This is a genomic window from Gracilimonas sp., assembly GCF_040218225.1.
GTDB lineage: Bacteria > Bacteroidota > Rhodothermia > Balneolales > Balneolaceae > Gracilimonas.
Genome location: NZ_JAVJQO010000003.1, coordinates 57,672 through 288,357, shown reverse-complemented (window position 1 = coordinate 288,357; position 230,686 = coordinate 57,672). Strand labels below are relative to the sequence as shown.

At 41.4% G+C, this 230,686-nt stretch carries 194 protein-coding genes, 2 tRNA genes, 1 pseudogene and 1 riboswitch (1 of these 198 running past the window's edge); of the genes and pseudogenes, 101 read left to right on the top strand and 96 right to left on the bottom strand.

Translation table 11 applies throughout. The annotated features are described in order from the left end of the window. Nucleotides 1-99: 99 nt before the first annotated feature. Complete coding sequence (locus RIB15_RS03700) at nucleotides 100-789, bottom strand: ABC transporter ATP-binding protein (protein ID WP_350200804.1); 690 nt, start codon at nucleotides 787-789, stop codon at nucleotides 100-102. 113 nt (nucleotides 790-902) lie between these two features. Between RIB15_RS03700 and RIB15_RS03695 the strand changes: the two genes are divergently transcribed. Continuing rightward, the gene (locus tag RIB15_RS03695; protein WP_350200803.1) at nucleotides 903-1,262 is read left to right on the top strand and encodes a four helix bundle protein; all 360 of its coding nucleotides are present in this window, start codon (nucleotides 903-905) and stop codon (nucleotides 1,260-1,262) included. Between the two features lie 3 nt (nucleotides 1,263-1,265). Here RIB15_RS03695 and RIB15_RS03690 read toward each other — a convergent pair whose 3' ends face one another. Next, nucleotides 1,266-2,516 (bottom strand): efflux RND transporter periplasmic adaptor subunit, encoded by a 1,251-nt coding sequence (locus RIB15_RS03690; RefSeq protein WP_350200802.1) that lies wholly within the window; start codon nucleotides 2,514-2,516, stop codon nucleotides 1,266-1,268. Between the two features lie 313 nt (nucleotides 2,517-2,829). Here RIB15_RS03690 and RIB15_RS03685 point away from each other — a divergent pair, with 313 nt between their 5' ends. Next, nucleotides 2,830-4,203: a sigma-54-dependent transcriptional regulator gene (locus RIB15_RS03685; protein WP_350200801.1), complete on the top strand. Its 1,374-nt coding sequence runs from the start codon at nucleotides 2,830-2,832 to the stop codon at nucleotides 4,201-4,203. A gap of 128 nt (nucleotides 4,204-4,331) precedes the next feature. Beyond that, nucleotides 4,332-5,696, top strand: coding sequence for a sensor histidine kinase (locus RIB15_RS03680; protein WP_350200800.1), 1,365 nt, complete (start codon nucleotides 4,332-4,334; stop codon nucleotides 5,694-5,696). A gap of 13 nt (nucleotides 5,697-5,709) precedes the next feature. Here the strand turns inward: RIB15_RS03680 and RIB15_RS03675 are convergent, their stop codons facing one another. The 3 genes from RIB15_RS03675 to RIB15_RS03665 form a co-directional block, all read right to left on the bottom strand. Beyond that, a complete protein-coding gene (locus RIB15_RS03675; RefSeq protein WP_350200799.1) occupies nucleotides 5,710-6,414 on the bottom strand; it encodes a DNA alkylation repair protein in 705 nt (234 codons plus the stop codon). Beyond that, a complete protein-coding gene (locus RIB15_RS03670) occupies nucleotides 6,411-7,151 on the bottom strand; it encodes a DUF3667 domain-containing protein (RefSeq protein WP_350200798.1) in 741 nt (246 codons plus the stop codon). Before RIB15_RS03670 ends, RIB15_RS03675 begins: the two co-directional genes overlap by 4 nt. A 72-nt stretch (nucleotides 7,152-7,223) precedes the next feature. Further along, complete coding sequence (locus tag RIB15_RS03665; protein ID WP_350200797.1) at nucleotides 7,224-10,499, bottom strand: amidohydrolase family protein; 3,276 nt, start codon at nucleotides 10,497-10,499, stop codon at nucleotides 7,224-7,226. A 167-nt stretch (nucleotides 10,500-10,666) separates the two neighbouring features. Here RIB15_RS03665 and RIB15_RS03660 point away from each other — a divergent pair, with 167 nt between their 5' ends. Continuing rightward, nucleotides 10,667-13,651: a two-component regulator propeller domain-containing protein gene (locus RIB15_RS03660; RefSeq protein ID WP_350200796.1), complete on the top strand. Its 2,985-nt coding sequence runs from the start codon at nucleotides 10,667-10,669 to the stop codon at nucleotides 13,649-13,651. Between the two features lie 18 nt (nucleotides 13,652-13,669). Here the strand turns inward: RIB15_RS03660 and RIB15_RS03655 are convergent, their stop codons facing one another. The 16 genes from RIB15_RS03655 to paaA form a co-directional block, all read right to left on the bottom strand. Further along, entirely contained in the window at nucleotides 13,670-14,434 is a 765-nt protein-coding gene (locus RIB15_RS03655; RefSeq protein ID WP_350200795.1) for an enoyl-CoA hydratase/isomerase family protein, read from the bottom strand. 39 nt (nucleotides 14,435-14,473) lie between these two features. Beyond that, on the bottom strand, nucleotides 14,474-15,823 hold the full coding sequence (locus tag RIB15_RS03650) for an InlB B-repeat-containing protein (protein WP_350200794.1): 1,350 nt from the start codon (nucleotides 15,821-15,823) through the stop codon (nucleotides 14,474-14,476). Beyond that, nucleotides 15,813-17,879, bottom strand: coding sequence for a phenylacetic acid degradation bifunctional protein PaaZ (gene paaZ, locus RIB15_RS03645; RefSeq protein ID WP_350200793.1), 2,067 nt, complete (start codon nucleotides 17,877-17,879; stop codon nucleotides 15,813-15,815). The genes RIB15_RS03650 and paaZ overlap by 11 nt, the downstream gene beginning before the upstream one ends. A 9-nt stretch (nucleotides 17,880-17,888) precedes the next feature. Further along, nucleotides 17,889-18,254: a four helix bundle protein gene (locus tag RIB15_RS03640; protein ID WP_350200792.1), complete on the bottom strand. Its 366-nt coding sequence runs from the start codon at nucleotides 18,252-18,254 to the stop codon at nucleotides 17,889-17,891. 43 nt (nucleotides 18,255-18,297) lie between these two features. Further along, on the bottom strand, nucleotides 18,298-18,900 hold the full coding sequence (locus RIB15_RS03635) for an acyltransferase (RefSeq protein ID WP_350200791.1): 603 nt from the start codon (nucleotides 18,898-18,900) through the stop codon (nucleotides 18,298-18,300). Between the two features lie 94 nt (nucleotides 18,901-18,994). Further along, nucleotides 18,995-20,200, bottom strand: a complete 1,206-nt coding sequence (gene pcaF / locus RIB15_RS03630) for a 3-oxoadipyl-CoA thiolase (protein ID WP_350200790.1) — start codon at nucleotides 20,198-20,200, stop codon at nucleotides 18,995-18,997. Between the two features lie 33 nt (nucleotides 20,201-20,233). Next, nucleotides 20,234-20,584 (bottom strand): four helix bundle protein, encoded by a 351-nt coding sequence (locus tag RIB15_RS03625; protein ID WP_350200789.1) that lies wholly within the window; start codon nucleotides 20,582-20,584, stop codon nucleotides 20,234-20,236. Nucleotides 20,585-20,616: 32 nt separating this feature from the next. Beyond that, nucleotides 20,617-21,033: a hydroxyphenylacetyl-CoA thioesterase PaaI gene (paaI, locus tag RIB15_RS03620; protein ID WP_350200788.1), complete on the bottom strand. Its 417-nt coding sequence runs from the start codon at nucleotides 21,031-21,033 to the stop codon at nucleotides 20,617-20,619. Nucleotides 21,034-21,042: 9 nt separating this feature from the next. Beyond that, nucleotides 21,043-22,218 (bottom strand): 3-hydroxyacyl-CoA dehydrogenase NAD-binding domain-containing protein, encoded by a 1,176-nt coding sequence (locus RIB15_RS03615; protein ID WP_350200787.1) that lies wholly within the window; start codon nucleotides 22,216-22,218, stop codon nucleotides 21,043-21,045. Between the two features lie 88 nt (nucleotides 22,219-22,306). Further along, nucleotides 22,307-22,696: a DUF4260 domain-containing protein gene (locus tag RIB15_RS03610; RefSeq protein ID WP_350200786.1), complete on the bottom strand. Its 390-nt coding sequence runs from the start codon at nucleotides 22,694-22,696 to the stop codon at nucleotides 22,307-22,309. Further along, a complete protein-coding gene (locus tag RIB15_RS03605) occupies nucleotides 22,686-23,642 on the bottom strand; it encodes an SGNH/GDSL hydrolase family protein (protein ID WP_350200785.1) in 957 nt (318 codons plus the stop codon). The genes RIB15_RS03610 and RIB15_RS03605 overlap by 11 nt, the downstream gene beginning before the upstream one ends. Nucleotides 23,643-23,649: 7 nt before the next feature. Further along, nucleotides 23,650-24,429 carry an enoyl-CoA hydratase-related protein gene (locus tag RIB15_RS03600; RefSeq protein WP_350200784.1) on the bottom strand — a complete coding sequence of 260 codons (780 nt, stop codon included), beginning with the start codon at nucleotides 24,427-24,429 and terminating at the stop codon, nucleotides 23,650-23,652. Nucleotides 24,430-24,509: 80 nt separating this feature from the next. Further along, on the bottom strand, nucleotides 24,510-25,019 hold the full coding sequence (gene paaD, locus RIB15_RS03595; protein WP_350200783.1) for a 1,2-phenylacetyl-CoA epoxidase subunit PaaD: 510 nt from the start codon (nucleotides 25,017-25,019) through the stop codon (nucleotides 24,510-24,512). Nucleotides 25,020-25,102: 83 nt separating this feature from the next. Beyond that, nucleotides 25,103-25,888, bottom strand: a complete 786-nt coding sequence (paaC, locus tag RIB15_RS03590; protein ID WP_350200782.1) for a 1,2-phenylacetyl-CoA epoxidase subunit PaaC — start codon at nucleotides 25,886-25,888, stop codon at nucleotides 25,103-25,105. Next, entirely contained in the window at nucleotides 25,885-26,187 is a 303-nt protein-coding gene (paaB, locus tag RIB15_RS03585) for a 1,2-phenylacetyl-CoA epoxidase subunit PaaB (protein ID WP_350200781.1), read from the bottom strand. Before paaB ends, paaC begins: the two co-directional genes overlap by 4 nt. Before the next feature lie 121 nt (nucleotides 26,188-26,308). Continuing rightward, nucleotides 26,309-27,253, bottom strand: a complete 945-nt coding sequence (paaA, locus tag RIB15_RS03580; RefSeq protein ID WP_350200780.1) for a 1,2-phenylacetyl-CoA epoxidase subunit PaaA — start codon at nucleotides 27,251-27,253, stop codon at nucleotides 26,309-26,311. 500 nt (nucleotides 27,254-27,753) lie between these two features. Here paaA and RIB15_RS03575 point away from each other — a divergent pair, with 500 nt between their 5' ends. The 18 genes from RIB15_RS03575 (at nucleotide 27,754) to RIB15_RS03490 (ending at nucleotide 47,889) form a co-directional block, all read left to right on the top strand. After that, nucleotides 27,754-29,031: a sensor histidine kinase gene (locus RIB15_RS03575; RefSeq protein WP_350200779.1), complete on the top strand. Its 1,278-nt coding sequence runs from the start codon at nucleotides 27,754-27,756 to the stop codon at nucleotides 29,029-29,031. Between the two features lie 429 nt (nucleotides 29,032-29,460). Next, nucleotides 29,461-30,141: a hypothetical protein gene (locus RIB15_RS03570; RefSeq protein WP_350200778.1), complete on the top strand. Its 681-nt coding sequence runs from the start codon at nucleotides 29,461-29,463 to the stop codon at nucleotides 30,139-30,141. A gap of 140 nt (nucleotides 30,142-30,281) precedes the next feature. Then, nucleotides 30,282-30,857 carry a hypothetical protein gene (locus tag RIB15_RS03565; RefSeq protein WP_350200777.1) on the top strand — a complete coding sequence of 192 codons (576 nt, stop codon included), beginning with the start codon at nucleotides 30,282-30,284 and terminating at the stop codon, nucleotides 30,855-30,857. Between the two features lie 3 nt (nucleotides 30,858-30,860). Further along, nucleotides 30,861-31,304 (top strand): helix-turn-helix transcriptional regulator, encoded by a 444-nt coding sequence (locus RIB15_RS03560; RefSeq protein ID WP_350200776.1) that lies wholly within the window; start codon nucleotides 30,861-30,863, stop codon nucleotides 31,302-31,304. Then, entirely contained in the window at nucleotides 31,301-31,744 is a 444-nt protein-coding gene (locus RIB15_RS03555; RefSeq protein ID WP_350200775.1) for a hypothetical protein, read from the top strand. The genes RIB15_RS03560 and RIB15_RS03555 overlap by 4 nt, the downstream gene beginning before the upstream one ends. 218 nt (nucleotides 31,745-31,962) lie before the next feature. After that, on the top strand, nucleotides 31,963-33,099 hold the full coding sequence (hppD, locus tag RIB15_RS03550) for a 4-hydroxyphenylpyruvate dioxygenase (RefSeq protein ID WP_350200774.1): 1,137 nt from the start codon (nucleotides 31,963-31,965) through the stop codon (nucleotides 33,097-33,099). A gap of 85 nt (nucleotides 33,100-33,184) precedes the next feature. Next, nucleotides 33,185-34,342, top strand: coding sequence for a homogentisate 1,2-dioxygenase (locus RIB15_RS03545; protein WP_350200773.1), 1,158 nt, complete (start codon nucleotides 33,185-33,187; stop codon nucleotides 34,340-34,342). A 306-nt stretch (nucleotides 34,343-34,648) separates the two neighbouring features. Continuing rightward, nucleotides 34,649-36,439: a M61 family metallopeptidase gene (locus tag RIB15_RS03540; RefSeq protein WP_350200772.1), complete on the top strand. Its 1,791-nt coding sequence runs from the start codon at nucleotides 34,649-34,651 to the stop codon at nucleotides 36,437-36,439. 91 nt (nucleotides 36,440-36,530) lie between these two features. Continuing rightward, nucleotides 36,531-37,292 (top strand): DUF305 domain-containing protein, encoded by a 762-nt coding sequence (locus tag RIB15_RS03535; RefSeq protein ID WP_350200771.1) that lies wholly within the window; start codon nucleotides 36,531-36,533, stop codon nucleotides 37,290-37,292. Nucleotides 37,293-37,330: 38 nt separating this feature from the next. Continuing rightward, nucleotides 37,331-39,319 (top strand): LVIVD repeat-containing protein, encoded by a 1,989-nt coding sequence (locus tag RIB15_RS03530; protein WP_350200770.1) that lies wholly within the window; start codon nucleotides 37,331-37,333, stop codon nucleotides 39,317-39,319. A 205-nt stretch (nucleotides 39,320-39,524) separates the two neighbouring features. Beyond that, nucleotides 39,525-40,871, top strand: coding sequence for a M24 family metallopeptidase (locus tag RIB15_RS03525; protein ID WP_350200769.1), 1,347 nt, complete (start codon nucleotides 39,525-39,527; stop codon nucleotides 40,869-40,871). A gap of 4 nt (nucleotides 40,872-40,875) precedes the next feature. Continuing rightward, a complete protein-coding gene (locus tag RIB15_RS03520) occupies nucleotides 40,876-41,337 on the top strand; it encodes a GNAT family N-acetyltransferase (protein WP_350200768.1) in 462 nt (153 codons plus the stop codon). Nucleotides 41,338-41,395: 58 nt separating this feature from the next. Beyond that, nucleotides 41,396-43,042 (top strand): class I adenylate-forming enzyme family protein, encoded by a 1,647-nt coding sequence (locus RIB15_RS03515; protein WP_350200767.1) that lies wholly within the window; start codon nucleotides 41,396-41,398, stop codon nucleotides 43,040-43,042. A 241-nt stretch (nucleotides 43,043-43,283) separates the two neighbouring features. Next, the gene (locus RIB15_RS03510) at nucleotides 43,284-43,631 is read left to right on the top strand and encodes an AraC family transcriptional regulator (protein ID WP_350200766.1); all 348 of its coding nucleotides are present in this window, start codon (nucleotides 43,284-43,286) and stop codon (nucleotides 43,629-43,631) included. A gap of 475 nt (nucleotides 43,632-44,106) precedes the next feature. After that, nucleotides 44,107-44,313, top strand: coding sequence for a hypothetical protein (locus RIB15_RS03505; RefSeq protein WP_350200765.1), 207 nt, complete (start codon nucleotides 44,107-44,109; stop codon nucleotides 44,311-44,313). Between the two features lie 11 nt (nucleotides 44,314-44,324). Next, nucleotides 44,325-44,492, top strand: coding sequence for a hypothetical protein (locus RIB15_RS03500; protein ID WP_350200764.1), 168 nt, complete (start codon nucleotides 44,325-44,327; stop codon nucleotides 44,490-44,492). Between the two features lie 49 nt (nucleotides 44,493-44,541). Next, nucleotides 44,542-45,681, top strand: a complete 1,140-nt coding sequence (locus RIB15_RS03495) for an HlyD family secretion protein (protein ID WP_350200763.1) — start codon at nucleotides 44,542-44,544, stop codon at nucleotides 45,679-45,681. Nucleotides 45,682-45,693: 12 nt separating this feature from the next. Continuing rightward, nucleotides 45,694-47,889: a peptidase domain-containing ABC transporter gene (locus RIB15_RS03490; RefSeq protein ID WP_350200762.1), complete on the top strand. Its 2,196-nt coding sequence runs from the start codon at nucleotides 45,694-45,696 to the stop codon at nucleotides 47,887-47,889. A gap of 208 nt (nucleotides 47,890-48,097) precedes the next feature. On the opposite strand, the gene RIB15_RS03485 is transcribed toward RIB15_RS03490, so the two are convergent. Beyond that, complete coding sequence (locus tag RIB15_RS03485) at nucleotides 48,098-48,766, bottom strand: WbqC family protein (RefSeq protein WP_350200761.1); 669 nt, start codon at nucleotides 48,764-48,766, stop codon at nucleotides 48,098-48,100. Nucleotides 48,767-48,897: 131 nt separating this feature from the next. Between RIB15_RS03485 and gltX the strand changes: the two genes are divergently transcribed. Continuing rightward, nucleotides 48,898-50,376: a glutamate--tRNA ligase gene (gene gltX / locus RIB15_RS03480; RefSeq protein WP_350200760.1), complete on the top strand. Its 1,479-nt coding sequence runs from the start codon at nucleotides 48,898-48,900 to the stop codon at nucleotides 50,374-50,376. Between the two features lie 231 nt (nucleotides 50,377-50,607). Here gltX and RIB15_RS03475 read toward each other — a convergent pair whose 3' ends face one another. Continuing rightward, complete coding sequence (locus RIB15_RS03475) at nucleotides 50,608-52,353, bottom strand: M14 family metallopeptidase (protein ID WP_350200759.1); 1,746 nt, start codon at nucleotides 52,351-52,353, stop codon at nucleotides 50,608-50,610. 8 nt (nucleotides 52,354-52,361) lie between these two features. After that, nucleotides 52,362-54,008, bottom strand: a complete 1,647-nt coding sequence (locus RIB15_RS03470) for a M14 family metallopeptidase (RefSeq protein WP_350200758.1) — start codon at nucleotides 54,006-54,008, stop codon at nucleotides 52,362-52,364. A 169-nt stretch (nucleotides 54,009-54,177) separates the two neighbouring features. Between RIB15_RS03470 and RIB15_RS03465 the strand changes: the two genes are divergently transcribed. Further along, nucleotides 54,178-55,893 carry a Na+/H+ antiporter NhaC family protein gene (locus RIB15_RS03465; protein ID WP_350200757.1) on the top strand — a complete coding sequence of 572 codons (1,716 nt, stop codon included), beginning with the start codon at nucleotides 54,178-54,180 and terminating at the stop codon, nucleotides 55,891-55,893. 54 nt (nucleotides 55,894-55,947) lie between these two features. After that, complete coding sequence (locus RIB15_RS03460; protein ID WP_350200756.1) at nucleotides 55,948-56,349, top strand: hypothetical protein; 402 nt, start codon at nucleotides 55,948-55,950, stop codon at nucleotides 56,347-56,349. On the opposite strand, the gene RIB15_RS03455 is transcribed toward RIB15_RS03460, so the two are convergent. Next, entirely contained in the window at nucleotides 56,346-57,110 is a 765-nt protein-coding gene (locus tag RIB15_RS03455) for an NRDE family protein (protein WP_350200755.1), read from the bottom strand. The genes RIB15_RS03460 and RIB15_RS03455 overlap by 4 nt on opposite strands. An 84-nt stretch (nucleotides 57,111-57,194) precedes the next feature. On the opposite strand from RIB15_RS03455, the gene RIB15_RS03450 reads away from it, so the two are divergent. Both RIB15_RS03450 and RIB15_RS03445 read left to right on the top strand, forming a co-directional pair. Beyond that, nucleotides 57,195-59,804 (top strand): PP2C family protein-serine/threonine phosphatase, encoded by a 2,610-nt coding sequence (locus RIB15_RS03450; RefSeq protein ID WP_350200754.1) that lies wholly within the window; start codon nucleotides 57,195-57,197, stop codon nucleotides 59,802-59,804. A gap of 84 nt (nucleotides 59,805-59,888) precedes the next feature. Then, nucleotides 59,889-60,578: a metal-dependent transcriptional regulator gene (locus tag RIB15_RS03445; protein WP_350200753.1), complete on the top strand. Its 690-nt coding sequence runs from the start codon at nucleotides 59,889-59,891 to the stop codon at nucleotides 60,576-60,578. Between the two features lie 67 nt (nucleotides 60,579-60,645). On the opposite strand, the gene gltB is transcribed toward RIB15_RS03445, so the two are convergent. Further along, nucleotides 60,646-65,076, bottom strand: a complete 4,431-nt coding sequence (gene gltB / locus RIB15_RS03440) for a glutamate synthase large subunit (RefSeq protein WP_350200752.1) — start codon at nucleotides 65,074-65,076, stop codon at nucleotides 60,646-60,648. Between the two features lie 321 nt (nucleotides 65,077-65,397). Next, complete coding sequence (gene hisF, locus RIB15_RS03435; RefSeq protein WP_350200751.1) at nucleotides 65,398-66,156, bottom strand: imidazole glycerol phosphate synthase subunit HisF; 759 nt, start codon at nucleotides 66,154-66,156, stop codon at nucleotides 65,398-65,400. A 192-nt stretch (nucleotides 66,157-66,348) separates the two neighbouring features. On the opposite strand from hisF, the gene RIB15_RS03430 reads away from it, so the two are divergent. Together RIB15_RS03430 and RIB15_RS03425 are read left to right on the top strand one after the other, a co-directional pair. Then, nucleotides 66,349-67,176 (top strand): AMP-binding protein, encoded by an 828-nt coding sequence (locus tag RIB15_RS03430; RefSeq protein WP_350200750.1) that lies wholly within the window; start codon nucleotides 66,349-66,351, stop codon nucleotides 67,174-67,176. A 63-nt stretch (nucleotides 67,177-67,239) separates the two neighbouring features. Then, complete coding sequence (locus RIB15_RS03425) at nucleotides 67,240-68,481, top strand: serpin family protein (RefSeq protein ID WP_350200749.1); 1,242 nt, start codon at nucleotides 67,240-67,242, stop codon at nucleotides 68,479-68,481. Between the two features lie 5 nt (nucleotides 68,482-68,486). Here RIB15_RS03425 and hisA read toward each other — a convergent pair whose 3' ends face one another. Then, nucleotides 68,487-69,203 (bottom strand): 1-(5-phosphoribosyl)-5-[(5-phosphoribosylamino)methylideneamino]imidazole-4-carboxamide isomerase, encoded by a 717-nt coding sequence (gene hisA, locus RIB15_RS03420; RefSeq protein WP_350200748.1) that lies wholly within the window; start codon nucleotides 69,201-69,203, stop codon nucleotides 68,487-68,489. 336 nt (nucleotides 69,204-69,539) lie between these two features. On the opposite strand from hisA, the gene RIB15_RS03415 reads away from it, so the two are divergent. From RIB15_RS03415 to lepB, 8 genes are all read left to right on the top strand, one after another. After that, the gene (locus RIB15_RS03415; RefSeq protein ID WP_350200747.1) at nucleotides 69,540-73,121 is read left to right on the top strand and encodes a LamG-like jellyroll fold domain-containing protein; all 3,582 of its coding nucleotides are present in this window, start codon (nucleotides 69,540-69,542) and stop codon (nucleotides 73,119-73,121) included. Between the two features lie 159 nt (nucleotides 73,122-73,280). Beyond that, nucleotides 73,281-73,991 (top strand): ABC transporter ATP-binding protein, encoded by a 711-nt coding sequence (locus tag RIB15_RS03410; RefSeq protein ID WP_350200746.1) that lies wholly within the window; start codon nucleotides 73,281-73,283, stop codon nucleotides 73,989-73,991. After that, the gene (locus tag RIB15_RS03405) at nucleotides 73,988-76,537 is read left to right on the top strand and encodes an FtsX-like permease family protein (RefSeq protein WP_350200745.1); all 2,550 of its coding nucleotides are present in this window, start codon (nucleotides 73,988-73,990) and stop codon (nucleotides 76,535-76,537) included. The genes RIB15_RS03410 and RIB15_RS03405 overlap by 4 nt, the downstream gene beginning before the upstream one ends. Nucleotides 76,538-76,549: 12 nt before the next feature. Beyond that, complete coding sequence (locus RIB15_RS03400) at nucleotides 76,550-77,731, top strand: lipocalin-like domain-containing protein (protein ID WP_350200744.1); 1,182 nt, start codon at nucleotides 76,550-76,552, stop codon at nucleotides 77,729-77,731. A 94-nt stretch (nucleotides 77,732-77,825) separates the two neighbouring features. Next, a complete protein-coding gene (gene hisE, locus RIB15_RS03395; protein ID WP_350200743.1) occupies nucleotides 77,826-78,176 on the top strand; it encodes a phosphoribosyl-ATP diphosphatase in 351 nt (116 codons plus the stop codon). A 172-nt stretch (nucleotides 78,177-78,348) separates the two neighbouring features. Beyond that, a complete protein-coding gene (gene lepA / locus RIB15_RS03390; RefSeq protein WP_350200742.1) occupies nucleotides 78,349-80,154 on the top strand; it encodes a translation elongation factor 4 in 1,806 nt (601 codons plus the stop codon). A gap of 6 nt (nucleotides 80,155-80,160) precedes the next feature. Next, nucleotides 80,161-80,742 carry a hypothetical protein gene (locus RIB15_RS03385; RefSeq protein ID WP_350200741.1) on the top strand — a complete coding sequence of 194 codons (582 nt, stop codon included), beginning with the start codon at nucleotides 80,161-80,163 and terminating at the stop codon, nucleotides 80,740-80,742. A 14-nt stretch (nucleotides 80,743-80,756) separates the two neighbouring features. Next, nucleotides 80,757-81,860 carry a signal peptidase I gene (lepB, locus tag RIB15_RS03380; RefSeq protein WP_350200740.1) on the top strand — a complete coding sequence of 368 codons (1,104 nt, stop codon included), beginning with the start codon at nucleotides 80,757-80,759 and terminating at the stop codon, nucleotides 81,858-81,860. A 110-nt stretch (nucleotides 81,861-81,970) separates the two neighbouring features. Here lepB and rlmN read toward each other — a convergent pair whose 3' ends face one another. Beyond that, a complete protein-coding gene (gene rlmN / locus RIB15_RS03375) occupies nucleotides 81,971-83,083 on the bottom strand; it encodes a dual-specificity RNA methyltransferase RlmN (protein WP_350200739.1) in 1,113 nt (370 codons plus the stop codon). Between the two features lie 322 nt (nucleotides 83,084-83,405). On the opposite strand from rlmN, the gene RIB15_RS03370 reads away from it, so the two are divergent. Further along, complete coding sequence (locus tag RIB15_RS03370; protein WP_350200738.1) at nucleotides 83,406-86,390, top strand: FG-GAP repeat domain-containing protein; 2,985 nt, start codon at nucleotides 83,406-83,408, stop codon at nucleotides 86,388-86,390. A 69-nt stretch (nucleotides 86,391-86,459) separates the two neighbouring features. Here the strand turns inward: RIB15_RS03370 and RIB15_RS03365 are convergent, their stop codons facing one another. The 6 genes from RIB15_RS03365 to RIB15_RS03340 all read right to left on the bottom strand — a co-directional run bounded on the left by RIB15_RS03365 (nucleotide 86,460) and on the right by RIB15_RS03340 (nucleotide 89,972). Continuing rightward, the gene (locus RIB15_RS03365; protein ID WP_350200737.1) at nucleotides 86,460-86,972 is read right to left on the bottom strand and encodes a Spy/CpxP family protein refolding chaperone; all 513 of its coding nucleotides are present in this window, start codon (nucleotides 86,970-86,972) and stop codon (nucleotides 86,460-86,462) included. 1 nt (nucleotide 86,973) lies between these two features. Then, complete coding sequence (locus RIB15_RS03360; RefSeq protein ID WP_350200736.1) at nucleotides 86,974-87,324, bottom strand: hypothetical protein; 351 nt, start codon at nucleotides 87,322-87,324, stop codon at nucleotides 86,974-86,976. Nucleotides 87,325-87,328: 4 nt separating this feature from the next. Next, on the bottom strand, nucleotides 87,329-87,937 hold the full coding sequence (locus RIB15_RS03355; RefSeq protein ID WP_350200735.1) for an RNA polymerase sigma factor: 609 nt from the start codon (nucleotides 87,935-87,937) through the stop codon (nucleotides 87,329-87,331). Between the two features lie 88 nt (nucleotides 87,938-88,025). After that, complete coding sequence (locus tag RIB15_RS03350; RefSeq protein ID WP_350200734.1) at nucleotides 88,026-88,547, bottom strand: Spy/CpxP family protein refolding chaperone; 522 nt, start codon at nucleotides 88,545-88,547, stop codon at nucleotides 88,026-88,028. Between the two features lie 49 nt (nucleotides 88,548-88,596). Continuing rightward, the gene (locus tag RIB15_RS03345; RefSeq protein ID WP_350200733.1) at nucleotides 88,597-89,325 is read right to left on the bottom strand and encodes a M48 family metallopeptidase; all 729 of its coding nucleotides are present in this window, start codon (nucleotides 89,323-89,325) and stop codon (nucleotides 88,597-88,599) included. 11 nt (nucleotides 89,326-89,336) lie between these two features. Further along, complete coding sequence (locus RIB15_RS03340) at nucleotides 89,337-89,972, bottom strand: peroxiredoxin-like family protein (RefSeq protein ID WP_350200732.1); 636 nt, start codon at nucleotides 89,970-89,972, stop codon at nucleotides 89,337-89,339. 113 nt (nucleotides 89,973-90,085) lie between these two features. On the opposite strand from RIB15_RS03340, the gene RIB15_RS03335 reads away from it, so the two are divergent. Further along, the gene (locus RIB15_RS03335; protein ID WP_350200731.1) at nucleotides 90,086-90,994 is read left to right on the top strand and encodes a mechanosensitive ion channel family protein; all 909 of its coding nucleotides are present in this window, start codon (nucleotides 90,086-90,088) and stop codon (nucleotides 90,992-90,994) included. Here RIB15_RS03335 and RIB15_RS03330 read toward each other — a convergent pair. From RIB15_RS03330 to lgt, 3 genes are all read right to left on the bottom strand, one after another. Further along, complete coding sequence (locus RIB15_RS03330; RefSeq protein ID WP_350200730.1) at nucleotides 90,978-92,132, bottom strand: hypothetical protein; 1,155 nt, start codon at nucleotides 92,130-92,132, stop codon at nucleotides 90,978-90,980. The genes RIB15_RS03335 and RIB15_RS03330 overlap by 17 nt on opposite strands. A gap of 398 nt (nucleotides 92,133-92,530) precedes the next feature. After that, the gene (locus tag RIB15_RS03325; protein ID WP_350200729.1) at nucleotides 92,531-94,405 is read right to left on the bottom strand and encodes a heavy metal translocating P-type ATPase; all 1,875 of its coding nucleotides are present in this window, start codon (nucleotides 94,403-94,405) and stop codon (nucleotides 92,531-92,533) included. 375 nt (nucleotides 94,406-94,780) lie between these two features. Then, entirely contained in the window at nucleotides 94,781-95,614 is an 834-nt protein-coding gene (gene lgt / locus RIB15_RS03320) for a prolipoprotein diacylglyceryl transferase (protein ID WP_350200728.1), read from the bottom strand. A 143-nt stretch (nucleotides 95,615-95,757) separates the two neighbouring features. Here lgt and RIB15_RS03315 point away from each other — a divergent pair, with 143 nt between their 5' ends. From RIB15_RS03315 to RIB15_RS03300, 4 genes are all read left to right on the top strand, one after another. Further along, nucleotides 95,758-96,411, top strand: coding sequence for a protein-L-isoaspartate(D-aspartate) O-methyltransferase (locus RIB15_RS03315; RefSeq protein WP_350200727.1), 654 nt, complete (start codon nucleotides 95,758-95,760; stop codon nucleotides 96,409-96,411). Further along, entirely contained in the window at nucleotides 96,411-97,547 is a 1,137-nt protein-coding gene (locus tag RIB15_RS03310) for a DUF368 domain-containing protein (RefSeq protein WP_350200726.1), read from the top strand. The genes RIB15_RS03315 and RIB15_RS03310 overlap by 1 nt, the downstream gene beginning before the upstream one ends. A 70-nt stretch (nucleotides 97,548-97,617) precedes the next feature. Beyond that, a complete protein-coding gene (locus RIB15_RS03305) occupies nucleotides 97,618-98,598 on the top strand; it encodes a universal stress protein (protein WP_350200725.1) in 981 nt (326 codons plus the stop codon). A 180-nt stretch (nucleotides 98,599-98,778) separates the two neighbouring features. Next, nucleotides 98,779-99,741: a universal stress protein gene (locus RIB15_RS03300; RefSeq protein WP_350200724.1), complete on the top strand. Its 963-nt coding sequence runs from the start codon at nucleotides 98,779-98,781 to the stop codon at nucleotides 99,739-99,741. Between the two features lie 97 nt (nucleotides 99,742-99,838). Here the strand turns inward: RIB15_RS03300 and RIB15_RS03295 are convergent. Together RIB15_RS03295 and RIB15_RS03290 are read right to left on the bottom strand one after the other, a co-directional pair. Beyond that, nucleotides 99,839-99,912 (bottom strand) — tRNA-Ile (locus tag RIB15_RS03295). A 383-nt stretch (nucleotides 99,913-100,295) separates the two neighbouring features. Then, complete coding sequence (locus RIB15_RS03290) at nucleotides 100,296-101,435, bottom strand: sensor histidine kinase (RefSeq protein WP_350200723.1); 1,140 nt, start codon at nucleotides 101,433-101,435, stop codon at nucleotides 100,296-100,298. Nucleotides 101,436-101,665: 230 nt separating this feature from the next. On the opposite strand from RIB15_RS03290, the gene RIB15_RS03285 reads away from it, so the two are divergent. The 9 genes from RIB15_RS03285 (at nucleotide 101,666) to RIB15_RS03245 (ending at nucleotide 113,157) form a co-directional block, all read left to right on the top strand. After that, nucleotides 101,666-102,430 (top strand): LytR/AlgR family response regulator transcription factor, encoded by a 765-nt coding sequence (locus RIB15_RS03285; RefSeq protein ID WP_350200722.1) that lies wholly within the window; start codon nucleotides 101,666-101,668, stop codon nucleotides 102,428-102,430. 177 nt (nucleotides 102,431-102,607) lie between these two features. Beyond that, on the top strand, nucleotides 102,608-105,433 hold the full coding sequence (locus RIB15_RS03280; protein WP_350200721.1) for a TonB-dependent receptor domain-containing protein: 2,826 nt from the start codon (nucleotides 102,608-102,610) through the stop codon (nucleotides 105,431-105,433). A gap of 38 nt (nucleotides 105,434-105,471) precedes the next feature. After that, on the top strand, nucleotides 105,472-106,875 hold the full coding sequence (locus RIB15_RS03275; protein ID WP_350200720.1) for a hypothetical protein: 1,404 nt from the start codon (nucleotides 105,472-105,474) through the stop codon (nucleotides 106,873-106,875). Between the two features lie 168 nt (nucleotides 106,876-107,043). Further along, nucleotides 107,044-107,553, top strand: a complete 510-nt coding sequence (locus tag RIB15_RS03270) for a DinB family protein (protein ID WP_350200719.1) — start codon at nucleotides 107,044-107,046, stop codon at nucleotides 107,551-107,553. Nucleotides 107,554-107,575: 22 nt separating this feature from the next. Beyond that, nucleotides 107,576-108,016 carry a hypothetical protein gene (locus RIB15_RS03265; protein WP_350200718.1) on the top strand — a complete coding sequence of 147 codons (441 nt, stop codon included), beginning with the start codon at nucleotides 107,576-107,578 and terminating at the stop codon, nucleotides 108,014-108,016. Nucleotides 108,017-108,027: 11 nt separating this feature from the next. After that, nucleotides 108,028-109,308, top strand: coding sequence for a TolB family protein (locus RIB15_RS03260; protein ID WP_350200717.1), 1,281 nt, complete (start codon nucleotides 108,028-108,030; stop codon nucleotides 109,306-109,308). Further along, nucleotides 109,305-110,720 carry a hypothetical protein gene (locus tag RIB15_RS03255; RefSeq protein WP_350200716.1) on the top strand — a complete coding sequence of 472 codons (1,416 nt, stop codon included), beginning with the start codon at nucleotides 109,305-109,307 and terminating at the stop codon, nucleotides 110,718-110,720. The genes RIB15_RS03260 and RIB15_RS03255 overlap by 4 nt, the downstream gene beginning before the upstream one ends. 348 nt (nucleotides 110,721-111,068) lie before the next feature. Beyond that, a complete protein-coding gene (locus RIB15_RS03250; RefSeq protein WP_350200715.1) occupies nucleotides 111,069-111,710 on the top strand; it encodes an ankyrin repeat domain-containing protein in 642 nt (213 codons plus the stop codon). A gap of 445 nt (nucleotides 111,711-112,155) precedes the next feature. Further along, nucleotides 112,156-113,157, top strand: coding sequence for a potassium channel beta subunit family protein (locus tag RIB15_RS03245; protein ID WP_350200714.1), 1,002 nt, complete (start codon nucleotides 112,156-112,158; stop codon nucleotides 113,155-113,157). A 100-nt stretch (nucleotides 113,158-113,257) separates the two neighbouring features. Here RIB15_RS03245 and RIB15_RS03240 read toward each other — a convergent pair whose 3' ends face one another. Together RIB15_RS03240 and RIB15_RS03235 are read right to left on the bottom strand one after the other, a co-directional pair. Further along, nucleotides 113,258-114,142 carry a hypothetical protein gene (locus RIB15_RS03240; protein WP_350200713.1) on the bottom strand — a complete coding sequence of 295 codons (885 nt, stop codon included), beginning with the start codon at nucleotides 114,140-114,142 and terminating at the stop codon, nucleotides 113,258-113,260. A 319-nt stretch (nucleotides 114,143-114,461) separates the two neighbouring features. Next, nucleotides 114,462-114,818 (bottom strand): DUF3127 domain-containing protein, encoded by a 357-nt coding sequence (locus RIB15_RS03235; RefSeq protein WP_350200712.1) that lies wholly within the window; start codon nucleotides 114,816-114,818, stop codon nucleotides 114,462-114,464. A gap of 282 nt (nucleotides 114,819-115,100) precedes the next feature. Here RIB15_RS03235 and hemA point away from each other — a divergent pair, with 282 nt between their 5' ends. The 14 genes from hemA (at nucleotide 115,101) to RIB15_RS03165 (ending at nucleotide 128,842) form a co-directional block, all read left to right on the top strand. Continuing rightward, nucleotides 115,101-116,279, top strand: coding sequence for a glutamyl-tRNA reductase (gene hemA, locus RIB15_RS03230; protein WP_350200711.1), 1,179 nt, complete (start codon nucleotides 115,101-115,103; stop codon nucleotides 116,277-116,279). Then, complete coding sequence (gene hemC, locus RIB15_RS03225) at nucleotides 116,269-117,171, top strand: hydroxymethylbilane synthase (RefSeq protein ID WP_350200710.1); 903 nt, start codon at nucleotides 116,269-116,271, stop codon at nucleotides 117,169-117,171. Before hemA ends, hemC begins: the two co-directional genes overlap by 11 nt. Continuing rightward, entirely contained in the window at nucleotides 117,164-117,853 is a 690-nt protein-coding gene (locus tag RIB15_RS03220; RefSeq protein WP_350200709.1) for a uroporphyrinogen-III synthase, read from the top strand. Before hemC ends, RIB15_RS03220 begins: the two co-directional genes overlap by 8 nt. A 4-nt stretch (nucleotides 117,854-117,857) precedes the next feature. Next, a complete protein-coding gene (gene hemE / locus RIB15_RS03215; protein ID WP_350200708.1) occupies nucleotides 117,858-118,889 on the top strand; it encodes a uroporphyrinogen decarboxylase in 1,032 nt (343 codons plus the stop codon). A 53-nt stretch (nucleotides 118,890-118,942) separates the two neighbouring features. Beyond that, entirely contained in the window at nucleotides 118,943-119,872 is a 930-nt protein-coding gene (gene hemF, locus RIB15_RS03210; protein WP_350200707.1) for an oxygen-dependent coproporphyrinogen oxidase, read from the top strand. A 72-nt stretch (nucleotides 119,873-119,944) separates the two neighbouring features. Beyond that, on the top strand, nucleotides 119,945-120,928 hold the full coding sequence (hemB, locus tag RIB15_RS03205) for a porphobilinogen synthase (RefSeq protein WP_350200706.1): 984 nt from the start codon (nucleotides 119,945-119,947) through the stop codon (nucleotides 120,926-120,928). A 120-nt stretch (nucleotides 120,929-121,048) separates the two neighbouring features. After that, nucleotides 121,049-122,341: a glutamate-1-semialdehyde 2,1-aminomutase gene (hemL, locus tag RIB15_RS03200; RefSeq protein ID WP_350200705.1), complete on the top strand. Its 1,293-nt coding sequence runs from the start codon at nucleotides 121,049-121,051 to the stop codon at nucleotides 122,339-122,341. 36 nt (nucleotides 122,342-122,377) lie between these two features. Continuing rightward, nucleotides 122,378-122,779: a hypothetical protein gene (locus tag RIB15_RS03195; protein WP_350200704.1), complete on the top strand. Its 402-nt coding sequence runs from the start codon at nucleotides 122,378-122,380 to the stop codon at nucleotides 122,777-122,779. Between the two features lie 72 nt (nucleotides 122,780-122,851). Further along, complete coding sequence (locus RIB15_RS03190; protein ID WP_350200703.1) at nucleotides 122,852-123,292, top strand: SRPBCC family protein; 441 nt, start codon at nucleotides 122,852-122,854, stop codon at nucleotides 123,290-123,292. Nucleotides 123,293-123,367: 75 nt separating this feature from the next. Continuing rightward, on the top strand, nucleotides 123,368-124,309 hold the full coding sequence (locus RIB15_RS03185) for an NHL repeat-containing protein (RefSeq protein WP_350200702.1): 942 nt from the start codon (nucleotides 123,368-123,370) through the stop codon (nucleotides 124,307-124,309). Between the two features lie 118 nt (nucleotides 124,310-124,427). Next, nucleotides 124,428-125,609: an imelysin family protein gene (locus tag RIB15_RS03180; RefSeq protein WP_350200701.1), complete on the top strand. Its 1,182-nt coding sequence runs from the start codon at nucleotides 124,428-124,430 to the stop codon at nucleotides 125,607-125,609. 67 nt (nucleotides 125,610-125,676) lie between these two features. Beyond that, nucleotides 125,677-127,092: a di-heme oxidoreductase family protein gene (locus RIB15_RS03175; protein WP_350200700.1), complete on the top strand. Its 1,416-nt coding sequence runs from the start codon at nucleotides 125,677-125,679 to the stop codon at nucleotides 127,090-127,092. Next, entirely contained in the window at nucleotides 127,089-128,150 is a 1,062-nt protein-coding gene (locus RIB15_RS03170; RefSeq protein WP_350200699.1) for an imelysin family protein, read from the top strand. The genes RIB15_RS03175 and RIB15_RS03170 overlap by 4 nt, the downstream gene beginning before the upstream one ends. A 218-nt stretch (nucleotides 128,151-128,368) precedes the next feature. After that, on the top strand, nucleotides 128,369-128,842 hold the full coding sequence (locus RIB15_RS03165; protein WP_350200698.1) for a YybH family protein: 474 nt from the start codon (nucleotides 128,369-128,371) through the stop codon (nucleotides 128,840-128,842). A 92-nt stretch (nucleotides 128,843-128,934) separates the two neighbouring features. On the opposite strand, the gene RIB15_RS03160 is transcribed toward RIB15_RS03165, so the two are convergent. Continuing rightward, nucleotides 128,935-131,343, bottom strand: coding sequence for an endonuclease MutS2 (locus RIB15_RS03160; RefSeq protein WP_350200697.1), 2,409 nt, complete (start codon nucleotides 131,341-131,343; stop codon nucleotides 128,935-128,937). A gap of 480 nt (nucleotides 131,344-131,823) precedes the next feature. On the opposite strand from RIB15_RS03160, the gene RIB15_RS03155 reads away from it, so the two are divergent. From RIB15_RS03155 to RIB15_RS03140, 4 genes are all read left to right on the top strand, one after another. After that, a complete protein-coding gene (locus RIB15_RS03155) occupies nucleotides 131,824-132,609 on the top strand; it encodes a PhzF family phenazine biosynthesis protein (RefSeq protein ID WP_350200696.1) in 786 nt (261 codons plus the stop codon). Continuing rightward, a complete protein-coding gene (locus tag RIB15_RS03150) occupies nucleotides 132,602-133,414 on the top strand; it encodes a sulfite exporter TauE/SafE family protein (protein WP_350200695.1) in 813 nt (270 codons plus the stop codon). Before RIB15_RS03155 ends, RIB15_RS03150 begins: the two co-directional genes overlap by 8 nt. 38 nt (nucleotides 133,415-133,452) lie before the next feature. Continuing rightward, on the top strand, nucleotides 133,453-134,607 hold the full coding sequence (locus RIB15_RS03145) for a glycosyltransferase family 4 protein (protein WP_350200694.1): 1,155 nt from the start codon (nucleotides 133,453-133,455) through the stop codon (nucleotides 134,605-134,607). A gap of 89 nt (nucleotides 134,608-134,696) precedes the next feature. Further along, entirely contained in the window at nucleotides 134,697-138,353 is a 3,657-nt protein-coding gene (locus RIB15_RS03140) for a T9SS type A sorting domain-containing protein (RefSeq protein ID WP_350200693.1), read from the top strand. 8 nt (nucleotides 138,354-138,361) lie between these two features. Here RIB15_RS03140 and RIB15_RS03135 read toward each other — a convergent pair whose 3' ends face one another. Beyond that, complete coding sequence (locus RIB15_RS03135; RefSeq protein WP_350200692.1) at nucleotides 138,362-138,826, bottom strand: nuclear transport factor 2 family protein; 465 nt, start codon at nucleotides 138,824-138,826, stop codon at nucleotides 138,362-138,364. Between the two features lie 232 nt (nucleotides 138,827-139,058). Between RIB15_RS03135 and RIB15_RS03130 the strand changes: the two genes are divergently transcribed. Beyond that, a complete protein-coding gene (locus tag RIB15_RS03130) occupies nucleotides 139,059-139,781 on the top strand; it encodes a hypothetical protein (protein WP_350200691.1) in 723 nt (240 codons plus the stop codon). 139 nt (nucleotides 139,782-139,920) lie between these two features. On the opposite strand, the gene ftsZ is transcribed toward RIB15_RS03130, so the two are convergent. From ftsZ to mutS, 22 genes are all read right to left on the bottom strand, one after another. After that, entirely contained in the window at nucleotides 139,921-141,249 is a 1,329-nt protein-coding gene (ftsZ, locus tag RIB15_RS03125) for a cell division protein FtsZ (RefSeq protein WP_350200690.1), read from the bottom strand. A 258-nt stretch (nucleotides 141,250-141,507) separates the two neighbouring features. Further along, nucleotides 141,508-142,767, bottom strand: coding sequence for a cell division protein FtsA (gene ftsA / locus RIB15_RS03120; RefSeq protein WP_350200689.1), 1,260 nt, complete (start codon nucleotides 142,765-142,767; stop codon nucleotides 141,508-141,510). Then, on the bottom strand, nucleotides 142,754-143,023 hold the full coding sequence (locus RIB15_RS03115) for a hypothetical protein (RefSeq protein ID WP_350200688.1): 270 nt from the start codon (nucleotides 143,021-143,023) through the stop codon (nucleotides 142,754-142,756). Before RIB15_RS03115 ends, ftsA begins: the two co-directional genes overlap by 14 nt. Beyond that, nucleotides 143,013-143,741 carry a cell division protein FtsQ/DivIB gene (locus RIB15_RS03110; protein WP_350200687.1) on the bottom strand — a complete coding sequence of 243 codons (729 nt, stop codon included), beginning with the start codon at nucleotides 143,739-143,741 and terminating at the stop codon, nucleotides 143,013-143,015. Before RIB15_RS03110 ends, RIB15_RS03115 begins: the two co-directional genes overlap by 11 nt. Continuing rightward, nucleotides 143,742-145,115, bottom strand: a complete 1,374-nt coding sequence (gene murC / locus RIB15_RS03105) for a UDP-N-acetylmuramate--L-alanine ligase (RefSeq protein ID WP_350200856.1) — start codon at nucleotides 145,113-145,115, stop codon at nucleotides 143,742-143,744. It abuts the gene before it with no gap. 64 nt (nucleotides 145,116-145,179) lie between these two features. Next, complete coding sequence (gene murG / locus RIB15_RS03100; protein ID WP_350200686.1) at nucleotides 145,180-146,289, bottom strand: undecaprenyldiphospho-muramoylpentapeptide beta-N-acetylglucosaminyltransferase; 1,110 nt, start codon at nucleotides 146,287-146,289, stop codon at nucleotides 145,180-145,182. Further along, nucleotides 146,282-147,472, bottom strand: a complete 1,191-nt coding sequence (locus RIB15_RS03095; RefSeq protein ID WP_350200685.1) for an FtsW/RodA/SpoVE family cell cycle protein — start codon at nucleotides 147,470-147,472, stop codon at nucleotides 146,282-146,284. The genes murG and RIB15_RS03095 overlap by 8 nt, the downstream gene beginning before the upstream one ends. A gap of 268 nt (nucleotides 147,473-147,740) precedes the next feature. Further along, a complete protein-coding gene (murD, locus tag RIB15_RS03090) occupies nucleotides 147,741-149,096 on the bottom strand; it encodes a UDP-N-acetylmuramoyl-L-alanine--D-glutamate ligase (RefSeq protein ID WP_350200684.1) in 1,356 nt (451 codons plus the stop codon). After that, on the bottom strand, nucleotides 149,093-150,229 hold the full coding sequence (gene mraY, locus RIB15_RS03085; protein ID WP_290965968.1) for a phospho-N-acetylmuramoyl-pentapeptide-transferase: 1,137 nt from the start codon (nucleotides 150,227-150,229) through the stop codon (nucleotides 149,093-149,095). Before mraY ends, murD begins: the two co-directional genes overlap by 4 nt. Beyond that, entirely contained in the window at nucleotides 150,229-151,689 is a 1,461-nt protein-coding gene (locus RIB15_RS03080) for a UDP-N-acetylmuramoyl-L-alanyl-D-glutamate--2,6-diaminopimelate ligase (protein WP_350200683.1), read from the bottom strand. Before RIB15_RS03080 ends, mraY begins: the two co-directional genes overlap by 1 nt. Next, nucleotides 151,690-153,861: a penicillin-binding transpeptidase domain-containing protein gene (locus RIB15_RS03075; RefSeq protein WP_350200682.1), complete on the bottom strand. Its 2,172-nt coding sequence runs from the start codon at nucleotides 153,859-153,861 to the stop codon at nucleotides 151,690-151,692. It abuts the gene before it with no gap. A gap of 5 nt (nucleotides 153,862-153,866) precedes the next feature. After that, nucleotides 153,867-154,277, bottom strand: a complete 411-nt coding sequence (locus RIB15_RS03070) for a hypothetical protein (RefSeq protein ID WP_350200681.1) — start codon at nucleotides 154,275-154,277, stop codon at nucleotides 153,867-153,869. Beyond that, nucleotides 154,274-155,227: a 16S rRNA (cytosine(1402)-N(4))-methyltransferase RsmH gene (gene rsmH / locus RIB15_RS03065; protein ID WP_502881334.1), complete on the bottom strand. Its 954-nt coding sequence runs from the start codon at nucleotides 155,225-155,227 to the stop codon at nucleotides 154,274-154,276. Before rsmH ends, RIB15_RS03070 begins: the two co-directional genes overlap by 4 nt. Beyond that, nucleotides 155,202-155,669, bottom strand: coding sequence for a division/cell wall cluster transcriptional repressor MraZ (gene mraZ, locus RIB15_RS03060; RefSeq protein WP_350200680.1), 468 nt, complete (start codon nucleotides 155,667-155,669; stop codon nucleotides 155,202-155,204). The genes rsmH and mraZ overlap by 26 nt, the downstream gene beginning before the upstream one ends. A gap of 314 nt (nucleotides 155,670-155,983) precedes the next feature. After that, nucleotides 155,984-157,120: a DmpA family aminopeptidase gene (locus RIB15_RS03055; protein WP_350200679.1), complete on the bottom strand. Its 1,137-nt coding sequence runs from the start codon at nucleotides 157,118-157,120 to the stop codon at nucleotides 155,984-155,986. Between the two features lie 62 nt (nucleotides 157,121-157,182). Next, nucleotides 157,183-158,289, bottom strand: a complete 1,107-nt coding sequence (locus RIB15_RS03050) for a homoserine dehydrogenase family protein (protein WP_350200678.1) — start codon at nucleotides 158,287-158,289, stop codon at nucleotides 157,183-157,185. Beyond that, entirely contained in the window at nucleotides 158,286-159,329 is a 1,044-nt protein-coding gene (gene metX / locus RIB15_RS03045) for a homoserine O-acetyltransferase MetX (RefSeq protein ID WP_350200677.1), read from the bottom strand. Before metX ends, RIB15_RS03050 begins: the two co-directional genes overlap by 4 nt. A gap of 54 nt (nucleotides 159,330-159,383) precedes the next feature. Then, nucleotides 159,384-159,923: an OsmC family protein gene (locus tag RIB15_RS03040; RefSeq protein WP_350200676.1), complete on the bottom strand. Its 540-nt coding sequence runs from the start codon at nucleotides 159,921-159,923 to the stop codon at nucleotides 159,384-159,386. Nucleotides 159,924-160,036: 113 nt separating this feature from the next. After that, a complete protein-coding gene (locus tag RIB15_RS03035) occupies nucleotides 160,037-161,365 on the bottom strand; it encodes an O-acetylhomoserine aminocarboxypropyltransferase/cysteine synthase family protein (protein WP_350200675.1) in 1,329 nt (442 codons plus the stop codon). Between the two features lie 224 nt (nucleotides 161,366-161,589). Further along, nucleotides 161,590-162,072 carry a CoA-binding protein gene (locus tag RIB15_RS03030; protein WP_350200674.1) on the bottom strand — a complete coding sequence of 161 codons (483 nt, stop codon included), beginning with the start codon at nucleotides 162,070-162,072 and terminating at the stop codon, nucleotides 161,590-161,592. Nucleotides 162,073-162,349: 277 nt separating this feature from the next. Beyond that, nucleotides 162,350-162,482: riboswitch (SAM riboswitch) on the bottom strand. Between the two features lie 485 nt (nucleotides 162,483-162,967). Further along, the gene (gene era, locus RIB15_RS03025; protein ID WP_350200673.1) at nucleotides 162,968-163,855 is read right to left on the bottom strand and encodes a GTPase Era; all 888 of its coding nucleotides are present in this window, start codon (nucleotides 163,853-163,855) and stop codon (nucleotides 162,968-162,970) included. Nucleotides 163,856-164,033: 178 nt separating this feature from the next. Beyond that, nucleotides 164,034-166,703, bottom strand: coding sequence for a DNA mismatch repair protein MutS (mutS, locus tag RIB15_RS03020; RefSeq protein ID WP_350200672.1), 2,670 nt, complete (start codon nucleotides 166,701-166,703; stop codon nucleotides 164,034-164,036). 152 nt (nucleotides 166,704-166,855) lie between these two features. Between mutS and RIB15_RS03015 the strand changes: the two genes are divergently transcribed. Together RIB15_RS03015 and RIB15_RS03010 are read left to right on the top strand one after the other, a co-directional pair. Continuing rightward, nucleotides 166,856-167,764 (top strand): YihY/virulence factor BrkB family protein, encoded by a 909-nt coding sequence (locus RIB15_RS03015; protein WP_350200671.1) that lies wholly within the window; start codon nucleotides 166,856-166,858, stop codon nucleotides 167,762-167,764. After that, entirely contained in the window at nucleotides 167,764-168,363 is a 600-nt protein-coding gene (locus RIB15_RS03010; RefSeq protein ID WP_350200670.1) for a DNA-3-methyladenine glycosylase, read from the top strand. The genes RIB15_RS03015 and RIB15_RS03010 overlap by 1 nt, the downstream gene beginning before the upstream one ends. Nucleotides 168,364-168,422: 59 nt before the next feature. Here RIB15_RS03010 and RIB15_RS03005 read toward each other — a convergent pair whose 3' ends face one another. Beyond that, on the bottom strand, nucleotides 168,423-168,950 hold the full coding sequence (locus tag RIB15_RS03005; RefSeq protein ID WP_350200669.1) for a DUF4168 domain-containing protein: 528 nt from the start codon (nucleotides 168,948-168,950) through the stop codon (nucleotides 168,423-168,425). A gap of 262 nt (nucleotides 168,951-169,212) precedes the next feature. Between RIB15_RS03005 and RIB15_RS03000 the strand changes: the two genes are divergently transcribed. The 6 genes from RIB15_RS03000 (at nucleotide 169,213) to RIB15_RS02975 (ending at nucleotide 174,228) form a co-directional block, all read left to right on the top strand. Further along, nucleotides 169,213-169,842 (top strand): YceI family protein, encoded by a 630-nt coding sequence (locus RIB15_RS03000; protein WP_350200668.1) that lies wholly within the window; start codon nucleotides 169,213-169,215, stop codon nucleotides 169,840-169,842. A gap of 91 nt (nucleotides 169,843-169,933) precedes the next feature. After that, nucleotides 169,934-170,485, top strand: a complete 552-nt coding sequence (locus RIB15_RS02995; protein ID WP_350200667.1) for a DUF6580 family putative transport protein — start codon at nucleotides 169,934-169,936, stop codon at nucleotides 170,483-170,485. A 104-nt stretch (nucleotides 170,486-170,589) separates the two neighbouring features. After that, complete coding sequence (locus RIB15_RS02990) at nucleotides 170,590-171,267, top strand: DUF4956 domain-containing protein (RefSeq protein ID WP_350200666.1); 678 nt, start codon at nucleotides 170,590-170,592, stop codon at nucleotides 171,265-171,267. Nucleotides 171,268-171,281: 14 nt separating this feature from the next. Beyond that, nucleotides 171,282-172,277, top strand: coding sequence for an HlyD family secretion protein (locus RIB15_RS02985; protein WP_350200665.1), 996 nt, complete (start codon nucleotides 171,282-171,284; stop codon nucleotides 172,275-172,277). Continuing rightward, nucleotides 172,274-173,515, top strand: a complete 1,242-nt coding sequence (locus RIB15_RS02980; protein ID WP_350200664.1) for a TolC family protein — start codon at nucleotides 172,274-172,276, stop codon at nucleotides 173,513-173,515. Before RIB15_RS02985 ends, RIB15_RS02980 begins: the two co-directional genes overlap by 4 nt. Next, complete coding sequence (locus RIB15_RS02975; protein ID WP_350200663.1) at nucleotides 173,512-174,228, top strand: SDR family NAD(P)-dependent oxidoreductase; 717 nt, start codon at nucleotides 173,512-173,514, stop codon at nucleotides 174,226-174,228. Before RIB15_RS02980 ends, RIB15_RS02975 begins: the two co-directional genes overlap by 4 nt. On the opposite strand, the pseudogene RIB15_RS02970 reads toward RIB15_RS02975, so the two are convergent. The 3 genes and pseudogenes from RIB15_RS02970 to RIB15_RS02960 all read right to left on the bottom strand — a co-directional run bounded on the left by RIB15_RS02970 (nucleotide 174,225) and on the right by RIB15_RS02960 (nucleotide 176,026). Beyond that, nucleotides 174,225-174,368 (bottom strand): annotated as a pseudogene (locus tag RIB15_RS02970) (DUF2256 domain-containing protein). The gene RIB15_RS02975 and the pseudogene RIB15_RS02970 overlap by 4 nt on opposite strands. Continuing rightward, entirely contained in the window at nucleotides 174,361-174,627 is a 267-nt protein-coding gene (locus tag RIB15_RS02965; protein ID WP_350200662.1) for a DUF3253 domain-containing protein, read from the bottom strand. The pseudogene RIB15_RS02970 and the gene RIB15_RS02965 overlap by 8 nt, the downstream one beginning before the upstream one ends. Next, entirely contained in the window at nucleotides 174,602-176,026 is a 1,425-nt protein-coding gene (locus RIB15_RS02960) for a DASH family cryptochrome (RefSeq protein ID WP_350200661.1), read from the bottom strand. The genes RIB15_RS02965 and RIB15_RS02960 overlap by 26 nt, the downstream gene beginning before the upstream one ends. 140 nt (nucleotides 176,027-176,166) lie before the next feature. Between RIB15_RS02960 and RIB15_RS02955 the strand changes: the two genes are divergently transcribed. After that, on the top strand, nucleotides 176,167-177,300 hold the full coding sequence (locus RIB15_RS02955; protein ID WP_350200660.1) for a PQQ-dependent sugar dehydrogenase: 1,134 nt from the start codon (nucleotides 176,167-176,169) through the stop codon (nucleotides 177,298-177,300). Nucleotides 177,301-177,390: 90 nt separating this feature from the next. Next, a complete protein-coding gene (locus RIB15_RS02950) occupies nucleotides 177,391-178,401 on the top strand; it encodes an isocitrate/isopropylmalate dehydrogenase family protein (RefSeq protein WP_350200659.1) in 1,011 nt (336 codons plus the stop codon). Between the two features lie 87 nt (nucleotides 178,402-178,488). Here the strand turns inward: RIB15_RS02950 and RIB15_RS02945 are convergent, their stop codons facing one another. Next, nucleotides 178,489-178,818 (bottom strand): phage holin family protein, encoded by a 330-nt coding sequence (locus tag RIB15_RS02945; RefSeq protein WP_350200658.1) that lies wholly within the window; start codon nucleotides 178,816-178,818, stop codon nucleotides 178,489-178,491. Nucleotides 178,819-178,898: 80 nt separating this feature from the next. On the opposite strand from RIB15_RS02945, the gene RIB15_RS02940 reads away from it, so the two are divergent. Continuing rightward, on the top strand, nucleotides 178,899-179,330 hold the full coding sequence (locus RIB15_RS02940) for a GNAT family N-acetyltransferase (RefSeq protein WP_350200657.1): 432 nt from the start codon (nucleotides 178,899-178,901) through the stop codon (nucleotides 179,328-179,330). Here the strand turns inward: RIB15_RS02940 and RIB15_RS02935 are convergent. Both RIB15_RS02935 and glmS read right to left on the bottom strand, forming a co-directional pair. Continuing rightward, nucleotides 179,322-179,669, bottom strand: a complete 348-nt coding sequence (locus RIB15_RS02935) for an Hpt domain-containing protein (RefSeq protein WP_350200656.1) — start codon at nucleotides 179,667-179,669, stop codon at nucleotides 179,322-179,324. The genes RIB15_RS02940 and RIB15_RS02935 overlap by 9 nt on opposite strands. Before the next feature lie 401 nt (nucleotides 179,670-180,070). Further along, the gene (gene glmS, locus RIB15_RS02930) at nucleotides 180,071-181,903 is read right to left on the bottom strand and encodes a glutamine--fructose-6-phosphate transaminase (isomerizing) (protein ID WP_350200655.1); all 1,833 of its coding nucleotides are present in this window, start codon (nucleotides 181,901-181,903) and stop codon (nucleotides 180,071-180,073) included. Between the two features lie 105 nt (nucleotides 181,904-182,008). Here glmS and RIB15_RS02925 point away from each other — a divergent pair, with 105 nt between their 5' ends. After that, complete coding sequence (locus RIB15_RS02925) at nucleotides 182,009-183,202, top strand: putative sugar nucleotidyl transferase (RefSeq protein WP_350200654.1); 1,194 nt, start codon at nucleotides 182,009-182,011, stop codon at nucleotides 183,200-183,202. A gap of 5 nt (nucleotides 183,203-183,207) precedes the next feature. On the opposite strand, the gene RIB15_RS02920 is transcribed toward RIB15_RS02925, so the two are convergent. The 7 genes from RIB15_RS02920 to RIB15_RS02890 form a co-directional block, all read right to left on the bottom strand. Then, nucleotides 183,208-184,401 (bottom strand): C40 family peptidase, encoded by a 1,194-nt coding sequence (locus RIB15_RS02920; protein ID WP_350200653.1) that lies wholly within the window; start codon nucleotides 184,399-184,401, stop codon nucleotides 183,208-183,210. A gap of 23 nt (nucleotides 184,402-184,424) precedes the next feature. After that, nucleotides 184,425-185,804, bottom strand: a complete 1,380-nt coding sequence (locus RIB15_RS02915) for a SusD/RagB family nutrient-binding outer membrane lipoprotein (protein WP_350200652.1) — start codon at nucleotides 185,802-185,804, stop codon at nucleotides 184,425-184,427. Between the two features lie 11 nt (nucleotides 185,805-185,815). Beyond that, the gene (locus RIB15_RS02910; protein WP_350200651.1) at nucleotides 185,816-189,310 is read right to left on the bottom strand and encodes a SusC/RagA family TonB-linked outer membrane protein; all 3,495 of its coding nucleotides are present in this window, start codon (nucleotides 189,308-189,310) and stop codon (nucleotides 185,816-185,818) included. 109 nt (nucleotides 189,311-189,419) lie between these two features. Further along, a complete protein-coding gene (locus tag RIB15_RS02905; protein WP_350200650.1) occupies nucleotides 189,420-190,460 on the bottom strand; it encodes a FecR family protein in 1,041 nt (346 codons plus the stop codon). A gap of 92 nt (nucleotides 190,461-190,552) precedes the next feature. Next, a complete protein-coding gene (locus tag RIB15_RS02900; RefSeq protein ID WP_350200649.1) occupies nucleotides 190,553-191,065 on the bottom strand; it encodes an RNA polymerase sigma factor in 513 nt (170 codons plus the stop codon). Between the two features lie 127 nt (nucleotides 191,066-191,192). Then, a complete protein-coding gene (locus RIB15_RS02895) occupies nucleotides 191,193-192,386 on the bottom strand; it encodes a serine hydrolase domain-containing protein (protein ID WP_350200648.1) in 1,194 nt (397 codons plus the stop codon). 51 nt (nucleotides 192,387-192,437) lie between these two features. Further along, the gene (locus tag RIB15_RS02890) at nucleotides 192,438-192,995 is read right to left on the bottom strand and encodes an NlpC/P60 family protein (protein ID WP_350200647.1); all 558 of its coding nucleotides are present in this window, start codon (nucleotides 192,993-192,995) and stop codon (nucleotides 192,438-192,440) included. A gap of 95 nt (nucleotides 192,996-193,090) precedes the next feature. Here RIB15_RS02890 and RIB15_RS02885 point away from each other — a divergent pair, with 95 nt between their 5' ends. The 10 genes from RIB15_RS02885 to RIB15_RS02840 all read left to right on the top strand — a co-directional run bounded on the left by RIB15_RS02885 (nucleotide 193,091) and on the right by RIB15_RS02840 (nucleotide 203,518). Continuing rightward, entirely contained in the window at nucleotides 193,091-193,813 is a 723-nt protein-coding gene (locus tag RIB15_RS02885) for a pyridoxine 5'-phosphate synthase (protein ID WP_350200646.1), read from the top strand. Nucleotides 193,814-193,840: 27 nt separating this feature from the next. Continuing rightward, a complete protein-coding gene (locus tag RIB15_RS02880; RefSeq protein ID WP_350200645.1) occupies nucleotides 193,841-194,734 on the top strand; it encodes a GntR family transcriptional regulator in 894 nt (297 codons plus the stop codon). Nucleotides 194,735-194,798: 64 nt separating this feature from the next. Then, the gene (locus RIB15_RS02875) at nucleotides 194,799-196,724 is read left to right on the top strand and encodes an AAA domain-containing protein (RefSeq protein WP_350200644.1); all 1,926 of its coding nucleotides are present in this window, start codon (nucleotides 194,799-194,801) and stop codon (nucleotides 196,722-196,724) included. Between the two features lie 10 nt (nucleotides 196,725-196,734). Further along, a complete protein-coding gene (locus RIB15_RS02870) occupies nucleotides 196,735-197,184 on the top strand; it encodes a cupin domain-containing protein (protein ID WP_350200643.1) in 450 nt (149 codons plus the stop codon). Nucleotides 197,185-197,263: 79 nt separating this feature from the next. Continuing rightward, a tRNA-Gly gene (locus RIB15_RS02865) sits at nucleotides 197,264-197,336 on the top strand. Nucleotides 197,337-197,479: 143 nt separating this feature from the next. Next, nucleotides 197,480-197,902, top strand: a complete 423-nt coding sequence (locus tag RIB15_RS02860; protein ID WP_350200642.1) for an OsmC family protein — start codon at nucleotides 197,480-197,482, stop codon at nucleotides 197,900-197,902. A 144-nt stretch (nucleotides 197,903-198,046) separates the two neighbouring features. Continuing rightward, on the top strand, nucleotides 198,047-200,158 hold the full coding sequence (locus RIB15_RS02855) for a tetratricopeptide repeat-containing sensor histidine kinase (protein ID WP_350200641.1): 2,112 nt from the start codon (nucleotides 198,047-198,049) through the stop codon (nucleotides 200,156-200,158). Between the two features lie 124 nt (nucleotides 200,159-200,282). Beyond that, complete coding sequence (gene purF / locus RIB15_RS02850; RefSeq protein WP_350200640.1) at nucleotides 200,283-201,785, top strand: amidophosphoribosyltransferase; 1,503 nt, start codon at nucleotides 200,283-200,285, stop codon at nucleotides 201,783-201,785. Continuing rightward, nucleotides 201,785-202,390: a ribosome biogenesis GTP-binding protein YihA/YsxC gene (gene yihA, locus RIB15_RS02845; protein WP_350200854.1), complete on the top strand. Its 606-nt coding sequence runs from the start codon at nucleotides 201,785-201,787 to the stop codon at nucleotides 202,388-202,390. The genes purF and yihA overlap by 1 nt, the downstream gene beginning before the upstream one ends. Nucleotides 202,391-202,414: 24 nt before the next feature. Next, nucleotides 202,415-203,518 (top strand): RuBisCO large subunit C-terminal-like domain-containing protein, encoded by a 1,104-nt coding sequence (locus tag RIB15_RS02840; RefSeq protein WP_350200639.1) that lies wholly within the window; start codon nucleotides 202,415-202,417, stop codon nucleotides 203,516-203,518. A 1-nt stretch (nucleotide 203,519) separates the two neighbouring features. Here RIB15_RS02840 and mnmC2 read toward each other — a convergent pair whose 3' ends face one another. Next, the gene (gene mnmC2, locus RIB15_RS02835) at nucleotides 203,520-204,287 is read right to left on the bottom strand and encodes a tRNA (5-methylaminomethyl-2-thiouridine)(34)-methyltransferase MnmC2 (protein ID WP_350200638.1); all 768 of its coding nucleotides are present in this window, start codon (nucleotides 204,285-204,287) and stop codon (nucleotides 203,520-203,522) included. Between the two features lie 113 nt (nucleotides 204,288-204,400). On the opposite strand from mnmC2, the gene RIB15_RS02830 reads away from it, so the two are divergent. Beyond that, nucleotides 204,401-204,682 (top strand): DUF4405 domain-containing protein, encoded by a 282-nt coding sequence (locus RIB15_RS02830; protein ID WP_350200637.1) that lies wholly within the window; start codon nucleotides 204,401-204,403, stop codon nucleotides 204,680-204,682. Nucleotides 204,683-204,687: 5 nt separating this feature from the next. On the opposite strand, the gene RIB15_RS02825 is transcribed toward RIB15_RS02830, so the two are convergent. After that, nucleotides 204,688-205,944 (bottom strand): DUF4097 family beta strand repeat-containing protein, encoded by a 1,257-nt coding sequence (locus tag RIB15_RS02825; RefSeq protein WP_350200636.1) that lies wholly within the window; start codon nucleotides 205,942-205,944, stop codon nucleotides 204,688-204,690. 113 nt (nucleotides 205,945-206,057) lie between these two features. Here RIB15_RS02825 and RIB15_RS02820 point away from each other — a divergent pair, with 113 nt between their 5' ends. Then, complete coding sequence (locus RIB15_RS02820; protein ID WP_350200635.1) at nucleotides 206,058-207,242, top strand: M20 metallopeptidase family protein; 1,185 nt, start codon at nucleotides 206,058-206,060, stop codon at nucleotides 207,240-207,242. Continuing rightward, a complete protein-coding gene (locus RIB15_RS02815; protein WP_350200634.1) occupies nucleotides 207,239-208,348 on the top strand; it encodes an NAD(P)/FAD-dependent oxidoreductase in 1,110 nt (369 codons plus the stop codon). The genes RIB15_RS02820 and RIB15_RS02815 overlap by 4 nt, the downstream gene beginning before the upstream one ends. Nucleotides 208,349-208,371: 23 nt before the next feature. Here the strand turns inward: RIB15_RS02815 and RIB15_RS02810 are convergent, their stop codons facing one another. Together RIB15_RS02810 and RIB15_RS02805 are read right to left on the bottom strand one after the other, a co-directional pair. Beyond that, nucleotides 208,372-209,706 (bottom strand): Y-family DNA polymerase, encoded by a 1,335-nt coding sequence (locus tag RIB15_RS02810; protein ID WP_350200633.1) that lies wholly within the window; start codon nucleotides 209,704-209,706, stop codon nucleotides 208,372-208,374. After that, entirely contained in the window at nucleotides 209,703-210,137 is a 435-nt protein-coding gene (locus RIB15_RS02805) for a LexA family protein (protein ID WP_350200632.1), read from the bottom strand. The genes RIB15_RS02810 and RIB15_RS02805 overlap by 4 nt, the downstream gene beginning before the upstream one ends. 133 nt (nucleotides 210,138-210,270) lie before the next feature. Here RIB15_RS02805 and RIB15_RS02800 point away from each other — a divergent pair, with 133 nt between their 5' ends. Further along, on the top strand, nucleotides 210,271-210,738 hold the full coding sequence (locus RIB15_RS02800; RefSeq protein WP_350200631.1) for a sterol desaturase family protein: 468 nt from the start codon (nucleotides 210,271-210,273) through the stop codon (nucleotides 210,736-210,738). Nucleotides 210,739-210,846: 108 nt separating this feature from the next. Here RIB15_RS02800 and RIB15_RS02795 read toward each other — a convergent pair whose 3' ends face one another. Next, nucleotides 210,847-211,422 (bottom strand): DinB family protein, encoded by a 576-nt coding sequence (locus RIB15_RS02795; RefSeq protein ID WP_350200630.1) that lies wholly within the window; start codon nucleotides 211,420-211,422, stop codon nucleotides 210,847-210,849. A gap of 110 nt (nucleotides 211,423-211,532) precedes the next feature. Here RIB15_RS02795 and RIB15_RS02790 point away from each other — a divergent pair, with 110 nt between their 5' ends. Then, nucleotides 211,533-214,280 (top strand): S9 family peptidase, encoded by a 2,748-nt coding sequence (locus RIB15_RS02790; protein ID WP_350200629.1) that lies wholly within the window; start codon nucleotides 211,533-211,535, stop codon nucleotides 214,278-214,280. Nucleotides 214,281-214,324: 44 nt separating this feature from the next. Here RIB15_RS02790 and RIB15_RS02785 read toward each other — a convergent pair whose 3' ends face one another. Genes RIB15_RS02785 through RIB15_RS02775 form a run of 3 tightly spaced genes read right to left on the bottom strand, consistent with a single transcriptional unit; the run spans nucleotide 214,325 to nucleotide 217,531 of the window. Beyond that, entirely contained in the window at nucleotides 214,325-214,981 is a 657-nt protein-coding gene (locus RIB15_RS02785; RefSeq protein ID WP_350200628.1) for an HD domain-containing protein, read from the bottom strand. Between the two features lies 1 nt (nucleotide 214,982). Further along, a complete protein-coding gene (locus RIB15_RS02780; protein ID WP_350200627.1) occupies nucleotides 214,983-216,101 on the bottom strand; it encodes a glycoside hydrolase family 3 N-terminal domain-containing protein in 1,119 nt (372 codons plus the stop codon). Further along, the gene (locus RIB15_RS02775; protein WP_350200626.1) at nucleotides 216,101-217,531 is read right to left on the bottom strand and encodes a TlpA family protein disulfide reductase; all 1,431 of its coding nucleotides are present in this window, start codon (nucleotides 217,529-217,531) and stop codon (nucleotides 216,101-216,103) included. Before RIB15_RS02775 ends, RIB15_RS02780 begins: the two co-directional genes overlap by 1 nt. A 326-nt stretch (nucleotides 217,532-217,857) precedes the next feature. Here RIB15_RS02775 and RIB15_RS02770 point away from each other — a divergent pair, with 326 nt between their 5' ends. Next, entirely contained in the window at nucleotides 217,858-218,598 is a 741-nt protein-coding gene (locus tag RIB15_RS02770) for a tetratricopeptide repeat protein (protein ID WP_350200625.1), read from the top strand. A gap of 125 nt (nucleotides 218,599-218,723) precedes the next feature. Here the strand turns inward: RIB15_RS02770 and RIB15_RS02765 are convergent, their stop codons facing one another. Genes RIB15_RS02765 through RIB15_RS02755 form a run of 3 tightly spaced genes read right to left on the bottom strand, consistent with a single transcriptional unit; the run spans nucleotide 218,724 to nucleotide 222,287 of the window. Beyond that, nucleotides 218,724-221,813 (bottom strand): CHAT domain-containing protein, encoded by a 3,090-nt coding sequence (locus RIB15_RS02765; RefSeq protein ID WP_350200624.1) that lies wholly within the window; start codon nucleotides 221,811-221,813, stop codon nucleotides 218,724-218,726. Nucleotides 221,814-221,858: 45 nt separating this feature from the next. Further along, entirely contained in the window at nucleotides 221,859-222,047 is a 189-nt protein-coding gene (locus RIB15_RS02760) for a hypothetical protein (RefSeq protein ID WP_350200623.1), read from the bottom strand. 51 nt (nucleotides 222,048-222,098) lie between these two features. After that, entirely contained in the window at nucleotides 222,099-222,287 is a 189-nt protein-coding gene (locus RIB15_RS02755; RefSeq protein ID WP_350200623.1) for a hypothetical protein, read from the bottom strand. Nucleotides 222,288-222,625: 338 nt separating this feature from the next. Here RIB15_RS02755 and RIB15_RS02750 point away from each other — a divergent pair, with 338 nt between their 5' ends. Then, nucleotides 222,626-223,189, top strand: a complete 564-nt coding sequence (locus tag RIB15_RS02750; RefSeq protein ID WP_350200622.1) for an RNA polymerase sigma factor — start codon at nucleotides 222,626-222,628, stop codon at nucleotides 223,187-223,189. Between the two features lie 2 nt (nucleotides 223,190-223,191). Here the strand turns inward: RIB15_RS02750 and RIB15_RS02745 are convergent, their stop codons facing one another. The 3 genes from RIB15_RS02745 to RIB15_RS02735 are packed head-to-tail and all read right to left on the bottom strand — an operon-like array spanning nucleotide 223,192 to nucleotide 226,934. Then, entirely contained in the window at nucleotides 223,192-223,800 is a 609-nt protein-coding gene (locus tag RIB15_RS02745) for a DUF6992 family protein (RefSeq protein ID WP_350200621.1), read from the bottom strand. A 12-nt stretch (nucleotides 223,801-223,812) separates the two neighbouring features. Further along, complete coding sequence (gene pdeM, locus RIB15_RS02740) at nucleotides 223,813-224,478, bottom strand: ligase-associated DNA damage response endonuclease PdeM (protein ID WP_350200620.1); 666 nt, start codon at nucleotides 224,476-224,478, stop codon at nucleotides 223,813-223,815. Then, entirely contained in the window at nucleotides 224,475-226,934 is a 2,460-nt protein-coding gene (locus RIB15_RS02735) for a ligase-associated DNA damage response DEXH box helicase (protein ID WP_350200619.1), read from the bottom strand. The genes pdeM and RIB15_RS02735 overlap by 4 nt, the downstream gene beginning before the upstream one ends. Nucleotides 226,935-227,045: 111 nt before the next feature. On the opposite strand from RIB15_RS02735, the gene acs reads away from it, so the two are divergent. Continuing rightward, the gene (gene acs / locus RIB15_RS02730; protein WP_350200618.1) at nucleotides 227,046-228,944 is read left to right on the top strand and encodes an acetate--CoA ligase; all 1,899 of its coding nucleotides are present in this window, start codon (nucleotides 227,046-227,048) and stop codon (nucleotides 228,942-228,944) included. 79 nt (nucleotides 228,945-229,023) lie between these two features. Here the strand turns inward: acs and RIB15_RS02725 are convergent, their stop codons facing one another. Together RIB15_RS02725 and RIB15_RS02720 are read right to left on the bottom strand one after the other, a co-directional pair. Beyond that, nucleotides 229,024-229,392, bottom strand: a complete 369-nt coding sequence (locus tag RIB15_RS02725) for a hypothetical protein (protein WP_350200617.1) — start codon at nucleotides 229,390-229,392, stop codon at nucleotides 229,024-229,026. An 80-nt stretch (nucleotides 229,393-229,472) separates the two neighbouring features. Beyond that, nucleotides 229,473-230,686 carry the 3' portion of an alanine dehydrogenase gene (locus tag RIB15_RS02720; RefSeq protein WP_350200616.1) on the bottom strand. 1 nt of this gene lie beyond the right edge of the window, so the window shows 1,214 of its 1,215 coding nt (coding positions 2-1,215); its start codon straddles the right edge of the window (only 2 of its three bases are visible, at nucleotides 230,685-230,686); its stop codon occupies nucleotides 229,473-229,475.

Here is a 230,686-nt window from a genome sequence, read left to right as displayed (position 1 = left end):
AGCAATTTAATTTTGATTGTTCGGTAAGAGTGATTCTAAAGCTTTCATGCTTAAGCTTTCGGTTTATTCCATCCGGTCAAAACTGAAAGCTAAAAGCTCTTATACATGAAAACCTTCCTGCATATTCTCAGTTACCACGTGTCCGTCGAACAGATGAATAACCCGTCGGGCGTAATCGGCATCGTGGGGAGAGTGAGTTACCATCACAATGGTAGTTCCGGCTTCATTGAGCTCAGCTAACAGCTTCATTACTTCATCACCATGATCGGAATCCAGGTTACCTGTCGGCTCATCGGCAAGGATCAGCTTTGCATTGGCTACAACGGCACGGGCGATGGCCACACGCTGCTGCTGTCCACCGGATAGCTGTTGTGGAAAGTGATTACGACGGTGCATCATGCCCATTCGGTCTAGTGCCGTTTCTACTTTTTCTTTTCGCTCGGCAGAATCAACACCCAGGTAAAGCAATGGTAATTCAACATTTTCGAATACTGTTAGTTCATCGATCAGGTTAAAGCTCTGGAAGATGAATCCAATGTTGCCTTTGCGAAGCTGAGCGCGTTCTCGTTCTGAATGGGTAGAAATTTCATGTCCCAGGAAATGGTATTCTCCATCGGAAGGATTATCCAGCAGCCCCATAATATTCAAAAGGGTAGATTTGCCACATCCCGATGGTCCCATGATGGCTACAAATTCACCCTCATTAATTTCAAGGTTTACGTTACTCAATGCAGTAGTTTCCACTTCTTCAGTGGTATATACTTTTTTAAGGTTTTTAGTTTGAATCATGGTGTATTTGTTTTGGTTGATGGTCTTTTTAAAAATTTTTTGTAAGGAATTCGTTTTTAATTGCTCTTACTGTTAAAGCTATCAGTCGGTTCAAAATTAAAGGTTAAAATCTTATGAGAGATTTTAGAACATTATCCGTTTGGCAAAAAAGTCATTTATTGGCTTTGTCGATTTATAACTCAACAGCGTCTTTTCCCAAAGAGGAATTACATGGCCTGATAAGTCAGATGCGGAGGTCTGTTTCATCAATACCCACCAATTTAGCTGAAGGTTGCGGAAGAAATTCCCAATCAGAATTTGCCCATTTTGCAAATATGGCGATGGGCTCGGCGTCAGAGCTGGAATATCAGCTGATTCTTGCCAAAGATTTAGGTTTTGTAACCGACCAAATTTTCAAAGAACAATCGAATAAAGTGACTGAGATTAAAAACATGCTCACGTCACTGCATCAAAAGGTGCTTGCAGATAGCTGAAAGCTACTCAAGTACCAGAACCTCATTATTTCCAAAGGTATCATAACTGGAAGTAATCACTTTTTCTCCCGGTGACAGCCCGGTCAGAACTTCAAAATACTCAGGATTCTGTCTGCCTAACCTGATGTCTCTGCGGTATGCTTTTCCGTCATTTTCATTCACTACAAACACCCAGTTGCCTCCCGTGGTTTGATAAAACCCACCCCTGGAAATCTGAATGGCACTTGCCGATTCACCAAGCTCAAGGCGAATTCTTACAGTTTGTCCCCGCCGCAGACCTTCCGGTGCTCTGTTTACAAACTCCATGTCTACCTCAAACTGCCCGTTGTTGATGACTGGATAAATCTTTGTAATTACGAGTTCATGAGATTGTCCATCAAAAGGGAAAGACCCTCTCAACCCCTGAGTAATTCTGGAAAGGTGATACTCATCAATAGCTACCCTCACCTTATATCCATCCATGATATCCACCTGGCCAATTCGTTCACCAGAAGAAATGGATTGCCCCTGATTCAATTCAATGGTACTCAACTGTCCGGAAATAGGAGCAGTTACAGAAAGGTTGTCTAAAATCTGCTGTACAGCTTCCAGGTTTTGAAACATACGTTGTTCAGAGTTGTTAAGCTGGCGTAGCTGAGAAATAGTCTGAACCGAATCCTTTTTATAAGATTCATAAGTAAGTTCATACCGCCTTTTTTGATATTCGTAGTTTTCTTTTGTGGTCTGAAATTCCTGTTCAGAAATTAAGTCCCGGTCAACCAGTTTTCTCTGACGATCATATTGAGATTTAAGAATCTCCATTTGAGATTTGGCACTGGCCAGCTGATCCTGAAGCTGAAGGGTATTCTGTTCTAAATTCAGTCTGGAATTACGGACATTGTTAATCTGATCATAAAGTCCCGATGTTTGCTGCATCACCTGTAGCTGTAGGCTCGAATTGGTAAGGGTAAGAATGGTATCTCCTTGTTCAACCATGGTACCGGATTCAAGAAAAACTTCCTGTACAACTCCACCTTCGATAGCATCAAGGTAGATAGTTTGTATAGGCTGAACGGTTCCGGTTACCTGTATAAATTCCTGGAATGTATCTTCCTGTACGGTTGATATGGTTAGTTTCTCTTTTTCCACATTTAAAGTTGATCGTACATCCATAAACCAGAACGCATATACACTTAAACCAACAAAAGCGATAATACCTGCAATCGTTAAGATGCGCTTTAGCGTCCAGGTTTTCTTTTCAATTTTTCGATCCATTCCCATCCGTAAATGTCCTGCTTATTTTATTCGTAATTAATTTTTCATCTAAATATTCAAGATGCGTGCCAAATTAAATGAATGTCTCCTAAAAGTGAATTAAGGATGATTCTTTCCTGATTAATGTTCACATTCCAACATCAAATGTTCGATATCGAACACCCCGATTCCTTAATCCCGTGTGTTAGACTGTTTAAGGAAGCAAATGTTACAAGTGGTATGAAATTCGCTAATAAAGAGTCGAAGTGTTTACGTGTTCAAAAATTACTGTAGTAACACGCAAACATCTTAAGACTTTAACACTTTAGTTATAATGAAAAAAACCGGACGAATACTTGTAGTTGATGATGATACCGATGTGCTGAATGCAGCGCGGTTATATCTGAAGCAACATGTTGAAAAAGTAGATGTGGAAAGCAATCCCAAGCTGATCCCTGCTTTGATGAAAGAGTATGATTATGATGCCATTCTTTTGGATATGAATTTCCATGAAGATGTGAGCAGCGGGGAAGAGGGGTTCTACTGGCTGGAAAAAATCCTGGAAATAGATCCGGCTATGGCGGTGGTTCTTATAACGGCTTATGGTGATGTTGAAAAAGCGGTGCAAGCGGTTAAAACCGGAGCGTCTGATTTCGTACTCAAGCCCTGGCAAAATGAAAAGCTGCTGGCTACTGTAACTTCGGCTATGAACCTGAGTCAGTCTAAAAGAGATACTCAAAAACTTCGCACCCAAAATGCGGCGCTCAAAGCAGATATGGAGCAGCCATATCAGAACATAATTGGGAAAAGCCGGGCCATGGAGCAGGTGTTTCAAACCATAGAGAAAGTTGCTAAAACGGCGGCCAATGTGTTGATTACAGGTGAGAATGGTACCGGAAAGGAATTGGTGGCCCGGGCTTTGCACAGGCGCTCCAACCGAAGTGAAAATGCCTTTATCACGGTTGATATGGGCGCTTTGCCGGAGAGTCTGTTTGAGAGTGAGTTATTTGGCCATGAAAAAGGGGCGTTTACTGATGCCAAGGAATCTCGTGCAGGTCGATTTGAGATAGCCCATGGGGGAACGCTTTTTTTGGATGAGGTTGGGAACATTCCACTTCAGCTTCAGCCTAAACTATTGTCTGCTTTACAAACACATGAGATTCGCAGAATCGGTTCAAACAAAACAACAAAAATTGATATACGGCTGATTTGCGCAACTAACGAAAGCTTGGGAGAAAAAGTAGAAAAACAAGAATTCCGGCAGGATCTGCTGTATCGCATAAACACCATTGAAATTAAACTGCCGCCTCTCAGAGAACGTGCTGAAGATATTCCGCTGTTGGCTGAGCATTTTCTGAAGCAATACAGAACCAAATACAAGAAAGAAATTGCCGGGGTTACTGAACAAGCATTGAATCATCTCAAAGAATATCATTGGCCTGGGAATATAAGGGAGCTCGAACATGCGGTTGAACGTGCTGTTATCATGACGGATGAGAAGCAGCTTCAGAAGGGGGATTTCCTGCTGACTTCAATTTCCGGCAATGATCATAAACTGCCGGTTTCCGGGTTGAATCTGGAAGAAGTCGAAAAAACCGTTATCCGAAAAGCAATGGAGAAGCATAGCGGGAATATCTCACACGCTGCCGAGGAACTTGGTTTGACAAGGGCCTCTCTGTATCGAAGGCTGGAGAAATATGGATTGTAGATTCTTGGTTTTCAGTTCCAGATGTCATCTCGGGGTGAATATCCGAGATCTAAATGTTTTTAAAAGGAATAAATTGAATTAAAGTATAAGATTCCTGCTTTCGCAGGCATGACTTTTTTAGAAAGGATATGATAAAGAGCTTCCGATTTGGAATTATACTGCGCATCCTTATGCTGGCTGCAACGTTGTTGCTGGTTACCTATCTGGTGTTGGAAACACAGTACTATGTAAGTATGGTGATTTTGGGAGCCATCATCGTGGGGCAAATTTTTGCACTCATTAAGTATCTGGAGCATACTAATATTTTATTGACGCGCTTCTTAGAAGCTATCCGATATTCTGATTTCACTGGCGCATTTCGAAATCATGGGCTTGGGAGTAATTTTGATGACTTAAATGCAGCCTTTAGTGATGTCATCGATAAGTTCAAAGAAGAGCGAGGTAAAAAAGAGGAAAGCATTCGTTACCTGGAAACGGTGGTTCAGCATATTGGCATTGGTCTGGTTTGTTTTAATGGGAAAGGGGAAGTGGTATTGCTCAATACTGCTGCCAAGCGGTTGTTCAAAGTGGCTACCTTACGCACGCTGGATTCCTTAAAGAATATCTCGGGGTCGTTGTATAAAACTGTGAAACAGCAAAAAGGTGGCAACAGAAGCCTGATTCGGGTTACCATTCAAAATGAGACTCTTCAGCTCGCTATGTATGCTACCGAGTTCCGGATGAGAGATGAAGCCTATAAGTTGGTGTCTTTTCAGAATATTCACACAGAGCTGGAAGAGAAGGAGATGGAAGCCTGGCAGAATTTAACGCAGGTACTGGCTCATGAAATAATGAATTCCATCACTCCGATTTCTTCACTTTCCAGTACGGTAAAGATGTTGCTTGAAGAAAATATGGTACCTCAGGAGAATCATGTCGAACTGAATAAAGAGACCATCGAAGATGTAACGGACGCATTAACCACAATTAGTAACCGCAGTCAGGGATTGATGCGGTTTGTTAATTCCTATCGTGATTTTACCCAGATTCCTGAACCAAGCTATGAGTTATTTAAAGTGAAAGAAGCTTTGGAACGAACAGCCAGCCTGATGAAAACCGAGGCTGCTAAAGAGGATATTGAAATTATTGTGGAAGTAGATCCGCAAACCCTTGAGCTGACGGCAGACCCTCATTTGATAGAACAAATTTTGATTAATCTGGTGAAGAATGCTATTCGCGTTTTATCAGATCAGGAAGGAGGAAAAATCTGGATGAAAGGCGGGATTGAGGAGTCCGGGAAGGTGATTATACAGATTCAGGATAACGGTCCGGGAGTGAAGAAAGCCATGAAAGAGAAGATTTTCATCCCTTTTTATACCGTAGGAAGTAACGGAAAAAGTAAAGGTTCGGGGATTGGGCTGAGTCTTTCCCGGCAGATAATGAGGTTGCACGGGGGGAGCTTGATTTTGAATTCAGAAACCGGAAAAGGTTCGACCTTTACCATGCGGTTTTAAATTTAAAACATCCTTAAATCTTGCCATTGAGATACTTTAAACGCAGCGGCTCATCAAACTTCTCAATAGCATAACGAAGCATAGTTCTGGGCATATTTTGGTAATATTTCTTTAAAAACGTTTCTTCTGTTTCAAGGTCACGATTCCCGATTTCCCTAAGCATCCAGCCTACCGCTTTATGGATGAGGTCATGGGCATCATGAACCAATATCTCTGAAATAGCCAATGCATCTTCATAATCATTATTCCGGATAAAATGATAGCAGGTTATTACAGAAATACGCTTTTTCCAGAGATCATCAGACCGGGCGAAATCATATAAAAGATCCCGTTCTTTATTTTCCAAAAAAGGCCCTAAAATCTTATGGCAGGAACTGTCAATGATATCCCAGTTATTAAATCCGGATAGATTGTTGAGATATAAACGTGTCATATTTTCCAGCTCTTCCTGTCCACCTTTTTCCACCTTATATACCATAATTAGCGCTGCTGTAAGTCGCACTTCGTGATATTCATTGTCCAGCAAAGGTTTTATTTCAGTAGCAGAGAGATTCCGGTATTTTTTGGCAACTTTGCGCTGATCCGGAACTTTGATGCCAAGGAATTTATCCCCTTCGCCGTATTCTCCAGGGCCAGCTTTAAAAAAACGAGTGGAGTGTTTTGCCTTTTCAGGATTAGCGTATTTTTTTAGTTCACCGAGAACGTCTGAGTGTTTCATAGATTGAATAGCTTAATAATTAAAATAGCTAGTGCTTGTCCACTTAAAACGTATAGAACCCAGGCAAAGATGGAAGTTGCTATTGCTTTGAGAATATTACGAAAGTTGTATTGCTGGTGAAAACTAAGCAAAACATAAATTGGGTAAATAAGTACGAGCAGATAATTCAGAACAAAAAAGTAGGGGGAGATCAGGGTGCCCAACATGATGAATGTATTTATAAATACGTACTCAGCAATCACAAAGAAAGCGAGGGCAAGATATTCTGCGTAATGAAAGCCCGATTTTCTGAAAAAAAGTCTTGAAAACAGGCTCAGTGTAAATGCATAAATCAGCATGAAAATATTAATATGCCTTGCATAAAAGTAAGAGCCTTTTGTAGCTGCAGTATCCGGGTTTGGAGCTTCACGGGCCCCAAGTATTTCGGAAAACGTTGAAATAGGATCGAAGCTTATGAGTTGTTGGACAATGATATACATAGCAAGAATGAGAACATAAAATCGGAATGGATGAGCATATGACTTCCGTTTCCCATGAATATATTCCCGGATAATCTTTCCGGGTTTTGTGATCATACCTTTTATGGTTCTGAAAAGTGGGGCGTCAAAGTCAAAGTAGTGTTCCAATATATCCCTTACCGATTCCCGAAATACAATCCGGCCAGAATTAGGTTTCTGCCCACAATTAGGGCAGAAATTCCCTTCATACTTTGTGCCACAGTTATTGCATGATGTCATCATTTATTCCCCTAAATAAAAAATGCCCCAACACAATGTGCCGGAGCATGATATTAATGAATTAAAAAGACATTAGTGACTTCCGAAGCAGGTACATTGTAAACCAGCTGCTTCAAGTGTAATGGCATGCCAGTCGAATTCATCACTGTAGCCATTGCGCTCCCACCAAAACGGTAGTCGTTCTTTGGGCTGATTGCCTACTTCATTCATAGTAGCAGTGTCAAACAAACGACCGTTCACCATAGTGTAAGTAACGGAGTTTGTGTTTCGGATATCTTCTAATGGGTTTTCATCCAGCACAATCAGATCGGCTAGTTTTCCTTCTTTGAGGGAGCCGATTTCATGATCCATTCCCAGGTAGTGAGCACCATTCAGTGTAGCGACACGTAACGCTTCCATGTTGGTCATGCCCCCCTGCTCAAACATCCAGAGCTCCCAGTGAGCACCAAGTCCCTGTAGCTGACCATGAGCACCGAGGTTTACTTTAACGCCAGCATCTGCCAGTTTTTTATCTGACTCTGCAGTTAGAATATGTCCGTTTTCATATTCTTCATCAGGAATCATGGTTCTGTGACGGGAGCGAGGATCAATTACGCTGCGGGGAGTGAATGTCAGGAGTTTCTCATTCTCCCAAACGTTGTTCTTCTGATAGAAATAGTACTCACCGCTCATACTTCCGTAATTCACAACATGTGTTGGCGTATAACCTGTTTCGCTGGCTGCCCAAAGCTGAATCACATCATTGTAAAGAGGCGCTACCGGAATGTTGTGCTCAATTCCGGTATGTCCGTCAAGAATCATACTCATGTTGTGAGTGAAGGTTGATCCACCTTCTGGCATTACCATCATTTCCAGTTCCTGAGCCGCTTTAATAACCTGCTGTCGCTGATTTCTGCGAGGCTGGTTATAGCTCTTCACGGAAAAAGCTCCCCAGGCTTTGGTTCTTTCTAAAGCAAAAAGGGCATCTTCATAACTGTTGATTTCCGCTTTGATGGAACCATCGGCACCATACAGAATCACCCCGGTTGAAAACACGCGGGGACCAACCATATGCCCGGCTTTGATAGCCTCGGCGTGGGAGAAAATCATTTCAGAATTGGAAGAAGGGTCATGAGCAGTAGTAACTCCATAAGCGAGGTTTGCATAGTATTCCCACTGTTGCTGTGGGCTTACGCCCAATCGGAAATTCCCAATATGTGCATGAACATCCACTATACCAGGCATGATGGTCTTTCCGGTTGCATCAATGACTTTTGCGGAGGAAGGTATCTGAATATCAGTCCCCATAGCTTTGATTCGATTTCCTTCTACAAGAATAGAGGCATTTTCTAATACGGTATCTCCCTGCATGGTAATAATGCGGGCATTGGTAAAGGCAATGGAGCCTTCGGGTACATATGTTTCGAGATCAAGTTCTAGTTTTTGACCGCTTCCAGGTGGTTCCGGAAGTGCATCTGGGGCCCCTTCTACAAATGAAAACGTATCTTTGAGGTCAACAGAGAAATATTCCTCACCTAGTGTCCAGTGAAGCTTGTCGCTGTTTGCCGACCAGTGCATATGGTAGCCTGCTTCGGAAGAGACCTGTTTCACAGGAACTGATTTAGTATTAGGTGCCAGTTCAATGGTTTTTCCTGTTTTAGGAATGGGGGCGATATATACTTTATGCAGGTTAGAGAAAGCCATCCATTCTCCATCAGGGCTTGGAACAAACTCATGTCCATAACTGGAAGTAAAGTGTGTTTGTTCGTCTTCGCCGCGGAGGTTCACACTTTTGTACGATTTATCGATAGCACCAAAAATATATCCACCGGTTTGATAATAGATACGATCTCCGGCAGAGTTGAACCGTGGCTTGGCACCTTCATCAGTGATCATCGTTTCAGTACCGCCCCGTGTCGGTATAGTATAGACACCGGGATTCAGTGTGTGAACAAAGCCCTGCTGCCCGTTCCCGCTTTCCTTACGGAAAACGATGGTATTTCCATCAGGTGAAAAACGGGGTTCTCTGTATATTCCTTTTTCTGATGTTACTTTACGGGGTGTAGAAGCCCGCTGGCCAGAATTTAGCTGAACTACATTTACAGCTCCCATATTCTCATCACTCCAGGAAACATAGGCTATTGATTTGCCATCAGGAGAGAATGCAGGTTCAAACTCAAAGTCAGTTGAGTTGGTAACACGTCTTGGAGAGCCATCCGGGAGTAATTTTGTCCAAAGATAACCAGCAGCACTCCAAACCAGTGTGCGCCCATCCGGAGAGGTAACCAGCTGGCGTACGGCTTTTACTCTGAATTCATCAGGAGCAGCAATATCTTGCTTAAACCGTACGGCTTTTACAATGTTGTGAGTGGATTCAACCTCAAAAGGTATGACTTCGGATTCCCCTGTTTGGGTATCAATTTTATTGATTTTACCATTTGCCCAAATGATGATATGCCGGTTGTCAGGCATCCAGTTGAAGTTAGCATTGGGGCCAAAAATTGCCCAGGCTTCCTGCATGTCTTTACTCAGATTTTCATAGACCGGGTACTCTCTTCCGGTATCCAGATCCCTTAAATACAGGACTGATTTTGTGCGAACTCTGCGTACAAACGCCATTTTTTTACCATCCGGTGAGATCTGAGGCCTGATCGCTCCGCCATTACCTCCGGTTACGGTTTCAATATCGCCTTTCTCACGGTCGTAGCGGCGAATTTGATAAATCTGGCTGTTTGGGTCTTTGTTATATTGAAAATATCCGCCGGGATATACAGCCTGACTGTAGTATACATATCGGCCATCCGGAGAAACCCATGGCTCGCCGATATCCTGTTGTGCATTCGCTTTTTCTACAAGCTGAATCCCGCTTCCACCAGATTTATGATACATCCAGATTTCACCGGCTCCCAGAGAACGAGTGGAAGAAAAATGTTTTTTGGCGATGATATACTCGCCATCGGGTGTCCAAACAGCATTATTGAGCAATCGGAAACTTTCATTGGTTACCTGTCGGGCATTTTCACCATCAAGGTCCATCACCCAGATATTGTCACCTCCGCCAGCATCACTGGTAAAAGAAATCTGCATTCCATCCGGGCTAAACCGTGGATGTATCTCATATGCATGTCCGCCTCTAAGAAGCGTAGCTTTCCCTCCATTAATAGGCATGGTATATATATCACCCAGTAAGTCGAAGACGATTTCCTGTCCATCCGGGCTTACATCTAAATTCATCCAGGTTCCCTCGTCAGTGGTAAAAGAAACATGGGTAGAATCTCCAAGAGGGGGATTTGTGACATCCCAATTGTCCTGGGCATGTGTTGTTGAAAATAATATGCAGGCAAAAAATAAAGAGGCTAAGTATTTCATAAGTATTTGAGAAAAGATTGATTGTGCCGATAATACCAAATAATGAGATAAAATTGGAAAACTGACTGAGGATTAGCTTTGTATTCTTACAGATTATTAATGTAGTTATACAGATAAATTTCTCATATTGGCCAAGTTTAGGTTTTAGATTGGGTAAAAAAGTGATTTTGAGAAAAATAATCTTAACAGGGTTTTTTGCACTGGTTTTTTGTGTGGCTAAGGCACAAAAATATAATATAAAAACCTACTCAGTAAATGATGGCCTTCCCTCCAGCCAGGTTTATGATGTGCATTTAGATGATGATGGCTTGGTATGGTTTGCCACGGCCTACGGCTTAGTGAAGTTTGATGGGTTTGATTTTGAGACTTATGGTGAAGGCAATGGACTGAGAGATGAACTCATTTTTGACATCTTTGAAGACTCTAAGAAGCGATTCTGGGTTTCTACCGAGACAGGAGGTGTGGGCTTTTTAGAAGGGGATTCTGTGAGATATGATCCGGCCTTCTCTGCTTTAGACAGCATGCTCATAAATTATATCATCGAATCGGAAGATGGTGAAATGTGGTTTGGAACTAATGCACACGGGGTGATGATTTGGGACGGAGATTCCTTTAAAAACCTTTCTACAGAAAAGGGACTTCCCAGTGACCAGATTTGGGATATTCAATTCTACAGAGATAACGAAGCCTGGATTGCTACCATGGATGGAGTGGCTGTATTTGAAGATGAGAAAGGCGTTTTTAAAACATGGAAAAAAGAAGATGGCTTGAGTGGAGGAACTGCCTATCAGGCTTTTCAAGCCTCCGATAAAACAATCTGGATTCCTACAAGCTCAGGTATAACACTTATAAGCGAAGAAGATGAGCTAACTAATATCACCGAAATTAACGGACAGAAATTAGGTTACGTTTATAACATTGCTCAAGATAATGATGACTTGATCTGGATTGGAACCGAGCGGAAAGGGTTGTACTGGTTTGATGGAGAAGATTTTACGCATATCACCAAAAAAAATGGACTGAGCAGCAATTATATATATCGTCTCATTAAAGCCAATGACGGAACCATTTGGGTAGCAACAGATGGGAATGGCGTCAGCATTTTTAAGGACAAACAGTTCAGGTTTTATGATAAGGACTCTGGTGTTAATTCAAATTCTATCTACAGTCTTTTTAAAGATGATGAAGGGGTGATTTGGTTCGGAAAGGAAGGGGGTTTGGGAAGTTATCAAGATGGGGAATTTAAGTCTTATGACATCCCTAAAGAGATATTTGATGAAGATGAAATCTGGGATATTGAACAACTGCCCAATGGCAATCTTCTGTTGCTAACCTACAGTTACTGGATTATTGAGTTTGATGGAGAAAAGTTTTTCCGTTCGTCCATAAATGAGCCATTAATGGACTATTACATCAATGATATTCTGGTTGATGATAATGGAGAAATATGGATAGGAACCGGGCAGTCTATGATAAAGTATAACGGCGGAGATCTGGAGATTTTAGAACCAAGTTCTGAATACTGGCAATCGTATGTGAACCTGATCTATAAAGACAGTAAAGGCAATATTTGGATGGGAACAGAAGGGGGAGTCGCAAAATTCAATGGGAAAGACTTTGTGTTTTACACAGAAAGCGAAGGTCTTAAGGGCCCCAGTATTTATGAGATCAGAGAAGATTCCAGAGGAAACATCTGGATAGGTACTAATAAGGGGCTGTCTGTTTTAAAGAAATTTGACGAAGGGGAGAGGTCAGAAAAGTTTGAAGTTTTTGAGTCTGATGAGATCTTTTTGCCAGAAACCATATCCTTGCTTTTTGATAAAGAAGGCGGGCTTTGGCAGGGAACTAATGGCGGACTTAATTATTATGATGTGGAGCACTGGTACAAAAGTGGAGAAATGAATAAAGTGCATTTTGCACTCCGTGATTATGGCAAAGGGTTAGAGTTTAATGGAGCGGCAGCCATAGCGGATGATGATGGTAAGCTATGGTTTGGTACTGCTTCCGAAGGATTGCTTCAGTATGATTCTAACGTACCTCCAACTTCAATTCATGACAGAGCTCCTTTAACTTTTATAAGAAGAGTTTTTGTAAATGGGCAAAAAGTTTATGATCAAAATGCAGCTATAAATGACGTTGAGAAAATTGAACTCGATTACCATCAAAAGAATATTGAAATTGAGTATGGTGCTGTAAACTATAAGGATCCTGCCCGCATTTTCTATAGATACCGATTGAATGGCTTTGAAGAGAATTGGAACACCGGCTATGATAAAAGAGAGGCTGTTTATACAAATCTAAATCCGGGCGAATACACCTTTGAGGTAATGTCGAAATCAACTACCTCAGAATGGAGTGGTATTGCTTCTTCTATTACAATAAATATCGACAAACCTTTCTGGCTTTCTGGTTGGTTTATTCTGCTAAGTCTTGCCTCTTTAGGGGCTGTAATCTTCTTTTATGTGCAAATGTATGTGAGCATTATCGAGAAAAAGAAATTAAAGGAATTGGTTGACGAACAGACAGCTCATTTACAGTCTGCTCTTTCCGAAAAGGAAGTGCTCATTAAAGAGATTCACCATAGAGTCAAGAATAATATGGCTGTAGTTTCAGGATTGCTGGATTTACAAAGCTGGAAAATGCAGGATGGACAGGCTAAATTAGCATTGGAAAACAGCAAGCTTCGCATTCAAACCATGTCTTCTATCCATGAAAAGCTGTATCAGAATAAGGACCTTTCAAAAATTAATTTTAAGTTATTTGCAGAAGATTTAGTACATAAAGTTGCAAGCTCACTTAAAGGGGATAACAAGGATGTAAAGGTTGATCTTGATATTGAAGAGGGGAATATTAGCGTGAATTCTGCTATTCCCTGTGGTCTCATTCTGAATGAAGCATTGTGCAATTGCTATGAACATGCTTTTAAGGAAACAGATAAAGGTAATATTGAAGTCGTCTTTAAATCAATTAATGAAAATGAATATACCTTGGTTGTGAAGGACAATGGAGTTGGTATTCCTGAAAATATCACCAACTCGAAATTGACCACGCTTGGTCTTACGCTCATCAATTCATTGGTTTCCCAAATAAAAGGAACTATTCAGTATAAAAATGAAAAAGGGACCACTATCCGCATAGTGATCCCTAAATAAGCTCTTACTTACTTTGCCTTATTTTGATTTAAATTTCTTTATGAAGTTTTTAGTGAAATCAGAAAGAACTAAACGGCCGCTTATTTCAGCCCGCTGTTCCAGTAATAGGTCCCAGTCATCGGTACCTTTCCACAATACTGCTTTAAGGTTTTTCATAGCCTCAGGACTGCTTTTTGCTAATTCAGAAGCTAATTCTCTTACAGCCTGATCCAGGTCGTATGTAGAATCAAAAATTTTGTTGAACAAACCATTTTCTAACGCCCAGTCGGCATCGTACCAGTTAGTAGCATCAATTGATAGAGCAGAGAAAGCACTTTTACCCACTTTGCGTTCTACGGCCGGACCTACAACAAATGGCCCGATACCCAATGCCAGTTCGCTCAGTTTGACGTCTGCTTTTTCTTCAGCAAAGGTATAATCTCCGGCAGCTGCGATGCCAACTCCGCCACCTACTGTTTTTCCATGCACCCGAACTATGATCAGTTTTGGGCAGGTGCGCATGGCGTTTAGAACCAGGGCAAACCCCATAAAGAATTCTTTTCCTGTTTCGTAATCATCTATGGCGATGAGTTCATCAAAAGAAGCTCCGGCACAAAAAGCGCCATCACCACGGCTCTGGATTACAAGAACCCGGATATCATCATTCTTACCGGCATCTCTTATGGTCTGAGCCAATTTTCTGAGGATGGAACCGGGAAGAGAATTCCCTTTAGGGTGATAGAATTCAATAGTTCCGATGTTGTTTTTGGTGGATAGGTTGACTGCTCCGTTTTGTTCGCTCATTATTTAATTCAAAATTTAAAATTCAAAAGTTCTTTTGCCTCATTTATATTGACAAGCATAACTCACTGTAAAAGTGTCTTTGTTTTCCGAATCGTCTTTAGTATCTGTGATAATTCTTGAAAAATATCTCGGGTAATCTTGATCCTGAATAAATGATTCGTAAAAATAATTCTCTGTAATTGTTTCATAGTTTACCGAGGTACCTATATATGGCTCATCAGGATTGATATATTGAGACGTTGTTTTATAAAGCCTTTGATTTTCTTTGTTATAAAGTGGAATTGGTTGAAAAAAAGAAAACATATGTTCGTATCTGTTGCCAATAAATCCATTTAATCCTAAGACATCTATAAAAATTGAGTTTTGATTTTTGTAAGTTCTAATTCCATCATCTGTTGTAGTTAATTCATAGGTGAGGCAATTATTTGAATAAATGAATTCTGTTGAGAATCCAATTCGAATACCAGCATCCATGCCTTCGGCTTCAAAATACCGTAATCCGCATGGTTCTTCATATTCAATTCTTGTACTCTTTATATCACCCGTTTGATTACCAACAAAATATTCATAATCAAGTGTTGCTAGCTGTTCACCATTCCAACCAAGAGTATATTTATAACTAGCCCAGATATCTCCAGATTTAGTTTTTGTGTTTTCAACAATCTGATGAATAAGATTATTTTGATAGGTATAATTTGCTTCAATGAAGGCATCTACATTATCTAAATGAGCTTTTGTATAATTATAGTACTTTGTATAAGTGGATAAATACTGATCACTGTATTGAAAATCGTAGTCCATAAAGTGAACAGAGTCTCCGCTACTTTTATGAGCATAACCATCTAATTTAATGGGAACACAGTAGTTGATTGTTCCTTCTTCAAAAACAGCTGTTACATTCATTTCAGAAGTGATTGTTAATTGAACGGGATTTTCTTCTCCATTCACACTCCCTTCCCATCCTTCAAAGACCCAAGTTGAATCTGGAATAGCTTCTAATTGAACTATGGTACCATATTCGTAATCTGTCTTTGTTTTAATAATGGTTTCAGTGACATCACCCTCCCCAAGGGTGGTTACATTTAATGGATAGGACTTTTTTTCAAAATTAGCTACTAAATCAGTATTCTCAGTTATCGTAAACTCTAAAGGATTGTCATCAGAGGAGACACTCCCTTCCCAATCTATAAATGCATATCCTTCATTGGAAACCGCTTGTAATTCTACAGTAGTATTTTTTTTAAGTAGCGTATCTGAGAAATTTTGAATGAACCCAGAGTTCTCAGGAACAACAGTTACTGAAAGAGAAAATAAAGTTGGATCATTTTCTTTATTACAAGAAATAAAAATAATCAATAATAGCAGAAGGAACGGGGACTTATAACTCATCGATATCCAATTTGTTTTTCCGTTTCATTAAAGTGAGGATGGTGTATTCAGCAACAACAGCATCCTCTTGATTAGTTACTTCCACATCCCAGTAAACTACACCAAAAGGAAATGGGTCGTCTTTCTTTTGCTGGCGGACATTCTTCCGTTTCAGGATTAATTTAGCCTGAATGGTATCGCCGGGGGCAACGGGAGCAACGAACCGAAGGTTTTCCAGTCCATAGTTCAACATCATGGGGCCTTCATCCGGATGAACAAAAAGTCCGGCTGTTGCTGAAAGCACGAAATAGCCATGAGCTACTATCTTACCAAACAAAGAGCGGGCAGCAGCGTCCGGGTCAGTATGTGCATAAAAATGATCACCGCTTAACTCTGCAAATTCCTCAACATCTTTTTCAGTGACTGTTCGCTTTTCAGTGGTTAAAGCTTCGCCAACTTTTAGCTCTTCAAAGTACTTCTGGAAAGGATGCTTGTCCGACTCTTCCGTTTCAGCTCCTGAAATATGCTGTTTTACAATGTTTCTAAGTGTAGTCGGTGATCCCTGCAAAGCAACCCGTTGCATATTATGAAGTACTGCCCGGGCTCCTCCAAGTTCCTCGCCTCCCCCGGCATGTCCCGGTCCTCCGTGAACCAATGAGGCAATTGGAGAACCATGTCCGGTTGATTCTTCAGCAGAATTGCGGTTAATCACCATAAACCGGCCATGATAGGGAGCGCATCCCATTGTTATTTTATGCGCTATTTTATCATCAGCAGTAAATAGAGATCCCACCAAAGAACCGTTTGCTTTATTAGCGAGCTCTATAGCTTCTTCAGTAGATTTATATGGCATGATGGTGGTCATAGGACCAAAGGCCTCCAGCCGGTGAATTTCATCCACTTGCATAGGCTGGTGACAAACGAGCACACGCGGATTTGTGAACGCCCCCTTTTGAGATCCATTTGCCGTATAAACTGTTTCTGTAATCTCGGACAATTTCTGAAGCTGCTCCTCAAATCGTTCAACCTGAAGAGAACTGGCTAAAGGACCCATTCGTGTTTCTTTCTCAGCGGGATGACCGATTGTAGTTTTCTCTAAACGGGACTTTAAAGCGTTGATGACTTCATCTTCTAAATTTTCAGGGACGATAGTCCGTCTGATAGCCGTACATTTTTGCCCGGTTTTTACCGTCATTTCCTGTGCTACTTCTTTGATAAAAAGATCGAACTCTTCCATATCCGGAGTGACGTCCTCACCCAAAATAGAACAGTTCAGAGAATCAGCTTCCAGATTAAAAGGAACACTGTTGGCTATTATATTGGGATGTGCTTTCAGTTTCTTTCCCGTGTCAGCTGAGCCAGTGAAAGCGACCATATCCTGGCTGATCAGATGATTCAGTAAATCACCAGGTTTATCGGCAGCGATATACTGAATACTTCCTTCAGGCAGTATTTCAGATTCAATCATGTCTTTGAAAACTTCCCAGGAAAGATAAGATCCAATTGGAGATGGTTTTACAATAACGGGCATTCCTGCAATTATGGATGGCGCAAGTTTCTCCAGCATTCCCCAAATCGGGAAGTTAAAAGCATTGATATGAACAGCCACTCCATGACGAGGTACACAAATATGCTGCCCCATGAACGAGCCTTTTCGGGAAAGTCGTTCTGTGTTGCCCTCTACATGCCATGGAAGATCTGATAGCTCGCGCCGTGATTTACTCGAAATTCCAAAAGCAGTGATTAACCCTCCTTCGATATCAATCCATGAATCTTTGCGGGTAGCCCCGGTGTGAGTGGAGATTTTATAATACTTCTCCTTACGCTCCATCAGGTATTTGCCGAGGAACTTGATTGCAAACGCCCGTTCGTGTATGGTCATCTCACGAAGCTTTGGCCCGCCCGTTTTTCGGGCATATTCCAGTGCAGATTTATAATCAATATTTGCTTCAACCATCTGAGCGACTGGCTCATTGGTTACTGCACTGATGAGGTCTGTTTCTGTGCCATTGGTTAACCATTTGCCTTGTATGTAGCTGGTAACTCGTATCTGGTTTCTTGTTTCTTGTTCTTTCATTCCTGTAATTTACTTTTGAGATCTTTCAACAGATTGAATAAATAGATTCAGTTTTCTGCCAAGCTTGTCATTAAGCTCAATAAGCCCTTTGTATGAGGCTTCGTTATTTAAAGATTCAGTTTCGAATAGAGAATCAAGGTAATCCTGTGTTTCATCATTTGAAGCTAAGGCAAAAATAAGAAACCGAATATATTCTTGAGTATATCTTCTTCTTCCGTATCCTTCTACAATATTTGACCTGACTGATTTTGAAGATCGTCGAATTTGGCTGGCAGTTTCAAACTGTTCAAATTTTGGTAAAGAAAAAGTCATTTTATGAATTTTATTAGACTGTTCTTTGGCCAGCTTCCATATTTCCTGATTTCTATAACTCATGTCAAAGGTGTTAGTTCTATAGAAGGAGAACAAGAAGCCAGCTTCAAAAATCCAGTTTCGAGTTCCCCCAGTTTTCATAGCCCATTTTTTGATCTTCTCTATCTTCAGGAATCTCCCTCAGCGGATTGCATTCCTTCAGGGTTTCATGAAGTTCGCCGGGAAGTTGTTGATACAATTCTGTCCCTTTTGATTTCCAGGCCGCCATTTCATCCGTCACATCTTTGACGATTTTGGCCGGATTTCCAACTACAACTTTACGATCAGGAATTTCCATCCCTTCAGGAACAAAGGAAAGAGCGCCAATAATAGATTCTTTCCCGACTTTCACATTATCCATAATTACGGCATTCATTCCAATCAGGCAGTTCTTGCCAAGATGTGCTCCGTGAATAATAGCACCATGACCCACATGAGCACTCTTCTCCAGCGTCACTGTAACTCCCGGAAACATATGAATCGTACAGTTTTCCTGAACATTGCATCCGTCTTTGATCACAACTTTTCCCCAGTCGCCCCGAATAGCTGCTCCCGGACCTATATAAACATCTTTCCCTATAATCACATTTCCGGTAACCGCTGCCTGAGGGTGTACAAAAGCCGACTTGTGTACGACAGGCCTATATCCGTTAAACTGGTAAATTGCCATAATTGAGTATTTAGTGAACCGCAGAGAGCGCTAAGGTCACAAAGAAAATACTTAGCGTTCTTTGCGAGATCTCCGCGGATTTTGCGGTTAATTACTATGTTTTCTCCAGGATGACAGCCATTCCTTGTCCAACTCCCACGCACAACATACAAAGTGCATATTTGTTAGAGTCTTTCTCGTGAAGCTCAACAGTGGCTGTTTGCAATAATCGTTGACCGGTCATTCCCAGTGGATGTCCCAAAGCAATCGCTCCGCCGTTTGGGTTTAGTCGTGGATCGTTATCATCCATTTCCAGCATTCGGGTTACACCCAAAGATTGCCCCGCAAAAGCTTCATTCAGTTCAATGATGTGCATGTCATCCAGTTTCATACCAGCCCGTTTTAAAACCTTTTGAGCTGCTTCAACCGGACCTAATCCCATAATTCGGGGTTCAATTCCGGAAACTGCATGAGCTACAATGCGAGCTTTGGGTTTTAGGCTGAAATCTTTTATGGCTTTATCAGATGCTACTAACAAAGCTCCGGCCCCATCATTTAATCCAGAGGCATTTCCTGCAGTTACGGAGCCATTCTTTTTGAATGCTGGTGACAATTTTGACAACACTTCAGGAGTGGTATCAGGACGCATGAATTCATCGTGTTCGAAAAGGATAGGATCTCTTTTTCGGCGGGGAATTTCAACGGGTACGATTTCTTTAGCCAGTCGGCCGGAATCCCGGGCCGCTCCAGCTTTCTGCTGACTCCAGGATGCAAACTTATCCTGGTCTTCTCTGCTGATCTTATGCATTTCTACTACATTTTCAGCTGTCGTTCCCATGCCGTCCGTCCCATACATTTCTTCCATTTTTGGGTTGATGAAGCGCCAGCCAAAAGTAGAATCGTGCATTTCGGTAGTTCCTGAGTAGGGGGATGATCCCTTTCCAAGCACAATGGGGCCGCGGGTCATGTGCTCCACGCCACCAGTGATGAATACATCTCCCTCGCCGGCTTTGATGGCATGGTAGGCTTTCACAGTCGCGCTCATTCCTGAAGCACATAACCGGTTTACCGTTTCACCGGGTACCGAGACTGGTATTCCAGCTAACAGAGAAGCCATTCGGGCCACATTCCGGTTGTCTTCACCGGCCTGGTTAGCACATCCCAGAATCACATCCTCAATTGCTTTCAGGTCAACTTCCGGATTACGTTTTATGAGTTCTTTGATTGGGATTGCCGCGAGATCGTCTGCCCGGATTGAGGAGAGAGATCCTTTAAGTTTTCCTATAGGTGTTCGGATTCCGTCAATAATGTATGCATCCATAGTACTTAGATAATAGTAATTAGTATTAAGTCTCTACTTTAATGAATTAGATAGCGAATAAATCATCTTCTGTATTTCGGTAATCATTTCAGATAGAGCCTCATAATTTTCGTTATTTATAAATCCTAAGTTTCTTGCTATCAAAAGCTGAGTTTCTAATTCAGATCCCGAACCATAAGCAATATTCAGGAAGTGTTTGAATTCTTTTTTAGATTTCCTTCCGGCACCTTCTGCAATGTTCGAACTTATTGAAACTACACTTCTTCTGATTTGTGAAGTAAGCCCATATTTTTCCTCTGAAGGAAAGTTCTTTGTATATGAGTAGACATCAGTGGCAAGATCTACTGCTTTATTCCAAACTGATAATTCTTTGAATTGATGCATATATAAAAATACTAAATACTATTGTCTCAATACTAAGTACTATGCTGCTTTCCTGTTCGGTAAACAGTGCCACGAAATTCAGCAACTAGCTCTTCGTTTTGATTAGTCACTTTTACTTTATAAACGCCAATGGTTCGTCCATTCTGGAGTTCTTCAGTTTCAGCAACCAGTACATCACCAACCGATACTTTTTTCGTAAAGTTTATATTGTTCTCAAGAGCTAATGAAATCGAGCTGTGTGAATTGGAAGCAAAGGCGAGGGCACTGTCGGCCAGGGAAAAAGTGATTCCGCCGTGACAAACTCCGAACCCATTGGTCATCTCCTCACGGATTTTTATCGAGATTCTGCAATATCCGGGGTCAGATTCCAATACTTCCACGCCCATCCATTGCGAGAATGGGTCGTTAGAAAGCATTTTTTCTATTACGGGATTGATTTCTTTACTCATAGCTGTCAGCTATTCCTTATAAAAACTTTCCTGATCGGCTACTTTTTTCTTCAACAGCGGATTTGGGCGATAGCGATCTTCCCGGTATTCAACCTGGAGCGCCGTCATCCTGTCCAGTACATTTTTTAATCCGATTTCATCGGCCCACTTTAGCAACCCTTTTGGATAATTAACCCCGTTTTGCATAGCTAGGTCAACATCCTCCACGGAGGCAATATTCATAAACACGGCATCGCAGGCTTCATTAATCAGCATGGTTAGAATACGATCAAAAATAGTTTCCCCGAGCTCTCTGTCTTTTTTTGGCTCCGGGTTTTTGGCTCCGTCGCGATAATTGTAAAAGCCCCGGCCTGATTTTCTTCCCAGCCAGCCAGCTTCCACCATTCTTTTTTGTGCAAAGGATGGTTTGAAGCGTGGATCGTAGTAGAAGGCCTCAAATACCGAGCAGGTGACTTCATAATTTACATCATGTCCGATTAAGTCCATTAACTCAAATGGCCCCATTCGAAAGCCGCCAATTTCTTTCATAGCCCAGTCGATTGTTGCAGCATCAGCAATTCCTTCTTCATAGATTCTGAGAGCTTCTCCGTAGAATGGGCGGGCAACCCGGTTCACAATAAAACCGGGAGTATCCTTGCCAGAGACCGTAATTTTATCCCAGCTTTTGATAAAATTCTTGGTTGATTTAAAAACCTCATCATCGGTAGCAATGCCAGGTATAATCTCAACCAATTTCATGAGCGGAGCCGGATTGAAAAAATGAACTCCTAAAAACCGTTCCGGTTTTTTCAGGGCTGATGAAATAGCTGCAATGGAGAGAGAAGAAGTGTTGGATGCCAGCACACAATCCTTGGATACAATGCCTTCAATTCGGGAAAAAGTATCTTTCTTGACATCAAGGTCTTCAAGAATTGCTTCTATCACGAAACCGCATTCCCCAAACTTGGTGATATTATCTACAAACTCGATGCGGTTAAGTATCCCGTCTATTTCATCCTGAGTCATGCGTTCTTTTTCGACCTGCCGGGCGAGGATGCTTTCGAGGCCGGCTTTTGATTTTTCAAGCTGTTCGGGATACGCATCATACAAATACACCTGATGACCCTGAGTAGCTGCAACCTGAGCAATTCCCGTTCCCATAGTTCCGGCGCCAACTACGCCGATCTTTGCATCGTTTTTAATCATAAGTAAATATCGTGTTTAATCGTCTGAAAAATCGCTTCCAAGATAAGGAATCTGAGGCGGAATACAGTTCAAATTTCACACTTTAACGTTATGTGTTTTTATCCTGATTCAGGTACCCAAGGTGCGTGTGTTTGAAGTCGTCTCCGAATTTTAATCCATACCCGAAGATGCGATCAAAAGCTGAGTGTCCCAGAAATACAATGCCAATCGCTACCAGCATGGGAAGCTGTGCAAAATAGCCAAGCAGAATTAAGCTAATCATTACTCCTTTGTGATGAAGCAGATTGTAGAAAAAGGCTCCGGTTTTAGTGTTAATGAGATAAGCGGCAAAGGAAACGTCAGGCAGAAAAAATAATAAGGCGTACATCCACCAGGTATACCCGGTAATCAAGCCAAAAAGAATTACTGAACCTGTGAATAGTAAAATTTCTTCGAGGATGAGTAATATTCTAAGGTTAAAATTGAGTTCAATTTTCATTGTAATATGATTTTAATTGTTCAAAAACCATCCGGTGGCCCAACTTTGAGTAATGAATTCCATCTCCATATAAATACAGGTTTTCTGATGAGTTGGAATTCGTATTCAGGATTTCGAAAAGACTTAGAAACCGAATATTTTTTTCACTTAAAGCTTCCATTAGGTGATTTTGTGGGGAAGTGTCATTACTTCTAAACTGATATTCGTATGGCATGATTATTACATCAAATCGAATATCAAGGGAATCTGCAGTGTTTTTGATTTCAATTAGATTACGAATAGCGTTTTCAAATTGCTCATTCTCGGATGAGTAAAACTGTTTATCGTATAAGAAATATGTTTTCGGACGGTCGAATATTATTTTTTTCAACCATTGATAAGTATAAATGTGATTGTAAATAAAGTTGGAAAGAAACTGTCCCATTCCCCTAAGGCCCTTTGGCCCTTCCACCGCTATATTCTTGGAATAAATATCATTCAGGCACCAGAAAAGCGTAACTCTGTTTATGTTGAGACTTTCATTTCCAGACAGCCGCGAAAAAATATTGGCATAGTCGTCTGAAGCATATCCAAGTAGTGATGGATTAATGATATGTAGGCTGTCAAAGGCAAAAGCTAGTTGTCCTGCATAAGTTGAGTCTTGATCAACTCCCATACCCATTGTAACCGAATCTCCAAGAAGCAACCAGCCCGCAGAGCTCTCATTGTTACGAGGGTACTTCCAAAAACCCAGGCTATCGGTTTCGAAATAGTGACCCATGCTTCTGGCTTTTACATTTGGTTTCAAGCCAAAGGTTGAGCCATAGACATTTTCTTTGATCAGTTTATCATCAGTGGTGGGAGGTTGAATCTGAGGGATAAATATTCGAACAGAGAGCTCTATAATTCCGAATAATATTACAAGTAAAACAGCATTAATAGAGAGGGTCTTTAAAAAGCTTTTCATGTTTAGACTATTTGCCCTTGAACTCCGGTTTACGTTTTTCCATAAAGGCTTTGACTCCCTCACTGTAATCGTAAGTTTCACCAGCTTCAGCCTGCAGGTTGGCTTCCAGCTTCATCTGGATTTCAAGGTCGTTAGCGAATCCGGCGTTAAATCCGCGTTTAGTTAGCCCAAATCCTTTAGTTGGCATTTTCGCCAATTTGGAGGTAATAGCTTTTGCTTCGTCCATAAACTGGTTGGCTGGAAATGCTTTCCAGATCATCCCCATTTCAACGGCTTCTTTAGCTGATACTTTTTCTCCCAAAAAAGTGAGGGCCGTAGCTCGGGCCAGACCGATTAACCGGGGCAAGATGTAGGTGCCTCCGCTATCCGGTATCAACCCAATTTGAGAAAAGGACTGTATGAATTTGGCTTCTTCACTGGCAATTACAATATCACAGGCAAGAGCAATATTGGCTCCGGCTCCGGCGGCTGTTCCGTTTACAGCGCAAACGACCGGCTTTTCAAGCTTTCGAATTCCCTTGATAATAGGAATGTAGGTGTGATGGACAATTTCGCTGAGGTCTCTTTCCGGATCGTCAGAAACTTCGGTAGCCTCTGCCAGATCCTGCCCGGCACAGAAAGCACGACCTTCTCCCGTTAGCAGAACACAACGCACATTATCGTCTGACTCGGCCCGGTGGAGAGCTTCTTTCAACTCACTGGCCATTTCAAAGATAAAGCTATTAAGTTTGTCAGGACGGTTTAGGGTGATAGTGAAAACGCCATCAGTTAGGTTAGTTGTGATCACAGGCTTGAAAATTAAAAGTTTGAAGGATTATGAACTAAGTAAATGTAGAGAAAGGAAGGCAATCACAAAAGTCTGTGATCTTATATACATTTAAAATGCTCGAAAGGTTGGTCACAATTATTGCAAAAATATTGTGACTTACATGCAGTAGAGCCAAATTGACTCACTAATTTGGTTTCAAATGAATCACAAAAAGGGCAGGGTACAATCTTTGTGCTCGACAGGTTTTTGAGGAAGTCATCTTCCTCTTCCGACTTTTCAGGAGGTGCAATGCCGTAATCCTTAAGCTTGGCTTTGGCTTCCTCTGTCATCCAGTCGGTGGTCCAGGTTTCTGCAAAGTCGAGCTTAACCGAAAAATCTTCAACACCCCGTTCTTCCAGCTTTTCATTTACCAGCTTTTCGATGGCATTCATAGCCGGACAACCAGAATAGGTTGGGGTAATTTTTACCAGAATATTACCATTTTCACCAACCTCAACTTTACGGGCAATTCCCATCTCTACGATGTTTAATACCGGTATTTCGGGATCTGTTACCTCTTTGAGGTAATCCCAAATCTGCTCTTCGGTATGTAGCTGTATTGTTGACATTTGTAAGTATTTAGCAGGGAATTTTGGGTAATTGGTATTGAGTGATTTTGAGGATGGAAAATCTCAATACTAAATACCGTAAACTATTTCCACTCTGCATCGGGATGCGAACGCCGTAAAAATTGCATTTGAGCCAACATATGACCTAAATGCTCGGTATGAATACCTTTACGGCTGCCGGTCATCATAAATTGATCCCAATCGGGAACCGTGAGTGTCGCTTCAGTTAACGTTTCTTCAACCAATTTCTTCCATTCATCTTTGAATTCAGAGGAATCAATTGCGATGCCTTTATCGATCAAAAACTCATCAATTTCATCCATATAAAAGAGCTCGTCGATGTACATCCAGAGTTCATCAAAGGATTCCTGAATGCGATTGTGACTTTCCTCGGTTCCATCTCCCAAGCGTAAAACCCATTCCCGGCTGTGGCGGAGGTGGTATTTAATTTCTTTCAGGTGCTTGTTGATCATACCTGCGAATTGCTCGTCTTTAGCTTCTTTCAGTCGTTCGTATTGGAAATAACTGAAGGCGCTGAATAAAAATTGCCGGGCTATGGTGAAGCCAAAATCACCTTTTGGAAGTTCGCAAAGCTGGAGGTTGGTGAAATCACGGTCATCCCTGAAGAAGGCAAAGTAATCTTCATCATGACCTTCGTCCTCAATTTTCGCTGCGTATTCGTATAAAGCAGTAGCATGTCCAATAAGATCTAAAGAGATATTAGCGAGTGCTAAATCCTCTTCCAGCTGAGGGCCATGTCCGCACCATTCAGCATTACGCTGTCCCAGAATGAGGCGGTCATCTGCCAATCTCAGCAGATAGGTCAAAAACGCGTCTTTTTTTATCAATTCTTTTGTAGCTGTACTCATGATCTTTTCTTAACGGCTCGTGGTACACTGTAAAATTGTGGATGTCGGTATGGCTTGTCATTTGCCGGGTCGAAAAAAGGCCCCATATCTTCCGGTGTGGATGCGGTTATATATTTCGATTCAACCACCCAAATGCTGACACCCTCATTTCTGCGGGCGTAAGTGTCTCTCGCATTTTGGAGAGCCATTTCTTTATCCGGGGCATGAAGGCTGCCGGCATGTTCATGTGGTTTACCTGATTTGGGCTGTGTGAAAACCTCCCAGAGAGGCCAATTGTCTTTGTTCTTTTCTTCGGACATTAAATTTGTTGATTATCATTCAAAAGAAATGTCATCCTGAGGCTGCTGCCGAAGGATCTTCATAATGAGCGTATATAAATTGTGAAGATTCTTCGCTTTCGCTCTGAATGACTTTATTAGATTACGATGCCTTTTCCTGGCTCAGTTTCTGCTTGCGGGCATATTCAGTCGCCGCCTCCCGAACCCATTCGCCATTTTCATGAGCATTGCGGCGGGCTTTCATACGCTCCCGGTTCATGACGCCATTGCCTTTCACTACGTTCCAGAATTCATCCCAGGGGATGTCACCAAAATCCCAGTGTCCTGTTTCTTCATTGTATTCCAAATCCGGATCGGGAAGGCTAACACCAATGGCTTCGGCTTCCATCACCATGCGGTCAACAAAATGCTGGCGAAGTTCGTCATTGGTTTTAAGCTTCACCTGCCATTTAATGAGTTCTGCACTATTTGGAGAATCTGAATCGTGCGGTCCAAACATCATAAGGCTTGGCCACCACCAGCGGTTCACTGAATCCTGAGCCATTTTTTGCTGCTCAGGAGTTCCGTCCGCCATCTTGGCGAGCATTTCATATCCCTGCTTTTTGTGGAAGCTTTCTTCCTTACAAATACGAACATTAGCGCGGGAATAAGGACCGTAGGAAGAACGGGCCAGCATGGTTTGGTTTACAATAGCCGCTCCGTCCACCAACCAGCCAATAGCACAAATATCAGCATAAGTCATGGTAGGGTAATTGAATATGCTGGAGTACTTGGCACTGCCGTATAAGTACTGGTCAACCAGTTCGCTGCGATCAATACCCAGCGTTTCGGTAGCACTATATAGATAAAGTCCGTGACCGGCTTCATCCTGAACCTTGGCCAGGAGCACAAGTTTCCTCTTTAAAGAAGGAGCTCTTTCGATCCAGTTTCCTTCCGGCAACATGCCCACAATTTCGGAGTGAGCGTGCTGGCTCATCATCCTGATTAACTGCTGGCGATACCGTTCCGGCATCCAATCTTTGGGTTCTATTTTTTCTCCCGCGTCAATACGGGCTTGAAATTCGTCTAACTTTTCTTGGTTTTCCATGAGGTAAATATACGATTTTTTGGAAGCGCTTTTCAGTCTCTTTAACAGGAATTTAAAAAGAGAAGTTCGGGAATTGAAATTTCTGTCTAGATAATTCAAAATTTTCATTTCATGGAAAGAATATTTTTATGCAGACGTTTTCTTAAAACTTTCTAGAAGATCAAAAAAGCTTGATACTCTTTTCGAGATAAAAGTTCGTACTCATTTCCGGGGTTTTAAATCAACCTAAATCTTTTTCAGTACTTCAAGGCACCCCTAAACCATTAAAAAACAGCTGGAAAATAAAAGTGTAACAATTTACTCCCAGCCTACTCTTTGTAGCAGAATATCAGCGATAGGTTTGGATATCAAATAACTGTTAGGCTTTTAGTTACAGGTACCAGGGTTCCTATAGCTGTATATCCTATTCACGACAAATAATTCAAGAAGAACAGGCACGATTACTTATAACAAAATACGTTGGTTATGGCTGATCGTTTTACTGAGAAAAGGAGTACTGCATGGATCGCATAAAAACTATTCTGAAAAATAGTCCGTTTATAATTGCTCTCGTTTACATCCTGATTGGTGCCGTTTGGATACAGTATTCTGATCAATCTGTTCTCGCCTATTTCGATGATCCGAAAATGATTACATGGGTTCAGTCACTTAAAGGATGGTTTTTTGTATTAGTGAGCGGGGTCATGGTATATGCATTGGTGTGGAAAAATAATTCGTTACTCAGCGAAGCTTTCGATAAGCTAAGCAAAAGCAGGGACGAGTTTAAAGCTACTTTTGAATACGCCCCAGTAGGCATAGCCCACCACAAGCCCAACGAGAATTGGATTCAGGTAAATCAAACGCTCTGTGACATGCTTGGATATACAAGAGAGGAATTGCTAACACTTAATTTTGAAGATTTTATTCACCCAAAAGACTTAACTAAAGGAAGGACTTTAGATCAGGAACTGGCTGACCAAAAACATCCATTTTTTAAAATTCAGAAACGATACCGGAGAAAAGACGGAACCTATTTCCCGGGCCTTGTATCAAAATCTGCTGTGTTTAATGGTGAAGAAAAACCGGCATATCTGGTGGTTATGCTTGAAGATATAACAGAACAGAAAGAGGCAGAAAAAGCCTTAAAAAAATCTCTGAAAGCCAAAGAAACATTACTTGCCGAGATACACCACCGGGTGCGAAATAATCTGGCGTTAATATCTGCATTATTTGACCTGCAGGCCATGTGCACCAAAAACGAAAATGTTCATGCTATCCTGCACGACAGTAAAATGCGGCTCAAATGTCTTGCATTGGTACATGAGTCATATGCTGATGCAGAGAAAACCTCTCATATAAATTTTGGAGATTATCTGAATCAGTTAGTAGAGTTTGTATATGACACATTTAAAAAAGAACAGGGTAAGAATAAGATCAAACTTAAAGCAGACCTCCCCGATTTAAACCTCAATATCAATCAGGCGGTACCCGCTGGATTATTGTGTAATGAGTTGCTGCTTAACGCCTATCTGAACTCATTTGACGATATTACTGAACCCATTATTGAAGTAGGAATTGAACAGGAAGGAGAGCAGGTTATTTTAACTATTTCTGATAATGGCGAAAAAAGCAGTGCCGACTATAACCTGGAAAAACCGGAAAGCCTGGGGATGCTTCTTGTTAAAACACTAACCGCTCAGCTAAACGGAACGTTATCTGCTACAGAACAGGATAAAAAAACATCATTTGAACTCAGGTTTCAGAAAAGGGATGCAAAAGGCCCGAGTAGTGCGCTTTAAATTACGGCTTCTTCTTAACGCTCGTTTTTCTAAGCCCGATGGAATATTGAATAAGGAACATTGAACATTCAATAATGAAGTAGTTTTCGTTACGAAGTTTTTGCTTCGTAATGCATACTTGGGAACTCTGTTTCCGGTGAAAACAAAATTGCCAAGTCTAACAGGACCCTATCTCTGTCTCTTTCCCTCCGGCACGCCTGAATAAAATTCTAACCTTTTGCGACCGCCTCAGGGCAAGAGGACGCTTTGGTGGGAGTTTTGGCAGGTAGTACAATCTGGACGAACTGCCATGTTCGAAACTTGTTCGAAACCTTCTTTCCAATTTACTCTCGCTTTCGCTATAATCCGTTGATATTAAATTGATTTAAACCAAAGCTCTTGGTCTGACGACTCCAAGCTCGTCCGACCAATGGCTGGACTCGGGGAAACATGCCATTATTCCAAAAAGCTCAAAAAATTGATGACCGGAAAAAGGTTAAAGAAGCATGGGCAGAAATTTTTGATTTAGATTCAAAGAATACCGCTGAGATACTTAGAAAATTAGGGGAAGTAAACAAACTTCCGGCCACAATAAGAGAGGATGTCATTAGCCATGAAGATGAGAATCATCAATTGCATCTGAAAAAATTGGGTGTTGTAGAAAGAGCTCTTAGTAATATCAATTTTAACTCAAGTTGGCAGGGAATAAAGAAGCAATTAGATGAAGCGACTGTTTTATCTATCGAGCATTGTTCAGATATGCTTTCAAAATATTCTAATGAAAAAGTACTTGAAGAAGATGATTTAGAAGTACTAAGAAAAAAAGTTCAAGAGTTTAAAAATGATCTCTCTGGATATGAAATAGATCATCAATTGAGTAGCCTCATTTTTGATAAAGTCAATGATATTGAAAGAGCAATATTTGATTACGAACTGAAAGGCACTGCCTTAATTCAGAAAGAAGTTGAAAGTGCATTTGGCAGTTACTTTATGCAAATCGAAGTAATGCAAAAGGACGAAAAGATTGCTGTAAAGTTTTTTGAGTTTTTATCTCATATCTCTGCATTAATACATGTTTCGGAATATGCTCCGGCTCTAATGGAACACGTGGTTAAGTTGTTAGGAAATTAATCATATTCACAGATGAGCTTATAGGAAGATATAATTAGAAAATTTTTCCAAGAAGCCTTTAATAGATAACAAAATGACTCAATGTACAACATTAATGATCGAAGCAAGGAACTTTGCAATCAACTCACAGGTTGATTGATATGAAGATTGTACGTATAATAGACGCTCCTCAACCAGTATTGTATGCTGTGCAGTACACGGGAGAGGAAATTCATGAACTTTATAGAAATATAGATTTATGGATTGACCCGGAGTATCTAAGAGAATTTTTTAAAACACATGAAAAAGATTTAAAGGCCTATTGTGAGTTCCATGGAGTTTTGTATAGTATCAATGATGCCGTAAGAAAAACTATCAATGACATTGAAAACTTAGAAGAAGTTTTAATAGAAAAAGCTGAAAACGGGATAAATGACAAAGAGGAAATCCTTGAAACTCTTTTTAAACCACTACACAACAAAGAAAAAGACCAGCGTTATCCTTTACAAGAAAGCAAAGCTACTTTAGATGAAGAAACCTGGCTTAGATTATATGCTATTCGAATTGATAAACATTTGTATGTGATTACCGGAGGAGCCATAAAGCTCACTGAGGATATGAATAACCGAGACCATACCAAACTTGAATTGAAAAAGATGGATCAGGCCGTTAGATATTTGAAGAATAAAGGTTTGATCAATGAAGAAGAATTTGAAAAGCTTGAATTAGGGATTTGAGATATGACAGATATTAGAAAAAAAATAGAAGAAATTGCCATTGATGATACCAGTGGCTGGAAAGAGGATGCAAAGTATCGTCGTGCCAATAGAAAGTGGTTACGAAAATCTCAGGATATCGCCCTCCGTATTTTAGATGTTCTTGATGAGAAAGGTATGCAGCAAAAAGAATTGGCGGAAGCACTGGATGTTTCTCCTCAGCAAATCAGTAAGATTGTAAAAGGGAAACAAAATTTGACTCTCGAAACAATCTCCAAATTGGAGCAGGTGCTTGGAGTTGAATTGGTTGGTGTACCTAAATATCGAACCAAGTTAGATGTGGATAAAAAAGAGGTTAAAACAAATCTTGGAAAGCGGAAAAAACCAAGTGTTGGTGCTCAGGTAGATTTTGGAGATGTTTTTACACAACCATTAGATTCGGATTATAATTATAGAGAAGCGGCATGAGCAAAGAATTAGCACTTAGTTTTCGCTTGGTAAGCATTAAAACCGATGAGTTTGCCATAATTGAGGATAGTTTTGAGGAAGAAGGGAAAGTTAGTCTTGAATCTTCTTTCAACTTTCGGGTAGATAAAGAAAAACACATTTTAGGGACTACTGTTAAATTTCAGTTTGAACAAAATGACAAGCCTTTCTTAATCATTTCTGTGACCTGTGGCTTTGAAATGGAAGAAGAAGCCTGGGAATCATTGATTGACGTAGACAATAATAAAATAATAATACCGGAAGGTTTTGCTTCTCACATGGCAGTATTAACAGTTGGTACTGCCAGAGGTGTACTTCATGAAAAGACTAGCGAAACAGATTTTAGCGATTTCATTATTCCTCCAATCAATCTTACTAAAATCATTACTGAGGATATCGAAATTGAGTTGAGTGTTGATTAGTGAGTGAAGTAGTTAATCTCATCTCCAACGTCCCGCCGGACCACCCGGTCCGAGTGAGCAGCAAAGAGATTTATTCTCATCAAGATGCCCCGCCTCTAACTAAAACGGCAATAGCCAGGCAGCCCAAACAAATCCAAGAGCCACAAATTTTTACTCTTATGGAAGCGCTTTTTATTTTGTATTTTCTCAGTGAATAAAGATTAAATAAAAGCGTGAATATGGCTAACCAATCAGATACCCTGAAGCGACCTCTGGAAGAAAAATTTGATGATCATCTTGGGCTGCAGGATGTAGATTATGTGGAACACTATGTAAACAATGCCAAACAGGCTGCACATTTCTACATCACTACCTTTGGCTTTCAATTAAAAGGGTATTCAGGCCTGGAAACAGGTATTCGTGATCGGGCTTCCTATTATCTGGAGCAGGGAAATATCCGGTTTGTGCTTTCGGCTCCTCTCAACAGTGATTCACCCATTGCCAAGTTTGTTCAAAAGCATGGAGATGGTGTCAGAGATATAGCCATGCATGTAGAAGATGTAGACCGGGCTTTTAATGAATCGGTGAAGCGCGGGGCAGAACCTGTACTGGAACCTCATGATATGAAAGATAAACATGGGACCATCCGGAAAGCAGCCATTAAAACCTATGGAGATGTCATTCATTCCTTTATCGATCGCTCTGAGTACAATGGATTGTTTATGCCGGGATTTGAAGCCAAGGAGAGTCTGGTTAAATCGGAGCCGGTTGGCGTTGAGTTTGTGGATCATTGCGTAGGGAATGTAGAGTTAGGCCGAATGGAAGATTGGGTTGATTTCTACCGCGATGTACTTGGATTCACTCAATACATAAGCTTTGATGACAAGGATATCTCTACCGAATACTCGGCATTAATGAGCCGTGTAATGGCGGGGGGAAGGGGAATGATTAAGTTTCCAATCAATGAGCCCGCCGATGGTAAGAAAAAATCCCAGATTGAAGAATACCTGGATTTCTTTGAGGGTCCGGGAGTGCAACATATTGCATTGCTGACCGGAGATATTATTGGCACGGTTACCAAACTCAGGGACCGCGGCGTGGAATTCCTGAAAGTTCCGACTACTTATTATGAAGAACTGGAAGACCGGGTCGGTAAAATTGATGAGCCTATTGAGAAGCTGGAAGACCTTGGGATTTTGGTAGATCGTGATGACGAAGGTTATTTGCTTCAGATTTTCACAAAACCAGTTGTTGACCGGCCTACGTTATTCTTTGAAATCATTCAGCGTAAAGGTGCACGAGGATTCGGAAAAGGAAATTTCAAAGCGTTATTTGAAGCCATTGAACGCGAACAGGACGCCAGAGGCAACCTTTAATCAATTTAAAATTCTAGATTAAAAATTAAGAATTGGAAAGAGCCAATTTTAAATTTTTAACTTTTTCATTTTTAATTCAGAAGCCATGTATTACCACGCATTAGGGAAGATCCCACATAAAAGACACACGATTTTCCGTCGACCGGATGGGGAATTATATACCGAAGAGCTTTTTGGAGCAGAGGGATTCCATGGGAACAGTTCGCTGCTTTACCATCACCATATGCCAACACGTGTGGTTAAAATTGAGGAAGGAGCAGAAATATCCGTCAAGAAAGCGGATGAAAAAACGCTCCGGCACCGGCTGTTGAAAACCAAAGATATTCCTGCGGGTGGCGATCCCATTACCGGGCGAAAAGTGCTGATGTTCAACAACGATATTCAAATTGGAACAGCCCGCCCGACCGGAAAAATGGATTATTTCTACCGCAATGGGGAACATGATGAACTGTTGTTTATCCACGAAGGTGAAGGACATATTCAGTCTGTATTTGGTCGCCTCGATTTTGGTTATGGCGATTACATCTTCCTGCCAAGAGGCACAACCTATCAAATGAATTTTGAGACGGATGAAAACCGGTTTTTATTTACGGAATCCACCGGTCCAATCGAATTCCCAAAGCGCTATCTCTCAGAAATGGGGCAGTTTATGGAAAACTCTCCATTTTGTGAGCGGGATTTCCGCCTGCCTTCTGAACAGCTTTTCCACCCTGAAGAAGGGGAGTTCGAAGTAAGAATTAAAAAAGGCGGTCGGTTTCATCATTATACCTTCGATCATCATCCTTGCGATGTAGTCGGTTGGGATGGATATCTGTACCCATGGATTTTCAATATTAAAGATTTTGAACCGATAACCGGACGCATTCACCAGCCACCACCCGTTCATCAGACCTTCCGGGGACATAATTATGTAGTATGCAGTTTCTGTCCGCGTAAATTCGATTATCATCCCGAGTCTATTCCGGCACCTTACAACCACTCCAACGTCGATTCCGATGAGATGATCTATTATGTGGAAGGGGATTTCATGAGCAGGAAAGGAATTGGTTATGCCGATATCACTTTACATCCCGGTGGTATTCCGCACGGACCTCAGCCCGGTAAAGCGGAAGCAAGTATTGGAGCGGAAGAAACCGATGAGTACGCGGTCATGATTGACACTTTCCACCCGATGTATGTAACCGAAGAAGCCATGCGCCTGGATGATCCAAGCTATCCGTATTCCTGGCTCGAGGATGAGTAGAACATCGAACAAGGAATAACGAACATTTAACATTGAAGTGATAATACCTGGTGACGATCGCTCTGAGTCGTCACCAAATTCACTACGACGCAGAGCGATCGTAGCGAGTACAATTGAAATCAAGGGAATCCATAAATCCCACAAATCATGGTTCAAAATTAGCTTCTGAACCTTGATTTCAATGATTAAAGGATTAGCAAGATTACTAAACTCAGACTCGAACTACTAAAACCTAATACCTTGTAACTAACACCTATCCTCTTCATATTCCATCCATCCATCAATTTAGAATCTCAAAATTCTGTCATGAGAAAAGTTCTGTTTACGCTCGCTTTTTCACTTCTCACCTTATCACTCCTCGCCCAAACTACCACCCAATACGAAATCTCTTTCGAAAACGCCGTTCATCACGAGGCTGAAATTTCAGTGACGTATACCAACCTGGAGGATAAGATACTGGAAGTACGGATGAGCCGGACTTCTCCCGGACGATATGCACTTCATGAGTTTGCCAAGAATGTATATGGAGTGAAGGCAACTGACAGCAAGGGGAATGAGCTGGAAATCACACGACCCAATCCGCATCAATGGAATATAAGCGGACATGACGGAACCGTGAAGTTTGAGTACACTCTTTTTGCCAATCGGGGAGACGGGACTTATTCACAGGTAGATGAAACCCATGCGCATCTCAATATGCCGGCCACTTTTGCCTGGGCAAGAGATTACGAGCACCGCCCGATTGAAATCACTTTTGACGTCCGGGAAGATCTGAACTGGAAAGTAGCAACTCAGCTAAAACCACTTGAAGGAGCAACCTTTTATGCACCTGATTTGTATTACTTCCTCGACAGTCCGGTAGAGATCGCTGATTTCCACGAGCGACAGGAAGCCATTGACGGACAGTTGATTAAGATGGCTTTGCATACACCGGCAACGGATGAAGAAGCAGATGAATACTTTGGAAAGGTGATGGCCATTGTGAACGCGCAGGTGAATCTTTTCGGTGAGCTTCCTGAATTTGATTACGGGGAATATGTATTTCTGAGCTGCTATATGCCTAACGCAAGTGGTGACGGGATGGAGCATCGGAACTCTACTATTGTTACCAATTCCAAGCCTTTGGATCGCCCGCTTGGAAATACCAGTTTGGGAACGGTTTCGCATGAGTTTATTCATGTCTGGAATGTAGAGCGTATTCGTCCGGCTAGTCTGGAGCCTTTTGATTTTGAGGAAGCCAACATGAGTGGAGAGCTCTGGTTTGCTGAAGGTTTCACCAGCTATTACGATGACTTGATTCTTCATCGTGCGGGGATAAATACGGCCGAGGAATATGCGGCGGCCCTGGATGGCGGATTGAACTATGTTATTAATCGTCCCGGGCGAGAGTTTTTCTCTCCGGTTGAAATGAGCTATCAGGCTCCCTTTGTGGATGCAGCCACGTCAGTAGATCCTCAGAATAAAACAAACACCTTCATTTCTTATTACACCTATGGAAGCGTTTTGGGACTCGGGCTGGACCTTTCACTCAGAAAAATGGACGGCAACAAAAATCTGGATGACTTCATGAAATTAATGTGGAGGAAGTTTGGAAAGAAGGAGGTTCCCTACACCAACAGAGACATTCAGGCTACGTTAGCTGAATATGCAGGAGCTGATTTTGCGGAGGCGTTTTTTGAGAACTATATCTTTGACAGTCAGCTGCCAGATTACCAAAGTTTACTAGCTGATTTCGGGATCACGCTTGTTAAAGCCAATCCCGGCAAGGCGGTTCTTGGAACCGATATCGAAATTGAAGACGGAATCGGTAAGCTGGAATCGAATGCGATCATCGGTTCACCCATATATAAAGCGGGAATTAATACAGATGATGAAATTTCGTCTATTGCCGGAACTGCCTTGAGTGAAGTGGAATCGGTGGATGATATTCTTAGCGGGTACAAACCCGGGGATGAAATTGAGGTTAGGTTCACCCGGTGGGGGCAAGAAAAATCTGTTAATGTAACTTTAGCTGAAGATTCGACTCTTAAAACAGAGTTGAATTCAAAAGCGAACAGAAAGGCTAAAGAAAAAAGAAATGCCTGGCTAAAAAATTAAGCATGATTTAATTGCAGATGGTTTTTCAGGTTTAATGCCCTTATAATAAGCCGTCTCTAAAAAAAGAGAGATTCTACAAGGTTAACGTGTTATGGATATTGTGTATATGAACAACAGTTTTATGGCAAAACTAGCCAAATCAATTCTTTTGTTTGTGTTGGTGATTGGATTATCAGCATGTAAAAACTCAGAATCGGTAAGTAATAATTCTGATTCAGATAGCTCAACAGTTTCTGAAAAGGCCACTGAAAATGGCACTGAAATGACTAAGGCCGAGATGGAAGCTTTATACTGGGCCCGTCGGGACAGTGCAAAAATGAATTTTACTCAAGCTGATGTAAAGTTTATGACCGGCATGATTGCCCATCATGCTCAGGCCTTAATTATGTCGCGATTGGCTCCGGAGAATAATGCCAGCCAGCAAATTCAAACACTCGCAGCAAGAATCATCAATGCCCAGAAAGATGAAATTCAGTCGATGCAAACCTGGCTTAGAGATCGTGATCAACCGGTGCCTGAAGTACATATAAAAGGGTTGAACCTGATGATTCACGGGCTTGGGGAAGATCATATGAAAATGGATCACACCAACATGGCAGGGATGCTTTCACCGGCTCAGCTAAAAGAACTCAGCGAAGCCAGGGGCGATGAATTTGACCGGCTGTTTCTAAAGTATATGATCGATCATCATAAAGGAGCAGTAACTATGGTTACCAGGTTATTCGATACGGACGGAGCAGCCCAGGATGATGCAGCCTTCAAATTGGCTTCAGACATACAGGTAGATCAGCGTACGGAAATTGACCGAATGCAACTGATGCTGGATCGAATTACAGCTGCAAATCAACAGTAGAAAGAAAATCAAGTCAACAAAAACTCAGTAATTTAACTATGAAAAAATCGAACCTATTTCTCACTTTGATGGTGACGGTGCTGATTGGAGCTTATGGTTGTTCGTCTTCTTCGATGATGGACGACTCAAGCTCAGCAAGCATGATGCCATCTATTGAACCAAAACCGGTAACGGAAGCTAACCCTCCAAGTCCAGACCCACGGGTTGGCCTGAAAGCCGGTTTATTTGATGCTGGTGAAGCTTCCTGGAACCTCAATATGCTATCTCAAACTCCACCCCCGGAAGATTTTGTAGGGGTTACAAACTCAGATTTAGCTTTTAAAGGTAATTACGCTATTCAGGGGAACTATAATGGTGTGGTTGTATGGGATGTTTCAAATCCGCGGTCACCTGAACTGGTTGTTGACTACTTATGTCCGGCATCGCAAAGTGATGTATCTGTATATGGAAACCTGCTTTTTGTATCCGGTGAAGGATTGGGAGGCCGGCTCGATTGTGGTACCGAAGGTGTACAGGAAACAGTAAGTGAAGAACGGCTTCGCGGAATCCGGATTTTTGATATCACAGATATTAAAGAGCCAAAATATGTATCAAACGTTCAAACTTGTCGCGGTTCACATACGCACTCTGTATTGAAAGACCCTGAAGACGACGAAAACGTATATATCTATGTTTCTGGTTCTGCTCCGGTTCGTCCAAATGAAGAATTGCCAGGATGTTCATCTGCAATGCCGGATGAGGATCCGAACTCAGCCTTGTTCAGGATAGAAGTGATACAAGTCCCGCTGGACAATCCGGAAGAAGCGGCAATCGTAAACTCTCCACGAATTTTCGAAAACCTGGAAGCAGCTCCTACACACGGTATGGCTCCGGCCGACAAAGCTGCGTTGGAAAAAGCCAAGGAAGAAGGTGCTTTTACTGCGGTTATTTTTGGTCAGGAACGTGTGATTCCAGGTCAGTATGTAAGAATGATTTTATCGAATGTAGCACAGCAGAGAGCTGGCGAAGGTGCAGAGCCTACAGCAGCTGACAGTGCTTACGTGCGTGAAAATATCCAGATGATGGTTGACCAGCAATTTGGTGTGGGTGGAGATGATGAGGAAGACGAACGTGGTCCTAACCAGTGCCATGACATCACATTATATCCTGAAATTGGATTAGCCGGTGGCGCTTGTGAAGGCTATGGTTTACTGCTTGATATTTCTGACCCGGCAAACCCTGTAAGAGTAGACGCAGTTGCTGATTCTAACTTCTCTTACTGGCACTCTGCTACCTTCAGCAATGACGGAAGTAAAGTGTTGTTCACAGATGAGTGGGGCGGTGGCGGACAGCCAAAATGCCGTGAAACGGATCCTTATGAGTGGGGAGCAAATGCTTTGTTTACCATTAATGAGAACAACAAGATGGAATTCCAGAGCTATTACAAACTCCCGGCTGCTCAAACACCACAAGAGAATTGTGTAGCCCATAATGGTTCGCTTATTCCGGTTCCGGGACGTGAAATTATGGTGCAGTCGTGGTATCAGGGTGGAATTTCCGTGTTTGACTGGACTGACCCCGCCAATCCGGTTGAGATCGCATTTCACGACCGAGGCCCTGTTGATTCAACTCGTATGCAAATGGGTGGTAGCTGGTCGGTATACTGGTACAATGGTATGATCATCAATTCAGAAATCGCTCGTGGTATGGATATTTTTGAGCTGGAAGCAAATCCATTGCTTACTCAAAATGAAATTGATGCGGCTAATACAGTGAAGCTCGATTACCTGAATGCTCAGGGTCAGCCTATGTTTGAATGGCCTACTACCTACGCTTTAGCTAAAGCCTATGTAGATCAGCTTGCACGCGACAAAGAGATGGGAGCATCCGAAATCTCTGCACTCAGATCTGGAATTGCGAAAGCAGAGAAGTCCTCTGGTTCAGATAAATCAGCATTGCTAACTGAATTGGCTGGTGGAATTGATACCTCTGGTTCTGCAAAAGCAGGCAAGCTGGCTCAAACATTACGCGATTTAGCATCAATGTAAATCTGAACAGCAGATAGAAAATTTAAACCCCGGGTTGGTGAAAACTGATCCGGGGTTTTTGTTTATTAGAATTTAAATAATACTCTTACGTAGGTCATTTTGCAGCGTATGTCCGAAATTTTGTTTTATCCCAACTAAAGAAACCACAGTTGCACCTCTGCCTGTCCATTCCCATATTCTGCAAATTTTTAAATTAAAAACCGCCATGAAAAAACTCCTAACGCTCAGCCTGATATTCATCTTCGCCACTCCTCTTATAGCTCAAAACTATCCGCATATTCTGCCTATGAAGGAACGGGCAGCTGTAATCGATGATATGCTAAAAGATAAGGTTCAGAACTACCTGCCGGAATTGATGAGGGAAACTGATATCGATATGTGGATTGTGGTTTCCAGGGAATACAATGAAGATCCCGTTATTGAAACCATGCTTCCGGCTACCTGGCTTGCTGCCCGGCGCCGAACTATTTTGGTAATGCATGATTTAGGAGCGGGGAAAGGAGTGGAAACGCTGGCGGTTGCCCGGTATGATGTGGGAGAAACATTCAAAAAGGCGTGGGATAAGGAAAGAGAACCCAATCAATGGAAGCGGCTAAAGGAAATCATTGAAGAACGGAATCCGGAAAAAATCGGAATTAATATTTCTGAAATTTGGGGACATGCAGATGGCATGGTGGTCACTGATTACGAAGAAATGAAAGAAGCCATCGGAAAAAAATACTCGGATCGTCTGGTTTCAGCCGAGAAGCTGGCTGTACGATGGCTGGAAACCCGTACGAAAAAAGAAATGCAGGTGTATCCCCAAATCGTCAGAATTGCCCATGAGATTATCGCTGAAGGATTTTCAGATGCTGCCATTCAGCCGGGAATCACTACTACCGAAGATGTGGTTTGGTGGTATCGGGAGAAAATCAGGGAATTAAAGCTGAATACCTGGTTTCATCCAAGTGTATCCATTCAGCGGGCTGATCCGGAATCTTTTGACCACCTCAGGACCTTTGACAGTCGTCCCGGCGAAAACGTGATTATGCCCGGGGATTTACTCCACGTGGATTTCGGAATCACCTACCTCAGACTTAACACCGATACCCAGCAGCATGCGTATGTGCTTCGCCCGGAAGAAACCGAGGTGCCTGGTTATTTAGTGAAGGCCTTCGAAAATGGAAATCGCCTGCAGGATATCTTCACCAATAATTTCAAAGAAGGCCGTACAGGGAATGAAGTGCTAAAAATGTCGCGGGAGCAAGCTATAGAAGAAGGGCTTAAGCCCAGCATCTACACCCACCCCATTGGTTATCACGGTCATGCAGCCGGAACTACGCTTGGAATGTGGGATGCTCAGGGTGGCGTGCCAGGGGATGGCGATTACCCGCTTCACCTGAATACCGCTTATTCTATAGAGCTGAATGCAGCTACCTATATTGAAGAGTGGGGCAAGGAAATCCGGATTATGCTGGAAGAAGATGCGTTCTTTGATGAATCCGGAGTTTGGTACATAGATGGACGCCAGCGAGAAATTATGACGATTCCACGCATACCGGCAAAACAATAAAGGAATGAAGATTCGTAAAGCGAATCAAAATGATCTGGATGAAATTCTGAACCTGTTTACAGATACGATTTCTGAAGTAAACAATCGGGATTATTCACCATCGCAAATTAAAGCATGGAGTTCAAGCTCTAAAGATACAGACCGGTGGTTGCTTAAAATTCGAGAGCAGTATTTTTTGGTGACTGAAGAAGAGGACTGTATCACAGGATTTGCCTCCATCACAAACGAAGGCTATCTCGATACGATGTTTGTTCACAAAAACCATCAAAGAAAAGGCATCGCCAAAACCCTGATTACCGCTTTGATAGATTATGCGAAGGAAAATCAGCTCAAAGAAATAATAACGGACGGGAGTATTACAGCCAGGCCGTTCTTCGAAAAGCATGGTTTCAAGGTCATTAAAAAACAAATGGTGAACAGAAAGGGGATTGAGATTGCGAATTATAAGATGAAGAAGCTGTTGTAAAGCCATTTCTTGCCTTTTTAGCTTTCATCCGCTACCATCTCAAAAAAGTTGGAGTACCATGAAATTCAATACCTTAGAAGAAAAGATTGCACATGCCCGGACTCTGGAAAATTCACCGGAGGATTTGCAGGATGATTTCTTTAGTCTGCTGAAAAGAGGCATTGGGAGCGACAAAACATATCTTACCTACAGGGACGCTGGTCAGAATCGTACAGAGATTTCTTACCGGGAATTCTATGAGCATGTAGTAAACACCGCCCGTTTCTATCAATCTAAGGGACTTCAGCCCGGGGATAAAATTGCCACCATTTCCCACAATCACTGGCATACGGTGATTCAGTATTTTGCGGCCTGGTTCTGCGGACTGGTAGTAGTGCCGGTAAATCTTGGGGAAGATGACAACCGCATCGCCTACATTCTGGAAAATGCCGAAGTGAAGCTGGCCCTGGTCAGGGATGAATATGCAGAACGTATTCAGACGGTTATTGATGAAATAAGTCAGCTGGGGGATATAGAAGTAGTTGTTTGTAATGATTCCGTTGATTCTTTTTCTGCCGAGGAAGGCGAGCTTCGGGAGGCTAAGGTTAGCATTGAATCTGAAGCTCTCATTGTATTTACCTCGGGCACTACGGGAAACCCAAAAGGCGTTGTTTTAACTCAGTGTAACCTGCTGGAAGATGCCCGAACTATCAGTCAGTGGCACAACATTGATGGTCAAACAAAAATGATGTGCGTATTACCTATTCATCATGTAAATGGTACGGTTGTGACTATGATAACCCCGTTTTTTGTGGGCGGATCTACGGTGTTGAATCAGAAGTTCAGTGCGGGGCATTTTTTTAAAGCCATTGAAGAAGAGCAGGTTCATGTCGTGAGTGTGGTGCCAACGTTGCTTCAGTATCTCACAAATTATTATGAAGGAAAAGAAGCCCCGGAGTCAGAACAGTTTCGCCATATCATTTGCGGGGCCGGACCGCTGACGGTGAAAGTAGCCCAAAACTTTGAGGAGAAATTCGGGATTCCCATTATCCACGGGTATGGACTTTCCGAAACCACCTGCTATTCCTGTTTCATACCTGCGGAACAACCCAAAGATGAACACAACAAATGGATGCGGGATTTTGGCTACCCAAGTATTGGCATTCCGGTTCCGGCCAACAACATGGACATTCAGGATGAACAAGGTAACTCCATGCCGGAAGGCGAACGTGGCGAGATCGTCATTCGAGGGGTGAATGTGATGAAAGGATATTTCAATAACCGGGAAGCGAATGAGTCGGCCTTTAAAAACGGCTGGTTTCGAAGCGGTGATGAAGGTTTTATCAAAAAAGACGAAGAGGGGAATTCCTACTTTTTCATTACCGGCCGGTTAAAAGAGCTGATTATCCGAGGGGGCATTAACCTGGCTCCGCTGGAAATTGATGAAGTGGTCAACAAGGCTCCGGGTGTGAAAGCCGGAATAGCTGTGGGATTTGAAAACGACTGGTACGGAGAAGAAGTTGGAGCGTATGTGCAACTGAAAGAGGGAGCTGAGCAAGACGAGCAAGTCATTTTAGATTACTGCCAACAACATCTGCCATTCTCCAAAGCCCCAAAAGTAGTGGTATTTGGCGAAGAGTTGCCAGTGACTTCCACCGGAAAATACCAGCGTCTAAAGGTTGCGCATCTGTTTGAGAAGTGGAAAGAAGTGCAGTTTAGGAAGTGATATTTTTAACACTTGTTGCTAAGCCAGAGCGTGGCAACGCAGTCAGGAATGAAGGAGCTTCCGGAAGGGCATCACGAAGGAGGATCTATGTGACGAGTAGATAATGACGCTCATCTAATAAACGACTCTCCAATCTTAATAGATAAGCCTAAGTTCAGTGGTAAATTCAGGCTTTTTTGTAACATTTTGAAATCTATTCTCTCTATCTAATATATAACAATAAAAATAGAGGGGTTGTCTTATGGGGAAAGACAAAAGGCTCGGTATTTCTATGGCCATAGAAATACTCGAAAAGAATTATCTAGAAATTCTAACAGTAAGTGAGTGGGCAGAAAAAATGGGATATTCGAGGTCTCATTATTGCCGAATTTTTAAAAAAGAATTTGGAATATGTCCCAAAGATCAACTAAAAAGTTTTCGACTTAGCCTTATAAAAAAAGAAATTCGCAAGACTCCTACAGCAATCGGTTTTAGAATTGCTGTAAATGCAGGATTGGCTAACGAAAAGTCACTTCATAAATTTTTATCAGCTAATTTTGATAAAAATTTAACAGCCTTAAAACAAGAACTGGCAATGGGTTACGAGTAAAAGCACAAATTGGGGGGCGATATATCTTGAAAATAATAGAATTACCTATTTAGTTATTAGAAATTAAAAAGGTCGGGAAATTAATTTTCGTATGGGTTTAAAAAAATCACTAGATCGGGTAGAGTATTTAGATTATTTGATAAGAAGGAAATGCACAGGTACTCCCAAAGAACTGGCTGAAAAATTAGGCATTTCGGAACGATGGCTCTATGAAATACTAAACGAATTGAAGCATGATTTTGATTGCCCTATCAAGTATTCAAGGAGGAGAAGGAGTTATGTTTATACTTGCAAAGGTAGTCTTGTAATAGAGTTTATGAGTAAAGACGAGCAAAGAAGCTTAGGAGCTGGATATACAAGTTCTCTTTCATACAATAAATTTTTGTCCACTGCTGTATAACTGCAGTATTAATTACAATTATAGGTAAGCCGATCAGGCTTGATTATAATTTTAATTAAATAAAAGGTATTAATTATGAATAGAAATAATATTCTAAAAACCAATTATTACTTAATAAGTAAAGATAAACAAAAGAAGATAAACGGAGGAGGGATAGGTTGTGCTATTGGAAAATTTCTTGCACGTGTTGTTAAAACGGGCATAGGAAGTAGTCCAGGAGGTGCGGCTGTAAATTCATCAGGTAGTTACTGGATAGCTGCAAATAATCAATGTGAAAACTAAGGGATAAAACTATGAAAACAGAAAAAAATAACTTAATAGAACTTACTAATATTGAAATGCAATCTTTAAGTGCTGGCTTTGGTGTACCTTGGGCTAAGATTGGGAAAAAAGTATTAGAAAATATAGCTGTTGAAGAAGCAACAGAAGCATGGAATTGCTTTTGGGATGAGTTACTATAAATCAATAATTAGGTGAATGAGATAACCACTCATTCACCTTTTTCTGGATATGCTTTTCCCAAAAGAAATCCTTGAACAAACCACACAAAGCCTTTCGGTTCGGCATACTGTAAGCTCACAAATTTTGTACAGCTCTACCCTGTGTTTTGTGATAGGTTTATTTGCAGCTCTTCCCTTCATTCAAGCTGATGTAAGTGTGAAAAGTAACGGCGTGATACGAGCTGCCACCGAACGGCAGGTTCTTAAAGCTCCGGTTACGGGAGTAATTTCGGAATTTAAAATCGAGGAAAATTATCCTGTTCAAAAAGGGGAACTACTTGCAGCCATTGACTCCGAAGAGATAGAACAAAGTATGGAATACAACCGGCAGCGCCAGTCAGTACTTAGGAAGTATATTTGGGATTTGAAATCCATTAAAAGAAAATTAAAAGGCGAATCACAAATTTCTTTAAGCACTCCCCTATATCGTTCAGAATGGTTGGCTTTTGAACAGGAAAAAACTGACTTGGAGGCAAGTGTTCACAATATTGAGTCTGAATATAATCGCCAAAAGCAACTTTTCGATAAACAGCTAATCAGTCAAGCCGAATTAGAGCAACAAACATTTCAACTTGAATCTGAAAAAAGAAGATTAGAATTACTGCAAAGATCAAAATTAAATAGCTGGCAGCAAGAATTAGACAATTTTGAACAAGAATTAAAAGGGCTACAGGCTGATCTTACTCAATTAAAAAAGGAAAAAGAACGGCACTCTCTATACGCCCCGGTAGATGGAGTCATTCAAAATGTAGCAGGCATTTCTGAAAAAAGCATGATCTATGTAAATGAAAAAATTGCTGAAATTTCACCGAATACGGCTTTAATTGCAGAGCTGTATGTTTCTACCCGAGATATAGGTTTACTGAAAGAAGGAATGCAGGCCCGATTCCAGATTAATGCATTCGATCATAATCAATGGGGGAGTTTGTATGGTTCTATTTCTGAGATATCAGATGATGTAACCGTTATACAAGACCAACCTGTTTTCTTGGTGCGATGCAAGTTGAATCAGGATTTTCTGGAGCTGCCTAATGGTTATAAGGGCAATCTAAAAAAAGGAATGGTACTCCAGGGAAGGTTTATTGTAACTGAAAGGAGCCTTTTCCAACTGTTATATGATAATGTAGATGATTGGCTGAACCCGGCATAAAAGAGAGTAGAAATGAATATTAATAGAGTTGGGGTCAAACAGCATGATATAACCGATTGCGGTGCGGCTTGTCTAGCTTCCGTGGCGGCACATTATGAATTAAAAGTTCCTATTGCTAGAATACGGCAGTATGCTTCAACAGATAAAAAAGGCACTAATGTTTTAGGAATGATTGAAGCCGCTGAAAAATTAGGCTTCGAAGCCAAGGGCGTAAAAGGTGAAATGGACAGTCTTACCCAAATTCCGTTACCTGCTATCGCCCATGTTGTTGTGAAAGATGTACTCCATCATTTTTTGGTGATTTATCAAGTGACAAAAAAGCATGTAGTGGTAATGGATCCAATGGATGGGGGAAAGCATAAGATTGAACGATCAGATTTTGAACAGAAATGGACGGGTGTACTTATTTTACTCTTGCCTTCAGAAGAGTTTACTCCTGCTGATGAAAAAGTCTCCATCATGAGCCGGTTATGGTTTCTGATGAAACCGCATAAATGGGTATTAATTCAGGCTTTTTTTGGAGCGTTGATTTATACCATTATTGGATTGTCAACAGCTATTTACGTGCAGTTGATTATTGATCATGTGCTCACAGGCGGGAATATGAATTTATTGAATCTACTAAGCGTGGGGATGATCACCCTTCTCATATTTCAAATTTTCATTGGTGTGATCAGAAGTTTGTTTGTACTTAAAACCGGGCAGCTGATGGATGCACGATTAATATTGGGCTACTACAAACATTTGATACGTCTTCCCCAGCGATTTTTTGACACTATGCGGACCGGTGAAATTATTTCAAGGATTGGGGACGCCGTAAAAATTCGCGCTTTTATTAATGATGTTTCTATTAATCTTGCCGTAAGTGTGTTAACAGTAGTTTTCTCATTTGGCTTGATGTTTACGTATTACTGGAAACTGGGTCTGGTGATGCTCCTGATTGTTCCCGTTTATGGTATCATTTATTTGATTACAAATCACATAAACAAGAAAACGCAACGCAAGGTCATGGAAAGCGCAGCGGATTTAGAATCTCATTTAGTAGAGTCTATAAACTCTGCCTCTACTATTAAGCAATTTGGCTTAGAAGGATTTGCTAACATGAAAACGGAAACCCGTTTCGTGGGATTGCTACAGCATATTTATCGCTCGGGGCTAAATTCCATCTTCTCTGGAAACTCAACCCAATTTTCATCCCGGATATTTACAATCATACTGCTATGGGTAGGGGGATATTATGTTTTACAACAGTCTATCACCCCTGGAGAACTGTTGTCATTTTATGCCCTCATAGGTTATTTCACAGGGCCGGTAAGTCAATTAGTTGGGATGAATGTACAGATACAAGATGCCCTGATTGCAGGTGATCGTTTATTTGAAATCATGGACCTTGAAAAAGAAAAAGAAGGTCAGGAAATAGATATAAATCCAGAAAATATTGGAGCCATAGAATTTAAAAACATCGAATTTAGATATGGGTCACGTGTAACCGTATTCGAAAATTTTAGTATTGCGATACCTAAAGGAAAAATTACGGCTTTTGTAGGTGAAAGCGGTTCTGGAAAAACAACGCTAATCAATATTCTGTTAAAATTATATCCTATTAAAAGTGGCCAGGTTTTAGTTGGAGATATAAACCTTGATTATATAAGCAACAAAAGCTTGAGAAAAAATATAAGTGTAGTTCCTCAAGACATTGATCTTTTTGATGGTAATGTTACTTCAAATATTGCCATTGGTGAATTGGAACCAGATGTGGAAAAGATTATTGGCATTTGTAAGAAATTAAACATTCTTGATTTTATTGAAGAACTTCCCAATAGTTTTAATACCTATTTAGGAGAAAATGGGGCTTCATTGTCTGGAGGACAAAAGCAAAAAATTGCCATCGCAAGAGCTTTATACAAAGACCCTGAAATTTTAATTCTTGATGAAGCGACTTCTTCGCTAGACTCATCAGCAGAGAATTATATCCAAAGAACCGTAGAAGAACTTAGAAAGGAAGGGAAGACCATTATTCTGATTGCACACAGACTTAGCACTGTACTTGGAGCGGACAAAATTTGCGTTTTGGAAAAAGGTAAGCTAATTGAAGAAGGGAATCATGAAAGCCTTTTTTCAAAAAAAGGAGCCTATTATGGCATGTGGAATAAGCAATTACCGATAGACTTAAACAAACTTCTTAAGAAGAACGGTATAAAAGCCTAAGTATATATCTTATGTGTTTTTCTTTTGAAAGCCCGGGTGAAGGTTGAACCTGTCTTTGCCGGTAGCCTGCCTGCGGTAGGCAGGGGAGGCAAGGAACACAGAACGTTGAACTCAATCTTGTCATCTCGCGGCGAATGCCCGAGATCTGTATGCTTTGTAAAGCGATGTTTTTATAGCAGTATTAGGATTCCTGCCTTACCAGGAATGACTAAGTTTGTGTGATTTCATCAAAAACCTTAAAACTCTCTTTTCCGCAGTTCATCAAAAGGTCAATGATGGAGCATTCAGGAAGGAAAGTATTGCCCAACTGAGCATAGTCCGGGTGTTTTTCTAAAGACGGTTTCGCCTTGGCACTTAGCCATTGGTAGTTTTTAGCGTCATATTCCTGGTAGAGAATATCGGCCCCGGTGTGTTGGAGAAAGAGGTCGGGATTAGGGTCGAAATCAGGAATCTGGCTGGCAAGTTCATACTCCATATCCAGCTCAAGATAGGTCATCATTCTTCCAAAAAAATAGATATTGAAATCGATGAGCTTCTCAAACTCTGTTGCTTTTTCAACATCATACTGCAGCTCATCCACAAAAAAATCAAACCAGGTGGCCTCGGAGTAGGAGTGATAAATGGCATTCCAGAAGGGCTCTGTCCAGTCTTCATCGTGCTCAATGCGTACATCGCCAATCGCCTTTTTCTTGTCTTCTGTTTTGATGGGGATGTTAATCCACTGCTTCCCCTGTTCCCCTTTTATAACGGTGCGATGGGTACGCCCCTTTCGCGACCACTGCTCCAGATCATTCCAGATAATCCGGTCGGCTTTCAGCATTGCAGCAAGGTCATACAGGTTGGGAGCAAACTGGGGTTGTAGGAGGGCGAGACGCAAGATTGAATTATGAATTTTGAAAGTTGAATTGAAACTTAGCCAATTCAAGATTCAAAATTTAGCATTTAAAATTTGTTATCTTTGACTTCTGTTAAATTTGAAATTTCGAAATCTAAAAAACGAGATACTAAATGAGCGTTCGCGTACGATTTGCGCCATCACCCACCGGATTTTTACACATTGGCGGACTGAGAACCGCATTATATAACTACCTTTTTGCCCGGCACAACGAGGGCACTTTTGTGTTGAGAATTGAGGATACCGATCAATCCCGATATGTGGAGGGAGCGGAACAGGATATTATTGATTCTCTGGAATGGGCCGGAATGGAAATTGATGAGGGCCCCGGAAAGGGAGGCGATTTTGGTCCGTACCGACAAAGTGAGCGAAAAGACATCTATCACAAATACGCTGAGCAGCTGATTGAGTCCGGCCATGCGTACTACGCCTTCGATACCGTTGAGGAAATTGACGAAATGCGGGAGCGACTGGAGAAATCGGGTAATCCTTCCCCGAAATATGATTCTATTACGCGTCAGTCTATGAAAAACAGCCTGACTCTTTCCCAGGATGAAGTCCAAAAGCGGCTGGATAATGGCGATGAATATGTGGTTCGCTTGAAGGTTCCACGGAAAGAAAACATCCGCTTTGAAGATGAAATTCGCGGGCACGTTTCTTTCGATACGGAAGGACTGGATGATCAGGTATTGTTGAAATCAGATGGAATGCCGACGTATCATCTGGCAAATGTGGTGGATGACCATACCATGGAAATTACGCATGTAATCCGGGGTGAAGAATGGCTGAGCAGTACGCCGAAGCATATACTTCTTTATAACGCCTTTGGATGGGAACCGCCCAAAATGGCTCACCTGCCTTTGATTATGAGTCCAAGCGGAGGTAAGCTTTCCAAGCGTAAAGCAGAGAGTGAAGGAATTCCGGTGAACACTAAAGACTATATTAAAGGAAATTATGAGCCGGATGCACTGGTGAACTTTCTGGCCTATCTGGGATGGAGCCCCGGTGATGATTCCGAAATCCACGACATGAAAGAGCTGTGCGAATTATTTACGCTCGATCGGGTAAGTAAAGGCGGTGCGGTTTTCAATTACAAAAAGCTGATGTGGTACAATGAAAACTACATCCGGGAGCATTCAGTGGAAGAGTTGAAACCAAGAGTGAAGGCCTTGTTTGAAGAGTCTAAATTTGAAATCCCAGACGATGAATTTCTGACTCATGTTATTGAGCTGCTCCACGAGCGCGTTTCTACCATCGAAGAATTTGTGAGCATGGGAGCCTTCTTCTTCGAAGCCCCTACAGAGTATGATGAAGGTGCTCTCAAAAAATGGAAAGATGACAGTCCGGTTATCCTCAAAGCTTATCGCGATAAAATCGAACAGCTTTCGGAAGAGGAGTTCGAAGCTGTGACGTTAAAAGACAAAATTAAAGAAACCATCGAAGAGCATGATGTGGGCTTTGGTAAGTTGATGATGCCGCTTCGTGTGGCTGTAAGCGGCCAGGGATTTGGTCCGGACTTAACACCTGCTCTTGAACTGATTGGTAAAGAAGAAGTGCTTAAGCGAATTGATACAGCTATTGAGAAGCTTTGATCTAAGGAAATGAAGCCATCGCGAGGAGCCCAGATTTAAGTTGAGATAATTTCCTCTAACGACGAAGCGATCTCTCAAATTCAAGCAAGCGTCTATATCAAAGAGATTGCCAAGGAATTTGCTTCCTGTGGTCGCTGAATTCCTCGCAATGACATATTTTATTAAGACACATAAAAAAAACAAAAAAGGAGCTCATTGAGCTCCTTTTTTTGTTACTAAATGCTGGTTGGATTACTTCGATTTGGAAACCAGACCGCCTTTCTTGCTATCAACCGTGATGGTGTAATTATTACCACGGCTGATAATCCACCGAACGGTGACAGACTCCATGCCCGGAATATTATCCACAGCTATTTTCTGGGGGTTATACTTTTGCTCTACGGTTTGATTTAATGCCCGGTTTGTGACAACCATACCAGCTTCAACACGAGCTCCGTCAATACTGATGTAATTCGGTGGAGTGATCTTGTACTTTAAATCCTGACTGGCATGGGTTGGAATCATGCGGGTGTTGGTAATAACAGCTGTTACTTCTTTGAGTCCGCCGCCTAAATCCCGCTCGCTAATTTCGTCAATTACCAGTTGTGGAGTGTGATAAGCGTGGAAAATGGTGAAAGCCATATTTCGGTGCGCCATTTGCTCTAGCAGGAATCCGGGATGAGCACGCCCCAGGTTTTTCTTGATCCCACCTATTTCAATCTCTCCATATTGCGGGTGATTATATGGTTCCCATTCAACCAAGGCATCGTTGAATAACAGGTAACGATTGAATTCGTGGACTTCCACGCCATACCGGCCTCCACCTTCTTCATTAAACATTTCAAAAGGGGTCCAAAGCTCGTTGGTAAAGGTAAATGCACCACGGCTTCCATAAAACCAATCCAATTCTCCTCCAAACACCGAGTATAAATCATCGTATACCACCAGGTAATCGTAGCCAGGCATCAATCGTTCGCCCATTTCACCCAGGGCATTGTAGACCTGAACATCGGAGCGGTTATAGGTATCACGGTCTTCCTCGGCACCCGGACCTCTTAAAATCATACCACCTGCATTATGGTAACTTTGTCCGGCGGCAATATTTGGGTGATCCATCACGAACTCCATTACTGCCCGGTTTTCAGGAAGGGAGAAAGGATATTTATGTGCACCGCCCTGAATATAATCCGGTTGCCAGTTCCAGCCCCAGTCCCGGTTGGGATCATAATAACCTTCCGCGTCCTCGTTAATTCTGCCGTCATTATCGTTATCCAATCCTTCATAGCCAAGCAGTTCATACTCTCCGAATTCATCATCAGCAACGCGCTGCATGAACTCAGGATACTTGGGATGCGGGCGAAAATCACCGCGCGGATTCTTACGACGCATCATGGTAATGCTGCCATCATTATTCAGGTCGTCATATTTATCTTCGTTCACCTTTCCATCCAGATCATTATCGATAGGCTTCATGCCTGACCGGGGTGAACTTGGAGTGTTGGGAGCTTCAAAGAAATTTTCCCGTCCGTCAGGATTGATGGTAGGGGCGATATAGAATGTTTTTTCATCCAGAAGCTGTGTAATAAACTCGTTCTTCCCATACATCTCAGCCAGGTACCAGGCCGTGTACAAAGATACCTCTGTTCCCTGGATTTCATTAGAGTGAATGTTCCCATCAATATACATAGCGGGTTTTCGGTCAGGATTTCCTTCATTGAAATTGGAGACTGTCAACAACCAGATATCTCTGCCTTGATAAGACTTTCCAATCGATTCGCGCTTGATCAGGTTTGGGTGTGCATCGGCCAGTTTTCTGGTCAGGTCGGTGACGCCTTCATAGGCATAATATTGGTTCCAGCTTACCTGAACCTTAGGGTTTTCGGGAGAACCGGCCGCAGGGAAAACACCATCTTCTATTTGGGCATGCACCGATAAGGGTAATGCCAATCCAAGTCCAATAAGTGCAATAATCAGTGATGTAAGTGTAAAATTCTTCATGGCTATTTCTATCGGATAGAGTGTTCTAGGGTTGAAATTCCGGTATTGGGTGCTCCGGCTGAAAGGCTGAACGTTCCGTTTCCGCGAACCAGCCATGTTTTCTGAATGCTTCCATCGCCTTCAATGGCTTCTATGGTATCCAGGCGTTCACCACTAACCAATTCAAGCCCATTTGAAAGCTTGATTTCGACAATTACTTCTTTCACCCAGTTGGTTCGTTGTCCTAATCGTGAGGCAGTGGGGAGGATGCCATTGTTGTGCACATCAACGGTAATTCGGGTAAGATTTCGTCCGGCTTCTTCAGCTTCAAAATTTACCAGCTTTACAGACGGCTTCATGGATGCCAGCTCAATAATAAAATCGGTATGTTTCTGAGCAAGTGAGTCGACCATCGCATAAGGAGGGTTTAAGCTCGTATAGGGTTTGATTCCACCCACTTCTACGGTCTTGTTAGGGAAGTCGGGGTGATTTACTTCTTCCCATTCTGCAAAGACATCCAGACTATTTTGCTCGGCCCATGCAAGGAACTTTGCTTCCTCATTATCGAATTTCTTAGCCTTTCCTTCTTCATCCATAACTTCTGGCGTCCACCAACCGGGAGTGCTGAAACTGAATCTTCCATAATGGAAATAAGCCCACTGGAAGAAATCCCCGGGCTGGCCATTCATTTCCGGGGCGTTTTCGAGCCCGGTTACTTCGTTATATTTGTCAGAAACCAGTTTATTGATGGCAACGTCTTCTTCATACCAGCCTTTAATTACACGCTGACTTATCGCTCCGCGATTAAATTTAACAGGAGTGCTCAGGTTGTTAGCTGGTCCGAATGAAACGACTGAAAACACATTCGAAGCTTCCTCAAATAGAAAGTCCATAATGGCTCTTGTCTCAATTTGGGAAGCCATGTTCTCACCGGCACCCGGTTCGAAGTAAGGATAATCGTAGGTGAAGTTTTTATTGATGTTGACGCCACCTTCGTTGTCTTCGTTGAATGCACCGTCATTATCATCATCGATTCCCTCCGTAAATAATTTATAAGAACCTTTTTCACCTTTAGTGATATCGGCCATTTTCATCAACCGTTCATCATCGGGATGAATCATCCATTTGCCGGTCTCATCATGCACCCGCATCATGGTGATGAGATTGTCATTGTTCAGGTCGTTGAATGGGTCTTCATCAAAAGCATCGTCGCGGTCTTCGTTGGTGGAAGTTGTGTTGACATCCCGCTCATACTTTAGCGAAGCAAAGTACTGCTCGGTTGCATCGGGATTTACTCTCGGAAGTATATAAAATGTGGTGGTCTCAAGAAGACTGCGGATTTCTTCAGAAGAGGAATTGGCAAGTAACTTCTCTGCAAAAGACACAGCCAGTTCACTTCCCAGAATATGAGACCCTTTTGCACCGCCTACTATCGCCACAGCCGGATGATTTTTTACATCACCGTTTCCAATAGTGAGTAACCAGATATCCCGGTTCTCTTTTGTTTTGGCCAGAGATGTTAAGGCGGTCAGGTTTCCGTAGTCATCTTCCAGTTGATTCAGCCTATCAGTGAGAGTGTTGAAATTGCTGTACGAGTTTTGTGCGTTAGCTATACCCGGCAAGCAAAACATCAGGCCCAGCAGAAAAAGCAACGGGCGCGGTAATTTGAGTTTCATAAATACGGTTAATTGATTTTTTGGTATGCGAAATAGTAACTCACTGAGCGGTGCAATTCAAAGATTGAACTGTTAAAAGTTAATAAGGGGGGCGAAGTTTGAATCTTGGTTTTAATCCAATAGATGTTATTTTCTGAGCGGTTTAATAACTCAGATATACTAATCACGCATGAAAAAGAAAATAGCAGCACTCATTGGGGTGGTTTCCATATTCATTTTAGCTTCTCAGTTTGCCTGGGCTGATGTTCAAACAGCAGAGGCTTCCTCCAGCATAGCAGGGAGCTGGCTCAGTATCCTTCCCCCATTGGTAGCCATTGGGATTGCATTGATATTTCGTCAGGTGCTGTTTGCTCTGTTTTTAGGAATCTGGATGGGGGCCTATCTGGCCGGCGAGCTCTCTTTTCTGAATGTATTCAATAGCTTCTTTTCTTCACTTAGTGAGTATATCGTTCCCGGAGTTTCAGACCCGGATAGAATGAGTATTGTCATTTTTTCTATTCTGATCGGGGGCATGGTCGGTATTATAACTGATAATGGCGGAACCCGTGGCGTGATTAAAGCGATAACCCGTTTTGTCCGCACAAAAGTACAGGGGCAGTTGGTAACTTCTTTGATGGGATTTGTGGTATTTTTTGATGATTACGCAAATACCATGGTTGTTGGAAATACGATGCGTCCGCTTACCGATAAGCTTCGTATCTCACGGGCCAAGCTGGCATATCTGGTGGATGCCACAGCCGCACCTATTGCAACTATTGCTTTGGTAAGTACATGGATTGGTGCAATGGTCGGTTTCATAGCTACCGCCGAAGCAGAAATGGCTAATTTTAATGAGGCCGCCTATTCCGTTTTCATTAATTCGCTCCCCTATAATTTCTATGCGTTCTTTACCATTTTATTTGTGATTCTGATCGCTGCATCTGGACGTGATTTTGGCACGATGCTGAAGGCCCGAATCAATTTATACAAAGCCAAGCACGACCCTAAGCTGGACAAATACAATTTATACAAGGAATTGATTGAGGAAGATGAGGCAAAAAAAGCTGAATCGCACTGGATGAATGCCGCTATCCCGATTCTGACCCTTGTGTTGGGAACGATCATTGGACTTTTTGTAACTGGGGAAGGAAATAGCATTCAGGCTATTGTTGAAACTGCTAACTCTTATAATGCTCTTTTGTGGGGGTCTTTGGCTTCAGTTGTTGTGGCTATTGGCATGACTATAGCCCAAAAGCTACTCGATATCGAAAAAACACTGGAAGGCATGATGAGCGGAATGCACGTTATGTTTGATGGAGTGTTAATTCTGGTTCTCGCATGGGGATTAAGTGATGTAACCGTTGCGTTAGGAACAGCCGACTATTTAATTTCAGTATTTGGTGAAACGCTGAATCCATATTGGATGCCTGCCATTGTATTAGTGCTTTCGGCCTTAACGGCTTTTGCTACAGGTTCCAGTTGGGGAACCATGGGTATTCTGATGCCTTTGGTTGTACCGCTTGGATGGGAGATTGGTAATAATACCGGGGTTCCAATGGAAATGACACTTGAAATTATTTACGCCAGTGTAAGTGCCGTATTAGCGGGCTCTGTTTGGGGGGATCACTGTTCACCTATTTCAGATACTACCATTTTGAGTTCCATTGCTACCCAATGTGATCACGTAGAGCATGTAAATACTCAGTTGCCTTATGCAATGATAGTGGGAGCAATAAGCATTTTGGCTATGATTGCTGCGATTGTTTTAAATATTTCCGTTTGGATCATTTACCCGACAGGCGTAGCCATTATCATTGGGATCATATATAAGTTTGGCAAGATTCCGGATCCCGAAACGTATACTCCGGAAGGAAAAGAACCCGCAAAAACAAGCCTGGATGGATAATATTAGCCTAACAGGTGAGTTTTGGTTTAGTCAATAATCAAAACAGAAATGGTTATGAGAAAACTATTAATTGTCCTTGTGCTAATTGTGCCACTCGGTTGTGATGTATTTGAAAACGAGCAAACGGTTCCAGTAGCAGCAATAGGAAATTGGGAGTGGACCCACTCTGCAGGTGGTTGGGGTCCTTATGCTGATGCTGACTCGGTGGACTACACAATGAAGCTAACCTTGCATGCACATGAAGCAACTTGGTACAGAGATGATGAAATTACGGGTGAGTTCTGGATAACAGAGAGAAAGAAAGGATGGCAGGAAAATTCATTCTACATGAAATGGAAAGATAAAAAGAGTTGCGATCTGAAAGGGAGATACAACAGTGCTGAGAACCTATTGACTCTTAGCAGCGCAGGTTGCACAGATTCGCCCTCCCATTACTTTAAAAAAGTAAGTCATTAAATCCTGAAATATTGTTCGCCTGCAATCTCGGTAGTACCTGGCTCAAACCGACGTTCGGTAAAATCGATGTTTCCCTCTTTATCAATCAGTAAAACCGTAGAACATCGAGACCCATAATTCTCGGTCTTGATAAAAATGGACGAGACGGCTTTTTCCAATTCTTTGGGAATCCCGGTAACAGGTAACTCATGGTCTGATGCTTTTCTATCATCAGCGAGGAGTTTAAAAATATCTTCTTTATCAAAATCCTCTTCAGAAATGATATTACGCAGCTCCTGATTTGCCGTTACTAGTTTTGGCCATGGAGTGTCGAGCAGGGCATTGCTCAGCCCGTGAATACCAGGCTCAATCCTTGTTACTTTTTTATTTTGGTTTGAGTAGTGGTAAAAATCCTTTTCGTCCCATACCAATAAGTTAAATCCATTATATAATTCAGCCTTCTTGGATAGATCAGCAAGATAATCCATAGCAGTCTGATTGGCTTTTAAGTAATCAAGCACTATTTCGCCACGACTGGGAGGGTCCTCTTTTTTGATTGAAGGGTCACGATAGTTGGTAAGGGCACTCCATTTTCCACTTTTATGAACACCAAGCCACGTTCCGCCGGCTTCAAGGTCTTTGCCGGCTAAAATATTTGGGTTACCTTCCTCAGACCAAAATTTTGCCTCGCGGGTTGGCCGGCCATAGAATTCATCCCTGTTGCCGGCCAGGATGAGATCGTACCTGGGATGAGATTTGTATGCAAAAGTAATTAAGCACATAAAAAATAACCAACAGTGTTTCGAAATTTGCCTGAATCTAAGCATATTCACGAAACCTAATACAAGTTTTTCGTAAAGAGATACATGCAACAGAGTAAAAAACTCTTTAGGGATGTTTTGATTCTTCTATTCGGGGTAGCCGGGATAGGATGGTTTTTCTATTCATTTCCAAATCATCATCCATTTACAATTTCTGATGTCAATGTTCCAAAAGACCGAATTATTGAAAAAGCAGATTCGGTCTTTCAAAGCTGGCAATATCAGTCGCTCGACTTTTATCCTTCTTCCGAATTTAATACTTCAGATGAAGTGATTGATTCACTTCAAAAAAAATGGGGAGTCAGGGAATTCAAACATCAGATTCAGGAATCCAGGTACTTAAAGAATCTTCCTTTTATGCATTGGGAAGTGCGTGAATTCAATACCGAGACGGAGAGCAATGACTATGAAGTAAGAATCGGGCTGAACACGGATGGAGAGGTTGTAAACTTTTTGGCTTCAAACGAGTTGATTTCCCGGCAACGTCCATTCAACCGGTATGCGGTTAGAACAATATTTCAGAACCAGGTAGAAAATTATACAAGGGGAGTCGAAGACTCGTTGATTACGGGACTTTCTGATTATCAACATCTCACGACAAGTTCGCAATCAAATTCGCAGGCTCTGGTTATTATTGACCGCTTACGTAAGTTGAGAGGAGGTCAGGATGAGGATGTATACACTATGAATAATATCTGGAATCTGGCTGATTTCTATCTGAACAGAACGGCATGGAAATCTCTTGACCTTCAGCGCGACTCTGTGGAGCTATTGGATGAAGGTGGTTTCAGGTTTGCCCGTGCATATTTGAGTGCTGAAGATTCAGCATCAGGAGTGAAAACAAATTTATCTTTAGACTTGTTGCCCGCTGGTTCTTTAAAGGCAATGAATTTTGAACTCTCCCCAAGAATCCAGCCCACCGAATCTAATGCAGATGAAGCTATGGACGGTATTTCTCTATTCATCGTTCTTGTGTTTGCTTTGTGGCTTTTATTTGTGTTTTACCTTCGTATCAAAGCGAGGGCAATAGATACTAAACCAGCTATTATCATTGCGGTATTGGCAGGGTTTTTAGTTCCCGGATTTTGGATTCTGCAGCTTATTGACGAATTAGGCTTGGCTTATGGCCTGAATGGTGGCATTAGTATCTTTCAAAACCTTATGGGAATGGCCATTATGGGAGCCATAAGTGCTATTGGTTTCTTTGTGATAACTGCCGTCAGTGATTCCATTACCCGGCAATACTGGCCTGAAAAGTTAAAAACCTGGGACTTGGTTCGTCGTGGTTTATTTGTAAACAAACCGGTTGGTTGGGGAATCATCAATGCCTTTGCGATTGGCGGAATTTTGATCGGGCTGGTTGGAGTATTTTTAGCTGTCTTTCCTTCATCATATATCTCTTCAAATACCGGATTTATTTCGGATGAATACTTTTTGCCTTCGCTGGCAAACCTGATGGTTACAACCTGCTTTGTATTACTGATTGTGGTTCCCATTTATTTGATTCTTGGTAATCAAATGAAGGGTTTAACAGGCAGGAGCTGGATGATACCGGTTATAAGTGCTCTTTTGTTTGCGCTGATTGATGTTTTGCCGTTCAATATTGAGCCTGATATCATCGATCGTTCGATGCGGGCGATTTTAGGTTTTGTGCTGGGTTATTTCTATCTCAGATATGACTTTTTAACGATCGTTTTTGGAGCCTTCGTTTTCGTTAACTTTTTAACGACTTCCAAAGGCTGGGTAATTAGTGGCTCACCTGATGCAAATATGTTCTATTTATTTGTTTTGGTCCTGATCACATTTACGTGCTGTGGAGTTTATTTTGTTACCAAGGGAACCGACCGCGACGAACTGCCAGAGTATGTGCCCTCTTACATTGAGGATCAGGCCAAGGAACAACGCCTGAAACAGGAACTTTCTATTGCCCGTGTTGTACAGCAAACGTTCCTGCCTTCTAAAATCCATCGCTTGCCGGGTATTGATATTGCCGGAATTTGTATCCCCGCACAGGAAACCGGAGGAGATTATTATGACATGATTTCTTTAGGGGAACAGCGCACAGCACTTGCTATAGGGGATGTAAGTGGGAAAGGAATTCGCGCAGCTTTTTATATGACTTTCACAAAAGGAGTACTGCATAGCTTGAGCGCACTGATTTTATCCCCGGTAGAATTGCTTAATCAGTTAAATAGATTATTCCATGAAAACGCGACCCGGGGTACTTTTATCTCTATGATTTATGGTATTCTTGAGGCAGATAAAAGACAGTTTACTTTTGCACGAGCCGGTCATAACCCAATGCTGGTCGTTCGTGCAAACGGGGACACCGAATGGCTTAAACCCAATGGTGTTGGGATTGGGGTTGCTCTGGGAGATATGTTCATTAAGAATACGGTTGAAGCGACGTTAAAACTGAAAGAGGGAGATGTGGTGATCATGTATACCGATGGAATTACTGAGATGTTGAATTCCGGGAATCATTTCTACGGAGAGGAAAGGCTTGAACGATTGGTTAAAGGGGTTAGAAAGGCATCTTCTGAAAAAATCATGGAAATTATAGTCGATGATGTAAACGAATTCAAAGGGGTTGCAAAGCAGCATGACGACATGACTTTACTGATAATTAAAGCCGATGCCTCAGTAAATCAGTAAATTTTGTATTTTAGCGTGAGCTAAAACATTGTGCGCCGCTATTTAAACAAACCGGTGTTAAATACTTCAAAAAAATTATATCCATTGCGAGAATCATTAAAAAATAACATGGGCCTGAGCCAGTCTGTGGAAGATTATCTTAAAGCTATTTACGTACTTCAATCAGAAGGTGAAGCTACCACAACTACAAATATTGCCAATGCACTGGATGTTTCTTCGGCTTCAGTTACCAATATGCTGAAGCGCCTTGCGAAGATGAATTTACTGGAATATGAATCATATAAAGGGGCTAAGCTTACATCGGCAGGCAATAAAATTGCATTGGAAATTTTACGTCATCATCGGTTACTCGAGTTGTACCTTAAAGAGGTAATGGGGTATTCCTGGGATGAAGTACATGATGAGGCTGAAAAGCTGGAGCATCATATTTCAGAACAATTCGAAGACCGCATCGCAGAACTATTAAATCACCCAACGCATGATCCACATGGTGATCCAATTCCTTCTAAAGATGGCGTAATGCCAACCATGGCTCAGCTTTCTATTTCTGATGCTAAAGAGAACACGGCTTACATCATTGGCCGGGTCAAAGATCAGGATCCTGAATTGCTTCGATACCTGGAAAAAATAGGTGTGCTTCCAGGATCAAAAATAGAAGTTATGGAAAAAGCTCCGTTCAGTGGACCTGTCAAAATCCGACTTGAAGGTAAAGTAGAACAGATGCTTGGGCAGGCAGTAGCCAGCGAAGTTTATTTGGTAGAAGCAGAAGAATAGCCATAAAAAACCCCGCACACATCTGATGAGCCGGGAAAGCTACTGCAATGAGTGAGTGAAACTCTGTTTAATTTTCTACAGAAGCTTTTTCAGTTTTTGTTTCCTGATCAATCATGGATACCGGGATATATTTTTTGAACTGAGCTTTGGCATTATCCCAGTCCGAAAGAATGTATTCGGTTTTTGTTGAACCGGTTTCTTTCAGGTAGTCTTTCAGGATAGATTTGAGCTTATGTTCATCTTGTTCGCTTAACTTCACGGCGTCAATATATTCCTTGTTCACTTTTGAGCCGGGATCTTCATAGAGAAAAAGCTCTCCGCCCGTCATACCGGCACCAATGTTATTCGAAGTTCCCCCTAGAATGACTACAGTGCCGTTCGTCATGTATTCGCAGGCGTGGAGTCCGGTTCCTTCTACAACAGCCGTACAGCCACTGTTACGCACTGCAAAACGATCGCCAGCCTGGCCATGCACATAGAAGGTGCCGCCTGTTGCTCCATAAATTGCACAGTTACCAATGATGGCGTTTTCGCTGGGTTCAAACTTAGCTTCTTCAGGAGGAACAATAACGGTTCGTCCACCCGACATAGATTTACAGACCGAATCGTTTGCTTCCCCAACCAAGCGGATGTTTACACCCCCCGTTTGGAAGACTCCAAAACTCTGTCCGGCGCTTCCTTTGAAAGCAAGCGAGATTGTTTTGTTATATGGATTTTTAAACTCTTTACCCTCTTTAATTTCTTTCAGGCGCTGCTTATTCATGTTTCTCGAAAGCTCACCAAACAAAGTAGCAAGTGCTGATCGGTCAGTATTGTAGATCTTGTATTCGTTACTATAGTCTTCGTTGTTTTTGATAGCTTTTTCTGTATCTGAAACCAAACTTACATTTAAGGAACTAACCGGATCAGATAAGCCTTCCAGGTCACTTTCTTTAGCGTAAGAGGGTGCATTCAGGAAGTAACTCAGATCAAAATTTTTCTCTTTAATGAGTTCCTCACGGTCCGGATGCATTTGCAGATATTGGGTTTGTCCGAACACTTCATCCAGAGAAGAAGCTCCAATTTTTGAAAGCTCACGGCGTACATCTTCAGCCAGATACTTCAGAGTGTCAACAATGTGATCTTTATGGCCTTTATATTTGTCTTTGAATTTTTGATCGTGAGTAGCAATGCCAGTTGGGCAGGTGTTTTTTTCACAAATACGTGCCATGATGCACCCTTCAGCTATAAGCAGAAGCTTTCCGAAATCAAATTCTTCGGCCCCTAAGATGGAGGCTAGTACAATATCTTTACCAGAGGAAAGTCCGCCATCGGTTCGCAGTATAACATGGTCTCGTAAATCATTTTCTACAAGCGCCTGATGAACTTCAGGAAGACCGATTTCCCATGGAAGCCCGGCATGTTTCATAGAACTGAGGGAGGCTGCTCCGGTACCACCTTCGCCACCCGAAACCTGAATGATGTCGGCTCCAGCCTTGGCTACACCCACAGCAATGGTTCCAATATTCACTCCGGAAACCAATTTTACACTAACTTTACCGCCGGGGTGAAGTTGCTTCAGGTCGTGAATTAATTGCTTTAGATCCTCAATACTGTAAATATCATGAAGCGGAGGAGGAGAGATTAGGTCGAAACCCGGATTTGCAAAACGGGCTCGGGCAATATCTTCGGTAACCTTTATACCCATCAGCTGTCCACCTTCACCAGGCTTGGCTCCCTGACAAATTTTAATCTGGATTTCATCACCAGCAATTAAATACTCCGCATTTACTCCAAACCGTCCCGAGGCAATCTGTTTTACAGAAGCGGTAATTCCTTCGGAGTAATAGTAAGGGTTTTCCCCACCTTCACCGCTGTTACAGCGCCCTCCAATTTCTTTCATCGCGCGAAAAATGTCGCGTTGTGCTTCGGCACTAATGGCGCCGAACGACATTGCACCGGACCCGAATTTCTGAAGGATGTGATCAATGGAATCCATTTTTTCCAAATCGAGCGGTTCATCTGTTTTTTTAGTGTCCAGCAGATGACGTAATGCAACAGGCTCATCCTTATGACCAGCTTTCAGGTATTCATCAAAAAGCTTCATGTCTGTCAGGTCAAGCTCTTTATCCCGAACCAATTCATGTATAGCCTTTGAGCGCGAACTCGTCATAGAGTGCTTCTCGCCCATCTTGCCACGGGCATGCTCTTTGTACTGATAAGTCTTCAGCGGTTTCACCTCGCTGAGGTCTTCACCATGCAAGTGTTTGGTTCTTTCGAGAACCAACTCTCCAATTTGATCGAGGGTAATTCCGCCAATCGGACTTTGAATGCCCGGAAAGAAATCCTGAATTACCTGCTTATCCAGTCCAACAGCAGAGAACAGTTTCGCACTTTGATAACTGCGAACCACTGAAATTCCACATTTCGCCATAATCTTTAGTAATCCCTGTTCAAGAGCATGCAGGAAGTTTCGTTCTTTGGTATCAGCATCCAGATCTTTGAGTGCACGGTTATCATCATTCCGTGCAATATCCAGTGCCATGTATGGACAAACTGCGTAGGCTCCAAAGCCGATTAAAGCGGCTGCGTGATGTGTATTCTTAACCTCACCTGAATCAATGACCACAGAGGCATTAAGGCGTAATCCTTGCTCATTCAGGTTGTTTACCACTGTTCTGAGCGCCAGCAAAGAAGGAATAGCCGGGTATTCGTAAGAAGCATCCCGATCACTTAAAATGATAATACTGTGTCCTTTTTCTGCAGCTTTAATCGCTGAATCAGCCAGTTCTTTAAGTTTTGCTTTGAAGCCAACCACACCATGTGTACGCTTGAAGGTCATTGAAAGCTGAACCGGAACAATACGCTCTTCACTGAGATCCTTACCCAATAAAGACTGCAGATGATCCATTTGTGATAGGCTTAAAAATGGGCTTTTTAACAAGAAAGCCGGAGCAGGGGGAATCAATTCTTTGGGCTCAAAAATATTTGGCTTCTTACCAAGATGTGTATTCAGGTCGGTTACTACCTGCTCACGAATATAATCGAGCGGAGGATTGGTAACCTGAGAGAAATTTTGGTAAAAATGATCAAAGAAAGAACGGGGCTCGGTTGATAACACCGCAAGCCGGGCAGTATCACCCATAGAGCCAACAGGCTCTTTTCCGGTTTCAGCCATTGGGTAAATCACTTTGCTGAGTTCCTCATCTGTATAACTGAAAACCGGAAGTTTCTCTAAATAAGACTCTTTCTGCTTACCTATAGTTTCCGGAATAGGGGTAAGCCGGGCATCAAGCTTGGCATCTTTGTTTTCCCTGGAGTGGCTTGGATCGCGAAAATGTACTTCTCCGGAACTAAGATCCAGAGTTACGCCACGTCCGGCAAACAAGGTTCCTTTGGCATCAATAATAGATTGATCAATCTCAAACGTGCCTGCTTCAGAAGAAAGGTAGAAATGATCTTTGGTTCGGGCCCATCTTGCCGGGCGGAATCCATTACGATCGAGTCGGGCACCAATGGTATACCCATTTGCATAAGAGATAAATGCAGGGCCATCCCAGGGTTCCATGGCTCGGCTCCAAAAGGTGTAAAATTCATTGTTCTGATTAGCTGGGGGCACCATTAATGCCAGAATATCTTCCACATTCGGTACTCCGCTGCGATAGCGCATGGCTTCCACCATTTCATTGAAACTGCCCGAGTCACTAATCCCTTTGCGGGTAAGCAATTCATACTTTTCTGCACCAATCATTTTTTCGCGGGACTTAGCCCACGATCGGTTTCCGGCAATGGTATTGATCTCGCCATTGTGTCCAATCAGGCGGAAAGGCTGAACCTTATCCCAAGAAGTACGGGTGTTGGTACTAAAACGACGGTGAAAAAGGGTGAAGCGGGTCTTGTAGTCCGGATTCTTTAAATCGGGATAAAACTCTTCAAGTGCTTCTGCCTTGCACAGTCCTTTGTATACAATGGTCTTAGCCGAGAGGGAAGTGAAAAACAAATTTCCGACTAATTCACTAGAATATAATTTAGACATGGTAAGCTGTTTAGCCTGGTACAAAAGTTTGTCGAAGGAAAGATCTGTGCGAGAACGTTGTGGCCGCTCAATAACAACCTGTTTAATGACTGGTAGAGATTTTTTCGCTTCTCTGCCAAGCACCTCAGGATTGACGGGAACATCCCGATACTCTAAAATTTTCAGGCCAAAGAAGTCGAATGTTTTTTCAAAGATGTTCAGGCTTTGGCTTTGTTTTACCTCATCGGTGGTCAGGAATAGAGTTGCGATTGCTACCGTATCCTGATCATAACCAAACATATTGAAAGGTATGTCAGTCATGATGCCGGCTCCATCACCGGTCACGCCATCGGCGCCGCAGGCTCCACGGTGTTCCACACACTTCAGGGCATGTAATCCGCTTTTCAAATGTTCGTTTGCAAATACTCCTTTTCGGCTGGCAATAAAACCCACACCGCATGCGGATTTTTCTTCGCCGGTATAACTTAAATTATTTCGGTCCATAATATTTTCTACTTCGATGGTAAGGCGAGATGAGTACACACAAAAAGCACAATTTTTCCGAGTTTGTCAAATTATCGAATTAATGAAAAACCTATTTTAATGATGTTTTAATAATGATTTTTATGCTTTTTTGTCTTTCTAAAACTCTTTTTTAACCATGGAATCATACTTGAGCTACTGGAAAAGCGCTTACAATACACGTTCGCTCTTTGCCTAAATAAATTAGGTTTATAATGAAAAAAATTTATTTAGTTCAGAAAATAAAATGTGCAAATAATATGCGCAAAGAAGAGAATGTTTGTGCGTAGAGAAAAGGGGAGATTAGCTATATCTTACTTCAATGTTAGCGGCCTGCATGTGCTTCTTAAGCTCTTTAATCTCTATTTCTTTAAAGTGAAAAATACTCGCAGCCAGCACTGCATCCGCATTTCCTTTAGTAATTGCCTCGATACAATGTTCAATAGTTCCGGCACCGCCGCTGGCTATTACCGGAATATTTACAAGACTGTTTACCTTTTCTAAGATTTCGATATCGAAGCCGCTTTTAGTGCCATCACGGTCCATGCTGGTAAGCAAAATTTCCCCGGCCCCTCGTTCTTCTACTTCCTGCATCCAATCAATGGCATCCAGACCGGTGTCTTCAGTTCCCCCTTTGATGTACACATTCCAGCTGTCTTTATTTTTCTTGGCATCTACAGCAGCCACAATTGCCTGTGCACCAAACGCATCTGAAGCTTGATTGATGAGGTCCGGGTTTTTGACGATGCTGCTATTGAGTGAAACCTTATCGGCACCTGATTTAAGTAATTCTTCAATTTCATCTACGGTTTTGATTCCCCCGCCTACCGTAAATGGGATATTTATTTCTGCAGCTATTCTTTTAACCAGCTCAACCAGGGTTTTCCTCTTTTCAAGAGTTGCGGTAATATCAAGGAAAACCAGTTCATCGGCGCCTTCCTCGCTGTATCGTTTGGCTAATTCCACCGGATCACCTGCGTCCCTGAGTCCTTCAAAATTAACGCCTTTGACGGTTCGCCCGTCTTTTATATCCAGGCAGGGAATAATTCTTTTTGTGAGCATAGGGTTCTAAAAATCTGCTTAAACACTACGGATACAGAGTTGTGCTGGTTTATTATTTTCCACATCCTGCTTGGTTAAAAATTAGGCTCCAAATATAGAAAATTATCAAACCCTGTGTTAGTGAAATAAGCACGAAGAGACGGTGAACCTAAAGAGTCAATTTTAAGTTACACTGCAAAAAACAATGAGGATATGAATTTTAAGAATACAAATATTGAGGAGTCGGGTCAGGTAATTGTTCGGGAAGTTATTGAAAGCACATACTCCCAGCTTTTGATACCTCCCAAAATGGCAGATAGAAATCCGCAAATCGATAGCCCAGACTCTGATCAAAAGTATATAGGGTTATTTTCAAGTGGTACAACGGGTTTACCAAAAGCGATTTGGAATAGCTATACAAATCTGGTCAGTAATGCTCGGTATACGGCAGAAGCTTTCGGGGTGAAACCTCATCATCGTTTACTGATGATGGCCGCACCCTGGCATGTGGCAGGGCTCAGTTGGGCGATTATGGCTGAAGAACTTGGATGTGAATACCAATTCATTACCACAAAAAAAGGAGAGGGTAACAAATGGTTAAAAAGCGTTCAGGATTTTTCGCCAGACTTCCTGATGACTGTACCGGCCGTTTTAAGAGCTTTGTATGGAAATGATTGGTTTGTTACTAATGTCGTGTTTGGAGGCTATTCTTTGGAAGAAGGCGAATTAGAAATGTTAGAACATCACTGTGAATTTACCATTCAGGGATACGGACAAACAGAAGCCGGAGGCTTGATTGCGGCTCACAAAAGAAGAAGTACAGAACCTGCTGACGACATTGATTACCTCTGCTGTGGACATCCCATAAAAGGAGTAACGCTTCGTAGTGATGGCTCGTTGGAAAAACCAGCTCCGATCTATATTCAATCTGAAACAGCATTCACCCATGAGGAATACAACAGCGGAGACCGGGGCTTTATTGATCAAAAAGGCAAAGTGTATATTTTGGGCAGAGCGGATAAAATTGTTGGGCAAAAATGATGCACAATTTTATTCAGGGTTTTTCATTTAATATATTGTGTTGACATCAAACAGGAGAACAGTATGAGAGCCAATCGTTTACTTACATTTTTATTGCTGCCCGCATTTTTAGTTTTACATAGCTGTACATCGGACGTTGCCGGACCAGATTCGAAGGGGGAATTATCAAGAGAACTTTCAGCAGTAGAGAAAAAGTTGGTTGCAGACGGGCAGTCTTTCGGATTCAATGTATTTAAAAGCACAGTAGCCGGAGACTCATCGGAAAACGTCTTCATTTCACCGCTAAGTATTTCGGTGGCGCTGGGAATGACGATGAATGGAGCTGAAGGTGAGACATTTGAACAAATCCGTGAAACATTAGAGTTTCATGGCTTGAGCCAGGAGGAAATCAATCAAGGATATCAGTCATTGATAAAACTGTTGACGCAAGCTGATCCCAAAGTGAAAATGCAAATTGCGAACTCGGTTTGGAACAGAGAGGGCTTTACTGTTCAGGAATCTTTTAACAACACCCTTGAAGAATATTTTTATGCAACAACGCGTGAACTTGATTTTGCAGATGCTAAGTCTGCCGATATAATAAATAAGTGGGTAGAAAATAATACAAATGGACTTATCGATAAGATTATAGACGGGCAAATTCCTCCCGAAATGGTCATGTACCTGATTAATGCTATCTATTTTCAGGGTGACTGGACCAATCAGTTTGACAAAAAAGAAACCCGTGAGCGTTCTTTTTTCCTTGAAGAAGGAGGCCAGGAATCAGTAGATATGATGACTCAGGAACGCGTGTTTAATATTCACAGGAATGAAGACGTGCATATGATAGACCTTCCTTATGGGGATAGCCTGTTTAGCATGACTGTTATGATGCCGGCTGACGATGAAAAACCGATTGATGATTTTATAGCTGAGGATTTAACGAAAGAAAGGTTTGATAACTGGATTGCCAGCCTTTCGGGTCAGGACGCTCCGATCTACCTTCCAAAGTTTGAATTGAAGTACAAGATTAAAATGAACGACATCCTGAAGTCTATGGGAATGGAAATTCCATTTGACGCTACCCAAGCCGACTTTTCTGGAATAAACCCAGAAGCCGAACTATTTATAAGTGAGGTAATGCATAAGACGTTTGTCAAAGTAGACGAAAAAGGCACGGAAGCAGCTGCAGTTACATCAGTTGGCATGGAGGTTACTTCAGCGCCACAAATATTTTCTGTAAACCGTCCCTTTGTTTTCATGATTCGTGAACAAAACAGCGGGGCTATTCTCTTTATGGGGAAAGTTAAAAACCCTAATGGATAATTGATTCAGGAATTAAACTGGTTCATTTGTTCTAGGGTAATTCTTCCTTCGTAATAGGCCTTGCCTACTACAACGGCATCGATATTTGCTTGATCCAGTCGGTTTAGATCCTCGAGAGAAGAAACACCTCCTGAAGCAATGAGCCGGATATTGGGGAATTGCTTTTGGAGATCGTTATACAAATCGAAATTGGGACCCGAAAGAGTACCATCTTTTGAGATGTCAGTACACAGAACTTCCTGAAGCCCATGATCAATCATCCTGTTTAAAAAAGATTGAACAGATTCTTCAGCAGTTTCAAGCCAGCCGGAATAGGCTATTTTTCCGTCTTTCAGATCCATGCCTAAAATCATTTTATCAGGGAATTCAGCTAAGGACTTAAGCCAGTCTTCTTCATTCTTGATAGCCATGGAACTACAAATCACTTTTGAAAGTCCGGCTTCAAGCAGCATTTTCACATCATTAAAAGTACGAATGCCACCGCCGGTTTGAACCGAAATCCCCAACTCATCAATGATTTGTCGGATGTGAGGGAGGTTGATAAATGATCCTTCTTTGGCACCATTCAGGTCCACAACGTGAATGTGATGAAAACCTGCTTCCTGGAATTTTCGAGCCTGATTTAATGGAGATTTATCATAAACCGTAACCTCTTCATATGATCCTTTGTGAAGGCGGACTGCCTGACCATTTAACAAATCGATAGCGGGAATTGTAAGCATAGAATCTTTTTTGACGGAAAGGTAGGGCTTAGTAAACTTCTTTTCTCAGAACATCTCATTATTTGGTCTAAACTTTGAAGACATTTTTGTTGTGAGCCTTCACGCCCTTCCATTTCTGACGTTTTTAGCTGGGTCTTCTCCACAATATTTAATGGAGCTTTCTTCTCATCAGGTATTATTAATTCATGGCGGGCTATAAGTCTTGATTTTTCAATTTGTATAGCAAAAAGCCAAATTGAGCTCATTTAAATTTCTCTCACGTAGGTAAAGGTAGAGGGCAGAAATATTGGAATACCATGCTCTGCCTTACCATAAATATTAACAAACCAAGTGCAGATGAAAATAGAGGATACAATAAATCAATATTCGTTCAATGAGAGAAAGAGAAATAGATGGAGTCTTAAATTTAAATATATAGCCGGGGCAATAATCACCTGCCTGATTCTGGCTGCAACTTCATTTCAGGGGTTGGCACAACAAGGGAGCCTTAGCCTGGATGGTGACGGAGATTATGCCACAGCCGGTGATAGCCCTTCACTAGACATAGCCGGAACCAGTATTACACTGGAAACCTGGGTAAAACACGATGGCAATAGTAATACGGATGCTTTCTTAATCAATAAGGCTTTGAGTGGCGATGGGTATCGTTTACAGTTATATGGTGAAGGTGATGAAACCTACGTCCGGTTTGTTATTGGGGATGTAACGAATAACGGTCCGGCTGTTTTTTCCGAAACAGGGGTTCCTGCCAACAGGTGGACACATATAGCAGCAACATATGACGGTCAGTTTTTAAAGATTTATATAAATGGCGAATTAGATGCAACTGCTCAGGAAAATCGTACGATTGATGCCAACGATGCCAGTTTAACCCTCGGTGCTAATGCGTCATTAACCGGGAATTTTTTAAGTGGTGAAATGGATGGGGTGCGAATCTGGAGTGCAGTAAGATCCGCAGCAGAAATTGGAGACACCTATCTGGAAGAACTAGCGGGAGGCGAAACAGGTCTTGCCGCTCTGTATCAGTTTTCTTCTGTTTCCGGAAGTACCGTAAATGATCTTGCAGGCTCAAACACATTAACTCTAACAGGAGATAACGCCGGAATTGGAAGTCCTGGAGCTGTACCTATAGCACCTGATCTTTATACACACAATGGTAATGAAAAGGTGGAAGTATCATGGGACGAAAGATTAGGCCCAAATGATGAAAATGATGCTGCTTCTTTTGAGATTTACCGATCTACACAGCCCGATGGAAGCGACCGGCAAAGTATTGCTACCGCATCTTCAACAGTTACCTCATTTACTGATAACAGTACTCTGACAAACGGGCAAACGTATTATTACGAAATCACAACAGTTGATGGTTCTGGGAATGAGAGTGACTATTCTCACATGGTGTCGGCAACGCCTTATGAAATGATGGGTGGAGGGAGTCTGCATTTAACAAAGAATGCATACGGACTGGTTACCGACCGGCCGTCACTCGATATCACTGAAACAGATATTACCGTACATGCATGGGTTAAGCATGACGGGCAAAGTGACGAAAATGCTGTAATTGCTGTAAAAGGTTCCACTTCAGACGGATATGTGCTCCGGTTTGACGGAGAGGGACAGGCACCCAACCTTGCTTTTGCCATCGGTGACATTACTAATGGTGGACCAACTATCGTATCTAATGCCAGTATTCCAGCCAATCAGTGGACACACGTAGCCGGAACGTATGATGGTAACGATCTGAAAGTTTACATAAACGGTGAACTCGATAACACAGAAACAGAAACCCGAACCATTGACGGTAACGACTTCGATTTATTTATAGGAGCTGATGCCGCTGCCTCCGACCAATTCTTTAGTGGTCATATTGATGAACTCGGTATTTGGAGCATTGCATTGGCCCGCCAGGATATTGAAGATAATTTCAATAAAGAGTTTACTGGAAATGAGGATGGACTAGAACTTTATTATCGGTTTGATGATAACGGAAATTCTATCGTAAGAAGTATGGATACCTATCATACCGACATGGAGAAAGTACCAGTAAGTGGGACCGTTACCGTTTCTGCTCCTGGTGTTTTTCCCGTTACTCCATATGCATATACCAGAGGCAGGGAAACTGATGCTTTTATAGAATTCAGGAACCGGATTGAGCCTGAGCCCGATGTAAATCATATCTACCGATCATCAGTACAAGATTTGTCTGACAGAGCTAAAATCTACACTCACACTCCATCAGCAGGCTCTGAAACGTATGCCGATGTTTTTGCAAATCCTGAGAACACCTACTACTATCAGGTTACAGCAGAAAATGCAGACGGACAGGAAAGTGATTTAAGCTATCCCAAACCTGCCAGGTTATCCTCCTATGAAGCTGGTAATGCCTTAAAGCTGGATGGCGATCTTGATTATGTTCGATTAGACGATCGCAATTCGCTGGATGGATATGAACAGCTGTACGTCAATTTTGATGAGACTATGACGGTGGAAGCTTGGGTGAATCATGATGGAAACAGCGATGAAAATGCGGTGATCGTTCAAAAAGGAGCAACCAGTGATGGATACCGGCTTCGTCTGGAAGGAACCGGAAGTTCGGTAGCTGCTTCATTTACGATTGGCGATATCACAAATGGCGGGCCCCGGGTTACAACCAATTCAAGTATTCCAGCCAATCAATGGACACACATTGCAGCCACATACGATGGTACAGATCTGAAGATTTATGTGAATGGGTCACTTGATGCTACCGACAGTGAAAGCAGGAGTATTGATCCTAATCCTCAGCCGCTCTTAATTGGCGGGCCCAATGCACTGAATGGAAATTTCTTCAGCGGTGAACTGGATGAAATCCGCATTTGGAATGTAGCTCGAACGGAATCTGAGATAGCCGATAATTTCTATAAACAATTAATGGGTCATCAGGAAGATCTTATTTCCTATTTCCGGTTCGATGAATCGGCAGGCTCTTCATTGACCTACAGTTCAGCAACAGAGGCTATGAGTGGTAGCCTGAATGGAGATGCTACTTTTGTGAATTCAAATGCATTGAGCAGTCAGCCGGTGGTTTCCAGCCCAATACCTGAAATTACATTGGATGAGGATTTTGGAAGCTATGTGGCTGCAGACCTGGATACAGTTTTTCAGGATGATGACACCCAAAACCTGACTTATTCCATTGTGGTTCCATGCCACATTGTGGAAGCTGAAGTTCAAAATGACACCAGCCTGGTTTTCACTTCTCTTGAAAATATCTTTGGAACCGATACACTGACTGTAGAAGCAACCGACGGAGCCACAACAGCTCGTCAGTCTTTTATAGTGAACGTGGAATCTGTTAATGATGTGCCGGAGCTTGCCGGATTTGAAAATGATCTTCAGGTACCAATTGATGGAGAATTTACTGCAGACATGTTTGCCCGAACGGCTGATGTTGAATCTGCTGACACTGCACTAACCTTTACCTTTGCGGTGGACACATCAGGTATCAATGTAGACTTCGATGGACAGGTTCTCACACTCTCACCGAATGGTAATTTTGATGGTTCAGGAACGCTGGATATCGAAGTTACAGATGAAGATGGTGGCGTAAAAACCGCTTCTGTTGGTATTCAAATGGTGACAGATACGGATATCACTGACGAGACCGGAGTACCGGGAGAGTTTGATCTTGCCAATAACTATCCAAATCCGTTCAACCCAACTACCACCATCAAATATGCACTTCCAGAAGCAGCTGATGTTCGGTTAACGGTGTTTAATTCAATTGGGCAAAAAGTAGCCGATTTGGTGAATACCAGACAAACTGCAGGAACACATCAGGTAGATTTTGATGCTAGTCAGCTACCAAGTGGGATGTACATTTACCGACTGAAAGCCGGCGAATTTGAACAAATACGTAAGATGACCTTAGTAAAATAAGTTCAATGTAGAAATCTTAATCCCCCTAAAGCGTCTGCTTAATCAGCAGGCGCTTTTTTTATTGGAGTTTGATAATTACTCATTCTTCAGGAACACTGCTTCTATAAGTGATGTTTAGCTCGAAGTTAAATGACAAGAAACGGCTTAATTACATCGCAGATGCCAAATACATCCCATATTCAGCTCGAAAAACTGACAAAGAGTTACCAGGAAGGAGATAAAAATCGCTCCGTTTTAGATAAGCTGGAATTATCGGTAAAAGAAGGGGAGATGATTGTTCTTCTTGGACGTTCTGGTTCAGGAAAAAGTACACTCCTGAATTTAATCAGTGGGATTGATAAGCCGGATAACGGAAAAGTTGTTATCGGTGGTACCAATCTGGCCGGACTTGATGAAAAAAACAGGACTCTTTTCAGGCGCAAGAATATTGGCTTTGTATTTCAATCGTTTAATCTGATCTCGACTCTGACGGCCCACGAGAATGTGCTTCTTCCACTCAAATTAAAAGGTGCAACCGATAGCGAGACCTTAAATAAAGCACAACAATTTCTTGAAGACGTTGGATTGGGAGATCGTGGTGATAGTTATCCTGACCGGCTTTCCGGAGGTGAGCAACAGCGGGTGGCCATAGCACGTGCGCTTGCACATGAACCCATGCTGATTCTGGCCGATGAACCCACCGGAAATCTGGATTATGAAACAGGGCAACAAATTCTGGATATTCTGAATAACCTGGTGCGGGAAAATGGAAGAACAATCATTCTTGCCACTCACGATCGTGATATTTGCAAGATTGCAGATCGCGTGCTGGAGCTCAGGGGTGGTACGTTAAATGAGGTCAAAGATACAGCCGGGTTAATGGCATCATGAGCAGAAATAACTCTAATTTACTTTGGCTTTCGAGCCTCCGGTTTTTAATGCGTCATCCCTGGCATTTTGCACTTTCAATTTTAGGGGTAGCATTGGGTGTGGCCGTTGTGGTTTCTATTGACCTCTCAAATAGCAGCGCTGAAAAAGCATTTGAGCTTTCTACGGCTGCTGTAACAGGCAAAGCAACGCATCAAATTCGGGGAGCCGCAGAAGATCTTCCAGATGAAACATATCGAGATATAAGGATTAAAGCCGGCGTGCGTAAATCTGCCCCGGTTGTTGAAGGATATACTAAAATTAACGGAGTAAACCGAACCTTTCAGGTGCTTGGGGTGGATCCTATAGCCGAAGCTCCGTTCAGGGATTATGCAAGCCAGCAGGCTGGTATTGAATTATCTGAATTTATAAGTGGTGATAACTCAGGATTGATCGCCCAGTCAGTAGCTAAAGAACTGAGTGTTGAAACGGGAGATTCTATTCAGGTTTTGGTTGGAGGCCGCCCGTTCAGTATTAGACTGATTGGAATGATAGAAGCCAGTGATGACCGAAGCCAACAGGCTTTGGAAAGCCTTCTGGTAGTAGACATAAGTACAGCCCAGCGTTTGTTTGATATGCAAGGCAGTTTAACAAGAATTGATCTTATCCTTCCAAAGGATTCGGAGGTAAATCTGAAAGAGGAGATTCAAACTGTACTACCAGAAGGTGCATCTATAGTACGTTCAGAATCGCGTACCGAAACAGTAGAACAGATGACCCGTGCTTTTGAGTTTAATTTGCAGGCACTGAGCATGCTGGCATTATTGGTCGGGATGTTCCTGATCTATAATACGATGACGTTTTCGGTGGTTCAGCGCCGCCCCCTTATTGGACGCTTGAGAGCGCTTGGAGTCACCAAATCTGAGATATTAACTACCGTACTCAAAGAAGCGCTGTTGATTGGTGCACTGGGTACGGTAATTGGTATTGTAGCAGGAATATTTCTTGCACAGGTATTGGTAAAATTGGTTACTCAGTCCATTAACGACCTTTACTTTGTACTATCGGTTCAGGAGCTGTCTATTGGTGTGTTTCCGATGGCCAAAGGAATTGTCATGGGAATTGGAGCTACTCTTATTGCTTCCTTCTGGCCTGCCCGTGAAGCTTCCGAAGCAGAGGTATCTACGGTTTTGAGGCGTTCTTCAAATGAGACTAAAATTTCATCCCGAATTCTGCCCATTGCTTTTTCTGGATTGGTGATTGGCACGCTTGGAGGGTTAATTCTTTTAATTCCAAATGGTGGTATTGCGGCCGGTTATTCTTCACTGCTTTTAATGATTGTGGGTTTCTCATTATTTGTTCCATTGATAATTGTTGGGCTATCAAAACTGCTGCGTCCGGTTCTGGGTAAAATCAGCGGGTTAATTGGAAAGATGGCAGTGCGAGGGGTAGTCACTGAATTGAGTCGAACCTCTGTTGCCATAGCTGCATTAGTGGTTGCCGTGGCAGCAACGGTTGGGGTTGGGGTGATGGTAGATAGTTTCAGAACCACCGTCGTTTCCTGGCTGGAAGCTCAGTTGCAGGCAGATGTATATGTTCAGCCTCCAAGTTCAGTAGCCCGCAAAGCCGATTCCACGCTGGAGCCTGAATTGGTAGATCTACTCCGCCAAGCTGAAGGCGTTGCAGATGCCAGTACCGTTCGCAGTGTTGAAGTTCGCACCAACAAGGGTACAGATAACTTGGTCGCTATAAATCAGGGACAAAAAGCTAAGCAGACATACCAGTTAAAATCCGGAGCAGAAACCTTTTGGCAAAAATACACACAAGATTCAATTGTGATGGTTTCTGAGGTTTATGCCTATCGAAATAATGTAGGGCTGGGAGATACGCTTGTAATTGAGACAGACCAGGGCAGGGCACCATTTGTGATACAGGCTATTAACTTTGATTATGCTTCCGACATTGGGACCATTACCATCAGCCGTCAGGTGTACAATCAGTTTTTTAATGACACGGCTGTCTCAGGTCTTGCGCTTTATGCTGAACCGGGAGTAGAAGTGGAAGATTTGGTAGATCGGCTGCGGGCAAAATCTGCAGGAATGCAGGAGGTCTTTATTCGATCAAATAAAGGGCTCAGAGAAGCATCTATTGAGATATTTGACCGGACTTTTACCGTTACAATTGTACTGAGGATGCTCGCCATTTTGGTGGCTTTTATTGGAGTGCTTTCAGCTTTAATGGCGCTACAACTCGAACGGTCAAGGGAACTGGCGGTGCTTAGAGCCAATGGTATGACCCCGGGCCAGCTTTGGAATTATGTAGTTACTCAAACCGGAGTTATGGGTGTAATGGCTGGGCTTCTTTCTGTTCCGCTGGGTATTCTGATGGCCTATGTACTGGTGTATGTGATCAACCTGCGGTCATTTGGCTGGACGCTCCAGTTTATGATCACTCACGAAGTGCTTATTCAGGCCGTGGGATTAGCTGTAGTAGCTGCATTGCTGGCCGGTTTGTATCCCTCCTGGAAAATGGCACAGGCTAACCCGGCGGATGCGCTCAGAAACGACTAAATCAATTTGTTCATGAAGAAAATCTGGATTTTATCTGTATTAATTTTAGTTGGAGCGATAGGTGCAGGCCTGTGGTTGCTGGGAGAAGAGCATGCTGAAATCAGAGCGTCTGTTTCTGTAGCTGAAGCAATGGGAGGTGGGAGTGAAGAAGGATATTTGCGAGCTTCCGGTCCGCGGGAGTTTGTCTTTCCTGAAGATCACGGCCCTCATCCCGGATATCGTACCGAATGGTGGTACTACACAGGTAATCTGTTTAGCCAGAAAGGGAGACAATTTGGATACCAGTTTACCATATTCAGAAGTCAGCTGAATCCACCGGATAGTGGAGAAACAGGAACAGCTCAGGGCGCAGACTGGAATACGGACCAGTTATATCTGGGGCATTTTGCTATTTCCGATGTTCAGAATCAAAATCATGTATTTGATGAACGGTATAGTCGCGGAGCCGCAGGGCTGGCGGGTGCTCAGGTTGAACCATTTGAAATCTGGCTGGAAGATTGGAGAATTACCCGACTCAACCCGGATGAGAGTAATGACAAAAACTTCCCAACAAGAATTCAAGCCAGGATGGAAAACGGAGCTTCAATTGATATCGAAGTTACTCCATCCAAACCATTGACACTGCAGGGCGACCAGGGATATGATAAAAAAGGTCCGGAAGAAGGAAATGCCTCCTATTATTTATCATTTACCCGGATGGAAACAAAAGGAACGGTTAGTGTGGGTGATGATACTTTTCAGGTGGAAGGTCAAAGCTGGATGGATCATGAATGGAGTACCTCTGCGCTGGGTGAAGACCAGGAGGGCTGGGATTGGTTTTCGATACAGCTTTCCAACGGGTATGATTTGATGTACTACCAGTTACGAAATACTGACGGGTCGATAAGTACATTTACCACCGGTTCGCTAATTGATCCGGACGGAAATAAAACAACCATCTCTCCCGAAGATGTAAATCTGGAAGTAACAGATCGATGGGAGAGTCCGCACAGCGGGGCGGAATATCCTTCTCAATGGACTCTTGAGATCCCAAAAGAAAACCTCCGGCTGGAGCTGGCTACCTTATTTGATGATCAGGAAATGGATGTTTCCGTTCGTTACTACGAAGGAACTATTTCCGTAAATGGAACGATGAATGAAAAAGAAATTGGCGGGCAAGGGTACATTGAGATGACGGGGTATGGGGAGGATTGAGATTTGCTTCCTTTATCCCAGTATTAAATTTTAGAAAACACGTTGTTTGGGTGCCATAAAATGGTGAACTTCACACCCGCAAAAAAGAGCATACATGAGTATAGAAATGGCAGATATTAAAACCCTGACACAAAAAGACTACGAATTTCTGATTGAGCTGGAAGAGTTGCTTTACGATCGAAAGGCGGAAATGCCGGATGGCTCCTATACAACATCCATGTATAAAAAAGGCATCGATAAAATTGCTCAAAAAGTAGGAGAAGAAGCCGTTGAAACGGTAATAGCTTCAAAAAATAAAAAAAATAAAGAGACGATTAACGAGGCGGCTGACCTGATTTTTCACCTGATGCTTTTGCTGGCTGAAAAAGAAATCCCTCTTCACAAAGTCATTAAGAAACTCAGAAAACGCCACGACAAAGGCTCACATAAGCACATCGGAGAGTAATTTCATTATTCGTTAGCCGTTAATCGGCTGAAGTTATTGATTGTGAGCAATCCACTTTTAGATGAACGCGAAAAGCGATTAAGGAAATAAAAATTCATCAACAACGAATTTTAACAGCTCCTGCCTTCTTTGTATCTTTGTTGTTTAAGATGAGACGCACCGAATTCCGCACATGAATAACATTCGAAACTTTTGCATTATCGCCCATATTGACCATGGGAAATCAACCTTAGCAGACCGACTTCTTCAGCTAACCGGTTCCATTAGCGAACGGGAGATGAAAGAGCAAATGCTGGATGATATGGATTTGGAGCGTGAGCGCGGCATCACTATTAAAAGTCATGCTATCCGAATGGATTATAAGAGTCCGGGCGGCGAGACCTATATTTTTAATTTGATTGACACTCCCGGCCACGTTGATTTTGCTTATGAAGTGTCCCGTGCATTAAAAGCATGTGAAGGCGCTATCCTTGTTGTGGATGCTGCTCAGGGAATAGAAGCCCAGACGATCTCAAATTTGTATCAGGCTATCGATCAGAATCTGGAAATCATTCCGGTGCTGAATAAAATTGACCTTCCCGGCGCTGATCCCGAAGGAGTGGGTCAGCAGATTGTAGATCTGATCGGGTGTGAGTATGAAGATATCCTGCATGTTTCCGGGAAGACTGGTGAAGGAGTTGATAAACTTCTGGAAGAGATTGTTGAAAAAGTACCGGGCCCAAAAAGAGAGGAAGACAAGCCGTTACGGGCTCTCATTTTTGACTCGGTTTTCAATACCTATCGAGGATCTGTTGCCTATGTTCGCGTAATGGAAGGGGTACTTCGAAAAGGAGATCTGTTCAAATTCATGTCAAATCATGAAGAATATAATGCCGAGGAGATTGGGTATCTGAAAATGAAGCAGGAGCCCACCAAGGAATTACATGCCGGGGAAGTAGGATATGTGATCGGAAGTGTGAAATCGCTGCAGGATGTTCGCGTAGGTGATACCATTACTAAGGTGGATAATCCCGCCAAAGAACCTATTCCGGGTTATCAGGAAGCAAAACCAATGGTTTTCAGTGGAATATTTCCGACTGATTCCGACGACTTTGAAGACCTTCGCGCTGCCCTTGAAAAGCTTCAGTTGAACGATGCCTCCCTGACTTATGAACCGGAAACATCCAAAGCCCTGGGTTTTGGGTTTCGGGCTGGATTCCTCGGACTTCTGCATATGGAAATTGTGCAGGAACGACTCGATCGAGAATTTGATATCGATATCATCACTACAGTGCCTAACGTACAGTACGAAGTTGAACTGGTTGAAAATGGCAAGCGTATTGAGGTGGATAACCCAAGTCAGATGCCCGGTGCCGGTGATATTGAAGCGATTTATGAGCCGTACATCAAGGCGAGTATTATCACTCCAGCCGATTATATCGGTCCGATTATGAAGTTGTGTCAGGAACGGCGTGGGATTTACGTAAATCAGCTGTTCATGCAAAATAATCGGGTTGAAATTACGTATGAATTGCCGATGGCAGAAGTTGTTTTTGATTTCTATGACCGGTTGAAATCCGGAACCCGCGGATATGCCTCTCTGGATTATGAATTTATCGAATACCGAAAAGGCGACCTTGTTCGTTTGGACATCATGCTGAATGGCGATCAGGTGGATGCACTTTCAAGCATCACCCATCGTGATAAGGCCTATTACCTCGGACGTAAAGTTTGTGGAAAATTAAAGGAACTTATTCCTCAGCAACAGTTTGAAGTAGCTGTACAGGCGGCTATAGGAAACCGAGTTATTGCCCGCGATACCGTTCGCGCAATGCGTAAAGACGTAACCGCGAAATGTTATGGTGGTGATATCTCCCGAAAACGAAAGCTGCTTGAAAAACAAAAAGAAGGTAAAAAACGAATGAAACAGGTAGGTACGGTTGAAATACCTCAGGAAGCATTCCTTGCCGTTCTATCTATGGATGAAGACGACAGATAAATTCCCATGCAGAAATTAACTAAACGAATTCTTTTCTTTTTCGTAATGATGGTGATGATTTCCACCACAGCCCAGGCTCAATTTGAGGAGCCTGAGATAAAAAAAGTCAGTAAGGAAGAGCGCGCTGAATTTCAGTCCCGTTTTGCTGATATAAAATGGACCGGTCAGGGTTTCAATTACAATGAACTGGACCGTATGCCGGCAATTGAAATTCGGGCGGTACTTCAGGGAGCATATGGAGATCCCACTCAGACCGTAGAAGATATCATCGAAAAAGATGGATATTTACGGGATGGAAAATCCATACAATTTGAATATTGGTTTATTATTGATGGATACATACCGATGATGGTATTAGACCTGGAAGGCCCGTTTGACAATGGTTTGGTTTATGTTGGTGCAAGTCGATACATAGATTTGATGCCACAGGTAAAGAGAACTTTAACCAAAGAATTACGTCAAACATCACCGAAAGAATACGTTGACTATTTTTATTCACCGGAAAGGGGACAATGGTACAAGGTTTCCTACGAAGCAGGTGAATACAAAAAAGAGGAAATCAAGAAACCCTCGCATATAAAAACTTAATAAACACCCGGATCTTGGAAGAAAATAAAAACCCCGAAGAGCAGGGCATAAGCTCATACTGGAAGAAAAGGAAGGACAAAAAAGAAGAAGAAAATAAAAAAGCTAAATCCTGGCTTCGCGAATGGGTTGATGCCATTGTTTTTGCCTTTATTGCTGCTGCTATTCTTCGTGCATTTCTGTTTGGTTCGTACAAAATTCCAACTCCTTCTATGGAGAAAACCCTGATGACAGGCGATTTACTCATCGTATCGAATGTAACCTACGGGCCCAGAACTCCTATGGGATTGTGTGTTCCGTTTTTGCAGGGATGGTGTGTTCCGGGAGTTCAGCTTCCATGGACCAGGCTGCCCGGTTTCCGAGATGTAGAACGAAACGACATTTTTGTATTTAATGTACCGTGGGAAGTGAAGCCCATTTCACAAAAAACTAATTACATAAAAAGAGCAGTTGCTATTCCCGGCGACACCGTTTTGATACAGGATAAAATTCTGTACATCAACGGAGAAAAATCGGTTCAGCATGAAGGTGTACAGAGGCATTACGTAGTAAGAATGGCAGAGCGAGTCCGCCTGAGCAACGCTAAAATGGAATCGGTTGGCGGAGAGTTAATCGGTTACACCAATAACAATACCTATGTAGTGAACATGACCGATGATGTGGCTGCAACCGTAAGTGGATGGGCTGAAGTGGATACCATGTTCCTGAATGTAACTCCAGAGGGCAGCGTAGACCGGAATTATGTGCAAAGTCAGGGAGATTTCTCAAGAGCGTTCAACAATTCTGATCAGCTGCCCGAAATCGTTATACCGTTTGAAGGACAGGAAATCCAAATCACCAACGAAAACTGGTTCATTTATAAAGATATCATTGAGCGATACGAAAAGAACGAACTGAGGAGAGAGGGCGGAACGACCTTCATCAACGGGGAAGAGACCAATTCCTATACTATTAAGCAGGACTATTACTTTGCCATGGGTGACAACCGGGATAATAGTCAGGATTCCCGTTTCTGGGGATTTGTGCCCAGCGATCATATTATCGGGAAAGCATCCATTGTATGGTTTTCTACCGATAACTGGGTGCCACGTTTCGAGCGAATTTTTACGATGATTGATTAGGATTTAAATAATTCAAAATTAAAGATGAAGGATTAAGAATTGGGTGAAAGATGAACTTAATATCGAACCCAATTTTTAATTTATAATTTTGAATCTTGAATTTAAAAACCTCAATTTTTAGCCATCGTCTTACCTTTGGGAGCTCCTTCCCGAATAGCAAGTTGACCACAACCGGCATCAATATCATCTCCGCGACTTCGGCGAACTGTAGCGCGCACATCGTTTTTAATCAGTTCCCGCATAAAGTTATCCAGTCTTTCTTCCCGGGCTCTTTTTAACTCTACACCAGCCACGTTGTTGTACATAATGATGTTGACTTTACTGGGAGCCCATTTCACAATCTTGGCAAGATTACGGGCATCCTCAGGACTATCATTGAAATTATCGAATAGCAGGTATTCATACGTGATTGGCCGCTCAGTGGCCTTGTAATAATATTTAACAGCGTCTTCCAGGCTCTCCAGGTTCATGGAGCTGTTGATCGGCATAATCTTATCCCGCTTCTCATCAGTTGGGGCGTGAAGAGAGATAGCAAGGTTAAATTCTTCCTGATCATCGGCCAGTTTCTTAATCTGTTTGGTGAGCCCAACGGTAGAAACGGTAATTCGTTTTGGGGAAAGCTCAATACTAAGCGGGTCCGAAATAATATGGGCAGAATTGACAATAGCTTTGTAATTGTGAAGCGGTTCTCCCATCCCCATATAAACAATGTTGGTGATTTTCTTGCCGTATCTTTCTTCAGCCAATTCATTGATATATTGAACCTGATCTACAATTTCACCGTGGGTAAGATTTCTAAACAAACCCATTTTTCCGGTTGCACAAAAAGCACAACCAAATACGCATCCTACCTGTGAAGATACACAAACGGTAAGTCGCCGGGCAGCTCCATCAGCAAAAAAATCAGGTATCAATACAGCTTCAACTTTATAATCTTCTTCAGGATCATTCAGTTGAAAAAGAAACTTGATGGTACCATCTTTGCTCTCTTGCTGTTGAACCGGTTTAATCCGGTTGATGGTGGCTATTTCTCTTAGCTTTTCTCTGAGGTCTTTGGATAGATTGGTCATGTCCTCAAAGTCGGAAACGCCTTTTTGATATAGCCATTGGAAAACCTGGTCGGAGCGAAAACTTTGCAGTCCAAGCTCTTTGCAGAAATGAGCAAGTTCGTCTTTAGTGAGTGCTTTGAGATCAGTTTTTTGAGCTGTTTTTGTCGTATTCATAGGCCTTGAAGATACGCAATAATCGGCCGAACATCGACTTATGGAACTACTTTTAATGAGAGCTTGGTAACATGAACTCAGCAAAAAAGCTGCTGTCGCTTTTATTCTTTACATCAGAAAAAGAGAGATGGGAATTTTATACAGGTAAAAACCAGCTTTATAAGAACAAGATCAAACGCCAAAAAATGTTTATCAGAAAAATTTTATTGTATTTAAGGCTAACTAAATATTCACGAATAATAAATACCACATATATCGGTGTTTTTATTTTAAAATCTAATTATGTAAGCTTAGATGTTAATTTAAACTAACTTACAGGGGTATGAAGCAACATTTACTAATAATACTAATGATGATTGTGGGTACAAGTAGTTTATTTGCCCAACAGCAAGACAAAGCTGCTAAACAGCTAAAAAAAACGGTTTCTGAGTATGAATTAAACCAACAGGCCGCAAAATATTCAAACTTAATGGCGGATAGAGTGCTTGAATATTCGCAAGCTTTGGGGGGACTCGAGTTTGCTGATGGAGAATTTAATTTTCTTCCAAGTTCTCAGCTTAGACATGCCGGAGATTTGAATGGAGATGGCAGGTCTGATTTCTATTATACCGTTCTTGCTCCTGATGAAACCACCGAAGACCTTACAGACCAGATCACTAAAACGGTAGTTTATTATGGAACCGAGAACGGGTTGGATGAAGAGAACAAAGAGTTGATCAGAAATGGTTTTGCATTTTTAGAAGACATCAATGGTGATGGAGTTCCGGAATCTGTCAGATATGAAGATGGTGTTCTGTATCTGGATGTAGATCAATCGGATGGAGAGCTCACCACTTTAGCAGAAATTGAAATATTCGCACTTCCATACACTTCCATTGCTTACAGAAGCTATGGAGACTTTAATGAAGATGGTTATAACGATTTTGTTGTTTATAACGATAGATTAGCCTTGAGCAATAATATAACTAATGAAAGTTACCTGGTTTACGGTGCAGAAAATATAGAGGATGTTTCTATAGATACGCTTACTTACACTGTAGAAAACCAACTGCGTTATGATGAGTTCATGTTTGGTGATGTTGACAATGATGGAACAGGTGAGGTGGTTCAGGTTTCTTCATATCAGGAGAGTGGTGCAAATACGATTTACAGCACAGTTAGTATCTATCAAAAAGTAGATGGAAGTTTTGAAGTAGTAAGTCGGGATACTTTAGATAACTTCTTTGAGTCGATTAATGCTATGAGTTCAGGGCAAATTGCACCAGCAGATTTGAATGGAGATGGAAACACAGAAATGCTTGTTTATGCTGAGGGTGAACTAAATGTAATCTCCGTAAGCGAAGAGCCTGGCGAATACTACATCTTGGATAACCTGAACGCTACTAGTTATCCATCTAATGGCTTTGCTGTAATTGGAGATTATAACGAGGATGGTCAGGATAATTTGCTTGTTACATCCACGGAATCTGTACTGCATATATCTTCAGACACAGATCTAAATTTAAGCTCCACAGACCTTGCTTTGGATGAAGGAGATATAATAGGGTTAATCGGTAGTGCCAATGCCAAAGTTAATAGCGGCGGCGACGTAGATGGCGATGGTATTGATGATATCATAGTAGAATTCTCGAATGAAAACACCAATGATTATGGCTATCGGGTTTATTTTGGAAACTCGGCTGGTAACTTTGATTCAACGTCTGAAATTGTTTTCTCACAAAATGAAGCAGGCGATATTCCAAGGCACACCTTTAATGCAGGAGACCTGAATGGAGATGGTATTCAGGATTTTGGAATCGTTTATCGAGGCTCAGTCAATATTTACTTTGGCGGGGGTTCTTTTGATGAACCAGATCTGGAAATTACCACTGCAGAAGACAATTACTTTGTAGCCTTTCCAGCCATTGGAGATTTTAACAATGATGGATTTTCTGATATTGCATTAAATATTTCAGGAATCGTTGATATCGGTCTCTATATTTATTTTGGAGGCTCGGATATGAATGCGGATTCTGATCATCAGATCTTATATGAAGACATTTATGATGAGAACGCACAATTTCCGGAAAGTGGATTTGAGGCTATGGCCAATATTGGTGATATAAACGGTGATGGAATTGAAGATTTAATCTTTTCTCCATACAACTCCACCGGAAACACACCATCTCAAATTTTACTCGGAGGGAGCACACTATCAAATACACCGGATATTGGATTTTCGTCAGGTGGAGGAAACTTTGTGAAACTGGGTGATTTCTTTGAAACAGGCATTAACCATTTTGCACTTTGGGGAGCATTTAAAGGTGAACCAGATGCTGTGCAAATCTTTGCAGGATATGATGAAGACTCAGGAGATACACTTTCTGCAGATCCTGTTATGGTTCTGCCCGCTCCAGTTGAGCCTGGTCAAACTCTGAACTTTTTCGGCATCACAATGACTTCGGGAGATTTCAATGGAAATGGCGTTCCTGACCTGGCGGTTTCTCCTTTCTTTCATCAGCAATCAGGAGAAGGGCTTGATGCCATCTATATCTTCGAAGGAGGATCTGAAGCTGATTCCTTACATGATGCCTCATTCCCTTTATTGCTCAGTGAGTATGCAAATGCCGGTTTAAACGAAAGGATAACATCTGGCGAAGTAACCAACGAGTTTGCTGTATCTAGTATTGGTGAGCTTACTACTGTACCAGATATGAATGGAGATGGTTCAGATGAACTGCTCGTAGGTACTACTCCAGGTAATTTTGGCAATAATGGGTTAACAAACGCCGGAGTTTATTTAGGAAAAGCTGATTTAACTGAAATCGGTGTTGATGGTGAAGTTGATATTCTCCTCGAAGCGCCAAACTCTCAGCTTGGCTTTGGTAATAACAATAACAACATTCTCTCTTCAACCTCACATTCTGCTATTGGAGATTTCAATGGTAATGGAACCAGAGAGTTTGTAATGTCGCAGGATGATTTCAACTACTTGCGGGATTTTGTTTATATCTTCGAAGATCCGCTTTCGGTAAACAATGAAGAAGAAGTTGTTAGCACGATTCGTGATTTTAAGCTAAACCAGAATTATCCAAACCCATTTAACCCAAGCACAAAAATTAGCTATAATCTTCCGAGCAGTGGCAACGTGAAGCTTCAGGTATTTGATATTACCGGAAGACTGGTTTCTACAATAGTAAACCAACGACAAACGGGTGGCAGTTATACCTTTAATTTTGATGCGTCTCAACTTGCCAGTGGCATTTATATTTACAGATTAGAGGCTGCCGGTTTATCAGAGACCCGTAGAATGACACTTATTAAATAATAGCTAATTGCTTATCAGCACGAGTTAGAATAAGCCCTGAGGTTTAAACTTCGGGGCTTTTTTATTGTACTATCTGTGTCCAATTGGGTTATGTGCCTGATTTCGGCGGTGACTTTTCAGAAGCGTTTCTCTCATAAGTTGCTTGAATTTCTTCTGTTGACTGGAATTTAAAACGGATTTCATCTCGGAAAGATGAACATATAAAGCTCCTTCTACTTCAATATATTGCCTGGTAAGTTCATTCAACAGAGAGTCTCTTTGTGATGGATTATCAGAATTCTCACTCATAATAAAGTCAAAATAGGCTTGGCGTTGAACTTCAAGATTGTTTCGGAGTTTTCTCATTTCTCCAAAATGTGCTTTTCGTAACGTTGATATACTATCGGTTTGGGCTTCAGAAAGGCCAAGTTCCTTTTGCATGAATTTGTGGACTTGAGTTCTACCCTGATTTCCATTGTTACGATAATTCCAGTCACGGGTAACCGGACTTCCAAACCAAATGGTTGTTAAAGCAGCGAGGTTTAACACCAGCATGATGATAAAGCCGGTCAGCACCCATTTGTATTTTTTCTCAATCGTCATATTATTCTTCCTCAAAAGTTTGATAGTAATTCAAGTCAACCACCTCATATTCTGAAGCTAGCTGTTCCATTACGCCTTCTCTGTTAAGCTCAGAGTCTCCGGTTGTTGATTCCGGTTCATATTGAATAATCGAAATCAAATTTAGCATTAGAACGATGAATACAGCCGCCGCTGAAAAAGCAAAACCATAATTAAATGAAGTTTCTTGCCGCGAATCAGACACTTCCCGGTTTTCGAGTCTAGCTGATAATCGGCTGTAGAAGAAATCATCGGTAGAGGCCTTTTCGATGCCATCAAGTGCGTTTAATGTTTTTTGCACTTCCTCTTCAATATTTTTTTTATGGGTACTCATTTCCTTAGTCCAGTTCGTTTTGTTGGTAGTAAGAAGACAGCTGCTTTTTTAAATTTTCTTTGCCTCGATACAGTAAAGATTCTACAGCTGGAATGCTTAATTTCATCACATCTGCCACTTCCTGATAGCTAAGTCCTTCCACTTTTTGTAAGGTGAAGGCAATGCGTTGTCGTTCGGGAAGTTGTTCAATTTCATTAAATAAAACGGCCGCCCGCTCTTTATTCTCCAGTTTAACTCCGGGATGCATATATCCGGATTCATCAGCCTCTTCATCCGGTTCACTGAAAACAGAACTCATGGCCTGAAAAAAACCGGACCGCTTTTTGCGCTTTCGATATCGAATCAATTCTAAAGACTTTGTAACTGCAATTCTGTAAATCCATGTTGATAAGGTTGCTTCTTCCCGGAAGTCATCAATCGAATCATATATTTGAATGAAAACTTCCTGTGCTACATCTTCAGCATCATGGGGATTTTTTAAAAAGCCTAGACAGGTATTATAAACCTGATCCTTATATGTATTCACCAGCTGTTTGAAAGCCGATTGATCCTGCTTTTTAAGGCGCCCTATGAAATCATTTTCTCCGATCTGACCATCATTTTGAGGTTTCATATTAGCTGCTAGAGAGTGCATTATAGCTATCAGAAAGTTAAAATAAAATGCAGGGATGTTAGTCCCCACATTTTACTCAATCAACTAACTATTGACCCCGTCCCATTCGTCCGCTACGGTTCTTCATATTCATGTGGAAGGAGTCAAATTTGACCTGTTGCTCTTCGGTTAACAAACTTCGGATTTGTTGACGATGAGAAATTCTCATTGTCATCATAGATGCATTAAGATCACTGATTTCTGTAATAAGGGTGTTTACAGCAGCTTCATCAAATTCATCGCCGGTAGTTAACGATAGTAGCCGGGCATTTTTCTCGCGCATTTGATTTCGCAATGGGAGCATGGCTTTTTGCCCATTCAAGTGAATGCTTTGAATTTGTTCGTTTTGCTCATCAGATAGATCAAGGTATTGGAGCATTCGCTGATGCTGACTGCCCTGATTACCTCTGAATTGTTGAATTTGGTCAATACAGTTTGCCTTTGGTCGGGTTGAATTATTAAATCGTTGCTGGGCAGATGCACTCACAGCAAAGGAAAATATCAACGTTGTAAGGGCTATTGATTTTAAAAGAGTTTTCATCTCAATCTCCATATCTAAATTGGTGTTCATTTATTTAGATGCCGGAATGGAGAAAAACCTGCGGTAGTTTTTGAAAAATTCAGCAATCTGAGACGTGCGACTTTCCGTTCAGTTCGTTTTTCAGGGCTTTCCAGTTGGGCAGGAATCGGCTCATAAAACCATAAAACCGTTTATTGTGAAGGCGCTCCAGCAAATGCACCATTTCGTGAACCACCACATATTCAAGGAGTTCCGGTCTTTTTTTAGCTAACTCCAGATTCAACCAGATTCTGCGTGCGCGAATGTTGCACGTGCCCCAGCGGGTTTTCATTTGTTTTACTCCAAACTCTTCAACCTTAACTCCCATCTGAGGCTCCCACTTCCCGATCAACTCCGGGATTCTTTGCTTTAACTCATCCCTGTACCACTCTTTCAGCACAGAAGCTCTCTTTTTTTGATCGGTTCCGGGACGTATGTATAAATTCAGTTTGTCATCATCCACAAAAACCCGGGGCGGTTTATTCTTTTCAACTACTACCAACTCAAGCTTTTGTCCCCAAACTGAATGTGACTCTCCGGTAATAAATTTTTTTGGCTCGGATTTAGGTCTTTTCCGATAATTAGCTAAATGTTTACGAATCCAGGGAAGCTTGTCTTCAATAAATCGTGCTACTTCCGAATCGGGAATTCGCCGGGGGACGGAAATACGAACACGGTGCTCTGCAGGATAAACCCTGAGATTAAGATTTTTAACGTTTTTTCTAATAACATCAATCTTTAAGCCGGAAACCTGAAATTCACTTTCGCTATAAATTTTATTTCCAGCCATTCACCATTCGCTTATTCTTTGTAATAGGCTTTGGCTGCTGAGAGTAGAACATCACCATTAATACGTTCTCTGTAGTTTGGATTCACATAATTGAACCGGACGATTCCTTCTGTATTCACAATATAAACAGCCGGGGCCGGAAGCAGGTGATGATCATACCCTGAATCTGCTTCAAGGTCAATACCCAATGATATATATCTTTCAACCGTCTTCGGGTCTACTTTAAAGGCTAATCCAAATGCTTTCGTTACTTCCATAGGACTATCTGACAACAGAGTATATCCTAGTTCATTTTCATTTAATGTTGCTTTCAGTTTTTCGGGGCGATCGGGACTAATAGCCAGAATCTGGTATCCGATTTCATAGAGTTCTTCTTCAATTTTTTTCAATTCAGCAAGGTGCCGGTTACAGTACGGGCACCATCCACCACGATAAAAAACCAATATGGTCGGCTGTTCGTACACTCTGCTGCGGAGGCTGACAGTTTCACCATCAATGTTTTTGAGTGATACATCCGGTATTTCTGAGCTGATTAAAAGCGGTGTAACTTTATCAGCACTTTCAGCATAATTCTGCGCCTGTATAAATGGGGATGATAAAACAGAAATACTTAAAAGTATAAAGATAGATTTAAGACAGTGATTCATGAGGAATAGACCATTTGATTAATATTTCTTTAATGACGACCTGAATGGAACAATATCTTACGCAATCTCCTTGATATTATCATAAGCTCATAACAGAAAACAACTTATAACTTATGGAAATTGGAAATATCTACGAACTGGTAACAGGAAAACTGGAAGAATGGCTGACTACCACCATCGAAATGCTTCCCAATCTGGCGGTGGCACTGCTGGTGGTTATCGTGTTTTATGCCATTGCCAAAGGGATCAGGAAATTTGTTGGAAAGATCCTTTCTAAAGTCACAACCAATAAAACGGTTACAAATTTAGCCCAAACAGTTCTGGGTGTCTTGGTAATTGGTATCGGGGTGTTCTTTGCACTAAGTATCCTCAATCTTGATGGAATGGTCACCAGTTTACTTGCTGGTGCAGGTATTATTGGCCTGGCCTTAGGTTTTGCTTTTCAGGATATTGCCTCAAACTTTATATCCGGTGTTTTATTATCGGTTCGCCATCCTTTTGGGATTGGAGATATTATTGAGACAAACGACCTGTTTGGAACCGTACAGAAGTTAAATCTCAGAAATACTGTAATCCGTACTCCACAGGGACAAATTATCTATGTTCCCAACAAAGTGGTTTATGAGAATCCATTCACCAACTACACTAAAAATGGGGAGAGAAGGATCGATCTGGCTTGTGGCGTATCCTATGGTGATGATTTGGGAAAAGCTAAAAAAGTAGCATTAGAGGCTGTAGAAAAACTGGATCAAAGGGATACTTCCAGAGATGTAGAGCTTTATTACAATGAGTTTGGAGACAGTTCCATCAATTTCACCCTTCGTTTTTGGATTCCCTTCGAAAAGTTGCCTCAATACTGGGGAGCTCAAAGTGAAGCAATTATGGCTCTTAAAAAAGCTTTTGATGAGAACGATATTATGATTCCATTCCCGATCAGAACGCTGGATTTTGGGATAAGAGGCGGAGAAAAACTAAGTGCCTCCATGGTAAATAGTGGCAATGGTTCTAAAAACGCGGGTTAATCACGTTGTTGTAGACAGAACCAAAGTTGAATTCAAATCCGAATGAGCCGCCATATTCATAAGAGGTGGCTTGTTGGGATAAATTAAGCAGGCGTTCTTCTTCGGTTAAGTCTCCGGCAGGTAAACTAATTTGGTCATTAATTAGCGAATACCGGGCAGAGAAAAAGATTGAAAGCCCCCGAACAATTCTCATATTCACACGAAAACCCATATTTACGCGATTCTTGCTAAAGTCATGCAGGTAATTTCCTGCATCCAGCCAGCCGTATATGCCGCCCCAGGGTTGGGTGAAATCCGTACGAATTGTCAATTCCTGTCTCCACAAAAACTCTTCGTCTTTGTTATAAATTGTAGTCTCGGTGTAATCATAAAATGATCCAAGAATACCATAACGAAAGGTTACCTCGCGGCGATTATGTTCGCTGTACGGAAACAGGCTGTACTCAATAGAGGGCGTGGCTCCAATGCTTAAGTCTATATTATTCTGAGTAGAAGACCGGGCACGCTGATAGGCTCCAACGGTCCAGTGATCGTTCAAGCTGAAGGCCTGCAAACCAAAGAACCGCTGGTTTTCTGTGATGTAAATATCGGTAGTTTCTTTACCTGTACTATCTTCTGAAGTAAAACTTCGCCGCCTGTAATTTTGATTATAGTTGAAATTTATTTTCCACTTGTCGGTGATTCGGCGGGCATCCACATCGCCACCAAACCATAAATTACCCTGCGACTGTTCACCATCAAAGTCGGTGCTGGCTCTAACCCGGAATATCCAGCTATTCCAGGGATCGTTCTCATGTACTACCGGATCCTGACTTAACGAACCTGAAAAATTAACGTTTAAGTCTGATAAGACTTCCCTGTCAGCCAGAAAATAAATAAGCCCCAGCTTCACGTGTTTGACCAGCCTTCGACGCATTTCATCGTTGGTATCAGATTTTGGGCTTACAAAGGTTAGAATTTGAGATTTATTTTTTATAAAACCCTGTCCCATGAAATTCAGGGTATGCTCCCATCCACCGCTTCCTGTTTGTTGCAGGGTAACCAACAGGTGCACTTCTGCATCAGATTGATCCCGTACAAAAGTGATAAAATTTATTTCTGAGCGGACAAAACTACTGTTACATCCACGGCAGTCCAAAAATACATTTAAAGTCTGTTTGTCTGCTTGGGGTTCAGAATCAGTCTGAGAAAATGAGAGTATGGGTACCAATAAAAAGAATGCTAAAAGCAGGTGCCTAAAATTCAATGTCCTAAAGAAAAACCTTGGATGTTTATTTATTAAAAAATACGAAACGAACAAACCAGGCTTTGAAAAAATCTTAAAAAAGAATGTAAACGAAACGGTAAGATTTATTAAAGACTTTTACCGTGAGAACAGCTTTATATTGAGATGAAGCTGAAGTTAACAGAAAAAATTCATGTCCGATCAGAATTTGAAAAGCGTACTATCTATAGTGTGCAATGTGTCTGAAGATCTCATATTTCAGGTGAGTACGATTTCCAGTTAAGAAAAGGCAAAAATAATTTGATAGAAATTTATGAATTCTTAAGTAGTCTCAGACCATTCAATACTACTAAGAGAGTACTGCCTTCATGCCCTATCACTCCAAGCGTCATAGGCAATTTGAAAAGAAAAACGGAGCTTACCAGCATAGCAATTATGACTAAACTAAAGATGATGTTTTGCCAAACCACCGTTTTGGCACGGCGCGCTAGTCGGATCATGTAGGGCAATTTGGTCAGGTCGTCTGACATCAATACTACATCGGCTGTTTCCAAAGCTACATCGGTTCCGGCAGCCCCCATGGCTATACCCAAATGACTTGCAGCTAGTGCCGGGGCGTCATTAACACCGTCTCCTACCATGGCAACAATTTTATTCTGAGATAGCTTTTGAATTAGCTCAACTTTTTGATCTGGAAGAAGCCCGGCATGAAAGTTTGAGATGTTAAGTTGTTCAGCGACATTTTGAGCTACATTAAGTGAGTCTCCCGTGAGTATTGTTACATCATGTATACCCAAGTTTTCGAGTTCAAGCAGAGTCGCTTTAGCCTGTTCCCGAATTTCATCAGCTAAAGCGATAGCCCCAATTATCGAATTATTTCTTGCCACGTAGATAATAGTTTTTCCCTGATCCTTAATCGTCACTAAATTACTTTCGAATTCTTTTGGCTGATTTGTAAGGATATCTCCAAATAAATATCGGTTTCCAACTTTGATAACATCTCCATTCAACGTTGCAGAAATTCCTTTTCCGATAATAGCCTGAACATTTTCAGCTCTTAAAAGGTTGATCCCTCTTTTTTGGGCCTCTTTAACAATGGCATCAGCAAGATGATGTTCCGAATGTTCCTCTGCTGATGCAGCAAGACTAAGTAGTTCGTTTTCAGATCCTGTAATAGGAATGATCTCGGTAACAGATGGTTTGCCTTTTGTTAGAGTTCCGGTTTTATCAAATGCAATGGCTTGAATAGACGCGGCTTGTTCCAGGTATGCCCCTCCTTTGAATAGAATACCAGAACGAGCAGCATTAGCTATGGCAGATAGAATGCTGGCTGGGGTAGAAATGATCAAAGCACAGGGCGAGGCAACCACCAGAATGGTCATGGCTCTGTAAAAAACGGAATCAAAAGGTTGATCAAGTACATAAAAAGGAACGAGAATAAGCGCGATAGTAGAAAGAATGACACTTACGGCATAGTTAGATTCAAATTTATCGAGGAACCTCTGTGTTTCTGCTTTTTTGCTTTGAGCCTGCTCAACCATTTTAATGATCTTGGCGAGTGTTGTATCATCAGCGGTACGCGTTACCTTAATTTCTAAAATACCGTTCTCATTAAATGTTGCAGCAAAAACCTCCGCTCCATTTTCTTTAAATACAGGAGCACTTTCTCCAGTGATAGCCGATTGATCCACCGTTCCTTTTCCGGATTTTATAATTCCATCAATAGGGATGCGTTCCCCGGGTTTTACTACAATAATATCTCCGAGTTTTAATTTTTCGACAGCTACTTTTTGCTCTGTACCATCTGGGCTTCTAACTAACGCCTCCGATGGTCTTAGCTTCATTAAAGCGCTTATGGCATTTCGACTTCTTTCCATGGCAAAGTGTTGCAATGTATTGCTAAGCGAAAACAAGAAAAGCAGAATAGCACCCTCTAACCAGTAATCGATTATAGCTGCTCCAGCTGCAGCTAATATCATGAGAAGGTCTACATTGAATTTTCTTTTTATTAAAAACTGTACGCTTTCAACCAACCCAAAATACCCACCAGATAAATAGGAGACTATATAAAAAAGGCGTGCCGTATCATAGGAGATCAACTTAAACAAAGATCCAAAGAAACCAATGCCAAGACTCAAAGTACAAACTAAGGTTAGAATAACTTCAACCCGGTGTTCTCTTGGCATTTTTTTTAAACTATTAGGCATCCATTGATAAGTCATACTGAGAACCAAATAATTTGAATAATATCCTTACTAAAAAAGAAAGCTAACGCTCCCAGACCGGTAGTAACCGCCGTAATCAGGGCATACAAAAAAACCTTTGTAATAGGGAGTGAGAGTATTTCCATAGTCTGAATTGAAACCAAAGATAGAAATCAGGTGGTTGATTCCCTAAGGTTGCACCTGATAATGGATAGTTTAAAAACAGTCAAAATAAAGATAATATTGAGAATGAACGGGACTTCCATTCTACAGGTCTAACTTTATCTGCCTGACTTACAGATTCGAATAAGTTGTGCCAAAAACTTCATCAATTGAGGGTAATTTCTCAGAATGAATTTACGAATTAGCCGGAGATTTCGAGTAACTGCTCCAGTCCACTCTTTTAACCACGATGTATAAGCCAATCAATACGAGGGGAATGCTTAAAAGCTGCCCCATATTGAAAACCCAGTCGCTGGCAAAATTGGCCTGCGGAATTTTGGTGTATTCGAGGAAGAACCGGCCTGAGAATAATAGAATCAGAAACATCCCAAACAAAGAACCTTCCGGTGGGTGCGCTTTGTATTTTTTGTAGATATACCAGAGTACAGCAAAAACCAATAAGCACAGAATTGCTTCGTATAACATGGTTGGGTGGCGGGGAATCGTACCTGCCGGTCCGGGCAGGTTGGTAAAGATGACTCCCCATGGAGCGTCGGTAGCGTGTCCGAAAATCTCAGAATTGAAAAAATTACCCGTTCTTATAAAAGCACCGCCTACGGCAGTCGGAATTACAACACGGTCGGCCAGCCACCAAAAACTCATTTTCGGTGCTTTTTTAGCCTGATAATACATCGCTACGATAATACCTATAGCCGCTCCGTGACTTGCCAATCCGCCGTTCCATATTGCAAGTACCTGATCTAAATTCCGCAGGTAATAGGAGGGGTCATAGAAAATGACATGACCAAGACGGGCTCCAATCACGGTTCCGACTAAAATCCAGGTTAGGATGCTTTCCATCTCCTCTACCTTACGACCGCCATCTTTCCACATTTTCACCCCAAAGAAATAACCGGATACAAAGGCTCCGGCAAACAGTAGTCCATACCAGCGGGGAGCGATGGGCCCTAATGAAAAAATTTCAGGGTCGATGCCCCACGTAAGATTTTGCAGTAATGCGATAATCATTAAATCAGGTTAAGAAAAAGTTCAGCAGAAAATAAGAGCGCAAATGAGAAAGTGAAACTAAAAGCTAATTTATTAACTCATTTTTTACACCAAATGCCTATACTTGATTATAGACAAAACAGGGAACAAAAAGGGAAATTGGTTTGCAGGAAGATCGCAGATTTGTCAGGCCGAGAAAGCAGTTGGTAGAAACACTGCGCAAAAAAGGTATCGAAGATGAGCGTGTATTAATGGCTATCGGGAAGATCCCGCGCCATAAACTGATCGATACGGCACTTCACACCAAAGCTTATAACGATACGGCACTTCCTATTGGAATGGGGCAAACTATCTCTCAGCCTTTCACCGTAGCGGCTCAAACCGAACTTTTGAATATCGAAAAAGGAGAGAAGATATTAGAAATCGGCACGGGATCAGGATATCAATGCATGGTATTGTGTGAACTCGGAGCTGACGTTTACAGTGTGGAAAGGCATAAGGAATTATATCACCGGGCCAAAGAAGCCCTTCATGAAATGGGATATAAAGCCATGCTGAAGGTAGGTGATGGAACTTTGGGATGGTCAACCTATGCTCCTTATGACGGGATTGTAGTAACAGCAGGCGCACCCGTAGTGCCAGATGATTTAGTGCAACAATTAGCCATTGGTGGCCGGCTGGTGATTCCTGTTGGAGACGACACCAAACAAATGATGTTACGAATTACCAGGGTTTCTGAAAATGAATATGAACGAGAAGAACTGGCAGATTTTAAATTCGTCCCTCTCATCGGCGAAAAAGGGTGGGGTGGCTCATAGTGACTGATCAAGAGCAAACTTCAACCTCCCCCAAAGACACTACTACTTTTAAAGAAGCCCCGTTTTTAGCCTTAAAGGGCTTTTTGATGGGTTCGGCTGATATTGTACCTGGCGTGAGTGGTGGCACCATGGCTCTGATAGTTGGTATCTACGAGCGATTGCTGAATGCCATTAAAAGCGTAAATGGTAATTTTTTAAAGCTATTTTTCACGTTAAAGTGGAAATCAGCCTTCAAAGAAATACACTTCTTTTTCCTGATTTTTCTCTTTTCAGGGATTTTTTCTGCCCTGGCTTTTTTTACCAAAGTCGTGCCTCTTCAGGTTTATATGTTCACCCATCCGGAAATCGTATATGGACTCTTTTTTGGGTTGATTGTGGGTTCCATCTATATCCTGATTAAAGCACTTGAACGCTTCACTAAAACTGAACTGCTGATGCTGGTGTTAGGTATCGCATTTGGAGTCTGGATTGTATCCCTTGTTCCTGCTGATACCCCCGAGCACCCGGCTTTTGTATTCCTTAGTGGAAGTATCGCCATTTGTGCCATGATTTTACCGGGTATTTCAGGTTCATACCTGCTGCTCATCATGAGGAAGTATGACTACTTGCTCTCTGAAATTGGGAAGCTGGGTGGTGTCGAAACCGTGGATGGTATGCTTGGACTGTTACCTTTCATATTGGGAGCTATTGTCGGACTTGCGGCTTTTTCCCGTTTTCTCTCCTGGTTTCTTTCAAAGTATCACTCACAAACCATAGCTGTGTTAATAGGCTTTTTGATTGGTTCGCTTTATGTGATCTGGCCGTATCAGCACAGGGAGTTTGTTCAGCATGCAGAGGTAACTCAGGTGGAGTATATGAATCACCCCAAGGTACAAGAGCTGATGGAAAATCCACCCAATACTAATCTTCCGGAATATGAGAGGATTGGCGAAATTAAAAATGCGGAATCGACCTTTGACGAAATGAAACAGGTGGAAATAGAAACCGTGAAGAATAAACTCATCAAGTCAGAACCATTCATACCAGGCTGGCTGGGAGCGAAATCGGGAGACGACCCAAATGTGTGGGGTGGTGTCATCGGGATCTTTATAGGGATCATTTTAGTGGGTGGATTAGACCGGCTGCGAAAAAAATAAAAATGGAACATTACCGGTCGCTAACTTATTTTATTATTAGAGTTAGTTATTCAACAAAACCGGAGTAGCTATGAATGTCGAGCGAGTATTAATTCCCACCGATCTTTCCCAAAAATCTAATGCGGCACTTAAGTCAGCCGATCTCTTTATAGATAAATTTGATTGTACGGTTGACCTGATGCATGTTATTCCTTTATCGAAGTACTTGGGTGATAGCTTTGATAAAATCGGAGTCCCGCTGAGTATGGATAAGGAAGTATATCCTAAGTTGATTGAAAACCAGCGAAAAGAGCTCAGCACCTTTGCTAACGAGCACATTAAAAAGAAAGACCGGCGCGGGGAATACATAGTTACGATAGACCGTAAACCTTCCGATTCAATTCTTAATCAAATAGGAAAAGGGAAGTATGATTTGGTGATAATGAGTGCAAAGGGCGATCATTTTGCTGATTTTTTTCATGGAAGTGCAACCGATAAAGTAATTCGGCGCTCGAAAACACCGGTGCTTACCCTTTCAGAGAAAATGGTATCCGACCATATAAACACCGTTGTGGTTCCATGCGACTTTTCTAACCATTCGCTGGCTGCCATTCCAATGGCTTTTGATATAGCACAGAAATTCGGAGCCAAACTTGAGCTGCTCAATGTAATCGAAATGTATGCTCATGATGTGCATGGGATTGAGCCTACAACAATAGGAGTAGATGAGGAAGCTGTTTATGGAGGTCTTAAAGGGCGTCTAAAAAGCTTTTTTGATGATTTTGAGGAATATAATTTTTCTGTTGAAGATGCTGACGGAGAATTCGAAGATGTTCTGGTACATCATGAAAATGGAGAAGAGAGCCGGATTGCTTGCAAGACGGTTATTCTGAAGTCGATTGCTGCCCACCATGAGATCATCGATTATTCAAACGAACATGCTGACTTGGTGGTAATGAGTACTCACGGACGAACCGGACTCTCCCGTATGCTTTTGGGTTCTACCACCGAACAGGTGATTCAGCACTTGAAAAAACCACAAATTACCATCAAGCCAGATCTGAAAGACTAATTTAAAGATCAGCGGATCTTAGCCAGAATTCATTTTTTATTCCAAAGGTATAGATTCGAGGATGCATCCTCAGAATGATTTTCATTAATCATCTTACCAAAAAAAACTGAAATTCTCTTCATTCAACCTTCACAGTAGATAACGATCTTCTCCTAACAACTAATAACAGAGGAGGTTGTTATGAAAGCCAGTCATATCTTAGTCCCTACCGATTTTTCAGAAGCTTCCCTTGAAGCGGTTAAAATGGCGGCTAAATTTGTGGAGATGTACGACAGCACCGTCGATCTTATTCATGTGATTCCACTCATGAGCTATTATGATGAAAGTATGCAGCATCTGGGTGTTCCATTTGACATGGAAAAAGACCTATACCCTAAAGTACTGAAAACAGCCAATGAAAAGCTTCATGAAATTGCCGAGGAATATATTCCCAAAGAACATCGCGGTCAGCTGATTAATCTTGTTGGACGAAAACCCTCTCAGGTTATAGCTAACAAAGCCAACGAAAGTCAGTACGACCTGCTCATTATGAGCAATAAAGGTGGTCATGATACGGATGAAATCCGCAGTCATATAACTGAAAAAGTAATACGATACTGTGAAAAACCGGTGCTAAGCATCGACACCGCTTTTGGTGAAGATGAGATTCATGAAATCCTGGTGCCGATGGATGGGTCCGGCGACTCAGTAGCACCTTTGGTTCAGGCCTTTGAGTTTGCTCATGCCTTTGATGCCCGCATCACCTTGATGCACATCATTGAGCCGTACTCACTGGGAATGGAGGTAATGCCATTTGCTATGGAAGATGATTCAGCAGTCTATCATTCACTGATTCAGAATATTGGCAAGTATTTTGATAAGCATCCGGAATTAGGTTTTAAAGTAGAACGAACCGGAGTTGACTTTGAAGACCTGCTGATTCGTGAAACAGACACCGGATCAGAATCTGTGAAATTCATCAGTATTGTGAAAAAAGGCTTCTCGGCCCATACTGAAATTTGCGATTACGCAAACGAAAGTGCAGATATGATCATCATGAGTACACATGGAAGAACCGGGATTGCCCGAATATTACTTGGTTCAACCACAGCTATTGTAGCCCAGCATCTCAAAAAACCATTGATGACGCTACGACCTGAATAGCTCAGATGATTGATTTGCAAATTAGGTAGGTGAGGGAAAACCCGTGCAGGACATTTGATCTGTGCGGGTTTTCTGTTTTTTTGAAATGAATTAAAAGTGGGCCCGGCAGGACTTGAACCTGCGACCAATCGATTATGAGTCGACTGCTCTAACCAACTGAGCTACGGGCCCTAAATACTAAAATTTAGAGGGCTGCAAAGTTACAACTTGTTTGCAACAACTTGCAAATAATTGACGGTTGTTTATCAAATTGTTTTGCCCAGGCTCAGTTACAGGAATAATTGATCTTCAATAAATTGTTTATTGAAAAGCATTTAACAAACTGAATTAAATAAAAAAGCCTGATGCCAAGAAAAGCTACTATGCTGAGGTAAGCTACTACCTTTGTGGATAACTTTTAAGCATCAAGGCTAATTGGCATTAACGAGAACACTATGTGATGTTTGTTGTAATGCCGTCAGATTATAAATATTTGACAATATTTATATCTATTTAGAGTGATTAGATGCTTTTAAAAAGTGATAAGGTGCACCCAAAATTAATATGCCGGATAATTAATTATATTTAAGGAGGTCAATTTTAGGTTCATCAATTACAATTTTTACCCCGACATTGAAGATTGGATCATCTAAGTTTTGAATGTCAAAAGTAAATCCTTTCTTGTAAATCAAAGATAGCCTCTGCTTTACTAAAGATAATCCCTTTTTTAAATTTTCTTTATTGAAATCAGCCTTAGGGTTAATTTTACTTCCCGAATTTTTTATATCAATGACAAGTTTTCCTTCTTTATCAATATCTGTAAATAACAATATTTCTAAATCAGTATTGGAATCATTTAGACCATGCTTTACAGCATTTTCAATAATTGGTTGTAAAATTAAGGAAGGTATTTTTTTATCGATTGTCTCTTTGTTGATTTTTTCCCTTAATATTATTCGGTCATTGAATTTTAGATTCAATATTTCAATATAGTTACTTAAATAAGATATCTCTTCTTTGACACTTATAAATTGTGTGTCACGAAGCATTAATGTTGCCCTTAAAATGTCACCTAAATTAGTAATCGTTTTAACGGCCTTATCTTTATCAGAATAAACGAGAGAGCTTATACTATTCAACGTATTAAAGAGAAGATGAGGTTCGAGCTGTGATTGAATCAAATTTAGATTTGCAATTGTAAGTTTATGATTGGTTTCAACTCGTTCGAATTCTGCTACCCTATACTGCTTATAGTAGTGATATATGTATGCGATGGATAGAATAGAGAAATACAGGAAGAAATTACGGTCAACATCTCTAAATACAGCTGTTATATGATTGTAATTAAATATTGTATCGATTGTTATTGATCCAAAAGAAAGTGAAGAAACTACATCAAGTACATGAGCAATAAGACTTGAAACAAATGAAAAGAAAAGATGAAAACTAATGATTATAAAACCATTGTATTCTTTAAAAAAAAAATAGCTTGTAGAGTATAGAATAAAAACAGAAAAGCTAGTAAAGGTCAAAATATCAATTGTTAAATCTTCGAGTAATATTTCCCATACTTGACGATTTAACTGTGTTGGCCAAATGTTATAGAAGTATACTATTTTAATGAAGGTAATAAACATTGTAACTAAACAAAGCCCAGTTAAAACATATAAAAGGGGTTTTTCTAGTTTGAATTGATTAAAATATTTTTTGTTCACAGTCTTGGATTGAAATGTTTGGTAATTGAAATCTGGAAAATTGATACGACTATTAAATTAATTTACGACATTCTTTATCCGATTGAGTGCGAGAGGTCACCAACAGGAAGCGAGTTATCACATTCTAGCAAACTTAGGGAGTTATGAGTGTAACATTTATTCAGTTTATTCGGTCTAAAACTGTTGAGTGACAAGGGTAAAATGAACTAAGTTTAAATATATCAAGTAATATGGATAGCCATGATTTTTTAAAAGTAGCTATTGTTGATGATGAGAAATATAGTGTAGAACGAATACAACAAATTTTAACGGCAGAAAAAACTGTAACCATAATTGGTTGCTACAATGATAGTGAAGAAGCTATTGATGAGATTAATAAATTACGGCCAGATTTGGTTTTTTTAGATATAGAAATGCCTGCAAAAAATGGATTTGATGTACTTTCAGAAATTGAATTCAATGTTCCGCTAATAGTCTTTGTAACGGCTTTCAGTAAATATGCAGTACGTGCTTTTGAGGTTAATGCATTCGATTATATTCACAAGCCAATTGATGAAGAAAGAGTTTTAACTATCATTGAAAAAGCAAAGTATAACATTAGATATAAAAGACTTTTAGCTAATAATAAGAATATAGTTTCTAGTGCAGATCAAAAAAACAGTGATAGATTCGTTTTAAAAAGTGGGAAAGATGTAAAGATTATAGGGCAATATGATATTGAATGGGTGGAGTCATCGGGTAATTATGTCAAAATTGTCTTTGAAAAGAAAAAGTATATGATTAGAAGCACTCTGAGTGGTCTATTGGAGCAACTTGATCAAAATAAATTTTACCAAATTCATAAATCTACTTTTATTAATCTGGACTGTGTCGACAAATTTGTAGAGTTGCTTTACGGAGATTACAATGTGATAATGAAAGATGGGACTGAATTAAGAATGAGCCGTAGTTACAACGGGTTTTTAAAGAAAATGGAAAAAGAGAGCTTCAATTAGATAATTTTACCTTTCTGGAAATTCAGCTTCTCCTTATAACAGTGCAGGATATCCATAAATAGTAACCGTGTTATCACATTAAGTTTTATCCAATCTAATCACCTCTTATTTATCGTGATGACTTATCAATAGTCATTACTTAAATAATTAAAAAAACATAAACTAAAAGAGGTTTTTATGATTAGAAAGCTACTATTTCTGGTTTTAGCATTGTTTTGGACTACTACGGCTTACGCCCAAAGTGGTTCTATAACAGGCACAATAGTTGATGCAGTAACAGGTGAAGAATTACCTGGCGCGAATATATATATTTCCGAATTAGGTAGAGGGGCTTCATCAGATGTGAATGGAGGGTTTACAATTTCCGACATCCCTTATGGTACATACAATGTCAGAGTAACTTATATAGGATATCTCCGGCAGGATCTTACTATAAATGTTGATGGTTCTGAGACTTTAGATATTTCTTTAGAAGAGGATATCGCTGGTCTCGAAGAAATTGTGGTCACAGGGCAGGGACAGGCAATTGACAAGAAGCGCTTATCTACGACGGTTGATGTTATAAGTGCAAAAGATCTTGAATCTATTCCTGCAATACGGTTAGACCAAGTTTTACAGGCTAACCTGCCAAACTCACAAATAAGATTGTCTTCAGGACAACCTGGTACAGCCTCATTGATAAGGGGCCGGGGTGTAAATTCAGCATTAACTTCTTCAACACCGGTAATCTATATAGATGGTGTTCGAGTAGATAATACTACTGGAGCAAATCAATCTATTGCAACTGGTGGGGCTGAAAGTTCTTCAGTTGCTGATATTCCTTTGGAGAATATAGAAAGGATAGAGTTCATTAAGGGAGGAGCTGCAACTACTTTATATGGAGCAGATGCTGCGAATGGCGTAATTCAAATATTTACAAAGAAAGGAGTAAGAGGAGCTAGCAATTTTACTTTCGAAAGTAACCTTGGGATAACTAAAGGAACAGAAGACTTTCTGTTTTTTGACAGAACTGCTGATATTTTATTTGAAACAGGAGTTGTACAAGAATATAAGATGTCTGCAAGTGGAGGTAGTGAAGACATTACCTACTCTTTTGGCGGTTCCATGCTAGACAATGACGGGTTTAGGAAAAATAATGAAGAAATACGGCATAGCTTAAGAACAACTGTATCAGCAAATGTGAATGATATAGTTAAATATACTGGCTCAATTGGGTTCACTAGCTCAGAATACGATAGAGACAGAAACGCCAATAGTTCCGCAGGATCATTTAATAGTCTTGAAGGGGCAAGGTTTGGGAATGTTGATGAGTTAAGTCAAGAGGATTACACAGCTTTGGATGAGATGATAACTGATATCCAAGACAATGTGGATTTAACAGAAGACAACAAGAGATTTCAGACATCTCATAATTTTGATTTTGATATCAGACAAGGATTAACTGCTAAAGCTACAGTTGGTTTGGATAATCGAACAACTAGGCAAAGGGAAATTCAAACCAATGCTTACTTAATCGCATTAGGTGTAGTACCTCCTGGAACTGCTGATCAAGGTTCCATTGAACTCTTCGAAAGAGACTATCTCGGAATTACGCTTGAAGGTAATATACAATACCAGAAAGATTTTGAGGATATTTCTACAATAACCTTGTTGGGAGGTCAGTTTTTTAGAACAGACGACCGGCAGGTAAATATTCTAGGTAGTGAAATACCCGACGGTGTTAAAACTATGAATGCTGCAAGTGAGACCTCAGTATTAGATTTTCGACGTACACTTGCCAATTATGGATTCTTTTTCCAGGAGAATATAGGTTTTAAAGACAAGTATTTTATTGAATTTGGAGCCCGCATTGATGATAACACAGCTTTTGGAGAATTGGTTGATCCACAGTTATTTCCAAAGGTAGGCGTTAGCTATTCATTATCTTCAGAAAGCTTTTTCCAAAACCTGGTTCCTCAGAACGCAATTTCCAATGTTAAGATACGAGCTAATTACGGAGAAGCTGGTAACTTCCCAACACCATTCTCTAATCAGGTTTTAGCTGATATTGATCCTTTCAGAGGAAGTCAGTCAATTGAATTTGGAACAGCGGGCGATCCAAACCTTAAGCCTGAAAGGTCCAAGACTTATGAGGCAGGTTTAGATCTGGGATTTTGGAATAACAGGGCTACCTTAGAGTTTACTTATTATAGTACTGTTACAGAAGATGCTTTATTTAATTCAAATAATGCGCCTTCAACAGGATTAGGAGCTTCTCTTCAAAATGTAGGTGAAATTGAAAATAAAGGCTGGGAGTTATCTAGTAGAATACAAGTACTTCAAAGTAGGGACTATAGTCTATCATTTAGAGCTTCAGCAAATAGCTTTACTAATAAAGTATTAGCATCTGGTGGTGCGCCATTCCAAATAGGTGGATTTGCATTTCTAGGGGCTTGGGTTGAAGAAGGAAAGCCGATTGGTTATTTCCGAGGAAATAACCCTGTATTTGATGGTGCGGGGAATTTAGTTGAAGTTATTCCTAATGATGACTTGGGTAGTTCCATTCCAGATCTATTTGGGTCATTTGGTATGAACTTCAACTATAAATCACTGGCATTCAATGTATCTGGTGATTATCAATTAGGTGGAGAAGTAGTTAATACTACGGAGGTACTAAAATTTCTTCGTGGGGCACCAGACGATAGATATCCGGTTGGAGCACAAGGTGTAAGCTTTAACGAATTGGCTGGATTATGGGTGGAAGACGCGACCTACACTAAAATTAGGCTCATATCTCTTGACTATACCCTGCCTCAAGAATGGTATTCTGGAATAGTACGGAATATCAGTATCGGTGCAATGGCGCTAAATCCATTCAATTTTGTAGCTAATAACATCGATCCTGAAGTAACCGGAGCAAATGTTGGAACCCAGGGAACTACTGAAGTAGGTACAGGAGGGTTTGTATACGGTACAGAATCTCAACCCAGACAATTCCTAGGTAGTATTAAAATCGATTTTTAATAACCTGAAATGAAATTTTTAAAAAAAATATTAGAGATATGAATAATCGAGTAATCTTATTATTAGTACTGGCTTTATTTATCCAGACTTCTTGTGATTTAATTGATGGCACTGGTGTTGAAAATCCAAACTTAACACTTGATGCTGCCAGAGAACTGCCAAATCCATCTAGAGCATTTGTTAATGGACTTCAAGAGCAATTGGCAAGTACAGCAAATAGCTGCTTAACAACACAGGAATTAGCAACAGATAATTATGTCAATGTTCAATCTTTCTTTAACCAGAATGTTGATGCAGGTATTTATCGAGACATAGATACAGATTTCCTGAATTGCCAGGTAAGTATAGGAACGTTAAGAGAGCAAGCTGAATATGTGCTCAGTGAAGTGATTCCTACAGACCCGGTTGATGAATTAGAGGCCGAAGCTTACTTTTTCAAAGGTATTGCTTCCTTATTGGCTGGTGAAATATTTACAGTGTTACCGGCTGAAGAGCTTGGCCCTGCTGTATCACCAAGCACACATCTTGAAACAGCAGTGCAAGACTTTTCTTCTGCATTAGCTATAGATCCAGATAATGTGGGTTATATGCTGGCGAGAGCCAGAGCACACTATAATCTTGGAAATCAGTCTGAAGCAGTTGCTGATGCTAATTCAGCCATAACAGCAGATGCTGGTGGTGGGTATGTCAGGTATGTGCTTTTTGATGCAGTTAATGGACCTGCAAATACATTTCAGAATGCTGTTCATGACAGAGGTAATTTTGATGATCTTCAGCCACTTCCAAGCTTGGACTTTTTAGATCCAAAGTACTTTGACATAAGTGGCTCTTTAGATTCAGATGTTCCACTCCTAAAGATAGAAGAAGCTCATTTAATACTAGCTGAGGCAAAACTAGCTGATAGCAATTTACCCGGAGCTTTAACAGATATGACAAACTTGGTCAACCTTGTCAACTCCAGAACAACAGTAATAATCGATGATTCAGGAGAAAGTAGAAATGGAGACGGAACAGTAGATCAAAGACCCAATAATACTTCCTTCACAGTCAGGGCTAGTGATTCTGATCCGTTTAGATCTGGACTTGTTATCGAACGAACCAATAATGTAGAAATCCCAACTATTTCAGGTACGTCTTTGACCCCGGCAGATATAGCTTCTATTTCAACTGCTACCGATGCCCTTACAACACTTTATTTATTACGACAGGAAGTGTTCTTTGGAGAAGGACGTAGGATGATTGATTTGGGTATTAGATGGCCAGTTGCTGAGCAGGAGGCACTTATTAATCCAAATATTGTAGCCTCCGATAGAGTGGCTATAATTCCAGATTACCTTCCACCTTTAAGTGAGCTAGATTTATACACTTTAAATGGTACTGAAGTTACTATTCAGCATAATATAAATAGAGTTATTGCTACCGGAAGAGGAAATAAATTTTAAAAAGATATTGCCCATAGTGATGCAATTTTAAATTACTAACCCAAAAGCCTGATGAGCTTACAAAGCTTAGATATAAGCATTACTAATCCTATCCTATTAATGAACAGTTTAGGCTGAGTAAGTCATTGGGCCTTTTATAAATCGTGTGTAAAATTTAAAGTTATCAACATGAATATGTTTAAAAATCCTAGAACCAAGTATATAAACTCATTGGTTTTGATAGTACCGATGCTGATTTATTATTCCGCAGGTTTATATCACCAAGATTTAAATTTTGATGTAATACAGGAAAACTTCAAAAAATCGAAATCAAATACTCTAAGCATATTAGAGGCAATGCCCGAAGATAAATATGCATATGCACCAGTTGATAGTGTTAGGTCATTTTCTGCTCAAGCTTATCACATTGCTTATACATTGGAATTTATGCGAAATCAGTTTTCCGGAAAAGATAATAAATGGAATCCAGGCGATGAGAATTCGATGTCAAAAGCTGAATTGATTGAATGGACAAAAAATGGTTTCGATGAAATGGAAAATTTTCTGAATGAAACTAAATACAACGATAGACTACTAACAAACTTGATTTCTGTCTTGGATCATAACGCCCATCACAAGGGACAGATGATAATTTATTTACGCTTGAATAATATAGCGCCTCCTGAGTATCAATTTTAACCAAGTTACAAAGCATATTCTTATGAACTGCAAAAAAAAATTTAGCTTGCTCATCTTTTTGTTAATCCTCAATGGAATTATCTATGCACAAGAATCACAACAACTGACAGTTAAAATAGCGGAATCGTTTATTACTATGATTAGTGACTTAGACACGGATCGAATGCAAGAATTATTCCATGAGAATCTTGTCTATGAAGATAAAACAGCGCCTTTTATATGGGATAAAGAAAAAGCAATAACCTTTTTTAAGGGAAGGAAAGAAGCCGGTATTGCAGAAAAAAGGGAATTGGTAGTCAATGATATTTATCTAATAAACAGTAATATAGCCGATATTCATGGTACATGGCTTGGAGAACACAATGGAAAATCAAGAAGTGTTAAGTTTTCAACAACAATAATTATGCATGAGGGGAAAATTGCACGCTGGACAGATCATTATGATATGGCAGCATTTAAATGATAAGGTTTTATTTGATAAATAATATTCAAGTAAGAAGTAAATGGGGTATTTTTTTTGCAATCCTAATATGCAGCACATCTTTATATGGGCAGGCAGAGTATGAAGGTGTTTGGGAGCTAGAATCAGAAAGAGGCAAAAAAATTAAGTTATTTCTATTTCATGCAAGTGGTGAGATAAAAGGTTACTTCAATAGTGGTGATATTGGTAGAACAAAACTTGATAGTATAAATATCTCTGAAAATACACTTTCATGGGTCGGTTATTTGTCTGGTAATTATAGGGTATATGCAGAGTTTAAAAGACATTATGAGACTCTTACTGGTAATTTAAACATTCAGGGTCATAAAGAGTTTTTTCAGGGAAAACGGATTCTTAATGAAATAGACGATCGTCCTTGGCATAGTGAACCTAAGTGGTCACCTGTTAAACTGGAGCTATTATTTGCATCAGATCAATTTGGTAACAGAGATATAATGCTCTATAAGAATGGACAGATTAAAAACCTTTCAAATCATTCTGCTAATGATGAAGGTGCTATATGGTCTCAGGATGGAAAAAGAATTGCATTCATTTCTGATCGGACTGGAACACCACAAATATATATTATGAATTCAGATGGTAGTGGGCTTATAAAATTGACGTCTGAAGAATTGAATTATAGTAGTTTGCAGTGGTCAAACAGCGGAGAAAAAATTCTTTTTCTTAGCCAGAAGGGAATTCATTTAATTGATTTGGATGGTTTAAATAAAAGAAAAATTATCAATTCAAAACAAAGCTATTCGCCCCGGTTTTCTCATGATGACCGTAAAATTGTCTTCACAGATTTTGTTGATAAAACTTACAACATCTATTTATTTGAAATAGAAACGGAAGAGGTTCTCAATATTTCGAATTCAATATTTCCAGACTTTAACGGACAATTTTCACCTCAAAATAGTGAAGAATTGATTTGGGTTTCTAGACGGGATGGTAATCCAGAGGTGTACAAGCTGAATTTGAAAGATGACAAATTGCATAGACTTACCAATAATTTGAACCGAGATAATAATCCACGATGGTCTCCTAATGCTAAAATGATAGCATGGGTATCGAGAATTAAAAGTAACGCCGAAATATATTACATGAAGCAAGATGGTTCAGAAGCAACAAATCTATCAAAACATATTTCTGAAGATGTATCACCAAGTTGGTCTTTTGACAGTAGCAAAATTGCTTTTATTTCAGATCGAAATGGAGTTCCAAATGTGAATATTGTTGATTTAATAACCAAACAAGTAAAAGGTTTAGAGTGATTAGTACAGCTGACATAATTAAAAGTGCTTTTTATTTAATACTAATAGTAGTAATTGGTTTTTTACTTCCCCGAACAGAGTTAAGTGCTGCAGATAACGACAGCACGAAGTTTTACAGGAAGATTGTGTTTCGAGAGTCTCCTTATGCAGAATTGAAGGGTGCATACAAAATTTCGCAGCAAGAGGCAGAGCACTGCCTGCATTTTAAAATTACATATAATAAGAAAGGACGACCTACAATGGTCGAATACAAAAGAGGGGATGAACTATTTCCCGTTAACTTACCAAATCGTGTTTTATTCAATTATTTCATTAGGGCCCCGAAGACAGTAATCAAATACGAAAAAAGTAAGGAGATAAGAACTTTCTTTGATCAATGGGATAAACCAACAGCAGTGAGTGGTCAGGTATTTAAAGAAGTCTACTACTTCAATGATAGTAAACGTTCAAGCCTTAAGTTCTTTTCGATAAATAATACCCCCATAGAAAATGATTGGGGTATACATAGATATGAATGGAGTATAGATGAAAGAGGATTTGTAAAAGAGCAAAGATTTGATTTAGACAGTAATCAAGTAAGAATTCGTCCAGAATTTGAGTTCTATGAGGTTAGAATGGAATATGATGAAAAAGGGCTTATCAAAAGATTATTCAATTATGGCCTGGATGGAAAACTTACAGAAAACTCGACGGGTGTAGCATACGATCAGCTAAGTTATAATGATAAAGGGGACTTTACAGGGTGGGAAGTATTTAACAAAAATTATAAAGCTGTTATCGGGAATCACCCAATGGTGCACCGTGGCGAACATTCGTACAATTCGAAAGGGTATCCGGTATTATATAAGAGCTTTGATGTGGATGGGAATTTGATAAATGATAGTGATAATTCGTACGTAAATAGAAGAATTTATAATGATTGGGGTGACTTAATACAAAGTCGGTATTATGAACTAAATACTAATAAATTAGTTAAGGAGGGAAGACCTGCAATCATTGACTTCGTGCTAACAGAGGAGGGCTACCCTTTTGAAATCACACTTCTGACTGGAGATGGCAGTTTTATAAACAATCAACCCCCAAAAAGAAGACAAACTTATTATGAAGATGGGAAGCTAAAACAAATTAGTTTCTGGGATAAGAATTATAATCTATTGGACAGGTATGAGCACTTTTATAATGAAAGAGGTCAATTGTCGATAATTAAAAGAATAAATGTAGCTAATGAAATTCTATATGTACAGCGAAGATTTTATGATGAGTGGGAAAGACCGATAGGGTTTAAATATTTTACTACGGAAGGTAAACCCACAATAGGTCGAGGATTTCACGAAATGAGATATTTTTATGATACTGATTGGCGGCGTCAAGAGATCAGATATGATCTTGAGGGTAATGTTATAGAAAATTGATAAATGTATTTTTACGTGTTTTAAAAGTAGAAATCTAATAAGAGTAACTAATGTAGTTACATAATCATTTATTTAGAAAACCCAACCTTGACTAATCATAAAGCTATTTCATATCTAAATTAAGTAACCATTAGCTTTTCCTTTTAAATATTATACAACTGTTCTGACTTTTCAATTCATGTCGGGAGCTCTTGAAATTTGATTTTTAGCAAAAAGCATAACTACAGAGCGAATATTTATGTGATTACTTGCTATAAGAAAGTGATGAAGTGCTATATCCCAAAAATGAATGTTCCGTTTAAAAAATAACTCTCATGATGAGACAAACGTGAACTTAATTTTGGAAAAATGAAACAGCTAAAAATATTCATAACTACGCTCGTATATATCACTGTCGGTACCACTACATTATTGGCAGGTAGCAACAATGGCAAACTATTTCAGTCAGCTATTTTAGGAGACATTGAAAAGGTAAAAAAACTAGCTGAAAACGGAATTGATTTGAATGTGAAAGATGAAAATGGCAATAATGCATTGTTTTATGCCATTAGTTCTGACAATTATCAAATGGTAGAATATTTAATCAAGGAAGGTGTTAGCATAGATGAAAAAAATAATAATGAAAATACATCCCTAATCATCGCATCTACAATGAATTTTCAAAACTCTATCAACGCCTTACTTGAAAATGGAGCTGATCCAAATATTTCTAATACAAATGGTGAAACTGCATTGCACAGTGCTGCCTATAGGGGTAATAATTATGCGGTATTGGCATTACTTAATTATGGAGCAGATGTAAATGCCACATCTAAACATGGCATTACACCTCTAATGAATGCATCTGCTAATGGTCATTTTTCTACCACAAGTGCTTTGATTAATGCAGGAGCACATGACGAGGTAAATAGAAATGGAGAGTCAGCTCTATCCTTTGCAAAAAAAATTAACAATGCAAAGATTGTAAACTTACTTTTAAAAAAAATATGACCTTTTATATTTGATCTTACCTACACTACTTTAATATTCTTTAAATAGTGTGGGTAGGATTTATTGTGAAAGTGTCAACTTTGATTTAGATATGAAAGATTTAATGCCGGCTCTCAAATTTGAAGTGAAAGGTAGTAACTACTCATACAAAAGAAGTTTTTATTTCAAGTAACTTCAATCAATGTACGGCAGAGACTTTATTCTGACCAATTCTATTTTATATTTTTAAATCTATGTCAGATTATAGGAAATCTTTAATAAAAAACTAACAGAAGCTTGAGTGAGATTAATAAAGCTCGTTATTTCAAAGTTTATGCCGTTTCTTTCAATGTAGAACTCCTCTTTTGTTCGATGATCATTCTAAAAAATAAAGAACGCATCATTGTTCTGAGCTGTTGTGAAATTGGATCACAGTAAAAAAGAAATAAATCGGAGATAAATAATTATGCAGTACAGGTTTTTAGGAAGATCAGGACTTAAAGTGTCAGCCCTTTCATTTGGGTCGTGGGTCACGTTCGGTGAACAGGTAGATACGGACCTGGCTTACAATCAAATGAAAGCGGCTTACGATGCCGGGGTGAATTTCTTTGACAATGCCGAAGGCTACGAAATGGGTAAATCAGAAACAATCATGGGTCAAGTGATTAAAAAAGCCGGATGGAAGCGTTCTGATTTGATTCTCTCGACCAAAATTTTCTGGGGTGGTGAAGGCCCGAATGATCAGGGGCTTTCTTTCAAACATATTAAAGAAGGTACCGAAGCAGCTCTGGAAAGACTTCAAACAGATTATGTAGACCTGCTTTTCTGCCATCGCCCTGATTTATATACACCAGTCGAGGAAACGGTTTGGGCTATGAATCAAATGATTAATGAAGGCAAGGCACTATATTGGGGAACCAGTGAGTGGAGTGCTGATCAAATCAGGAAAGCCTATGATTTTGCCCGGCAAGAACATCTTCGTCCACCTCTGATGGAGCAGCCTGAATACAATATGTTCAAGCGGGATAAAGTGGAGAAGGAGTTTGCTGCACTGTATGAGGATATTGGCTTGGGAACAACGATCTGGAGTCCGCTGGCCAGTGGTTTGCTAACTGGGAAATATAATGACGGAATTCCTGAAGGATCACGTCTGGACTTGGAGAAATACAGCTGGCTTCGTAAAAAACTGCTTGAGTCGGAAGAGGGTAAAGCCAAATTACGCAAAGTAGAAAAACTGGCTACCGTTTCAGATGAAATAGGAGTGCCCATGCCTCAGCTTGCGCTCGCATGGTGTCTGAATAATGAAAACGTCAGCACGGTTATAACCGGGGCATCTAATGTGAAACAGATTGAGCAGAACATGAAAACTATGGACATCTTAGATAAGGTGGATGATGAAGTGATGGGCCGTATTGAAGAAATACTGGACAACAAGCCTAAGGACGACCTCGACTGGAGACGCAGTTAGGATAAATCATCCAATGTCTGATTATAAACGATGCAGCTAAAGAATTCCGGCCGTCAATAACAGTATAATTGACGGCCGGAATATTGTTTAAAAAGCATATCTAAAGACTTCGATCCAGCAGCTGGGCAATCAGGTTTTCAATGGCAACATCAAGCGTGAGTGGATCGCCGGGTAAGTCTTCGCGCCGTTCTTTTTCCAGTAACCGGGAAATGGTTTTGTTATCAAGCAGCTCCTCGATATCCAACACCTGCAGCCAGAATGGAGTGTCATTATGAATGACGCCTTCTGCTCCTGCACGAATAATATTTCCTTTATTGTCGGCCAGGTACCCACTGATTTGCAGTACTTCCACGGGCTTGTCTTCGGCACTGAAAAAACGGATTTCTTTTTCATGGTTTGTTCCCAACATCACTTTTTTCTTAACAAGACCCTTGTCTGATTTAGGGTATTGGGCAAAACTCACCCAAATACGAAGCAGATAGTCCGTTTTATATTCTGCTGCTGTAGTAGATGCTTGTGCTTTCCAGTCATCCTTGGCTTTATTCATATAAATGATCATGGGCGGATATTTATCGAGTTCTTCACGTTGCATGAAAGCGGCAGATGGCACATTGTCCCCTTCACTGCTGCCCACATAAACTCCCGGGCCATTTTTAGAATCAGTGAGTGTGTAACTGGGCACGTCTGTCAGGTTTACAGAAAGCTGGTGAACCTTGCTGGTGATGCTATCTGTTAGCTGGAGCAAAATCGGGTCTTCACGATCGTATTCAAAATCCGGTTCGTCCATGTTGGGTTGAATGGTTATCGGGAGCAAGCCGATGCTGGAAGAAGCCACCGGCATTTTTTTGGGTTCATAGGTTTTATAAAACTCTCCTTTCTTAAGGCGATCTGTTTGTCCGGTCGAAAGTTTATTCAATGCACTGCAAGAAGAGAGCAAAAGGATGGATATTATATATAGTCCGGGTATTTTAAATCTGGATTTCATAGTTGTTTAAAAGTGATGTGATTTCTTCCTGGGTAGCCCAATCGAATGTACTTTGGTAAGCGAAGTACAGTGTTTGGTATTAACTTGCGAAGGTTGGTTGATGGGAGGTTTTACGCTAGCCCAAAAAAGAAGTTATGACGGCAAAGAAAGTTTTTTGGGGCTTAAATACTACACAAACATGCGGTGTATTAGTCAGCTGAATATTGTTAATTAATAAGCGATTGAGTTATTAGGTACCAATCCTGAAAAGTAGCTTTTTCATAGGTTGATCCAAGACCACTACTTGTGAGAGTAGTGGTTTTTTAATGAATATAATTTTTTAGAAAGGCAGGTCGTCATCAAGATCCATTTCCTGATTGCCCTCTCTGGTCAATCCCGGAGCGCTTGGAGGAGCCTGAACATCTCCCTGTGCTTTTTCAACTTTCCATGCTTTAACGTCAGTGTACCAATTCCCTTTGTACTCGCGGCTTTGAATATCGATTGAAACGGTCACTTCATCTCCTTCATTAACAGCTTGTTGATCTATGTTATCGCCCCATTGCGTGATGCATACCTGCTTTGGATACTGCCCTTTGGTTTCAAGAATGAAATCCCGTTTTCTCCACGGACCGTTTTTTCCCTGACCTGATTGTTCTTCTAAAATTTGAGTGACTTTTCCTGTTAACTGAAGATCCATAAAATGTGCTTATTTTTATTTTGTGAGAATATAGTCATTGAGCTATTTAACATCGAGGAGGGAATGGAAAATCGCATTGATGGAAGCAATAAAGAATTTGAATTAATTCTAAACATTAAGTGACGTATCTTAAGGTTCTTTATGAAATATGAAGACAATAATCAGTCTTTATATCCATTCAGGAACGATTTCAGTCTTATGTGAAGAACTTTCTTCACATAATCTTCATATTCAGAAAGTAAATTGTAATTCAATGTGCCGGAAATTTTTTAGAAGCTATTTATGAGGTTTAGTGCAATAGGAATTTCTCACTGGAAAAGTGAGGTCTCTATTCGTGAATTGTTTTATTTAGACAGTCATCGCAGGGAGCTTTTGGATTTTTACACCAAAGATATTCCAGGTGGGGTACTGATGCTGGATACTTGTAATAGGACAGAGCTATATGCCTTTTGTGATGCTGAAGTATTGATTTCAGCTCTTTGCAAGTCAACCAATACGGATCGTGATTTTTTTAAAAAGCACGGTTATATCCATGAAGAAGAAGAGGCCTACAATCATTTTTATCAGGTAGGTACCGGACTGGATTCGCAAGTTTTGGGAGATGTACAAATCATTCAGCAGGTAAAGCAGGCTTATAAACAGTCAAAAGATAACCTGTCTGGTGAGTTTCATCAGTTAGTACAATCGGTTTTCCGAGCACACAAAAGAAGCCGTACTGAAACCGACTTCGGTAAAGGTACGGCTTCCGTCGGATTTGCTGCTACCCAGCATGCCCTTGATCATTTTAAGGATCTGAGTACAATCAATATCTTGTTGGTTGGTGCAGGAAAAATGGGCAAAGTTTCCTGTAAAAACCTGGTTTCCAATGGTGCTAAACATATCTCTGTTGTGAACCGGACTATTGACCGGGCCAAGGAACTGGCTTCTTCATTTGATATCAAAGCCCATGCTTTTTCTGAGCTTGAAGAAGAAATTAAAAAAGCAGATTTAATTATTGCTGCAACAGGGGCCACTAAACCCATTCTGCACCCGGAACATTTTAAAGCCGTACAAAAACAGCAACTGGTGCTTGATTTAAGTGTTCCACGGAACGTAGATCCAAAGGTAGCAGAAGTTGAACATGTGACATTGGTTGATATGGATTCTATTCACGAAGCCAACAAAAAAGCACTGGAAAAGAGAGAGAACGCCATTCCTAAAATCAAGAAAATCATTGCGGAAGAAAAAGCGGATTTTTTGAAGAGCGTTAAACGTTCAAGGTATCTTTTGCCTCGTATAAAAGAAATTGATCATCGGTTAAGTGATATTACGGATGCAGAGCTGGACAGGGTAAAACATAAGATGGATGACGAATCTTATGCACAAATGGAGGAAGTAACCCGGCGCATCAAAAAGAAAATCATGGCCATTCATATAGACCGCATCGATAAAGAATTCGAAAAGGCACAGAATGAAGCTTAAAATCGGTACCCGTAAAAGTACGTTAGCCCTCTGGCAGGCAGAGTTGGTCAGCGATAAGCTGAATGCCATTGGTGTGGAAACCGAGCTGGTTGAAATAGAATCGTTCGGAGATAAAGAGCAGGATATCCCCATTCATAAATTAGGGGATAAAGGCGTTTTCACCAAAGCCCTCGATGATGTGCTTATTCAGGAAGAAGTAGACCTCGCTGTACACTCTCTGAAAGATGTACCCACCGTTCTGTTGGGTGATCTTGAGTTAGCAGCAGTTTTAGAAAGAGGAAATCCTAAGGATGTATTGGTGAAACCCAAAGAAGAAAAAGGGGAGATTCATCGTGTTATAGCAACAGGCAGCATTCGCAGAACCGCGTTCTGGAAAAATCGATTTCCAAGAGATGAAGTTGTTGGTTTGAGAGGGAATGTTCCAACGAGGATTCAAAAAGTAGATAATAATGACTGGTTTGGGGCTGTATTTGCCTATGCCGGACTGGAACGGATAGGTTATGAAAATAGGATTAGTCAGGTTCTGGATTGGATGATTCCGGCTCCATCTCAAGGCGCCATAGGTGTTGTTAGCAGAAAGGATACCAAGCACCAGGAAATTTTTGACAAACTAAACCACAGTGATACCCGAACCTGTGTTGATATAGAACGGGCTTTTCTGAATGAACTTGAAGCAGGCTGTTCTTCGCCGGTTGGAGCTCACGCTTACATTAAAAATGGTATACTTTATTTTGTAGGGGCTGTGTTGGCTTTGGATGGTTCCCGGCGAATGGATATCGAAAGGGAAATCCCGGTTACAGAAGCCACACCCGCAAAAGGGCATGAATGGGCTAACCTATTGAAAAAAGACGGGGCGGTTGAACTACTAACTCATCGGGCTAACGATGATTAATCAAAAAAAGCCCAACATTTTATTTACTACACAGCTTAAAAAAGACAGACTGGCGGCCTTGCAGTCGTCTGGTTTTTCAGTGGAGGCCGTTCCATTTATAACCTTTGAATATGTAATTCCGGCTATGTGGATCAGTCAGCTTCCTGATAAAATCGACACCTGGATTTTTACAAGCAAAAAAGCGGTTAAAGCACTTAAGCCCGCGATTAACGACCTGAACGTTCCCGATCATATTTTTGCAGTGGGATCTAAAACAGCGGAAAAGCTGGAAAGCTTGAATCTTGAGGTTACCATTCCGGATGAATATAACGTAGCTGCTTTGGCCAAAAAGATGAAAGATCTTGATCTCAGGGATGTAGTGCACTTTTGTGGAAACCTGAAGGCGGGAGATTTAAATAAGCTTCTTGGTGAAGGAACTAATCTGACTTCTGTGGAAGTATATAGGACGAAACTGGCTCCTCATACACTTAATACCTCTAATTATGATGGCATCGTTTTTATGAGCCCAAGTGCGGTGGAATCTTTTTCTGAGCGAAATGAGGTAAACGGAACAGCTCAGATTTTTTGTATTGGAACTACGACTGAAGAAGCAGCTAAAGAAGCTGGTTTTAAAGACTGCATCACTCCTGAATATTCAACCCTGGATTCATTAACGGAATCCATTCAAACCTATTTTAACTGATTACATGTCATTTCCTGAATTGAAAAACCGACTGTTGCTTGATACACTAGAAGGCAAAGAAACCGAACGTCCGCCCGTGTGGATGATGCGGCAGGCCGGGCGATACCTTCCCGAGTATATGGAGATCAAAAAGAAGTACAGCTTTTTTGAACGGGTGAAAACACCGGAACTGGCGTGCGAAATTACCATTCAGCCGATTGATATTGTAGGGACTGATGCGGCTATTTTATTTTCGGATATCCTGGTTTTAATTGAATGCCTGGATGTAGAAGTACAACTGAAGCCGGGCTTCGGCCCATATTTACCTGATCCAATCCGGACGGTAGAACAGGTTGAAAACCTGAATATCATTCCGGCTGAAGAACAGCTGCAGTATGTGTATGATGCACTTACGCTGACCCGTAAAACGTTAGATGGCCGTGTTCCGCTGATTGGATTTGCCGGCGCACCGTGGACACTGTTTTGCTATCTGGTTGAAGGGCAGGGTTCAAAGACGTTCTCGACGGCAAAATCATTTTTATTTTCTCAACCGGAAGCTGCTCAGAAATTACTTGAAGTAATGACGGACCAGACCATTCAGTATCTGCATAATCAGGTCAAAGCCGGAGCACAAGTGCTTCAGGTATTTGAATCGTGGGCGGCTGCACTTGGTCCCGATGATTTTAGAAAACTGGCTTTGCCGCATCTTCAGCGAATTGCGAGGGAAGATTATGGTGTGCCATTAATCATGTTTTGTAAAGATGCCGAGTGGAGCTATCCATTTTTTGTGGATACCAATGTTACTGGTTTTGGAATAGGCTGGGGCTGTACTCCCGAACATGCCCGGGAATTTGCCGGAGATAAGGTAGTACAAGGAAATTTTGATCCGTCAAAGTTGTTGATGAAGCCCGATCAAATTGAAGCCGAAGCCAAAGACATGATGCGCCGTTTCGGAAAAGGAAATTATATTGCCAATTTAGGGCATGGTATTCTGCCGGATGTTCCCGTTGAAAACGCCAAAAGATTCGTGGATACCGTAAAAAATTATCGTTATTAATATCGTGGAGACATAAGATTTTGTGGCTCTGTGGATTGTAAAATTAATTTTATATGTCAAACCTGACATCCAAAAAAGAAGAATTCAGCCAGTTCGTCAAAGATGTTCAACAACACATATGTGATGAATTAGAGGCACTGGAAGGAACACAAAAATTTCGTATTGAGGATTGGGATCGGGAAGGTTTTGGCGGTGGCAGTACCCGCATTATCGCTGACGGAGATGTGATTGAGAAAGGTGGGGTGAATGTATCAGCTGTGGGAGGCCCGCTTCCCGAAGCCATGCAAAAGAAATTTGAGGTACCTGAGTCTGAATTTTTTGCTACAGGAGTATCATTGGTGATTCATCCCAGAAATCCATTCGTGCCTACGGTCCATGCCAATTACCGGTATTTTGAATTGTATGACAAAGACACCGGAGAGCTTAAGGATCAGTGGTTTGGTGGTGGCGCAGACCTCACTCCTTATTACCTGTATCCTGAGGATGCCAGGCATTTTCATCAGGTTCACAAAGAAACATGTGATCGGTTTAATCCCGATTATTACCCTGATTTTAAGGCAGAGTGTGATGCCTACTTTTACAATCATCACCGGGAAGAAGCACGGGGGATTGGCGGCCTGTTTTTTGATTATCAGCGACCAGATGAAAATCGTTCTGCGGATGATTTATTCGAATTCTGCAAGGCAGCAGGATATGCTTTTACAGATGCTTATGTCCCAATCATGAAAAAGCGAAAGGATAATAGCTATGGTGAATCTCACCGGAACTGGCAGGAAATTCGGAGGGGAAGATATGTCGAGTTCAATTTGATTCACGATCGTGGTACCTTATTTGGATTGAAGACCAAAGGACGTATTGAATCAATCCTGATGAGCCTTCCCCCAAAAGTTCAGTGGGTGTATGATCATCAGCCCGAGGAAGGTACTCCGGAGGCAACACTGGTGGAACACCTGAAACCGATTGACTGGATTAATTATAGCTAAGTGAAAGGGGAAAAGTGAAAAGACAAACGTAGTTTTTACTTTTGCCTTTTCACTTTTCGCAAGCAAAGAAACATGAAATACCCAACAACCCGATTACGTCGAAACCGGCAATCACCTGCTATTCGTGAGATGTTGCAGGAAAACCGACTGCATCCATCTGATTTCATCGCTCCCATCTTTATTATGGAAGGAGAAAACAAGAAAGAGGAAATACCAAGTATGCCGGATTATTACCGGTACTCTTTAGATACTCTAACCAAAGAGTTGGATGAATTGGTTGAACTCGGAATTCAATCCGTTCTGTTATTTGTGAAAGTGCCAGACTCAAAGAAAGATAATGAAGGCACAGAAGCGATAAATGATAAAGGCTTGATGCAGGAATCTGTTCGGTTCATTAAAAAGAATTATCCGGATTTGTGGGTGATGACGGATGTAGCCATGGACCCATATTCCTCCTATGGGCATGACGGTATCGTTGAGGAAGGAGAAATCGTGAATGACCCTTCCGTGAAAGTTTTGGCGCAAATGGCAGTAAGTCATGCCAAAGCAGGTGCTGATATGGTAGCTCCATCTGATATGATGGACGGCCGGATTGGGGCGATGCGGAAAGCTCTGGATGAAGCCGGGTTTGAGAATACAGGCATTATGGCTTACAGTGCAAAGTATGCATCTTCTTATTATGGGCCCTTTCGCGATGCCTTGGATTCTGCACCCGGTTTTGGAGACAAGAAGACCTATCAGATGAACCCGGCCAATGTAGACGAAGCATTACGGGAGGTGGAACTGGATATCAATGAAGGAGCTGATATCGTGATGGTGAAACCTGGACTTCCGTATTTAGATGTGGTTCGTGCCGTAAAACAGAATTTCAATATTCCGGTCTCGGTGTATAATGTATCCGGTGAATATGCAATGATTAAAGCTGCTGCTGAACAAGGCTGGCTGGATGAAGAAGACGCGATGATGGAAGCCCTTCTCGGATTCAAAAGAGCGGGTGCGGATCTTATTGCGACTTATTTTGCAAAAGCCGCAGCCAAAATCCTCAATCAAAAATAAATAGCTATGAAAGACCTCCCTTGAGGGAGGTGCTCCGATTTATCGGAGGGGAGGGTGTTCCCTCTTGGCTAAAGCCGTACGTCCCCTGAGGGAAGTTTTTCAACAAAAAAATTAAACATAATGGATTATCCAAAGAGCAAAGAATTGTATGAAAGAGCATCGAAAGTGATACCCGGTGGAGTAAATTCTCCGGTCCGAGCTTTTAACAGTGTAGGCGGTACACCTCTTTTTATCACTCGTGCAAAAGGTTCCTATCTCTGGGATGAAGAAGGCAATCGCTATATCGACCTGATTAGCTCCTGGGGGCCGATGCTGCTTGGCCATGCTGAACCGGATGTCATAAAAGCGGTTCAGCAAACAGCCGAACATTCTACTTCTTTTGGGGCACCTACACGATTGGAAGTAGAGATGGCAGAACTGATTACGAGCTCTGTACCTGGTGTTGACAAAATAAGGATGGTGAATTCGGGGACTGAAGCCACGATGAGTGCCATTAGGGTAGCCCGTGGATATACCGGCAAAAATAAGATCATCAAGTTTAAAGGAAACTACCATGGACACGGAGATTCGTTTCTGATTGAAGCCGGCAGTGGTGCTCTGACGATGGGGGAGCCCAGCAGTCCCGGTGTTACGGAAGGAACGGCTAAAGACACCCTTAACGCCGAGTACAATAATCTGGATTCAGTGAAAAAGCTGGTAGAAGCCAACAAAGAAGATATGGCTGCCATCATACTGGAACCGATTGCAGGAAACATGGGATGTATTCCGCCCAAAAAAGGATTCCTGGAAGGATTACGCGAACTTTGTGATAAACATGAAATTGTTCTCATTTTTGACGAAGTGATGACAGGCTTTCGGGTTGATTTCCAGGGTGCGCAAAAAGTGTATGGCGTAACGGCCGACATGGTAACCTATGGTAAGATTATTGGAGCCGGACTTCCCGTGGGGGCTTATGGTGGGAAAGAAGAAATCATGGATTATGTAGCCCCAACAGGGCCTGTGTATCAGGCTGGGACCTTGTCCGGGAATCCATTGGCTATGGCTGCCGGATACACCTTGCTGAAGAAGCTCAAGGAAAACCCGGGAGTGTATGAGGAACTGGAAAAGAAATCCCAGATTCTGGCAACCGGAATAACTAAAATACTGGAAGAGCATGATATTCCTCACGCCATGAACCGGGTAGGTTCTATGATCGGGGTGTTTTATTGTGAAGGTCCGGTACAGACATTTGATGATGCCAACCGAACAGATAAAGAGTTATTTGGAAAGATTTTTCACGGTATGTTGAAGCGAGGCGTTCATTTGCCACCCTCACCATTTGAAGCCTTTTTCTTAGCAAACTCTCTGACTCCCGAAGATCTCAGCTTTATTCTTACCGCTTTTGAAGAGACAATAACCGAAATTAGCAACTAAAACCGCCGTGTTATTTTAAATCAAAACGATTATATCATGCGGCAGATCTATCAACTCACCCAAGTGCTGACGAGGGTGATATCGACACTGGTGGGTCTAAAGAAACCCGGAAAAGCAGATCAAGCGGTAGAAATCTCAAACCATGCGTTGACCGAGCAACTCGATCTGAATGTAAGAGACTTGCTGGAGATGGATGGGACGGGAATGCTTCAAAAACTGGAAGAGCATCCGGGGATGAATCATGAGAACCTGGAGCTCGTAGCCGATCTGTTTTTTGAAATGGCATCTGTACTGTCTGAAGAAGAAGAGCCTGATATTGATCCTGTTATACTATGGAGGCGGTCACTTTTAATCTACAAGCATATCGAATCGAAAGGAAACGTATACTCGATTGACCGAAATAAAAGGATCGAGAGGATTCAGAATTTGCTCTCCTGAGTAAACATCAAGGTTGCACTTCATTTGTGATTTTCTAACTTAGCCTTATCCATTCACTAACCGGATAAAGCTATGAGTACCATCACAGTAACCAAGCAAATCGAAGCTCCTAAAGAGTTGGTTTTTAAAACTATTTCTGATATCCGGAATTTTTCTCAAGCCGTGCCGGATATCAAGAACGTAGAATTCCTGACTGAACAAGAGTATGGAGTGGGGACTAAATTCAAAGAAACCCGGGATATGAACGGACGGGAAGCTTCCACCATTCTGGAAGTCACTGAGCTGGTTGAAAATGCTCATATCAGGATTGTATCTGATACCATGGGTACGGTCTGGGATTCCGTTTTTACGGTGGAGAGAAGAGAGGGTGGGACAGAGCTAACTCTGATAATGGATGCCAAGGCTTATAAATTTCTCCCTAAAATTTTCAATCCACTGATGAAAGGTTTCATGAAAAAGGCGTTGGAAAAAGACATGATAGCTGTAAAAAAATATTGCGAATCCAAAAACTGACTTACAGTACGTAACTCTGTTTGTCTAAGTGCGTTTCACCACGATATCCTCAAAGACAAACCTAAAGACAAGCTCATGAGAAAATGGGTTCCAGTACTATCACTACTTTTCTTGTTATTGAATACTAATACCGTATCGGCACATCCCTGGGGAGGGTTGGTTATAGATCAGCAGGGGAATATCTACTTCACCTTTATTTGTCCCTTTGTGGATGACGATCATTATGCATGCGTTTGGCAAATAAACGATCAAAACGAATTAACCGAAGCTTTAGAATCGGCATATTCGCCCAGCGATATTATTCTTTCCCGAACACCCGACCGCATGATTTATGCAGCAGAACGGAATAATGCTGGGGGCGGATTGCAGGCCAGATTATGGAACATTGACTCAACCGGGAAGAAACTGATTATTGAACCAACCACTAACGAAGAGCTGTTCTTTATACAGACCTATGCGGTTGCCGGTGATGGTACGGTATTTTTTGCCCGCAATAATCAACTTTTCAAAAGGGATGAACAAGGGCAGGTTGTGGAAGTTAGTCTCAACGCAGAAATAACCAGAATCGATGATGTGGCATGGGGATTAAACGATAAGCTATATATCCTGGACCGTGAAAGTATTAAAGTAGTGGAAGAAGATGGTTCTATTTCAGTTTTGGCTACCGGACTGAAGGAGGAAAATCCTGAAAATATTCCCTTTGCCGGAGCGAATATCTTGTTCGATTTTGCCGTAGATGAAAGCGGTAACGTTTATTTGGCCTACTACGGAAATCGAAGAGTATTGAAGGTGACTCCGGCCGGTGAAGTCTCTGTATTTCTGGAATCAGAAGGGCCATGGTCGCCTCATGGTGTAGATGTTTTTAATGGGGAAGTGTATGTACTCGAGTCAACGTTCGGAACTTCAAAATGGTGGGAGTTTTGGGAAGAGGATGTGATTATTCCCCGCGTTCGTAAAGTGGATGCTGAAGGTGAAGTTTCCACTATTTTTGAGTATGGCTTAGCTGAGGTGGAATAAATGTTCTGTTTGGGGGAGAACTACTAAGCAATCATCTTCAAAATTCCTTTAGAACGCTTACAGAAATACGTATCTTATCTGTATCAAATCTAAATAAGGAATTAACCTCGTTCTTTTCATGAAAAAAGTACTCACGGCTGCTTCACTAATGAGCCTGATTTTGTTCACAGGATGCAGCACTCATCAGGAGCTGAAACCCGTAGTCGAAAATTATGCTGATATTGTTTTAGCCACTTATCAGGATGCGCTTTCTGATGCTGAAGCTCTCGACAAGGCCGTAAATGAATTTGTGGAAAATCCATCACCTGCAACTTTGGATTCCACCAAAAAAGCCTGGCTAAATGCTCGTGAAACCTATGGAAAAACCGAGGCTTTTCGTTTTTATGGCGGACCGATTGACGACGAAGACGGCCCTGAAGGACAACTCAATGCGTGGCCGCTGGATGAGTCGTATATCGACTATGTGGAGGCCTCGCCAACCGGCGAAGGGGAATCTGTTGGCACCAATATCATCAACAGCCCGGATGAATTTCCCGAAATCACTAAAGAAATGATCGCATCTTTAAATGAGCAGGGGAGTGAGACGAATGTCAGTTCCGGCTACCATGCCGTAGAATTTTTGTTGTGGGGACAGGATTTGAGCAAAGGCCCCGGAGGTGGTGAACGGCCCTATACTGATTACGTGACCGGACCTGAAGGTACCCATGATCACCAGGAGCGACGGGCAACTTACCTTACCGAAACGACCGAACTCATCACCGATGATTTACAGATGTTGGTTAATGAGTGGAAAAAGGGCGAAGATAACTACCGGGCCTTCTTTGCTTCTGAAGAACAGATTAATACATCTATTGGCCGGATTTTAAATGGAATCGGAAAACTCAGTAAAGGAGAACTGGCCGGAGAGCGCATGTTTGTATCCTGGGATCTGCGAAGTAAAGAAGACGAACATTCCTGCTTCAGTGACAATACTCATCGTGATATTGTGGTCAACGCATTAGGAATCCAAAATGTGATTCTGGGTGAATACAAGCGAACGAATGGAACTGTGGTTTCAGGCCCAAGTGTACTGGATGTGATTGAGGATGAAAACGAAGCACTTGCTGAAGAACTGAAAGAAACGGTGACCCAAAGTGTGGAACTGACCCAGGAAATTGAGCCTCCGTTTGATCAGCAAATTTTGAGCCAGGACGGACGACAGCAAATCATGGATACGATTAACTCACTTCGTAGACAGGGAGACCTGATCGCCGAAGCCGCTGCAATTCTGGGTTATAATGTCGATCCGGATGCAATATAATCGTTAATGGTTATTGGGAAATTTGTTGTACTAGAAATCATTAACGATTAACCTATAACGAAACTACATGGAAAAAACATCCAAATTAAGTCTTGTATTCCTGATTCTGCTCTTTGTAGCAGGATTTATTTTAGGTTACTCCAGCGGCTGGTTTGATCCACTTTCTGAATACCGGGTAGAAGGTGAGCAATACAGCGGTGGCGAGTCTACCGTTTTTAATGAATCCGTGAATGCTTTCGGAGAGGCAGCTCCAAACCTCACCGGAAATAAAGACCTCTTCTTTGTAACCGGAAATGCCTTTTTCAAAAGAAACTGGGTTACCCCGCCGGCTTCTACCGCTGACCTGGATGGATTAGGTCCGCTCTTTAACGCCCGTTCCTGTTCCAGCTGTCATTTGTTGGATGGACGTGGTTCACCCCCGCGAAGTATTGATGAAGAACCGGTTGATTTGCTGTTCAGGTTGAGCCGTCCTTCAAAAGAAGGAAATGGTACCCGTCCGGACGAAAATTATGGAGGTCAGTTTAACCATATGTCGGTTTTAGGGGTTGAGCCGGAAGGAGACGTTCGCGTACGATATGAAGAAATACCCGGTGAATATCCGGACGGAACAAAATATTCTCTTCGAAAACCAATCTACGAATTTGATAGCCTGGCCTATGGGGATTTTCCGGATGATATCATGATCTCTCCAAGAATTGCACAGCATCTGGTAGGACTTGGACTGCTGGAGGCCATTCCGGAAGAACGACTTAAAGAAGTGGCTGATTCAGCTGATGCAGACAATGACGGGATCTCCGGCCGGATCAATTACGTATACGATCACATAAATGGGAAAATGTCGGCTGGTCGTTTTGGATGGAAGGCTAATGAGCCATCTGTACGTCAGCAGACTGCTGTGGCATTTCGGGAAGATATCGGGATTACCTCTGAGCATTTTCCTGAGGAGCTTTGCGCCGAAAATCAAAAGGGATGCAAAGAGTTTCCAAGTGGTGGTAACCCGGAACTTACTTCGGATATTTTAGACCGGTTAACGCTTTACACTGAAACCATTGCGGTACCGGCGCGGAGAAACTGGGATCAGGAAGATGTACTGAAAGGCAAAAAAGCCTTTATTGAAATTGGCTGTGCTTCCTGTCACGTTCCTCAACAAAAAACAGGAATCCATCCGAATCATCCCGAACTGTCGAACCAAACTATTTACCCGTATACCGATCTGTTGCTCCACGACATGGGGCCGGGTTTAGCTGATGGCCGACCGGACTGGAAAGCTACCGGAACAGAGTGGCGAACACCTCCGCTGTGGGGAATCGGCCTGATCGAAACGGTGAGTGGTCATACCTTCTTTTTGCATGATGGCCGGGCCCGGAATCTTGAAGAAGCTATTTTATGGCATGGCGGGGAAGCCGAGTCAGCTAAGGATAATTTCAAAGAGCTCCCAAAAACTGAACGTGAAAACCTGATTACATTTCTGAATTCATTATGAACCAGCTGAGACCATTTTTCTTAATCCTTTTGTGTGGTCTGATAAATGCGTGTTCTGGTAATAACTTTGACCGGCAATCTCTGCTCAATAATGCAGCCGATAACCTGATAATCCCAGCCTACCAGGATTTTTCGCAGACTACTTCAACACTTCATTCAGCCGTGGTTTCATTCAATGAAAACCCGAATGAAGAAACGCTTAAATCGCTGCAATTGGCATGGGAAGAGGCTATCAAAAGCTGGAAACGCGCTGAGGTATATAATTTTGGTCCGGTAGAGGAAATGATTCTGGTGACTTCCATCGACCGATGGCCAACCAGTGAAGCCGGTATTGAAACAGCCATAAAAGAGTATGACGAAAGCGATGATTATCTGGTACGTATGGGCAGTAATCGGAAAGGACTGCCTGCTATCGAGTATTTACTTTTTCATGATGAACCTGAAATTGTTCTGAACGAATTCCAGGATGAAAACCGGAAAGCGTACCTGGAGTTATTATCTGAATCGCTGGTCGAAAACAGTGAGCTTGTTCTGGATGAATGGGAAAGTAGTTACCGTCAGGAGTTTGTAAAGGCAACAGGAAATCGGCCAAATTCAGGTATTACTTTACTGGCTAATGAAATGGGCTACTTGTTGGAGATGATTCGTATGGATAAACTGGAGGTCCCTTTTGGAAAGCAGACCAACGGAGTGCCCCGGTTGCAAATGCTGGAGTCGGAATATGCAGAAATCTCCAAAGAGCTTATTACTGAAAACCTGAGAGCAGCCCAAAATGCCTTCAATGGGAGCGACTCAACAGGATTTGATGATTACCTCGATGCGTTGAACATCAAAGATGAAGGGGAGGTACTCTTATCTGAAGCCATCAGCACCGAATACCTGCATGCTCTTTCTATCATTAACGGAATGAATGGAAGTCTTCGGGAAGCAATACAGAATGACAAGGAATCTGTGCAGCAGCTTATCGACAGTATTCAGAAGTTGTACATTTATACGGAGGTCGATATGATGTCCCAACTCAGCCTGCTGGATACCTTCAGCGATAATGATGGAGATTAGAAATTTTAAGTTCAAAAATGATGGATTTTGAATTGGAAGAACTCTTTGTAAGTCTAACAATATTAAATTACTAATATTTCTTATTTATTCGTATTTAAGGCTGTCACAAAAGTGACATTAGTTTTCGAGGTACAGAGATAGATCATGACGGGGTATCTATTACTTACACAGAGACTATTTCTTACTCTCGGGGTAATTCAAATTCAAAAGAGAAACCTATGAATATGTTTATAAAAATAAGAAATCTATTCAGTGCAACACTTTTACTGCTATTAGGCACAACAACCATGCTCTATGCACAATCTGAACAAATGGAAAATGACTTGATGTCAACTATTGAAGAGAGGTATCAAGAGTTTGGAAAATTTATGCAGGCGGGAGATACAGAAGGATTAGCTGTAAATCTGTACACAGAAGACGCTACGATTTACCCACCCAATGGGGGAGTTGTTTCAACCAGTGAAGGTATTTCAAAATTTGTTTCAGGGATGCTTTCTTCTGGGATGATTATTAAAATTCAGCCAAAGGAGGTAGAAAGATTGGGTGATGCAATATATGACTATGGCGTAGCCAATGTTTCTAACAAGGAAGGTAAAAATTTAGGTATTCAACGATACATGGTTATCTGGAAAAAGGAAGACGGAGAATGGAAGATATATCGTGATATTATCAAGCCAATAGAAGAAGGGTGAGAACCTTTACATCAATAGGAAAAGCCGGAGTGAGCAACTCTGGCTTTTTTATTTCTATTTTCTTTTTGAAAAATTTGATCAAATCTGAAATTCTACTTCAACTCCACAACCGTACAACCAGCTCCACCTCGTTCAATAGGCGCCGTTTCCACACTTTTCACATCATTGCGGGTGTTGAGGTAAGATTGAATCTGGCTGCGTAAAATTCCATCGCCTTTGCCATGAATAATCTCGACCTGATTCATATTCCGGTACACGGCCCGGTCGATGTATTGGGTAACTTCATGAATAGCATCTTCTGTTCTCATTCCCCGCACTTCGATGGAGGGCTTCACCATTTCGGTCGTCAGACTATTATCGCCCACCATGATGGAAGATCGGGCTTTTGTTTTCTTCTTTTGCTGTTTCTCTACCTTAACAAGGTTTTTGTACTTGGTTTTGAGCCTTAAGCCACCGGCCTGTACCACCGCATTCTTGCCGTTGATTTCCACCAGTTCACCCGTGGTATTTCCATCTTTAAACCGGACATGATCTCCTTTCTGAGGTGGATCATCGGTTGTTTGTTCTCGCTCTTCTTTTTTCTCTTCAATTTCCTCCAAAGAGCGGTCAATTTCCTTTTTCTCCTGATCTACTTCCTTGCGGATTTCCTTGATCTCGTCTTTATCCGCCCGATTCTGTTCAACGATCTTCTGAACGGCTTGTTCTACCCGCTGATTGGCAGAATCCATGATGGACTTCGCTTCCTTCAATGCTTTTTCCCGGATTTTCTCCTTGTCTTTTTCGATAGCCTGAATCTTATTCTCATATTTTTTGCGCTCTGATTCAGCTTTATCCTGGAGCCTGGAATACTTCTCTTTGAGATCAGCTGCCTGCTGTGATTTTGTTTCCAGTTCGGTGATCAAAGACTCCATTTTATCTTTAGCCTCACCTAACAAAATACGTGACCGTTGAAGCACCTCTTCATCCAGATTCATACGCTGGGCAATTTCAAAAGCATAGCTGCTGCCCGGAATTCCTTTTTTAAATTTATAGGTAGGAGAGAGTGTAGCCTGATCAAATTCCATAGACCCGTTTACCGCTTTTGGATGCTCATGAGCAAACACTTTCAGCGAACCATGGTGTGTGGTCACAATAATTTTCCCATTTCGGTCGAGCAACTTCTCAATGAAAGATTGAAAAAGAGCTCCGCCTTCTTCCGGGTCTGTTCCTGCTGCTGCCTCATCAATTAAAACCAAACTTCCGGGCTCAAAATTCTCAATGGTTTCACGCATCCATTTCAGCCGGGAGGAAAACGTACTCAGGTCATTTTCAATAGATTGATCATCCCCAAGATCCACAAAAAGTCCGGAGAAAATAGGGATTTCAGACGTGGGATCAGCTGGAACTCCATAACCGGATTGAATCATAAGGGCCATCAGCCCGACTGTTTTCATGGCCACGGATTTTCCACCGGCATTGGGTCCGGTAATCATCAGGCACTGCTCATCTTCTTCAAGCCGCAGAAACAACGGGATAATTTTCTCGCGGTCTTCTTTCTTTTTTACACTCATATTTTTGAGCCGGAGAATCGGATTATACGCTTCCTTAATGCTCAAATACTGGTTTTTAGCAATAATGGGAATCTCACCATCCAATTTGTTTGTGAGCTTGGCCTTTGCAAATACAACATCGATTTCAGCAAGAAAAGAAAGGTTCTGGTCGATGTATTCAGAATTTTTGTTCACATGCTGAGTCAGTGCTTTCAGGATGCGCTCAATTTCCCGCTGCTCTTCGGCTTCAAACTGGCGGATTTCATTATTCAGGTTCAGGGCTTCCACCGGTTCTATATAAACCGTTTGGCCGCTGGCAGAAACATCATGCACAAAGCCCTGAATCTTTCGCTTAAATTCAGCCTGGATTGGAATCACCATGCGTCCATTTCGGATAGTTGGCCCTTCATCCGAAGCCATGCCATCCTTGTTGGCGTCTTTCATAGAACGATTAATAGTAGTGCGAAGATCGGATTTTCGCTTATTGAGCTTTTTTCGAATGGCCCTTAACTCAGGACTCGCATCATCCCGAAGCTCTCCGTGCTCGGTAACTTTTTCCTTAATACTCTTCTCGAGTTCTTTCATCGGGATGAGACCTTCCGAAAGTTTAGCCATTCGCGGAAGCTGATCAGCGCGTGCTTTAAAAAAGCTTTTCACCTGTCGAGACAGGGACGAAATCTTTAAAATATCCACAAAAGCAGGTAGTGGAATGATACTTCCCTCAGCCTTGGCAGTGCCCAGATAATCCCGCACTTCCGGAAACTCACCTAATGGAAATGGGTCAGCTGATGCGATTACATCCAGCATCTCTTTGGTCTGCTCAGTCAATAATTCCACCCGTTGTTTGCTGGAAGAAGGAGAGAGCGACTCCACAAGTTCTTTTGAACGCACCGATTGGGTTAATTCCAGCGTGGCTTGCCGAATTTGATCAAAACCGAGTTTTTCTAAAAGAGTATTAGGGTAAAGTTTCATTCAGGGGTTTTAATTGCCTTTACTTTATTCTACAAAGATAAGGGGAATATGGTTGTATGTCGAAGATGATTTAGGATGTACTTTTGCCAAAGTTATGATTTGTGCCAATTTCTCTTGTTCATTTTGGCTTGACCCAAAACGAACCAAAAACTCAAGAAAACACGAAGAACTCAGCATTAATGAGTTGTAAATAAACCTAGCTCACGCAAGTTAAGAATCGTTGACTGGAATTCTTTGCGTGTTTTCGGATTCAAGCCTGCTATAAGTTGGTTATTAAGTTTTTATTGTATGGGTAGAATAGGAAAAAGTTATCTCGCGGTGAATGCCCGAGATGTGGTTAGTTTATAAAAGTATATTTTTAAAATTTCCAGATTCTTACCTGCTTAGGAATGGTGGCTAAAGGTCATTAAAAATCAATCCTCTATTTTACATCCATGCAAAATGCCCCTACATTTCAGCACAACTAATCGAGAGAAGCTTATGAAACTACCGATCTATCAGGCCGATGCATTTACAGACCATCAATTTGGAGGGAATCCTGCTGCCGTAGTTCCGTTGGAGGAGTGGCTTTCGGATAAGCAAATGCAGAATATAGCTGCTGAAAACAATTTGTCTGAAACCGCCTTTTTTGTTGAAGAAGGAGACGGCTATCGCTTGCGGTGGTTTACTCCGGCGGTTGAGGTAGATTTATGCGGACATGCTACTTTAGCTGCCGGCCATATCCTGTTTGAGGAATTAGGGTACGACAAGAATGAGGTCATTTTCAAAACCCGCAGTGGCTTGTTGACGGTTAAAAAGGAAGGGGGCCGGTTGTCTATGAACTTTCCGGCGGTTCATCCAGAGCAAGCAGAGGGTCCGGCTATCCTGTTCCAGGCGCTGGGTATTGAGCGGACCTCTGATGTATATAAGTCGGATGACTATATGGTGGTGCTTGACTCCGAAGAAGAAGTAGCCAGCCTTCAGCCTGATTTCCGCATGCTGAACGAAGTGGATGCCCGCGGAATCATTGTGACAGCTCCCGGAGATGAAGTAGACTTTGTTTCCCGCTTTTTTGCTCCCCAATCGGGGATTGATGAAGATCCTGTGACCGGTTCAGCCCATACGAAAACAGCACCATACTGGAGTCAGAAGCTTAAAAAAGAGGAGCTGGAAGCCCGGCAGATTTCAAAGCGTGTTGGAAATTTGACCTGCAGGATGAAAGGCGATCGTGCGGAGATTCTGGGTAAAGCAGTTACCTATCTTAAAGGGGAGATTATTCTTGGTTGAGATTTTCATTCTATTAATTATAGGGTTGGCAGCGGGCATTCTGGCCGGGTTGATGGGTATCGGTGGCGGTATCATTTTTACACCAGTACTCTTCTTTTTGTTTGAAGCCGAAGGGGTGGAAAATCCGGTACTCTGGACGGTAGCTTCTGGGCTATTTTGTACTTTTGTAGCTGCATTTGGGAGCACGGTGAGACAATATATGCAAAAACACATCTTCTGGGTGGAGGGGATTAAACTGGGTGTGCTGGGAGCGGTTGGCGTTTATCTGGGAAAGTTACTGATTACTTCTCCCTATTACAGTCGCACAGAATTCGTCATCTTTTTTAGCTGTATGCTTCTCTATGCTGCTTTTATGATGTTTCGCAGGGGGAATGACAAGGATGATGAGTATGACCGTGAATACACAAAAATGGGTCTCAAAGAAACGTCCATTACTGGCGGAGCGGGAGGGTTTGTAGCGGCTTTAGCCGGAGTAGGCGGTGGCGGAATTATGGTTCCTATTATGAACCTGTTTTACAAACAACCCTTTCGGAAAGCAGTAAGTGTTTCTCACCTGGCCATGATCATTATGGTTACCTCCGGTTGGATGCAGCTGGCGTTTGAACCAGGAGCTATTTCTGGCATTACCGGGTTTTCGGTCGGATATGTAGATTTTGGTGCAGCTTTGCCTCTTTCCTTAGGAGGATTGGCAGGTGGTTTTGGAGGAGCAATGCTCAACCACAAGATAAACCGAACATACCTGCAGTGGGGGTTTGCTGTACTTGCGATTCTTATGGCAAGTCGGTTAATCTGGGGAATTTTATAGTAATCTATATCCGGGATCGAATTAATTAGATTGGTGAAATGAGAATAGGCTACATCACAAAGCAAAATCCTTTAAACCGTAAAGCTTATTCCGGTACGCATTACTATATGTACAAAGCGTTGGAGAATAGCTTTGAAGAAGTTATTCCATTGGGGCCTGTTGATTCCAAGTATAAAATAATTCCCAAAATAAAAGGTAGGCTGCTCCGCTTACTTTCCGGAAAAGTGTACAAATATCAATATGATGTCAGGCTTGCGAAACGGATGGCTTCGATCGTTGATCAAAAAATTACTGATTCAAATCCGGATGTTCTTCTGGCTTCTCTGATGAATCCTGAAATGGCTTATCTGAAGAGTAATTTACCATTATATCTAACCGCCGATGCGACATTCACCCTGCTAAATGAAGTGTATGGAAGTCACTCCAATCTTCATCCTCTGAGTATAAAGGAGGCTAAACATTTGGAGCAAAAAGCCTTTGAAAAAGCGATAAAATTGATTTTACCTCTGAACTGGCTCGCTGATTCTGCGATGAAGGACTACGGAGTTCCCTCAAAGAAAATTGAGGTGATTCCTTATGGGCCAAACTTGGATACAAATATTACAGAGAGTGAGTTAAATGACATAGTTGAGAATCGTCAACATTCCTCAAAAGTAAAGTTGTTGTTTGTAGGGATTCGCTGGGAAGAAAAAGGTGGTCCGTTTGCAGTGGAAGTCCTGCGAGCTTTGACGAAAAAAGGAGTGGGTGCCGAATTATACATTGTGGGTTGTGAACCGGAAATTGCCGATAAACCAGAGGAGATAAAAGTCGTCGGATTTGTAGATAAAGAAAAAGAAGAGGGCAGAAAGCAGTTACATCAGCTGTATAAAGATGCTACATTTTTCATTATGCCTACCAAAGCCGAGTGTGTTGGAATGTCGTTTATAGAAGCGGCTTCATACGGACTTCCATCTATTGGTTCTGAAACCGGCGGGGTACCAGAGGCCGTGGTTGATGGCGAAACAGGATTTATATGCAGATCGTCACAAAGTCCGGAAGAAGTAGCTGATTGGATTATAGCTGTTCATAAAAATGAAGACAGATATAAAAAAATATCCCTGCAAGCGTATAGCCGGTATAAAAATCATATGAATTGGGAGAATTGGGGGAAAAGGGTATTGGAAGTGATCGGGAATGAACTTGATCCACATTAATTAAATTATCGTCGATCAAGTTGTTTTTCTGAGAGATAAGAATAATCTTAGTGCAGATGTTATTCCATTTATTAATAAGTTAAGAGACTATGAAGTATCACTTATCATGTTTAAGAGAACAGCCTTTCTTCATTCTATTGCTCTTCATTTTGTTGTTGCCGGCCTCAAATATTTTCGCTCAGAGTGAGGACTCCGAACCGGTGTTGCATCTGGCCTTTGAAAATTCTGTAGTTGATTCTACGGGCTTGAATCCTGATATAACCGTGGAAGGTGGTCAATATGTTGAAGACCGAAACGGAAATCCAAACAGTGCCTTCTATTTCGATGGGATTGACGATGCGATCACGATTGCAGATACCGATAATGCGTTGGATAGTATAAGTAACAGCACAGGAATAACATTTATGTTGTGGTTTAAAGTGGAAGGTTTTCCCGAGTATATATCCAGATCAATGTTTTTAGAACGCTATGATGAGTTTATAGATGATTACTGGAAGAGCGAAGGGTATCATTTTGGCATTAATAATGTAGGGTTTCTTCATGTCAGGGCCGGCGGTGTTGGTGGGGGTAATTTCCTGGTGGAAAATGATCAATGGCTCCATCTTGCTGTTACCATGAAGAATGGGGACTTCAAAACATATATTAATGGTGAATTAAACGCTGAGGGAGAAAGATGGTTTAAATCAGCATCGGATTCGCCTATAACAATTGGCTCTACCCGCTTTTCCGATCAAAAGTATATAGGCCGGATGGATGATCTTAAAATTTATGATCATGTAGTTGATGTGAATACTATTCGCAAGGCTGCAGATGTACGACCAATAATTGATGAAAAAATTGTAGACATATCTTTCTCTAATACCATAGCAGACTCCAGCTTTTTCCAGTATCCCATATATGAATTTAGTGAGACTGGAAAAGGTGATGGAACATTTATAAAGGATAGGTTTGGATCTGAGAATCAGGCCTATGATTTCAAAAATGCTGAGAAGCCAATCCGTATTTCTGATGAAAAGTTTTATCAAACATTTGATAACAGGGAAGAATTTACTCTGTCTACCTGGCTATATTTGGATTCATATGCAACTAAAGATGTCGAGCAGATAATAGCAGGGGTGCCTTTTAATACCTATGGAGATTACCCGGGGTTTGTCTTGGAAATGGAGGAAGGCGGGTATTTGAAATTTTATACCAGGGATATGAGACTCGAGAAGAAGAACCAGCTTCCTCAAAATCAATGGGTAAACGTTGCAATTACTTATGACGGAGAAAAACCTGAATTATTTATTAATGGAAAAAAAGACCAGAATACCAGGCTTATTCGACATATAGGAATTGAAAAGAAAAATATCGGGAATGAAAGAGAATTTTATTTAGGCAGTGATTTGAACTTTGAGAGAAATTTTGAGGGAGCTTTAGATGATATTGCCTTATACAATTATGTGCTCACTGAAAATGAGATTCAGAATTCGGTTATTGATTATGAATTCGAGTTTGACCAACCACAGGAGTCTGTTCTGACTTATCTCCCATTTGAAGGCTCAGTTACAGATCAGGCAGACATTGATAATGATATTTCAATAGCAGGCGGTAGTCTGACAACGGATCGTTTCAATAATGATGATAGAGCATTTTCCTTGGACCAGGAAGATTTTATTACCTATAACGATACAGACAACAGAATTGATTCTCTCTATAAAGGGTTCACTTTTTCATCCTGGGTGAAAATAAAATCATTGAATGGTACCGGCTCCTATAGTGTGCTGCTTTCAAGGGAAGATGAAGGGATATCAGATAAATTTGAGGTGGAAATTCGTAAAGCGACAAGAGGGTATTTTAAAAACTCATTAGCATTTACGATAAACGGAAAAACGACCGCAGTTTCTTCAACAGATATTGTAGAAGGGCATTGGATACACTTGGGATTTACCTTTAACGGAGATAGCCTGAAAACTTTTTTAAACGGAGATTTACTCAGTGTTTCAACTTACGAGACAAGCTTAAGTGTTAATGATTCTGATTTATATATAGGTGGTAAAGCAATCTATGGCAATAATGAACAGGGCTTTGCAGGTTCTGTTGATGACGTGCGTCTTTATAATTATGTGATTGAAGACAGTACCATGAAGTCATTTTATGATTTATATACCGAAGGAAGAAAGTTCAAAAAAGAACAGTTAGTCTATCTTCCTTTCAGTGGGTCAGTGATTGATTCCTCTGCAAATTATAATGACACGGAGAATATTGGTGCCAAACCAGCAAAAGGCAGGTTCGATTATAACAACTCGGCATTTTCTTTTTCAGGAGATGATGTAATAAGAGTTATAGATAATACGTCCGAATTAGACTCATTGTATGAAGGGCTGACCATAAATGCCTGGGTAAAACTAAATGAGTCTGACAATCACATGTCGATTGTACACAGAAAAGACTCCTCCGAATACGGACAATTTTATTTGGGTGTGACCAAACAGATATTCTTCAATATTAACAGCGCGAGACTTGAAGCTTACCCGGATCTGTCTTTGAAAAGAGGGGAGTGGTATATGATAACCGCTACCTTTGGAAACAATATGATGCATGTTTACCTGAATGGTGAATTGGTTTCCAGTGGCAGATATTCTGGTCGATTAGAAATGGGAAAATCTGATATTTTAATTGGAAACAATCAGGAGGGTACGGAACCTTTCAAGGGATCCATAGATGAAGTAAAGATCTATAATTATGCTGTCTCCGAGAGTGCCATTGATGAGTTCTACCAGGATAGATTCAGAGGATATAATTTGGAGGCTCAGAACTTGCTTCAGCTCTCATTTAGCGGCAGTTTTACCGATTCAAGTAGCTCGGAACTGTTAGTAAAAAGTGATGGTGGAGATTTTGCTGAAGACAGGTTGGGAAATACAGAATCGGCGTATTCTTTTGATGGAATTGATGACGCTGTTTTTATAGAAGATAGTAATGCGTCGCTGGATTCTGTTTTTAATGCTTTGAGTCTTACCGCATGGGTAAACATGAGAAGTGAAGGAGAAGATTATCCCACGAGCACCATTATTTCAAGAAAGGATGAAGAATATGACAGATACACTATTGAAATAGTTGATCATTCGATAGCAGGACATTCAGAAGATAAAATTGGAGAAAAAATCAGGTTTCAACTTGATGATGTAGAACTCACTTTCGGTGCTCCCCAAATTAAACCCGGAGAATGGTTTCATGTGGCTGCTACTTATGATGGAGAGAGAGTGCGTTTATATCTGAATGGTCAGCTTGTAAGATATGACGATTATAAAGGACTGATTACTGTATCAGACTCCGATCTTTATATTGGAAACAATGCTGAAGGAAATCAACCTTTTTATGGAGAGATAGATGAAGTGCAGATATTCAGCTACGCTCTCAGTGATAGTACCATAGCTGAAATGATAGATATAGAATTGGAATTGGCTATTTCTAACGAGCCGGAACCCAAAACAGAAATTCCTGCTGATTTTGAGTTATCCCAGAACTATCCAAATCCTTTCAATCCGACAACCAACATTCAGTTTAGCATGCCACGGGCCGGGAATGTTTCCCTTAAAGTGTATAACACACTTGGCCGGGAAGTAGCAACTTTGAGGGATGATAGGTTAAGTGCTGGTTCTCATACCGTTACTTTTGATGCCGGTAACCTTTCATCAGGAGTATATTTCTATCAGTTAAAGTATAAAGGACTGGTTATGACCAAAAAAATGTTGCTGATCAAATAAAATCTGACTTAATCATCGGAAGAATCCGCCATTCGGGTAGCCTGCCAGACAACCGCTTTCCATTTTCCGTCTCGTTTCTCGAAAAAACCACTGTTCAGATAACATAAAGTATCATCGGGTGTTTCAGCTATTAACCGGAAAGTGAGGGCTGCGGTTTTACCGAAAACTTTCACATGGAGACTATCATAAGAATACTTCGGACCTGCTGATTGAGAGGTTTCAGATTCCGATTCCTGCATGCCATCCATGATCACATCCTTTCCATGGCGGGTACCTGCAGAGCCAGTGTAAACCAAGTCTTCGGCCCACAACCGGTCGTGCATTTTGGGATCATCTACATTTTCCAAAAACTCACCCAATAACTTTGTCAGCGCTTCTTTTTCCTGTTGGGGGTTCACCTGCGTGCAACTGGTTAATAAGGCAATTGATATGAGGGCTAAAAAAGTCGGTAAACTGATAAGTACTCTATTCATATGTGAATCATTTATCATTGGTGATAACCATGAATGTAATAAATCCATAGATCTCTCACATTCGTTCGAGATGACAGCACTACTTTTTATCAGACTCTTTTTGTCATTTTGACCAGCGGGAGAAATCTAAATAATCATGTACTAGCAGGTAAAGGGTAGAACAGCTTTTCATTTCTTGATTAAAAACCTAAACAAAGTATATTCAATGAAATTCTAATACATAGTTAATGATATGCTTAAAATTGGATTGATAGTATTTTTTGGGTTCGTACAAATGGGGCAACCGCAAATTTCTGAGGATAGCATTGATCTAAAAGATATTTTAAGGGAAGAGCAAGTTGAAAATCGACTTCTTGAACAAGAGGTAAGTCTAATGAAAGATCATGTTAAAGAAGTAAGGAATACAGTATGGTTTAGCTTGGGAGGAGTTGTTGGACTTGTCTTAATATTTGCTGGAGCAAATTGGCTTACTCAGAATAATTTATTTAAGAATGAAAAGAAAAGGATTGTTCAAGAATTTGATAATAAGTTAATAGAGCTAGAAAACAAATATAATAAAGAGCTATCAGAGGAGGTCACAAAGTTGAAAGAAATGATTAGTGATAAAATATCAAATCTTGACAAATTCACTAGATCAAAAACTGAGGATTTGGCACTCACTTTGTCGGATGTGAGCAGATATCAAAGTAGAATTAGTTATAGAAATGGAGAATTTGAAGCTTCATTAAAGCATCTTGTTCAATCAATGTTAAGTCAAGCTATCCATGATGTGGAATACTCAACCATAGAAAATGATTTAGATGTTTTTGAAGAAGTTTTAAATAATGCTGAAAGTTTAACTGTTGATGGAAAGGATACATTAATAGAAGCATTGGACTTTATAAATGAAAAAACAAGGAAAGAGTTTGATGAAAAAAGCCAAGAATTGATAAGTAAAATTAATTCTATTTCATAAAAAAGAAGCCCCGATCAAGAGGCTTCTTCTATTGTTAGCAATCTATAGCTTGAATGAAGCTATATTCCAGTAAAATTCAATGGTTCATAGAGATACCATTCCCATGGCATCGGGGGTGAACCGCTTCAATGGCAACTCCTTAATCCATGATTTTTCGGAGGAAAGCCGGCTGGTCGGTGTCATCCTTGCGGATGCGTTCCGTGCGGCTCTGGAATGGCGCGATGTTGTCCTGCGCATCATTCTTTTGCTCCTCTTCATCAGGGACTTCAATGCTATCTTCCTGTTTGCGAACGTTTAGATCTCGACGCAGGTAAGATGGAGTGTCTAATTTTTTAAGGTTGTTTTCGCCTTTGTAGTAATCACCGGTACCACGCTGAAAGCGATTGGGTACATCGGGTTTCTTACTGTTGGTCTGCATGTTAGCCTGAGCATTTTCAGCTGCTTTATTCAGCGAGCTCTTATCATTGCTGGCTACTTTCGCAGTGGTTCGGTCTTCGGCTAGATCAAATCCGGTGGCTATAACAGTCACGCGGATGTCTTCACCGAAGTTCTCATCCAATACGGTACCGAGTATGATTTCAGCATTTTCACCGGCCTCATCATGGATGATATTGGTAGCAGTGGTAGTTTCGCGCATTCCAAGGTTGGAACCGGCCGAAATGTTTACCAGCACGTTGCGTGCTCCACGGATGCTTACTCCATCCAACAGCGGAGAGTTGATCGCAGCACGAGCGGCTTTCTCTGCACGGTCGGCACCTTCAGCAGTAGCCGATCCCATAATGGCAGCTCCACCATCGCTCATAGTTGTGCGAACGTCAGCAAAGTCAAGGTTAATCAGACCCGGCATCAGGATAAGATCACTGATACCCCGCGTTGCGTTGTAGAGCACTTCGTTCGCCATCGCAAAAGCATCCATAAGGGATGTGTTTTCATCAGCAATGTCAAGGAGTCGCTCATTCGGAATCACTATTACCGTATCACAATTTTTCTTCAGTTCGGTGATGCCTTCCAGGGCATATTTCTTCCGAACTTTACCCTCACATTCAAAGGGGGTGGTTACAATACCGACGGTAAGGATGCCACGGCGCTTGGCGATGCCTGCAACCACGGGAGCTCCCCCGGTTCCGGTTCCACCGCCCATTCCGGCCGTCACAAATACCATATCGGCATTTTCGATAGATTCTTCAATTTCATGGCGATTTTCTTCTACCGCTTCACGACCTATTTCGGGACGTGCTCCGGCTCCAAGGCCATTGGTAAGGGCTGAACCCACCTGAACCTTGATGTCTGCCATGCTGTTTTTTAAGGCCTGTGCATCGGTGTTCAGAGCAATATACTCCACACTTTCAAGGCCCATGTTTATCATATTGTTTATGGCGTTACCGCCACCGCCGCCTACGCCGATCACTTTGATCTTGGCGTTTTCCTGGCTCTGTTCGTCAAAAAAGAAACGTGAATTGTTAGCCATTGTTAACTCCTATTTGAGTTGTTGTATTTTACTGGATTGTTATTGTTGTAGATGATTGCTGCAGGAAACGAGTCGTCATTGCGAGAAATGAGCCTTGCGAATGCCGAAGCAATCTTCCTGATCCACTGGGGAATTTTTTAAAGGAAGATTGCGTCGTCGCAAGGATTTCGAGCCAAATTTTGTACATAGTTGGCTCCTCGCAATGACAATCTTTATTTACTTCTGTTTCCATAGCGTTTTTGATTGCTGATTTTACTTCTAAAGCTCTTTGAACCAACTTTTCATGCGCTCAGTGATTTTTTGCATCACCTGCTCAACATTGGTTCCTTTTGATGATGATGGCATCATCGTTTGGTTGTTCGCGGTTCCTGAACGAAGGGCATGCATCACCAGACCTACACCGGTAGCGTAAATCGGGCTGTTCACTTCTTCTTTCAGTCCACCTGTGATGCCTAATGGAATTCCCACTTTGGCATCCAGTCCTAATATTTCGTTTGCAAGGGGACATACATTCTTCACAAGCGATCCGCCGCCGGTAATAACGACGCCGGCACTCATGGAGTCAGCATATCCGCTGCGTTTGATTTCAATTCCCACGATCTCCAGAATTTCTTCCATCCGAGCCTGAACAATCTTAGCGAGAATACTCTTGGTAATTTCTTTGGGAGGTCGTCCCGCAATGCCGGGTACCGTTATGACTTCATCCTCTTCGATCAGATCAGCATAACTTTCGCCGTGCTTGCGTTTCAGGGTTTCGGCCTGATCGTCAAGCACGCTGAGCCCGAGACGAATGTCGTCGGTTACTTTTTGTCCGGCGATGGCAATTACCGCCGTGTGGCGGATCGTGTTATCCTGGAAGATGGCTACGTCAGTTGTTCCACCTCCGATATCCACCAGTACCACACCGGCTTCTTTTTCCTCTTCATCCAATACGGAGTAAGAGGAAGCCAGCGGTTCTAAAATGATGTCGGCAACCTGGTATCCGGCGCGTTCCACACAGCGATAGATATTTTTGGCCGCTGATACCAGTCCGGTTATGATGTGAACTTCGGCTTCCATACGCATGCCGCTCATTCCCACCGGATCACTGATTCCATCTTGTCCGTCCACCACAAATTCTTGTGGAATCACGTGCAGAATCTGCTGGTCAGTCGGAAGCATGATGCGCTGGCAGTCTTCAAGAAGACGCTCCACATCTTTAGCTGTAATTTCATTGTCTTTGTTGTTGATGGTGATCACACCTTTGCTTCGCATGCTGCGGATATGATCGCCGGCAATACCCACATTAACCGAATTTACCTGGATACCGGAAGCCAGTTCAGCCTGGGCAATGGCATCTTTGATAGCATTTACGGTTTTGTCGATGTTTACCACCACTCCCCGGTTCAGGCCATCGCTTTGAGCTTTGCCTACCCCAAGAATATGAATTCGTTCCTGTTCATCGATTGAAGCTACGATTGCGCAAATTTTAGTAGTCCCGATATCGAGACCTACCATGATGTTTTCATGTTCTTCCATGACGATCCGCTGTGTTTTTGTTGATTGCTAAGTTTCTTTTCTGGGTTGATGGCGAAGCCAAGTCAGAGTAAAAGTCTGATACAGAATCTTTCTTCAGTAATCCTTTGTCCGGTTCTGTTAGCAGTGTATTCAAAAGACTTCCTGCCTGCTTTATCCGTTCCGCCCGCTCTGTATCGGAACGATTGGATGATTCTTCTTTCAGCATAGAATATCCCTGGATATCTGCAAACGATATATGGTTAAAATCAAATTTCACGGGTCACCACCTGATTTGTAAACCGGAGATCAACTTGTCGCATCGATTGGATGCCTTTTACCCGAATTACATCCGTATAAAAGGCTTTCCAGTTCTCCAGTTTGGTTTGAAAGTCATTTCGACCGAATAGTAGCTTTACTCCATTTTCATGACTTAAGGCTACCACGCCGTCGTTTTCATCATATACCACCTCACTTATGGTGGTCCATCCAAAGCCATCGATTTTAGCTCGCATCAAAAAGTCTCGTACCTGTGCAAATTCTTCGGTTTTAATGGTATCAGTGGATGTTGCGCTATATCCATACAGAAGTGGTACATCCTGTGTTTTACCTTCCAAAATGGGTAATCGAACACCCTCTGCATCTACGTAAATCCGGTCTGCTCCATTAACCAAAAGCGCAATAGGTTGCCGTTCAGCTACATTCAATCTCAAGTCTCCGCTGGGCTCGATGTATGGTTTCACTGAACGCACGTAGTCAAGCTTTTCGACTCTTTGAACAACTGCATACAGATTCAAACTATCTGGCTTTACACCCAAAGGTATATTTGCCGCCTGCTTCACCTGCTCATAGTCGGTGTAGTACAAGCTGTTTACCTGCACATCCTGCACGGTCACATTCTTGTTCCAATAGAGCGCAGCAAGTACAGCAACTCCAGTTACCATCAATACAGTGGTAATCCAGGGCAGTAAACTTTTATTTGAACCTTGATTGCTCAACTACCTGGCTTTTGGTTTGAATTTTCCTGATTTCAATGCTTCAACGAACTCTTCGCCAAAGCGGTAAATATCACCGGCACCCATCGTAATGATGATATCACCGGGTTCTGCAATTTCTTTCAGCGTTTTGGTGACATCCTCTTTGTTCTCCACGTACATCACATTCTTATGCCCATACTGTTCGGCCGTATCTGCAATCAATTTCCCGGTTACGCCTTCGATTGGTTTTTCGCGGGAAGGATACACGTCGGTCACAATCAGCATCTCTGCGTCAAAGAATGAGAGTCCAAATTCCTTATATAAATCCTGGGTACGTGAGTACAAGTGCGGCTGAAAAACAGCAACTACCCGGCGATCGGGCCAACCTTTGTTTGCTGCCTGTAAAGTTGCATGAACTTCGGTTGGGTGATGGGCATAGTCATCAATCACCATACAGCCGTTGTCATATTTCAGCTGGAAGCGGCGGAATACTCCTTCAAATCGCTCCAGACCTTTTTTAATCAGTTTAAAATCAATATCTAGCTCGAGTCCGGTTGCAATTGCAGCTAAAGCATTTTTTACGTTATGCTCGCCAGGTGCTTTCAGTGTAATCACGCCGAGCTTTTCACCTTCCCAAATCACGGAGAAGGTGCTTGTAAAGGCATCCGCTCTGATATCAGTCGCGCGGAGTTGAGCTTGCGGAGTTAATCCATAGGTAATAACCCGCTTCTCTAGTTCAGGGAGAATGCTTCGGACGTTCGAATCATCCAAACAGACGATAACCGCTCCGTAAAAGGGCACTTTGTTGGCATAATCAATGAACGCCTGCTTTACATCTTCCAGGTCATCATAGATGTCGAGATGTTCGGCCTCAATATTCGTAATTATCGCAAGGGAAGGAGAAAGTCGGAGGAAGGTGCGGTCGAACTCGTCGGCTTCAACAACAATTAAATCTCCTTTACCAACAACGGCATTCGTTTTATCAAAACTGTGAACTTTACCGCCTACAATAATAGTCGGATCGTAATTTCCATCCTGGGTAACATGACCCACCATAGTCGTGGTTGTTGTCTTGCCATGCGTGCCGGCTACACCAATACCGAACTTCATTTTCATCAGCTCGGCCAGCATTTCCGCCCGTTTGATAGTCGGAATGCGCTCTTCAATAGCCGCTTTGGTTTCTACATTCTCATCGGCTTTAACGGCGCTGGTGTAAACAACTACATCAGCCCCGTCAATGTATTCAGCCTTATGGCCTTTGTGAACCGTAGCACCGAGTTCCTGCAGACGTTTGGTAGTTTCGGTTACCGCACCGTCCGAGCCGGTTACCTTATATCCGCGCTGCAACAATATTTCGGCCATCCCGCTCATACCAATGCCACCTATACCCACCATGTGGATATGTTTTGTGCGGCCAAATACGGGTTGTGTTTCGATGCGTTTTTCCACTACTGCGTTCTTATAACTTTGATTTTGCAATTTCTAAAATTTCCTTGGCAATCAGCTTGGCTGCATCGGGTTTTGCCAAATTCAATGCAGCCTGATTCATACGTTTCAGGTTTTCCTGATCAAAGATCAGCTGCTCCACCAGTTCGGTCATGGTCTCTTTCATAGCATTATCCTCCAACAGTTTGGATGCACCTGCATCTACCATTGCTTTAGCGTTTTGTGTCTGGTGATCTCCGGCAACATTAGGAGAGGGGACCAATACACTTGGTTTTCCCGTTAGCATTAATTCCGAGCACGAACTGGCACCGGCACGACTAATTACCAAGTCTGCTGCTGCATAAGCTTCCGCCATGTTGTCCAGGAAAGCAGTGAGCCGCAGGTTGTCTAATTTCTTTTCGTTGATTTCGGTAGAGAGTTCATCATAATACCGTGCTCCACACTGCCAGATAATTTGTAGTCCGGCATGGTTGTGAAGCTGTTCAATATTGGCTTTCATCGCCTCATTGATGGTTTTTGCTCCACCGCTACCACCCATTACCAGCAACACCGGTTTGCTGTCGTCAAAGCCAAAAGACTGTAATGCTTTGGATTTATCAGCACCGGTCAAAGTGGCGCGGGTTGGGTTGCCTGTGATCTCCGTTTTTTCTTCGGGGAGATAACGATCGGCTTCCTTGAAAGCGGTAAATATTTTAGTTGCAAACTTCGCCAGTAATCGATTCGTAACTCCGGGAAAGCTGTTTTGCTCTTGGATTACAATGGGGATTCCTTTTTTCCCAGCTACCCATCCAACCGGACCGGCTACATATCCCCCACAGGAAACCACCACATGTGGTTTGTAGCCCGATAAAATTCTCAGGCTTTGCATCAGGCTGGTCATCAGTTTCACCGGGAATAGTAAATTTTTCAGGGTGAACCGACGGTGAAAACCACTGATCCATACATTTCTGATATCGTAGCCTGCTTTGGGAACGGCCTGCCATTCCATGTGGTCTTTGGTTCCTACAAAAAGGATTTTCGTATCAGCTTGTTCTTTCTTCAGGGCATCTGCGATAGCAATGGCCGGATACACGTGTCCGCCTGTACCGCCGGCTGCCAATAAAATACGTGGGTTCTTATCCATAGAATAAGGTCCTCCGGTCCCGGTTATGTTTCGAGATATTGAGGAGGATTCCTACCATCAGTCCGGCAAAAAGCATACTGGTTCCGCCATAACTCACAAAAGGCATGGGGAGTCCCGTTACCGGAAGGATGCCACTGGCAACCCCGGCGTTCACAAATCCATAAAAAACGATAGTCAGCGTACAGGCCACGGCCAATAATGATCCCAGGTGGTCTTCCGCATTCCGGGCGATAAATACGATGCCCCGGAATAAAATCAGTGTGAAAATGAAAATGAGTGACATCGCTCCAATCAGTCCATATTCTTCGGCGATAATCGCAAAAATAAAATCGTTGTATGGAGCAGGGAGGAAGTCGCGCTGTGAGCTTTTCCCAATACCAACACCCATAAGTTCACCTTTGGCAATGGCAATATGAGCTTGTTGAGCCTGGTATCCGCTGCCTTGAATAATATGCTCGCTTGGAATCTCTTTAATCTGATTCAGGTACTGTTCAATTCTATCCTGACGGTTTGTGGATTGCCCAAGAAGTAAGGCTCCGCCTAAAATCCCGATGGCAACTAACGAGCCTAGCTGAATTACGCTTACTCTTCCTACAAACATTATCACCAGACAAATACCCATCAGGATGGCGGCGCTACTAAAATCTTCGATGCCAATCAGTCCACAGGTTAAAATGACCCAAAACATGATAGGCAGGAAGGTTTTCTTAAAATCTTTGATGTATTCCTGCTTTTCACTTAGTAAAACGCAAACGTGAATCATTAACGCGACGGTGGCAACCATCGACGGTTGGAAAGAAAATCCGCCTACATTCAGCCAGCGTTTGGCTCCAAATTGTTCGGTTCCAAAAGCGAGAACAGCCAGTAGTAAAATCAGGCTTACAACCATTCCAATTCGGCTAAACTTGGCAATGGTGTGATAATTCATCTTTGAGGCAATCAGCATTACAAAGAATGCGATTCCAAGCTTTACCAGATGACCAATAATCAACGTTCCGGCCGTGGTAGATTTGGTTTCCGCAAAAAACGCGATAGACGAATACACCGCCAGCATTCCGAACGTCATCAGGATCACAACCGACATCAACAGGTACCGATCGCTGCCTTGCTTGCGCGTATCGATATCCTCAGCAGAAGTGCCGATGATGTTGGAAATATTGCTATGTGGACTCGTGTATATCACTTTGTATTATATCCGAAATTACAAGCACCAAGTGCTAAAGCTCCCGCAAAACCGACACTCGTCATTGCGAGGAGCCCGCTCTGTACTATTCGATTTAAAAATTCTTTCGACGTGGCAATCCCCTTGAACTGTTTAAGAGCTTGAAACGGGGAGATTGCTTCGTCGTTTAACATGGTCATCTTAATCTTGCTAAATAAACTCCTCGCAATGACGGGTATTGGTAACATATGTGATAGCATTTTGGTCATTGAAATTTGGAGCTTGGTATTTAAAGTTTGTTTACTTCTTCTTTGAAAATTTTACCGCGGTGCTCGTAGCTGTCAAACATGTCAAAAGAGGCGCAGGCCGGGCTTAGAAGAACGACTTCACCCCGTTTGGCTACTTTCTTTGCAGCTCTTACAGCACCGCCCATGGTTTCAACCCGAACAAAGTTGGGTGCTACTTTCCCGAGTTGTTCTTCCACCCGGTCTTTGGATTCACCTATGGCGATAATGGTGTGAACTTTCTCGCGAATTTGTGCTTCCAGCTCGCTATAGTCATTTCCTTTGTCGCGACCACCAAGTATCAGAGTAACCGGAACATGGAAGCTGTCTAAGGCAAACCAAACCGCATTCACATTGGTGGCTTTACTGTCGTTAATGTATTTCACGCCTTCCACTTCGCGAGCCATCTCCAGGCGATGTTCAACACCGGTGAAGCTTTTCAGGCTCTCGCGAATCGCTTCATTTTTAATTTCAGCCGCACGGGCTGCCAATGCGGTGGCAAGTCCATTACTCAGGTTGTGCTTGCCACGTAGTCCTATTTCTTCTACTGACATAAGGGGTTCTTCTTTATTGTTGAATTTGAAGATGATATGATTGTCGCGAACAAAAGCTCCTTCCGGTACTTCCTTCTCATTCGAGAAAGCCCAAAGTTGTGGAGCCGATTGCTTTTGCTTTAGCTGTTCAACATGTTTTTGGATGATGGGGTCATCATAATTAAAGATGAACCGGTCATCCGCCGTCTGATTTTCTGTAATTCTGAATTTTGCTGCAGCATAGGCTTCAAGACTATACTGATAGCGATTCAGGTGGTCGGGAGTAATGTTCAGAATCATACTCACCGCCGGTTTAAAGTCTTTGATATGATCCAGTTGAAAACTGCTGATTTCGAGCAGGAAGTCGCCCTGATTCTTGTCAATCACATCGGAAAAGGCCACGCCGATATTTCCGGCTAGTGCATGTTCACGTTTTGCGGTTTCCCAAACATGATCCAGCCAGTTTGCAACGGTTGTTTTTCCATTGCTCCCGGTAACAGCAATAACATTCTGATCGGTAAACCAGCTTGCCGCTTCTATTTCGGAATACACTTTCTTCCCTTTATTCAGGTAATACTGAATGATAGGGGCTTCAGTTGGTACTCCCGGACTGACTACCACAAAATCAGCTTGTCTGGCTTTTTCAGTGTGTCCGTTTTCCTCAAAAGGAATACCTGATGCTGACAATTTCTTTTTGGCTTCATCGGAAATCTTCCCGTAATCAGACACAAAAATATCCGCCCCTTTTTTATGAAGGAGTAGAGCAGAGGCAATACCACTTCGGGCAGCGCCAATCACAACGATATGTTGGTCTTTAACTTCTCTCATCGGATTTTGAGCGTTAACAAGCTTAGAATTCCCAGTAAAACGGTGATAATCCAGAACCGAACCACTATTTTCTGTTCAGGCCATCCTTTCTTCTCATAATGGTGATGGATGGGAGTCATTAAGAAGACCCGCCGGCCTTCCCCATATTTTCTTTTTGTGTATTTGAACCAGGTTGTTTGAATGATCACCGAAAGCGTTTCAATAAAAAAGATGCCGCAAATGAATGGGAGTAATAATTCTTTGTGAAGCATCAGGGCAACAGCTCCAAAGGCGCCTCCAAGGGCAAGTGAGCCAGTGTCGCCCATAAAAACAGAAGCCGGATTCGTGTTATACCACAGAAAACCTATACAGGCTCCAATCAGCGAAGCAGCAAAAATGGTGAGCTCACCGGCTCCCGGCAGGTACATAATGTCTAGGAATCCGGAGAAGTCAACCCGGCCGGACACGTAAGCAAAAATGGCGAATACAATTCCACAAATGGCGGATGTTCCGGCGGCAAGTCCGTCAAGTCCGTCGGTTAAATTGGTTGCGTTACTTACGGCTGTAATCACAAAAACAGCTACCCCGAGATAAATCATCCAGCCTAAGGTTTCACCGAAATAGGCATAATCGATGTTTACGTTCTTCAGAAAGGGGACCGTAGATAGTGAATTAAAGGTCTCAAAATCAGGATGGAAGTATAGTACGGCACCCACCACCAAGCCAACAATTACTTGCCCGGCAATTTTGAACCAACCAGCCAATCCGCTTTTATCTTTCTTGACGACTTTAATGTAGTCGTCTATAAACCCAACGATTCCCAGGGCCAGAACCACGAATACGATCAGCCAGCTGTAGATGCTTTCCATTTTCATCCACAGGAGGGCAGGGATTACGATTGCAAGAATGATGATTACACCACCCATGGTTGGGGTTTCGCCTTTTGCAAGGTGGCTGTCCAGTCCAATGTCGTCCCGAATCACTTCCCGCAGCTGTAGTTTACTTAACCAGTGGATGATTTTCTTACCAACAAACAGGCTAATCAACAGGGAGGTTACCGCTGCCAAGGCTGTTCGGGTTGAGATGAAAGCCACGGCTCCGGTACCGGGTACATCATAAGTAGCATCAAGCCAGGTGAAAAGTTCGTGCAGCATCAGTTTCCTCCCTTCGCTTTAGCGGTTAGAAACTCACGGGCAATTTCCCGGTCATCAAAGTGAAGACGTTGGCCATTTACTTCCTGATAATCCTCATGGCCTTTACCGGCAATCAGAATGATTTCATTTCCGGAAGCATCTTCAATAGCTTTTTGAATAGCCTCTTTTCGGTCAGTGATGCTTTTCACGTTATCAAGCACTTCAAATCCGTCCAGTATATCTGCGATGATTAAATCTGGGTTTTCCGTTCGGGGATTGTCACTCGTTACAATAATTTTGTCAGCAAATTCGGCTGCAGCTTGAGCCATTTTAGGACGTTTGCTTGAATCACGGTCTCCGCCGGCACCAAAAATAACGGTAAGTGTTTGGTTAGCTTCTTTCACAGAAGAAAGGGTAGAGCAAACATTTTCTAAAGCATCCGGCGTATGGGCATAGTCTACAATTACAACCGGAAGGTTCTCTCCGTCAATGGTTACCGGTTCCATGCGCCCGGCAGCACCTTTGGCGTCACTCAAAGCTTTAATAACTTCTTTAGCATCCAACCCAAGTGCTTTGCAGATCAAAAATGCTTCTCCCACATTATAGGCGTTGAAAGTTCCCATTAATGGGCTTTCAATTTTTTCTCCATTAACCACAATGGTGATGCCATCAGGAGAATTCTTGAGGATGTGAGAGGTATCATTCTTAAAACTAAGCAGCGATTTCTGTGCTTTACAGTCTTTTAGCATGAAGTTTCCCTGCACATCATCTGTATTTACAACAGCTGTTGATGATTCAGGGAGGTGATCGAATAAAATTTTCTTGGCCTTGGCGTATTCATCCAGAGTTTCATGATAGTCGAGATGATCCTGACTCAGGTTTGTGAAGGCTGCCACATCAAATTCAAAACCGGCTACCCGATCCTGGTGCAGGGCATGTGAGGAAACTTCCATCACTAAGTATTCTGAACCGGCCTCTACCATGGTTTTCATATCGTTAGCCAGTTCAATCGGGTCGGAAGTAGTTAGCTTACTGTCAAAAACCTCTTCTAAAATTCGCTTGCTAACCGTTCCCAACAGGGATGTTTTTTCTCCGCAGGCGCATAATACCTGATAAACCAATGTGGCTGTGGTTGTTTTTCCATTGGTTCCGGTTATACCTATAACTCTAAGCTGTTCGCCCGGGTTACCGGCAAAAGCCTGGGCAATAGGTCCGGCTAGTTTCTGAGTGTTTTCAACTTCAATAACACATACATCTTCTTCAGTGTAGTAGGATTCCTCACAGATGATGACTTTGGCTCCACGGCCAATAGCATCTTCCAAAAACATATGTCCGTCAACCTGGGTGCCACGGATAGCGATAAAGACCGAACCTTCCTGCACCTCACGGGAATCGATGGCGAACGTAGTTATCTCACCATCAAAATCTTTGTTTGTGACGTGCAGCGGGTTACAAATTTCTATGAGTTTATCTATCGTCAATTATCGCTTTTCGGTTTGAGTGAGCAATTCCAGTGATTTCGCTTTACCGCGAATCGTAACGCTATATCCTTTTCTAAGGTGTTCTCCCTTTTTAGGATACTGAGCAAATACGGTTCCTGAGCCAATGATCTCGGTTTCGAGTCCACGCTCTGTAAGTAGGTTAGTAGCCTGGCGCATGTTCATGCCAATCAGGTCGGGAATCTCAGCATATCCATCTTTAACTTTTGCACTATCAGAAGCGGCATAAGTTTCCGACAGCGTAAGAGAAATTTCCTGTCCGATATTGATTTCGGTTCCGGCTTCAGGGGTTTGCTTAGTGATGTATCCTGATTTACCGGAAACTTCATAAGGGATGTTCAGGTCTGCCAGTAATTGAGTAGCCTGGTTTTTATTGAGTCCTTTAAGGAATGGCACCTGTACAAATTGAGTTGTTTCCTCTTCGCTGGCTTTCATGTTTTGTTGAATGTCACTATCAAGTCCGGCAATGCGTTTAGCAACATTTTGAAAAATCGGAGCTGCAGTAAACCCACCATAGCCACTTGTTTTCGGCTCATCTAACAGAATCAGGCAAACATATTGTGGATTTTCTACCGGGAAAAAGCCCACGAAGGATCCACGGTAATTATTGGTATACCGGCCATTCACAACTTTTTTGGCAGTTCCTGTTTTACCAGCTATGCGAAGTCCGGTTACCTGTGCCAGATCTCCGGTTCCTGAATCTGTGACTACACTTTCAAATATGGGATACAGTTTATCTAAAGTAGATTTTTTAGCAATACGCCTGATTTCAACCGGTTCATGTTGAGATACAACTTCTCCATTCTTGTCTTCAATTCGTTCAACCAAATATGGACGCATCATTTTTCCATTATTTGCAAAAGCAGCGTAAGCCTGAGCAATCTGTAAAGGAGTTGTTTGAATCTCATAGCCGTGTGACATCCACGGAAGCGTCACTAAACTCCATTCGTAAGGTTTGGCGAGTCTTCCTTCCACTTCACCGATTAGATCTACATTAGTACTGGAGCCAAAACCCATATTCCGGGCATACTGGTAAAATACTTCCTTGTTCATCCGCATAGCGATTTCAGCGGTAGCTACATTGGATGATTTTTGAATAACTTCCTGGAAAGTCAGGTCGCCCAATGGATCATGATCGCGTAAAACCAAATCATGGATAACCATTTCTCCATCATCTGGGGTGTCGAAAACTTCTTTAAAATTAACAACGTCTTGTTCTACTGCAGCAATTGCGGTTACCAGCTTGAAGGTAGAACCCGGCTCGATCATGTCAGAAATAGCGAAATTCCGACGGTTTTCTTCATCGTTGCTTCCGGGGTAATTGGGGTCGAAAGTAGGATAATTAGCCAGGGCTTTGATGGCTCCTGTTCTGGGATCGATGATAATGCCAGTCCCATAATTAGCCAGATGCTTTTCTACACCAGCCTGCAGTTCGTCTTCCAGGATGGCTTGTATATAGGCATCAATAGTAGTATGAAGTGAATATCCGTTGCGTGGTAATTTTTTTGGCGCACCCACGTATTCGAAAATCCGGTTAAATGGATCTCTGCGGACCTGACGGACTCCATCTTCTCCCTTGAGCTCTTCATTATAATAAGCTTCCAGCCCAATCCGGCCATTGGTTTCATGGTTTACAAATCCTAAAGTATGAGCGGCAAGCGTTCCAAAAGTGTACTTTCGGCGATAATTTTCTTCAAGGATGACACCATCCAGATCAAGTGCTTTAATCTGGTCTTTTGCCAGTACAGACAAATTAGTTTCCAATACAATGTATCTTGATCGTGCCGGAGCTGAGTTTATCTTGGTCCTGTAATAAGATGCGCCTTTATTAGTTAAAGCAGATAACTTCATAATGAGTTGATCAACCTGCTCTTTGGGTACCCCTGGCTTTCCATTAACGGTTACTTTTGGATCAAAAGCGAGTTTATAGTCCACGGCATTAGTAGCCAGCAGGGTTCCATTGGCATCATATATATTACCACGTTGTGCAGGAATCGGGATCTGATCAACAGCTTGTTTGCTCCAAAGGCTCCGTAGTTCTTCGCCTTCAAAATAATTGATGCGAATCAGCTGAAACCCTAAAGCGCATGGAATCAGGAGTATCAACCCAAGAACGATAAACATTCGGCTCAATATGGCAGTGCGTTCATCCATCAGTACTAATCCTCTTTTATGATGATGACTTTATCTGCCGGGCCGCCGTTTACGAAACCTTGTTCTTCGGCTTTGCGGTAAATCTCAGCCGGACCGATCATGCGGTCGTAGCGAAGTTTGAGCTCGTCATATTGAGCCCGTGCCCGATTGTATTCCGCCTCCAGCGTCTGAACTTCATCTAACAGGCGCTGGGTTGAGAATACATGGGTAAGATATAGCAAACCCAATGCCCCGATGATGATACTTCCTACAATCACCTTCCAGGGTTTGACCTTTGGGAGGCCAATTTTAGAGTTCGCTTTTGCAGTATGCTTTGTCCGACGTTGTTTTGGGGAGGAAGATTTGTTGTCGGGCAGAGATACTTTACGAAGGTTGGGACGGATGTCATGCTTTTTAAGTGGGGATTGCACGATCATGAGTCGCCTCCTTCTATCTTCTCGGCTATCCGAAGTTTAGCGCTTCGGGAGGCCGGGTTTACAGAAACCTCTTCTTTATTGGGGGTAATAACCTGCTTGTTGACAGGCTTTATGGGGGATATCGGGTTTCCATAAAAGTCTTTTTCCACTTTACCTTCGAAGTTACCGGCTTTGAAAAAGCGTTTAACAATACGGTCTTCGAGAGAGTGGTACGAAATAGCTACAATGCGCCCGCCGGGCTTCAAAACTTCCAGCGATTCTTCCATCACTCGCTTAAGCATATCCAATTCACGGTTCACTTCAATGCGGATACCCTGGAATACACGGGCCAGTGATTTTACTTCAAATCGTTTATTAACTACTGATGAAACCACTTTTTGAAGTTCACCGGTAGTTTCTACAGGCCGGTTTTCAATAATGGCTTTGGCTATCTGTCGGCTTTGTTTCTCTTCTCCATAATGGAAGATGACATCGCGCAGCTTTTCGTATTCATATTCATTTACCACTTGGTAAGCGGATACTCCGGAAAGATTTCCCATTCTCATATCGAGCGGGCCGTCTTCCTGGAAGCTGAATCCCCGTTCCGCTTCTTTAATCTGGTGGGTTGAAACTCCTAAATCCAAAAGGATTCCGGCTACCTGTCCGTGGATTTGGGGAGGTAGAAGTGTTGACAGGTAGCCAAAATTGCCTTTTATGGGGGAAAAACGGGAGTCATCGCCAATATTGGATGAGGCAGCTTCAAGCGCCTCATCGTCCTGGTCGATGCCGTATAGCCGTCCGTTTTCACCAAGGTGTTTTAAAATTTCTTTGGAATGGCCACCGCCTCCAAGCGTACCATCTATATACAGGCCATCCTTATCGGTGATAAGTCCTTCTACCGATTCATTTAGTAAAACCGGAATATGTTGGTGATATGTCGTCATCTCAAGCACCATCGGTTTCCGGTTCATCTCCCATCACTTGTTCAAAAATCTCTTCGAAGGCACCGTCGTCGAGTGCTTCATCAGCTTCGGCCAATTTCTCAGGATCCCATACCTCTATATACTCGCCCATTCCAAGGAATACGGCTTTTCCGTTAATCTCTGCATATTCAGTGAGGTCAGAGGGCAGGGCTATCCGGTTTTGCTTATCAAGGGACACATCTTCAGCGTAGCGCAGGAAGTTTCGTTTAGCCAGACGGCCTTTTTTTGTGAAATTATTAATACGAGATAGTTTCTCTTCTACATTCGACCACTCATCTTCGGGATATAAATAAAGACAAGGTTCCTGTCCGCGTACAATAGTGAAGCGTTCTTGTGCGGCGGGGCTTAATGATTTGCGTAACTTGGCAGGGAAGGCTACGCGGCCTTTGGCATCTATACTATGCTCGTATTGTCCTTTAAAACTTGGCACGATATCCCTGCGTGTTTTAGATTGCTTAAATTAGATCAAAAGGAGAGCAGTCCCCACTATCTCCCACTTCACCCCACAATGTACCCCAAAGTACCACTTTGTGTCAAGAGCTTTCCCTTATAAAGTTAAAACAGTGCGCGAGTGGGTTTTTTAAGTATTGAGGCAAGTTTTTTGAATCCCGAACATATCTTGTATATATGCCATTTGGGTCCGCATTCTATAGGAGCAGTCGTTGTTTAGTGCGGAAAATTCGAGGATTTAGAGCAGTTGTGGGAGAGAGTGGGAGCCTTTTTTCAGCAAGTTAAAACAGAGGACTATTTTTCAATCAAATTATATTTTTTCATAACCTTTAAAACCTCTGCAATAGGAAGAGCCTGTTGAGTATGTCCGCGATTCCCGGTAACTGTAGTTGCCATGAACAAGGAATTCAGTATGGCTTCTTCGGTAGCTTCAACTGCAGCAAGAAAAAGAGGAGTGGTAGCAGCGTTTTCAAGTTCAGTATAGGTTTGGGTTGAACCGTTTTTCCTTGTGTCGATACGTACGTCTTCACTGGTTGAAAAAGCGATTACGTAATCACCACTTCCATTGGAAGCAAATCCTCCTACCCGTGCAATTCCAAGCAATGCTCTTTTTGCCAGTCGCTCTAAATTTCTGGAAAGGAGGGGAGCATCGGTAGCCACTATTATCATTATAGAACCATCCACATCATAAGGAATATCACTGGCCATGTAATGATTTTTAAGCTCCTCCCCAACCGGTGCTCCGTTAATGGTTAACACGCCTCCAAAATTGGACTGAACCAAAACCCCGACAGTATAACCTCCAAATTTTTTGGGAAGTTGCCGGGAGGAAGTCCCAATTCCACCTTTAAATCCCAGAGCCGAAGTTCCGGTTCCGGCGCCAACGCTCCCTTCCGCTACGGTTCCTGATTTTGCACTTTCGATAGCTTTAAAAACATGATCCATGGTAACATGACGGGCACGGATGTCATTCAGCCAGCCATCATTGGTCTCTCCTACAACGGGGTTAACCGATCGTACATTTTCATTCCCTGGCTGGCGTAATACATAATCAGTGATTCCATTGGCTACGGTGTGAATGCTTAAAGTATTAGTAAGTCCGATTGGGGTTTCTATTTCTCCTAATTCCCGGATTTGTGTAAACCCTAACGCCTTCCCGAACCCATTGCCCACATAAACGGCAGCAGGAACCCTGCTTTTGAACAAGTCTCCACCATGAGGCATAATAATCGTTACCCCCGTTCGGATATGTTCTCCTTCAATAACAGTCGAATGACCTACCTGAACATCTTCTACATCTGTGATTGCATTCAACGGTCCCGGCGCTAAAATCCCGGGTTTGATACCAAGATCACGGGCCCGTTGGCGTTCCTGAGAGTAAGAAATGTTAGCAATTAAAATAAAAGCAGAGAATGCAATCAGTGTTTTCATAAGCGAAATGATTTATCGTTTCGCTTACAATAAGTCAGTTCTGTTTGTAAGTCAAAATTGAATTAGGCTGAAATAATCCCCGCAATATCAATAATATCTCCCAAAACACCTGCGGCGGTTACATCTCGCCCGGCACCAGGTCCCTGCACAATGATGGGAGAAGTGGAATACCTTTTAGTATAAATCTGAATGAGATTATCGGTTCCTTTCAAACCGCCAAGGGGAGAGTCAGCTTTTACTTCCTCAATACCAACTTCGATACCTTCAGGAGTAAACTTACCCACATAACGTAATTTTCGGTTGTTAACCATGGCCTGTGCATTTCGGCTTTTCCAGTGGCCGTCAAATTCTGGCAGGTGCTTCAGAAACTCTTCTGTTGAAAGTGAGATTAGTTTCTCAGGAACCAGTGTATCTACTCTAATTTGATTTCGTTCGAATTTGTATCCGCTGGTTCGGGCCAGAATCAGAAATTTGCGGGCCACATCTTCTCCCGAGAGATCATCCCGAGGGTCTGGTTCAGAGTAGCCGCCTTCTTTTGCGCTTTTTACAGCTTCGCTGAATGGAACTCCATTCTGTAGTTGTGTAAACAGGAAGGTCATGGTTCCGGATGCTACCCCGGTAATTTTTGTGATTTCATCACCACTGTTTAGTAAAGTCTTGATAGTACTTATAACCGGAAGTCCGGCTCCGACTGCTGTTTCGTAACGGTATTGAGCCCGGCCGGTATTATTGGCTTTAATCAAGTGATCAAAATAATCCTGACCAAATGAATTAGCCCGCTTACTTGGCGTAGCTATGTGCACACCATGATTTAGCAAGTGTTGATATTGATGAGCTACAACTTCACTTCCGGTGGCATCCACAAAAATTAAGTTGCCTTCACTTCGATTTACCAGCTCATCGGGAATCACATTCCAGTCGGTAGTTTCGCCTTCTGTTAAACGGGTATCTTTGAGAATCTCTTCAATATCGGGATGCCATTGGGTAAACTTGCTGTTGCAAACTCCAATCACGTTTAGATCATAGAGGGAGTGATCCAGTTCATGAACCAACTTGGTCAAAGTGCCTCCGACAGCACCAATCCCGGCAATGAAGAGATTTATTTTCTTTCTTTTTATAGACAATTCTTGATGAGAATCGATAGACGATTTTTTTAGTGTAAGTGTCATGGTTTTACTTCGATGAGTGAGTGATAAAATGAGTGTAGTTGAGTATTTATCTGATCAAATTCGATCAGGAAGGCGTCGTGGCCATAGGGAGATTCAAGTTCAGCAAGCTTACTGTTTGGAATCAGTCTCGCCAGCTCCTTTTGTTCATTGATTGGATAGAGTTTGTCACTTGCAAATCCTACAATTAATATGGGCTTATTCAAGTTCCCTAAAACGGTTTCAAAACTTCCCCGCCCTCTGGATATGTCATGTGTATCCATTGCTTTAGAAAGGATGATGTAGGTGTTCGCATCAAATCGATCGACCAGTTTTTCTCCCTGGTAATTCAGGTATGATTCTACCTGGTAAATATCTTTCTCGGGATGAATTTCCCTGCCAAATTTCTGCTCATAATTTTCGGGGGTGCGGTAGGTGATCATGGCCATAGCCCGAGCAGCTGAAAGACCTTTTTTGGGTGGATTTTCCTGCTTATAAAATCCGTCATTCCAGTTTTTATCGGCATAGATAGCAAGCCGTTGCGCCTGACTGATTCCAATAGCCCAGGGAGAATGCGCTTTTCCCATTGCAAATAAGGCAGCAGATTGAACGCGTTTATCCATAATAGCAAACTCAAGAGCTGTCATTCCACCCAGAGAGCCACCCACAACCAACTCAATACCGTTTATCTCAAGTTCGTTTAACAGTTTTTGGTTAAACCGCACGATATCCCGGATGGTGATTTCGGGAAAATCAGCCTGCCAGTTTTTGCCGGTTTCAGGGTTGATGCTGGTTGGGCCAGTTGATCCACAGCAACTTCCCAGAATGTTAGTGCAAATAATGAAATGCTTGTCTGGATTGATGGTTTTATCAGATCCAATCAAACCGCCAAACCAAATATCAGCATCCGGGTTTCCGGTCAAAGCATGACAAATAAAGACCACATTATCTTTGTTTTCATTGAGTGTTCCCCAGCTTCGGTAAGCAATTTTGGGATTATGCAATTCCACTCCGGATTCAGTGGTAAATGAAGTTTTAAAAGTATGTATTTCAGGTTTCGCCATTCAAATTTATGATTAAAAAAGAAAGAGACGGAATATGAATTCCGTCCCTTTTGGTTAATTACTTATATAGGTTACCTCACCAGAAACAGGAACCGGTTTTGAAATTATATCCAATACCGGGCAATTGTCGATAGAAAGATCTTTCAGCTTTTGAAGCTTAACCGGATCATTTTCTTCGGTTTCAATAAACGTTTGATAACGAACATTGGTGAATCCGGGCCTTGCATCGGAGAGATTGAAAAATCCATGTAAGTCCAAATCTCCGGATACATCCACTTTTACCGATTTCAGGTCGATACCTAGTTGACCGGCATGGGCCTTAATCACGATTTCCTGGCAAGCGGCTAAGGCTCCCAATACATATTCAACGGGATTGGGTCCCTCATTCTCGCCTCCAAGGCTTTCCGGCTCATCCGATATAAATTCAAAATCGCGAGCTTTGATTTCGGAATGAAATCCGCGCTCAAGCTTAGAATTCACAGAGAAAGTGACGGCTGCATTCCCGGCATCCTCTTTTACAGCGTTGATGACACCAGTTATGGCATCATGCAGCTTTTTTTCAGTTTCTGGTTTTGTGGTTGTTACAGTGCTCATTGGTTGTGTATTTTAGTAGTTCGAGTGATCGTTCACAGACTTTCTGTGAATGGTTGTAAGTAGAGGGAGCGAGGCCTAAACTCGCTCCCTTTTTTGTTTTGAGTAGTGGACGATTAGGCAGGTACTTTAATTTTTGCGAATGCCTTTTCGAAATCCTCGACGATGTCGTCGATATGCTCGATTCCCACTGATACGCGAATCAGGTCTCCTTTCACGCCGCTTGCCTGCTGCTCACTTTCTGTGAGCTGTTGGTGTGTGGTTGAGGCAGGATGAATAACCAATGTCTTGGCATCACCTACATTGGCCAGGTGACTGGATAGTTGTACGTTTTCAATGAAATCACGCGCTGCATCATATCCGCCTTTCACGCCAAAGGTAAATACAGAACCGAAATGGCCTTCTTTAAGATATTTCTTCGCACGCTCGTGATAATCATGCTCAGGCAAGCCGGTAAAATTAATCCAGTCAACTGCCTCGTGATCTTTCAGCCAGTTAGCCAGTTTTATAGCATTTTCATTGTGGCGTTCAACTCGCAGGGATAGAGTTTCTAATCCCTGAAGTAACAGGAAGCTGTTGAATGGGGATTGAGCCGGACCAAAATCACGAAGCCCTTCAACCCGTGCACGGATGGCAAAAGCAATGTTGCCAAAAGGACCGTCTTCGCCGAATACTTCCCAGAAATTTAGACCATGGTAGGAAGGAGATGGTTCACTGAAGCCAGGAAATTTTCCATTGCCCCAATTGAAGTTACCCCCGTCTACAATTACACCTCCGATGGATGTTCCATGTCCGCCAATCCACTTGGTGGCAGAAGCCGTTACTACATTGGCTCCGTGCTTCAGCGGTTGAACGAGAGCTCCGCCAGCGCCAAAGGTGTTGTCTACTACAAGTGGGATATTGTTTTCCTTGGCCAGGGCAGACAATCCTTCAAAATCAGCCACGTTTCCACGTGGGTTACCGATGGATTCCACATAAATGGCTTTGGTATTTTCATCGATGTGCTTAGCAAAAGCTTCTACAGTGTCTTCTTCAGCAAAATGTACATCGATACCTAAGCGGGGGAGTGATACTTTGAATTGATTGTACGTTCCGCCGTAGAGATTCTGAGTAGCTACGATATTATCGCCAGCTTGGGCAAGGTTTGTAATTGCCAAAAACTGTGCGGCCTGCCCGGAAGCTGTAGCCAATGCAGCTGTTCCGCCCTCAAGAGCAGCCAGCCTGTTTTCGAAAACATCATTGGTTGGGTTCATGATCCGGGTATAAATATTGCCGAATTCACGAAGGGCAAAAAGGTTAGCTGCGTGCTCTGTGTCATCAAAGTTAAAAGAAGTAGTTTGATAAATAGGCACAGCTCTTGATCCGGTTGCCGGATCAGGTTCCTGTCCTGCGTGAAGTTGCAGGGTTTCAAACTTATAGTCGCGTTGTTCTTTTTCGTTACTCATGGTTAGTTGGTTTTTCGAGTGAGTGTTGTTGAGTTTATTGTTTTAGAAATTTATATAAGTCCGTCATTGAGAGAGATTCAACGACCAGCGGGAGTAAATCTCGTGGCAATCTCCTGGAAACGAAATCCTAAACTTATTCAGAGAGATTGCTTTGTAGTTAAACAGAAAGCTGGAATTCAAAATCATAGCTCCTCGTGATGACGATATGTTTGTTACAGAGTCCATTAGTTGGTTTCTTTTTTAGGTCGGATCAAAAACTGATGATCGACCTTGATACATCGTTTTTGGACGTATTGAATCCCTTTTTCTTCTACTTTCTTGCGTATTTCAGGATGATCGCCCGTTCCCAGTTGTAGCCAGATTACTTTTGGATTGATCTTAAGTGCTTCATCAACTACTTCCGGGATATCCTCCGGTCGGCGAAATACATCAACTACATCTACCGGGAAAGGGATACTTGCCAAATCGGGATAGCTTTTTTCACCCAGAATCTCATCGGCTCCGGGATTTACAGGGACAATTTGATATCCTGCTTCTTTTAGATAGCGGGCCACATACTGGCTATCGCGATGCCGGTTTCTGGAAATTCCGACCATGGCAATAGTTTTGACTTCATCCAGAAGTTCTTCCACCTCGTCGGTTTCTTTTGAGAGCTCTTTATCGGCCCTCATCTTTTTTAAATACCAGTCGTTATATGTTTTTCGCATGTTATCTAATTCAAAAAATCTAAATCAATTTGTCATCGCGAGGAGTATCTTTGTTTTATTATGGCTTCTTTTCTTTCCGACGATGCGATCTCCCTGAACTATTTGGAATCTCTTTTCAGGGAGATTGCTTCGTCGTTGTATTTCCGAAGTCTGAATTCAACGTTTGGGCTCCTCGCAATGACAGCCCTAAGCGGATCAAAATTCATTAAAACAAAAAAAGCCTCTTTCAGAGATGAATCCGAAAGAGGCTTTTAATATCAAAACCAATATCTGTTCGAACTCATCTTTTCCCCGGATCTTTACAGACCGGAGACAGGATGTAGCACCTTTCATCCCACATAACAAAATTATGTGCGACGCGGTTGCCAAGGCTTCAAAGGACCTGATCCCTCCACCTTTCGTAATGAGAATGCAACTATTGTAAAAGAACGAACGAAACTTAATCCAACAAAAAAGCCCTTCTGAGTTGCATTCAAAAGGGCTTATCTAAAATCTTTTCTTTATATCATCGCCCTTATGTCTGCGTCATGCACATACACATGCAACACATCATTGGACAAGAGCTGATAATATTTTGTTGAGTTAATTTCATTGCCCTAATGTTAAGGGTAGATAACGGAAGGCGCAAATTATTTTTTGATGGAACAGGGATGACACTGATATTACGGGTTGGCACAGATTTTAAATGGTTATTCTTTTTTGAACTTAACGCAGCTTTAAAAATCTTTTCAATCTCAAATAAACTAAAATCTTTAAAGCGATTTTTTTAGATAATTAAATCTTAAATAAGGGCTAAGGAGAGTGTGAAATGCATAAGAATTTATCAGGATAACCATTTAATGAAAATACGCCAATTTAATGAAAATACGCCAATCCGCGTCGTCCGTGTTCCATATCAATATCCCAGGTTTCGAACCCAGCCTTCTTTCTCTCTCCACTTTTCGCGGACCTTCACATGAAGCTCTAAATACACCTGCTTACCAATAAACTCTTCAATCGACTTTCGGGCTTCAATTCCCAGTTCCTTAATAGCAGAACCACCTTTCCCAATCAGCATGCCTTTTTGTGATTTTTGGTTAACAATGATGTCGGCATGGATACGATCGAGGTCGACTTCCGCATCATAAGAAACAACTTCTACTGTGCAGGAATACGGAATTTCCTGGTGAAATTGCAGGAATATTTGCTCGCGAATGAGCTCAGAAACAAAGAAACGAACAGGGTGTTCACTCAGGTCTTCTTTGGGGTAGAAGGGAGGTCCGGGCAATAATCCTTTTTTAATTTCTTCCATCAGTTCAGTCACTCCGGTTCCCATGGTAGCTGAGGTATAATGAACAGATCGGATTTTCATTTTCGATTCCAACTCAGCAACAGATTTTTCAGCCTTATCCTGATTCGCTACGTCCATTTTATTTACTACCAAATAAATCGGCTTGTTAATGGACTTGATGAGATTCACGACATCATCAGGGGGATGAGTATCCATAGGATCATGAATGAACAAAATAAGATCGGCATCTGAACGGGCTCGCTCCACCGTTTTCATCATGGCTTTTTGGAGCTCATACTTTGGGCTAATGACTCCCGGTGTATCAAGAAAAACAATCTGGGAGTTCTCATCTGAAAAAATTCCCACAATCTGGTGTCTGGTGGTCTGAGCCTTATGTGTGGTAATAGAAATCTTGGCACCCAGAATGTTATTCATCAAGGTAGACTTTCCTGCATTCGGCTTACCAATGATGGCTACATATCCGGATTTGTGGGGTTTGGTTTCTTCTGTCATATACTTATGGTTGTCATCGCGAGGAGCATCAAAGTTGAAATTCTATTTTAAAATCTTTTCGACGCTGCGATCTCCCTGAACTATTTGGGATGTTACAATCGGGAGATTGCTTCGTCGTTAAACAACTTATGCCTGGTTTACAATTCAGTCTCCTCGCAATGACGGTTTAATTCTTCTTCTAATCAACCAGTCTTTTGAGTTCTGTAATCAGCATCAGCGCTTCGATCGGGGTCATACGGTTTGGATCGGTGGCTTCGAGCTTATTCAATACCGTTTCAATTCTTGGATCTACATGCGTTTGAAACATCGTCATCTGAGAGGTTTCAGGTTGTTTATCTACTTTTTCTGAAAGATTTTTAGCGGCTTCTTTTTTGGATGAAGCCTCTTTCTCAATAGTCCCGTTTTTATTGGTGATGTCGAGACTGTGACTTTCGAGATTTTTGAGAATTTCCTTAGCTCGCTCAATCACAACTTGCGGAAGCCCAGCCATATCTGCGACTTGAATTCCATAACTGTGATCGGCTCCGCCCGGAATGAGTTTTCGCAGAAATACCACTTTTCCATCATGTTCCTTTACCTGCACGTTGTAGTTTTTGGTACGCTCATACATTTGCTCCAGCTCATTCAGCTCATGATAATGAGTAGCAAAGAGCGTTTTCGCAGCAACAGGTGCGTGGTTATGAAGATACTCAGCCAGCGACCAGGCGATACTCAAACCATCAAAAGTGGAAGTGCCACGACCAACTTCATCCAGCAAAATCAAAGATCGTGGGGTAGCATTATTCAGAATATTGGCGGCTTCATTCATTTCAACCAGGAAGGTACTTTCTCCGGCGGCCAGGTTATCGGAAGCCCCAACGCGGGTAAAGATCTTATCAACCAAGCCAATTTTAGCTTCTTTAGCGGGCACAAAACTCCCGACTTGGGCAAGCAAAACAATCAGGCCGGTTTGGCGAAGAATGATACTTTTACCCGCCATATTCGGTCCGGTTATGATCAGGATTTGCTGCTCGTCATTATCCAGCTTAATATCATTCGGAATAAATGGCTCACCCATAGGCAGCGATTTTTCCACCACGGGATGACGACCTTTCTTGATATCAATTTCTTCATGATCACCCACTTCCGGTTTGGCATAATTATTCCGGAAGGCGATTTCGGCAAAACCCTGAAGGCAATCCAGCTCGGCAATGGCGTGAGAAACCTGCTGAACGTCATCGGCAAACTCGGCAACATACAGCCTCAGTTCTTCAAAAAGCTCATATTCCAGCGTTTTACTTCGCTCTTCAGCCGATAGTACTTTTTCTTCGACCTCTTTCAGCTCCGGGGTAATGTAACGCTCGGAATTCACCAGCGTCTGCTTACGGATGAAACTTTCCGGCACTTTGTCTTTATGGGTATTAGTTACTTCGATGTAGTAACCAAACACTTTGTTGTAACCAATCTTGAGGGAAGGAATGTTATGCTCTTTTGCCAGATCATCTTTAATCTTGGCGATATATTTTTTCCCGTTTTTGGCGATATCTCTGAGCTCATCCAGTTCATCATTAAAAGCATCTTCGATCATGCCGCCGTCGCGCACGCTGGCCGGAGGATCGTCTTTAAGAGCTGTATTAATTCGTTCCTGAACTTCAATCAATAATTTCAGGCGGCTCGAAATATTTTCAAGCAGTGGATCTTCAATTCCTGAAAATTGAGATTTCAATCGCGGAATTTGAGCCAGCGAAAGTTTCAGTTGAACTACATCGCGGGCATTGGTTCGGCCCATTGCAATCCGAGAGATGAGGCGTTCCATATCACCAACTTGCTCCAGCTCCTCCCGAAGTGTTTGCCGGATGTCAGTATTTTTGTAGAGTTTCTCGACGGCATCCAGTCGCTGCTGAACGGGCTTTAGTCTTTTCAACGGACGCATAATCCAACGGCGGAGCAACCGGCCGCCCATAGCTGTGCAGGTGTCATCCAGTATGGAAATCAAGGTTCCATCCGTTCCGCCTTCCTGAATACTGGCGGTAAGCTCGAGATTTCGTTTGGTGGCAGCGTCCAGGCTCATGAATTCACTGCTTTCATAAGCGTATAGCCGGCGCAGGTGGCGTAAATAAGCTTTCTGCGTTTCCTGCATGTAGTGCATCAGCGAACCGGCGGCAACATGTGCTACTTTCAGGTTTTCAACACCGAAACCCTTCAGAGAATGTGTTTCAAAATGGTCAGTGAGCAGGTTATACCCATAATCTCCATCATATACCCAATCTTCAATGTAGCTGATGTTATGGTGCGTCAGCTTTTCATCCAGCTTATTCTTCCTTTTTTGCTGAACCAGAATTTCTGAAGGCTGTATGGCAGCAAGTAAACTGTCCAGGTTTTTCTCATCTACATGACTGAGGGCAAATTCACCGGTTGAAATATCTGAGAAGGCAACTCCAACCGTCGATCCATCCCAATGAAGGGAAGCGATGTAGTTGTTACGTTTATGATCCAGCAGCTTTTCCGACATAGTAACGCCGGGGGTAGTAATCTCGGTAACCTCACGCTCCACAATTTTGCGTCCAGCCTTTTTGGCTTCTTCCGGATCCTCAGTCTGATCACAAACAGCTACTTTATAGCCTTTTTTGACTAGCTTGGGTAAATAATTATCTAATGCATGATAGGGAAATCCGGCCAGCGGAGTTTGGTCACCCCCATTATTTCTTTTGGTGAGGGTAATACCCAATTCTTTGCTTACCAGCTGGGCATCATCGGCAAAAGTCTCATAAAAATCTCCAACCCGGAACAGTAGAATAGTTCCAGGGTGTTCATCTTTAATCTGAAAATACTGCCGCATCAGCGGAGTCTGCTTTTTTTTAGCACTCATGCGCTTAAAATACCTGTTTAAATGCTGATAGATTGCTGAATTAAGGTGTGGAACTTACCAATGTATTACCTGAAAAACTATGTGCGAAATGTTTGTTTGGAATTAACTCTACATCCTGCGAATTTTACCCTTCATCAAATTGTATACATCTTTTGGAGAAACACAAAGAATTTTGGAAACGGGTTTTAAAGCTGGCAGGCAAAAAAGACATCTTTTTCAATGCCTCAGCCATCACCTTCAATTTGTTTATTTGTGCAATTCCTTTCGTCTTAATCCTGATTTCGATTATCGGGTATGTACTCTCAGTGGATGAGGCATTTAATGAAATTGTGCGTTATGGACGCGAATTCTTCCCCAGCTTTACCTACGAAACCCAGAATAATGATGTATTTCAAGGAGCAGTAACTATAGAGTCGCTGCTTCGCCCGCTGGTTGGAGCCCGTCAAATTTTCGGAATCATCGGTATTATTGTACTCATGTTTTTTACCCAGGGATTGCTCCATAGCCTTAAGCATGTACTCTTCGATACTTTTGATATTAAAGAGCGGAAACACCCCGTGATGGATGTAGTGTATAACTTTTTTGGGTTTAGTTTGATTGGAACGGTATTCCTGTTTTTCAGTCTCGCTGTTTCCACCATTTCTTTGTTTAACCTGAGCAGAATAAATGTGCCTTTTACAGATATTGTAATTGAGCTTCCCTGGATTTATGACTTTTTGAATATCGTGCTGCCCATTATTCTGGCTTTTATGATCTTATATGTGGTCTTCCGGTTTGTAAGTGAGCGTAAAATAAAGCCCAAAGTAGCTTTGATGGCAGCCCTGACGTATACCTTGCTCTTCGAAATCGCTAAATTTGGACTGAGCACATATCTCGAATACGCCTTTTCAACCTACCGGTATTTTTACCAGGGCTATACTATACTTATCCTATTGGGAGTATGGACTTTTTATACAGCGCTTCTATTCGTGATTAGTGCCATCATGGCAAGGGCATACAAAGATGTATTTTTAGGGAATCGGCCAGCTATTGAAGAAAACCCATACACAGCTATTTCCTGATGGCTTCAAAACTACCCCGCAGTTTTTACGAACGTGATGATGTAGTGCAAATCAGTAAAGAGCTAATCGGGAAGGTGATATGTACAAATTTCGATGGAGTACTTACAAAAGGAATTATAGCAGAGACGGAAGCCTATAACGGGCGAACCGATAGAGCCTGTCATGCTTATCCGGATGTCAGAACAGCCCGCACGGAGACTATATATGGCCCGCCAGGTTATGCCTACATATATTTGTGCTATGGAATTCACCATCTTTTTAACGTAGTGACAAATAAAGAAGGACTGGCCGATGCTATTCTGATTCGGGCAATTAAACCTGTTGAAGGTGAAGATGTAATGGTTCAAAGAAGAGGAAGGGAAAAACTCCAGCCTGTTATTACAAATGGTCCGGGTAAGTTGTCACAGGCTTTGGGAATCACTACTTCAAATAATGAGAGTGATCTTCTTGGGGATATAATCTGGATTGAAGATCGTGGGATTAAGTTCGAGGAAGAGGAGATAGCTTCGAGTCCCAGAATCGGAGTTGACTATGCCGGTGAGGATGCAAAATTACCCTGGCGCTTTACTATTAGGGATTCAAAATGGGTAAGTAAATAAAAAACCCGATGCATTTGCACCGGGCGTGAATATCAATCTAATCTAAAATTAGAAGACGATTAACCGTCATTTCCATCATTAGATTCAGTTTCTCCCGCAGATTCACTTTTGATCTCTTCGAAACGCTTTGCAACTTCAGGATGAGACTGAATAGCCTGGGCAATTTGTTGAAATTTTTGTGGAGAAAGTCCTTCATCTTGTATGGCAGTCATATAACCTTGCTGAACTTTCATGGAAATTTCCTGCAGCTTTGGTTGAACTGATTGGAGGGTCTTTTTTTCTTCTTCAGTAACATTTACCTGACCGGCCATTTGTGGATTTTGCTGAGCCATCATGATTTGCTGAAAACGGCTATACTCCATGTCCTGACCAGCAATAACTTCTCTCATCTGAGTATCGGCCTCTTTTTGAAGACCTTGAACCGCTTCAGATACATTAACAACCATTTCGAGTTGTTCATCAGTGACTTCTTCAGGGCTTAATGGTTCAGGCTGAGGCGGCATTTGCTGTTGTTGTGCAAAAACAGTAGCTGTGCTAAGAACTGCACCCAAGATTAAAACAAATGTATAACGCACTAATTTTTTCATAAAAGGTATTTAGTTTAAGTATTGAATTATTAATGAATAACTAACGGTAAGTATTATACTAATGCAAACCCATGCAGGAAATAAATGTTCTGCTTCTTCCATGTTTTTACACCTTCTAACATTAGTAAAGGAAAATTTGCAGTTTGCTTCCTCTGAGGAGCAAAAAGAATTAATAATGATTTAACATTAAAGGAAATTATTCTCTGATTCGTTGTGTTGTGGGGTTAACACAACTCTAAAATCTTAAATATTTGCAACACCAATGAAAACATTAAATAAATTAACATCTGTATTAGCATTAACAATATTTATTCTGTCATCTTTAGCTTTAACAAAGTATGCTGCTACCAGCTGGACAATTGATAAAGCGCACAGTGCCATTAATTTTGAAGTAACTCACTTTTTTACCCCGGTAAATGGTGAATTTAACGATTACGAAGCCACAGTTAATTTTGACCCTGAGAATCTTGAAGAAAGTATGATCGATGTCAAAATTATGGTGAAGAGCATTGATACAAACAACGAGAGAAGAGATGGCCACCTCAAAACAGCTGACTTCTTCAACGCAGAAAAATGGCCACACATCACTTTTAAAAGCTCTAGTATTGAAAAGACAGGAGAGAATAAATTTGTAGCAAATGGTACGCTCACGATCAAAGATGTTTCCAAAGAGGTCGCACTGCCATTTACATTGTTAGGCGTTAAGGATAACCCAATGAAAGAAAATACACTTGTAGCGGGTATTACAGCTTCAACAACTTTAGACCGCACTGACTACACCGTGGGTACCGGCGACTGGGCTTCTGATGCTGTAATTGGTGACGAAGTAACGGTTGATCTCAATCTTGAATTGAACAGCAAGAAAGGAACAAACTCCGATACTTCTAAATAAATTTAGAAAATCCGGTTATTTCGAAAGCATCGTTTCATTTGAGGCGATGCTTTTTTTATTTTAGGGATTATAACAAGCACCAAACAGATCAATGAATAAGAAACGCTTTTTAGTTTTATCCGGATTTATCATCATTGCGGCACTCTCAAGAATTATTCCGCATCCATATAATTTTGCACCTATCGGAGCAATGTCCATTTTTGGGGCCGCGTATTTTACAGATAAGAAATTTTCTTTTCTGGTGCCGCTCTTTGCGATGTTTATAAGTGATCTGCTGGTCAATAATGTACTCTATGCGAGCTTTTATGGCGGCTTTACTCTTTTTACACCTGGTTTTTATTGGATGTATGGAGCTATAGCACTGATCGTAGTTGCCGGTATTTTTATTCTGAAAAAAGTGAATACAAAAACTGTAGTGGCCGGAAGCTTAAGTGCCTCCATTATCTTTTTCCTGATAACAAATTTTGGCGCGTGGCTCGGTAATCCTATGTATCCTCAGGGCATAGAGGGTTTATTTATGAGTTATGCCGCAGGCATCCCATTTTTCCATTATACCGTACTTGGAGATCTTTTCTATTCCGGTGTGATGTTCGGAGCCTTTGAATATGCCAAGACCAGAACCCCTGCTCTCCAAAAAATATAAAGGTTAGTTTAATTTCATTTTTTATAGGCCGATAAGAGCATTATAATTGCTGTGCTTTAAATTATGATCAGCCTCTGATAAATTCAGAGTTACCAAATTATATTATGTTCGAATTATTTCCGGATCAACCGGTCTATGATTACCCAACCTTATTAAATGTATTCTATTCGCTGGTTTGGGCGTTTGCTCTTTCTTCGTTAATAGCTATTACTCATAAAGTCACTTTTTCGGGACATCAATATCCTAAGAATTTTTTCCAGGGACTTGCTCTGGGATCTATTGTAGCAGCCATGGTTATGATGGCAATTGGTGATAGTCTTGCCCGTGGCTTAGGTGCGTTTGGGGCCTTGGCTATGATACGTTTCAGAACCCGAATACAGGATGTAAGAAACATCTTATTTATTTTTGCCTCACTTAGTGTTGGTTTAGCTATTGGTGTATTTGGCTATACTATTGCCTTTGTGGGTACAGTACTGTTTTGTACAATGGCTTTAGTACTTCATTTAAGTCCTTTTAGCACCAAGGATGGAGTGCGTGGAACACTTACTTTCCGCCTTCAGGATGGTAAGGGTCATGATACTGTGTTAAGCATTTTGGATAAATATTGTACCGATTATGATGATGTTGAAATCACAGCGCGAAACAACGGTCGTTATGATTATGAGTATCAAATTGAATTTATGGATGAGAGAAACAATCGAAAGTTTCTTGAAGAAATGAGAGCGATAGAACATACCTTAAGAGTGCGGATTACTTTCAAAGATTTCCAGGAAAATAATTAAGGAAGGAGGATGCCATGCTTAAACAAATAAACTCCTTTTACTTATTTATAGCCATCCTTTTTGCGGGGCTTTTTGCGGTGAATTCTCAATACTTCAAGGGTAGCAAATCGTTTGTTGGGGTTACCTACTCAAAAGTTTATAACATCAATATTGAGAAACCAGCCATCGTTAAAGCTACTCATGTGGTTCCAGGGCAAACGGTTAAGCCGGGTGAAATATTAGTAGAACTGGAAAGCCCTCAGCTTAATCTGGAAATACAGCGGCTTAGAAAAGAGATAGAGATTTTTGAGTCCCAGAAAAAAGAACAACAAAAGTTGCTGGAATCGGAGCGGGAATTATTAGAATCCCAGAAAAAAATCATTCAAAGTGAAATCGATAACGAAGTTCAGCTCCTGCAGCGGAGAATTCAATTAAACCGATCACTCACAGATTCTATACTGGAAAATAAAAGCAGGAATTTTGGAAGCGATACGTTAGGCACTCTTCAGCTTCAAATTAAGTCTATAAAACAGAAAGGAGAGTTGGAGCTGGAAGCTGTCAATATTCAAATAGCAGATTTAGAACAAGATCACAATTTTGATCAATCCCAATTAGAGGCTAAGCTAGAGTTGGCAAAACAGGAGTTAAACTGGAAAATTCAGGAAGACCGTAACCTGAATAAATACGCTAGTTTTTCGGGTGTGGTCGAAAATGTGTATATAAAACCTAACGAACATGTCCAGGAATTTACCCCGTTGATTTCCATTAACCCGGTACACCCTACATCTGTTGTGGGGTATCTGGTAGGTAAAAAAGACAGAACCCAAAGACTCGGGCAGAAAGTTACAGTTCGCTCTATGGAACATCCTGAGCTAGAAACCACAGGTTCAATCATAGGATTTGGATCGGTAGTTCTACTGCCCGATGTGCTCCAAAAAACAACTACGATTCAAACTTTTGGTTTGGAAGTTTTTATTGAAATACCAGAGGATAATGAGTTGCCCGTGGGAGAGAAAATAATTGTGCGATGAGAAGAAAAAAGGCTTTTTTTCTAGGGGCAGCTTTAGCTTTATTCTTTTTCCTTTCTGTTGAGGTTAGAGCACAAAAGTCTGTCTCAGATTTCTTATTGACTGCGTTTGAAGATCGTAATACGTCTCATTATGATGCTCAAATTGCTTTTCTGAAGCCACGAAAATATCGTTACCCTGCTGTGGATGAAATTGAACTTCGAATGGGGAACGATGAACAAACGTATGAAGACCTGCAGTATGCAATCCGGGTCCGTCCGGGAAATCCATGGAGGATCAGGCGCAACAATGCGTTGTTCAATGCCACCAGAGAAGAACTAAAGTTGCAGAAAAGGCTTGAGTTCAAAGAGAACATGTTTTTAAGGTATGAGTTGGCATTACAGTATTTTTATAATCTGGAATTAACAGAGCAGATAGAGCAAAGGCTGGATATCATTTCACGAAAAGCAAGTATCATGGAAACCAACTTGCAAAGTGAGCTATTTGACGGGAAGGATTATTCAGAGGCTAAACTGGATCAGGTTGAAGCCATAGAGAAGTTGGAAGAGGCTTTTGTAGAATTAAATCAGGCACAAGTTGAAATTGAACTGATTCTTGAAACGGGAAATTTAAACTGGGAGGATTTCACGCTCATTGATGTGGAAACCCTGGCAGATATTTCCGGGGAAATAACAGGGCGTTCACGTTCATCTGTGGAATTGGATCTTATCTCACAACAGGCAGAAGTGGCACGTCAGGAGGGAAGAGTAGAGAAAGCCGATTTTGATATTGGATATGCTCAATTGGAGTATTTCCCTTTTACCGATAGAAAATCGAATTATGGATTTTCGGTAGGAGTTACGCTGCCGATTTTTAAAAATAATAAGCCACAGATTGCTGAAAGGAAGCTGGATGAAATTGAGCTAAAGGGTGAGTTTGAATTTATTCAATACCGCGACTCAATAAATAGAATCAGAGAATATGAGCACTTGAGAAACCTCGTCACTCAGCACAGGCTTATTATCAAGAAAAAAGAAGAGCTTAACTTAAAAGCGATGTCAACTAATCTGGCTAACAGTGAAGAGTTCGATCCTCTTATTATTCTTGACCTTCGGGAAGGCATTGTTAAACTGGACGAACTAATTTTGAAATCAAAATACCGGGTTTTAACGCAGTTTATTGATTTTCTTTATACTTATGATGTACTTACAAATTCACCATTAACCAATTATCTTTCTCAAGATCTAATTCTTATAGAATGAATATTCTGATTACAGGCGCCACCTCCGGAATTGGAAAAGAACTTGCCCTTCAGCTCTCAATAAAAGGGCACAAAGTAGGTTTGATGGGCCGGCGGACAGAAAGGTTGGAGGAACTCAAGGATGAAATTGGGGAGTTGGCCTACATCAGAACCCTGGATGTAACGGATCACAAAAAAGCCGAAGAAGTGTATAATAGTCTGATCGAAGAAATGGGTGGAATGGACATCATGATTCTGAATGCTGGAATAGGGCGTATTCAAATGTTGCCACCCTGGGAAGCAGAATCAAAATTGATTGAGGTTAATGCACTGGCCTTTGCTCATGGTTGCCACTTCGCTTTAGATTATTTCAAAAATCAGGAAAGGGGACAAATTGTGGGGATGTCGTCCATGGCCGCTTTGCTGGCCCATCACAGAGCTGCAGCATACACCGCTTCAAAGCATTTTATTTCAAACTATATGAAAGGATACCGTCAGAAGGCGAAGCGGATGGATGCAGATATTACGGTCACTGAAATCAGACCGGGCTATGTCTGGACGGAAATGACAGAGAGGGCTCGTGGAATGTTTTGGGTTGCACCAGTAGAGAAGGCCGTTCAGCAGATGATAAGCGGGATAGAGAAGAAGAAAAATTATGTATATGTAACCAAGCGCTGGCAGCTACTAGCATGGGTCGCGAAATTGGTTCCGGAATGGCTTTGGGATCGAATTTAGTTTTTATTTCTTCGGCAACGCTCGCTGCAGTATTTCACATGCTGCCAATCATCTTCCCATTTTTTGCGTCATTTGAAAGGACGGTTACAGACCGGGCATATCTTTTCAGGGAAATCCGATTTCTTAACCGCTTTACTCATTACTTTTAAACAAAGATAGTCTGGCGGGACCTTTCGCTTTATTTAAAACTTCAGATACAGATTTAGCTTTTCTTTTAAGGCTTGCTAGTTTCTCACTTTGAAGTTCACCAGCCATGGTTCGAACTTCATCAACATGGTCTTTCCAAATGTCAGTGAATAGGTCTTTGGTTACTTCTGTTGGGGAAACAGATTCACCTCTTCCTCTCTTTTTCTTCATCGGAAGAATACGACCTTTATTCTCTTGCTTTGATTTCTTCATAACTTTCCTCAAGGTTTATCATAGGCTTTGGATAAGATTTTCCAATCTCTACGGAATATAACGTTTGTTGTTCGGGATTCATTTTATAAGGCTCATGAATAAATTCTTCAGGTACTTTTTCTAATTCAGGCAGCCAGTTCCTTGTATATTCGCCCTTTTTGTCATACTTCTGAGCCTGATTAATAATATTGAAATATCGATTTCTCGGATCATGACCAACTGTAGAATTATAAGCCCAGTTTCCATAATTGCTACATGGATCGTAATCAAGTAAAAGCGATTCGAAATATTCAGCTCCCATCCGCCAATCGATATTCAGGTTTTGAGCAAGAAAGCTGGCAACATTTTGCCGACCTCGATTGCTCATATAGCCTGTAGCGTTTAATTCACGCATGTTAGCATCAATAAAAGGAATTCCGGTGTTACCTTCAGCCCATTTTTTGAAATCTTTAGGATCAGTCCTCCAGCTTCTGTCTTTACCTTGTATGCCAGGTGCAAAGAATAAACGATCGCCATTCTTCCATGCTGAGAACCGAAAGTAGTCTCTCCAAATAAGTTCAAAGATCATCCAATAGGTGGAGATATTACTTTGTCTTTCTTCCTCATACCTTTTTACTTCCCAATAAATCCTTCGCGGTGATAAGGCCCCATTTGCCAGCCAGGGTGAAAACTTTGACGAATAATCTGCACCAAGTAAACCATTCCGGGTATACTTGTAATTCTTCAATTGATCCTGATTCCAGAAATATTCTTCCAGCCTTTTTAGTGCTTCGTCTTCTCCACCTTTAAAGTTCAAGACTGCGCGATCATCCTTTGGTGTAGCTTTCAGACCCAGTTCTTTTAGGGAAGGGAGGGATTCTGTTTCAACATCAGGAATCAGTTTCACGTCCTTTCGAAAACCCAACTCTTTTCGAGCCTCTGACTGCTTTTCAGTTTTCTTTCGAAACTGGGTAAAAATATCGGGAATCTCATTTTTAGTGAATGGAATATCATTGATATGAAATAGAGTGCTTCCCCAAACAAAATTCAGTTTATCTCCAACAGATTGTTTGATCTTTTCTTCAACATCAATTTCTTCACGGGTAATTTCCTTATGGGCAAATAACAGGTCAATGCCATGCTTTTCGATTACATCAGGTAAGATTTCTTCCGGCTTACCTATCCTGATAGCTAAATTAAGATTATGACTTATCAGATTTGATTTAAGGTTGTCTAAAGATTCCAGTAGAAATTTGGCACGGTGTGAACCGGTTTTTGGAAAACCGAAAGAAGTAGTCCCATAATGCCGGGGATCAAAAATGTATACGGGTAAGATCTCATCAGCTTGTGAAGCTTTAGCCAAAGCTTCATTATCATGAAGCCGGAGATCATTTCGAAACCAGATAAGGGATCTTTTCATAGGCTTTTGTGGAGTATAAACTGAAATAGCTTGTTTTCATTCCAAAGGATGATTGTAAAAAATCGCAGGAAACCAGAAAACAATTTGTGTTTAAAAAACAGTTATGATTCCTTTAGGCAAATAAAACAAAGTACATTCTTATGCGATATTTACCTTTACTGATCAGTCTGTTTTTGTTGCTCTCCTGTAGCTCAGAACGTTCCTCTGAACAGAAATCAGATACTTCAATTTCACTTGGTTACCTGGAAGCTCCTGCAGGGTTTAAGGTTAGCATTTACGCTGATAGTGTGCCTAATGCCCGGCAAATGGCAATGAGTGAAAACGGCATTCTTTATGTAGGTACACGGAGAGATGGCAGAGTTCATGCAGTTGTAGACCGGGATAATGATTTTAGGGCAGACACCATTTATACCATTGCTTCTGGCCTTCGCTTACCGAACGGGGTAGGTTTAAAAGACGGCGATTTGTACGTGGCTGAAGTCAGTAAAATCTGGCGCTTTGATGACATTGATAACAATTATAAATACTCGCCTGAACCGGTTTTAGTAACAGATGATTATCCTACAGAAGGTCACCATGGATGGAAGCACATTGCCTTTGGTCCAGATGAAAAGTTGTATGTACCCGTTGGAGCCCCTTGTAATGTTTGTAATGAAGAGAACCCGATTTTTGCATCTCTCACACGAATAAACCCGGATGGTTCTGGTCGGGAGATTATTGCTCAGGGAATCCGGAATACAGTTGGTTTTACGTGGCATCCTGAAACCGGAAATCTATGGTTTACAGACAATAATCGCGACTGGATGGGGGATGACCTGCCACCCGGGGAACTAAATGAACTAACTGAAGAGGGGCAGCACTTTGGGTTTCCTTTTCTTCATGCCAATGATGTTTGGGACCCTGAATTTGGAGAAACCGGAAAGCAAATGGATACGGAATTTAAAACTCCGGTTCGTGAGTTAGGTCCACATGTTGCACCTTTAGGAGTGATGTTCTATACAGGTGAGATGTTTCCTGAATCCTACAAAAATCAGGCGTTTATTGCCGAGCACGGAAGCTGGAATCGCAGCGAGAAAATTGGGTATCGGGTTACGATGGTGAAATTCGATAAAAGTGGTAATCCAATATCATATGAACCATTTATTGATGGATGGTTGCAAGGTGAAGAAGATGTGCGGGGACGTCCGGTTGCCCTGCTTCAGTTAAAGGATGGATCTATCCTTATATCTGATGATGATGGTAATAAAATTTATCGGGTTACATACGAAAACTAACAATTTGAAAATGAACCTAAACTCACATTTGGGAGTTTATATCGGTATATTTAGCATTCGAAAATTTTGAAGACAAACACCTATCAATAAATGAAAAATGTTGTTTTAATTCCCGGTGATGGAATCGGGTCGGAGATTACTAATTCCGTAACTACTATTCTGAAAGAAGCCGGAGCTGAAATTAACTGGATTGAATGCTCAGCTGGATTAAAGGCCTACGAAGATTCTGGGAACCCACTTCCCGAAGAGACTATTGAAGCTCTGGACGAACATAGAATATCCTTAAAAGGACCTCTTACTACGCCTGTAGGTTCTGGTTTTAGATCAGTGAATGTGGCTCTTCGTCAAAAATTCAACTTATACAGTAATATCAGGCCTGCCCGTACCCTGCCAAGTATTGATAGCCCGTTTCGCGGAGTGGATATGGTGCTTTTCCGGGAAAATACTCAGGGCCTTTACATTGGAAAAGAAGAGTGGAAAGAAGAGGCTGATAACAAAAAGCATGCAGAGGCCATTGCAGTTGTAACAGAAGAGGCGAGTGAAAAAATAATCCGCGCTGCTTTTGAATATGCCGTTAAGAATGAACGTAAGAAGGTCACCCTGGTTCATAAAGCCAATATTCTAAAGCTAACAACAGGATTATTCTTAGAAGTTGGGAAAAGGGTTGCCAAGGATTACGATGAAATTGAGTTTCAGGACCTGATTGTTGATAACATGGCGATGCAAATGGTACTCAAGCCTCAGCAATTTGACGTGGTAGTTACCACCAATTTGTTTGGAGATATTTTATCTGATTTGGCATCAGGTTTAGTTGGTGGACTTGGAGTAACCGGTGCAGCCAATATTGGTGATGATGCAGCTATGTTTGAAGCGGTACATGGTTCTGCTCCAGATATAGTTGGAAAGAATATCGCAAACCCAATGGCGCTTTTGTTTTCTTCTCTCATGATGTTGGAGCATATTGACCAGAAGCAGGTAGCTGAGAACATCCGAAAGGCTGTTTATAAAACCCTTGTTGAGAAAAAGGTGTATTGCACTCCGGATATCGGAGGTGAAGGAACAACCTCAACATTTACACAGGCAGTGTGTGACAATATTTGATTGAATACATTTCAATATTATACAAAAAGGCTGCTTTATAGCAGCCTTTTTTATTTTATACAGGGACTGGTAAAAGCGTTATTTTTTTTAGCCAAAAAGCTTAAACAACGCCCAGCTAATCATAGACATAACCAAACCGAAAGCGAGTGCCCAACCAAAGCTTTTTACTTTAAATCCTTCTACCATAGCATCAACCAACATAATTAAGGCTGCGTTAATCACCCAAACAAAAAGTCCGAAAGTTAGAATGGTGATTGGCAAGCTAAGGATCAGTAAAATCGGTTTCACCAAAACATTGATGATGGCAAGCAGAGCCGCTACAAAAATAGCACTCCAAAAGTTTTTAATTTCAACTCCTTTCAGTAAGCTTGCGGTAGCATATATGGAGACACTATTCAATAACCAGGCCCAGATCATAATGGTGGAATTTTGTTAAAAGTGGCTTTGCTGTACGAACCTGATGACAAAATGGTTACATTAATTCAAAAATAGATGGTATGGAATTTGTATATAAGTCGTTTGAAGAACTCAGTTCAGCTCAACTGCAAGATGTGTTCAGGCTCAGACAAAGAGTCTTTATAATAGAACAAGAATGTTTTTATGAGGACATTGATGGGGCAGATAATAAGGCGAACCATCTTTTGATTTATGAAGGCGGTAAACTCGGCGCTTACTTACGGGTTTTTCCGTTTGGGGTGAAATATGAAAAGGAAGCAAATTTGGGACGGATTGTCGTAGATCCGGAATTCAGAGGAACAGGCTTAGGAACAAAACTTATCAAAAAAGGCATTTCATTGTGTGAAAAAAGACCTATTCGAATTGAGGCTCAGGCTGCTTTGAAAAAGTATTATAATGAACTTGGGTTTAGGGAGGAAGGGGAGATATATGTTGTTGATGGTATCGACCACCTTCAAATGGTCTTAGCTTAACTCTTCTTTTTTATTTTTAAGCTCATCAATTACTTCAAGATATCCTTTTTCCAGCTCATCTATTAAAGCAGGTATTAAGTTTAGATTATTCTCTTGCTTACCATATTCTTCTAAATCTTGAGCTGTTTCGTTTAAACCTGTGAGCCCAACATATAAAAACATGGGCTTCAATTTATGAGATTCAGCTCCCAATTCTTTCCAATTCTTCTCATCATGAGCCTCTTTAATCTTTGAGATGTGTTTGGGCGTTTCTGATAACATTAGATCTAACATCTCAATCATGACCTCGTTATCGTTTCCCGTAATGTTTTCCAAATAACTCAGATCAATTTTCCCCATAAACCAATAGTCTCTTTATGCTTAGTGAAACTAATGTAGCTAACTTTTCTCAAATAAAGTAGACAAATGTGAAGCTTAAATTTTGAAAAAATATTTTTGAAACGCAGAAACCCCATGCTTATTAAAGCAAAGAATAGATTAAATGAAAGAGTAGGTCAGCCTGTAAATATTACAATGCCTACCAAAACAAGCACAACGATTTTAAGAATAAAAGATTTCCAATTTCTCATTTCAAAATATTTACTAACCAAAGAGGAATTGGATTGAAAGCAATTATATGGTAAAAGTCAAGTTATCCACACTCTTAAGAATAAATTTTTCTGTAAAAAAATTATTCCAGACTACAATTAAGGCTTTTTTTTATTTCTAATCAGTAAACAGGATGAATTATCCACAAGCTATTATTCTACTGTTACGCTCTTGGCAAGGTTTCTGGGTTGGTCTACATTACATCCCCGATTTACAGCAATGTAGTATGAAAGCAATTGAAGCGGGATGACTGTCAACAAAGGGGAAAGTACATCCATGGTTTCCGGCACTATCGATTTAAATTCTGCAAGTTCTTCAACTTCTTTGTTACCTGGTGTTGTGATGGCTATAATACGTCCTTTTCTAGCTCTTACCTCTTCTATGTTACTAATCATTTTGTCATTAGTATGTTGAGTTGCGGCAATTACAACTACCGGCATCATTTCATCAATTAAGGCGATAGGACCATGCTTCATTTCAGCTGCAGGATATCCTTCTGCATGAATGTATGATATTTCTTTTAACTTCAATGCTCCTTCAAGTGCAACTGGGAAACTATAGGATCGTCCCAGGTACAAGAAATTCGGAGCATAAGAAAAGAGATTAGAAATATTTTTTATCTCGTCAGTATGCTTGAGGATTTCTTCAATTTTTTGAGGAATTTTGGATAATTCACCAATCAGTTTTTTTGCTTCCTTACTATCAATGGTCTTTTTATAGAGTGCAAGCTTGATAGCAATCATAGTGAGTACTGTTACCTGTGCTGTAAATGCCTTTGTAGAAGCTACACCAATCTCAGGTCCGGCATGAATATAAACTCCGGCATCAGTTTCTCTGGCTATAGTGGAACCAACAACATTGACTACCCCAAGAACAAGTGCTCCACGGGATTTTGCTTCACGTAATGCGGCCAAAGTATCGGCAGTTTCTCCACTTTGAGAAATCACAATCATTACATCGCCTTCTCCAATTAGTTGCTCTTTGTATCGAAACTCAGAAGCATATTCTACTTCAACAGGAATTTTAGCGAGATATTCGAACAGATATTCACCGACTAATCCCGAGTGCCAACTGGTTCCGCAAGCCGCTATGATTATTCTGTTGGCATTTACCAACTGGTCCATGACACTTTCAATACCACCGAGTGTTACTGTTCCGTCTTCTGCATTAATCCGGCCACGCAAACAATCCGAAAGAGCCTTAGGTTGCTCAAAGATTTCTTTAAGCATAAAGTGGTCGTACCCACCTTTTTCAATTTCTTCAAGACTAAGCGCCAGTTCGTGGATTTCTTTGGAGAGCTCAATTTGATCTGCTGATTCTACCGTATAGTCATCTTTCTTAATCACAGCGATTTCACCATCATCCAGGTAAACAACTTTGTCGGTATAAGCCGCAACTGCAGAAGCATCAGAGGCGATCAACATTTCTCCTTCTCCCACACCCAGTAAAAGGGGAGAACCTTTACGTGCTACAATAATCTGGTCTGGAAAATCAGAATGAACTAAAGCGATTCCATATGTGCCACTTACCTGATGCAAGGCTAACTGAACTGCTTTTTTAATATCAGAGGAATCCTTTTCTAAAAAACTCTCAATAAGCTTTGTAAGAACTTCGGTATCGGTCTCAGAATAAAAAGTATATCCCTGATCACTTAATTTCTTTTTCAGGGTATTATAGTTTTCAATAATCCCGTTGTGAACCAAAGCTAATTTGCCATTACGACCTGTATGCGGATGAGAATTTACATCATTGGGCTCTCCATGAGTAGCCCATCTGGTATGTCCAATTCCAATGGTCCCCTTTTCCGATGCGGTAATCATTTTTTCCAGAGAAGCTACCTTTCCCTTACCTTTTTTTATTCTCAGCTCTCCATTAATGACAGCCAATCCAGCTGAATCATAACCTCTGTATTCAAGTCTCTTGAGTCCATCAATAATAACTTTGCTGGCTTGTTTATCACCAACGTACCCTACGATTCCACACATATTATTTTCAAATATTAAAAATTTTTTTTGGTGCTTTTAATCCTTAAATATAATGCGAAGTTTAAAGAATGACGATTTTAATTTACGACTAAATATATTTCCGGAATGAAAATCTGTTTTTTTGAAGATAAGCAAGTCGAGAGTTTTTATCCGCTTACGCTAACGCGGCCCATGGATGACCTTAGGCTCGGAATTTTGACCATTCGAGAAAAGTGGTTGAGGGCATTAGATAAAACTTCATATTGCCGACTATTACCAAAACATCTAAAAGGGGTGTTTGAACAGGGAAATATGACCGAAAGCGATGAAGTAACCTGGATTAACTCAAGGTTTTTACCATCACAAGATTTATTGTCGGCTATTAATGAGTTAAAAGTAGGGCAGCGTTTGGTGTTTAAAAATGTTTCTGTTGTGGCAAAGGTTAGTCATGAAAATTCCGGGAAATTATTTAATGAAAATATTTTTTCAGAGCAGGGTTTAGAAAAAATTGAATTGGATAAAGCTATTCATATTGAACATTTATGGGATTTGTTATCGTTGAATTCCTATGAAATTGAGAAAGATATTCAGCTTATGGGGTTGAAAGCAGTTTCTGAAAGGACCAATTATACATTAGATTCAGTGCATCATCCTTCAAATACATTTATTGGGGAAGATGTTATGATTGAGCCCGGATGTATATTTATTGCTAAAGATGGGCCGGTGGTAATTCAGGATGGAGCTACAATCGAAGCAGGTAGTATATTGAGAGGACCTGTTGTGGTTGGGGAAGGTGCTACTGTAAAAATGGCTGCTCGAATTTATGGTGGTACAACTATTGGTCCCGTTTGCAAGGTTGGAGGAGAGGTATCGGGATGCATCTTTCATTCTTATTCCAACAAAGCACATGATGGCTTTGCTGGTAACTCAATTTTTGGCCAATGGGTGAACTTAGGTGCTAATACAATCACCTCGAACCTGAAAAACGATTACAAGAATATCGAGGTCACAGACTGGACATCAAAAGAGCAGATACAGACGGGAAAACAGTTTTTGGGGACCGTAATGGCCGATCATTCGAAAACGGCTATCAACACCATGCTGAATACGGGTACCATTTGTGGGGTGAGCTCCAATGTGTTTATCGATGAGCTCTCTCCAAAAGTCATTGATTCATTCACCTGGCTAGGCCCACGCGGACCTGCAATCTATCGTTTTGAAAAAGCAATAGAAGTTATGCAGGCCATGATGAAGCGTCGGGATGTTGAACTAACCGATGACTATGAGCGGATGATGAAACATATATTCACTTCCCGCTAAAATAATCAGGGTAAATTTATTTCATCATACATTGCATTGGTTTGTATGATGTTTCCTTCCATGTTACCAAGATACCGGCGAGCTTCTAAGTATCGGTTGGTATTGTACGCATCAAAGTTGGAAGCCGTAGAATCCACACTGCTAATCCGCACCTGTCTCGAGGAATGTATAAATTGATTATTTCCAATCCACATTCCCACATGTACAACCCGTCGGCTTCTGTTTTCTGTGGCAGGACTACCAAAAAACAATAAGTCTCCTGTTTGTAACTCACTCCAGTTTTTTTCATCATCAACTTTGACACCTGCATGTACTTGTTGAGAAGCGTCGCGTGGGATTATCAATCCATTCATAAGGTAAATAGTTTTCGTAAATCCACTACAGTCTACTCCTTTTGTTGATGTGCCTCCCCAGAGATAGGGGATTCCCATCATGGTTCTTGCGGTTTGCGCCAAAGATTGCTGAGTGGCCTGCAGATCTTCATTCCACTTCGCAAAAGACGTGGCTTCATTTTTTGGGATGAAACCTTCCCTGCCATCCGGATAAGAAATTTTGTAATAACTCCCACTGGTGCCTTCAAGTTTAACAATGTTGCCGGCAGCCAAGTCACTTACTTTTTCGGAATTTCCAGAAGGAGAGGAGTAAGCAAACCCATATGTAGAAAGGTAAATCAGTTTATCAGCGGCTTTCCAATCAAGGTACTCAGCCTTACTCATTTGATGCATTCCGCCACTGTCAATCCAGGATAAATAGTCTTCGGGGGTGCGAACATAATACCATCCTCCGTCTTTTTTAAGAATCTGTAAAGGCATGCCCAGCAAAGCCTGTGTGGCGAGTTGAGCTGAATGCCGGGGTTCTGATCTGATATTGGAAACTGAGTTGTTTACCAGTCCATATATTTTTTCACCTAATTCAGCTGAAGGCAGAACACGGATGCTGTCTATATATGAAATATTGGTTTTTGAAAGAGAATCAAGCAGTGCTTGTTTTGCTTCGGGGAGTGTGGTTTCTCCGGTAAGAAGAAAAGGGTTTCCGTCTTCCAATTGCACATTAAATTGATCAACTCTTGAGTCTGGGACAAATGTATGTTCTACACTATCTATTATTCCCCGAAGGGTCTGATGCTGGGAGTCGCTACAAGCTCCCAGCATCAGCATTAAAACCAAAGCTAGTTTTAAAGGATACAGTACGTATTTCATAGTTTATTTTTAGTCTTTATAAATTAATTTTGATCCCACCATAGCTGGCCATAGATGGAATTTTGTCCACCAAACTGACGCTGTATAGCCTCTTCATAATTCTCGGCATTATTGAGAGCCTCGTCAGAGGTGTAACTCTGTCTGAGAGGTACCGCATTGCCATTTGGTTGTACCAGATTATCCGGATAACCAGTTCGTCGCCATTCTGCCCAAGCCTGATAGCCATGCATGAATAAATGAATGTACCGTTGAGTTGATATTTGTTCAACCGCGTTCCCGGCATCATAAACGATATCAGGTTGTGCTAAATAAGCTGTTGCAAGGCTGGCATCGCCAGTCCATTGTGCGATGGAGTTTTCAACCGCTGCATTATAGATTGTTGCAGGGTCTTCGGTGGTCCAGTTTAAAGCTGCGGCTTCTGCTCTTGCAAAAAGAATTTCAGCATAAGTAACCAAATATACAGGAGCATCCTGAGCATAAATATCAGAACCAAGTAAAGAGAAATCTTCAGTACCTATACTATCTTCCTCTCCAAACTGGAGACCTGTATAGCCACCACCATTTCGTACTTCATTTCCGTAAACTGGCAGGCGAGGATCGTTGTAAGGATCCATTAAATCGACCAAACTAATTGTCAAAGCCCACCATTCCCGGATAGGAGGTTCTGCGATCTGACCGTACCAATAATTCTGATTATTGGCATTCGCTAAATGCTGAAAAAGAAAGGTGTCTTCATTGGATTCAAATACTCCGTCATTTAGTGCGTCAGCAAACTCGGTTTCTGCTAAAGTTGGATTGACTTCTGACAGGCGTAAAGCCATAAGTAAACGAATGGAGTTACTGAATTTAACCCACTTATTCATATCACCCTCGTAAATAATGTCGTTACTTAGGCTCTCGGAAACATCGATCTGATCAGCGGCTGCTTTAAGTTCAGCAAACAGATCTTCATAGATGGATTCCTGAGTATCATAAACGGGAGTGAATTCTTCAGTTCCTTGCAGAGCCTGGGAGTAGGGTATATCACCCCAACGGTCTGTTATGTTCCAGAAAATGTAGGCTTTCAAAATTCTGGCTACCGCCTTCTGATTTTCAGTGGTAGCAACTTCTTCTGCTGTTTTGAGATTTACCAGCGGACCTTGATACCATCCATAAAAACTGGTACCACCTTCAGGATATAATGAAGCATCTACATATTGCGTTTCGGCCAGATATTGGGCCATGAATTGTGCATTTGGAGAGGAGCTTAAACCCGGAAGTGATAGCATGGCGTTGGCAATAAGCTGTGGTGCGTCTGCATCACTGGGTTGGTTAGGATTATTATTTAAGTTGTTGAATTCTACCAGATCACAACTGCTAATTATAAATACAATCAGTACTATAGGAATTAATAACTTTTTCATGGTTCTCTGATTTAAAAGGTTAGTTTTACATTCAAGCCATAAGAACGAACAGTATTCAGCTGTCCTGATTCATACCAGGTAATGTCTTGACTACCTGATGATAGCTCGGATGGGTCGAGGCCTTGTGGGGCTTTTTGCCAAATCATGAGCGGGTTATTAGCAAAAACGGCTACATTGATCGCCTTAACGGGGGTTTTTGACATGACCTGATCACCAAATGTATAACCGAGTTTAACCTCGCTTAACTTGATGTAGGATGCATCAATTACCCAGTCCTCGTACACTTCATCGCCTATTAGGTCAAAGTAGTCGTGAGCATCTACGTAAGCTGTGACTTCTTGTCCCGTTGAAGCAGAGACACCATGAACTTTCACCCCGCCTCCTTCACTGACGGGATCACGTACATTATTTCCTTTGTCGTTTTTAGCCGCTGTTTGCCTGTGTAATCCCGTTCGGGTTGCAAGCATTTCGGATCGGCTGAAAAATTGTCCACCAACCTGAAAACTAATCATAGTAGACAAGCTGAAATTCTTATAGAAAAATAAATTTTGAAACCCTCCGGTAAAGTCTGGCAGTACAGAACCAAAGTTATGGGTGGCATCGGTCCAGAGTGGCAGGTTATCATCATCGAGAAGAATCAAACCCGTTTCGGGGTCTCTTTGGTAGGCCCGACCAACCAGGCTGCCGTAGGTTTTACCTTCGTATGAGTTCAGGTAACTTGCTGTCGAAGAGTATACGGTAGAACCATGATTGTATAAATCAATATCAGGATGAAGTTCTACTACCTGATTTGTATTTCGACTCAGGTTAAATGTTGAATTCCATACAAAATCTTTTTGCTGGATTGGGGTGCCATTCAGACTCACTTCAATCCCCTTATTTTCAATAAGCCCGGCGTTTATAATTGCAGAACCATATCCGGTTGTACCTGATATATTAAGTGGGATTATCTGGTTTTTATTTTGTTGGAGGTAGTATGTAAAATTCATTCCAACTCTCTCAAAAAACCGCACATCGAAACCCGCTTCATAAGATGTTGAGAATGAAGGCTTAATATCCGGGTTATTGATGTTTGATGGCACATCCAAGGTATTTTGCCCATCATAAACACTACCTACATTATATACCGGGGTAGTTAAATAAGGGCTTAAATCCGAGCCGGCTTGTGCAAAACTGGCACGTATTTTACCAAATGTAAGTACATCCGAATTTATTACTTCACTAAATACAAAGCTACCTGATATGGAAGGATACAGATAAGAATTATTGTCCTTAGGCAGCGTTGAAGATTTATCTGATCTCAGGCTTAAGTCTAAGAAATATGTATCCTCATACCCTAATGAAACTAACCCAAAAGCACTTACTATTCTTTTTTGCTCCAGGTAGTTAAATACATTAGGCCGATCGACAGAGGCGCTTATGTTGAAGTAGCCTGGTGATGTAAGTCCGCCAACCGTTGACTGAGATAAGTAGGAGTAATTACGGTCGTATAAATTTGTTCCCAGAGTTGCATCAAGGGAGAGCTTTGCCCAGCTTTTTTGATATTGAGCAGAAAGCTCGTAATTCATTTCTTTGTTCTCATATTTGGCTACAGAGTACCCGGGAGTTGCCGTGCCACCAAAGTTGGTTTTTCCTTCAATATTCTGCACATAAATATCACCCCGGATATTAGCGCTTAAAACAAGATTAGGAAGGGCCTCAAAATGGGCACCGGCATTACCAAATACTCTATCTCTATCGTCCATGCTTGTATTTTCATAAGCTTGGAAATAAGGATTGGCCCAGTACAAAGGAGACTTGTTGGTGATTTCTCCGGTCGAAGAACTTGGAGATCTCATATTCCAGTGCATAATGGTGCCATCGGGATATTGATAATCCTTTAGCCGGCCCATGTCTAGATTTCGCTGGAACCACTGCCGGAAATATCGCGAACCAAACTCTGATCCCTGAGGGGGTCTTCGTGCTTCATTGGTGGCATAGTTAATATTGGTAGAAAACTTCCATTTATCACTAGCATCTACATTAGCACTAACTCCCAGGTTATTTCTATTTAAGAAGGTATTTGGGTATACACCGGTTATTTTGGTGTCGTTGAAACTAAGACGGAAAGCTGTGTTGTCGCTTCCTCCAGATATGGTGACTCCATTATCAGCGGTATATCCTGTTTCAAAAAAGTTTTGAATGTTATTCGGATGAGCGTCAAATGGAGTTAATTGGCCATATAAAGGATCTTGCGGATAAAAACTGAAATATTCCCGCACCATTGTGCCGTCCATTTTTGGACCCCAGCTTTCATCAACATTCACCTGAACATATCTATCACCATTTGGTAATGTTCTCCATGTTTGAGAGGAACCACCACCATACTTATTTTGATAACGCATGAAATTTCCAGCCCGCTGAAAAGATACGTTTGAATTAATCTGGACCTCAATGCCATCTTTATTACCTTTATTTGTGGTAATCATAATCACCCCATATTGACCTCTGATACCGTAGAGTGATGATGCGGCAGGACCCTTCAATACATTTAATGACTGAATATCATCCGGGTTGATGTCCTGAGCAATATTTCCATAGTCCTCTCCGGCACTTCCGGCAAAGTTTGCATTAGAAATGGGAGTTCCGTCAATAACAATCAGCGGTTGGCCTTCTCCATTTATAGAATTGACTCCCCGAATTTTTATAGATTGAGTACCACCCAGACTAGCACCAGATGAGCCATTAACTTGTACACCCGCTATTTTCCCGGCAAGAGATCCAATCACATTATTTTCGTTGGTATAGCTTAGATCTTCACCACTTACTTGTTGGGTAGCATATCCGATAGAACGCTCTGAACGATTAATGCCAAGTGCAGTAACCAATAAGTCCTGACTTAAAGGGACAACAACCATTGCAACCTCAATTTGTGTATTCCCATTAATGGGGACTTCCTGTGTCTCATAACCCACAAAAGAAAAAACCAGGGTGTCTTGCAACGAAGGTGCATCAAGCTCATAGCTTCCATTTGGATCGGTTGAAGTACCAATGGTCGTTCCTTTGACCTGGATGTTTACACCTGGCAAGGGTTCTCCTGTTTCTGCATCCGTTACAGTACCTGTAATCGTTTCAGGAAGAGTATTTTGGCTGGCTACTCGTTCTTCCTGAGGGAGCTGCACGGCCAGGGTGTTATCGGTTTGCCGAAATCTTAATCCGGTTTGTTTTGTCACTTGAATCAAGATTTCTTCTACAGTTGTAGTAATTCTTGGAATAGTGATTCGCTTACGATTGGATTCAATATCTGTTGTCTCATAGAGAAACTTAAAAGCTGTTTGTTGCTCTATCTCAGCAAATACTTCTTGGATAGTAGCTTGTTCAAACTCAACAGTTACATCAACTTCACTTACACTTTGTGCTGAAGTATTCCCGGCCATTAATGCCGTTGCGGTTACGAAACTGAATATAAATCCCCAAATAGTACAGAAAGACATATAAAGGATTGTTCTGAAGGTTATTATTTTCATAGATTACCAATGTTAATGGGCATAAGATGCCTGTTAAAATTAGAGGTCCGTTTTAATCCGATGCGCGAACATGAGTGATTAATTCGGGCCTTTTTTTATAAAAAAACTATTAGTCAGCAGCTTGAATTGTAACTATCCTTTCTTCGATGGTATACTCGATTCCCAAAATAAATTGAATTGATTCAAGCACTCTTTCCAAACTCATATTTTTGTGTTCACCTTTGAGCTTCGTATTCTGAAGCTGTTCACCTTTTAAAATTATTTCTACGCCATACCATCGCTCTAACATCTTAGCTACGTCAGAGAATGGCTTGTCATTAAAAATTAAAACCTGATCTTTCCAGGCAATCTGTTCCCAGACATTTCCTTCACCTTGTTCAAGTAGTTGTCCACTATGGTGATAAGTGGCCCACTGGTTTTCCTTAAGAATAACTGGCTCTGTTATATTTTCTTTCTTATACACAGTTCTCCCGGAAACACCCACTTTTCCTTCTACCACCGTAACCTGCATCATTTCATCGTTATTGTAGGCCTTAATATTAAAAGAAGTACCAAGAACCTGGGTTGTTGTGTTCCCCACGTGGACAATGAAAGGGCGGTTTTTGTCAGAAGCGATATCAAAAAAGGCTTCTCCTTCGAGATAAACTTCCCTTTTTGCAGGATCAAATTGTTCGGGATAACGAAGTGTGCTACCGCCATTCAAGGTTATGATAGATCCATCATTGAATCTAAAGGTGGAAGTTTGGCCATAAGATAGTTGCCTTTCCTGCAGATAAGTTGCTTGGGGAATTTCGGCCGATTTCTCTGTATTACTTAATCTAAGAGTGAAAAGTGCAGCTAATATAAAAGCCGTTGCCAATACAGCAGTTTTTACCAAAAGGTGGCTTTTTGGAGAAGCAGAAATGGTTTCTTTTCCTTTTGATGGTTTGGTAATGTATCCGGAATCTATTTTCCTGAAAACCTCCTGTTTAACCCGATTCTTACTTATATGGGCGTGATCTGATTTATGGAGCTCTTCTAAAACTTTCTCTAAAGAACGAACATTATCGGAGGATTGAGACAGCCATTGCTCAACATATTCTAGTTCTTTTGGCGTACAGATTCCCAAAAGGTAGTTTATCAAAACCTGATTTTCCGGAGCTTCTTTCATAGGTAATTATTATTTGGCTCTATTACTAATATCCAATAATCAGGTAGTACCCTTATTGAAAAAATAAAATTCTAATAAAAGAAAGGCAGTTACTATAAATATCGAAAGTCTTTCAATTCCTTTCTAAGTATACGGAGGGCATGACTAATTTGTCCTTCAACTGTCTTCGGAGATATATTCATGGTCTTAGCTATCTCCTTATAATTAAGCCCTTCTTCACGGCTTAATAAATATGCCTGCTGAGCACGATCTGGAATTTTTGCTAAAGCAGCTTGATAGGCATCGTCAAAATTGGGAGGGTTGATGACGGGTTCTTTGGGAGGATGGGTTTTTGTTAGGTCAAGAATATGCTTCTGAAGCCAGTCATCATATTTTTTTTGATTTCTTAACTGCTTAAGTGCGTGGTTTCTGGCCGTCTTGATAATATATCCTTTAACGGATGGGTGATCGGGATCTATTTTATCTCTGGCTTCCCAAATTTTAAGAAAAACTTCCTGAGTCCAGTCTTCCAACTCTTTTTGACAAGAAGTGTAGTAAGACATAAAGGAGATTATGTCATCAAAATATTGCTCAAAAAAGATTTTGAACTTTTTCCTGTCAAGCATGACTGATCTGTAAACTGATGAAAGCGATGACTTTATAATTTTATCTGATTTAAAATGAGAAATCAGAAATAAAAATCATAATGAAAATTTAATGCCATTAAAGCCACTGAGGCAACATGCTTTAGCGCTAATTGCTATCTGGATAATACAGGAATTCTTTTTCAAGCAAATAGCTTAAAATATTACGGTCAACCTTTCTGGAATTATTCGTGCTGTTGAACACAATAGCGTATCCTGTATTATATTCCGGGGCTAAATAAATATGGGAAATGAAACCGTTTTGGTTTCCACTATGGCCAATTAATTTGGTCTGATTGAGCTCTCCCACAAAAAAAGAAAGCCCCATTTGTTGCCCTCCGGCATTTTCCGGAGCATCACTGCCGTCTGAAGATATAGCGATTTGAGGGGAGAACATTTTTTCCAGAGAGGATTTTTTTAGCACGAACTTATAGGCGTCAGCATGGGCATTGCCTAATAAAAAGTTGATGTATTTCATCATATCATCAACAGGAGCATTCAGTCCTCCATTTGAAACTGTAATTCCTGTGTTAAGATCGAAACGGGCCTCTTTGTAACTACCATTTTCCTGCAGGTAGTAGCTATGGGCTAAATCGCTCTTGAGATGATAGGGGGCTCCGTCAAAATAGCTTCTATACATCTTAAGAGGAGTGAGAATGTTTTTGTGAATGTAATACTCGTAATCATCTTGTGTAGTAAGTTCAATAATTCTGCCTAAAAAGATAATCCCCAGATTAGAGTAGATCCATTTGGTGCCCGGTTTAAATTGTATATCTGTGTAAGGAAACATAGCCACCAGCTGTTCCCAATGCTGAGGCTCATGGGGATGCCAATCTTTGAAGCCTCCCCAAGGCCATGTAGGATTTCTAAAGCCAGCAGAATGGCTCATTAAATGCCGAATGGTGATTTCATCCATAGAACCATACTCGTTATGAACTTGTCGTAGTTCTGGGATATACTTCGTGACAGGGTCATCCAAACTCAGCAATCCTCGCTCTTGTAGCTGCATGATAGCAATTCCGGTGATTGTTTTTGTGATGGAAGCCCAATGAAAAATGGTGTTCTTATCAATAGGTTTTTTTGATATAACATTTGCGACCCCATATGTTTGATGAAATATAAGCTCACCGTCACGAACTACGGCTAACGAACTACCTGCCACATCGTTATTTTTAGCTTGTTTGTGAAAATAGGTGGTTAAATCCTGATATACTCTTTCCATATTTGATGGTTTTTGCCGGGCATTAACAGAGTGAGCTGAAAAAACGGTTGCCCACAGAAAAATGCTGATAAGTAATTTCATAAAATAGTGATTTAGAAATTGACCTTTGAAACGAAAAGAAAGCACAGTAGTTCAAAGAATCCGTTTTGTAGTTATATATGTTTCTGTCCAGTAAGGATGTTTCAAAGTAGAAATCTTAACCCCATTTGTAGTAGAGGCGTGTAAAAACTCTCCACGATTTATCATGACTCCAACATGATAAGTTGTTCGCCCTGTTTTGAAAAAGACCAAGTCGCCGGTTTGAGTTTGCGACTTTTTAACTTCTCTTCCGGCTTGTAATTGCTCTCGGGTAGTTCGGGGAATTTGTTTAGAGAAATAATCCTCAAAAACGACCTGCATAAACGCAGAACAATCGATACCGTCGTATCCGGATCCGCCTAATAAGTACGGTGTTCCTTTCCAGTCGTTGTAGGCAAGTTCCAGAAACTCCTGCATTTCTTGCACTGCGGGTGGTTCAGAAACTTCTACAAAAGTGCCAGCCTCTTTGGTTGAGGTCTCTTCGTCCTTATCTGTTTCAACTGTAGCAGGTTTATTTACAGAATCTTCTTCCCAGGGAATAGTACCTCTTTTTGAGACCCCACACCCTGCAAATAATAATATTGCAAAAACAATTACCGTACCCTTTTTCATAGCCAGATGATCTTTTATTCTAGTCTGTAAATATAATGGGATATGCTTACTTTTAAATATCAAATTCTGATTTTCAGAAAACCAACCACAATCCAATGAATCTATTAGTCAATATTGATCATGTAGCTACTCTTCGAAATGCCCGGGGTGAAGGATACCCTGATCCGATTGAGGCAGCGGAAGTCTGTGAAAAAGCAGGTGCTTCTGGTATTGTTTTTCATTTGCGAGGAGACCGCCGTCATATTCGCGATGAAGATGTGTATCGTCTAAAGAAATCGGTGAGAGGAACGCTCGATTTTGAAATGGCGGCTTCGGACGAGATGCTTGAAATTTGTACTGAAATTGATCCGCATTTATGTACCCTGGTTCCGGAAGGGAGGGAAGAATTAACAACAGAAGGTGGTTTAAAGATGAAAACGGTTTTTGATGACTATAAAAACCGTGTATTCCCAAAACTACGGGAAACTAAAATTGAAATAAGTCTATTTCTTGATCCTAATCCTGAGGATATTGAACTGGCTGCTGAACTTGGAGCTGATGCTATCGAGCTACACACGGGTACATTTGCCAATGCAGATTCACAGAAGCAACAGCATGAGCTCACGCGATTGAGGAAAGCCGCAAATCAGGCGAATGACCTTGGGTTAAAGGTGAATGCAGGACATGGATTGAATCTCCAAAATCTTCCTGATTTACTAGAAACAGTACCACATTTACATGATGTAAGTATCGGCCATGCATTGATTAGTAAATCAATTTATTGGGGATTGGAAAAAACGGTTAGGGCATATATTGAAATTATGGAGGATTATGCCTGATCAAATTCAAAGGTGTAATTCTTTAGCTTGAAAACTTCCGCTAAACATATCGCTGACCGTATCCGGTTGATGATTGCGACTAAACAATTTCAGGTTGGGGAAATGTTGCCTTCAACCCGGGAATTAGGTCAACAGCTGGAGGCTAGCTTCCACACCGTTCGTAAGGCTTATCACATTCTCGAAGAAGAAGGCCTCATTTTGGGCGAGCAGGGAAGAGGATTTACTGTCAAGAACCAAACCCCACTGCTCGATAAATCAGCACGACTGGAAGTAGGCGGTGAAAAGATTCAGGCTCTGGTAGAAGAACTGGTTGGTTATGGGCTGGATGAATCTGAGATAGAACTGTTATTTCAGGAGCAACTGGGTTTTATGGAATGGCCCGACCGCATTCAAACCTGTGCCAGCGTTGGAGAAAATCATGAGTTGGGTAAAATGCTTTCGGACGCCATCAAAAAACAGGTTGGTGTAAAAAGTCAGGTTATTGATGTAAATGAATATGAGAGTGCTGCTAAGTACGACGCTTTATTTGTGCCGATTCATCTGATGAGCAACTTCAGAAGCCTGAGGGAAAGCCTGCTTATTATCCCAATTGTATACGACTATGACCCTGATATTTTACTCTCGATGGTTGACCGTGCGGCAATTGCAACAATTGGTTTGGTGACGGGCAGTGAAGAAACGATTCCTAAAATTATTGACGAGCTGAAGCGATCGATTCATTTTGAAGGATCATTTGTAGCAGGAACCATTTATGGAAAATCATTACCGCTTTTTGTTCGTGAATCAGATCTTATCTTATACACACCGGAAAGTGCCCGGCTGGTAGAGCAAAAAGTGCCAGAGCGAAGCCGGTTGCGGCTTGAGTATTTATTATCAGAGAAAAGTTCTGAAATGATAAGAGCCGAACTCTGGGATCAATAGAATATAGAACCTGCCTTTACCGGCAGGCAAGGAACATTGAATTTCGAATGTTGAAAGAGAAGTCTTGATAAAGAAAGTTATAACACAGGCTCTGGAAGCCATTGATAAAGAAATTGAAGCTGTTCGGGAAACCCCATCTACGGATGTGCTGATGAACGGAGAGCTCGAGAAAATTTCTGGAGAATATATCTACACATTTGAGTCTCAAAATCAGGGGCTTAAGTTTGCGGAGGAAATCCGGGCAAAAATGAATGGCAAAGACTTCAAGGTGCATCCCGTAGAGTTCAAAGACAAGAAAGTTCGGTTGGAGTTTCCAGAGAACAAAGGCTCTAAAATTGATGAAGTGTACCTGGAATGGGAGAACGATTATGTGCTTAAGAAAATGCAGGAGCACCTGTTTACCCTGCAGGAAAAATCAGGGAAGATTCCACAGCTGAAAGCTTTGCTTAAGCCTGAGAAAAACTTCAAAGAAAGCGGTGTAAAACTTAATCCGGTTTTTGATGATCTGCGCAACCCATCCCAGAAAGAGGCTATCGAAAAATCCCTGAAAAATAATATTCTATATGTTTGGGGGCCTCCGGGAACAGGGAAAACGGCAACTTTAGGGTTTATCATTGCTAACCTGCTGAAGGAAGGAAAACGGGTGCTTTTCGTTTCGAATACAAACCGTGCTGTAGATGTAGGTTTGTTAAGTGCGATTGATGCGCTTTATGAAATAGACTCGGGTTTTAGTCTTCAAAATACTACCCGCTTTGGAGAAGCAGCACTTGATGACCCCCGGCTTGAGGATATCCTGTTTGAACATCAGGTAAAAACAAGGTTGGACAGCCGGAAAGCTGATGCGGTTCAATTGAGTAATACTCTCAGCAAGTATGAGTCGCTGCAGGAAAAAATTGATGATATGATGCGTAATGGGGAGGAAGTTCCCGAGAAGTTAGATCTGGAGTGTCAGCTGGCGGGCAATAAGATAGATGAACATGGCGGAGTAGGAGCACTGGAAGACAAAATAGATCGGCTGATGAATTTGAATGAACGCTACGAACTTAAGAAAAAACAGCTTGTGGCAACAACGATGGCAAAAGTTTGTACATCGGAGTTATTCTATAATATAAGTTATGATGCCGTGGTTGTTGATGAAGGATCGATGGCCGGAATTCCTTACCTGCTGTTGATGGCTGCTAAAAGCAAAGAACACCTGATTATTGCCGGCGATCCGATGCAGCTTCCACCTATAGCCATTACCAACGACCGGGAAGCCAGGGAGTTTCTCGAGCAGGATATCTTTACCTACGTATCAAAATCGGATACCACGGAGGCACTGTTCAACTGGCACGATGAAAATCCTGAGTTCACCTGTTTTTTTGATGTTCAATATCGGTTGAAGGACGATCTTGCAGGAGTAATAAGTTCTGTTTTTTATGAAGGAAGACTAAAGTCTGATAAACCTGAAAAAGAAGTTAAATCAATGCCAGATTCAACAGGTTCTGTTGCATTGGTAGACACGGCAAAGTACAATCCTTACCTGGAACAGGAAACCGGCGAGCGGGGTTTTAAGCCAGTAAATGAGGTGCATCACAAACTGATAGAAGAAAGCCTGAAAAGACTCACCAGGAATTATGCTCCGGAGAATATTGGAATTATAGTTCCATTTAGAAACAGTGTATACAAAGTTAGAAATCATCTATGGGAATCAGGGTTTAAGGATATTGAAGTTGGTACGATTCATACTTTTCAGGGGAGAGAAAAATCGGTAATTATCTTCGATACTGTGATGAGCGGCGAGTGGCAAAATGGGAGTATGAGGCATTACTCTGTCCGGCCGTTTGATGAAGCAAAAAATGGTTTAAGTGTGCCTCGTTTACTAAATGTAGCTTTTTCCCGAAGCAAAGAGTTGTTGGTTATAATAGCTGATATGCAACATGTAGAGCGGGTTTATGGAAAGAAATTCCTGGGACGATTGTTGCATTCGGTAAAGAAAATATCAATCTAGGATTAGTCTGATGTCAAAGGTCATAAAATGTGAAAACTATAGCTGGAAAGGAATTGAGCGTAAGGATTACAAGACTGATACAACCTGTTATCAGGGAGTACATCGGTTTTCATTGCTGGGAGAGCAAAACGACGAACAGGAGTTAAATTTCCAAACCCGCTATTTTGAAGTGAAAAAGGGAGGGTTTACTTCTCTTGAGTATCACCGGCACCCACACTCAGTAGTTATAATAAAAGGATCAGGTTCTATGGTTCTTGGAGACGAAGTCTATAAGCTCGGCTTGCATGATGTGGTATTTATCTCTCCGGAAACTTTACATCAATTTCATGCTGATAACGGAGAGTCATTAGGTTTTATCTGTATTGTAGACCGTTATAGAGACAAACCCACCCTTCCTGATCGCGAGTATTTGTCAAAGAATATTTCTAATCCTGAAGTCAAAGAAAAAATTAAGCAATGATTTTAAAAAAAGGTTGAATTAAAGTTGATAACACTCTTATATTTGGTGCTCTCTAAGAAGAGGGAAATTTATTGAAAAAGCGAGAGTAGCTCAGCTGGTAGAGCACGACCTTGCCAAGGTCGGGGTCGCGAGTTCGAATCTCGTCTCTCGCTCATAAAGGCAGTTAAGGAAACTTAGCTGCCTTTTTTGTTTACGTGGAGTTTTCTCATAATTACATCGTTTGACTTTGAAATGTGGAATGTAATCCAGTTTTAAGCTGTTAAATCAATTGACTTACTAACCAAAAAAAATCATTATGCCAACAAAAAAAGCTGAAGCAGTTTGGAAAGGAAATTTAAAATCTGGTAATGGAACCATGAAGCTTGAAAGTGGTTCTTACGAGGGAGCTTTTAGTTTTGCTACACGTTTTGAGGATAAATCAGGTTCCAATCCTGAAGAGCTAATTGGGGCGGCCCATGCAGGTTGTTTTTCAATGGCTTTTTCCAATGAGCTCGACAAAGCTGGTTTTACACCAAATTCAGTACACACCAATGCTGAAGTGACGATCGATCCCGGGGCTGGAGCAATTACTACCATAAAACTTATAACCAAAGGTAACGTACCTGATATCGATAACGAGAAATTTCAGGAGATTGCTCAAGCAGCAAAAAAGGGATGTCCGGTGTCAAAAGCACTTACAGGTGTAAGCATTGAGTTAGATGCTACATTAGAAAACTAGTTTCTGATTTGACAGAGCCCGTTTTAAAGCGGGTTTCTTTTTTACCCAGGTCTTTTTCATTTATTTAAATATTAAAGAGACCGATAAGCACAAAAGGCAATAGTTTTTACTATTATTGTATTGAGCTTCATACTTTCAGGAATTATGCCTTTAAAAGTTTATCTATTTCTCTCATTGTTGTTGATAGGGGCGACTGTTCAACCTGTACTTGCTTTTCAAAATGATCAGGTAGTGAAAGATAGTGTCTATGTGCGCGGGCTGCTAAATAAGGTAGAAACTGATATTTTAGAGGGTAACTTGATGTTGGCTCGTCAAAAGACCCAACTTGCAGACAGCCTTTCTGATGAAATAGGATTCAGAGATGGTAAGGTAATTGCCATGTTGCGCAATGCGGATATTTTAATAACTGAAAGAAATCTCGATTCCGCTATTGTAGTTCTAAATAATGCTATCAGGCTTTATCCTGAAAGTAAGCGGATTGTTAATTTCTATAATTTGTTAGCGGCTGCTTATTCGAATAAGGGTGAAGAAGCCAGAGCAATTGAGATCTACGAACAAGCGCTCAAATATATCTCCCGAATGGACAGTGTTCATTATGACAGGACCAATGCGGCTGTTCGGCAAAATATGGCAAATGCTTATGTCGATCTTGGGCAGACAACAAAAGCATTTGAATACTACGTTGACGCTGTTCGGTTTGCAGAAATGACCCGTGACACTGCTTTTTGGGCTACTACTCTGAACAACATTGGCAATGCTTATAATGGTGAAAACAATTACGAGCGGGCTGCTTTTTATCTGGAAAAAGCTATGTTTCTTGCGGAGCAAAAAAATCTTAAAAATGAGCTTTACAGAACTTCTCTTAATCTTGCTAATACCCGCACTGAACAGGAAAGGTTTGATGAAGCATTAAGCCTATATAACCAGGCTTTAGAATTGAATAATCAAATTAGACCTGACTCTCCTCCAGTAATTGTTATGTATAATCTTGGAAGATTGAATGGAAGGCTGGGAAATTATGAAAAGGCAGAATCACAGTTTAAAGAATCGCTCAGTTATTCTGAGCAGATGGGTATAATACAGGGTGCTTATTATAATAATTTTGGGCTTGGGAACCTGTTTTATGAGATGGAGAGGTACGAAGAAGCGATTCAGTATTATGAGGCCGCAAGGCAAATAGCAGAGCGGCTTGAAGCCACCCCTCTCATTCAGGATATAAGACAAAAGCTGTATGAAGCCAATCGGGAAGCCAATCGCTACGAAGGCGCCTTGCAATATTTAGAGTTATATAAGGAGCTTTCAGATAGTCTTTCAAGTATGGAGACGACACAAGCACTGGCCGAACTTGAAAACCAGTTGGAGCTTGATCGGCAAAATGAGGTAAACCGGTTATTACAAGATAAACAAGCTCAGCAAGAACGTCAGCTCCATATACAGTATATCCTAATTGTTGTAGGTGCTGTTGTAATTTTACTGATTGTAGTTCTATTGTTCATGATGAGAAAAACGGCCCGGGAGAGAGAAGAGATTAATAGAAAACTGGAAGTTCAAAAAGAGGAACTCATAGAAGCCAATAAAGCGAAAGACAAATTATTTGCTATCATTGCCCATGACTTACGCACCCCTATGACTTCTATGCAGGGGCTTCTTCATCTTATAAAAGATAATGTGATTTCGAAAGATGAGTTAGCTCAGTTGATTCCTGAACTAGAGGTATCGATACAGAAAAACGTAAATGTTATGGAAGATCTCTTGGCGTGGGCTAAAGAGCAGCTTTCAGGTGTGAACATGGAAATCAATCCAGTTAATATTCATGATGTTGTAGAGGAGATTGTTTCAAGTCAGGCTTTTATTGCTACAAAAAAGGGAGTAGATGTAAAACAATATGTCTCTAAAAGTGAAGAGGTATTAGCTGATCATAATGCGTTGCAATTGGTTGTTCGTAACGTCATTTCCAATAGCATAAAGTTTACGAACAAGGGTGACAAAATTGAGATAAAAACAGAGCCTAACTCTCATTTTACCAAGCTGATTATAAAAGACACTGGCATAGGTATACCAGCGGAAGCTGCAGACAAAATATTTGCAACCAAAGCCTGGACCAGAGAAGGAACAAATAAGGAGAAAGGAACCGGATTTGGCTTGAGCCTGTCAAAAGAATTTGTTGAACGTATGAATGGCAGAATTTGGTTTGAAAGTACCGAAGGGGAAGGGTCAACATTTTTTATTGAGCTCCCCAAAGCCTCCTCAAACTAAAGTTTAACCTAATCACGAGATGTGAACAATCTGTAGATAACTTCTGGCAGTTCTAATTCCCGAAACCGGGAATCATTTCTTATCTTTACCACTTATTAATCACTCATTACTTGGAGCTTTAGATATGAGCGATAAGCCTCGCGAATATTGTGGAATCTACGGTATCTATAATCACCCTGATGCAGCCCTTCATACCTATTATGGCTTGCATGCCTTGCAACATCGTGGTCAAGAGTCGGCTGGTATAGTTACTTCTTACTTTGATGATGATAAAGGCCGGTATGCCATGCCTGCTTATAAAGACTTTGGGTTAGTTTTAAATGTATTCAGTAAATCCAAGGTGTTTAAGAAAATCCTTAGAGGTAAAAATGCCATAGGGCATAACCGTTATTCAACTTCAGGCTCTTCAAAAAACCCGGCTAATATCCAGCCTTTCAGAGTACACTACCGGAATGGAAATCTGGCAATCGGGCATAACGGAAACCTTTCCAATGCAAAACAAATCAGGGAGCGATTTCGAAAGGAAGGAGTCTTGTTTCAAAGTACATCTGATACAGAATTGATTTTGCATCTCATCTCTCATAGTAATGAGGAAGATCAGATGGACCAGATTATGGATGCGCTGGGACAAATTGAAGGTGCCTACTGTCTGGTTATTCTGACTGATGACAAGCTAATTGCAGTACGTGACCCTAATGGATTTCGGCCACTGGCACTTGGAAAAGTAGACGGGGCTTATTGTGTATCCAGTGAAACCTGCGCTTTTGATATTAATAATGCGGAATACATTCGAGATGTGCAGCCCGGTGAAGTGGTTGTGATCGATAAAGATGCTGACGAGCATAACGAACCCAAATCGTACTTTATACCTCCGAAAGAGGGTACAGGTACCAGTCAGTGTATTTTTGAGTACGTTTATTTTTCCCGGCCCGACAGTAAGATATTTGGCGAAATGGTAGATAAGATTCGTCGAAATCTTGGTAAGCAGTTAGCAAAGGAGCATCCTCTTACAGATGTTGTGAAGAATAATAAAACCGGTAAAAAGCCGGTAGTCATTTCGGTGCCGGATTCAAGCAACACCGCCGCACTTGGTTATGCAAGTGAAAGCAATAAGCTTGGTCATGAGTGTAAATATGATATAGGACTGATTAGAAATCATTATGTGGGTCGAACCTTTATTTCGCCCGGACAGAAATCACGTGAGCAGAAAGTTCGTACTAAGTTTAATCCAGTTCGTGGGGTAATTGAAGGTAGAGTGGTGATTATTGTTGATGATTCGATAGTACGGGGAACCACATCTCGCTACCTCGTTGATATGATTCGTGAATGTAATCCCGCTGAAATCCACTTTTTGGTAAGCTCTCCGCCAATTATTAGTCCATGCTATTACGGAATGGATTTCCCAAGCCCGAATGAATTAATAGCCAATAAATTTGACAGAAATATAGAGAAGATGGCTAAAGAAATCGGAGTAGACAGTCTCCGGTATTTGTCTGCAGATGGTCTTGTAGATGCCGTTAAAGAAGCGAACCCTTCCGGCCATGATTACTGTACAGCTTGCTTTACAGGTAATTATCCGGTTCCTGTCAATTTTGGCGTTGAGAAAGAAGAAAACGAGCTGGTTTGATGTTTAACGCTCAGCCTAAATTTATTACCAGTGCTACTCAACTTGACGAATGCCCGCCGGCAACTTTGCCGGAAGTTTGTTTTGCAGGCCGATCAAATGTTGGAAAATCGTCACTGATTAATGCTCTTCTGAATAAAAAGAATATTGCACGTACTTCAAATGTACCAGGCAAAACCCAGCAGATGAATTACTATAAAGTTGGGGATGAGTTTTTTATGGTTGATTTACCCGGCTATGGCTATGCCAAAGTTCCTAAAAAAGAACGGGAGCGTTGGGGGAAAAATATTCGGGACTATTTATTGGATCGAGAGTCTCTGAGCTTAATTTTGCACGTTGTGGATGTGCGGCATGAACCCAGCCAGCTTGATGAGGACTTCTTTTATTGGATGGCTATGAATGAAAAACCTTTTTTCGTGGTGCTTTCGAAGTCGGACAAACTCTCCAGAAATAAAGTAAATCAGTCGAAAGCCCGTGTCAGGCGCATTCTGAAAGAGATGAATATTGAGATTCCAATTTTACCATATTCATCAGATTCCAGAGAGGGCATCTCTGAGATAAAAGAATTAATCACTGAGTTTGTATCTCACTCAAGGTCAGGCTCCTGAGTTACTTCATCCAAATTTTTAGCCGTGGATAGATTTACTGTTCAATATAACATTACCTGTTACGAGGGTGAAAACATCGATGAGAAACTTCGATGGATCTGCCTTGAACAAAGTGTGGAACTTCCCGAAGAGGTCGTTCCGCAAAAAATTCTGGATAAGGTTACAGGTAATGTCGGACAGGTTGAACAGCAATCCGAAAATCAGTTTAAGGTGCATATTGATTGGCCTGTCGAAAATATTGGAAACGATGCTACCCAGTTTCTAAACATTTTATACGGCAATATTTCACTTAAGAGAGGGATAAAAATCACATCTGTTGATTGGAGTTCATTAACCGGTTTATTGAAAGGAGCCAGATTTGGGATATCGGGTATTCGTGAAGAGTTTGGTATTCATGATCGGGCTATGGCTTGTGGGGTTTTAAAGCCAATGGGATTGTCGGCAGATGAGTTATCGGTTCAGGCTAAAGAATTTGCTTTAGGTGGAATTGATATGATTAAGGATGATCATGGGTTGGCTAACCAAAGTTATGCTCCCTTTGAGGAACGGGTAAACCGGGTAGCAGAGGTACTCCAAAAAGCCATGACCGAAACGGGTATTTTGACCCGTTATTTTCCAAATATTACTACAGCCGGCTCAAAACTAATGCAACAATATGAACTGGCAGCTGATCTTGGTGCCGATGGTGTGATGATAATACCAGAGCTCTGTGGATATGAAAGCATGCATGAGCTTGCTCAGTCAAAATTGGATCTTCCTGTCATTGCTCACCCAGCTTTTTCAGGCACTTTCGTAACCGATCCGGATCACGGATTCACACCTTCTTTCTTATATGGAGAATTGTACAGGGCTTTTGGGGCAGATTTCACGGTATATCCGAATACCGGAGGCAGGTTTTCCTTCACTCCTGAAGAATGCAATGATTTGAACGATTCGGCAAGAACCTTAGACTCACCTTTTAAGCCAATATTTCCAATGCCGGGCGGAGGGATGAAACGGGAGACTATTCCCAACTGGATAAAAGAATATGGAAAGGATACTATTTTTTTACTTGGAGCAAGTATGTTGCAACATCCGGGTGGTATTCGCAAGGCTTCTGAAGAAGTAAAGGAAATACTTCAAAATTAGATCAGCCAAAATCGCCGGTTCGATATCGTTCAGCTAATCTTTCTTCGTTCACTCTTTTAAAATTCACCAGTTTTTCTTCCGAGAGAGAAGCTATCGTCATTTCTCTTTTACCCAAAGCTCCTCGAGAGCGGGCAACTTTCCAGCCTGAGGCACACATTGCTCCACGGGCTTTTGATGCTGCACAGTAGGTAGCGATGACAGTATTGGTTTTAGAATAGGAAGACAGCTTTTTAAAAGTATTACTTGTCCATAATTCTTCATTTACTTCTGGTGAAAATGGATCGTGGAAAATGAAGTCTACTTTCAGATCTTTTGGGTCAAAGTCATCAAACTGTCCGTAAAAAAGTTTTAAACTTACATTGTGATCATCCAGAGGCTTATATTGATTGAGCCCTGGCTTAAGCTTCCCAAATACTTTTGGTAATAATTGATTTAGCTCAGGATGTTTCAGGTGATCTTTGAAGTTAAACTCCGATGCTGTTTGCTGATCAACAGGAAAAGCTTCAACAGACCAAAACTCTACAGGTATATTAATCTTTTTCTGTAGAAGGATATCGAGGAGCAACAAAAAATTGAGTCCGGTTCCAAAACCCACCTCTAATACCGTTAATGTTTCTGCAGAATCAAGTGATGAAATCAATCCCGAGGTTTCAAAAAAAACGTGCAGACTTTCAGAGGCTGCTCCATTGGGATTGTGATAAAATTGTTCAAACTGATCTGAATAAAGAGTAGATGAACCATCTTTTGTCTTATGAATTTTTGTAGTCATAAAGAATAAGATAAAGTATCAGCAATCATATAGAAACTCATCGTTTTATTCACTAATAATTCACAAAATGTTGCTAATCTGAACTTGTATTAATAGGTGGTAAAGGAGGGAGTATGAAATCAATCAGAAAACACACCCAAAACGTAACAATAGATTTAATCTCTTTTATTCTTCTTATTGGACTTTTATTAACGGGCTTATTGATTCATTATATATTACCACCCGGGAGTCATGGAAGCAGTTTCTTAGGTTTAACACGTCATGAATGGGGAGATATTCATTTTTGGGTGGCTTTACTGTTCATAGCAGTGATATTATATCATCTTTTATTACATATCACCTGGATAAAGGGTAGCTATTTTACATTCCTTAAATCCGATAGCAGAAAAAAGTGAGAACTTTAATCGGAGGATTTTAAAATTACTTTCCCATAATTTGTTTTAGCAGATATTGATGCTGCTCCTGAGCCAATTTTACCATTGGCAGATCCTGATGATTGTGTTCCCTGAAAATTAAGATCGCCATCTATTTCAACAGTATTACCGGATAAATCAAAGGATGCATCAGCTGCTTTTGGAATCCAGATCGATATAGTTCCCGCTCCGGTTTTAGCCTGAGAAGTATTTTTGAGCTCAACAAAACGAAGTTCAATGTTTCCACCGTTTGTATTTGCTTCAACGGAACCTGAAAGACCTTCTGCGACTAAATTACCGCCAGAAGTTTTCATAATGACAGAGCCTGCTACTTCACGTGTTTTTATGTGGCCCCCAAGAGAATGAAGGTTTAACGTTCCCTTAGAATTATTTACAGTGATATGGCCGCCACTTGTTTTAGCCTTAACATCTCCTGTAATATTTTCCAGGCTTATATGCCCGCCTTGGGTTTCATATGACTGATTTCCGCTCACATTTTCTGAAGTAATATGTCCAGCTTTGGTAGAGGAGATAACTCTCATATTTTCGGGAATAACCAATGTAGCCTGTAAATGAATATTTTGGTCTTTCGATAAACTTTTCGGGCTTGTAATTGTGAAATCGGCTTCTCCCGATGAGATACTTGCAGTGGTATTTATCCTTGATTCTAAATCCGCTTTGGTAGAAACCTGTCCGGATGCTTCAACTGTAAATTTGATAAGTTTTCCTGAGCCACCCTTAATTGTGATTGAGCCGAAGGGTAATTCAATATTTGTCAGTTGGATGTTTGAGCCATCAAATTCTTTTACATAAGCAAAAACGCCGGGAGAAACGGCAGTCCAGTTCCCCGGACTAGTGGCGACTTCTTTATTGATAGAAACAACACCTTCTTCATGATTTATATTTACGTTAATCCCCTCTTTTTCCAGTTCTTTAAGCGCTTCATTAATCTCAGCTTCAACTTCTTCCTGAATCTCAACAGGTAAGAAATTAGTGATATTCTTTAGGTTCTCAAGGTTTTTGAGGTTCTCCAGATTCTTGAGATTTTCTAAATTTTTGAGGTTCTCTAATTTCTTGAGCTCGATAACATGTAGTTTTTCACCATCAATGTTGATACGTATGCTATCGGTGGCAAAAGCAGATCTCTTTGGTTTTTCTGGTTCAGAGTGTTGCCCTACTATGTAGACAGCTATGCCAACAAAAAAAAGACCAGCTAAAATTATTTCCCACGATGTTCTCTTCATATGTCCTTCTATTTTAAGTACTCGATAAAGTACGATTCAATATTGCAAAGGTTACATTGAATCGGATAATATCCTTATCATCAGCTAAAGGTTGAATTTCAAAACTATTGAGCATGCATTCCAAAATTAAACAACTCGCTGAAAAGTATTTTCAGTATGCTGTAGAAACCCGAAGATATTTGCATCAGCATCCAGAGTTAAGCTATAGTGAATTTGAAACTACGAAGTTTATTAAGTCGGAGTTGGAGAAGTTGAATATTCCATTTGAAAGCCCATTAGAAACGGGTTGTGTTGGAATATTGGAAGGAGGTAAGAAATCAGATAGAGTGATTGCTCTTCGCGCAGATATTGATGCGTTGCCCATTACAGAAGAGGGAAAAGCTAAGCAGGCATTTATATCAAAAAATGATGGGGTTGCACATTGCTGCGGACATGATGCTCACACCTCAAATTTACTAACGGCAGCAAAAATCTTGAAGGAGCTTCAGGCTGATATTGAGGGAAAGGTCTTATTCGTATTTCAGCCCGGAGAAGAGAAGCTGCCAGGCGGGGGAAGGCTTCTGAGTGAAACTGGATTTCTTCAGGATCAGGGTGTGCAGGCTATTTATGGGTTGCACACGTCTCCAATGCATAAACCCGGTACTATAGCGACCAAAGCAGGTCCGTTGATGGCAGCCCCTGATGAATTCGAGGTTGAGATTATTGGTAAAGGAGGACATGCAGCCCGTGCACACGAGGCTATAGATCCTGTTGTCTTATCTGCTCAATACATAAATGCAGTGCAAACAGTGGCCAGCAGAAGTGTTGATCCTACTGAGCCTGTGGTAGTGACTATTGGTAGAATTGAAGGGGGCACCGCTCATAACATCATCCCCGAAAAAGTTAAACTTTGGGGAACTGCCCGAACACTTACACCTGAAACTGCAGAATTAGTACAAAACCGACTAGAAGCATTGCTTAAGGGGATTACCGAATCGGCTGGAGGTAGTTACACTTTCAAACTGAACAAAGGATATCCTGCTGTTATCAATACCGAAAAAGAAGCCAAAACGGTACTGAATTCTATGACCAAGTTATTTGGTGAAGAATCGGCCATCGAATTAAAACGACCTATTATGGCGGGTGAAGACTTCGCTTTCTATCAGAAGCACTTCCCCGGGGCTTTCTTTTTTGTGGGTAGTGGCAGCGAGGATTCAGATTCCAGGTATCCCTGGCATCATCCAAAATACAATGTAGATGACCGGTTCTTTGAAGTTGCAACTCCACTTATGTCATCGTTAGTTTTTGATCACAAATGATACACGCAGAACGATCTTTTTGGGAGTCAGAACTATACGACCGGGAGTTTGACCTGATTGTATTAGGGGCAGGACTTACGGGGCAGTCTATCGCATATTTCTTCAAACAAAATAATCCGGATAAGAAAGTATTGGTTTTAGATCGAGGGTTCTATCCTATAGGAGCAAGTACCCGAAATGCCGGTTTTGCCTGCTTTGGTTCAGTTACTGAGCATATGGCCGATATGCAAATTGAAGAAGAGGCAAATATCATAGATCGAATTCGCAGACGTATAAATGGTCTGAGCTTACTACGGCAGACTCTGGGAGATGAAAATATTGCATATCGTGAACCTGGTGCTTACGAGATTTTTACGGATTCCGAAGCATATGAGCAGGCTTTGGATCAGTTGGATGTTTGTAACCGGTGGCTCCAGCAAGCTGCTGGTCTGGAAAATGTTTATCAAAAAACTGAACATAACGGTTTTCCTGCTATAAGTATTCAGCATGAAGGTTGTCTTCATCCCGGAAAAATGATGCATACTCTTTATGAAAAAAACCTGGCTTCAGGTGTTGAGTTCAGGTGGCAATCTCAGGTAAATAAAGTTTATAAAGAAGACGGAGTCTTAACGCTGGAAAACGGGTTTGAATTTAAAGGTAATCAGTTAGCCATAGCCACAAATTCATTTACTTCGGCTTTACTGGATGATGTTGAAATTAAACCCGGACGCGGATTTGTTTTTGTTACCAAGCCTATATCAGACTTAGCATGGAAAGGAACCTATCATTTTGACCGTGGTTACTATTATTTCAGGGGAGTTGAAGATAATAGGTTGCTTCTCGGAGGTGCCCGAAGTTTGGACATTGATGTTGAAACAACAACTGAGTTTGGTACGAATGAGAAAATCAAAAAGCATCTCATATCCTTTGCAAACGATGTTTTGAGATTACCAACAGGATGGGAGATAGATAAGGAATGGTCAGGAATAATGGGGTTTACAACTACTAAAAGTCCTGTGCTAAAGCGTATTAGTAATAAAACAACGGTTATAGCAGGACTCAGCGGAATGGGAGTGGCGTTAGGTATGCAACTTGGCAGAGAAGCTGCAGACTTAGTGATCAAATAAGATCCTTATAGATACATTGCTCCTTACTTCGTTTTAGCTGTCATAATATCCTTCCATTCTGTCGTATAGCGTTTACTTAGAAAGTTTTGATTCATCCTCCAGGGAGCTTCTTCACTATTCTTCCGGTGTTGACCCGTGGCTGCAAATGCAGCAGTATTCCTGCCATGGCGTGTATTAATCTGGTCGAGGCAATCCATTAAGCGAAATTGTTTTTGAGTATACAGTTCGGGATCAAATAAATCCATTTGTACTTCGCTATTTGGGACAATTCCTGTCAACATAACGGCTGCTTTTTTATACTTGGTATCTGCCTTGAAAATGGATCGTGCTATTGCTTGTCCAGCCAGGATCATTGTAGGTGTATGAGCGGTTGGAACTTGAAAAAAATGGCCTCCACTATATTTATACTTGCCCTTCAGATTGTCGTATTTGTCGCCAATCAGAGTGACATGCATACAGGAAGCTACACTTTTTTGGGCGCGCAGTTTTTCCCCGGCGCGACTGATATATGTAGCTACAGCCTCCTGAATAGGCTCGAGATCATAAAGTGGTTTGCCAAACATGCGGGAGGTAAGGATGCCCTTACGGGAATCGAGGGCATCACTGAGTTTCATACAGGGGAGTCCGTTCAGTTCCAATACAGTTCGCAGGCCAGTTACATTCAGGTGTTTACGAACCCATCGTTTATGATCAACTTTTTGCTTCAGGTCATAAGCTGTCTTTATTTCAAAATGGTTGAGCCGAACGGTAAGCCCGTGACCAATTCCCCATACTTTCTGCAAAGGCATGTTTTTCAGAATGTGATCTACCCCAGGGTTATTGCATAAGCTTAGAACACCATTGCAGTTAATGTTCCTTTTAGCAGTTTCATTGGCAATTTTAGCTAATGTTTTACTTGGTGCTATTCCTACAGAAACCGGAAGCCCTGTCCACTGATAAATGATCTCTTTAATGTATCGCCCATATTCTTCCAAATTGGAATAGGTGTTGGTAGAAACTTCAGCGAAAGCTTCATCAATACTATACACCTCAATGTCGTGAGTTAGATGTCGCAGTGTCTCCATTACCCGATTCGACATATCTCCATATAGCGGGTAATTGGAAGACCGAATCACAACCTTATTCTCCCTGAACATTTTCCGATACTTAAATTCCGGTGCGCCCATAGGAATATCCAGAGCCTTAGCTTCTTCTGAACGAGCAATGACGCACCCATCATTGTTAGACAGGATTACAATAGGTTTTCCCTCCAGTGCCGGATTAAACACACGCTCGCAAGAAGCATAGAAGTTGTTACAGTCAATCATTGCATATGCAATGGAACTGCGATTATTAAAATTTTCCAGATTAAGAATCATATTTCATACCGGTGAATAACATAGGTAACCACACCCCAGATCATCCAGTTAGTATCGGGATGAATGGTAATGGGTTCAAAACGGGAATCATCTGAAATCAAAAATAGCCGCGACCCTCTCTTAACCAGCCTCCTAATCACGGGCTCATCTTCGATCGCGGCTATCACAATATTATTATCTGAAGGGTGTACAGAGCGGTCTACTACAAGAATGTCCCCATCCTGTACCCCGGATGCCTGCATCGCATTTCCTTCAGCGCGCACATAAAATGTAGCGGCGGGCCGATGTACAATCAGCTCTTCCAGATCCAGCGGTTTTTGGAGATGATCCGCGGCTGGAGAAACGAAACCGGTTTCCGCTTTTTGAGAAAGCCTCACCTCATTTCGCTGCTTTTTGGACGATCCTCCCTGATAAATTTTAAGTCCCTCCATGCGTACCTCTTTGCTTACATATATTATATGTGTAAAATATGTGTATTGTATGAAAGAGTAAACTATTATCTCAAAAATTTAGTTTGCTAATCGGAAATCAGGACTACAAATTCTTATAAAACAAAGCAGCAAAATGGACTGGCTATATTTAATCGGGTTTATTCTTCTGGGCTTTGCCGGCATGGAGGTTATTTCATACTGTGTGCACCGATGGTTATTTCACGGTATTCTCTGGAACATCCATGAATCACATCACAAACCCAATCATGAACTGTTTGAACTGAATGATATCTTTTCAGTGTTTTTTGCTGGAATTTCTATTTGGTTGATGGTAGATGGGGCAAATGAATTGTTTGTTTCACCTGGTTTTGGAATTGGGGCAGGTATAGCTATTTATGGCGTACTGTATTTTATCATTCATGATTTGTTTGCTCACAAGCGGTTTGTACCCTTCAGCAGTGACAATACAATCATGAAACTAATCAGAAGAGCTCACCAGCGTCACCATCAGAGTGTGGGGAAGCAGGGTCACGAGCCGTATGGATTATTTTTATTTCCTTATGATGAATATCCGGAGCGGGAGCGAAAACGTGATCGATGAGTAACTTATTAAATGTATTATGACATCTGCGGCGAATGTCTGACGCCTGTTTGTATAAAGCTAAGAAATAGATAAGTGAATCAGATTCCTGCGTGCACAGAAATGACGCTAGACACTACCAAACCTTTTTTTCAATTCTTTCATTTGTTCAAAATGGCGCCTTTGATGAGCTTCCTGAATAGCGAAACAGGCCGTTAAAGACATAGGAACAAATTTGATGATGGGATTCCTGGTTTTAATACGGTCTAAATCAAGTTGCTCAAGCTTGGCTTGTTTGAGAATATGTATAAACTCATCCTGAAGTTTTAGAAAATCTGCTAGTATTTTTTGTCGATTAATATCAACTGCATTTATGGGTTCAAAAGGTTTGACAGTTGGAACAGGTCGCTGGTATTCCGGGCTCACAAAATAAATAAACCACCGAAAAAGGAAGTTGGGAGTAAAAGGTTCGCCACCCGCTGCCAAATTTTCGTGAGGTTTATTCAATCCTTTTTTTATTTGAGGTAAATACTCGTTTCCGGCTTGTATAAGATGGCTCAAAATCTCTCCCATACACCATTTATCTTCAGCAGGTTTGCGAAGAAATACCTGATCATCTACATCATGTACCAACTCTTCGGCTGTTTCTTTTGCACCAGCAAAAGCATTGACAAGGTAATTATAGGTGTAATCTGAGTTTTTCATAGCAAATAATTTAAGTGAGGTAAAAGATTCCTAAACAAATTGATTCAGGATTTCATCTGATGCCTGAATCTATTTTATTTGAGTCATCATTCTCAACAAAGTATAGAATCATGTATTCACTGAAAAATCGTTTATTTCTTTTTGTAATCGCTGCACTTGTTTTTCCATCATTGGCTACGGCTCAGGGTGTTTTGAGTTTCGAAGATGTAATGAAGTTTGAAGATATCGGCTCTATTGAACTATCAGGCAACGGAAACTGGGTGGCATATGAAGTGTGGCCCGACCGGGGCGATGGCCGGGTGGATGTAAAAAGTACCAATGGCCGGAATACGTATTCCATTACTTTGGGAGCTTCGCCTAAAATTACACCAAACGGTAGCTGGGTAGCTGCTTTCCGAAAAGTACCACTAGCAGAAGAACTGAAAGCCAAAAAGAATAAACCACGACAAGGATTATCTTTGCTTTCGACGAACGATGGTTCAATCACAGAATTTGATAGTGTTCAGTCGTTTACTTTCTCTGAGGATGGAAGCTGGCTGGCTATTCAACGTTATCAGTCCAAAGAGGTAGAAGACCTTAAATCAAAGAATAAAAAACTGGGTTCAGAAGTCACATTGAGAAACGTAGAATCTGGAATAGAGTTTTCTCTTGCATTCGTTCACGAAATGGCATTTGATAGTCTTTCTAATTATCTGGCCTACTCCATTGTAGACACATCTGATCAGGAAAATGGGTTGTATGTTTTTGACTTGAACGATCGGGAATCTAAACCCGTGGATGTCTCGAAAAGTGGATATTATTCGAACCTGACCTGGGACCATGATCTGCAAAAGCTGGCTTTCACCAAAGCGACGTATGATACTTCTTTCGTAGAGAGTAACGCTTCTATACACATTTGGAATGCAGAATCAGCGAACGTTTCAACGATTCTTAGGGCTGATGAAGGCAACGAAGGTTTTGCCCTCCGCTCGAATAATAGCCTGACTTTTACCCATGACGGAGATCGCCTGTTTTTTGGGTTCATGGATGCTGAAATGGCGGCGCTGGATACCAGGAAAGATGATGCCAAAAACGATGAAGTAGATATCTACGACGTGAATGATATCGTAGAAGGTCGAGGACTGGATATCTGGCACGGAGACGACCCCCGAATCAAAACGCATGAAAAAGTTTCCTGGAATTCCACAAAAAACCATTTGTATATGGCGGTGTATCATCTTGATAAAGAAGAGTGGGTGCAGCTGGCTGACCATGAAATGCCAGAGATCAATATTGCCAATAACCCGAATGTAGTGCTGGGAAGTTCGCAGGTTCCATATATGAAGGAAATGACGTGGGAAGGTTTTTTTAATGACTGGTATTATGTTGATTTAGAAACGGGAGAGCGAACACTTATCGGGAAGAAGTTATCAGAAGGGGTGAACCTTTCTCCGGCAGGCAAATTTGCGGCTTTTTATGAGAATAAAAACTGGTATCTCTGGAATATTGAAACCGGCACATCCAGAAATATTACTTCGAATCTGGATGTACCTTTCTACAACGAAGATCATGATTATCCATCGCGTGTGCCTGATTACGGCGTGGCTGGGTGGATCGAAGGTGATCGTGCTGTTATGATTTACGACAAATATGACATCTGGAGGTTTCCAACCGATTTCAGCGATCCGACAAATATTACGGATGGAGCCGGCCGGGAAGCCAAGCGAATATTCCGTATCGAAAGAATGAATAAAGATTGGGGAGAACCATATGCTGATAATGAAGAGTTGTTGTTGACATCCTATCACCATTTGAATAAAAACTTTGGGTTCTATTCAGCAAAAGCGAATCGTTCTGGAGTAAGCAGGTTATTGGAAGAAGACAAGAAATTTACTTTCGTTGAAAAAGCGGAAGAAGCAAATACCGTTTTGTACAAGCGTGAAGCTTACGATGAATTTCCAAATATTTGGGTGTCTAATAACTGGCAGTTTAAGCGAACGAATAAGCTCACTAATCTACATGAAGACTTACACAAAAAATGGAATTGGGGCAAAGCTGAATTGATTGATTGGTTGAGTCTGGATGGAAAGTTTATTCAAGGAATAGTTATCAAACCGGATAACTATGATCCGAATAAGCGCTATCCAATTATGACGTATTACTATCGATTTTTTACGGATCGGCTGCATGATTTTAATGAACCAAAGACCAATCACCGGCCGGTTTTTGCCCAATATGTCAGTGACGAATACGTGGTTTTTCTTCCGGATATTCGCTTTGAAATTGGCCGTCCCGGATTTGCTGCTACCAAAAGTTTGGTTCCCGGTATTCAGAAACTGATTGAGATGGGTATCGCTGATGAAGATAAACTGGGGCTGCACGGACACTCTTGGAGTGGTTACCAAACAGCATTTATGGTAACACAAACGGATATTTTTGATGCCGCTGTTTCGGGTGCTCCTGTAAGTAATATGACCAGTGCATATAGTGGAATTCGATGGGGATCTGGCCTTGCCCGGCAGTTTCAGTATGAGCGAACTCAAAGCCGTATAGGACAGAGCCTGGTAGATGCTCCCGAAAAATACATTGAGAACTCACCGGTCTTCTTTGCCGACAAAATTACTACGCCAATGCTGATTATGCATGGTGATGCTGACGGAGCGGTTCCCTGGTATCAAAGTATAGAGATGTACCTGGCGATGCGGCGTTTCAATAAAGACGTGGTGTTTCTACAGTATCACGATGAACCGCATCACCCCCAAAAATTCTCAAATAAACTGGATTATGCGATTCGAATGAAAGAATACTTCGATTACTATCTGAAGGGGGTAGGTGAACCAGAATGGATTACTGAAGGAGAAGCATACATTGGAGATTAGAAATGTAAAATGATGAATGTTGGGTTACGTTAATTCAACATTCATCATTCAAAACTTCCATCCCATTCAGATAAGAACTGGTTAATGAATTCTTTCATGAACTGATGCCGTTTTTCTGCTTCTTTTCTTCCGGCCTCGGTGTTCATCCGGTCTTTGAGTAGAAATAGTTTTTCATAAAAATGATTGATAGTGGGGCCTGTACTTTTTTTGTATTCTTCAAATGAGGCATGACTTTCCGGGGCTATTTCCGGATTATAAAGTTCGCGGCCTTTGTGTCCGCCATAAGCAAAGGCACGGGCAATACCGATTGCACCTAAGGCATCCAGCCGGTCAGCATCCTGAACTACTTTGCCCTCAATTGTTTTCATGGGGGTTTCTACTTCAGATCCTTTATAGGAAATATCCCGGATGATATCGCAAATATGGAGGATGGCGGAATCCTTTACCTCTAACTGCCGAAGCCATTTTCGGGCGGTTTCAGGACCTATCTCTTCGTTACCATTATGAAATTTATGATCTGCTATGTCGTGCAGCAAAGCGGCTAGCTCAACAATAAAAGGGTCAGCATCTTCTTTTTTCCCAAGTTGAATAGCTGTGCTTCTGACTCTGTGAATGTGCCACCAGTCGTGCCCCGTGCCTTCGCCTTCCAGTTTTTGGCGCACATAGTCTTCTGTTCTGGAAAGGATGTCTGATTTATTCATTCTAAAAATTAAAGCAAGTGCAAAGGTCAGCAATTACATTTGTTTTGAGCGAATCGATGCGAGCCAGGGATTCTTGCACCCTTTCTTTTTCTATTTCGCCTTCGCGTAGTAGCTTCTGTATGATTGAGATAGCACGTTCAGCAATGTTTTCATCATAAGTGTGATTATTGCCCAGAACCAGGATATCTACCCCGGCATTAATAGATTGCTGAATAGCGGTCTCGAGATCATATTTACTGGTAATGATGGGTTTTTGGAGATCATCGGAAATAACCACACCATCAAAACCCAGAGAGTCGCGTAGTAATCCGGAAATTGTTTTTTCAGACATTGTGCCTGGCCAGGTCGTATCAATATTGGCGTTGAAGCTGTGTGCAGTCATAATACCCCAAATATCCCGTTCTGATGCGAGAAGTGAACGGTAGGGTGTCAGGAAATCCTCTGACCAAACACCTGTAATATCATCTGCAGAATCTGTGGGCTGATAGTCACTGCTGTAGCCTGGAAAATATTTGGGGACGCTAAACATTCTCTCCTTATCAAATTCATCAAGAATATAATTGGCCTGTTCAATTGCCAATTGTGGATCAGATGAAATAATGCCCGGAGTTGGAGCCTGATTAGTCGGGGTTTGTAAATCCAAACGAGGATTAAAGTTAGTATTAAGCCCAAGAACCATAAATTCCTGAGCAAATTTTCTGTAGTATGAAACAGTAGATGCTGAATCTTGCAGGAAACCTTCAGAGAATTTCCCTGAATCATTGTACAATTTGCTAAGTGGAGCTTGAGGTCCGCCATCCTGATGAACTGCAATAATAGGAGGGGTTGATGCATTAGAAATCAGGTCACTGGAAAGTTTAAGCAGCTGGTCTTGGGATTCGATGTTTCGGTCAAAGGTTTTCAGGGTATGATCATAATCATATAAGATCACTCCGCCTACATTTAATTCTTTCAGATTTTTGATGACAGGATGATCCGGGGAGACCTCGGTGCCTCTGAAACCAACAATAAGCATCTGCCCCAGCTTTTTTGATTCGATAATTTCTTCAGAGGGTTGTTCTTTTTTCTGACAACCCGCAACGGAAATCAGAATGAATAGGATGATTAAGATTCGGTTCATTAATTGAGTTGTTTATTGTAGTCTGAAAGTAAGCTGTCTAACACAGAAGTGAAATTAAAAGAAGGACGAACATCGTTATACCTTGAAATTCTTCCATCTGGGTCAACCAAAACATAAAAAGGAATGCCTCCACCTTTGTAGGCTTTAAATGTTTCTTCGTTGAACCCGTTACCTCCATAGAGTTGAATCCAGGGTAGTTCGAATCGTTGAATATCCTGAACCCAAACCAGGCTATCTACTTCATTAGAAATTCCGATGATTTCCAGCTCATCACGGGAATAATTGCTATAGATATCTTTCATATATGAAAATTCTTCCAGGCATGGCTGGCACCATCCCGCCCAAAAGTCGAGAAGTACAAATTTACCTCTGTAATCTTTCATGGTATGGATATCCCCATCAATATCTGGCAGGGAAAAAGGAACAGCCGGCTGACCCGGAGAAACGGATTTAATTTCTCTGTAGAAATAGCCAAGGAAATTTGTGTACTCTGGATAGTCTGAAAACTCCTCTAAATATGCTTCGTAACTTGGAGTAGCTGTTTCCAGGTCCTGCTCTCCGATACGCTCGGCAACCAGATACATCTTTGCGTGTGCCAGAGCATCCCGGTTTTCTATATGACTTAGCACTTCCAGCCTTTTTTCATTAAGCTCTTCATACGCTAATCTTTTTATGTCGTATTCAGATAAATCTTGTCCATACTCTTTTTTAACACTGTCATAGATTCCAAATGTACGGGCATAATAATGCGCAAAGTCACGGATCCCGGCACGTTGAGCCTTCAGAGATTTAAGTGTGAAAAAGTTAAGAGAATATGCCTCATTGAAAACTTCTTTTCGGGCTGAATCGGCATTAAAACCCTCATAAAACCGTTGATTATATTCAATAGCTCTTATTTTAAAAACCAGGTATTCGCCGATGGCTTTTAAGTAATAATCACGCAAAGGGGTGCTTTTTAGATAATTCTCAGCAATTTTATATTTCCTTTTACTGAGTTCCAGCAGGTTATTCTCTTGACCAACTTTAATTTTTTCCTCTTCGATTGGAATTTGAGACTCAATTTCTTCCGTTTCGGACAAATAGTTGTTATATCGTGTATCCCAGTTTTCTAAATATCCCTCAACCTTCACTCCCTGTGGGAAATCAGCCCGGTTTATTACCAGATCTAAATTTACTTTTGGTTCCAAAACCAGAGGATAACTTTCATCATTGATTTGCAAAGTTCGAATCTGTTGAGAACCCAGGGAAGTGGTAAAAGAAAATTCACCCTGGTCTGTTACGTTCAAGGTGTCTCTTTGGATCGGAGAATACTTGTAGTGGACAGGCTGTTGCTGCAGAACAATATGAGTATCTCCAACATAGTCAATGCTACCTTTTATGGTAGTGTTATTTTGATTACAGGAAGCAAATATAATTACGAGTACTGGCAAGTACTTAAGGCTAAAGACAGAGGGCATAAAGTTCCGAGGATTAAAATCGTTTAATATTCTTATTGGTAAAGGGAAATACTGTAACATTATTGCTTGAAATTCTCTTTTAGTAAAAGAAATAAAGTGCAAAATAGTTATTTCAAAAAAATTGAAAAAAAAGTGTAACAAAAAAGAATGTGCTTACTCTTGTCAGAAGATAATTTGATATGGGTAGTGCAAAGACGGCAAGCTACATACGCGTGAGGTACAGGAGCAGCAACGCCAAGCGGTTTATGTTGAACGTTTAATTACCACAGTTAGTAATCATAACTATTATAACAACGAAAATGATAGAAAGTAAGATTAATAAAGAATTGGAGAGGAAAATTGATCTGTATGTGAACGGCAGGCTTGATGCTGAGCAAACTGACGAATTGTGGGCCGAGCTTATTCAGGATGAATATTACATGGACTACATGAAGAGTGTTGCTAATTTAAAAGCAGTCATTGATCGTAAGCAGTCAGCAAAACCTTCCTCAAAAGTATATTCTTTCCGAAAAGTTGCTCAATATTCGGCTGCTGCCGCAGTAATTTTGATAGCGTCGGTGATTGGTGTTTTGAATTTAAATACCAATGGTGATTTTTCGGTAAGTCCAATAGCTCAAATAGGTTTAGATGTTGTGCGTGATGCTGAAGGTGTTTCGGCCACTGTTACAAGTGATATAATTCGAAGAGCTATACGTATGGCTACAGATGGTGAAGTTCAGGAAGCAATTTCTTTACTTGAGGCAGAATTGGAAGAGACTACAGACCCGCAGTTGAAAGCTGAAATTGCATTGAGTCTGGGTTCAATCCAATACAACACCGGTAATTATATATCCTCCATTGAAAATTTCGAAATTGTAACAGCACAGGAAAATATTGATGTGCTTACGCTGGAGAAAGGATATTGGTTTTTAGGTAATACTTATTTCCAACTAGACCGGCTTGAAGAAGCAGAACAAGCGTTTAAAAACGCTTATGAGCTTAATGGAGCTTACAGCCGTGTCGCCAAGACTTATGTTGATGCCCTGGAAAATGTAAGGTAAGCAGATAGAAATTTAGACTAAATAATATGTTATTTAAGACGCTTTCTTTTAATTAAGATAAGCGTCTTTTTTTGTTACTCATCTCTCTAAAGTTGAACCTTGAAGCAAATAGTACAGGACGGCTTTTACTCTTTCTCTTTTCTATAAGTAATAAATCCAGTCAACAACATTGTCATGGCTAAAAGTGAAAACATTAATGCGGTATTTGCAGATTTTCCAGTTACAGGTGAGGGGTTGCCAATCATCATGTAAGCTCCCCAAAAATGAGGATTGGCATTAGCTCTCTTTAATTGATTAAGCTTTGCATTTCTAATGGCCTCACTTTTGGTTTCACCTTTATTCAGATAATCATAAAAGTCGGTTGCAAATTCTGAAGCTACTTTATCATTAACTGACCATAAATTTAAAGCCAGGCTTTTGGCACCGGCATATCTGAGGGCTCGGCTTATTCCCATTATTCCACTACCTTGTATATAGTTACCCGATCCAGAGCTGCAAGAGTTTAGCATGATAAATTCACTATTCAATGGAGTATCGAATAGTTCATAGGCATAAAGAGCCTGATCTGACTGTAATGTATCCGAGTCAGTAGAGTTTTTCAGATAAATAGTCGAGAATAAAGGATCTTGTTCTGAAACTTCACTATGCGTAGCCACATGAACAAGCCGGGAAGTACCAACTTTCTGTTTAAAAATGTTTTTTGTGGCTGCATCACCTGTAAATACTTTCTTATTCTTAAAGGAAGAGAGAGCAGAGGAGATATTATTTGTTTCTACTGTAGCATAGGGCAGGGAAGGTAAATTTGTGCCACTGAAATTCTGGAAATCAGAGATTGCAAAGCCAGTAAAGTCACTCTCTGTTGAGGTAGTAAAAGACCGCCGATTACGATCAAACTCTTTGAGAGAAGTAAAATACCGGAAGTGATAGTCTTCAATTAAATAATGGCTGCTTCCAAAACTAACAGGTGAATCGGGCCTTTCTGTTGGCAGTACTTCAAGGGGTATTCGGTAAAGGTAATTGTCCGGAATAACCGAAACCTGATGTATGTTTTTTGGGATCTCTTTTAGCTCCAGAATTTCATATAAGTCGTAAAGCTCAAATAAGTTTGTTTTTCCCGATGCAAGATGATCTCCAATCTGGGTGAAAACTGCCTGACGTTCCTTGTCAAAGGCATAATATTTTATACTAATATCAGAAGATGTCAGATAACTAACGTATAACTTTGAACCTACTTCTGTGAAATGTAGCAACAGCTCATTTTCGTTCAGAGATCGTTGTATCGACCAAATAGGAGGTAGTGGTTCTTCTTTAGCTAAATTAACCTGTGCTAAAATTTGCTCTCTTGTCGCGGAAATACGATCGATTTCTGTTTTTATTTGAAACCTCTCTTCCTCACCTGCATTTAAGTATTTTTTTCTAAGAGACTGGATTCGTTGATTCAGTCTTTTTTCTTCTGCCAATTCTTCTTCAGTTAGCTTAGCCGCTTTCACTAGAGGACTGTTATAAAGCGTAGCATCATTGATTGTTTTAAGACGATCTAGAATAGAAAGTGCTTCTGCATTTCTGTTATTCTCAATAAGAAGTTCAACAATTAACTCGAAAGCATCCAGATATTCATCTTCGACAGACCAATAGCCCTCCTGAGAGTCAGTATTATTCTTAGCGCGATCAATAACCTGATCAATAATGGGTAACAAATTATCTATTGCAGCTCTATCATTTCCAGTTAAGCTAAGATAGTCCGTTTTTATAGTTTGATATTTTACAGATAATTGAAAGTCAAGGTCGTCAAGAGAATAAAGCGTAATTTCCTCAAGCTTATTACCAGCTTCAGATAATTTATGTTGTTTTAAGTCTAATGCGGTAAGGTTAATAACTGCATCAAGGTAGTCAGGAGTATTAGAGCGAGATAGGGTTAGCTCTTTTATTTTCTGAAAGACTTTTCTTGCCTCAGGAAGTGAGTCTGTTTTGCTGAGTATAACGCCTTTTTCTATCAGAAGATCAATATACGTATCGTAATTTCGCTCCGGGGATAATATTTGTGCTGCTGAATTTAAATTAGCTAAAGCCATTTCAGCATCTTTATAATTTGTCCAGTAAAAACTACCCAAATAAGAATTAATTAGAGCTAATTCTGTTGTATCAGAATTTTGTAAAGCTACCTCTCTTGCTTGTTCGATATAATTCATCGCAGTATTGACATCTTTTATCGATGTATAATAAATAAAGAGGTTTCGATAAATACTGAGCAGGCTGGTATATTGTTTTATGTCTTGCTCCAGTGCGCGTAACTGGAAAGAAATGTATTTATTAGATTGCCCAAGTTTTTGGTAAGTAGCCCCTAGGTTTGTGAAAAGAGAGTACTGTTCTTCTAAAGTCTCTGACTCATTGTATAGATCTTCATAAATTTTTTTTGAGTCTTGATATTTCCCTAAGGAGAATAAATAAACGCCTTGCCTACTTTTTATAGAATTGATTTCATTATTATTCCCAATAAACTTAGCAAGAGGCAATGTATGGTTTCTTTGTACCTGTAGTGATTTATCGTATTGCCCATGGATATAAAACGTATATTCAAAAGCTCCCAAAAGCTTTAGCCTGTAAATTGAATTTGGCAACCAATTTTGGTTGACAAATAGAGTGTAATTTTCTTGTATAATATTATATTCATCGAGTACATAAGCTACCCTGATAACATTGGAAAGTATAATGGCATATTCAAAGCCACCGTTCTCATTTTCTGAATTTATATAACTTGTCCAGCTTTTTAATGCTTTCTCTAAATAATTTCGGGAGTAATACTTAAACGGATTATTTCCCATCAGCATATGAAAATGTATCAATGGATATTCATCATATCCTAGAATGCTTGTAGAAACTGTATCCTCACTTTCTATAATTTGATTGTAAAGAGTTGAGACGTTTTTGTCCCAGAATGAGATCCCGTTGGCATTAGCACTCAGCTCGTCTAATGAATCACAGTTTATATCTTTGTAAAAACCCGATTGTTTAGGTATCTCATGTATATATGATTGTACAATTTTAAGCCCCTTGCAATTCTGTGATGCAATCTCATAAATGGCCCAACTGCTTAAACTTATTTGATGTCCTTCCTGTAAATTGGATACATAACGACTTACCTGTTGTTGGGTTTTTTCAACATAGGCAGTATCTGGAGATGAAAAAGCAAAAAATATTATATAAAGTAGGATCACAACTAATCATCTGAATGAGGTATTAAGGTAAGGAAATCCTGTTTATTACCAAGGTTTTTCAAGAATAGGCTTCACATCATTGCCGCCGGAGAATACGCCGTTGCCGGTTGTGGTGGTTTCGACAGCAGGTTCGCTGGTCAGCTCATCGTTGAGGGAGGCATCGGTCACCGAAGCACATCCGAAAGAAAGAGAAACGATAGCAATCAGGGCGAAAAGAGATTTAAGAGATTTCATGATAGTAATAGATTTGTAGTTGATTGAGTTAAGTGGTTGTTGAGGTCGTGACTACCAGGGTTTTTCAAGAATAGGCTTCACGTCATTGCCGCCGGAGAATACGCCGTTGCCGGTTGTGGTGGTTTCGACAGCAGGTTCGCTGGTCAGCTCATCGTTGAGGGAAGCATCGGTCACCGAAGCACATCCGAAAGAAAGAGAAACGATAGCAATCAGGGCGAAAAGAGATTTAAGAGATTTCATGGATATAATGGTTTTAAGATTAAATTTTGGGTTAAGTACAAGAGTACTTTAAGCTTGATTTGTTACAATTTTTATAAAGGTCAATATTTTTATTTAAAAGCATACTTATACTCCAGTATAAGAGTGTTTTTTAAGCTATTTGTTACACATCTAATCTAAATTTTAATATTTATAGCCGCCACTAAAAGATTAAAAAGGATTAATAATTCAAAAAAAATCACTTATTATTGAAGCTGTTAACATTTTGACAGATTATAAGGTGTGATAGTCTACAACAGATTATTGCGTTTTAGAAAAGCACAAATGGTGCTGAAAATTTTAATTAGTGGTTGGTTAGTTTGGCACAACTCAGAGTTGATTATTCGGAATTAGTAGAAGCGCTCCAGAAGGGGGATGATGAGAAAGCTGGCGAGCTTTTATCGGAAGTGATCCCCAGGCTTGAGGACTATCTTCAGGTAGTGATGAGTGCAGAAGCCAATGCAGCAAAAGAATGTGTTCAGCAGGCTTTTTTAGATGTGTTTGAACAGGTTCGTAAGAATAATATCAAGAATAGTAAGTATATCTTTAGTTATCTCATTAAAGCATGCAGACATGAATATCTTCGTTATGTGAAGCGTCAGCATAAGTTTAATTATGATGATGAGGCATTTAATGAGGTATATGAACCTGAAGAGCAGTTTAAAAACTTACTGGACAAAGAACGCCAGAGAATTCTTGAGGAATGCTTAAGTGAGCTCCGTAAAAAATCGCGGGAATTCATTGAATATTTTATGGATAAACCGGACGCAAGCACCGATGATGCTGTTCAGGAGTTTGATTTGTCCAATGCCAATGTACGTACCCGCAAGCATCGAATTCTAAGTCGCCTGCATCACTGTTACAAGCGCAAATCCAATCAGTAACACTAGAAATCTATTCTGAAGCCTGATGCAGTAATCGTCATGCTTTCAGAAATCTGTATTAGATCTGATGTTACAGGACTGTGTAATAAGTAAAGGATGATGTCGAATGCAAACAGGAACCCGCCTTGTACAAGAAGAGCTTTTCCATATCCTTCCAGTCTTTCTGATTTTTTTCTCAAGCCTCGTTCCCAAAGCCATGCTCCGGTTGCCATATAGCCAATATCTAAACCTGTATTGAGGAGCAAAATTTTATCCAGTTTTTGAAGTTCGATAACCGATTGTGAATACGATAAAGAAGAAGCATCGATCTGAGAAATATTGTAAAGAGCAAAGCCTGCAATTCCTGCATTTACCAGATTCCATCCTGCATTCATCTGATGGAAATATTTAGTTGATTTCTCGCTCAGAAAATACCCGGCTGAGCCCGAAAAAATGTTTAAAGCAGCCCAACTTCCCAGGGCAATCATACCCTTTTTTTGTAAATCGTATGATTTTTGTGCGTAGAATTGAGCGTCAAATGTGTCGTTTTGTGCGTGTAACATTTCGGGATAGAAGAAAAAAAGAGCTCCCGAAAAAAAGAATAGAATGGGTAAAAATTGCTTGTAACACATTTTTAGCTTTGGCTAATTATCGACAGGTATTTGAATTATTTTTTGTTCAACAATTGCGAAAACAGATTCATTCTGTGCGGGACTGATTCTATAATTTCCTGTAAAGCTTCCAAATGCTGGTAACAGTGCGGATTTGGTTCCGAAATAGAAACAGGGTGTATAAAGTTGTTGACGGCCTTTGCCTTTCAGTTTTATTGCGGGATGAATATGTCCTGAGATACAATAAGATTCTGATTGATGATCATCGGATTCGTCATGAAGAAACGTAAAGGGCTCGGCTTTAAATTGATTTACACAATTTAGGCCCATTTTTTCGTATTCAAAGCCTGCGAGGAGGTCGTGATTTCCTATGGTTAAAACCATTTCTACAGATGCATATTTTTGCCTCCACTCTTTAAATTGATCGACCTCGTTGTTGGATTCGCTGTGAAATAGGTCGCCAAGAAAGATTAGTTTTTCAGGATGTGTTTTCAGAACCAATTTATCGAGTCGGCTAATGTTTGATTTGTTAACTGAATTAGGTACAGCAATTCCATGTTTTCGAAAATGACCAGATTTTCCAAAATGCACATCGGAAACCACCAGTATTTTTTGTTCTTTCCAAAACAAAGCCTTTTCCGGGAGCAGTTCTAAAGTTTGATTTTTTAGTTCGAATATTTCGGTGTTTTTAAAACTCATTTAACATGCTTCTCCAGTTGAAGCTGCATTTTTTGAATTCGGTCGGTTAATTTTTCCGAACTAAGTTTTTCTCTTAGCCGGTCTACCATTATTGGGAACGAGTAAGGAGTAAATCGTTCTGTCAGATTGAAAACAGTTTCTTGTTCTGAAATCTTTTTAAGAGCCTTTCGGAGTCGTATTTCGTCAAGTTGTATGCTCATCACTTCATTAAAAGCTTGCTGAATTAATAAGTGATCGGGCTCGTGTTCCATAAATACATCAAAGAAAAGGCTACTCGACATTTGGAGATGCTTATTGGTTTTAGCTTGCCCTGGAAATCCCTGAAAAACGAGTCCAGCGATTTGACAAATCTCCCTGAACCTGCGTTTGGCCAACTCTGCACTGTTGATACTGGCCATAATATCTTCCATAAGGTTTTTGGGAGAGAATAGATCATTTTTCAAGGCAGTCTCGATAGGGATATCCTGATCAGAAAGCAATTCAAAACCATAGTCATTCATTGCAATAGAGAATGTAATGGGCGTCATTTGTGAAATACGATGAGCAATAAGGGCAGACATTCCTTCATGTACATACCGGCCTTCAAAAGGAAAGAAAAACACATGGCATCCTTCCCGGGAAAATGACTTTTCAATGAGAAACTGGTCATCATCCGGCAAAATGGACCAATCGCGCTGTATATTGAAAAGTGGATCCAGTGTTTTTAATTCAACATCGTCATAATCTCCTGAAACTGCGTGGTGCATTTTGTTGCGGAGGATATTGGTCATATTGGATGAAAGGGACATTCGCCCACCCATATAACTGGGGACTTTTGAGGAGCTTCCCTTTGCCCTGCGTACATAAACGGTCATATCCTTCATTTTTATAAGTTCCAGATTCCGTCCGGCAAACCAAAAAGTGTCACCAATGTTTAACTGAGCTATAAACCATTCTTCAACGGCCCCTAATGATTTTCCACTCATATATTTTACTCTAAGCATAGCATCGCTGGCAATGGTACCGATACTCATACGGTGACGCCGGGCGATCTTTCGGCTGGTTACTTTATAAAGTCCGTCTTCATCAACCTCAACTTTTGAATATTCATCATATCGACTTAAAGACTTTCCACCTACCGTGATGAATTGCAGGATATCTTTCCATTCTTTTTGGGATAGAGTCTGATAGGCGAAAGTGCTGTGTACTTCTTCATAAATTTTATCCGGATAAAATCCATCTGAAACAGCCAGCGTTACCAGATATTGTATGAGTACGTCATAAGGTTTTAGAATTGGATCACGGCTTTCCATTTCTTCTGAATTGATAGCTGATCTCAATGCAGCTGCTTCTACCAATTCCAGAGCGTGGGTTGGGACAAAGTATATTCTGCTGGTTGAACCCGGTTGATGACCACTGCGGCCTGCTCGTTGCATAAATCTAGCCACCCCTTTGGGACTTCCAATTTGAATCACGGTTTCAACCGGACTAAAATCTACGCCCAGATCAAGACTGGAAGTACAGACTACAGCTTTTAGGATTCCTTCGTGCAGGGATGCTTCTACCCAATCCCGCACTTTACGGTCCAGTGATCCGTGATGAATTGCAATAGAGCCAGCTAAATCGGGTCTTGTCTCCAGTAAATTCTGAAACCATATTTCGGATTGAGCCCGTGTGTTTGTAAAAATGAGGGTAGAGCGACTTTCATCTATGACAGGCAGGATTTTAGGAAGTAGCTTTAACCCCAGGTGCCCATGCCATGGGAAGTTTTCCATTTCATCGGGTAAAATTGAAGTGGCTTCAATGTTTTTTTGGATATCAGCCTTTATGATCACTGACTCATCATGTTGGTTGGGGCCAATTAATACATCCAATGCTTCATCCAAATTTCCTATTGTAGCTGAGATTCCCCAAACAGAAAGGTCAGGACAAATTCCGCGAAGCCGGGATATTCCTAATTCTGTCTGGATACCTCGTTTGGAGCCCAATAGTTCATGCCACTCATCAACAATTACGGTTTCCAGGTTTTTGAAATGTCGCTTATAGTTTTTTTGGGCCAGCAAGATATGCACACTTTCTGGAGTGGTAATAAGTACTTCCGGCATTTTACGGTTTTGCTTTTGTTTTACAGATTGGGAAACATCACCTGTACGGCGCCCGATTTCCCAGGGAATACCCATTTCATTGACCGATGTTTGCAGCGCCTTTTGGATATCTTTGGCAAGAGCTCTCAATGGAGTAATCCATAAAATTTTGAGTCCATTTTTTTCTTTATCCTGGAAATCATCCGGATGCTCGTCAATCCATTTTATAAGATTGGGCATAAATAAAGCAAAAGTTTTACCGCTTCCGGTGGGAGCATTCAGTAACCCTTTTTTACCCGAAAGAAAGGCATCACATACTTCTTGCTGAAAAGGAAAAATATCCCAGCCGCGAGATTCAAACCAGTTTTCAACAATCTTTCTGCCTTTGCTCATTGACTAAATACTCTAAAAATGGTTAAATCTTTTCAAAATGAGAGTTTGACTTGATTATCCGCAAAAAAACCTTCAACATCAGCAAAATTGAATAACCAAACTGAATAAAAAATGTGGCTTAATATAAAATCGTTCGACGAGTACAAAGAGAACTTTGAGGAAAGTAAAAAAGACCGGCTAAAATTCTGGGATCATGAGGCAGGAACTTTTTATTGGAGGAAGCGATGGGATAAAACCCAAAGTGGAAGTTTTGAAGATGCCAATATAAAGTGGTTTGAAGGCGGAAAGCTGAATATCACGGAGAATGCTTTAGATCGTCACCTGAATACTATTGGGAATAAAACGGCTTTTATTTTTGAACCAAATCACCCGGATTCATTTCGTCGTACAATAACTTATAAGCAGCTGCATGAAGATGTTTGTCGCTTTTCCAATGTTTTGGAAAGTAAAGGAGTAAAGAAAGGAGACCGGGTTGTAATCTATATGGCCATGACTCCTGAGCTTGTTATTGCTGCTCTTGCATGTGCCCGAATTGGAGCGGTTCACTCTATTGTTTTTGCAGGATTTTCGGCTCAGTCTTTGTCAGAGCGAATAAATGATTGTGAAGCCAAGATGCTGATTACTAATGATGGGCTTCGCCGTGGCGATAAGCATGTTCCATTGAAAGATATTTCTGATGAAGCTTTAGAAAGTAGTCCATCTATTGAGAGTGTGATTGTGTGTCAGCGGACTAACCGTGAAATTGACTGGAAAGAAGGAAGAGATGAATGGTGGCATAACCTCATCCGCAATGCTTCAAGAAAACATGAAGCGGTTGAAATGGATGCTGAAGATCCACTATTTATTCTATATACATCCGGTTCCACAGGCAAGCCAAAAGGAGTGGTCCATACTTGTGGCGGTTATATGGTTTATACCAGCTATTCCTTCCGGCAGGTATTTCAGGTTGGGGCTGATGACATTTACTGGTGTACGGCTGATGCAGGCTGGATTACCGGGCACAGTTATATTATTTACGGTCCACTATTTAACGGAGCTACCGGAATTATTTTTGAAGGTACGCCAACCTATCCCGATGCAGGACGTCTTTGGGAAGTTGTAGAGAAATATGAAGTAACTCATTTCTATACAGCACCGACCGCTATCCGTGCGCTGATGTCGTACGATATTGATTATGTGAAAAAGTATGACCTGAGTTCTCTGAAAGTTCTGGGAACAGTAGGAGAGCCCATAAATGAGGAAGCCTGGCATTGGTATGACGAGCATATTGGAGGCGGGGAATGCCCCATTGTAGATACCTGGTGGCAGACGGAAACGGGCGGTATTATGATTTCACCACTTGCGGGAATCACACCAACAAAACCGGGTTTTGCCACACTTCCACTACCCGGCGTATTCCCAGTGCTGATGGATGAGGATGGTAATGAAATCGAAGGCAATGATGTGTCAGGAAATTTATGCATTAAGCATCCATGGCCATCTATAGCCCGTACAGTCTACGGAGATCATGATCGATACATTCAGACCTATTTGAGTACGTATAAAGGGTATTATTTCACCGGAGACGGGTGTCGCCGGGATGAAGATGGCTATTATCGTATTACCGGACGTGTGGATGATGTACTTAATGTTTCAGGCCACCGTTTGGGAACAGCTGAAATTGAAAACGCTCTGGATGAGCACGAAAAAGTAGTTGAAACGGCTGTTGTTGGTTACCCTCATGATATAAAAGGACAAGGTGTCTTTGCCTTTATGATTTGTGATGAAGAAATCAAAGATCCTGAAGCTTTCAAGAAAGAACTCAATGATCTGGTTACAAAAATCATAAGTCCGATTGCCAAGCCGGATAAAATTCAGATTGTATCCGGGTTACCAAAAACACGTTCAGGGAAAATTATGCGACGTATCTTGAGAAAGATTGCAGCTAATGATCTCGAGAACCTTGGTGATACGTCAACTCTGCTTGATCCAAGCGTAGTTGAAGATATTAAGAAAGGAACAGCCTACTGATTTAGAAATTATCTAAGCAGTATCTGCAAAATATCTAATGGAATCGTAGGGGCGTATTGTGTAGGACGCCCCTATTTTTTTATAGACTCAGCAGATAACCTGCAGGTAAGGTAAACAAGCTAATCATTAGTATAATGAGACGGAATCGTGTTCTGACGAACATAGGGTGAAAAAATAGGCCAAAGGTGAGGGGTTTGTCGTTAGTCATCCAATCGTAATAATGGTGACGGTGAACCGAGCCAAGTGCCATAGTAACATGTCCATGCAGGATTGTGAGCATAAAGGGGACTGCAAAGAAAAAAGCTCCGATATATCTAAGCAGAATATCCATGCCTATCAATCCCGCTCCATAGTAATAAGGCCAGGCAAAAAGCACCATCATAGGGACGGTAAGTAACCAATTGATAATCGATATGCGCCTGTAATTTGATTCGTTTAGTTCTGACATGGGGAAATTTGAAATTAGGGGTTATGAATTTTGAATGGTTTCTGGTGTAATTCAAAATTCTGCATTTCCCATTCAAAATTTTAAATCTGGGAGGCGATCAGCATTTCGATTTCACGGTAGGGCATATCAAACATCTTAGCCAGCGCCTTCTTGGTAATGTGCTTCTTATATGTATAAGTGCCATTTCTAAGAGCTACATTTTCCCACAAACATTCTTTTACCCCACCAGCATTTCCAATAGATAATATATAAGGTACCAGCACATTATTGAGTGCATATGTTGCCGTTCTGGGCACATTGGCCGGTATATTTGGCACACAATGATGAATCACCTCATGTTCTGAGTAAACAGGGTTTGAATGAGTGGTAGGACGACTGGTAGCAACACATCCACCCTGATCGATAACGGTATCTACAATTACACTTCCTGCCTTCATCCCTGCAACCATTTCGTCGGTTACCCAACATGGAGATCGTTCTCCTTCAGCCATTGCAGCACCTATGATGATATCAGCAAACTTAAGAGCCGTATTTAAATATTGATGATTTGCTACAGCTGTAATTATACGCCGATCAAGAGCATTCTCTAATCGTCGAAGTGCAGCCAAGTCTGTATCCATTACAAAAACCTGGGCGCCATATCCAAGAGCGGTTCGGGCAGCATATTCGCCGGTAATTCCAGCTCCTAAAATAACCACTGTTGCAGGTGGTACGCCTGAAATACCTCCAAGCATTATTCCTTGTCCGCCACTCATGCTTTCGAGATAGTGAGCGGCAATTTGTACGGACATAGACCCCGTGATTTCATGCATCATTCGCACTATGGGAAACTCTTTATCTTCGCCTCTGATGAATTCATAACCAATTCCGGTAATAGATTTCTCGGTGAGAGCTTTAAGGTACTCCTCGGTTTGGCTGCCCATATGCAGGGCTGAAATAAGAGATTGATCTGGCTCCAAAAGCTCAAACTCTTCTTTTGTGAGGGGAGCTATTTTGAGGATCAAATCAGATTTTTTGAAGACATCGCTGGCAGAATAAGCAATTTCAGCACCTGCATCAGCATACTCACGATCGGGGAAGTTTGCATCTTCACCAGCCCCTTTTTCTATAAAAATATCATGGCCATTCGCCTTTAAAATCGATACACCCCCTGGTGTTAAAGTAACGCGACGTTCATCGTTGGAGATCTCTCTGGGTAAACCAATTTTCAGGGAAACTTCACTTTTTGATCGAATCAGATGCTTCTCCAGCGTCTTCAATCCGATTTGTTCCGTATCCAGTGGTTTTATGTCCA

Bases quoted from the DNA above. Each gene is read 5' to 3' on its own strand.
- hemC (WP_350200710.1), top strand. From the start codon at position 116,269: ATGAAGCTTAAAATCGGTACCCGTAAAAGTACGTTAGCCCTCTGGCAG.
- paaA (WP_350200780.1), bottom strand. From the start codon at position 27,253: ATGGAAAACCAAGAAAAGTTAGACGAATTTCAAGCCCGTATTGACGCG.
- RIB15_RS03465 (WP_350200757.1), top strand. From the start codon at position 54,178: ATGAAAAAGAAAATAGCAGCACTCATTGGGGTGGTTTCCATATTCATT.
- RIB15_RS03070 (WP_350200681.1), bottom strand. From the start codon at position 154,277: ATGATCGTGCAATCCCCACTTAAAAAGCATGACATCCGTCCCAACCTT.
- RIB15_RS03695 (WP_350200803.1), top strand. From the start codon at position 903: ATGAGAGATTTTAGAACATTATCCGTTTGGCAAAAAAGTCATTTATTG.
- RIB15_RS03190 (WP_350200703.1), top strand. From the start codon at position 122,852: ATGAGTACCATCACAGTAACCAAGCAAATCGAAGCTCCTAAAGAGTTG.
- RIB15_RS02980 (WP_350200664.1), top strand. From the start codon at position 172,274: ATGAGAAGAAAAAAGGCTTTTTTTCTAGGGGCAGCTTTAGCTTTATTC.
- RIB15_RS02735 (WP_350200619.1), bottom strand. From the start codon at position 226,934: ATGAGCAAAGGCAGAAAGATTGTTGAAAACTGGTTTGAATCTCGCGGC.
- RIB15_RS03400 (WP_350200744.1), top strand. From the start codon at position 76,550: ATGAAGAAAATCTGGATTTTATCTGTATTAATTTTAGTTGGAGCGATA.
- pdeM (WP_350200620.1), bottom strand. From the start codon at position 224,478: ATGAGTTTTAAAAACACCGAAATATTCGAACTAAAAAATCAAACTTTA.
- mutS (WP_350200672.1), bottom strand. From the start codon at position 166,703: ATGAGTGCTAAAAAAAAGCAGACTCCGCTGATGCGGCAGTATTTTCAG.
- ftsZ (WP_350200690.1), bottom strand. From the start codon at position 141,249: ATGGCTAACAATTCACGTTTCTTTTTTGACGAACAGAGCCAGGAAAAC.
- hemF (WP_350200707.1), top strand. From the start codon at position 118,943: ATGTCAAACCTGACATCCAAAAAAGAAGAATTCAGCCAGTTCGTCAAA.
- glmS (WP_350200655.1), bottom strand. From the start codon at position 181,903: ATGTGTGGAATCGTAGGGTACGTTGGTGATAAACAAGCCAGCAAAGTT.
- RIB15_RS03500 (WP_350200764.1), top strand. From the start codon at position 44,325: ATGAAAACAGAAAAAAATAACTTAATAGAACTTACTAATATTGAAATG.
- RIB15_RS03475 (WP_350200759.1), bottom strand. From the start codon at position 52,353: ATGAAGAATTTTACACTTACATCACTGATTATTGCACTTATTGGACTT.
- RIB15_RS02760 (WP_350200623.1), bottom strand. From the start codon at position 222,047: ATGAAATCTCTTAAATCTCTTTTCGCCCTGATTGCTATCGTTTCTCTT.
- RIB15_RS02745 (WP_350200621.1), bottom strand. From the start codon at position 223,800: ATGTGTTACAAGCAATTTTTACCCATTCTATTCTTTTTTTCGGGAGCT.
- RIB15_RS02975 (WP_350200663.1), top strand. From the start codon at position 173,512: ATGAATATTCTGATTACAGGCGCCACCTCCGGAATTGGAAAAGAACTT.
- RIB15_RS03525 (WP_350200769.1), top strand. From the start codon at position 39,525: ATGAAAAAACTCCTAACGCTCAGCCTGATATTCATCTTCGCCACTCCT.
- RIB15_RS03650 (WP_350200794.1), bottom strand. From the start codon at position 15,823: ATGAGTTATAAGTCCCCGTTCCTTCTGCTATTATTGATTATTTTTATT.
- RIB15_RS03345 (WP_350200733.1), bottom strand. From the start codon at position 89,325: ATGGCTGGAAATAAAATTTATAGCGAAAGTGAATTTCAGGTTTCCGGC.
- hemE (WP_350200708.1), top strand. From the start codon at position 117,858: ATGTCATTTCCTGAATTGAAAAACCGACTGTTGCTTGATACACTAGAA.
- mraY (WP_290965968.1), bottom strand. From the start codon at position 150,229: ATGCTGCACGAACTTTTCACCTGGCTTGATGCTACTTATGATGTACCC.
- RIB15_RS03450 (WP_350200754.1), top strand. From the start codon at position 57,195: ATGCAACAGAGTAAAAAACTCTTTAGGGATGTTTTGATTCTTCTATTC.
- RIB15_RS02815 (WP_350200634.1), top strand. From the start codon at position 207,239: ATGATACACGCAGAACGATCTTTTTGGGAGTCAGAACTATACGACCGG.
- RIB15_RS03545 (WP_350200773.1), top strand. From the start codon at position 33,185: ATGTATTACCACGCATTAGGGAAGATCCCACATAAAAGACACACGATT.
- RIB15_RS03030 (WP_350200674.1), bottom strand. From the start codon at position 162,072: ATGCGAAAAACATATAACGACTGGTATTTAAAAAAGATGAGGGCCGAT.
- RIB15_RS03365 (WP_350200737.1), bottom strand. From the start codon at position 86,972: ATGACGATTGAGAAAAAATACAAATGGGTGCTGACCGGCTTTATCATC.
- RIB15_RS03195 (WP_350200704.1), top strand. From the start codon at position 122,378: ATGCGGCAGATCTATCAACTCACCCAAGTGCTGACGAGGGTGATATCG.
- RIB15_RS03265 (WP_350200718.1), top strand. From the start codon at position 107,576: ATGAACTGCAAAAAAAAATTTAGCTTGCTCATCTTTTTGTTAATCCTC.
- RIB15_RS02800 (WP_350200631.1), top strand. From the start codon at position 210,271: ATGGACTGGCTATATTTAATCGGGTTTATTCTTCTGGGCTTTGCCGGC.
- RIB15_RS03470 (WP_350200758.1), bottom strand. From the start codon at position 54,008: ATGAAACTCAAATTACCGCGCCCGTTGCTTTTTCTGCTGGGCCTGATG.
- paaZ (WP_350200793.1), bottom strand. From the start codon at position 17,879: ATGAAAGAACAAGAAACAAGAAACCAGATACGAGTTACCAGCTACATA.
- RIB15_RS03510 (WP_350200766.1), top strand. From the start codon at position 43,284: ATGGGGAAAGACAAAAGGCTCGGTATTTCTATGGCCATAGAAATACTC.
- RIB15_RS03430 (WP_350200750.1), top strand. From the start codon at position 66,349: ATGAATTTTAAGAATACAAATATTGAGGAGTCGGGTCAGGTAATTGTT.
- murD (WP_350200684.1), bottom strand. From the start codon at position 149,096: ATGAGAGAAGTTAAAGACCAACATATCGTTGTGATTGGCGCTGCCCGA.
- RIB15_RS03350 (WP_350200734.1), bottom strand. From the start codon at position 88,547: ATGAACACCAATTTAGATATGGAGATTGAGATGAAAACTCTTTTAAAA.
- RIB15_RS02810 (WP_350200633.1), bottom strand. From the start codon at position 209,706: ATGATTCTTAATCTGGAAAATTTTAATAATCGCAGTTCCATTGCATAT.
- RIB15_RS03685 (WP_350200801.1), top strand. From the start codon at position 2,830: ATGAAAAAAACCGGACGAATACTTGTAGTTGATGATGATACCGATGTG.
- RIB15_RS03180 (WP_350200701.1), top strand. From the start codon at position 124,428: ATGAAAAAAGTACTCACGGCTGCTTCACTAATGAGCCTGATTTTGTTC.
- RIB15_RS03455 (WP_350200755.1), bottom strand. From the start codon at position 57,110: ATGTGCTTAATTACTTTTGCATACAAATCTCATCCCAGGTACGATCTC.
- RIB15_RS02985 (WP_350200665.1), top strand. From the start codon at position 171,282: ATGCTTAAACAAATAAACTCCTTTTACTTATTTATAGCCATCCTTTTT.
- RIB15_RS03605 (WP_350200785.1), bottom strand. From the start codon at position 23,642: ATGAAAAGCTTTTTAAAGACCCTCTCTATTAATGCTGTTTTACTTGTA.
- RIB15_RS03285 (WP_350200722.1), top strand. From the start codon at position 101,666: ATGGATAGCCATGATTTTTTAAAAGTAGCTATTGTTGATGATGAGAAA.
- RIB15_RS03270 (WP_350200719.1), top strand. From the start codon at position 107,044: ATGAATATGTTTAAAAATCCTAGAACCAAGTATATAAACTCATTGGTT.
- era (WP_350200673.1), bottom strand. From the start codon at position 163,855: ATGACAGAAGAAACCAAACCCCACAAATCCGGATATGTAGCCATCATT.
- RIB15_RS02795 (WP_350200630.1), bottom strand. From the start codon at position 211,422: ATGAAAAACTCAGATTACACCTATAATTACCTTGTCAATGCTTTTGCT.
- RIB15_RS03245 (WP_350200714.1), top strand. From the start codon at position 112,156: ATGCAGTACAGGTTTTTAGGAAGATCAGGACTTAAAGTGTCAGCCCTT.
- RIB15_RS03135 (WP_350200692.1), bottom strand. From the start codon at position 138,826: ATGAATAGAGTACTTATCAGTTTACCGACTTTTTTAGCCCTCATATCA.
- RIB15_RS02990 (WP_350200666.1), top strand. From the start codon at position 170,590: ATGTTCGAATTATTTCCGGATCAACCGGTCTATGATTACCCAACCTTA.
- hemA (WP_350200711.1), top strand. From the start codon at position 115,101: ATGAGGTTTAGTGCAATAGGAATTTCTCACTGGAAAAGTGAGGTCTCT.
- hisF (WP_350200751.1), bottom strand. From the start codon at position 66,156: ATGCTCACAAAAAGAATTATTCCCTGCCTGGATATAAAAGACGGGCGA.
- RIB15_RS02995 (WP_350200667.1), top strand. From the start codon at position 169,934: ATGAATAAGAAACGCTTTTTAGTTTTATCCGGATTTATCATCATTGCG.
- RIB15_RS03370 (WP_350200738.1), top strand. From the start codon at position 83,406: ATGAAGCAACATTTACTAATAATACTAATGATGATTGTGGGTACAAGT.
- RIB15_RS03570 (WP_350200778.1), top strand. From the start codon at position 29,461: ATGCCATTATTCCAAAAAGCTCAAAAAATTGATGACCGGAAAAAGGTT.
- RIB15_RS03640 (WP_350200792.1), bottom strand. From the start codon at position 18,254: ATGAGTTATAGAAATCAGGAAATATGGAAGCTGGCCAAAGAACAGTCT.
- RIB15_RS03005 (WP_350200669.1), bottom strand. From the start codon at position 168,950: ATGAAAAAATTAGTGCGTTATACATTTGTTTTAATCTTGGGTGCAGTT.
- RIB15_RS02905 (WP_350200650.1), bottom strand. From the start codon at position 190,460: ATGAAAGAAGCTCCGGAAAATCAGGTTTTGATAAACTACCTTTTGGGA.
- RIB15_RS03610 (WP_350200786.1), bottom strand. From the start codon at position 22,696: ATGAAAATTGAACTCAATTTTAACCTTAGAATATTACTCATCCTCGAA.
- RIB15_RS02945 (WP_350200658.1), bottom strand. From the start codon at position 178,818: ATGATCTGGGCCTGGTTATTGAATAGTGTCTCCATATATGCTACCGCA.
- RIB15_RS03055 (WP_350200679.1), bottom strand. From the start codon at position 157,120: ATGAAAACACTGATTGCATTCTCTGCTTTTATTTTAATTGCTAACATT.
- RIB15_RS03520 (WP_350200768.1), top strand. From the start codon at position 40,876: ATGAAGATTCGTAAAGCGAATCAAAATGATCTGGATGAAATTCTGAAC.
- RIB15_RS03565 (WP_350200777.1), top strand. From the start codon at position 30,282: ATGAAGATTGTACGTATAATAGACGCTCCTCAACCAGTATTGTATGCT.
- RIB15_RS03625 (WP_350200789.1), bottom strand. From the start codon at position 20,584: ATGCATCAATTCAAAGAATTATCAGTTTGGAATAAAGCAGTAGATCTT.
- RIB15_RS03075 (WP_350200682.1), bottom strand. From the start codon at position 153,861: ATGGATGAACGCACTGCCATATTGAGCCGAATGTTTATCGTTCTTGGG.
- paaC (WP_350200782.1), bottom strand. From the start codon at position 25,888: ATGAGTACAGCTACAAAAGAATTGATAAAAAAAGACGCGTTTTTGACC.
- RIB15_RS03655 (WP_350200795.1), bottom strand. From the start codon at position 14,434: ATGAGCGAACAAAACGGAGCAGTCAACCTATCCACCAAAAACAACATC.
- RIB15_RS03665 (WP_350200797.1), bottom strand. From the start codon at position 10,499: ATGAAATACTTAGCCTCTTTATTTTTTGCCTGCATATTATTTTCAACA.
- RIB15_RS03040 (WP_350200676.1), bottom strand. From the start codon at position 159,923: ATGAGCACTGTAACAACCACAAAACCAGAAACTGAAAAAAAGCTGCAT.
- RIB15_RS03340 (WP_350200732.1), bottom strand. From the start codon at position 89,972: ATGAATCACTGTCTTAAATCTATCTTTATACTTTTAAGTATTTCTGTT.
- RIB15_RS03490 (WP_350200762.1), top strand. From the start codon at position 45,694: ATGAATATTAATAGAGTTGGGGTCAAACAGCATGATATAACCGATTGC.
- RIB15_RS03160 (WP_350200697.1), bottom strand. From the start codon at position 131,343: ATGAAACTTTACCCTAATACTCTTTTAGAAAAACTCGGTTTTGATCAA.
- RIB15_RS03700 (WP_350200804.1), bottom strand. From the start codon at position 789: ATGATTCAAACTAAAAACCTTAAAAAAGTATATACCACTGAAGAAGTG.
- hisA (WP_350200748.1), bottom strand. From the start codon at position 69,203: ATGCTTACAATTCCCGCTATCGATTTGTTAAATGGTCAGGCAGTCCGC.
- lgt (WP_350200728.1), bottom strand. From the start codon at position 95,614: ATGATTATCGCATTACTGCAAAATCTTACGTGGGGCATCGACCCTGAA.
- RIB15_RS02830 (WP_350200637.1), top strand. From the start codon at position 204,401: ATGAAATCAATCAGAAAACACACCCAAAACGTAACAATAGATTTAATC.
- RIB15_RS03575 (WP_350200779.1), top strand. From the start codon at position 27,754: ATGGATCGCATAAAAACTATTCTGAAAAATAGTCCGTTTATAATTGCT.
- RIB15_RS03410 (WP_350200746.1), top strand. From the start codon at position 73,281: ATGCCAAATACATCCCATATTCAGCTCGAAAAACTGACAAAGAGTTAC.
- RIB15_RS03000 (WP_350200668.1), top strand. From the start codon at position 169,213: ATGAAAACATTAAATAAATTAACATCTGTATTAGCATTAACAATATTT.
- RIB15_RS02785 (WP_350200628.1), bottom strand. From the start codon at position 214,981: ATGAATAAATCAGACATCCTTTCCAGAACAGAAGACTATGTGCGCCAA.
- RIB15_RS03305 (WP_350200725.1), top strand. From the start codon at position 97,618: ATGAATGTCGAGCGAGTATTAATTCCCACCGATCTTTCCCAAAAATCT.
- RIB15_RS03495 (WP_350200763.1), top strand. From the start codon at position 44,542: ATGCTTTTCCCAAAAGAAATCCTTGAACAAACCACACAAAGCCTTTCG.
- RIB15_RS03155 (WP_350200696.1), top strand. From the start codon at position 131,824: ATGAAACTACCGATCTATCAGGCCGATGCATTTACAGACCATCAATTT.
- hppD (WP_350200774.1), top strand. From the start codon at position 31,963: ATGGCTAACCAATCAGATACCCTGAAGCGACCTCTGGAAGAAAAATTT.
- RIB15_RS03425 (WP_350200749.1), top strand. From the start codon at position 67,240: ATGAGAGCCAATCGTTTACTTACATTTTTATTGCTGCCCGCATTTTTA.
- RIB15_RS03010 (WP_350200670.1), top strand. From the start codon at position 167,764: ATGGCTTCAAAACTACCCCGCAGTTTTTACGAACGTGATGATGTAGTG.
- RIB15_RS02940 (WP_350200657.1), top strand. From the start codon at position 178,899: ATGGAATTTGTATATAAGTCGTTTGAAGAACTCAGTTCAGCTCAACTG.
- RIB15_RS02885 (WP_350200646.1), top strand. From the start codon at position 193,091: ATGAATCTATTAGTCAATATTGATCATGTAGCTACTCTTCGAAATGCC.
- hemB (WP_350200706.1), top strand. From the start codon at position 119,945: ATGAAATACCCAACAACCCGATTACGTCGAAACCGGCAATCACCTGCT.
- RIB15_RS03280 (WP_350200721.1), top strand. From the start codon at position 102,608: ATGATTAGAAAGCTACTATTTCTGGTTTTAGCATTGTTTTGGACTACT.
- paaI (WP_350200788.1), bottom strand. From the start codon at position 21,033: ATGAGTAAAGAAATCAATCCCGTAATAGAAAAAATGCTTTCTAACGAC.
- RIB15_RS02805 (WP_350200632.1), bottom strand. From the start codon at position 210,137: ATGGAGGGACTTAAAATTTATCAGGGAGGATCGTCCAAAAAGCAGCGA.
- RIB15_RS03335 (WP_350200731.1), top strand. From the start codon at position 90,086: ATGGAAATTGGAAATATCTACGAACTGGTAACAGGAAAACTGGAAGAA.
- RIB15_RS02920 (WP_350200653.1), bottom strand. From the start codon at position 184,401: ATGAAATACGTACTGTATCCTTTAAAACTAGCTTTGGTTTTAATGCTG.
- RIB15_RS02925 (WP_350200654.1), top strand. From the start codon at position 182,009: ATGAAAATCTGTTTTTTTGAAGATAAGCAAGTCGAGAGTTTTTATCCG.
- RIB15_RS02935 (WP_350200656.1), bottom strand. From the start codon at position 179,669: ATGGGGAAAATTGATCTGAGTTATTTGGAAAACATTACGGGAAACGAT.
- RIB15_RS03405 (WP_350200745.1), top strand. From the start codon at position 73,988: ATGAGCAGAAATAACTCTAATTTACTTTGGCTTTCGAGCCTCCGGTTT.
- hemL (WP_350200705.1), top strand. From the start codon at position 121,049: ATGGATTATCCAAAGAGCAAAGAATTGTATGAAAGAGCATCGAAAGTG.
- RIB15_RS02890 (WP_350200647.1), bottom strand. From the start codon at position 192,995: ATGAAAAAGGGTACGGTAATTGTTTTTGCAATATTATTATTTGCAGGG.
- murG (WP_350200686.1), bottom strand. From the start codon at position 146,289: ATGGATAAGAACCCACGTATTTTATTGGCAGCCGGCGGTACAGGCGGA.
- gltX (WP_350200760.1), top strand. From the start codon at position 48,898: ATGAGCGTTCGCGTACGATTTGCGCCATCACCCACCGGATTTTTACAC.
- RIB15_RS03360 (WP_350200736.1), bottom strand. From the start codon at position 87,324: ATGAGTACCCATAAAAAAAATATTGAAGAGGAAGTGCAAAAAACATTA.
- paaD (WP_350200783.1), bottom strand. From the start codon at position 25,019: ATGTCAACAATACAGCTACATACCGAAGAGCAGATTTGGGATTACCTC.
- acs (WP_350200618.1), top strand. From the start codon at position 227,046: ATGTGGCTTAATATAAAATCGTTCGACGAGTACAAAGAGAACTTTGAG.
- RIB15_RS03240 (WP_350200713.1), bottom strand. From the start codon at position 114,142: ATGAAATCCAGATTTAAAATACCCGGACTATATATAATATCCATCCTT.
- RIB15_RS03220 (WP_350200709.1), top strand. From the start codon at position 117,164: ATGATTAATCAAAAAAAGCCCAACATTTTATTTACTACACAGCTTAAA.
- RIB15_RS03675 (WP_350200799.1), bottom strand. From the start codon at position 6,414: ATGAAACACTCAGACGTTCTCGGTGAACTAAAAAAATACGCTAATCCT.
- RIB15_RS02910 (WP_350200651.1), bottom strand. From the start codon at position 189,310: ATGAAAATAATAACCTTCAGAACAATCCTTTATATGTCTTTCTGTACT.
- RIB15_RS02900 (WP_350200649.1), bottom strand. From the start codon at position 191,065: ATGCTTGACAGGAAAAAGTTCAAAATCTTTTTTGAGCAATATTTTGAT.
- RIB15_RS03555 (WP_350200775.1), top strand. From the start codon at position 31,301: ATGAGCAAAGAATTAGCACTTAGTTTTCGCTTGGTAAGCATTAAAACC.
- metX (WP_350200677.1), bottom strand. From the start codon at position 159,329: ATGGCGAAACCTGAAATACATACTTTTAAAACTTCATTTACCACTGAA.
- RIB15_RS02770 (WP_350200625.1), top strand. From the start codon at position 217,858: ATGATAGAAAGTAAGATTAATAAAGAATTGGAGAGGAAAATTGATCTG.
- paaB (WP_350200781.1), bottom strand. From the start codon at position 26,187: ATGTCCGAAGAAAAGAACAAAGACAATTGGCCTCTCTGGGAGGTTTTC.
- murC (WP_350200856.1), bottom strand. From the start codon at position 145,115: ATGGTGGGTATAGGTGGCATTGGTATGAGCGGGATGGCCGAAATATTG.
- RIB15_RS03680 (WP_350200800.1), top strand. From the start codon at position 4,332: ATGATAAAGAGCTTCCGATTTGGAATTATACTGCGCATCCTTATGCTG.
- RIB15_RS03325 (WP_350200729.1), bottom strand. From the start codon at position 94,405: ATGCCAAGAGAACACCGGGTTGAAGTTATTCTAACCTTAGTTTGTACT.
- RIB15_RS02965 (WP_350200662.1), bottom strand. From the start codon at position 174,627: ATGAAGAAATCAAAGCAAGAGAATAAAGGTCGTATTCTTCCGATGAAG.
- RIB15_RS03250 (WP_350200715.1), top strand. From the start codon at position 111,069: ATGAAACAGCTAAAAATATTCATAACTACGCTCGTATATATCACTGTC.
- RIB15_RS02895 (WP_350200648.1), bottom strand. From the start codon at position 192,386: ATGAAATTACTTATCAGCATTTTTCTGTGGGCAACCGTTTTTTCAGCT.
- RIB15_RS03690 (WP_350200802.1), bottom strand. From the start codon at position 2,516: ATGGATCGAAAAATTGAAAAGAAAACCTGGACGCTAAAGCGCATCTTA.
- RIB15_RS03145 (WP_350200694.1), top strand. From the start codon at position 133,453: ATGAGAATAGGCTACATCACAAAGCAAAATCCTTTAAACCGTAAAGCT.
- RIB15_RS02950 (WP_350200659.1), top strand. From the start codon at position 177,391: ATGAAAAATGTTGTTTTAATTCCCGGTGATGGAATCGGGTCGGAGATT.
- gltB (WP_350200752.1), bottom strand. From the start codon at position 65,076: ATGGACCGAAATAATTTAAGTTATACCGGCGAAGAAAAATCCGCATGC.
- RIB15_RS03505 (WP_350200765.1), top strand. From the start codon at position 44,107: ATGAATAGAAATAATATTCTAAAAACCAATTATTACTTAATAAGTAAA.
- RIB15_RS03635 (WP_350200791.1), bottom strand. From the start codon at position 18,900: ATGGCAATTTACCAGTTTAACGGATATAGGCCTGTCGTACACAAGTCG.
- RIB15_RS03560 (WP_350200776.1), top strand. From the start codon at position 30,861: ATGACAGATATTAGAAAAAAAATAGAAGAAATTGCCATTGATGATACC.
- RIB15_RS02915 (WP_350200652.1), bottom strand. From the start codon at position 185,804: ATGAAAAAGTTATTAATTCCTATAGTACTGATTGTATTTATAATTAGC.
- RIB15_RS03415 (WP_350200747.1), top strand. From the start codon at position 69,540: ATGAAAATAGAGGATACAATAAATCAATATTCGTTCAATGAGAGAAAG.
- RIB15_RS02755 (WP_350200623.1), bottom strand. From the start codon at position 222,287: ATGAAATCTCTTAAATCTCTTTTCGCCCTGATTGCTATCGTTTCTCTT.
- hisE (WP_350200743.1), top strand. From the start codon at position 77,826: ATGAGTATAGAAATGGCAGATATTAAAACCCTGACACAAAAAGACTAC.
- RIB15_RS03385 (WP_350200741.1), top strand. From the start codon at position 80,161: ATGCAGAAATTAACTAAACGAATTCTTTTCTTTTTCGTAATGATGGTG.
- pcaF (WP_350200790.1), bottom strand. From the start codon at position 20,200: ATGGATGCATACATTATTGACGGAATCCGAACACCTATAGGAAAACTT.
- RIB15_RS02955 (WP_350200660.1), top strand. From the start codon at position 176,167: ATGCGATATTTACCTTTACTGATCAGTCTGTTTTTGTTGCTCTCCTGT.
- RIB15_RS02725 (WP_350200617.1), bottom strand. From the start codon at position 229,392: ATGTCAGAACTAAACGAATCAAATTACAGGCGCATATCGATTATCAAT.
- RIB15_RS02960 (WP_350200661.1), bottom strand. From the start codon at position 176,026: ATGAAAAGATCCCTTATCTGGTTTCGAAATGATCTCCGGCTTCATGAT.
- ftsA (WP_350200689.1), bottom strand. From the start codon at position 142,767: ATGGAAGAACATGAAAACATCATGGTAGGTCTCGATATCGGGACTACT.
- lepA (WP_350200742.1), top strand. From the start codon at position 78,349: ATGAATAACATTCGAAACTTTTGCATTATCGCCCATATTGACCATGGG.
- RIB15_RS03515 (WP_350200767.1), top strand. From the start codon at position 41,396: ATGAAATTCAATACCTTAGAAGAAAAGATTGCACATGCCCGGACTCTG.
- RIB15_RS02820 (WP_350200635.1), top strand. From the start codon at position 206,058: ATGCATTCCAAAATTAAACAACTCGCTGAAAAGTATTTTCAGTATGCT.
- RIB15_RS03035 (WP_350200675.1), bottom strand. From the start codon at position 161,365: ATGAGTAACGAAAAAGAACAACGCGACTATAAGTTTGAAACCCTGCAA.
- RIB15_RS03140 (WP_350200693.1), top strand. From the start codon at position 134,697: ATGAAGTATCACTTATCATGTTTAAGAGAACAGCCTTTCTTCATTCTA.
- RIB15_RS03355 (WP_350200735.1), bottom strand. From the start codon at position 87,937: ATGAAACCTCAAAATGATGGTCAGATCGGAGAAAATGATTTCATAGGG.
- RIB15_RS03460 (WP_350200756.1), top strand. From the start codon at position 55,948: ATGAGAAAACTATTAATTGTCCTTGTGCTAATTGTGCCACTCGGTTGT.
- RIB15_RS03275 (WP_350200720.1), top strand. From the start codon at position 105,472: ATGAATAATCGAGTAATCTTATTATTAGTACTGGCTTTATTTATCCAG.
- RIB15_RS03670 (WP_350200798.1), bottom strand. From the start codon at position 7,151: ATGACATCATGCAATAACTGTGGCACAAAGTATGAAGGGAATTTCTGC.
- RIB15_RS02870 (WP_350200643.1), top strand. From the start codon at position 196,735: ATGTCAAAGGTCATAAAATGTGAAAACTATAGCTGGAAAGGAATTGAG.
- rsmH (WP_502881334.1), bottom strand. From the start codon at position 155,227: ATGAACCGGAAACCGATGGTGCTTGAGATGACGACATATCACCAACAT.
- RIB15_RS02780 (WP_350200627.1), bottom strand. From the start codon at position 216,101: ATGAACCGAATCTTAATCATCCTATTCATTCTGATTTCCGTTGCGGGT.
- RIB15_RS03175 (WP_350200700.1), top strand. From the start codon at position 125,677: ATGGAAAAAACATCCAAATTAAGTCTTGTATTCCTGATTCTGCTCTTT.
- RIB15_RS03300 (WP_350200724.1), top strand. From the start codon at position 98,779: ATGAAAGCCAGTCATATCTTAGTCCCTACCGATTTTTCAGAAGCTTCC.
- rlmN (WP_350200739.1), bottom strand. From the start codon at position 83,083: ATGAATACGACAAAAACAGCTCAAAAAACTGATCTCAAAGCACTCACT.
- RIB15_RS02790 (WP_350200629.1), top strand. From the start codon at position 211,533: ATGTATTCACTGAAAAATCGTTTATTTCTTTTTGTAATCGCTGCACTT.
- RIB15_RS03130 (WP_350200691.1), top strand. From the start codon at position 139,059: ATGCTTAAAATTGGATTGATAGTATTTTTTGGGTTCGTACAAATGGGG.
- RIB15_RS03185 (WP_350200702.1), top strand. From the start codon at position 123,368: ATGAGAAAATGGGTTCCAGTACTATCACTACTTTTCTTGTTATTGAAT.
- RIB15_RS03170 (WP_350200699.1), top strand. From the start codon at position 127,089: ATGAACCAGCTGAGACCATTTTTCTTAATCCTTTTGTGTGGTCTGATA.
- RIB15_RS02860 (WP_350200642.1), top strand. From the start codon at position 197,480: ATGCCAACAAAAAAAGCTGAAGCAGTTTGGAAAGGAAATTTAAAATCT.
- RIB15_RS02855 (WP_350200641.1), top strand. From the start codon at position 198,047: ATGCCTTTAAAAGTTTATCTATTTCTCTCATTGTTGTTGATAGGGGCG.
- purF (WP_350200640.1), top strand. From the start codon at position 200,283: ATGAGCGATAAGCCTCGCGAATATTGTGGAATCTACGGTATCTATAAT.
- RIB15_RS03235 (WP_350200712.1), bottom strand. From the start codon at position 114,818: ATGGATCTTCAGTTAACAGGAAAAGTCACTCAAATTTTAGAAGAACAA.
- mnmC2 (WP_350200638.1), bottom strand. From the start codon at position 204,287: ATGACTACAAAAATTCATAAGACAAAAGATGGTTCATCTACTCTTTAT.
- RIB15_RS03535 (WP_350200771.1), top strand. From the start codon at position 36,531: ATGGATATTGTGTATATGAACAACAGTTTTATGGCAAAACTAGCCAAA.
- RIB15_RS02825 (WP_350200636.1), bottom strand. From the start codon at position 205,944: ATGAAGAGAACATCGTGGGAAATAATTTTAGCTGGTCTTTTTTTTGTT.
- RIB15_RS03050 (WP_350200678.1), bottom strand. From the start codon at position 158,289: ATGACACTTACACTAAAAAAATCGTCTATCGATTCTCATCAAGAATTG.
- RIB15_RS03615 (WP_350200787.1), bottom strand. From the start codon at position 22,218: ATGATTAAAAACGATGCAAAGATCGGCGTAGTTGGCGCCGGAACTATG.
- RIB15_RS03530 (WP_350200770.1), top strand. From the start codon at position 37,331: ATGAAAAAATCGAACCTATTTCTCACTTTGATGGTGACGGTGCTGATT.
- yihA (WP_350200854.1), top strand. From the start codon at position 201,785: ATGTTTAACGCTCAGCCTAAATTTATTACCAGTGCTACTCAACTTGAC.
- RIB15_RS03165 (WP_350200698.1), top strand. From the start codon at position 128,369: ATGAATATGTTTATAAAAATAAGAAATCTATTCAGTGCAACACTTTTA.
- RIB15_RS03540 (WP_350200772.1), top strand. From the start codon at position 34,649: ATGAGAAAAGTTCTGTTTACGCTCGCTTTTTCACTTCTCACCTTATCA.